Source organism: Algoriphagus sp. 4150 (assembly GCF_031457395.1).
In the GTDB taxonomy this organism is placed as follows: domain Bacteria; phylum Bacteroidota; class Bacteroidia; order Cytophagales; family Cyclobacteriaceae; genus Algoriphagus.
This window is the reverse complement of record NZ_JAVDWS010000002.1, coordinates 288,358-519,043: the sequence shown is the minus strand read 5'-3', so window position 1 is coordinate 519,043 and position 230,686 is coordinate 288,358. Positions and strand designations below refer to the sequence as shown.

The 230,686-nt window shown below is 42.5% G+C and carries 211 protein-coding genes and 1 riboswitch (2 of these 212 running past the window's edge); of the genes, 89 read left to right on the top strand and 122 right to left on the bottom strand.

Going from position 1 to position 230,686, the window contains the following annotated elements:
• On the bottom strand, positions 1-790 hold the 5' portion of the coding sequence (locus J2X69_RS05575) for an RluA family pseudouridine synthase (protein ID WP_409014395.1). It extends 239 nt beyond the left edge of the window; 790 of the gene's 1,029 nt are visible here — the first part of the coding sequence; the start codon lies at positions 788-790; its stop codon lies off the left edge, out of view.
• 64 nt (positions 791-854) lie between these two features.
• Between J2X69_RS05575 and J2X69_RS05570 the strand changes: the two genes are divergently transcribed.
• Together J2X69_RS05570 and J2X69_RS05565 are read left to right on the top strand one after the other, a co-directional pair.
• Positions 855-1,778 carry a pyridoxal-phosphate dependent enzyme gene (locus tag J2X69_RS05570; protein ID WP_310099723.1) on the top strand — a complete coding sequence of 308 codons (924 nt, stop codon included), beginning with the start codon at positions 855-857 and terminating at the stop codon, positions 1,776-1,778.
• A gap of 113 nt (positions 1,779-1,891) precedes the next feature.
• Positions 1,892-3,175 (top strand): hypothetical protein, encoded by a 1,284-nt coding sequence (locus J2X69_RS05565; protein ID WP_310099719.1) that lies wholly within the window; start codon positions 1,892-1,894, stop codon positions 3,173-3,175.
• A gap of 211 nt (positions 3,176-3,386) precedes the next feature.
• Here the strand turns inward: J2X69_RS05565 and J2X69_RS05560 are convergent, their stop codons facing one another.
• The 3 genes from J2X69_RS05560 to J2X69_RS05550 all read right to left on the bottom strand — a co-directional run bounded on the left by J2X69_RS05560 (position 3,387) and on the right by J2X69_RS05550 (position 7,669).
• A complete protein-coding gene (locus tag J2X69_RS05560) occupies positions 3,387-4,022 on the bottom strand; it encodes an ATP-binding protein (RefSeq protein ID WP_310099717.1) in 636 nt (211 codons plus the stop codon).
• 203 nt (positions 4,023-4,225) lie between these two features.
• Positions 4,226-6,268: an excinuclease ABC subunit UvrB gene (gene uvrB / locus J2X69_RS05555; RefSeq protein ID WP_310099714.1), complete on the bottom strand. Its 2,043-nt coding sequence runs from the start codon at positions 6,266-6,268 to the stop codon at positions 4,226-4,228.
• Positions 6,269-6,481: 213 nt separating this feature from the next.
• Positions 6,482-7,669 (bottom strand): DUF4105 domain-containing protein, encoded by a 1,188-nt coding sequence (locus tag J2X69_RS05550; protein WP_310099711.1) that lies wholly within the window; start codon positions 7,667-7,669, stop codon positions 6,482-6,484.
• Between the two features lie 48 nt (positions 7,670-7,717).
• On the opposite strand from J2X69_RS05550, the gene J2X69_RS05545 reads away from it, so the two are divergent.
• The 3 genes from J2X69_RS05545 to J2X69_RS05535 all read left to right on the top strand — a co-directional run bounded on the left by J2X69_RS05545 (position 7,718) and on the right by J2X69_RS05535 (position 11,920).
• Positions 7,718-10,030, top strand: a complete 2,313-nt coding sequence (locus J2X69_RS05545; protein WP_310099708.1) for a T9SS type A sorting domain-containing protein — start codon at positions 7,718-7,720, stop codon at positions 10,028-10,030.
• Between the two features lie 80 nt (positions 10,031-10,110).
• Entirely contained in the window at positions 10,111-11,424 is a 1,314-nt protein-coding gene (locus J2X69_RS05540; protein WP_310099704.1) for a gluconate:H+ symporter, read from the top strand.
• A 22-nt stretch (positions 11,425-11,446) separates the two neighbouring features.
• Positions 11,447-11,920 (top strand): RidA family protein, encoded by a 474-nt coding sequence (locus tag J2X69_RS05535; protein ID WP_310099701.1) that lies wholly within the window; start codon positions 11,447-11,449, stop codon positions 11,918-11,920.
• Positions 11,921-12,002: 82 nt separating this feature from the next.
• On the opposite strand, the gene J2X69_RS05530 is transcribed toward J2X69_RS05535, so the two are convergent.
• From J2X69_RS05530 to J2X69_RS05485, 10 genes are all read right to left on the bottom strand, one after another.
• Positions 12,003-13,397: a transglycosylase SLT domain-containing protein gene (locus tag J2X69_RS05530; RefSeq protein WP_310099696.1), complete on the bottom strand. Its 1,395-nt coding sequence runs from the start codon at positions 13,395-13,397 to the stop codon at positions 12,003-12,005.
• 132 nt (positions 13,398-13,529) lie between these two features.
• Positions 13,530-14,876, bottom strand: a complete 1,347-nt coding sequence (locus tag J2X69_RS05525) for a TolC family protein (RefSeq protein WP_310099693.1) — start codon at positions 14,874-14,876, stop codon at positions 13,530-13,532.
• Positions 14,876-17,938, bottom strand: coding sequence for an efflux RND transporter permease subunit (locus J2X69_RS05520; RefSeq protein WP_310099690.1), 3,063 nt, complete (start codon positions 17,936-17,938; stop codon positions 14,876-14,878). Before J2X69_RS05520 ends, J2X69_RS05525 begins: the two co-directional genes overlap by 1 nt.
• A 1-nt stretch (position 17,939) precedes the next feature.
• Complete coding sequence (locus tag J2X69_RS05515; RefSeq protein ID WP_310099687.1) at positions 17,940-19,022, bottom strand: efflux RND transporter periplasmic adaptor subunit; 1,083 nt, start codon at positions 19,020-19,022, stop codon at positions 17,940-17,942.
• A gap of 20 nt (positions 19,023-19,042) precedes the next feature.
• Positions 19,043-19,825 carry an alpha/beta hydrolase gene (locus J2X69_RS05510; RefSeq protein ID WP_310099684.1) on the bottom strand — a complete coding sequence of 261 codons (783 nt, stop codon included), beginning with the start codon at positions 19,823-19,825 and terminating at the stop codon, positions 19,043-19,045.
• Between the two features lie 245 nt (positions 19,826-20,070).
• On the bottom strand, positions 20,071-22,311 hold the full coding sequence (locus J2X69_RS05505; RefSeq protein ID WP_310099681.1) for a tetratricopeptide repeat protein: 2,241 nt from the start codon (positions 22,309-22,311) through the stop codon (positions 20,071-20,073).
• Positions 22,312-22,328: 17 nt separating this feature from the next.
• Positions 22,329-22,988: a DUF1266 domain-containing protein gene (locus J2X69_RS05500; RefSeq protein WP_310099679.1), complete on the bottom strand. Its 660-nt coding sequence runs from the start codon at positions 22,986-22,988 to the stop codon at positions 22,329-22,331.
• Positions 22,989-23,092: 104 nt separating this feature from the next.
• A complete protein-coding gene (locus J2X69_RS05495) occupies positions 23,093-27,016 on the bottom strand; it encodes a hypothetical protein (protein WP_310099676.1) in 3,924 nt (1,307 codons plus the stop codon).
• A gap of 1 nt (position 27,017) precedes the next feature.
• The gene (locus J2X69_RS05490) at positions 27,018-27,599 is read right to left on the bottom strand and encodes a hypothetical protein (protein ID WP_310099673.1); all 582 of its coding nucleotides are present in this window, start codon (positions 27,597-27,599) and stop codon (positions 27,018-27,020) included.
• Between the two features lie 116 nt (positions 27,600-27,715).
• Positions 27,716-28,012 (bottom strand): hypothetical protein, encoded by a 297-nt coding sequence (locus tag J2X69_RS05485; RefSeq protein WP_310099671.1) that lies wholly within the window; start codon positions 28,010-28,012, stop codon positions 27,716-27,718.
• Between the two features lie 239 nt (positions 28,013-28,251).
• Here J2X69_RS05485 and J2X69_RS05480 point away from each other — a divergent pair, with 239 nt between their 5' ends.
• Positions 28,252-28,881 (top strand): hypothetical protein, encoded by a 630-nt coding sequence (locus J2X69_RS05480; RefSeq protein ID WP_310099668.1) that lies wholly within the window; start codon positions 28,252-28,254, stop codon positions 28,879-28,881.
• Positions 28,882-28,886: 5 nt separating this feature from the next.
• Entirely contained in the window at positions 28,887-29,342 is a 456-nt protein-coding gene (gene tssD / locus J2X69_RS05475) for a type VI secretion system tube protein TssD (protein ID WP_310099665.1), read from the top strand.
• 57 nt (positions 29,343-29,399) lie between these two features.
• Here the strand turns inward: tssD and J2X69_RS05470 are convergent, their stop codons facing one another.
• From J2X69_RS05470 to J2X69_RS05450, 5 genes are all read right to left on the bottom strand, one after another.
• Complete coding sequence (locus J2X69_RS05470; protein ID WP_310099661.1) at positions 29,400-29,795, bottom strand: hypothetical protein; 396 nt, start codon at positions 29,793-29,795, stop codon at positions 29,400-29,402.
• Positions 29,796-30,063: 268 nt separating this feature from the next.
• Positions 30,064-30,705, bottom strand: a complete 642-nt coding sequence (locus J2X69_RS05465; protein ID WP_310099658.1) for a response regulator transcription factor — start codon at positions 30,703-30,705, stop codon at positions 30,064-30,066.
• A gap of 11 nt (positions 30,706-30,716) precedes the next feature.
• Positions 30,717-32,633: a tetratricopeptide repeat protein gene (locus tag J2X69_RS05460; protein WP_310099655.1), complete on the bottom strand. Its 1,917-nt coding sequence runs from the start codon at positions 32,631-32,633 to the stop codon at positions 30,717-30,719.
• Positions 32,634-32,872: 239 nt separating this feature from the next.
• A complete protein-coding gene (locus tag J2X69_RS05455) occupies positions 32,873-33,094 on the bottom strand; it encodes a hypothetical protein (protein WP_310099652.1) in 222 nt (73 codons plus the stop codon).
• An 82-nt stretch (positions 33,095-33,176) separates the two neighbouring features.
• The gene (locus J2X69_RS05450) at positions 33,177-36,404 is read right to left on the bottom strand and encodes a TonB-dependent receptor (RefSeq protein WP_310099650.1); all 3,228 of its coding nucleotides are present in this window, start codon (positions 36,402-36,404) and stop codon (positions 33,177-33,179) included.
• 350 nt (positions 36,405-36,754) lie between these two features.
• On the opposite strand from J2X69_RS05450, the gene J2X69_RS05445 reads away from it, so the two are divergent.
• A complete protein-coding gene (locus J2X69_RS05445) occupies positions 36,755-37,450 on the top strand; it encodes a lysoplasmalogenase (RefSeq protein WP_310099647.1) in 696 nt (231 codons plus the stop codon).
• Between the two features lie 73 nt (positions 37,451-37,523).
• Here the strand turns inward: J2X69_RS05445 and J2X69_RS05440 are convergent, their stop codons facing one another.
• Together J2X69_RS05440 and bshC are read right to left on the bottom strand one after the other, a co-directional pair.
• Complete coding sequence (locus tag J2X69_RS05440; protein ID WP_310099644.1) at positions 37,524-38,096, bottom strand: 5-formyltetrahydrofolate cyclo-ligase; 573 nt, start codon at positions 38,094-38,096, stop codon at positions 37,524-37,526.
• Entirely contained in the window at positions 38,086-39,651 is a 1,566-nt protein-coding gene (bshC, locus tag J2X69_RS05435; RefSeq protein WP_310099639.1) for a bacillithiol biosynthesis cysteine-adding enzyme BshC, read from the bottom strand. The genes J2X69_RS05440 and bshC overlap by 11 nt, the downstream gene beginning before the upstream one ends.
• A gap of 319 nt (positions 39,652-39,970) precedes the next feature.
• On the opposite strand from bshC, the gene J2X69_RS05430 reads away from it, so the two are divergent.
• From J2X69_RS05430 to J2X69_RS05415, 4 genes are all read left to right on the top strand, one after another.
• Positions 39,971-41,212, top strand: coding sequence for a pitrilysin family protein (locus tag J2X69_RS05430; RefSeq protein WP_310099636.1), 1,242 nt, complete (start codon positions 39,971-39,973; stop codon positions 41,210-41,212).
• Positions 41,209-41,691 (top strand): 2-C-methyl-D-erythritol 2,4-cyclodiphosphate synthase, encoded by a 483-nt coding sequence (gene ispF, locus J2X69_RS05425; RefSeq protein WP_310099633.1) that lies wholly within the window; start codon positions 41,209-41,211, stop codon positions 41,689-41,691. Before J2X69_RS05430 ends, ispF begins: the two co-directional genes overlap by 4 nt.
• Complete coding sequence (gene mnmD, locus J2X69_RS05420; protein WP_310099630.1) at positions 41,688-42,371, top strand: tRNA (5-methylaminomethyl-2-thiouridine)(34)-methyltransferase MnmD; 684 nt, start codon at positions 41,688-41,690, stop codon at positions 42,369-42,371. The genes ispF and mnmD overlap by 4 nt, the downstream gene beginning before the upstream one ends.
• A 171-nt stretch (positions 42,372-42,542) precedes the next feature.
• A complete protein-coding gene (locus tag J2X69_RS05415; protein ID WP_310099628.1) occupies positions 42,543-43,016 on the top strand; it encodes a Clp protease ClpB in 474 nt (157 codons plus the stop codon).
• Between the two features lie 75 nt (positions 43,017-43,091).
• Here J2X69_RS05415 and J2X69_RS05410 read toward each other — a convergent pair whose 3' ends face one another.
• The 5 genes from J2X69_RS05410 to J2X69_RS05390 all read right to left on the bottom strand — a co-directional run bounded on the left by J2X69_RS05410 (position 43,092) and on the right by J2X69_RS05390 (position 47,129).
• On the bottom strand, positions 43,092-43,754 hold the full coding sequence (locus J2X69_RS05410; RefSeq protein WP_310099625.1) for a phosphatidylserine decarboxylase family protein: 663 nt from the start codon (positions 43,752-43,754) through the stop codon (positions 43,092-43,094).
• 72 nt (positions 43,755-43,826) lie between these two features.
• Complete coding sequence (locus tag J2X69_RS05405) at positions 43,827-45,104, bottom strand: Glu/Leu/Phe/Val dehydrogenase (protein ID WP_310099622.1); 1,278 nt, start codon at positions 45,102-45,104, stop codon at positions 43,827-43,829.
• Positions 45,105-45,174: 70 nt separating this feature from the next.
• The gene (locus tag J2X69_RS05400) at positions 45,175-46,014 is read right to left on the bottom strand and encodes a phosphatidate cytidylyltransferase (RefSeq protein WP_310099619.1); all 840 of its coding nucleotides are present in this window, start codon (positions 46,012-46,014) and stop codon (positions 45,175-45,177) included.
• Complete coding sequence (locus J2X69_RS05395) at positions 45,998-46,204, bottom strand: putative signal transducing protein (protein WP_192347717.1); 207 nt, start codon at positions 46,202-46,204, stop codon at positions 45,998-46,000. Before J2X69_RS05395 ends, J2X69_RS05400 begins: the two co-directional genes overlap by 17 nt.
• Complete coding sequence (locus J2X69_RS05390) at positions 46,179-47,129, bottom strand: CPBP family intramembrane glutamic endopeptidase (protein WP_310099615.1); 951 nt, start codon at positions 47,127-47,129, stop codon at positions 46,179-46,181. Before J2X69_RS05390 ends, J2X69_RS05395 begins: the two co-directional genes overlap by 26 nt.
• A 37-nt stretch (positions 47,130-47,166) precedes the next feature.
• On the opposite strand from J2X69_RS05390, the gene dusB reads away from it, so the two are divergent.
• Positions 47,167-48,156, top strand: coding sequence for a tRNA dihydrouridine synthase DusB (dusB, locus tag J2X69_RS05385; RefSeq protein WP_310099613.1), 990 nt, complete (start codon positions 47,167-47,169; stop codon positions 48,154-48,156).
• 55 nt (positions 48,157-48,211) lie between these two features.
• Here dusB and J2X69_RS05380 read toward each other — a convergent pair whose 3' ends face one another.
• Positions 48,212-49,426: an ATP-binding protein gene (locus tag J2X69_RS05380; protein WP_310099611.1), complete on the bottom strand. Its 1,215-nt coding sequence runs from the start codon at positions 49,424-49,426 to the stop codon at positions 48,212-48,214.
• 346 nt (positions 49,427-49,772) lie between these two features.
• Here J2X69_RS05380 and J2X69_RS05375 point away from each other — a divergent pair, with 346 nt between their 5' ends.
• Entirely contained in the window at positions 49,773-50,672 is a 900-nt protein-coding gene (locus J2X69_RS05375; RefSeq protein WP_310099609.1) for a DMT family transporter, read from the top strand.
• Between the two features lie 91 nt (positions 50,673-50,763).
• Here J2X69_RS05375 and J2X69_RS05370 read toward each other — a convergent pair whose 3' ends face one another.
• From J2X69_RS05370 to ubiE, 7 genes are all read right to left on the bottom strand, one after another.
• Entirely contained in the window at positions 50,764-51,837 is a 1,074-nt protein-coding gene (locus J2X69_RS05370; RefSeq protein WP_310099606.1) for a DUF3810 domain-containing protein, read from the bottom strand.
• A gap of 13 nt (positions 51,838-51,850) precedes the next feature.
• Positions 51,851-52,435, bottom strand: a complete 585-nt coding sequence (locus tag J2X69_RS05365) for a NifU family protein (RefSeq protein WP_310099604.1) — start codon at positions 52,433-52,435, stop codon at positions 51,851-51,853.
• Between the two features lie 170 nt (positions 52,436-52,605).
• Positions 52,606-53,340 carry a ThuA domain-containing protein gene (locus J2X69_RS05360; protein WP_310099601.1) on the bottom strand — a complete coding sequence of 245 codons (735 nt, stop codon included), beginning with the start codon at positions 53,338-53,340 and terminating at the stop codon, positions 52,606-52,608.
• A 51-nt stretch (positions 53,341-53,391) separates the two neighbouring features.
• Positions 53,392-54,141 carry a M15 family metallopeptidase gene (locus J2X69_RS05355; RefSeq protein WP_409014392.1) on the bottom strand — a complete coding sequence of 250 codons (750 nt, stop codon included), beginning with the start codon at positions 54,139-54,141 and terminating at the stop codon, positions 53,392-53,394.
• 2 nt (positions 54,142-54,143) lie between these two features.
• Complete coding sequence (locus J2X69_RS05350; RefSeq protein WP_310099598.1) at positions 54,144-54,902, bottom strand: SDR family NAD(P)-dependent oxidoreductase; 759 nt, start codon at positions 54,900-54,902, stop codon at positions 54,144-54,146.
• A 188-nt stretch (positions 54,903-55,090) separates the two neighbouring features.
• Positions 55,091-55,888 carry an outer membrane beta-barrel protein gene (locus tag J2X69_RS05345; RefSeq protein ID WP_310099595.1) on the bottom strand — a complete coding sequence of 266 codons (798 nt, stop codon included), beginning with the start codon at positions 55,886-55,888 and terminating at the stop codon, positions 55,091-55,093.
• Positions 55,837-56,559, bottom strand: coding sequence for a bifunctional demethylmenaquinone methyltransferase/2-methoxy-6-polyprenyl-1,4-benzoquinol methylase UbiE (gene ubiE, locus J2X69_RS05340; protein WP_310100091.1), 723 nt, complete (start codon positions 56,557-56,559; stop codon positions 55,837-55,839). Before ubiE ends, J2X69_RS05345 begins: the two co-directional genes overlap by 52 nt.
• A gap of 123 nt (positions 56,560-56,682) precedes the next feature.
• Here ubiE and yihA point away from each other — a divergent pair, with 123 nt between their 5' ends.
• The 6 genes from yihA (at position 56,683) to J2X69_RS05310 (ending at position 61,390) form a co-directional block, all read left to right on the top strand.
• Positions 56,683-57,285 (top strand): ribosome biogenesis GTP-binding protein YihA/YsxC, encoded by a 603-nt coding sequence (gene yihA, locus J2X69_RS05335; protein WP_310099592.1) that lies wholly within the window; start codon positions 56,683-56,685, stop codon positions 57,283-57,285.
• Positions 57,286-57,334: 49 nt separating this feature from the next.
• On the top strand, positions 57,335-57,784 hold the full coding sequence (locus J2X69_RS05330; protein WP_310099590.1) for a DUF5606 domain-containing protein: 450 nt from the start codon (positions 57,335-57,337) through the stop codon (positions 57,782-57,784).
• A gap of 42 nt (positions 57,785-57,826) precedes the next feature.
• The gene (locus J2X69_RS05325; protein ID WP_310099587.1) at positions 57,827-58,135 is read left to right on the top strand and encodes a hypothetical protein; all 309 of its coding nucleotides are present in this window, start codon (positions 57,827-57,829) and stop codon (positions 58,133-58,135) included.
• Positions 58,136-58,351: 216 nt separating this feature from the next.
• A complete protein-coding gene (locus J2X69_RS05320; protein WP_310099583.1) occupies positions 58,352-58,822 on the top strand; it encodes a hypothetical protein in 471 nt (156 codons plus the stop codon).
• A gap of 91 nt (positions 58,823-58,913) precedes the next feature.
• Positions 58,914-60,035, top strand: a complete 1,122-nt coding sequence (locus J2X69_RS05315; protein ID WP_310099580.1) for a sugar phosphate isomerase/epimerase — start codon at positions 58,914-58,916, stop codon at positions 60,033-60,035.
• Positions 60,036-60,169: 134 nt separating this feature from the next.
• On the top strand, positions 60,170-61,390 hold the full coding sequence (locus tag J2X69_RS05310) for an ATP-binding protein (RefSeq protein WP_310099576.1): 1,221 nt from the start codon (positions 60,170-60,172) through the stop codon (positions 61,388-61,390).
• Between the two features lie 5 nt (positions 61,391-61,395).
• Here the strand turns inward: J2X69_RS05310 and rnhA are convergent, their stop codons facing one another.
• The 4 genes from rnhA to aroQ form a co-directional block, all read right to left on the bottom strand.
• Positions 61,396-61,848 carry a ribonuclease HI gene (gene rnhA, locus J2X69_RS05305; RefSeq protein ID WP_310099573.1) on the bottom strand — a complete coding sequence of 151 codons (453 nt, stop codon included), beginning with the start codon at positions 61,846-61,848 and terminating at the stop codon, positions 61,396-61,398.
• A 37-nt stretch (positions 61,849-61,885) separates the two neighbouring features.
• On the bottom strand, positions 61,886-62,473 hold the full coding sequence (locus J2X69_RS05300) for a MarC family protein (protein ID WP_310099570.1): 588 nt from the start codon (positions 62,471-62,473) through the stop codon (positions 61,886-61,888).
• Between the two features lie 365 nt (positions 62,474-62,838).
• Positions 62,839-63,894, bottom strand: a complete 1,056-nt coding sequence (locus J2X69_RS05295; RefSeq protein WP_310099567.1) for an aminotransferase class V-fold PLP-dependent enzyme — start codon at positions 63,892-63,894, stop codon at positions 62,839-62,841.
• Between the two features lie 11 nt (positions 63,895-63,905).
• Positions 63,906-64,319 carry a type II 3-dehydroquinate dehydratase gene (gene aroQ, locus J2X69_RS05290; RefSeq protein ID WP_310099564.1) on the bottom strand — a complete coding sequence of 138 codons (414 nt, stop codon included), beginning with the start codon at positions 64,317-64,319 and terminating at the stop codon, positions 63,906-63,908.
• 156 nt (positions 64,320-64,475) lie between these two features.
• On the opposite strand from aroQ, the gene J2X69_RS05285 reads away from it, so the two are divergent.
• The 6 genes from J2X69_RS05285 (at position 64,476) to J2X69_RS05260 (ending at position 68,491) form a co-directional block, all read left to right on the top strand.
• Entirely contained in the window at positions 64,476-64,667 is a 192-nt protein-coding gene (locus J2X69_RS05285) for a type II toxin-antitoxin system VapB family antitoxin (protein WP_310099561.1), read from the top strand.
• Between the two features lie 4 nt (positions 64,668-64,671).
• On the top strand, positions 64,672-65,070 hold the full coding sequence (locus J2X69_RS05280; protein ID WP_310099556.1) for a PIN domain-containing protein: 399 nt from the start codon (positions 64,672-64,674) through the stop codon (positions 65,068-65,070).
• A 31-nt stretch (positions 65,071-65,101) separates the two neighbouring features.
• Positions 65,102-66,007 (top strand): site-specific tyrosine recombinase XerD, encoded by a 906-nt coding sequence (xerD, locus tag J2X69_RS05275; protein WP_310099553.1) that lies wholly within the window; start codon positions 65,102-65,104, stop codon positions 66,005-66,007.
• Positions 66,008-66,282: 275 nt separating this feature from the next.
• Complete coding sequence (locus J2X69_RS05270) at positions 66,283-66,504, top strand: redoxin domain-containing protein (protein ID WP_310100089.1); 222 nt, start codon at positions 66,283-66,285, stop codon at positions 66,502-66,504.
• 242 nt (positions 66,505-66,746) lie between these two features.
• Positions 66,747-67,448: a hypothetical protein gene (locus J2X69_RS05265; protein WP_310099550.1), complete on the top strand. Its 702-nt coding sequence runs from the start codon at positions 66,747-66,749 to the stop codon at positions 67,446-67,448.
• A 170-nt stretch (positions 67,449-67,618) separates the two neighbouring features.
• On the top strand, positions 67,619-68,491 hold the full coding sequence (locus tag J2X69_RS05260; protein WP_310099547.1) for a glycoside hydrolase family 16 protein: 873 nt from the start codon (positions 67,619-67,621) through the stop codon (positions 68,489-68,491).
• Positions 68,492-68,649: 158 nt separating this feature from the next.
• On the opposite strand, the gene J2X69_RS05255 is transcribed toward J2X69_RS05260, so the two are convergent.
• The 3 genes from J2X69_RS05255 to aspS form a co-directional block, all read right to left on the bottom strand.
• Positions 68,650-70,995 carry a TonB-dependent receptor gene (locus J2X69_RS05255; RefSeq protein ID WP_310099543.1) on the bottom strand — a complete coding sequence of 782 codons (2,346 nt, stop codon included), beginning with the start codon at positions 70,993-70,995 and terminating at the stop codon, positions 68,650-68,652.
• 395 nt (positions 70,996-71,390) lie between these two features.
• Positions 71,391-71,750, bottom strand: a complete 360-nt coding sequence (locus tag J2X69_RS05250; protein WP_310099539.1) for a DUF4180 domain-containing protein — start codon at positions 71,748-71,750, stop codon at positions 71,391-71,393.
• Positions 71,751-71,851: 101 nt separating this feature from the next.
• A complete protein-coding gene (gene aspS, locus J2X69_RS05245; RefSeq protein WP_310099537.1) occupies positions 71,852-73,606 on the bottom strand; it encodes an aspartate--tRNA ligase in 1,755 nt (584 codons plus the stop codon).
• 313 nt (positions 73,607-73,919) lie between these two features.
• Here aspS and J2X69_RS05240 point away from each other — a divergent pair, with 313 nt between their 5' ends.
• The 3 genes from J2X69_RS05240 (at position 73,920) to J2X69_RS05230 (ending at position 77,816) form a co-directional block, all read left to right on the top strand.
• A complete protein-coding gene (locus J2X69_RS05240; RefSeq protein WP_310099534.1) occupies positions 73,920-75,227 on the top strand; it encodes a peptidoglycan DD-metalloendopeptidase family protein in 1,308 nt (435 codons plus the stop codon).
• Positions 75,228-75,478: 251 nt separating this feature from the next.
• On the top strand, positions 75,479-76,210 hold the full coding sequence (gene rluF / locus J2X69_RS05235; RefSeq protein WP_310099530.1) for a 23S rRNA pseudouridine(2604) synthase RluF: 732 nt from the start codon (positions 75,479-75,481) through the stop codon (positions 76,208-76,210).
• A gap of 169 nt (positions 76,211-76,379) precedes the next feature.
• Positions 76,380-77,816: an aldehyde dehydrogenase family protein gene (locus tag J2X69_RS05230; protein ID WP_310099527.1), complete on the top strand. Its 1,437-nt coding sequence runs from the start codon at positions 76,380-76,382 to the stop codon at positions 77,814-77,816.
• A 138-nt stretch (positions 77,817-77,954) separates the two neighbouring features.
• Here J2X69_RS05230 and J2X69_RS05225 read toward each other — a convergent pair whose 3' ends face one another.
• Both J2X69_RS05225 and J2X69_RS05220 read right to left on the bottom strand, forming a co-directional pair.
• Entirely contained in the window at positions 77,955-78,188 is a 234-nt protein-coding gene (locus tag J2X69_RS05225; protein ID WP_310099524.1) for a hypothetical protein, read from the bottom strand.
• A complete protein-coding gene (locus tag J2X69_RS05220; protein WP_310099522.1) occupies positions 78,163-78,765 on the bottom strand; it encodes a sigma-70 family RNA polymerase sigma factor in 603 nt (200 codons plus the stop codon). The genes J2X69_RS05225 and J2X69_RS05220 overlap by 26 nt, the downstream gene beginning before the upstream one ends.
• 349 nt (positions 78,766-79,114) lie before the next feature.
• Between J2X69_RS05220 and J2X69_RS05215 the strand changes: the two genes are divergently transcribed.
• Positions 79,115-79,462, top strand: coding sequence for a DUF3127 domain-containing protein (locus J2X69_RS05215; protein WP_310099518.1), 348 nt, complete (start codon positions 79,115-79,117; stop codon positions 79,460-79,462).
• Positions 79,463-79,474: 12 nt separating this feature from the next.
• Entirely contained in the window at positions 79,475-79,936 is a 462-nt protein-coding gene (locus J2X69_RS05210; RefSeq protein WP_310099516.1) for a hypothetical protein, read from the top strand.
• On the opposite strand, the gene J2X69_RS05205 is transcribed toward J2X69_RS05210, so the two are convergent.
• Genes J2X69_RS05205 through J2X69_RS05190 form a run of 4 tightly spaced genes read right to left on the bottom strand, consistent with a single transcriptional unit; the run spans position 79,933 to position 83,587 of the window.
• Positions 79,933-80,076, bottom strand: a complete 144-nt coding sequence (locus tag J2X69_RS05205) for a hypothetical protein (protein ID WP_310099513.1) — start codon at positions 80,074-80,076, stop codon at positions 79,933-79,935. The two genes, J2X69_RS05210 and J2X69_RS05205, sit on opposite strands and share 4 nt — an antisense overlap.
• Before the next feature lie 37 nt (positions 80,077-80,113).
• On the bottom strand, positions 80,114-80,629 hold the full coding sequence (gene purE / locus J2X69_RS05200; protein WP_310099510.1) for a 5-(carboxyamino)imidazole ribonucleotide mutase: 516 nt from the start codon (positions 80,627-80,629) through the stop codon (positions 80,114-80,116).
• Entirely contained in the window at positions 80,626-81,771 is a 1,146-nt protein-coding gene (locus J2X69_RS05195) for a 5-(carboxyamino)imidazole ribonucleotide synthase (protein ID WP_310099507.1), read from the bottom strand. Before J2X69_RS05195 ends, purE begins: the two co-directional genes overlap by 4 nt.
• A gap of 46 nt (positions 81,772-81,817) precedes the next feature.
• Positions 81,818-83,587 (bottom strand): MutS-related protein, encoded by a 1,770-nt coding sequence (locus J2X69_RS05190; protein ID WP_310099504.1) that lies wholly within the window; start codon positions 83,585-83,587, stop codon positions 81,818-81,820.
• 108 nt (positions 83,588-83,695) lie between these two features.
• Here J2X69_RS05190 and J2X69_RS05185 point away from each other — a divergent pair, with 108 nt between their 5' ends.
• Both J2X69_RS05185 and J2X69_RS05180 read left to right on the top strand, forming a co-directional pair.
• Positions 83,696-83,863 (top strand): hypothetical protein, encoded by a 168-nt coding sequence (locus J2X69_RS05185; RefSeq protein ID WP_310099501.1) that lies wholly within the window; start codon positions 83,696-83,698, stop codon positions 83,861-83,863.
• A gap of 28 nt (positions 83,864-83,891) precedes the next feature.
• Entirely contained in the window at positions 83,892-84,719 is an 828-nt protein-coding gene (locus J2X69_RS05180) for a hypothetical protein (protein WP_310099498.1), read from the top strand.
• 284 nt (positions 84,720-85,003) lie between these two features.
• Here the strand turns inward: J2X69_RS05180 and J2X69_RS05175 are convergent, their stop codons facing one another.
• From J2X69_RS05175 to J2X69_RS05165, 3 genes are all read right to left on the bottom strand, one after another.
• Positions 85,004-85,858, bottom strand: a complete 855-nt coding sequence (locus J2X69_RS05175; protein ID WP_310099495.1) for a mechanosensitive ion channel domain-containing protein — start codon at positions 85,856-85,858, stop codon at positions 85,004-85,006.
• A 143-nt stretch (positions 85,859-86,001) separates the two neighbouring features.
• Positions 86,002-86,706, bottom strand: a complete 705-nt coding sequence (locus J2X69_RS05170; protein WP_310099491.1) for a methyltransferase domain-containing protein — start codon at positions 86,704-86,706, stop codon at positions 86,002-86,004.
• Positions 86,706-87,782 (bottom strand): type III polyketide synthase, encoded by a 1,077-nt coding sequence (locus J2X69_RS05165; RefSeq protein WP_310099488.1) that lies wholly within the window; start codon positions 87,780-87,782, stop codon positions 86,706-86,708. The genes J2X69_RS05170 and J2X69_RS05165 overlap by 1 nt, the downstream gene beginning before the upstream one ends.
• A gap of 200 nt (positions 87,783-87,982) precedes the next feature.
• Here J2X69_RS05165 and J2X69_RS05160 point away from each other — a divergent pair, with 200 nt between their 5' ends.
• Positions 87,983-88,879, top strand: coding sequence for a UbiA family prenyltransferase (locus tag J2X69_RS05160; RefSeq protein WP_310099485.1), 897 nt, complete (start codon positions 87,983-87,985; stop codon positions 88,877-88,879).
• Here J2X69_RS05160 and J2X69_RS05155 read toward each other — a convergent pair.
• The gene (locus tag J2X69_RS05155; RefSeq protein WP_310099483.1) at positions 88,876-89,991 is read right to left on the bottom strand and encodes an NAD(P)/FAD-dependent oxidoreductase; all 1,116 of its coding nucleotides are present in this window, start codon (positions 89,989-89,991) and stop codon (positions 88,876-88,878) included. The genes J2X69_RS05160 and J2X69_RS05155 overlap by 4 nt on opposite strands.
• 107 nt (positions 89,992-90,098) lie before the next feature.
• Between J2X69_RS05155 and J2X69_RS05150 the strand changes: the two genes are divergently transcribed.
• Positions 90,099-92,624 (top strand): zinc-dependent metalloprotease, encoded by a 2,526-nt coding sequence (locus tag J2X69_RS05150; RefSeq protein WP_310099479.1) that lies wholly within the window; start codon positions 90,099-90,101, stop codon positions 92,622-92,624.
• A gap of 505 nt (positions 92,625-93,129) precedes the next feature.
• Positions 93,130-93,537, top strand: a complete 408-nt coding sequence (locus J2X69_RS05145; protein ID WP_310099476.1) for a transcriptional repressor — start codon at positions 93,130-93,132, stop codon at positions 93,535-93,537.
• Here the strand turns inward: J2X69_RS05145 and J2X69_RS05140 are convergent.
• Entirely contained in the window at positions 93,534-93,761 is a 228-nt protein-coding gene (locus tag J2X69_RS05140) for a hypothetical protein (protein WP_310099472.1), read from the bottom strand. The two genes, J2X69_RS05145 and J2X69_RS05140, sit on opposite strands and share 4 nt — an antisense overlap.
• A gap of 150 nt (positions 93,762-93,911) precedes the next feature.
• Here J2X69_RS05140 and J2X69_RS05135 point away from each other — a divergent pair, with 150 nt between their 5' ends.
• Positions 93,912-94,385: a YcxB family protein gene (locus J2X69_RS05135; RefSeq protein WP_310099469.1), complete on the top strand. Its 474-nt coding sequence runs from the start codon at positions 93,912-93,914 to the stop codon at positions 94,383-94,385.
• A 59-nt stretch (positions 94,386-94,444) separates the two neighbouring features.
• Here J2X69_RS05135 and J2X69_RS05130 read toward each other — a convergent pair whose 3' ends face one another.
• Both J2X69_RS05130 and J2X69_RS05125 read right to left on the bottom strand, forming a co-directional pair.
• Positions 94,445-94,870, bottom strand: a complete 426-nt coding sequence (locus tag J2X69_RS05130) for a hypothetical protein (protein WP_310099466.1) — start codon at positions 94,868-94,870, stop codon at positions 94,445-94,447.
• Between the two features lie 152 nt (positions 94,871-95,022).
• On the bottom strand, positions 95,023-98,181 hold the full coding sequence (locus tag J2X69_RS05125) for a S41 family peptidase (RefSeq protein ID WP_310099463.1): 3,159 nt from the start codon (positions 98,179-98,181) through the stop codon (positions 95,023-95,025).
• 95 nt (positions 98,182-98,276) lie between these two features.
• On the opposite strand from J2X69_RS05125, the gene rlmH reads away from it, so the two are divergent.
• Both rlmH and J2X69_RS05115 read left to right on the top strand, forming a co-directional pair.
• Entirely contained in the window at positions 98,277-98,750 is a 474-nt protein-coding gene (gene rlmH / locus J2X69_RS05120; RefSeq protein ID WP_310099459.1) for a 23S rRNA (pseudouridine(1915)-N(3))-methyltransferase RlmH, read from the top strand.
• A gap of 993 nt (positions 98,751-99,743) precedes the next feature.
• Positions 99,744-100,556: a hypothetical protein gene (locus J2X69_RS05115; protein WP_310099456.1), complete on the top strand. Its 813-nt coding sequence runs from the start codon at positions 99,744-99,746 to the stop codon at positions 100,554-100,556.
• Positions 100,557-100,745: 189 nt separating this feature from the next.
• Here J2X69_RS05115 and J2X69_RS05110 read toward each other — a convergent pair whose 3' ends face one another.
• From J2X69_RS05110 to J2X69_RS05100, 3 genes are read right to left on the bottom strand one after another with little or no spacing between them, the layout of a single operon-like run.
• Positions 100,746-101,261, bottom strand: coding sequence for an FKBP-type peptidyl-prolyl cis-trans isomerase (locus J2X69_RS05110; RefSeq protein WP_310099453.1), 516 nt, complete (start codon positions 101,259-101,261; stop codon positions 100,746-100,748).
• A gap of 20 nt (positions 101,262-101,281) precedes the next feature.
• The gene (locus tag J2X69_RS05105; RefSeq protein ID WP_310099448.1) at positions 101,282-102,967 is read right to left on the bottom strand and encodes a capsule assembly Wzi family protein; all 1,686 of its coding nucleotides are present in this window, start codon (positions 102,965-102,967) and stop codon (positions 101,282-101,284) included.
• Between the two features lie 23 nt (positions 102,968-102,990).
• A complete protein-coding gene (locus J2X69_RS05100) occupies positions 102,991-103,659 on the bottom strand; it encodes a hypothetical protein (RefSeq protein WP_310099445.1) in 669 nt (222 codons plus the stop codon).
• A gap of 135 nt (positions 103,660-103,794) precedes the next feature.
• On the opposite strand from J2X69_RS05100, the gene wecB reads away from it, so the two are divergent.
• Together wecB and J2X69_RS05090 are read left to right on the top strand one after the other, a co-directional pair.
• A complete protein-coding gene (gene wecB, locus J2X69_RS05095; protein ID WP_310099441.1) occupies positions 103,795-104,895 on the top strand; it encodes a non-hydrolyzing UDP-N-acetylglucosamine 2-epimerase in 1,101 nt (366 codons plus the stop codon).
• A gap of 1 nt (position 104,896) precedes the next feature.
• A complete protein-coding gene (locus J2X69_RS05090) occupies positions 104,897-105,385 on the top strand; it encodes a cupin domain-containing protein (RefSeq protein ID WP_310099438.1) in 489 nt (162 codons plus the stop codon).
• A 215-nt stretch (positions 105,386-105,600) separates the two neighbouring features.
• On the opposite strand, the gene J2X69_RS05085 is transcribed toward J2X69_RS05090, so the two are convergent.
• From J2X69_RS05085 to J2X69_RS05060, 6 genes are all read right to left on the bottom strand, one after another.
• Entirely contained in the window at positions 105,601-106,167 is a 567-nt protein-coding gene (locus J2X69_RS05085) for a hypothetical protein (protein ID WP_310099435.1), read from the bottom strand.
• A gap of 150 nt (positions 106,168-106,317) precedes the next feature.
• Positions 106,318-109,221 (bottom strand): TonB-dependent receptor domain-containing protein, encoded by a 2,904-nt coding sequence (locus J2X69_RS05080; protein WP_310099432.1) that lies wholly within the window; start codon positions 109,219-109,221, stop codon positions 106,318-106,320.
• 79 nt (positions 109,222-109,300) lie between these two features.
• Positions 109,301-110,536, bottom strand: coding sequence for a hypothetical protein (locus J2X69_RS05075; RefSeq protein ID WP_310099430.1), 1,236 nt, complete (start codon positions 110,534-110,536; stop codon positions 109,301-109,303).
• Positions 110,537-110,722: 186 nt separating this feature from the next.
• Positions 110,723-111,694, bottom strand: a complete 972-nt coding sequence (locus J2X69_RS05070) for a MoxR family ATPase (RefSeq protein WP_310099427.1) — start codon at positions 111,692-111,694, stop codon at positions 110,723-110,725.
• Positions 111,695-112,059: 365 nt separating this feature from the next.
• Entirely contained in the window at positions 112,060-112,680 is a 621-nt protein-coding gene (locus J2X69_RS05065; RefSeq protein ID WP_409014390.1) for a pseudouridine synthase, read from the bottom strand.
• A gap of 10 nt (positions 112,681-112,690) precedes the next feature.
• On the bottom strand, positions 112,691-112,867 hold the full coding sequence (locus J2X69_RS05060; RefSeq protein ID WP_310099424.1) for a hypothetical protein: 177 nt from the start codon (positions 112,865-112,867) through the stop codon (positions 112,691-112,693).
• Between the two features lie 143 nt (positions 112,868-113,010).
• Here J2X69_RS05060 and J2X69_RS05055 point away from each other — a divergent pair, with 143 nt between their 5' ends.
• Positions 113,011-114,135 carry an amidohydrolase gene (locus tag J2X69_RS05055; RefSeq protein ID WP_310099422.1) on the top strand — a complete coding sequence of 375 codons (1,125 nt, stop codon included), beginning with the start codon at positions 113,011-113,013 and terminating at the stop codon, positions 114,133-114,135.
• A 398-nt stretch (positions 114,136-114,533) separates the two neighbouring features.
• On the opposite strand, the gene J2X69_RS05050 is transcribed toward J2X69_RS05055, so the two are convergent.
• The 3 genes from J2X69_RS05050 to J2X69_RS05040 form a co-directional block, all read right to left on the bottom strand.
• A complete protein-coding gene (locus J2X69_RS05050; RefSeq protein WP_310099420.1) occupies positions 114,534-115,313 on the bottom strand; it encodes an NIPSNAP family protein in 780 nt (259 codons plus the stop codon).
• Between the two features lie 148 nt (positions 115,314-115,461).
• A complete protein-coding gene (locus tag J2X69_RS05045; protein WP_310099418.1) occupies positions 115,462-117,792 on the bottom strand; it encodes a M1 family metallopeptidase in 2,331 nt (776 codons plus the stop codon).
• 56 nt (positions 117,793-117,848) lie between these two features.
• Positions 117,849-118,430, bottom strand: a complete 582-nt coding sequence (locus J2X69_RS05040; RefSeq protein WP_310099415.1) for a HupE/UreJ family protein — start codon at positions 118,428-118,430, stop codon at positions 117,849-117,851.
• An 83-nt stretch (positions 118,431-118,513) separates the two neighbouring features.
• Here J2X69_RS05040 and J2X69_RS05035 point away from each other — a divergent pair, with 83 nt between their 5' ends.
• The 3 genes from J2X69_RS05035 (at position 118,514) to J2X69_RS05025 (ending at position 123,957) form a co-directional block, all read left to right on the top strand.
• Positions 118,514-119,005: a DUF6702 family protein gene (locus J2X69_RS05035; protein WP_310099413.1), complete on the top strand. Its 492-nt coding sequence runs from the start codon at positions 118,514-118,516 to the stop codon at positions 119,003-119,005.
• A 308-nt stretch (positions 119,006-119,313) separates the two neighbouring features.
• Positions 119,314-122,418: a TonB-dependent receptor gene (locus tag J2X69_RS05030; protein ID WP_310099411.1), complete on the top strand. Its 3,105-nt coding sequence runs from the start codon at positions 119,314-119,316 to the stop codon at positions 122,416-122,418.
• 18 nt (positions 122,419-122,436) lie between these two features.
• Positions 122,437-123,957, top strand: coding sequence for a RagB/SusD family nutrient uptake outer membrane protein (locus J2X69_RS05025; RefSeq protein ID WP_310099408.1), 1,521 nt, complete (start codon positions 122,437-122,439; stop codon positions 123,955-123,957).
• Positions 123,958-124,622: 665 nt separating this feature from the next.
• Here J2X69_RS05025 and J2X69_RS05020 read toward each other — a convergent pair.
• On the bottom strand, positions 124,623-126,557 hold the full coding sequence (locus J2X69_RS05020) for a RagB/SusD family nutrient uptake outer membrane protein (RefSeq protein WP_310099406.1): 1,935 nt from the start codon (positions 126,555-126,557) through the stop codon (positions 124,623-124,625).
• Between the two features lie 11 nt (positions 126,558-126,568).
• Positions 126,569-129,661 carry a TonB-dependent receptor gene (locus J2X69_RS05015; RefSeq protein WP_310099403.1) on the bottom strand — a complete coding sequence of 1,031 codons (3,093 nt, stop codon included), beginning with the start codon at positions 129,659-129,661 and terminating at the stop codon, positions 126,569-126,571.
• A gap of 666 nt (positions 129,662-130,327) precedes the next feature.
• Here J2X69_RS05015 and J2X69_RS05010 point away from each other — a divergent pair.
• The 6 genes from J2X69_RS05010 to J2X69_RS04985 all read left to right on the top strand — a co-directional run bounded on the left by J2X69_RS05010 (position 130,328) and on the right by J2X69_RS04985 (position 135,326).
• Entirely contained in the window at positions 130,328-131,368 is a 1,041-nt protein-coding gene (locus J2X69_RS05010; RefSeq protein ID WP_310099401.1) for a LacI family DNA-binding transcriptional regulator, read from the top strand.
• Positions 131,369-131,531: 163 nt separating this feature from the next.
• Positions 131,532-132,092 (top strand): RNA polymerase sigma factor, encoded by a 561-nt coding sequence (locus tag J2X69_RS05005; RefSeq protein WP_310099398.1) that lies wholly within the window; start codon positions 131,532-131,534, stop codon positions 132,090-132,092.
• Positions 132,070-133,353, top strand: coding sequence for a hypothetical protein (locus J2X69_RS05000; RefSeq protein WP_310099394.1), 1,284 nt, complete (start codon positions 132,070-132,072; stop codon positions 133,351-133,353). The genes J2X69_RS05005 and J2X69_RS05000 overlap by 23 nt, the downstream gene beginning before the upstream one ends.
• Positions 133,354-133,442: 89 nt before the next feature.
• Positions 133,443-133,829 carry a 2-polyprenyl-6-methoxyphenol hydroxylase gene (locus J2X69_RS04995; protein WP_310099392.1) on the top strand — a complete coding sequence of 129 codons (387 nt, stop codon included), beginning with the start codon at positions 133,443-133,445 and terminating at the stop codon, positions 133,827-133,829.
• Positions 133,830-133,923: 94 nt separating this feature from the next.
• Positions 133,924-134,460: a YceI family protein gene (locus J2X69_RS04990; protein WP_310099389.1), complete on the top strand. Its 537-nt coding sequence runs from the start codon at positions 133,924-133,926 to the stop codon at positions 134,458-134,460.
• Positions 134,460-135,326: a DUF5777 family beta-barrel protein gene (locus tag J2X69_RS04985; RefSeq protein WP_310099387.1), complete on the top strand. Its 867-nt coding sequence runs from the start codon at positions 134,460-134,462 to the stop codon at positions 135,324-135,326. The genes J2X69_RS04990 and J2X69_RS04985 overlap by 1 nt, the downstream gene beginning before the upstream one ends.
• 258 nt (positions 135,327-135,584) lie before the next feature.
• On the opposite strand, the gene J2X69_RS04980 is transcribed toward J2X69_RS04985, so the two are convergent.
• From J2X69_RS04980 to J2X69_RS04970, 3 genes are all read right to left on the bottom strand, one after another.
• On the bottom strand, positions 135,585-137,105 hold the full coding sequence (locus J2X69_RS04980; protein ID WP_310099384.1) for a RagB/SusD family nutrient uptake outer membrane protein: 1,521 nt from the start codon (positions 137,103-137,105) through the stop codon (positions 135,585-135,587).
• A gap of 25 nt (positions 137,106-137,130) precedes the next feature.
• Positions 137,131-140,232 (bottom strand): TonB-dependent receptor, encoded by a 3,102-nt coding sequence (locus J2X69_RS04975; RefSeq protein WP_310099380.1) that lies wholly within the window; start codon positions 140,230-140,232, stop codon positions 137,131-137,133.
• A 496-nt stretch (positions 140,233-140,728) separates the two neighbouring features.
• Positions 140,729-141,283, bottom strand: a complete 555-nt coding sequence (locus tag J2X69_RS04970) for a 2'-5' RNA ligase family protein (protein ID WP_310099377.1) — start codon at positions 141,281-141,283, stop codon at positions 140,729-140,731.
• A gap of 306 nt (positions 141,284-141,589) precedes the next feature.
• Here J2X69_RS04970 and J2X69_RS04965 point away from each other — a divergent pair, with 306 nt between their 5' ends.
• Positions 141,590-142,504 (top strand): universal stress protein, encoded by a 915-nt coding sequence (locus J2X69_RS04965; RefSeq protein WP_310099374.1) that lies wholly within the window; start codon positions 141,590-141,592, stop codon positions 142,502-142,504.
• 139 nt (positions 142,505-142,643) lie between these two features.
• Here J2X69_RS04965 and J2X69_RS04960 read toward each other — a convergent pair whose 3' ends face one another.
• The 4 genes from J2X69_RS04960 to rbfA all read right to left on the bottom strand — a co-directional run bounded on the left by J2X69_RS04960 (position 142,644) and on the right by rbfA (position 147,178).
• Complete coding sequence (locus J2X69_RS04960; RefSeq protein WP_310099369.1) at positions 142,644-144,431, bottom strand: ABC transporter transmembrane domain-containing protein; 1,788 nt, start codon at positions 144,429-144,431, stop codon at positions 142,644-142,646.
• A 263-nt stretch (positions 144,432-144,694) separates the two neighbouring features.
• Positions 144,695-145,294 (bottom strand): hypothetical protein, encoded by a 600-nt coding sequence (locus J2X69_RS04955; RefSeq protein ID WP_310099367.1) that lies wholly within the window; start codon positions 145,292-145,294, stop codon positions 144,695-144,697.
• A 256-nt stretch (positions 145,295-145,550) separates the two neighbouring features.
• Positions 145,551-146,780: an FtsX-like permease family protein gene (locus J2X69_RS04950; protein WP_310099364.1), complete on the bottom strand. Its 1,230-nt coding sequence runs from the start codon at positions 146,778-146,780 to the stop codon at positions 145,551-145,553.
• Positions 146,781-146,791: 11 nt separating this feature from the next.
• Entirely contained in the window at positions 146,792-147,178 is a 387-nt protein-coding gene (gene rbfA / locus J2X69_RS04945; RefSeq protein WP_310099363.1) for a 30S ribosome-binding factor RbfA, read from the bottom strand.
• An 89-nt stretch (positions 147,179-147,267) separates the two neighbouring features.
• Between rbfA and J2X69_RS04940 the strand changes: the two genes are divergently transcribed.
• The 12 genes from J2X69_RS04940 (at position 147,268) to J2X69_RS04885 (ending at position 157,584) form a co-directional block, all read left to right on the top strand.
• Positions 147,268-148,650 (top strand): hypothetical protein, encoded by a 1,383-nt coding sequence (locus J2X69_RS04940; protein ID WP_310099360.1) that lies wholly within the window; start codon positions 147,268-147,270, stop codon positions 148,648-148,650.
• Positions 148,651-148,772: 122 nt separating this feature from the next.
• On the top strand, positions 148,773-148,985 hold the full coding sequence (locus J2X69_RS04935) for a hypothetical protein (protein ID WP_310099357.1): 213 nt from the start codon (positions 148,773-148,775) through the stop codon (positions 148,983-148,985).
• Between the two features lie 8 nt (positions 148,986-148,993).
• The gene (locus J2X69_RS04930) at positions 148,994-149,848 is read left to right on the top strand and encodes a hypothetical protein (protein ID WP_310099354.1); all 855 of its coding nucleotides are present in this window, start codon (positions 148,994-148,996) and stop codon (positions 149,846-149,848) included.
• Positions 149,849-149,863: 15 nt separating this feature from the next.
• Positions 149,864-150,748, top strand: a complete 885-nt coding sequence (gene vgrG / locus J2X69_RS04925) for a type VI secretion system tip protein VgrG (RefSeq protein ID WP_310099351.1) — start codon at positions 149,864-149,866, stop codon at positions 150,746-150,748.
• A gap of 2 nt (positions 150,749-150,750) precedes the next feature.
• Complete coding sequence (locus tag J2X69_RS04920; RefSeq protein ID WP_310099347.1) at positions 150,751-151,029, top strand: PAAR domain-containing protein; 279 nt, start codon at positions 150,751-150,753, stop codon at positions 151,027-151,029.
• A gap of 1 nt (position 151,030) precedes the next feature.
• On the top strand, positions 151,031-151,393 hold the full coding sequence (locus tag J2X69_RS04915) for a GPW/gp25 family protein (protein ID WP_310099344.1): 363 nt from the start codon (positions 151,031-151,033) through the stop codon (positions 151,391-151,393).
• A gap of 176 nt (positions 151,394-151,569) precedes the next feature.
• Entirely contained in the window at positions 151,570-152,940 is a 1,371-nt protein-coding gene (locus J2X69_RS04910; protein WP_310099341.1) for an ethanolamine ammonia-lyase subunit EutB, read from the top strand.
• Complete coding sequence (eutC, locus tag J2X69_RS04905) at positions 152,937-153,698, top strand: ethanolamine ammonia-lyase subunit EutC (RefSeq protein ID WP_310099337.1); 762 nt, start codon at positions 152,937-152,939, stop codon at positions 153,696-153,698. The genes J2X69_RS04910 and eutC overlap by 4 nt, the downstream gene beginning before the upstream one ends.
• Positions 153,679-154,992, top strand: a complete 1,314-nt coding sequence (eat, locus tag J2X69_RS04900; RefSeq protein WP_310099334.1) for an ethanolamine permease — start codon at positions 153,679-153,681, stop codon at positions 154,990-154,992. Before eutC ends, eat begins: the two co-directional genes overlap by 20 nt.
• A gap of 210 nt (positions 154,993-155,202) precedes the next feature.
• Positions 155,203-155,895: a DUF6577 family protein gene (locus J2X69_RS04895; RefSeq protein ID WP_310099331.1), complete on the top strand. Its 693-nt coding sequence runs from the start codon at positions 155,203-155,205 to the stop codon at positions 155,893-155,895.
• Positions 155,892-156,965, top strand: a complete 1,074-nt coding sequence (locus J2X69_RS04890; protein WP_310099328.1) for a nucleotidyl transferase AbiEii/AbiGii toxin family protein — start codon at positions 155,892-155,894, stop codon at positions 156,963-156,965. The genes J2X69_RS04895 and J2X69_RS04890 overlap by 4 nt, the downstream gene beginning before the upstream one ends.
• A 310-nt stretch (positions 156,966-157,275) precedes the next feature.
• Positions 157,276-157,584, top strand: a complete 309-nt coding sequence (locus J2X69_RS04885; protein ID WP_310099326.1) for a hypothetical protein — start codon at positions 157,276-157,278, stop codon at positions 157,582-157,584.
• 892 nt (positions 157,585-158,476) lie between these two features.
• Here the strand turns inward: J2X69_RS04885 and J2X69_RS04880 are convergent.
• Positions 158,477-158,815 (bottom strand): helix-turn-helix domain-containing protein, encoded by a 339-nt coding sequence (locus J2X69_RS04880; RefSeq protein ID WP_310099324.1) that lies wholly within the window; start codon positions 158,813-158,815, stop codon positions 158,477-158,479.
• Positions 158,816-158,934: 119 nt separating this feature from the next.
• Between J2X69_RS04880 and J2X69_RS04875 the strand changes: the two genes are divergently transcribed.
• The 4 genes from J2X69_RS04875 to J2X69_RS04860 all read left to right on the top strand — a co-directional run bounded on the left by J2X69_RS04875 (position 158,935) and on the right by J2X69_RS04860 (position 162,031).
• Positions 158,935-159,345, top strand: coding sequence for a DoxX family protein (locus J2X69_RS04875; RefSeq protein WP_310099320.1), 411 nt, complete (start codon positions 158,935-158,937; stop codon positions 159,343-159,345).
• Positions 159,346-159,417: 72 nt separating this feature from the next.
• Positions 159,418-161,046: a S8 family peptidase gene (locus J2X69_RS04870; RefSeq protein ID WP_310099317.1), complete on the top strand. Its 1,629-nt coding sequence runs from the start codon at positions 159,418-159,420 to the stop codon at positions 161,044-161,046.
• 320 nt (positions 161,047-161,366) lie between these two features.
• Entirely contained in the window at positions 161,367-161,831 is a 465-nt protein-coding gene (locus J2X69_RS04865; RefSeq protein ID WP_310099314.1) for a mobile mystery protein A, read from the top strand.
• Positions 161,822-162,031: a hypothetical protein gene (locus tag J2X69_RS04860; protein WP_310099312.1), complete on the top strand. Its 210-nt coding sequence runs from the start codon at positions 161,822-161,824 to the stop codon at positions 162,029-162,031. Before J2X69_RS04865 ends, J2X69_RS04860 begins: the two co-directional genes overlap by 10 nt.
• Positions 162,032-162,130: 99 nt before the next feature.
• Here the strand turns inward: J2X69_RS04860 and rpiB are convergent, their stop codons facing one another.
• The 3 genes from rpiB to glyA all read right to left on the bottom strand — a co-directional run bounded on the left by rpiB (position 162,131) and on the right by glyA (position 164,850).
• Positions 162,131-162,568: a ribose 5-phosphate isomerase B gene (rpiB, locus tag J2X69_RS04855; RefSeq protein WP_310099309.1), complete on the bottom strand. Its 438-nt coding sequence runs from the start codon at positions 162,566-162,568 to the stop codon at positions 162,131-162,133.
• A 141-nt stretch (positions 162,569-162,709) separates the two neighbouring features.
• Positions 162,710-163,564: a twin-arginine translocase subunit TatC gene (gene tatC / locus J2X69_RS04850; protein WP_310099306.1), complete on the bottom strand. Its 855-nt coding sequence runs from the start codon at positions 163,562-163,564 to the stop codon at positions 162,710-162,712.
• A gap of 17 nt (positions 163,565-163,581) precedes the next feature.
• Positions 163,582-164,850, bottom strand: coding sequence for a serine hydroxymethyltransferase (gene glyA / locus J2X69_RS04845; protein WP_310099303.1), 1,269 nt, complete (start codon positions 164,848-164,850; stop codon positions 163,582-163,584).
• Positions 164,851-164,997: 147 nt separating this feature from the next.
• Between glyA and J2X69_RS04840 the strand changes: the two genes are divergently transcribed.
• Positions 164,998-165,372, top strand: coding sequence for a UDP-glucuronosyltransferase (locus J2X69_RS04840; RefSeq protein ID WP_310099300.1), 375 nt, complete (start codon positions 164,998-165,000; stop codon positions 165,370-165,372).
• Here J2X69_RS04840 and J2X69_RS04835 read toward each other — a convergent pair.
• Entirely contained in the window at positions 165,369-165,596 is a 228-nt protein-coding gene (locus J2X69_RS04835) for a hypothetical protein (RefSeq protein ID WP_310099295.1), read from the bottom strand. The genes J2X69_RS04840 and J2X69_RS04835 overlap by 4 nt on opposite strands.
• A 104-nt stretch (positions 165,597-165,700) precedes the next feature.
• On the opposite strand from J2X69_RS04835, the gene J2X69_RS04830 reads away from it, so the two are divergent.
• Both J2X69_RS04830 and J2X69_RS04825 read left to right on the top strand, forming a co-directional pair.
• Positions 165,701-166,609: an AEC family transporter gene (locus J2X69_RS04830; RefSeq protein WP_310099292.1), complete on the top strand. Its 909-nt coding sequence runs from the start codon at positions 165,701-165,703 to the stop codon at positions 166,607-166,609.
• An 8-nt stretch (positions 166,610-166,617) separates the two neighbouring features.
• Positions 166,618-166,974 carry a hypothetical protein gene (locus tag J2X69_RS04825; RefSeq protein ID WP_310099289.1) on the top strand — a complete coding sequence of 119 codons (357 nt, stop codon included), beginning with the start codon at positions 166,618-166,620 and terminating at the stop codon, positions 166,972-166,974.
• 97 nt (positions 166,975-167,071) lie between these two features.
• Here the strand turns inward: J2X69_RS04825 and J2X69_RS04820 are convergent, their stop codons facing one another.
• The 11 genes from J2X69_RS04820 to J2X69_RS04770 form a co-directional block, all read right to left on the bottom strand.
• Positions 167,072-167,875 (bottom strand): inositol monophosphatase family protein, encoded by an 804-nt coding sequence (locus J2X69_RS04820; protein ID WP_310099286.1) that lies wholly within the window; start codon positions 167,873-167,875, stop codon positions 167,072-167,074.
• 18 nt (positions 167,876-167,893) lie between these two features.
• Positions 167,894-168,586, bottom strand: a complete 693-nt coding sequence (gene rsmI, locus J2X69_RS04815) for a 16S rRNA (cytidine(1402)-2'-O)-methyltransferase (protein WP_310099283.1) — start codon at positions 168,584-168,586, stop codon at positions 167,894-167,896.
• Entirely contained in the window at positions 168,583-168,816 is a 234-nt protein-coding gene (locus tag J2X69_RS04810; RefSeq protein ID WP_310099280.1) for a 4a-hydroxytetrahydrobiopterin dehydratase, read from the bottom strand. The genes rsmI and J2X69_RS04810 overlap by 4 nt, the downstream gene beginning before the upstream one ends.
• An 11-nt stretch (positions 168,817-168,827) precedes the next feature.
• Positions 168,828-169,097, bottom strand: coding sequence for a DUF493 family protein (locus J2X69_RS04805; RefSeq protein WP_310099277.1), 270 nt, complete (start codon positions 169,095-169,097; stop codon positions 168,828-168,830).
• A gap of 82 nt (positions 169,098-169,179) precedes the next feature.
• Positions 169,180-171,291, bottom strand: a complete 2,112-nt coding sequence (locus J2X69_RS04800; protein ID WP_310099273.1) for a SurA N-terminal domain-containing protein — start codon at positions 171,289-171,291, stop codon at positions 169,180-169,182.
• Positions 171,292-171,374: 83 nt separating this feature from the next.
• Positions 171,375-172,646, bottom strand: coding sequence for a hemolysin family protein (locus J2X69_RS04795; protein ID WP_310099269.1), 1,272 nt, complete (start codon positions 172,644-172,646; stop codon positions 171,375-171,377).
• Between the two features lie 2 nt (positions 172,647-172,648).
• The gene (locus J2X69_RS04790; protein WP_310099266.1) at positions 172,649-172,858 is read right to left on the bottom strand and encodes a hypothetical protein; all 210 of its coding nucleotides are present in this window, start codon (positions 172,856-172,858) and stop codon (positions 172,649-172,651) included.
• Positions 172,859-172,935: 77 nt separating this feature from the next.
• Positions 172,936-173,481: an LPS export ABC transporter periplasmic protein LptC gene (gene lptC, locus J2X69_RS04785; RefSeq protein ID WP_310099263.1), complete on the bottom strand. Its 546-nt coding sequence runs from the start codon at positions 173,479-173,481 to the stop codon at positions 172,936-172,938.
• Between the two features lie 84 nt (positions 173,482-173,565).
• A complete protein-coding gene (locus tag J2X69_RS04780) occupies positions 173,566-174,864 on the bottom strand; it encodes a hypothetical protein (protein ID WP_310099260.1) in 1,299 nt (432 codons plus the stop codon).
• A gap of 99 nt (positions 174,865-174,963) precedes the next feature.
• The gene (locus J2X69_RS04775; protein ID WP_310099256.1) at positions 174,964-176,244 is read right to left on the bottom strand and encodes a hypothetical protein; all 1,281 of its coding nucleotides are present in this window, start codon (positions 176,242-176,244) and stop codon (positions 174,964-174,966) included.
• The gene (locus J2X69_RS04770) at positions 176,234-176,950 is read right to left on the bottom strand and encodes a type III pantothenate kinase (RefSeq protein ID WP_310099253.1); all 717 of its coding nucleotides are present in this window, start codon (positions 176,948-176,950) and stop codon (positions 176,234-176,236) included. The genes J2X69_RS04775 and J2X69_RS04770 overlap by 11 nt, the downstream gene beginning before the upstream one ends.
• A 104-nt stretch (positions 176,951-177,054) precedes the next feature.
• Here J2X69_RS04770 and J2X69_RS04765 point away from each other — a divergent pair, with 104 nt between their 5' ends.
• The 3 genes from J2X69_RS04765 (at position 177,055) to J2X69_RS04755 (ending at position 181,128) form a co-directional block, all read left to right on the top strand.
• Entirely contained in the window at positions 177,055-178,128 is a 1,074-nt protein-coding gene (locus tag J2X69_RS04765; protein ID WP_310099249.1) for an anhydro-N-acetylmuramic acid kinase, read from the top strand.
• A 71-nt stretch (positions 178,129-178,199) separates the two neighbouring features.
• Positions 178,200-179,426 (top strand): Glu/Leu/Phe/Val dehydrogenase dimerization domain-containing protein, encoded by a 1,227-nt coding sequence (locus J2X69_RS04760; RefSeq protein WP_310099246.1) that lies wholly within the window; start codon positions 178,200-178,202, stop codon positions 179,424-179,426.
• Between the two features lie 181 nt (positions 179,427-179,607).
• Entirely contained in the window at positions 179,608-181,128 is a 1,521-nt protein-coding gene (locus tag J2X69_RS04755) for a sodium:proton antiporter (protein ID WP_310099243.1), read from the top strand.
• Positions 181,129-181,131: 3 nt separating this feature from the next.
• On the opposite strand, the gene J2X69_RS04750 is transcribed toward J2X69_RS04755, so the two are convergent.
• Positions 181,132-181,719, bottom strand: a complete 588-nt coding sequence (locus tag J2X69_RS04750) for a DNA-3-methyladenine glycosylase I (protein ID WP_310099240.1) — start codon at positions 181,717-181,719, stop codon at positions 181,132-181,134.
• A 4-nt stretch (positions 181,720-181,723) separates the two neighbouring features.
• Positions 181,724-181,879 carry a hypothetical protein gene (locus J2X69_RS04745; RefSeq protein WP_310099237.1) on the bottom strand — a complete coding sequence of 52 codons (156 nt, stop codon included), beginning with the start codon at positions 181,877-181,879 and terminating at the stop codon, positions 181,724-181,726.
• 87 nt (positions 181,880-181,966) lie between these two features.
• Here J2X69_RS04745 and alr point away from each other — a divergent pair, with 87 nt between their 5' ends.
• On the top strand, positions 181,967-183,121 hold the full coding sequence (alr, locus tag J2X69_RS04740) for an alanine racemase (RefSeq protein ID WP_310099232.1): 1,155 nt from the start codon (positions 181,967-181,969) through the stop codon (positions 183,119-183,121).
• On the opposite strand, the gene purU is transcribed toward alr, so the two are convergent.
• From purU to rfbC, 8 genes are all read right to left on the bottom strand, one after another.
• Positions 183,118-183,972, bottom strand: coding sequence for a formyltetrahydrofolate deformylase (purU, locus tag J2X69_RS04735; RefSeq protein ID WP_310099230.1), 855 nt, complete (start codon positions 183,970-183,972; stop codon positions 183,118-183,120). The genes alr and purU overlap by 4 nt on opposite strands.
• A 76-nt stretch (positions 183,973-184,048) precedes the next feature.
• Positions 184,049-184,786 carry a shikimate dehydrogenase gene (gene aroE / locus J2X69_RS04730; protein WP_310099226.1) on the bottom strand — a complete coding sequence of 246 codons (738 nt, stop codon included), beginning with the start codon at positions 184,784-184,786 and terminating at the stop codon, positions 184,049-184,051.
• On the bottom strand, positions 184,783-185,718 hold the full coding sequence (locus tag J2X69_RS04725; RefSeq protein ID WP_310099223.1) for a DUF368 domain-containing protein: 936 nt from the start codon (positions 185,716-185,718) through the stop codon (positions 184,783-184,785). The genes aroE and J2X69_RS04725 overlap by 4 nt, the downstream gene beginning before the upstream one ends.
• A gap of 58 nt (positions 185,719-185,776) precedes the next feature.
• On the bottom strand, positions 185,777-186,547 hold the full coding sequence (locus tag J2X69_RS04720) for a phosphosulfolactate synthase (protein WP_310099221.1): 771 nt from the start codon (positions 186,545-186,547) through the stop codon (positions 185,777-185,779).
• Between the two features lie 16 nt (positions 186,548-186,563).
• Positions 186,564-187,979 carry a tetratricopeptide repeat protein gene (locus J2X69_RS04715; protein WP_310099218.1) on the bottom strand — a complete coding sequence of 472 codons (1,416 nt, stop codon included), beginning with the start codon at positions 187,977-187,979 and terminating at the stop codon, positions 186,564-186,566.
• 145 nt (positions 187,980-188,124) lie between these two features.
• The gene (locus J2X69_RS04710; RefSeq protein WP_310099216.1) at positions 188,125-189,078 is read right to left on the bottom strand and encodes an NAD-dependent epimerase/dehydratase family protein; all 954 of its coding nucleotides are present in this window, start codon (positions 189,076-189,078) and stop codon (positions 188,125-188,127) included.
• A 15-nt stretch (positions 189,079-189,093) separates the two neighbouring features.
• Entirely contained in the window at positions 189,094-189,840 is a 747-nt protein-coding gene (locus J2X69_RS04705) for a CpsB/CapC family capsule biosynthesis tyrosine phosphatase (protein ID WP_310099213.1), read from the bottom strand.
• On the bottom strand, positions 189,840-190,391 hold the full coding sequence (gene rfbC, locus J2X69_RS04700) for a dTDP-4-dehydrorhamnose 3,5-epimerase (RefSeq protein WP_310099210.1): 552 nt from the start codon (positions 190,389-190,391) through the stop codon (positions 189,840-189,842). Before rfbC ends, J2X69_RS04705 begins: the two co-directional genes overlap by 1 nt.
• Before the next feature lie 201 nt (positions 190,392-190,592).
• On the opposite strand from rfbC, the gene hflX reads away from it, so the two are divergent.
• Positions 190,593-191,843, top strand: a complete 1,251-nt coding sequence (gene hflX / locus J2X69_RS04695; RefSeq protein ID WP_310099206.1) for a GTPase HflX — start codon at positions 190,593-190,595, stop codon at positions 191,841-191,843.
• Between the two features lie 597 nt (positions 191,844-192,440).
• Positions 192,441-194,105 (top strand): PQQ-dependent sugar dehydrogenase, encoded by a 1,665-nt coding sequence (locus J2X69_RS04690; protein WP_310099203.1) that lies wholly within the window; start codon positions 192,441-192,443, stop codon positions 194,103-194,105.
• A 156-nt stretch (positions 194,106-194,261) separates the two neighbouring features.
• On the opposite strand, the gene J2X69_RS04685 is transcribed toward J2X69_RS04690, so the two are convergent.
• On the bottom strand, positions 194,262-195,914 hold the full coding sequence (locus tag J2X69_RS04685) for a M1 family metallopeptidase (RefSeq protein WP_310099200.1): 1,653 nt from the start codon (positions 195,912-195,914) through the stop codon (positions 194,262-194,264).
• Positions 195,915-196,197: 283 nt separating this feature from the next.
• Here J2X69_RS04685 and J2X69_RS04680 point away from each other — a divergent pair, with 283 nt between their 5' ends.
• The 3 genes from J2X69_RS04680 to J2X69_RS04670 are packed head-to-tail and all read left to right on the top strand — an operon-like array spanning position 196,198 to position 197,125.
• A complete protein-coding gene (locus J2X69_RS04680) occupies positions 196,198-196,560 on the top strand; it encodes a n-acetylglutamate synthase (protein WP_310099198.1) in 363 nt (120 codons plus the stop codon).
• A 44-nt stretch (positions 196,561-196,604) separates the two neighbouring features.
• Positions 196,605-196,823 carry a hypothetical protein gene (locus J2X69_RS04675; protein WP_310099194.1) on the top strand — a complete coding sequence of 73 codons (219 nt, stop codon included), beginning with the start codon at positions 196,605-196,607 and terminating at the stop codon, positions 196,821-196,823.
• The gene (locus J2X69_RS04670) at positions 196,820-197,125 is read left to right on the top strand and encodes a type II toxin-antitoxin system RelE/ParE family toxin (protein WP_310099191.1); all 306 of its coding nucleotides are present in this window, start codon (positions 196,820-196,822) and stop codon (positions 197,123-197,125) included. The genes J2X69_RS04675 and J2X69_RS04670 overlap by 4 nt, the downstream gene beginning before the upstream one ends.
• Positions 197,126-197,453: 328 nt before the next feature.
• Here the strand turns inward: J2X69_RS04670 and metE are convergent, their stop codons facing one another.
• Together metE and J2X69_RS04660 are read right to left on the bottom strand one after the other, a co-directional pair.
• Positions 197,454-199,781, bottom strand: coding sequence for a 5-methyltetrahydropteroyltriglutamate--homocysteine S-methyltransferase (metE, locus tag J2X69_RS04665; protein ID WP_310099188.1), 2,328 nt, complete (start codon positions 199,779-199,781; stop codon positions 197,454-197,456).
• Positions 199,782-199,968: 187 nt separating this feature from the next.
• Positions 199,969-200,167: riboswitch (cobalamin riboswitch) on the bottom strand.
• Between the two features lie 297 nt (positions 200,168-200,464).
• On the bottom strand, positions 200,465-201,859 hold the full coding sequence (locus J2X69_RS04660) for a methyltransferase RsmF C-terminal domain-like protein (RefSeq protein ID WP_310099185.1): 1,395 nt from the start codon (positions 201,857-201,859) through the stop codon (positions 200,465-200,467).
• A gap of 89 nt (positions 201,860-201,948) precedes the next feature.
• Here J2X69_RS04660 and J2X69_RS04655 point away from each other — a divergent pair, with 89 nt between their 5' ends.
• Both J2X69_RS04655 and J2X69_RS04650 read left to right on the top strand, forming a co-directional pair.
• Entirely contained in the window at positions 201,949-202,311 is a 363-nt protein-coding gene (locus J2X69_RS04655) for a DUF1304 domain-containing protein (protein WP_310099182.1), read from the top strand.
• 105 nt (positions 202,312-202,416) lie between these two features.
• Entirely contained in the window at positions 202,417-202,794 is a 378-nt protein-coding gene (locus J2X69_RS04650) for a GxxExxY protein (RefSeq protein ID WP_310099180.1), read from the top strand.
• Positions 202,795-202,877: 83 nt separating this feature from the next.
• Here the strand turns inward: J2X69_RS04650 and J2X69_RS04645 are convergent, their stop codons facing one another.
• From J2X69_RS04645 to J2X69_RS04630, 4 genes are all read right to left on the bottom strand, one after another.
• Positions 202,878-204,401, bottom strand: a complete 1,524-nt coding sequence (locus tag J2X69_RS04645) for a magnesium chelatase (RefSeq protein ID WP_310099177.1) — start codon at positions 204,399-204,401, stop codon at positions 202,878-202,880.
• A gap of 5 nt (positions 204,402-204,406) precedes the next feature.
• Positions 204,407-205,507 carry a VWA domain-containing protein gene (locus J2X69_RS04640; protein ID WP_310099172.1) on the bottom strand — a complete coding sequence of 367 codons (1,101 nt, stop codon included), beginning with the start codon at positions 205,505-205,507 and terminating at the stop codon, positions 204,407-204,409.
• Between the two features lie 201 nt (positions 205,508-205,708).
• The gene (locus J2X69_RS04635; RefSeq protein WP_310099169.1) at positions 205,709-206,122 is read right to left on the bottom strand and encodes a PIN domain-containing protein; all 414 of its coding nucleotides are present in this window, start codon (positions 206,120-206,122) and stop codon (positions 205,709-205,711) included.
• Complete coding sequence (locus J2X69_RS04630) at positions 206,115-206,372, bottom strand: DUF6364 family protein (protein ID WP_310099166.1); 258 nt, start codon at positions 206,370-206,372, stop codon at positions 206,115-206,117. The genes J2X69_RS04635 and J2X69_RS04630 overlap by 8 nt, the downstream gene beginning before the upstream one ends.
• Before the next feature lie 101 nt (positions 206,373-206,473).
• Between J2X69_RS04630 and queG the strand changes: the two genes are divergently transcribed.
• On the top strand, positions 206,474-207,409 hold the full coding sequence (gene queG, locus J2X69_RS04625; protein WP_310099163.1) for a tRNA epoxyqueuosine(34) reductase QueG: 936 nt from the start codon (positions 206,474-206,476) through the stop codon (positions 207,407-207,409).
• Positions 207,410-207,425: 16 nt separating this feature from the next.
• On the top strand, positions 207,426-208,538 hold the full coding sequence (corA, locus tag J2X69_RS04620) for a magnesium/cobalt transporter CorA (RefSeq protein WP_310099160.1): 1,113 nt from the start codon (positions 207,426-207,428) through the stop codon (positions 208,536-208,538).
• Position 208,539: 1 nt separating this feature from the next.
• Here the strand turns inward: corA and J2X69_RS04615 are convergent, their stop codons facing one another.
• The 3 genes from J2X69_RS04615 to J2X69_RS04605 all read right to left on the bottom strand — a co-directional run bounded on the left by J2X69_RS04615 (position 208,540) and on the right by J2X69_RS04605 (position 210,466).
• Positions 208,540-208,944, bottom strand: coding sequence for an META domain-containing protein (locus J2X69_RS04615; RefSeq protein ID WP_310099157.1), 405 nt, complete (start codon positions 208,942-208,944; stop codon positions 208,540-208,542).
• A 64-nt stretch (positions 208,945-209,008) separates the two neighbouring features.
• Positions 209,009-209,866, bottom strand: a complete 858-nt coding sequence (gene nadC, locus J2X69_RS04610) for a carboxylating nicotinate-nucleotide diphosphorylase (RefSeq protein ID WP_310099156.1) — start codon at positions 209,864-209,866, stop codon at positions 209,009-209,011.
• 201 nt (positions 209,867-210,067) lie between these two features.
• Positions 210,068-210,466 carry a DUF4783 domain-containing protein gene (locus J2X69_RS04605; protein ID WP_310099153.1) on the bottom strand — a complete coding sequence of 133 codons (399 nt, stop codon included), beginning with the start codon at positions 210,464-210,466 and terminating at the stop codon, positions 210,068-210,070.
• Between the two features lie 137 nt (positions 210,467-210,603).
• On the opposite strand from J2X69_RS04605, the gene gpmI reads away from it, so the two are divergent.
• The 3 genes from gpmI (at position 210,604) to J2X69_RS04590 (ending at position 213,357) form a co-directional block, all read left to right on the top strand.
• A complete protein-coding gene (gpmI, locus tag J2X69_RS04600; RefSeq protein ID WP_310099150.1) occupies positions 210,604-212,127 on the top strand; it encodes a 2,3-bisphosphoglycerate-independent phosphoglycerate mutase in 1,524 nt (507 codons plus the stop codon).
• Positions 212,127-212,693: a hypothetical protein gene (locus tag J2X69_RS04595; RefSeq protein WP_310099147.1), complete on the top strand. Its 567-nt coding sequence runs from the start codon at positions 212,127-212,129 to the stop codon at positions 212,691-212,693. The genes gpmI and J2X69_RS04595 overlap by 1 nt, the downstream gene beginning before the upstream one ends.
• Positions 212,694-212,916: 223 nt before the next feature.
• The gene (locus J2X69_RS04590; RefSeq protein WP_310099144.1) at positions 212,917-213,357 is read left to right on the top strand and encodes a hypothetical protein; all 441 of its coding nucleotides are present in this window, start codon (positions 212,917-212,919) and stop codon (positions 213,355-213,357) included.
• A 177-nt stretch (positions 213,358-213,534) separates the two neighbouring features.
• On the opposite strand, the gene J2X69_RS04585 is transcribed toward J2X69_RS04590, so the two are convergent.
• On the bottom strand, positions 213,535-213,855 hold the full coding sequence (locus tag J2X69_RS04585) for a hypothetical protein (RefSeq protein WP_310099141.1): 321 nt from the start codon (positions 213,853-213,855) through the stop codon (positions 213,535-213,537).
• A gap of 267 nt (positions 213,856-214,122) precedes the next feature.
• Between J2X69_RS04585 and polA the strand changes: the two genes are divergently transcribed.
• Together polA and radA are read left to right on the top strand one after the other, a co-directional pair.
• A complete protein-coding gene (gene polA / locus J2X69_RS04580; RefSeq protein ID WP_310099138.1) occupies positions 214,123-216,951 on the top strand; it encodes a DNA polymerase I in 2,829 nt (942 codons plus the stop codon).
• Positions 216,952-217,152: 201 nt separating this feature from the next.
• Positions 217,153-218,526: a DNA repair protein RadA gene (gene radA, locus J2X69_RS04575; RefSeq protein WP_310099135.1), complete on the top strand. Its 1,374-nt coding sequence runs from the start codon at positions 217,153-217,155 to the stop codon at positions 218,524-218,526.
• 282 nt (positions 218,527-218,808) lie between these two features.
• Here the strand turns inward: radA and J2X69_RS04570 are convergent, their stop codons facing one another.
• From J2X69_RS04570 to J2X69_RS04525, 10 genes are all read right to left on the bottom strand, one after another.
• On the bottom strand, positions 218,809-219,669 hold the full coding sequence (locus J2X69_RS04570) for a phosphoenolpyruvate hydrolase family protein (protein WP_310099132.1): 861 nt from the start codon (positions 219,667-219,669) through the stop codon (positions 218,809-218,811).
• Between the two features lie 277 nt (positions 219,670-219,946).
• Complete coding sequence (locus J2X69_RS04565) at positions 219,947-221,164, bottom strand: Tm-1-like ATP-binding domain-containing protein (RefSeq protein ID WP_310099129.1); 1,218 nt, start codon at positions 221,162-221,164, stop codon at positions 219,947-219,949.
• Positions 221,165-221,239: 75 nt separating this feature from the next.
• Entirely contained in the window at positions 221,240-221,419 is a 180-nt protein-coding gene (locus J2X69_RS04560) for a hypothetical protein (protein ID WP_310099127.1), read from the bottom strand.
• Positions 221,406-222,365 (bottom strand): glycoside hydrolase family 43 protein, encoded by a 960-nt coding sequence (locus tag J2X69_RS04555; protein ID WP_310099124.1) that lies wholly within the window; start codon positions 222,363-222,365, stop codon positions 221,406-221,408. Before J2X69_RS04555 ends, J2X69_RS04560 begins: the two co-directional genes overlap by 14 nt.
• Positions 222,366-222,651: 286 nt before the next feature.
• A complete protein-coding gene (locus J2X69_RS04550; RefSeq protein ID WP_310099119.1) occupies positions 222,652-223,506 on the bottom strand; it encodes a sugar phosphate isomerase/epimerase family protein in 855 nt (284 codons plus the stop codon).
• Between the two features lie 7 nt (positions 223,507-223,513).
• Positions 223,514-224,629 carry a Gfo/Idh/MocA family oxidoreductase gene (locus J2X69_RS04545; RefSeq protein WP_310099115.1) on the bottom strand — a complete coding sequence of 372 codons (1,116 nt, stop codon included), beginning with the start codon at positions 224,627-224,629 and terminating at the stop codon, positions 223,514-223,516.
• Between the two features lie 121 nt (positions 224,630-224,750).
• Positions 224,751-225,479: a ThuA domain-containing protein gene (locus J2X69_RS04540; RefSeq protein WP_310099112.1), complete on the bottom strand. Its 729-nt coding sequence runs from the start codon at positions 225,477-225,479 to the stop codon at positions 224,751-224,753.
• Positions 225,480-225,716: 237 nt separating this feature from the next.
• Positions 225,717-226,265: a plastocyanin/azurin family copper-binding protein gene (locus J2X69_RS04535; protein ID WP_310099110.1), complete on the bottom strand. Its 549-nt coding sequence runs from the start codon at positions 226,263-226,265 to the stop codon at positions 225,717-225,719.
• A gap of 7 nt (positions 226,266-226,272) precedes the next feature.
• Complete coding sequence (locus tag J2X69_RS04530; protein WP_310099103.1) at positions 226,273-229,383, bottom strand: PVC-type heme-binding CxxCH protein; 3,111 nt, start codon at positions 229,381-229,383, stop codon at positions 226,273-226,275.
• A gap of 274 nt (positions 229,384-229,657) precedes the next feature.
• On the bottom strand, positions 229,658-230,686 hold the 3' end of the coding sequence (locus J2X69_RS04525; protein WP_310099101.1) for a two-component regulator propeller domain-containing protein. 3,048 nt of this gene lie beyond the right edge of the window; 1,029 of the gene's 4,077 nt are visible here — the last part of the coding sequence; its start codon lies off the right edge, out of view — the gene reads right to left on this strand; it ends in the stop codon at positions 229,658-229,660.

Genomic DNA, 230,686 nt, shown 5'->3' with positions numbered 1-230,686 from the left:
GTCCTATATACTTCATGTGCGCACGGATTTGATGTGTTCGGCCGGTTTCCAGATTACATTGAATCAGCGATACGTAACGCAGTCTGTTCAGCACTTTCCAGTGGGTCACCGCATGCTTCCCCTGATTTCCGTCCGGAAACACGTCCATTATCTTTCTGTTTTTGGCACTCCTGCCTACATTTCCGATGACAGTGCCCTCGTCCTCATCCATCTCGCCCCATACAAGCGCCAAATAAGTCCGCTCTATCGTGTGGCGGAAAAATTGCGATGCCAAATGGGTCATTGCTTCTTCCGATTTGGCAATTACCAACAGTCCGGAAGTATCCTTATCGATCCGATGAACCAACCCAGGCCTTCCTTCATTGCCTTTCATCTCCGGGAGATTCTGAAAGTAATATACTAAAGCATTAACCAGCGTGCCCGTCCAATTACCATGCGCAGGGTGAACCACCATTCCCGCTTCCTTATTGACAACCAACAAATGTTGATCTTCATAGACAATAGTTAATGGAATATTCTCAGGTACAACCTCGGTATCACGTGGCGGCTTGCCCATCAGCACACGGATATCATCCAGTGGCTTTACTTTATAGCTTCCCTTGATCGATTCTCCATTTACTTGGATCGCTCCTGCATCTATGGCCTGTTGAATTTTATTTCGGGTGGCAAAGGCTATTTTATCTGTCAGGAATTTATCGATTCTGGTGGGGGTCTGCCCTTTGTCGATTACAAATTTGTAATGTTCATAAAGTTCTAACTCTTCCTCGTCAAATTCTTCGTCTGCTTGCATGCTCATACTGCAAAAATAAGCTTATCAAGCTTAACTTTAACACTTCTGTACAAAAGCAACCCAAATGCTTCTTAAAAACCCAACTCCAATTCAATCCCTTAACCATCCTATCCTTTTGGAAAATGGAATCAAATTGGCAATTAAGCGGCTGGATTTAGTACATCCCGCAGTTTCGGGGAACAAATTTTTCAAACTTAAATACAATCTTGAAAAAGCGAAAACTGAAAAGAAAAACAAGATTCTGACCTTTGGAGGAGCTTTTTCAAATCATATATACGCCACGGCAGAAGCTGCGAAAGCTGAAAACCTTCATGCCATTGGCATCATCCGGGGAGAACGCACAGAACCTCTCAATGCCACGCTTTCACATGCTGAAAGACTCGGTATGCAGCTTCATTTTATTGATAGAAATACTTACAGAAACAAAACAGAACCTGAATTTCTTGCCAGTCTGAAAGAAAAATTCGGGGATTTTTACTTAATCCCAGAAGGAGGAACCAACGAACCGGCCATAAAAGGAACCGAAACGATCCTTGACTTGGAAGATGAGCAATTCTCCCATATCTGCTCATCAATCGGTACAGGAGGCACTTTTTCCGGGCTATATTCTTCACTTTCCAAGCACCAAAAGCTGCTCGGTTTCTCGGCTCTAAAAGGCGAGTTCATTCATAAAGAAATCTCTGATCTGATAGATCTGTACCAACTTAAAAGCAAAGGTGCATATGAGATTTTTACTACCTATCACTTTGGAGGCTACGCTAAATACACCCAAGAACTAATCGACTTCATCCGGTGGTTTTATGAAGCTTTTGGAATAGTACTGGATCCGGTTTACACCGGAAAAATGGCATTTGGGATCTGGGATTTGATCCAAAACGATTATTTCGCCGAAAACTCAAAAATCTTGATGATTCATTCCGGAGGGTTACAGGGGAATGTAGGATTTACTGAAAGGACGGGAATTTCTTTGCCAATCTTTTTGAAGTAAATAACGCACTTCTCAGCAATCCCCAGTGAGAACTTAAATTTCAGGCAATGCAATTTCTCTTTTTTTAAAAAATTCTGACATTTGAAGCACTCACTCCATCAACAACCCTCAATATGGCAAAGAACAAGAAAAGAAAAGGTACTCTAAGTAAAAGCCAGGAAATCAGCCCAAGGAAGTACCTTCAGACCAAAGTCAGACAATTGCCTATTTATGCCTGTTATATCAATGAAGATTGGGAACAGACGAAACTTGCTGAGGTCATCATCGCCAGAAAGCATACTAACGGCAATCTTACATTTGGAGCTTTCCTGACAGATGTGCTCGGAATGGGTGTGAAGGACACAATGTATGGTTTTAACCAATCTGTTTTTGAATTTGAGGAACTTCTGCAGAACCTGAGGGTTGAAATGGTAGCCTGTGATTATGAATTAGCGCATAACCTAGTCTATGGAGCTGTTGACTTTGCCTTGGAATTTGACATTCCCCCACATAGTGACTGGAAGCTCACCCAGTTTATTCTGGAGGAGGACACCGAAGATATCCCTTTGATGGATCTGGAATTTGGAGTCGATGGGAAACCGGTATTTTTAACAGAGGAGGATGAAGAGTTTAATGAGTATGACGAAGATGAAGAACTTGAGGAAGATGAGCTATTGCACTTAGCCCAAAATCTGGTATATAAAACAATCGATCTCGCTTATGACAAGACTTTCCCAAGAGAAAAAGATGACTTTGCAAGATTGATAACAGATGCCCACACACGACTGAACATAACAAATGAACCCATACAAGAACTGGAGGAATCTATAGCTGACATCATTGAAGACTTATATTATGAGCTTCAGGAATTAGCTGAGACTGGAAATACGAATGGGATCTTTAATTTTCGAAAGAAAATTAGTGATAAAATCCAGCAGTATCCAGACCAGCCTGTTCTATACAATTACTTAGGAAATAGTTATTTTCTACTTCGGGAGGTAGAAAAAGGCACAGAGATTTTCAAACAATGCCTAGTTGATTTTCCCGATTATCTACTTGGGCGACTCTTCTTAGCCTATCAGCTGATCCTGAATAAAAAATACGATGAAGCCAGGCAACTACTCCAAGACAATTATACACTACAGGAGTTGATGCCAAAAAGGAAGGTCTTTCATAATCAAGAAGTTTATATATTCTACGCTGTATGGGCTTTGTACTTGTTCTCTTATGAGAAAAATTTAGAAAAAGCACTTCCCTACTATGATCTGATTATTTCTAATTCAGACGAATCAATGAACTGGGGTTCTGTGGAGTCTGCAGTCACTTCCATTTCAAGGGAAAAAGTACAGCTACTTGAAAAGAAATATAATAAAGGCTTAGCAGAGATCGCTGATGAATTAGGAGTCCTTCAGATTTAATCAAAGAAAACACCTCTCCCGGTGATTTGTTATTCCGGGGATATACTGTTGGATTTGTAATCCAAACAAACTAACCTCAGACAATTCAAGCTTCCCTTTCTTTATTCCAAAGTATCCCACTGCGCTGCTCCATATATTGCATGTGAGAAGCATGTGAGAAGAATACGGATTGAAAATCCAGAGGAGCGGGTTACAAATCCCGAATAGCCACTTATCCTTTCAACGTAAAAAAATCGGCAGATTCCTGAGGATGAATCTGAAGCACATTTGCCAACACTAACCGAACCAACGTTTTAGACGCCAGAAATCTTGGCAGATTCGCCAACTTCGCAAATTCATTGAGTGTGATTTTATCGGACTCACCAAGAGCCTTCATTAGGATTTCTTCTTTTCTGCCATAGGTGAAGACTATATCCCTGGGAGTTTTTCCTCTTCGCAAAATCTCCCAAACTTCCTTACTCGCCTTCACAGACCGATCCGCCACACGGATGAATGCCTGTTTTCTCTCCTCCTCTTTAAGATAATGTGGTCGCCGGGAACTTACAGGAATTTTAAAAATTGCCACCCCCTTCTTCTCATTAATCTTTAGGGAACACAATTCATAGTCTAGCGGGGGAAAAATAAGCTCCTTAATGGCCTTTTCCATTACATAGATTTCCTCCTCTATATAGCGCTGCCCACTGACAGTTCCATCATCGTCTACCCCTATCAGCAAATCCCCTCCGGAAGTATTGGCAAAGGCAATCAATTCACGGACAATTTTCTCAGGAAAAGTCGCTTTCTTCTTAAATTCTATCCTCAGTCCCTCGCCTTTTGCAGCAAGCAACCTCACATCCTGCAGCGTCATTTTTGCAAATTTTTAGTAGAAATGAAGATGAATGAACGGTTTATAATTGGAATACTAACTAAAGGATCAATTAGTCTCTTCAGTAATGATCGAAAGGAAGAGAAATAATCATACACGCCCTCCATTCACACAACCAAACTAGTAACACAAACTCAACCATAACGCATTTTGGGTATCCTTAGCATCCTCTGGGTTAAAGATCTCTATTTGCTTACTCCACGGCTCAATTGTTCCAATCTGGATTTTTGGGATTGCCACTCATCACGGAGTCGCGCAGCTTCCATGAAATTCAGTTCCTTCGCAGCTTTCTCCATCAGCTTTTGTGTTTGCTGGATCAGCTTCTCCAACTTATCCTTGCTTAGGTATTGCACCACCGGATCTGCCACCATTCTCTCTTCGCCCGGCATAGGCTCCGCATAGAACTTCGCATTTTTCTTCGAGTCAGCCACTTTGGTTTGTCCCATGATTTTATCATGCGATTTCACTACCGTAGTCGGCGTGATACCATGCTCGGTATTATATTCAATCTGGATAGCCCGCCTTCTTTTCGTCTCATCAATCGCTAATTGCATAGAATGGGTGATTTTATCCGCATACATTATCACGCGCCCTTCGGAATTCCGGGCTGCCCGTCCAATTGTCTGCACAAGGCTTCGCTCATTTCTCAAAAACCCCTCTTTATCTGCATCCAAAATGGCCACCAAGGATACCTCAGGCAAATCCAATCCCTCTCTCAGCAAATTCACGCCCACAAGCACATCGAAAATCCCCAAACGCAATTCCCGCAAGATCTCCACCCGATCCAAAGTCTTCACCTCAGAGTGTATATACCGGGACTTCACACCGGCTCTTTCAAGGAATTTCTGAAGTTCTTCAGCCATTCGTTTTGTCAACGTCGTCACCAAGGTTCTCGCCCCAGCCTTAATCGTCTGGTCTATTTCCTCCAGTAGATCATCAATCTGATTTTGACTTGGCCTCACTTCAATAGTCGGATCCAAAAGCCCCGTGGGCCGTATGATCTGCTCTACCACCACACCTTCTGTCAATGACAGCTCATAATCCGCAGGAGTAGCGGAAACATAAATTGCCTGATTAATCAGTTCTTGAAATTCTTCGAACTTCAAAGGCCTGTTATCCAATGCTGAAGGGAGTCTAAAACCAAAATCCACCAAATTGACCTTTCTGGATCTATCACCACCCCACATGGCACGCACCTGTGGTAGAGTTACATGGCTTTCATCCACGACTAGCAGAAAATCATCCGGGAAATAATCTATCAGGCAGAATGGTCTAGCCCCGGGGGCCCTTCTGTCAAAATACCTGGAATAATTCTCCACTCCTGAGCAGTACCCCAATTCGCGCATCATCTCCAAATCGAACTCCGTTCGCTCCTGAAGCCGTTTAGCCTCTGCAAATCGGCCTTCTCTTTCGAAGAAATTTACCTGATCCACCATATCATGTTGTATTTCATGAATGGCAGTTTGCAAAGTGTCCTTGCCTGTTACAAATAGATTGGCAGGGAAAATGGAAATAATCTTTTCGTCATTAAGTTTCTTGCCTGTAGTAGGATCAAAACGCTGAATCGCCTCAATCTCGTCCCCCCAGAAGAAAATCCTGTATCCCCAATCTGCATAGGCTACAAAAATATCAACTGTATCTCCTTTCACCCGGAAAGTACCACGCGTGAGGTCATGCTGGGTTCGGCTATATAGAATATCCACCAATTTGAACAGCAGCTGATTTCTAGGAATTCTATCCCCTTCCTGGAGTCTGATGACATTCTTCCCAAACTCATCGGGATTTCCTATACCATAAATACAGGATACGGATGCCACCACGATTACATCTCTCCGTCCTGTGAGCAATGCTGAAGAAGCACTCAGCCGGAGTTTTTCAATCTCCTCGTTGATCGAAAGATCCTTTTCTATGTAAGTTCCCGAAGTAGGAATAAATGCTTCCGGCTGGTAATAATCATAGTAAGAAATGAAATACTCGACAGCATTTTCAGGGAAAAACTGCTTGAATTCCCCATATAATTGTGCCGCAAGGGTTTTATTATGACTTAGAACCAAGGTGGGTTTTTGCGTCTGCTGAATCAGGTTGGCTACAGTAAATGTTTTGCCTGAACCTGTCACACCAAGCAGCACCTGCGCCTGATCGCCATTATTCACACCTGCGGTCAGCTGTTCTATTGCCTTCGGCTGATCGCCGGTAGGTTGATAATCTGAGGTAAGTTTGAATTCCATAAGTCGTGTCCGAAAATACCCAACACCATTCCCCTATGCAAAAGTTTGCTCAGGAAAGAATTTCTAGCTCAGGAAATGGATTATGCTTCCGTCTCTCCTACCTCATTAAAGCCCCTCAGTCAACCTCACAAATCACAACACTGCAGTTGAAATCTTTGCCTTCAACCCATCCCCCTAAGCGGCACTCTAGTCCCTCTGAGCGGAGTCGAAGAGTCACTTTAGCCTTTTTAACTTCCCTACATTATAGTATAAGTAATTCGTCCTAAGAATAATTACCAAAAACAAAGGCATCAAACTAGGATGAAAAGACTGCCAGCCTAAAATCCAAAAAACCACCGCAGCATCCGCCATGATCAAGGCAAAAAGCAAGTAATGCTGTACCCAAGGTTTGACAGTTTTCTTGAGCAAGGCCAGCGCCAACACCAGATGTCCGGGAAAAGCCCATAGAATATTCCAGTTCCACTTAGTAGAAGGAATCAATGAGTAAACCCAGAGCCAGGCTATCACCAAACCTATGATCCCCAATAGTGCAAATAAGGTCACATCAAAACCTATATACAGCTTTTTCTTCTTGAAGCCTATAAAGGTGATGGCCGTAAAAATGACAGCTACCACCCAGAAGATCCAATAGGGATTTATTGCTCCAAAAGAACCATCAGGCTTTTCAAAACCCAAAATAACTCTACTTTCCCGCACCAAAGGCCGGGAAGGCCCATCTCCCTGGATTTCTGCTCTCGCAAAGGCTGCCTCTACATATTTTGGAAGAAACTGCTCTTCAAACGGCGTCGCATCTCTGTCCAGCCGAGAGCCCAATGCCAAATCAATCCCCAGATCCGACCAAGTCATATAGTAGACCATTTCATCGATCAACTCACGAAAGCTCTTATCCACAGTTTCCTGCTCCTCATCATGCCAGACCAGCTGATCCCCCAGCACCGTACCGATAGCATCCCGCACGCGGGTAGCACAATTGTCAAAGAAAAAATCGTAGCGATAGGCCCTGTTCTCAGGCAGGTAATTTGTTTCCAAAAATCGAATCAAATCGAGTATTTGCTGCTCATTGAGGTCAAGGATTTGCTCCCGCACACTTCGGTTAAAATAATCATACTCTGCAATAAAGCGATCAAAAGTGGATACAGACAGGTAATAATCAAGTCTGCCACCGGCAAAATTTAACACGAAGTTCGGGGCTCCAAAATCAAAGGTGCCGTAATTATATACCATGTCCCTACCGGAAGTGAGATCGACCACCCGAATCCCGCTATGTCCAAATGAACTGTAAATTTCCTCTCCGGGATCACAGGTCAGCAAGCTTATCCGGTATTGCTCAGCCAGCAAAGGGTTCAAACCGCTGCTAGTCAGCAAAAAAAACAAACTAACAACTATTTTTTTTAAAATCATTTTACTAAATTAATAATCGCTTTTTTCAGACAACAGATAACTTTTTGGATGGAGAGACAGGGCAAAACTTCAGCCCAAGAGGCAATTTTTCCATGCCGAATATACAGCATATTCCCGGCAGTTGTTTTCTGGTGCCTTTGCCTAAACATTTCATTTTGTCAAGAAACAGGTTCCTACCGGACAATTGCTTCCGGGAATTTTGAGAACGTAGCGATATGGCAAGTATACGATGGATCAGTATGGGCTGCTGCTGCCACCAAACCTACCCTTCTAAATGATATCTACATAGATCAAACCCGTACAGTCACTTTGACAGCTAACGAATCGGTGAAGAGCGTATTTATCAATGCTGAACTTAATGCAGGTGAAAAATTAAACCTCAACGGATTTAACCTTGACGTTTATGGAGCTCTTCGGGCTTTTTCAGGAGCTGCTCCAGGTGTCCCGTCAGGTTCATGGAACAGCCAAAATTGGATAGGTAATTCTGTGACCAGCACCATCACATTCAAGGGCACCTCAAGGGTAATTATCCCCAAAAATGCCTGGAGCGGATTTACAACACAAAGTCGGTATTCTGTAATTTTTGAGCCGGAAGAAGGCAACACCTTGACTATTGAAGAGCCCTTTAAAGCTGTAAGGTTTACCATTCGCTCAGGAAGCCTTCTCCAAAAATTAGATGTATCAGTGATTCCCAATTTTTGCTCCTCTCTTACCTTTAATACAGAAACCACTTTCTATCCATCTGGCCCATTTGGTGATTTTATTATTGAACCAAACGGAACATTAATTACTGAATGCGATCAGAATATAATAGCCAGATCAATTTCAGGATCTGTGAGTGCCGGCCTTATCGATCTGCAAAACGGGGCAGAACTCATTCTTTTGGGAACCTCTCCGCAGATTGAAGCTGCAACACTTCAATTAAATGGAAAAGTTACTTTCAGAAAAAATTCAGGTACTCAAAATTTTATATCCAAGTCCTTCGCAGGTTCAGCAGTGCCCTCCACCTTCAACGATCTGGAGATCCAAGGTTCTCAAAATGTCTCGCTGCCGCCAACTATAGCTCTAAATGGAAATATGTCCCAGACCGGATCCGGTCAATTTCAATTGCTCAACACACATCTCACCCTTCAAGGAACTGACGATCAGATGATCTCAGGATTTGCCTTAAGTACGCAGGATTTAACAGTGGACAAACCGGGCGGAGAGGTGAAATTAGAACAAAATCTAAACGTCCTCAGAAACCTCACTATGACGGGAGGAAGTCTGGATTTCCAGAACAATACGCTGACGCTGAACAACTCCGGCACAGGCTCGCTCAACTATCAAGGAGGCTCTTGGGAAAATCTGACAACATTCACTTATTCCAATGTACCCACAACCTTAAATGCGACCAATGGCACTTTCCCCTTTGGCGATAGATACCAAGGCGGCATCCGTAAAGTACAGATGCTCGGTACGAATGCCGGGGGTAATCTGACTATCAATTATACTGAATTCGACGGCGCCGATCACGATCCGGGATTTAATGACAACGATGATACGCCAATACTCTATCAACTCTTAAGTTATTTCCAATTTTCAGGGTTATCCCCTTCTTCTAATCAACTGGAATTGAAAATCTCCGCAGACAAATTGATCGTAGATGAACCTGAAGATCTCCGATTGGTTGGCACTGGCTATGCTGCTCCCGGAAGTCATATCGAAAGTACAGATGAAGTTAATCTGTGGGCAATCCGAAGTCTGGCTTTTAATGACCTACCCGGCAATAATTTCACTGTCGGTAGCTTCAGAACATTAAGCATTTTGCCTACCATATGGTTATCACTGTCTGCCAAAGCAGAAAATAACCTAGCTCAAATCAGCTGGTCCGTAGCCTCTGAAAAAAACAATGAGAAATTTGAAATTTATCGATTCGATAATCCTTCTGATTCCCTTGTGAAAATCGGAGAAGTTCCCAGCCTTGGCGATTCTGATATACCTGCATCTTATTCCTATTTGGACGAAATGCCTCCCAAATCAGCTTTCACTTACTATCAAATCAAAAAACTAGATTTATTCGGACGCTATTCTTGCAGTCATGTAATTAGTTTAGAAAATAATCTCAGGGAGATGTATAATCACCTCTCAATTTACCCAAATCCACATTCTTCAGGAAAGATTCACATTGCTCTTCCCGACAGTTTCAACACCGAAAATGCGCAAACAAGTATTTTCACTACCCAAGGGCATTTGATTTCGTCCTTTAATTTCAATGAATTTGAACTCTCTGAAAAACTGGAAATACTTAATCCCGGCATTTACTTAGTCAAATTTTCAAACACGGAAAGTATTCTTCAAACCCGGTGGATTAAACACTAGGTTTCATGGACTAATCGCCCAAACTAAATACAGTTTATCCCATTTTTTCTATCTTAGCCAGCTAAACCCAACCTATTCCTATGACCGTTATTCTTGTATTGCTAAGTATTGCTATTCTAGTACTGCTGATAGTCTGGGCAAAGCTCAATCCATTTTTAGCATTTCTGATTTCATCCATAATTGCAGGTTTTCTTCTAGGGCTTCCGGCAGATCAAATCGCCGGCTCCGTACAGCGTGGAATGGGCGTGCTATTGGGCGACTTGGTCATTGTAATCGTCATGGGTGCTATGCTCGGAAAATTAGTTGCCGAAAGTGGAGCAGCTCAACGAATAGCCGGTTTTCTAATGAAAATCTTTGGCCAAAAGCACATCACATGGGCTATGTCCATCACCGGATTGGTAGTGGGAATTCCGTTGTTCTACAATGTAGGATTTGTACTGCTTGTCCCCCTTGCATTCACAGTAGCCTACCAATATAAAATCTCAGCTGTCTACGTAGGGATACCTCTTCTGGCGGCGCTTTCAGTTACACACGGATTTCTTCCTCCCCATCCTTCTCCCGCCGCTTTGGTCGCGCAGTTCAATGCAAATATGGGTTTGACACTTCTTTATGGTTTTATGATTGCCATTCCCACCATAGCTCTTGCGGGGCCGATTTTCGCAAGAACACTGAAAAATATGGAAGCTAATCCGCTTAAGACATTTCAGGCAGAAACAAAACCTGAATCCGAACTCCCTTCTACTGCAAACAGCTTTTTCACCGCTTTACTTCCTGTAGTATTACTGATAGGCACGACGGTCCTTAATCTAAATATCGCAGCAGAAAGCAGCATGGCGCCCATTATAGCTTTTGTAGCAGATCCGGGGATAGTGATGTTAATCTCGGTACTTATCGCCACATATACCCTTGGTTTGAAACGGAATTTCACCATGAAGCAACTCATGGACCTCTATATAGTGGCGACTAAGGACATCGCTATGATTTTATTGATCGTGGCGGGTGCCGGTGCATTGAAACAGATATTCACTGATACCGGTGTCAGCTTGGTGATCGCAGAAGGCCTGCAATCGTGGGACATTCATCCGCTGATCCTGGCTTGGATTATTACCGCCATCATACGGGTGTGCGTGGGCTCTGCTACTGTAGCCGGACTTACCACCGCAGGAATAATAGCCCCGCTTGTAATTACCATGAATGTAGATCCAAATCTCTTGGTGCTTTCCATAGGTGCAGGAAGCCTGATGTTCTCCCACTTCAATGATGCCGGATTCTGGATGTACAAGGAATTTTTCAATGTAAGTATCAAAGACACCATCAAATCATGGTCTTTGATGGAAACCATCGTAGCCGTAGCCGGTTTGGCAGGTGTCTTAATCCTTGACATCTTTGTATAATTTCACAAAAAAACTAAACCACATGGAATCCCCTGAAAGTAATTTCTCCAAACTGGGCCTTTCACTGCCCCCTGCGCCAAAACCTCTGGGCGTTTATAAGCCTTGCCTGATTGACGGCAAGTACCTCTACCTATCCGGTCATGGCACCGTACAGGATGACGGAAGCCTGATCATAGGAAGAATCGGTGAAGATCTGGATATAGAAGAAGGTAAATTGGCTGCAAGGCAAGTTGGATTGGCTATGCTTGCTACCATCAAGGCAAATCTCGGCTCCCTCAATCGCGTAAAACGCGTGATCAAGGTATTGGGCATGGTTAATTGTGTCTCTACATTCGAGCGCCATCCCTATGTAATCAACGGATGCAGCGAATTATTCGCGCAAGTTTGGGGAGAAGAGCATGGGATAGGCGTACGGTCCGCTGTGGGAATGGGCACTCTGCCGGATAATATTCCGGTGGAAGTAGAAGCAATGTTTGAGCTACACGAAGGAGCTTAAGGCTAAAAGAGAGTCCTTGATAATTTTAACTTACCGTGGTCTGTGTGACGCAGACCACGGTCACATAGCTACAGGAAGGAGTTTAAGGCTGAACGAGCGCCTTGTACGACTCGAACACGCTCATCACGTCTTTGACGTAGTTTACTGCCAAATGTCCTTTGGCGAAGCCACTCTTGACAATAGGATCCCCGTAATAATCAGGATCACTTTTCAATTCTAAAAACCTCGAAACTGAAGGCCAAGCTTGTGTGTTTTCTCCGTATTTCAAGGTCAATCTCCAAGCATCTTCCACATGACCATGACCTATATTGTAAGAAGCCAGCACAAATTTCAGGCGTTCATCGGTATCAGGCACCCTTTCCATCCAGAATTTATCCAAGTATCTCAAGTACTTAACTCCTCCCATCAGTGACTGGGAAGGGTCGTTAGGATTATCCACCCCAAAACGCTCCAAAGTAACAGGCATCAATTGAAGCAGACCCTTTGCTCCCGCATAAGAGGTAGCCACAGTATCAAATTTCGATTCTTTGTACACCAAAGAAGCCAACAGTCTCCAATCCCAACCTAACTCTTCTGCCCCATTTTTGATAATATCATCATACATGGAGATCTGATTACCTGCCAGTGAAGAAAAAGGACTATTGCTTCTGAAATAGCTGTTCTTAGAATCCAGAAAATACTTGGCATACAGATCAGGTATGAGCCTCTTTTGTTTTTCCTCTAGCCAATTGTTCAAAGAAGACAACAGTTTGGGGGAGTTTTCCCTAACGACCCAAGCTACATCCCCTTCTTCCCGAACTTTCCAAGAGATATCCAATCCATCATAGTAAGTAGCATTTGCCTTGGCAATATTCTGGTCAGCTATAGTCCATTTGATTCTGCCGTCTGCCACCTGATCAATTAGCATTTCTTCGTGATCGGGTGTGGAAACAACAGTATAGTTCAATTGAAGCGAATCTTTCAAACTGCACAGCTGGGCTTTGTAGACAGTCCCTTCACGGACATGAATTGTGTCTGAAGCAAGTTGATCCCAAGAAGTGATTTTTCCGGAGGATTTATTACCGACAAGAACTGTATTCATTTTTCCCAGAGGGAGTGAAAATGAAGTTTTTTCAGATCTTTCCACGTTCTTTTCAAGGTTCATGGCGATCAAATCCACTTTGCCTTCATTCAGGTATTCAAAGGCTCCGTCAATATCCGAAATAAGAACTAAATGTAATTGTACATTTAATCTTTTGGCAAGATCACGCAGAAGCTCATACTCATAGCCCATTCTCCGCCCACGGTAAATATAATAGCCTGTAGAATTATCGTCCACTGCGGCGCGGATAAAACCACGATTTTGGATTCCCTGAAGATCAAGCGAGTAAGTCTCTTTTTTGATTCTTGACCCAAAATTCTTCTTAACAAAGGTGCATTGCACACCGAAAAGAAGAAGCGTCACTATGGAGGAAAATAGAATTAGTGCTTTTTTCATTCACAAGAGCCACCGGGCTCCGGATGTTACGAATGCCCATTTGGCAAAAGTTGTGCCAAAATAAAAATAACGCATTCGTTAAAAAAAGCAAATAAAAAAACGAAGGTTATTGTTGAAACCTTCGTTTTCTAACTAATCTTCTGAGGGTAACTCGAAATGCTCTGAGCTATTTTGAAAGAAAATCTTTCCTGAAAGTCTTCTCAACTCAATTTCCTGCTCTTTAATATTAAATATGGAAGTAATCAATCTGTTCTCTGCAGTCAGCAAATTCACCTGAGCATCCCTGAATTCAAGGTAAGAGGCAATTCCCAGTCTAAACCTTTCCAAGGCGATTTCGGAGCTTTCTTTTGCTACCGCATAATTCTTTCGTTCCACTTCCAGCAAGTTCTTATTGGTGGTGTATGTATTGAACGCACGGTGGATGTCAGAGCGAAGCTGGATCTCATATTGATCCACCGCATAAGACTGGATTCTCTGCTGCACCTTCGCATTCTGGATTCTCCTGTTTAGCGTAAACCCATTGAAGACATTCAGGGCAACGTTCCCTCCATAATTGAATCCTTCCCGTTGGTTTTGAAGAAGAAAACCAGCATCCGAGTTCAAGGTATTGGTCGCCCAAGATCCATTGAGATTGATCACTGGAAGTCTGCTTACTCTTAATTCTTTGAGCTCTAAGTATGCCACGTTCTCCTGACGCTGAGTGATGAGATAAGCTTTATTTTCTAAAAAAGCATTTTCTACCAGGTCTTCCAAAAACATAGGTTCCCCTACTGTAATGGTGTCGTTCACTTCAAACTGCATATCGGGATTCAAAGCCATGATTTCATTAAGGTTGACCCGGGAATTTTGGATCACCTGCTCCTGCCCTAGCAGCAAGCTTAAATCAGAATTGTAATCCACTTCCGCTGTCAAATAGTCACGTTTCCCTGCTCCTCCAAGTGAATACTGGGCTTCGGCTATATTCAGACGCGCCTGACTGAGCTCCAAGGTACGTTCAAGGACTTTTTGCCGCTGCAGCTCCAGCACGAGTCGGTAGTAGGCTGAAGATATATTGGCCACCGTGTTTTCTACTGCCACTTTAGCATCCAATTCGGATATTTCGGTCAACACTCCCAGCCGCTTCAGCACGATGAAACTCTCCGGCCTAAAGCCATAAATGCCTACAATACTTAAATTCTTAGACCTCGATCTTGCGTCGTCTATGGTGTTTGGTTCAGGATTAGTGGCAAAAAGCTGCTCCACATCTTCAATACTATAATTCCGTGTATAAGTAGCGTCCACGATAGGCATCAGATAATCACCTTGGCCAATACGTTCATTTCTCTCTTGAATATCCACAGTTTCCACTGCGATTTTGATGTCCAGATTTTTTTCCAAGCCTATGGTGATGGCTTTCTCCAGATCCAGAGATTCGCTGCTTTGGGCAAATAAGCTTGTTGCAATAATGCCCATAAAGAGCAGTAGGCTAAGTTTCTTCATTAAATTCTGGCTAATCTTCCTTCTTTGGAAGTGAGATAAGTATAAATGGCAGGGATGACAAAGAGTGTCAAGATAGTAGCAAAGGCCAATCCCCCTATCACAGCAGCCCCCATTGGCACACGGCTTTCCGCTCCTGCTCCAAGTCCAAGAGCAATGGGCAAAATACCTAGAATAGTCGATAAACTAGTCATCAAAATCGGTCGGAATCGTGCTACTGCCGCACCAAAAATCGCTTCATCAACAGACATTCCTGCCGCTTTTCTTTGGTTTGCAAACTCTACGATCAGAATACCGTTTTTGGTCACCAAACCTATCAGCATGATAATTCCAATCTGACTGAAAATATTAAGGGTAAACCCGCTTAACCACAAGGTGAAGAGAGCTCCAAAGAGTGCCAATGGCACTGTAAACATGATCGTAAGCGGATCCATAAAACTCTCAAACTGCGCTGAAAGAACAAGGTAGATCAAGATCAATGCAAATAGAAATGCAAACAACAAACTGTTTGAACTTTCTCTAAATTCCTTGGAAGGACCTGATACATCCGTAGTGAACGAGTCATCCAAAACCTCAGCCGCTATTCGGTCCATTTCATCCAATCCCGCTCCAATAGTATAGCCTTCTGCCAAGTTTGCAGATACTGTACCCGCAACGAAGCGGTTAAATCTAAACAACTGCGGCGGGGTACTTTTCTCTGTCACAGTCACCAAGTTGTCCAGCTGAACCAATGATCCGTTTTCTGCCCGTACATAAAGCATTCTTAGATTTATGGGCTCATTTCTATCCTCCAACCTCATTTCACCCACAACTTGATACTGCTTGCCATTCTTTATAAAATAAGCAAACCGCTGACCTGAGTAGGATAATTGTAATGTTCTGGCTATCTCCTGAACAGAAACTCCGATATTTCTGGCTTTTGCCCGATCTATTTCGATTTCCAGCTCAGGTTTGGTAAACTTTAAGTTGATATCCGAGAAAATAAACACCGGACTTTTTCCCACTTCTTCCATAAACGTAGGAATAACCTCCTTCAACTTCTCCAAAGTAGGTGCTTGCAGCACATACTGTACCGGTAGACCTCCACGACTGTTTCCTATGGATTGAGCCTGGGAAGCAAAAGCTCTTACGGAAGTATAGCTCTTTAATTTTTGATTTATCAGATTGAAATATTCGCCTTGGGTCTTTTCCCTATCTTCCGAATTAGTCAGAATGAAGCGAACAAATCCTGAGTTGGTACTGGCTGAACCAAACCCCGGGGAAGTCACCGAAATCAATCCTTTGACATCCTCTTTGGGATAATCTCTTTTGAAATCCTCAACCATCTGATCAATCACCCGATCCATATAACCAAAAGTGGCTCCTTCAGGCCCTGTAAGATTGATCCGGATTTCGCCCCTATCCTCGGTAGGTGTAAGTTCACTTGGAATCTGATTGAACAACCAATAAATCCCCAACCCCATAAGTCCGACCAATACAAAAGAAAACCAGCGAACTTTCATAAACCAGCCCAAAGCTGTTTCGTATTTGTCGTTGATCCATACGAACACAGGCTCCGTCACATTGTAAAATTTGCTATGCTTTTCCCTCCTCTTCAATAGCTTAGAGCTAAGCATGGGAGTCATGGTCAAGGCTACAAAGGAGGAAATAATCACCGCCCCCGCTACCACAATTCCGAATTCACGGAATAAGCGTCCCGTCGTTCCTGTCAAAAATATCACAGGAAGAAATACTGCCGCAAGCGCCACCGTGGTCGCAATTACCGCAAAGAAAATCTCCTCAGCCCCCTTCTCAGCAGCTTTCAGTGGCTCCTCTCCTTTCTCTATTCGGGAGTAGATGTTCTCCAACACCACAATTGCATCATCCACGACTAGCCCTATCGACAGGACTATTCCCAGCAGTGTAAGTACGTTAATGGAGAAATTCATCAAATACATGATGAAAAATACGCCGATAAGGGAAATAGGAATTGTAAGTACCGGAATAAAGGTCGTCCGCCAATCACGGAGAAAAAGGAAGATAATTGCCACCACAAGGATAAATGCTGTGATAATCGTCTCCTGAACCTCAGAGATAGAACTACGGATATACTGCGTAGAATCAAAACCAATTTCCAGACCTACATCAGCAGGCAGATCCTTTTTGATAAACTCCAGTCTTCTATAAAACTCATCTACAATCTCAATACTGTTGGAGCCCGGGAGAGGCACCAACACGACTCCTACCATGGGCACTCCGTCTCTTTTCAGAACTGTCCGCTCATTGAGTGCTGACAATTCAGCTTTCCCCACATCCTGAAAACGCACAATGTTATTCTGATCCTCTTTGATGATCAGATCATTGAATTCTTGGGGACTGCTTAGTCTACTTTTCGTACGGACAGATAGCTCGATCGTTTCTCCCTCAATTCTGCCGGATGGGAGCTCTACGTTTTCACTTTGTACTTTGGACAGAATATCCAGAGGAGTCACTCCATAGGAAGCCATTTTCAGCGGATCCATTCTTAGACGGATCGCATACTCTTTTTCACCCCAAATCTGCACCCTACTTACTCCGGGAATAGTCTGAAGTCTTTCTTTGAAAATATTTACTGCAATGTCCGATAGATCCAACAGGCTTCTCTCATCACTCTTTACATTCAAAAAAACGATTGGCTGGGAATCGGCATCTGCCTTGGAAACTACCGGAGGCTCCGCATCTGGGGGAAGATTTCGCTGTGCACCGGAGACCTTATCCCGCACATCGTTTGCGGCGGCCTCCAAATCAGCCCCCACGTCAAATTCCACGGTGATGCTACTTGCACCGTCGCTACTCGTAGAGGTAAGGGATTTGATCCCCTGGATCCCATTGATTGCTTCTTCGAGAGGCTCTGTGATCTGCGCCTCAATTACATCCGCATTCGCACCTACATAGGTTGTCCTTACATTGATTACGGGAGGATCCACACTTGGAAATTCCCTGACTCCCAGCAGAGAAATCCCAATAGCACCAAAAAGTATGATGACCAGAGACATCACTATGGCCAGTACCGGCCTGTTGATACTTATACTTGATAAGCTTGACATGTTAGTTGATTTGAGTGAATTCAACAGGCGTTCCCGTTCTTGCTTGCAATACACCGGTGGTGAGTACCAGATCTCCCACATTCAAACCACTTATGATCTGAACATGTGTATCTGTCCGGGTGCCGATCTCCACTGCCCGCTCTTCGGCTTTACTATCGGCACCAACTACGAAAACTTTATACCCTTGTAGTTCAGGGATGACAGATTCAGAAGGAACCATCAAAGCATCCTCAGTTTCCCCCAACACAAATCGAATTCTAACAAACATACCGGGCAAAAATTTCCTATCCTTATTTGGGCTCTCCGCTCTCAGTCTAAGGGTACGGGTTGCCGCATCTATCTGAGGTTCAAAAGCAAAAACTTTACCCACGACTTCATTAGGCGAGGATTCATTGGAAAAATAAATAGACGAACCCACCGTCACTTGATTGGCATAACGCTCAGGAATGGAAAACTCTATCTTAATTGGGTCTATATTCACAAAGTTTGCAATGATATCACTTGTGGCAATCACAGACCCTTCACTGACTTGCCTCAACCCCAAAATCCCATTGAAAGGAGCCCTAATGACCGTTTTAGAAAGCTGAGCTTCTACCAATTTCAAATCAGAAAGCGTAGTATTGAACTGATTTAGCACGATATCGTATTCTTCTTGGCTTATTGCCTCGCGGGCCAACAGCTGCTTTTGTCTATTTTCCTGACTTTCAAAAAGCTTCTGAGTATATTCCAATCTCTGATATTGTGCTTGTAACTCATCGTCGTTCAGGTAGAGCAGCGGAGTTCCTTTACTTACATATTGTCCCTCTTTAAAAGCGACCTTAGTGATCAACCCGGAAATTTCCGATCTAAGGTCCACAGATTCGTTGGGCAGAATAGTACCTGTCACTGAAAGCTGATTCCTAAGTGTCTCCCGCTCAAGCTTCACTACTCTTACGGGTAATTTGGCATTGACATCCGGTCCTGCACCCACAGAGGCAACCCCTGTATCATTGCTTTTGCGACTATCCAATCTAGGGTAGAAGTACGCAAAGGCTGCAATCAGGATTACGGCAATGATTAATATGGTCTTAGTTTGCTTTTTCATGTAGAAAGGTAATAGGCTTTTTAGGTTTGGTTTTGGATAAATGCAAGCGATAGTCGGTTGAACTCCTGAGGTTTTTCCACATTCACTACGTGGCCGCATTTCTTCAAAATATTCAAAACTGAATTTTTATGTGTTTTAATTATTTTTTTTACCGGTTCCAAGAACATCACATCCTGATCTCCCATCACATATAAGGTAGGAATCCCCAGATCGGACTCCTTGAAATATCGAAGAAGCGGATTTATATGCTTTGTCAACTGAAACCAGCGAATAAATTCCTTTTGACAGAGTTTTTGGGCTTCGTGAACAAACAAATTTCTTGACTCTGCATGCTGCTTTCTCGGCAAGATCACAAAGGCAAATAATCTGTAAAGCCACATATAGGGTATTACCCGCTTAAATGTACTACCCAAAAACACCAATACTCTTGACTGTGGGGTTAATCTTGTGACAGCTCCTGCCATCACTAGTGATTTAACGCGCCAACGTTCAAGCTCTGCCAGCTGACGGACGATGATCGTCCCCAGCGACACTCCCATAAAATGGGCGGGCGGAATCTTTAGATGATCAAGAACTTTGATTACATCCAAAGTGACCCCTTCAAAAGTATATTCCTCATTGTAAATTGCCTGGGGAAGATCAGCAGACTTGCCATGTCCACGAAGATCAATCAGCAAAAGATTATACTTTTCACTAAAATCCTTAAGCTGCTTAAACCATACCGCAGACGATCCTCCAGCTCCATGTATAAACACGACCCATTCTTTGCTTACTGAATGAGAAAATACTTTGTGGTACAACATATATGGTTAACCTGCAGGCTTAGCATAAGGTTGTCTGCTAACAAAAATAGCTTTCTCAAAGCAGTAAAAATCAATAAAACTTACTGGTGGCAAATCCCCACTACCAATGGAAAAAAAAAGGGATGCTATCGTAGTTAGGGGTAATTATTGACTTAATCATATGATTATCCATAATGTTACCGCCAATGTTATTTTAGGGCAATTCAAAAATGAATTAGGAAGGTCAAAATAGTTAACATCTCCCGTCAAGATGCATAAAACAAAGAAGCCTGAAGTTCTGCTTTGAGCCGATTATAATCCGACTTTTCCTGATCTGTCATCCTATAATCCCAAGTTTGGAGAATGTCCAACGACAAGTAATATTCGGTTTTTTTGTCTTCAGATGCTGTGGCTGCTATATCCTTCAACATGATCATTGAGTCCTCTTCCAATGACTCCATCCTGCTTAAATTCATCCCAATATATCTTTTTGCCTTTTCAAATTGTCCGAGTTTGAAGTAGGCTATTCCCAAGGTATTTGACCAAATTTTGACAAGATCCTTTCCCGAAAACAATTTTGGGTAGGTGTAAAGTAAACGATCATACTCCCGAATGACTTGTTCATTTTGCTCTGTCATAAAAATGGCATAGGCATAAATCGCATCATAATGGTCTTCAAACATTGCAGGATTGACTGTTTTCAGTTTTTTATAGATCCTGATGCAATCATCAAAAGAGGATTCAAGATAGGCCTTGTGAAGTGCTTCTTTATAGTAAGACTCAGCAAGTAATCCTCCATCAGCAGCCAGTTCATAGTTTTTGGAAGCTCCCAAATTGTCTTTCAACAAGGAATACACCATACCATTGTGAAAGTGCTTATAGGAATCTTTAGGATCTACAACCAGTGAGTTCTCACTCACAGGATCCATTTCTATATCAAACCCTTTCCCAAAATCATGCGCAAACAACATTTCAAGATAACTCAAATATGGGCGGTTCAAGGGCTCTTTCTTGTGAAGTGAAACCAATAGTTTAGAAGCATTGGTCGCCTCCTTGTTATGATAGTAAGTTTCTGCGAGCATCAGGGAGAATTTTCTATGATTTTCTGATCCTTCCTCGAAATACGCTATCATTGCCCGAAGAATCCTGATGGCATCATCAAGAGATTTCATATCCAAATAAATCAAAAGCAGGGAATGTAATGCTTGCAGGCGATCTTCTGTTGTGACAAACTGTCTGACACAGTTATTCAAAGTCATTGCTGCCTTTTCTTTTTCCCCAAGCTGTTCATACGCTAAGCCTAATATGTAATTACCTTGGGCACTGGGCTGGCTGGACTTTCTGATGTTTTCCAAAACCCCAACTGCTTTTTGGAAATCATGTATTCTAAAAAAATGTAAGGCTTTAGTTTCTTCGAGCTGAAGAGGGTTTCCTCCATTTAGTTTACTTTGTGAAAAACAGTGGAAAACAGCTTCATGGTTTTGTGCTTCACTCTGGATTTCAGCTTTCAACAACCATAGTCTAGGTTCTTTCGGGAAAGTTTTCAGCAAGTCCTCAAGGATGGCATTGGCCTTCTCTACACTCTTTATTTTCACAAATGCTGAAGCCCTCAATATCCCCGCATTCAAAGTAAAAGCTTGCTGCCCTACAGTCTGAGGATCCAAAGGAATAACTTTATCCATTGGCTTTACATGGGCCTGCCCAAATTCCCATTCAAATAAACTGAGTAAATCCAAAGCTTTTTTTGGATTACCTGAATGAATATACATTTTGGCAAGAATCAATGCGCTTTCTTGGTTGATGGATTTTTGCTTCGTCTGAATCTCCCATATCTTCACGGCCTTGTCCCTCCGATTTTGCTGCAGATTACAAATCGCCCAAAAATCCGATACTTCATAGTCGGATAACCAAGCATGACCTTCCATATCGGTGATTAATTTCGAAATCTTATCCGGTTGGTGAGTTTGCTTGTACAGGGGCAGCAATTCAAAAAATACTGCTTTACTCTCTTCCTCTGAGAACAGATTCTCAAGCTCCTGAATGCGGTAATACCTGCATTTTTGCAATTTTAAAATTGTCAACGTATCATCAGGGATGCTGAGAAGTGCTTTTTGATAATAGCTTATGGCATTGGTATAATCTTGATTTTGCAAATAATAATCCCCAAGGGATTTTGTCAGTCCAAAATGATCAGGAGTGTGTTGCAAACCCTGATCGATCAGCTCAAGGGACACTTCACAAGCTTCGCTTATCAAAAAAAGAAAATCATCACCCTCTAAGGCATCATGTGCCAATAATCTATCGATCTGAATCCCGGCACTATCCAAAAGTTCTTGACCTTTGCATTGCTTTCCGATCCACTTCAGCCATGCGCGGGACAAAAGGATCTCACGGCTTGCATCTTGCTCTTGGATATGGTTTTCCGCATCTTCCAAAGCCTGCCTCATTGCTCCAAAATCTGATTTTTCAAAAGCTTTATAAGCCAAGGCGATATAGTTATTGAACATGGTTATGCTTTTAATTTTCAAAATTTAAATGGATGCACTAGTGTTCCATCCTGTTGCATCATTCTGTGCCAAGCAGCATAAAGATTGTTGGAAGGCAATATTTCCATTGAATCCAGTTGCATAGTAGGAGTTGTATAATGGTTGCCCAAAAGGACGTTGTCATTATATTCCTGCCAATCCGAAAATAGAGATGCTGCAGTGGGAAGGATGTGAAGCACTCTCCTGATCAGCTCCTTTTCAGAAATCAATCCGCATGCAAAAGAGAGCCTGCTGAGCAGCACATATAAACTGATGTCATAACCTCTGATGCCAACTTTTCTCAGCCTTACCCTATTGATCCAGACGATCTGTGCACTTTTGCCGGTAAACGAGTCCTCAATCCCTTCGATATAAACCGGAAAATCAGCTTCGGAAAAAGTATTAAAAATGCGAAGTTGATCCATGAACAAGTTGTTTGGACCATTATCATTCAAGAGTCCCTGGAGGATTCTTATGGCGCTTTGTTCATGAAAGATCCCCTTGCTGTTCAGAAACCGCATCAAATGATTGAAAACCGCCCGATCAGGATTTTCAAACCCCGACAATGAAAGGTCACTTTGCCCACCGAGTGCGTTGAGCATCAGTGCTGAAAGATTGAGCCCTTGCTGCAATTGCTTTTCTAGCGTTTCTTGATTCATATGATTATATTTTGATTTTTAAAGGCCATATGCCCGCCTGTCGTCGGACAGGGAATGCCCTAAATAATCATTCCTCTGTGTGAGAAACCTTTCACATGGGCATCTCATGTGTTGGAAGTTTGGTTTTGGCGAAGCTGTTCCACTATTCCCCCGAGCAACTCTGAATGTGCTGGGGAGTAATTCCCTCCTTCCAACATCGCCTGTATTGCCATTTCATATTGGAATGAAAAGATTGAACCTTGTAGGTATTGCTGGAAGATGATAGCTCCCAGTTGGCCATAAGTCGAATACGGACCATCAGGTGCGCAAACCGGATCCAAGAGCATTTCATATAATTTCTGATACAGTTTCAGCCCTAAAGCCATGTCATTGGCAATAAATGCCATTATCTCGGCTTGCTTCATGATCAGGACCGATAGGAAAATAGGATTGTTGGACTTGTCTTTTTTGTAATAAGGCAAATGGTTGATCAGAGAATTTAAACTTTCGGAAGTAGCGGTAAAGGATACCATGAAAGAACTGATTTGCTGCACATCAAAATGCATTTCTTCAATATCTTCTCCTGTAGAATCAGCCTCATCATCAGAATTCCATACAGATTCTGTGGCTTTTTCAACTGTCTCTACTTCCAAATAGTCGCTTTGTCCTGATTTCTCTATCCAGTCATTGATTTTTTCACCTATTGATCCATTGAAGACACCGTCTTCCATACTAGCGTTCAATTGGTCAACAAAGGATTCACTTATACTTTCATGCGGTAAACAGTCTAGTAAATCAAGTAGGTGTAATTCAAGCTTCTTGCGCATTTTACCAATCAGAATACTATTATCTTCAAAGAGATCTGTAGGAAGTGAGAGTAGTCTGATAATCTTTTCAGCAAACACTGGGGCATTTTGCTGATTGAGGGATATGGCATCGAAGAGCAGGGATTTTCTTTCCTCCATTAATTCAATCGCCCAATACAAAGGCTTTTTGTTTCCCAAAAAAACTGTTTCCACATAATTATAGAAGACCGTGCAGGCCTTTTTGGGATCGTTTTCCAAATATTGCGTCATTGTTTTCTTGGAGCTGTCATACAGCAATTCCTGTATGCTGTGGTGGCTTCCCTGAAATTCCAACAAGGCATTCAATAGGCTGTTTTTATCCTCGATGTATTCACCAAGAGAGACTAAAACCTTCAGTACATAGGTCGTCCAGTTATCCAGTGTTTGGGGCTTGTTAGCTGTATGCCTTACCATTTGGATCAACACATTGACAAACAATTCCAATTGCCTAGGTTCCAATTTCGCCTTGTCATTGTACTCAAGTAGGTAATCATACAAAGCATGGATCAAAAACCTGTTAGTCTTTATTTCAAGACCATATCTGAAATTCACTACCGCATGGGAGATGGTATTTTCCATACCCTGCATGACTTCTTCGATGATATAGCGTCCACTAAGCTGAAAAAGCTGCCCATCCTTTAGAACTTTTGGAAGTTCCTTATCGCCACGGCTTGCCAACAGTGCATCAAACCTGTCATTGACAAAGTCTCTTATTTCTTTATTCTGGTTATTTGGTGCAGCATAGTTGATCCAAAAGCCGATCATACAGGCTGGAATTCTTTTAGCTTGGCTGAAATTGAAAAATTGCTTGGCATATTTTTCAAAGTTTGGGCTATAGAGATTTATGCCATTCTCGGAACTGAGCCAATCATGAAATCGAATAAGACATTTTTCAGGCTGATCGTATTCAAAAATACTTGGACGCAGAGAGTACAGTCCAACTTCTCCCATTCCCCATTCTACATGACCCAAAGCTTCGATCAAAGGATAATTTCCAGCACTATCTTGGATATCCATGATGACGGGACTATTAGAAAAGAAGGCTTCTTTCTGATAAGTGATCATTTTGATAGCCCAGTCCAAGTTCTCGGAAAGCTGATCAGCCAGAGCCAAGGGATTGCTCTTTATCCAATTCATCAGCAAGTCAACCTGTCCATAATCCATTAGGCTTATGCCACAAGAAAAATCTTGGTAAGTATCGATAAATTTCCTCCAACTGCTGTCAAAGAAATCCTCAATCAACCTGTCTCCAAGCACAAAACTTTTAGGCTTTTCAGACCCTTCGATATAATAAAAAGTATTTGTGCCAAAAAATCCATTTGCAACAGCGCTATACGCAAACCATTCGGATATAGTGCCATAGCTGTTGTCAAAAATTTTCCCAAGCCAATAGTTAGCCGCAGTATAGGATAATGCGTTTTCTGCTTTGAGTAGAATAGTGAAGAAATCAATTAATTTATTGCGATTACCGGTATCTTTAGCTGCAGCCTGATAGATATGGATGTCTAGAAATTTAAAGAATTTGATGATGGTTTGTGGTGGAGGATAGTGTCCGGATTCAATAAATTCCCCCAAAGAAGTCATCCTGTCAAATCCAGCCACATAATCTGAGAAATAGGATGAATCATTGAATGCTGCGGCATACAGCCTCGAATAATTCAGTTCTTTTTGCGGAGGATAGGATAAAACGATCTCAGTTAGTTCATTTCTTCCCAGTTTTGCGCCATAATCCAATAGGGTTTCCAATTGATCCTGGGTAAAAGACCCATACTGAAGGGCAAACAATAACAAGCGAATATATAACGGGACATCATTCTCATCCTTAGCTATATCTTTGGAAAACTTTCCATAATCCGTCAGTCGTCGGCCAAACAAAGGAGAGAGAACCTTATAATCCGACTCATAATTTGCATCAAAAGGTTTCTTGCTTTCCATTTGTGCAAACTCCATATCCCTTTGAGCCTCCCATTCACGAATCTTTTCTTTTGGAACGCCCGCAATGACAGATTTTGAAAACTTATTGTTCCATTTCTTGGTCAATTCGCCCTTGTTAAAGTCCCAAATCTGCAGGTCATAGTTATGTTCTGAGATATCTATTTTCTGCTTCCTCTCTATTACCTTTAGCTGAACATCATTCAATATACCGTCACTTCCTACCGTTTCCAGTTCTGGTCTATGTCTATCCAACAACCACTCAAAAGCATACCCTCCATAATCAGAATCAATTTTGGCGATTTTAGAAATCTTTTCTAGGTTGTTATATAGCAATGCAACTGAAAGTTGCAATCCTACATCGGGATGATCTGAAGCCTCTTTGGTTAAGTACTCATATCTTTCAAAGTCAGGCCAGTCAGTATTTTTTGTATTGATTAAAAGATTTGTCAATGCCACCGCAGCATACGGTTGCAGGTATGACGTTTCCATTGCCTGCAACAATAAGGACACCATCATCTCAATAATGGTTTTCCCGGGCTCTATAAAATAGTTGTCCGGATCCAAAAACAGATCCCATCTGAAATTATGGATAAAGCAATTGGGATGCGAAAGCACCAAAGCAAATTCCTGCGGATGAAGCGCTTTGTTCCAGATAGCGTATTCTATGATAATCCCCGCATAAAATTGCGGACTATACCTTCCAAATGGCGGAATTCTCCTCAAGTCAGCAGCCAAAGCCAATTCAGCTCCTGACCGTGAAGGATGATCCTTTGTGAGAAATAGCTTATCTGTTGAAATATCCAAATATCTCCCCTCATATTCAGCAAATTTATCGAGCTGGTCCTGAGTGAATGGAATTATTTTAAGTAGGTCTTCCTCAACTCTATTGTATTTAGGTCTACCCTTTATCAGTAGAAGATCCTCAAGTTGTTCTAGTTCCTGTATGGTTTTTTCAATCAATGCATAATGCTGATTGAATTGTTGCTGGTATTGGATTAATTTGACTTCTCCAAGAGCCCTGAGTTTTGCGGGAAGCTCTAATTGATCTACTCCCAGACTTTTTAGAATTCTAGCCGGTCCAAAAAACCTATCATCGTGGACTTCGCTTCCACAGTGTTTACAAAACTTAGCATGGGGAGTCAACTCTACACACCAAGTACAGCGGACTTCTTTTCTTACCACTCCACCACATGATATACAGGCATCACCTGCCTGCCAATCATTTGGCTGTTTGCATTGACACTGCTCGCAATAAATTGCTAATGCCATTTTATCTTGATTTCCTTATTTTAGCCCACATATTCTCTTTTTCCTGAGCAGTGAGTGATTTGATCATACTGACAATATTGTTTTTGGATTCTCCTTCACGTTTGAGCAATAAGGCTATTTCATAATCCGATGAGGTCACAAACTCAGATCCACACGAGCGACAAAACTTACCGGGACCGGTAGAAAGGCACCAGTGGCAGTTAAGTACAGGTTCGGCTTGATTGCCACAGGAAAGGCACAAATCACCGGTTTTATAATCCTTTGGCTGACGCGTGCCACAGTGCACACACTTCACCACGTCTGAACTCTCGACGATGATCGGTCCGGAACTTTCCTGAATTGTAGGAGTGGACTGGCTTGGGGATTGAAAAGTGAGTGATCTGCCAAGAGCCCATTCCATTATCTTTTTGCTGACTTCGGTTTCTAGGGAAAGAATCTCACTCAAAGTCGCTGCATCACTGACAATTTCGAAATCTTCCCTGTTGTAGATACCAACTTCTTCCAATTTCTCCAATTGTTCTTCACTCAAACCCTTTGCCTTGAGTATATTGGCTACCAGTTTATTGATTTTTTTCTCTTCCATGGTCTTGTAAGTATTTGATAAGAACAAAACTAACTAGTCAATCCTGCTAACTTTTAACCGATGGCCGTGAATTGTGGATATACCGGAATACCGTGATAGAACTCAGTTTTGGGAAGTCATTGTGATTTTTCCAAGCAGAAAAGAAATAGAAGGTAAAACGCCATTAATGCAGCAGGAAGCAGTACAATCCAATAGCCCGAAGTGGTGTAATTTTGCTTGAGAAACAGGTAAGCCAAGCTCGCCGCAAGCGCTCCGGAGATTGGTATTAAATATATACCTGAATTAACAACCCGCTCCTGCCAGCTTTTCAAGGTCAATCTATTGGCACTGGCTATAAAAATGTACATCAGCCAAGCATAAGTAGCCATCAAAACAGCTGCGACCATCGCCAGAATTGTGTAACCAAAAGTCATGTGATTTTATAAAGATTTTATCTACTTCTTCCATTTAGCCGGAAAAGGTCAAATTTAAACGAGACAAGACAAGCGTATATACCTACTGACCATGAATCTTGGATATACCGGAATCCAGTGAACTGAGAGTGTTAGTTACTTAGCATCTTTGTAAGGCACATACAAATCTTTAGATGATGGAATACAGCGATTTATTAAACTTACCTGTTTTATCTCTTGACACGGTTTTCAAAAAACTCATGGAAAGTGTAAGCGAAAGCCCCAAAGAACGTCCTGAGTTGCCACTTGTGACTATTTACAACCATACTGGCAATAGTTTCTATGGCAATTTGCTGAAGTATAATGCAACTGAGGGATTACTCATTCTAGCCGAAATTGAGAACTCTGAAGTGAGCTTGCAATACATCAGTACTGCGGGGATACAAAACCTACGGATCCACCAATCTTCCAAATACCTATGGACGCTATCTGATGGAAACTTAGCATTCTTTCTGGAAAATAATCAGGCACCAAGTAATCTGGAATTGAAAGCACTGGTGCAGAAAAAGTCTGAACTTTTATCCCAAGAAGCCAACAAACCTATCCGACTTAATCTAGATCAAGGGCAAGAACTTACCGCATTAAATAGGTTCCAATTTAAAGTTATCATAGAGCTTCTGACTGACGCCATTCTTGAAATATGCAAAGATCCATTGGGAAAAGAAGCACTTTCAGAAAGCATCAGCACAGTTCAAATTGGTATAGCCAAAGAGTCCGAAAGTATAAAATTGGAAGGTGGCAAGCTATTGATTCAGATACCATTCAAAAACCCCAACAAACCGGACATCAATCAAAATAAATTGCAGACTATAATCGAATCTTTACTATGAAAATTATGAAAATAATTGCCTGTCTAGTCCTAGTACTAGCAACACAGTCTGTCTGGGCGCAGCAAGAAATCAATATGAAAATTATGTTGAGCCTACAAGATGAAAAAGGCAGCAACAAACTGGAATATGAGCTCAACCATTTCAACTACTATTTCACTACCTCAGCAGCTGCACCTGACAGTATCAAATCTGAAAATGAAGTGATTATTTCAGCAAGTCTTTTCAGTTTGGCTGATGATAAATTCCTTGCCTGGGTAGCACAAACTCCTGCTATTCTAAATGGGGAAATAACCGTGACGGATTTGGAGAAAAGATCAGTCATCAAAAAACTGGCTTTCAAGCAAGCACAAATTCAAAACATAGATGAAAGCTATATGAAAGGGGTAAACTACCGCAACAGCACAAACTTTGTATTCAAGGTAAAGCAGCTGACTATCGACAAGCAAGTATTGATTGAGTAGGTCAAAACTATAAAGTTGAAACAGAAAAAAGAGCACTTTCGGGAGTGCTCTTTTTTTTTACAATGCATTTTCCAAATATTCCCTGATCGTGTCATCAGTAAAGAAACCGCTGTAGTGGCCTCCGTAGCTAGCTTTTATCTTGAATACACCACCTTCCAAAATCAAGCTCTTCTGAGTGTCCGCTCCTTCTTCCGGAATATTATCGACCGTGATAGAGTTAATATTTTCCTGAACAGCTTCTTTTCCGAAAGAGTCAGCACATAGTCCTTTGAATGCATCTACTGTTCTCTGCAAACAAACACTTGGAATAAATTTGATTGCATTGAGATTGAACGAATCCCAATTGATCTCAATAGGCAATTCTTTACCCACAATCTCATTAAGTTCTTTTTGATACGCATCAAGATATTCGTCTTTGATGGTTTGAGCGGCTTTTTTTTCCTGAAGTCCCATAGATTATTGATTAAGATTATACGATCAAAATTATCTTAAACTATAATCCCTGCCCTAACCGAGTCCCGTGAATTGTAAATCTCATGGTATTCCGTGAGGCTATGTGATAGGTTGAAAAAACAACTATGAAGTTGGCCTTCCTACCCTTCGGAAAGCAAGCAAAAACGGGTATGGAAAGTGATTAGGCCAATAAAAGAAACCTGCCGAAATCTGTGCCCTTTTCTGCGGAAACCGGTTAGAGACTTTTTGAAAAAAAACCAAATGGAGTTCAGTCAAAATAGCCATTCTCTATGGCAAATTTAACCGCTCCGATTGTTGTCTTTGAACCTGTTTTGAGCAGAATATTTTTCCTGTGGGTTTCCACAGTATTAATAGAAATAAAAAGTTTCTCTGCCACTTCGTTAGAAGTCAATTCATCAGCAAGCAGTTTCAGGATTTCTTTTTCCCTTTTGGACAACTTCACTTCTTGGTTGGCTTTGTTGTTGAATACGCCCTCCATGTACTTTGTTTTCACGGCAGGAGAAAAATATTGCTGCCCCAACAATACTTCAGCGATTCCCGCCTTCAGCTCTTCCTTATCGGCAAATTTCAGAAGGTAACCATCCGCCTGCTTTCTTATGGCATTGTTGATTGTTCTGATGTCATCAAGCATGCTGAGCAAGAAGAATTTAATTTCCGGACGGGTTTCCTTTACTTTTGACAGGAGCTCCAGCCCATTCATTTTGGGCATATTGATGTCGCTGATTACCAGATCGATGTTATCGAAATGGGATAATATCCGGAGCACTTGCAAGCCGTCTGTAGCTACGTGGATCGTGTTGATTTGTGGGATTTCGGTGAGGATGTTATGCAGTCCATCCAAGAACATCACATGATCGTCGGCAATAATGATATTATAAGACTCTTTCATCTCAGAGGTGGTTAACTAGTCAGTGGTAGGTCTATACTAATTGATGCGCCATTTCCAGGCGAACTGTCTATTTCAAGTTTGCCTTTCAGCATCTCTACTCTTTCACTTATATTTCTCATTCCGATGCCTTTTTGCGCGGCTTTTTGAGGCATGCCTATCCCATTATCACTTACCATTATATTCAGATAAGCTTCATGTAGACTAAGCTGGAGTTCTAACACTGAAGCTTGAGCGTGCTTGATGCTGTTATTGAGTAATTCCTGCACTATTCTATACACCTCAGCAAGCAATTCATCGGGAAGTTTGTCTATTTCTTCCGTGGGATAGAAAATTTTATCGACTTCAATTTCCACATTTTCAGTTATCCCATCCACAAAATCCGATAAATAGGCACAGAAGTCTGTTTGGGCAAACGGAGGAGGGTGCAATTGATGGGAAATAGACCTCACTGCCTTGCAGGCATCTTGCAAACCAAGCAAAATTCTCTGCGTTCGCATATCTTCCGGCGTTCGGCCGAGGTGATGTTCCACTGCCATTTTTATTCCCGCTAGGTCACTGCCTATACCATCATGAATCTCTCTTGCGATCCTTTTTCTTTCTTCTTGCTGTCCTTCTTGGTAGCGTTCAATAGCTTTCAGCCTGAAGTCTTTGATGATTTCAGAGGTCTTTCTACGTGCATTCTCCTCTTGTTGCTCTGCCAACCTTTGCTGGGCAACTATCTTTTGTCTGTAAAAATATCTGAGTACCAAAAGCCCGATTATTATTAGGATAAAGCCTGAAATCATAAAATCCCTAATGACTCTCTGCCTTTTTAGGGAAAGTGCCGATTTCTGAATTTCAGCTTCTTGCAAGGATTTCTCCTGTTCTAATAACAGAATCTTACTTTCTTTCAATTGGTCTTCATACTGTGCCTGGATCTCCGCAAGGTGCTTTTCTTTTTCCAATGAAGTATAGGCTTCTTTACTTTCCACGCTCTGCCTATAGTAAGCCAAGGCAGATTCATAGTCCTTCATTTTCAAATACAGGTTGGAAATATTTTGCAGAAGATCAGCTTTGAAGTAAAGGTCATCACTGGTTTTGGAGAGCGCTTGCCGAAAATACTCCAAGGCGATTTCATTCCTTCCCATAGCCTTTGCACATAGTCCCAAATCGTTGAGTACAATGGCCAGATCTGCAGTGTAATTCAGGGTGGTTAATTTCTCCCTGGTCTCCAGCAACAGGCTAAATGCCTCATTGTACTTTCCTTCTTCCACCAGCATTTGCCCCAGATTCATTTCGATATGGGCTTGCTTTGTCAGATTTTCAGTTTGCGTATAATAAGTTAAAGCTTCCCCATAAAAATTTCTTGCCTTCTCAAACTCACCCTGTTCCTTGAGAATATTTGCAAAATTGAACCTTGTGGATATTATGCCCGAATAGTCATCCAGTCTATGGTAGATTTGTACTGCCAGATCCAGGTTATTGGCAGCTTCAAGGTATTTTTTTTGTTGGAAATATATCAGTGCAATATTTTGATAGGCATTGGCCTCCTGATTCTCTTCTTTAAGTTTTTGTGCCCATTCCAAGCTTTTCTGAAGGAAATGCATGGAGTTCGTCAGGTCACCTTTATACTTATACGCCAAGCCCATCAAGCTGAAAGCAACAGGTTTTCCATTTTCGACATTGGCATTATCCAGCAATTGAATTGCTATTTTCAGATTGACCACAGTGGAGTCATAATTCCCCTGCTTGAAATACAGATTCCCTATAGCATAGTGTGCTTTTGCAGTATAGACGGGCAATTCGTATTCCTTGCTCAGGGTAAGCATTCTTTTGGCATGAAACCAGGCTTTTTCGGGGTCTGTAGAAGCAAACTGGGCATACTCCGCCAGATGACTGTTCAGCTCCTCTTCCGGAGTACCGGCCAGTGTCGCAACAGCTGAAATCAATGAAAAAATAGAGATGAAAATTAGGGTCCTCAACGTTGGGATAAAGGGCTGTTTAAATGGATTAAAGCTGCATTCAGAACTAATTACGGCAAAGAATAAAAAAGATCTGCCTTTTGCCCAAAATTATATGTTTTTGCGGTTGTTCTCCTAAGGTAGCGTATAAAATGAATTGAAGAATGTTTGTTGTGCTGGGAGTGGAATTTCCAGTAGACTTCTCACAGCTTATTTGATTTGTCCTCTCAGAAGATGCTTCCGCAGTCATATTTTCCATTTATTGGGAATTCTTGGTCAAAAGCCCCTTTTTGAGATCTCTCAGCATTTATGAAAAGTATCCCCTGACAAAGTTTTTCGGACAGCTTTTCTTCCCAAAGAGTCAGCCAAGCTTCAGGCTGCACCTCACGGTGGATACCCTTGCTATTGGATCGTGGCTGGTGATTACAAATCCCACAGTGGACTTTCATCCCCTAGCTGCTTGCAATGCACGGCACAGCAAAAAAAAATCCCTCAATTGCTTGAGGGATTTTCATAAGTTATAGAAATGTCTTAGTTAAAAATGTATCTAATACCGATTTGACCTACCCATCTTGAGCCACCTAAAGCAGCATCTGAAATAGTCCAAGGTGCATCATCTCTAATTGGATCAAAAGTGAAGACAGGCTGCTCAGTTTGAAGCGCTCCTTGATTGGTCAACCTTAAAGCTTGGAAAGTATTATCAAAGTAAGAATTACCCCAAGTATACTGACGACCCCATTTTTTATTAAGTAGATTCCCAACGTTAAATATGTCAATTGAAAGCTGTATGGTGTTTCTCTTGCCTCCGATGTTCGTGAAAACATCTTGCACTATTTTCACATCAAATTGATGCGTAAATGGATGACGGGCGCCATTTCTCTCAGCATATTGACCTCTTCTCTCTCTTAAATACTTTTGGGATTCTATAAAATCCTCAAATTCTTGAGCTTGTTGTGCGGCTGATACAGGAACATTACCTCTCATATATCCTTCTTGGAATCTAATCTCGTTAGGATCCAGAGCATTGTTTGGTATGTAAATCAAATCATTATTCTGTCCACCTGAAACATCTTCTCTATTCAAGTCTCCATTGTAAACATAAGAGAATTGAGATCCGGATTGTCCGGTGTAGAAAACTGAAACTGTAGTAGCTAGATTTGTTAGATACTCTTTCTTGTAAATAGCCGATGCTATAATTCTGCTACCTGTATTGAAAGGAGAATTCGCTACAGTGGCTTGATTAATACCGTTTACAGTTGGCAATGGCCTCCAGTTACTATGGTTTTGAGAAGATGTTCCAGGGAATAAATCCGTTGATTTCGTATAGGTATAAGCCGCTGACAAGAACAATCCACTCGTGAAAGGTTTAGTTAACTGTACTGTACCCGAGAAAGCGTCTCCTTCATTTATATTGCTGATGTAGATGACTTCATCATAATTGGATAGAATTTTTTTGTCTCCGTTCGGATTAGGCCAAATCGGTCTATTATCCCCTGACCCAATAAGATTCCCATTAGACTCAATTTGGTTTATTTGGGTAAAATTAAATGCATTGATGTTTTTAGAATACATCAAATCTATGGTAGCCACTATGCCACCCGGTAATTTCTGGTCAACTCCAAAGTTGGTTCTCCAAATTTGAGGAATCTTGAAGTTCCTATCAAGAACCGTCATCCTACCTCCTGGACCTTGTCCGCTTTGATTTGGTATTTGAGCAGACGGATCAGGATTGAAAGGAATAATACCGGGCCCATTATTAGCACCTTGCTGATTAATATTAAGCAAAACTCCACTTTGTGTAAATGCACCACTAACCCATACAAATGGGAATCTACTTGTAAAAATACCGGTTCCGCCTCTCAACTGAGTTTCTCCTTTGCCATCTACATTATAATTAAATCCAACTCTTGGAGAAAACATAAACGCAGGCTTAGGAAGCTTATCATTTTGGACATTATATTCTCTGGCCAAAGAAGAATTATTAAAGTCTGCATTGGTTCTTGGATTATCCAAATAAATTGGAACATCCAGACGAACACCACCGGTTAACTTAAAATTATCGTTTATCTGAAACTCGTCTTGTACATATAAACCCAATTGAAGAGCTCTGAATTCAGCCCCTTCTTGAGGATTGTCTGTAATAGAGTATTGGTATGAATATCTACTAGCTAATCCCTGTTCAAAATTTTCAAGGTTTGCAAATTGATACGTACCGAAATTCTCGCCAATAAATGCATTAAAAATATTGTAGTACTCATTGTGGGTACCAATAGTGAACGTATGTCTTCCTTTATAAATCTCGACGTTGTCCGTTAAAGTAAGAATATCTTGATTTAACTGATTTACTGTTGAGAAAGCTTCAGTACCAAAGTTTATAGTTCCCTGCGTCCCAAGATTTATTGTTCCTCTTGGAAAAGGTGCTCCAGGAGCAGATCTTGGCTCTCTTAGAGATGTGTAACCGATTAAAAGATTATTTGAAACACTTTCATTTAATCTTAAGCTATATTCCAAAACGGTGGAGTTGGTAGGTGATTCTCTCAATATACCGCCATTTGCGAAGGTCAATGCTCTCTGACCTCTTGACAACTGTACTGCACTACCTTTTGTATAGCTATGTCTTAAAGTCAAATTACTTTTTTCATTTATATTCCAATCAAATCTCACAAATATTTTCTCTGATTCATTTGTGGACTCCTGAGCTCTCCAGGATCCCGGGTCATATCCGTATTGATTTCTTAGAACATTCTCTACTCTTTGAGCTTCATCAGCTGTAATTTCTGAATTTGGTGTACCAGGCTCAAATCCTAATGGTGTTACATTTTTAGTGATTTCACCATTTAAGAAAAAGAACAATTTATTTTTTATTAATGGGCCTCCAATTCTAAAACCTGACTGTCTATCCATGAAATTGTCAAACTTAGTTCTCTCCTGCTCCGGATTATCAGTAGGAGTTAAACCGGCCAAGTTTTCATTTCTAAAATAATGATAAACTGATCCTGAAAATTCATTCGTCCCAGATCTAGTTACGGCAGAAACACCTCCTCCTGCAAATCCACCCAGTTTAACATCGAATGGCGCTATTTGTACGGCAAAAGTTTCAACGGCATCAAGAGATATAGGATTTGTGCCCGTTTGTCCCCCATTCGAACCGGAAGAAGCCAAACCAAAAACATCATTACTAACAGCACCGTCAATAGTAATTTGATTGTAGCGGTTATTCATACCGCCAATTGATATTGCATCACCTTTGATATCAGCCTGAGGAGTTAATCTGGTAAAATCATTAAAACCTCTGCTTATGGAAGGCAAGGCTTGAATTTGACCATTTGAAATTGAAGTTTCTGCACCTGTTCTGTTCCCATCTATAATTTCTCCTCTAGCGGCAGTGACAATTACTTCGCCGAGATCTGTTGCATCATCTTTTAAAACCAAATTCAAATTATAGGTTTGGCCAAGTGACAAAACTACACCCTCAATTGTCTCACTATTGTAACCAATGAAAGAAACAACTATAGTATATGGGCCTCCTACCCTCATACTGGGGACTGTGAATCTCCCTTCAAGATTGGTTACAGCTCCATACCTTGTACCAGAAGGCGTATGGGTTGCAACAACATTCGCACCCGGAAGTGTTTCGCCAGAAGCATCGGTCACCCTTCCGTTGATTGCTGAAGTCGTCACACCTTGCGAAAATGCTATACTTGTGATCATCACAAGCAAACATGCCGAAAATAAACTTTTAAGTAAATTTTGCCTCATAATTTGTACGTTTTGATATAAATTGGTTTGAAATAAATTTCAACAGCAAAGGTAAATTCACCTTTTTGGATGTAAGGGTACTTACCGTTAAATTTTACTTCCCAAATTTCACAATTTTTAACAATTTGTTAACATTGAAAGGTGAATAATATTTTGTTTTACCCGCAAAAAAATATGTTTCATACACCTCCTACTAATTAAAAGCCTCTTAAATTAGAATATTATTCTAAGATTATGCACTTCTGTTACCAAATTGTTACCTCAGCTTTTTGCCAAATTAATATTGGATATATCCTTATTAGTCAATTTTTTATCTCAAACAATATCAATATCCCAAAATTTATAGTGCCTTGAAAAAGAAAAATATTCTGTGGTTATACCTCTTTTTATTCGCCACTCTTACAGATATAGCCTTTATAATAGAACTAAAGCAAGACCTCAGATTTTATTCCAAACCTCTTATACTTTTGGGGTTAATCGGCTATTTCTACCGGATTACTAAACCAATTTCATCCACTTTATTGGCAAAATCTATTTTAGGGGCTTTGATTTTCTCCCTGATCGGAGATATTTTATTGTTGTGGGATCATCTTTTTATCTATGGAATCGGCGCCTTCCTTTTGGCACATATCTGCTACATTATCGGGTTCAAAGTAGCACAGAAAGCGCCCGAGTCTATTCTGAATGTAAATTTTGTGAAAACGTTCTTCATCAACCTGCCCATTTACTTCTTGGCCGCCTTCACATTCTATATGATTAATCCCAACTTGGGAGTACTTAAAATCCCGGTGATTGTGTACATCATCGTGATCGTAAGCATGCTTACCACAGCGAGAGAGCGATTTGGTAAGTGCAACACAGCTTCCTTCTGGCAAGTATTCATCGGTGCCTGTCTCTTCTTTATCTCCGATGGTTTCATTGCTTTGGACAGATTCTACCAGCCAATTCCGGATGCCGGGATTATCATTATGGGCACTTATGCCATCGCCCAGCTAATGATTGTAATGGGAATCAGATCGCATATTATACAGCCGACCTTAAAGTGAATTGCCAACCGGAATATACATTCACAGACACTGGTTTCTGTCACTAAGTACCCCCCACCAAAGAAACAAGTCATCAAAAAGTAATGATATTCTCCGGGGTAATGCAGTAATCAAGGGGGATATCATGCACTTCGGAAGGAATACTCAATTCTGCCGAAAAAAAACTCAATCCAATCTTCAAAACCGAATGATCCAAAGAATCCAAAAACACGTCATAATACCCCTTACCAAAACCTATCCTGTTTCCATTTTGATCAAAAGCCAGCAATGGTACAAAAACAACCTGGATGGAATCGCTTGATACCGGCTCAAAATCTTCAGGAACAGGAATACCCCATTTATCCAGTAGAAAGGTAGTGTCCGGCTTTAAAAGTAAAGTCTCTAAAGAAAGTGTATCCTCCCCTACTCTAGAGGTATAGACAGTACTTCCCCTGCTTTCCAGATACTCTTTAATCAAATAGGTGTTGATTTCCCTATGTCTGGGAATAGGAAAGAATAGATGGAAATGTTTGAGTTCCTCTCTTTTACTCAAAAAAGCCTTCACATGATCAGTGATCTGAAGGGATTTCTTCTCCAATTCTCCGTCAGTCAAAGCTGCACGAAGGCTTTTATAAAAAGTTCTTAACTGATGCTTATCAAGACTCATGGGCCAATACCATCATTCTAAAATCGAGTGGATCAAAACAGTCTAAAAGTTCCGAGATCAAATCAGGATTGCTAAGGTAAAACTGCATCATATTCACAACCCTTTCCTGCGGGCTCCCCCCAGGCTTCACTGACTCCTGAATACAACAGGCCCTCGCTATCTGTGTATGCAGTCTGCGCTCCTCAGCTTTTCGGAGTTTACGGGCCATCTGATCAATAATCTTCAATGAGCGGACTTTGCCTGCTTGAAAAGCATTTTCCAGACTCTTCTCCAAATGCCCCGCTTCCTTCCCTTTCATATCAAAAAGGGTAGAAATAATCTCCCGTTGCTTAGTCAGCTCAATATCCATACTCGCCTCTGACTTCACAAAAGTTTTTTTCCAGTGCTCCTCATCCACAAAAAGATCTTCCACTCCCCAATTCAACTGCTTCATTTTACGCTGCACTTTCTCACTGAGAAGCAACGCAAAATTACGTGGCAAAAGCATGGGAAAAGGAACTTCATACTGATCAAAAACGCCTTTCAGCTGAAGCCAGTACACCACTTCCGCAGGACCTCCCAAGTAGGCAAGATTCGGCAGAATCACCTCCTGATACAATGGGCGCAACACCACATTCGGGCTAAATCGCTCAGGATGCTGTTCTACCAAAGTGCTAATTTCCTCATCTGTAAATCGCAGCTCTGTGTTCACTACTCCAAAACCGGATTCCATTTTTTCGATTCGCTCCCGAATACCTTTTCCCAAGTAGAAAAAATTGATCTCCCGTGGAAATATTTGGCTACTGTAACCTAGCTCCTCTAATTTTCCAGTGGCCTCAGTCGCTTTCTCAAAGGGCTTATGCTCAAACAAATCAGAGAGAATTACTTCAGTAAATTCTCTTTTCAATGCGACATCATCACCATCCACGACTACTAGACCTTCTTCGCCGAAGAGCGAATTGACATACTTGCGTACTGCTTCTGATAAGGTCATAGAAGAATTATAGGCTTCCAAAAACACTTCGGGAGCAAAGGAAACTGTCTTAAGAAACTCTTTGAAACCCTTATCCAATTCGAAATTCCCTACAGCTCCTGTCTGATCCGAGTTCCATTGATACTTCTTGCCATCAAGCTTGAAGTAGTTTATCTCATCAAAATCATGATCCTCCGTCGCCATCCAATATACCGGCACAAACTTATAATCCGGATAGGTCTCTGCAAGTTTCTTGGCAAGATTGATCGTCGATACAATCTTATAAATGAAGTAAAGCGGTCCCGTGAACAAATTGAGCTGATGGCCTGTAGTCACTGTAAACGTACGATCCGAAGCCAGCGACTCAATATTGGCAGACACCGCATGGCTCACTTCCCGGTTGGCGTATTGCCCATTTAGTGCTTCCACCAAAACCTTCCGCTTTTCATGTGAGAAAGTCTTTTGCTCAATTACATCTTTGAAGCTCTCCAGCTTGGGAGAATGCGTATAAAAAGGTCTTAACTCCTTCTTCTCACTCAGGTAATCCAAAAAAAATCGTGAAAACTGTCCGGTTTGGTGGAGTTCTACGCAATGTATTTTCATCTGTTTATATTTTGATTTTTAATGGCCAGATAGCCTGTCCCGAACTTGATTCGGGAGAATCTCGCATATGGGATAATCATCCCTGTGTGGGTCGTCTTCGACATGCTCGATTTCATAGGGATTTTTTCTGAGGATTATATGGGAGCTCTAACTGGGACAAGCCTTCCAAAGTTCGCTTTTTTTTCCAGAAAGTCAGAAATGCTTATACCAAAGGAATTCTTTCTGGTTAAACTGCTGTCTTGACTGCAAGGTTTATTTAAAATCCTCCTTACCTGATTAGCCAAAACTGCCAATTGTCTTAGCTTTGCAAGCTACAATTATGCTACCCTACCATAGATTTTTCCTAGACAACGGACTTGAAGTGATCGTCCATGAAGATCACGGCAGTAAAATCGCCGTTTTCAACCTCCTTTATAAAGTCGGATCCCGAAATGAAAAGCCCGGTAAAACCGGGCTTGCCCACTTCTTCGAGCATTTGATGTTCGGAAGTTCTGCCAATGTACCTGTCTTTGACCGGGAACTTGAGCGGGTCGGTGGTGCCTGTAATGCATTTACCAGTCCCGATATCACCAATTATTACATTACCCTTCCTGCAGCGAATCTGGAGACGGCTTTTTGGCTGGAGTCTGACCGCATGCTGCAATTGACGCTGAGCGAGAAAACCATAGAAACTCAGCGAAAAGTAGTGATGGAAGAGTACAAGCAACGCTACCTGAATCAGCCTTATGGAGATGTATTTCATCACTTGCGGGATCTCGCTTTTGACACTCATCCCTATCGCTGGCCTACTATAGGCCAGAATCTGGACGATATAAGGAACTATACCCAAGCGGATGTGTGGGACTTCTATCAGGCAAATTACAGACCTGACAATGCCGTGCTGGTGGTAGCAGGCGCAGTGACTCAGGCAGAAGTGGAGAGACTGGCTAAAAAATGGTTTGAGCCGATCCCAAATCTTTCCAAATCTAATCTCCACATTCCGGTCGAGCCTCCCCAGCAGGCCAAGAAAATCAAGGTAGTGGAAGCCGCCGTGCCCACAGATGCACTCTATAAAGCCTACAAAATGCCCGCAAAATTGGCGCGGGGATATTTGGAAGCCGATCTGATTACTGATATCATTGGCTTTGGAAAATCTTCTTTACTTGAGCAAACCTTGGTAAAAAAGGGAAAGCTATTCGCAGCAGTTGGAGCGTATATTCTAGGCTCGGTGGATCCGGGTCTTTTGATTTTCTCCGGAAAAATGGAAGCCAGTATATCAGCGGAAGAAGCCGAAAATGCATTGGATGAAGTGGTTTCCAACTTCCTGACTACAGAAGTTTCTGACTACACCCTTCAAAAGGTAAAAAATCAAGGAGAGGCAATGAAAACTTACGAATCCATTCAAGTACTCAATCGGGCTATGAATCTGGCAAACTATGCGCAGCTTGGAAATCCCGAGCTGTATTACGAGGAATTCGAGAATAAATCAAAAATAAAAGGAGATGAAATCATGTCTTGGGCTAATCGCCTGATCCGTGAAGAAAACTCCTCAGTCTTATATTATAAATCTGTACCTGCATGAACAAATTCAGAATAGGTTTTGGATACGATGTCCATCAACTCAAAGAGGGATACGACTTTTGGCTGGGTGGAATCAAATTAGAACATAAAAAGGGTGCGGTCGGCCATTCCGATGCAGATGTATTGATCCATGTCATATGTGATGCCCTCCTTGGTGCTGCCAATCTGCGTGACATAGGATATCATTTTTCCGATCAAGACCCAAAATTCAAGGGGATAGACAGCAAAATCCTCCTAGCCGAGGTCATGGTTCTTCTTCGTGAAGCGGGATATGAAGTAGGTAACCTGGATACGACGATTTGCCTGCAATTACCAAAAGTCAATCCACATATTCCCACGATGAAAAAATGTCTGGCAGAAGTGATGAATGTCTCCGAAAATGACATTTCCATCAAAGCTACTACCACCGAAAAACTGGGATTTGTAGGCAGAGAGGAAGGCGTATCAGCCTACTGTTCGGCTTTAATTTATTCGATATGAGCGAAAATCTGAAAATCATCACCACAGAAGACGGTTCCCATTCTTTGTACAATGAAGAGCTAAAGGAAACCTACCACAGTTTTCATGGCGCTTTCAAAGAATCCATCCATGTATTTATGCTATACGGACTGGACTCCTGGGTAATGAATAATCCAAACAAAAAGCCTCTTCGCATATTTGAAGTTGGCTTCGGAACAGGTTTAAATGCCTGGCTTACCTTAGTCTGGGCTGAGCAAAACCAAATTCCGGTTCTTTATCACAGCATTGAGCCGTTTCCGCTGACTGAAGATATTTATTCCCAGTTGAACTATGGGGATATGGATGATGGGATTTTCCATTACAAGCCTTATTTGCAGCGCTTGCATAAAGCTGATTGGGACAAGGGAATAATCATGTCCGAATATTTCAATATGAAGAAAGAGAAAACCACGCTGCAGGATGTGATTCTCTACCCAACTGACGTGATCTTTTACGATGCTTTTGCCCCAAGCAAACAGCCCGAAATGTGGGGAAAAGAAGTGCTTGACAAAGTATGTTCATCGTTGAATACCGGTGGAATATTCACCACTTACTGCGCTACCGGCCAGCTGAAAAGAGATCTGAAGGAACTGGGTTTAGAAGTGGAAACCTTACCGGGACCTCCGGGCAAAAAAGAAATGACAAGAGGTTGGAAAAAGTAAACAGTCTACTTGCATGTAGAACTTAGAAAAAACGGCAATTTGATCACCAGAGGATCCTATCAAGTCAGCATGCCATGTTTGGCAGGCATGTTGCTCTTTGCGTAGCCTTATATTCGAAGTAATTTAAACACTGAGGATGCCGGAAACAGCCATACTTAACAAGCCAGAAAAATGACGTTCACTCTAATTCTATTCTTCTTAAACTTATTTACCCCGCAATTCACAGAAGCTGGCCAGGCTAAACTGGAAAAAATGGTTCAGGAACGAGACATGCTCACCCGGCAATGGAAAGAATCAGAAAGCAAAAAATCAGGAATATTCGGCAATCGTACCAAAAAGGACATGGTCGAAACGAATGAATGGCTGGAGCGGATTATCCAAAAAGACAATTTGATTATGGATGAACTTCGGATGATCGGCAAAATCGAAACCACGACTGCGACCCAGACCGGAGAAGACTATAAAGCTATTGCTTTCAAGCAGGAAAAGGATGTTCAAGCCTTAAGAAGAGCCGTAGCAGATAGAGATAAATCCATTGAGAAGATGCTTGCCAATAGACGAACCTTTGAATGGACTACTGTAATTTTTTTCCTAAGTACTGTAGGGATGGGATACTGGATCTACCGAAGCAAAAAGAGTTCTTAATCTACCCTGAAATAGGTTTCTGCACTGGAAAATCGAGATAATCTACCTAGGCATCTCTGCTAAAACTCAAGTTATTTATATATACAGTCTTGCTATCGGAGTCCTTCCCCCCTTAGTCTTTTCTTCCAGTGACACAAGGATTTCAGCATCCAGCGGGAGAAACACGTCTACCCGGGAACCGAACTTGATAAATCCAAACTCTCCGCCCTGTTCTAGTTTAGACCCCGGTTTTACGTACCATTTTATCCTTCTAGCCAATGCTCCGGCTATTTGTCTTACGAGCAGTTTGGTCCCATTCTCATGTTTCACCACCATGGTAGTACGTTCATTCTCCGTACTTGACTTAGGGTGCCAAGCAACCAAATATTTACCCGGGTGATACTGAAAAAACTCCACTATTCCCTTGATTGGAGATCTGGTGATATGCACGTTGATGGGCGACATGAAAATCGACACTTGCCTGCGGTTTTCTTTCAGATACTCCCCTTCAAAGGTCTCTTCGATGACCACAACTTTCCCATCCACGGGAGCATACACCAGACTTTCATCAGATGGTAATTGGATAATCGGGCTTCTGAAAAACTGGAGAATCACCAGATATAGCACCATACTCCCTAATACGGCAACATTAGAAAGCACCCGGGCATCCGGCATAAAGTAGATGATCAGGTAATTACCGGCCACTAAGATAATCAGTAGCCAAAACAATAAAATTCTTCCTTCTCGGTGTATAGTCATAAGTATCAAAACTAAAAGGCGTGGAGAATGCCCCACGCCTCAAAGATAAAATAATCTTTCGATAGAAAAGGCTTAGAATCCTCCTCTAAATGTATAAGTCTTCGCTACTTTATCGATTGCAACGATATATGCTGCTATTCTCATCGGCACATCGTACTTCTGGGAGGCCTGATAAACCACTTCAAACGAGTCTTTCATGATTCGATCAGATCGGCGGTTGACACGGTCAGCAGTCCACTTGTATCCCAGTCTGTTCTGAACCCACTCGAAATAAGAAACTGTCACACCACCGGCATTCGCCAAGATATCAGGTACAGCCATGATTCCTTTTTCATTGATAATTGCATCAGCTTTAGCCGAAGTAGGTCCGTTGGCACCTTCTACGATAAGCTTTGCCTTGATGTCATTCACATTGTGAATAGTAATCACATCTTCCACGGCAGCCGGTACAAGCACATCTACTTCCAGTGTCAGAAGATCCCCGGCATGAAGCATTTTATCGCCTCCATTGAATCCTTCCAGATTCCCTCCATTTGCATCCCGGTATTCGATTGCTTCTACGATGTTGATTCCTTTCTCATTGTAGAAAGCACCTGTATGATCGGAGATTGCTACGATCTTCAAGCCTCTTTCTTCCAATAATCTAGCTGCCCAAGATCCTACATTCCCAAATCCCTGAACAGCACATGTCGCCTGAAATGGATTGATTTTTAGTTTTTGCATAGCCGCCAGTGCAGTAACCATAACGCCCCGACCGGTAGCTTCTGTTCTTCCCAAAGACCCTCCAAGTACCAATGGCTTGCCGGTTACGACCGAACTTACAGTCATTCCCTTTGCTTTGGAATACTCATCCATCAGCCAGGCCATTTCTCTGGGCCCCGTCCCCATATCAGGTGCTGGGATATCTTTGTCAGGACCGATGACATCGATCATCGCCATAGTATAAGCTCTTACAAGCCGCTCGATTTCTCCCTTAGACATTTCCCTAGGGTTACATCTCACACCACCTTTACCTCCACCGTAAGGAATGTCCACCACGGCACATTTCCAGGTCATCCAAGCCGCCAGCGCACGCACTTCATCGATGTGCACATCCGGAGCAAAGCGAATACCGCCTTTTGCAGGGCCTAGAATATTGGAGTGGATTACTCGGATGCCTTCGAAGACCTGGATTTTACCATTGTCCATTGTAATAGGAAGGGATACGATAACTTGTTTGGCTGGATTTTTCAGAACATTGTACACCTCGTCTGAGAGGCCGAGCTTTTCAGCTGCAATGTTGAATCTTTCCATCATTGACTCCAAAGGATTCTCTTTATCCTTAATCGGAGCCGGTTCAATGTAAGCCATATTCGGGTTTGATTTAGTTATTCAAATGCGATGCAATATTAAGTAGATTTTCAATCAAGAGGGCTTCAAATTAGAATATTTTCAAAAAGGCAGTGATAAATGGGGCCGAAAGTAACAATCCGTCAAAACGGTCCATAAATCCACCATGGCCCGGAAGGCCTCTTCCGGAATCCTTAATCTCAATGGACCGCTTAAAAAGGGACTCAATCAGATCTCCATAGGTTCCTGCTATTATGATAATCCCTGCAATCACCAGCCATTTCCAATCTTCTATTACGTGAAAATATCGTGTAAGGATGAAAGCCACTCCAATTGCTGAAAAAGCTCCCCCTAAAAAGCCTTCCCAAGACTTCTTAGGCGAAACCCGTTCGAATAACTTAGTCTTACCAAATTTTGTTCCCGCAAAATAGGCTCCTGTATCACTAGCCCAGAGAATCAACAAACAGCCAATGATAATCTCATAATTATAGATAGCATCTACTGAAAATACCGCAAGATTCAACAAGGAAAACGGCACTGCCACATAGAAAAGACCCAAAAAAGTATACGCAACACCGGTGAAAGGTTTTTTGTCCGTTTTACGATAAAGCTTAATAAAAAAGGTAAGTGAGACTATCGGAAAGATAAAATAGAAATACTTCACGGACAGATGCTCCTTCTCCACCATGAAGGTCAGGCAGAAAATCATCAATCCCAGAAAGGTTCCGAAGCTCTTCAGGGGAAGCATCCCATCAAGTCCACTCAGCTTGTAGAATTCCATTTGGGAAAACCCTAAAATCCCCGCAAATACAAGGAAATACGTCCAGTCAGAATAAATACATCCCCCCACTATAATCAATGCTCCAAACAACGCCGTGATGGCTCTCTGCCCCAGATTGCTGTAATTATTGATACTAAAACGTGATCTCATTCTGGATTAGGTTAGTTGCCAACATCATATCTTCGTGCTGCACATGCACCTCGTAATTCCCAAAAATCTGATACACTGTCTCCTTTTTATTCAACACTACGGCCTGAATTTGATGCTCTTCCAAAATACTTCTGACAATCTCAGCCCTCACTTGCATAGGACTTTCAAATACTTTGTTCCAGTTCTCCATCGGGTTTATTTGTTTTCTTAAAGTAAAAGATTCCTGCCAAAAGAACTAATAAGCCTACAATAGCTGCCGGGTATGACACAGTATCTGTAGATTCCATATCAAAATCAATCATCCCTTGGTTAGAAGCATAGACCATCAATATCGTAAAGGTATTATTCACAATATGCGCTACTATCGGATAGGTAAGGCTACCGGAATAGTAATAAAGGTAACCAAACATCCCTCCCAAAAACAACCTTGGGAGGAAGCCATAAAATTGAACATGAATTGCTGAGAAGATAAATGCTGTCAACCAGATTCCGGCATGTGCATTTCCGGTGTACAAATGCATTTTGGGCTGAATCAGCCCCCGAAAAAACATTTCCTCACCGATTCCGGCAAGTACACCGATCACCACTACCCCCATCAAAAGCTCCGGAATCGACTGAAAATCGGTCAGGAACTTGGTAAGCCCCATCAGTTGCTGCTCCATCTCTTTCATCCAGGATTCTATCCCCGACATAGACTCAGGAAGAACCAACTGGGAATTCCAATAAATAAGCAAGCCATTGAATAGCATTCCTCCTAAAGTGATCAACAAAACCAAGCCTCCACCTGAGACATTAAACCTTGGCAATTGAACTTCCCAGTGAAGGTCTGCTTTATCTATGTAGTGCATGATCACATAGGCAGCTACCCAAAAACCGATTCCCGAACCTATCCCCTGAATAAAAAACATAGCCATGCGGCCATTATTTGCTGAATAATCTCCAGTCATCAATCCCAAAATCTCTCCTATGGTGATATTAAAAAGGAAGGGAGCCACAACCAAGGCAATGGATTGGAGTAATAACAAAACCCCTAACGTGACTAAAACAGTGACTATCAACGACAAAAGCCAACTCTTCCTCTTAGCAATTTCTGAATCCGTTTCGTATATCTCCATAATTGAGGTAAATTTACGCGCAAATTTAAAATAAGAAGTGGTTAAGATAGGAAACTTGGAGTTAGGGGACTTCCCATTGTTGCTCGCACCAATGGAAGATGTGAGTGATCCACCGTTCAGAGCAGTATGCAAACAGAACGGTGCAGATCTGATGTACACAGAATTTATCAGCTCGGAGGGATTGATTCGGGATGCTGCAAAGAGCGTGGCCAAACTCGATATCTTCGATTACGAAAGACCGATTGGTATTCAGATCTTTGGCAACGAGATAGATTCCATGCGTGAAGCTGCGGCAATCGTAGAGGAAGCCAGACCGGATATTCTGGACATCAATTACGGATGTCCTGTAAACAAGGTAGCATGCAAAGGTGCCGGTGCCGGAATTCTCTTGGACATCGACAAGATGGTCTCCATGACTGCAGAAATCGTGAAAGCGGTAAATATCCCTGTGACGGTAAAAACACGACTTGGCTGGGACAATGACACCATCCGCATCGTAGAAGTAGCAGAGCGACTTCAGGACGTGGGAATACAGGCTATCAGCATACATGCACGTACCCGAAAGCAGATGTACAAAGGGGAAGCAGACTGGAGCTACTTGAACAAAGTGAAAGAAAACCCACGCCTGCACATTCCTGTCTTCGGAAACGGAGACATAGATTCACCTGAGAAGGCTCAGGAATACAAGAATAAATACAACGTGGACGGCATGATGATCGGGAGAGCATCTATCGGATACCCCTGGATTTTCAATGAGATCAAACATTTTCTAGCTACAGGAGAAAAGCTAGCCACTCCGGGACTGGAAGAAAGAATTGCCGTGGCAAAGAAACACTTGGATTTCTCTGTAGAATGGAAAGGCCCAAAACTAGGGATTCTTGAAATGAGGAGGCACTATACGAATTACTTCCGCGGAATGCCAAACTTCAAGCAATACAGAGCCGAAATGGTCACTGCTGAAACCTATGAACAAGTCTGTGAGATATTAGAACAAGTCTCTGATGTGTATGCGGATCATATTTTTTAGAAGTGATAAAGATAACTAGCGGTAAAGTTGAAGTTAACCTTTCAACTTTACCGCTTCAGAAGGTACGCAACAAAAAATCGGATAGATGGACATGCTGCACACCTTCAATGGATTCTTTCCAAAAATCATCCAGTGTGATCACAAATTTTGGATATTGATCCTTGATGGACAATAATGTGGAAAATTCCCGCTCGACTGTTTCCTCGCTTTCCAGCTTATATGCCACTTGGGCATATATTTTTTGGCCTTGCTTCTCGGCTATGAAATCAATTTCCTTGTCAAGGTATTTTCCCACATAAACGGTGTATCCCCTTCTTTTGAATTCCAAGTAAACAATGTTTTCCAAAATACCCGAAATCATTCTATCCCGATAACCCATGGTAGCATAGAGTAAGCCCACATCACTCAAATAGAATTTCTCTTGAGTCTTCAAAATTTCCTTCCCTTTGATATCATACCGGGATGCACGGTATAAAATAAAAGCACCCTCCAGCGCATTGAGATAATTATATACCGTATTGATATCTATTTTCCGTTGTTGGCTTTTGAAGTAGTCGGCTACATTTTTGCCGGAAAAAGTATTGCCAATATTATCAAAAGCATATTTGACAATCCTCTCCAATAACTCCACATCCCTTATTTTGTAGCGTTGTACCGTGTCTCGAAGAATGACGGAAGAGTAGATATCATACACTACTTTATAGGCTGTTTCCACCGAATAATCAGCGGTATGTATGACAGGAAAGCCCCCCAAACGCAAATAGGAAAGAAATGCAGTTTTGTTATCAGCTTTATCTTTTGGGAAATAGGCAGACCTAAATTGTAAATATTCGGAAAAAGAAAGCGTATAAACAGGAATCTCCACATAGCGTCCAGCTAAATAGGTGGCCAACTCGGAAGACAAAAGATGGGAATTGGAGCCTGTGAGGTAAATATCCACATCAAAATCCACCAAAAATGAATTGACAGCTTTTTCCCATTCCACCACCTCTTGGATTTCATCCAGAAGCAAGTATGTTTTCTTCCCTTTTTGTATCCTGTCTGTGACATAATTGTATAGCTGTGCAGCTGTGCGCAATTCGGAAAAAGTAAAACTTTCCAAGTTGATAAGAACGATTTGATCGACACCGATCCCCCTTGACAACAACTCTTCCTTGAGTAGCAATAGGGAGGTGGACTTGCCACTTCTTCTTATTCCTGTCAGGATTTTGATCTGTGGCTTGTCGATGAATTCTCTTAATTGTTCGAAATAAACCGTTCTTGCAATCATTTTTTTTATGGTTATAACCATAAAAATAATAATAAGTTTGATTTAAAAAATGGTTATAACCATAAAAATTTTTTAATTTTTGAGATTTGTTTGGCTATACCCATAAACTTTTAACTGTTACTGGCATACTTTACAATGTAATTTGCCATGGTAAAATCAGGAGCATCCAAATACTTGTTTTATTGCCAGTTCAGCTTGCTTTACAAATGCAAGAATCCGTTCACTTTTCCCAATTTGTAGATAGCTGTCAATTGATGTCTAACTTCCAATTTTCTCTGGCACTTGGTAAGAAACTTTTCTAGGGTTTTGCTTCCTTTGCAAAGCAGACAATCCACTGTCATAGCCGATGACCACTACCACCAACGACAGCAATCTCAAAAACTGGGGCTTGCTTATTCTTTTGTCTCTGATTTGGGGCAGCTCATTTATCCTTATCAAAAGAGGATTGGAAGTATTTTCGCCGGGAGAAGTTGGAGCCTATAGAGTAGTGGCTGCAGCTACATTTCTGCTCCCCCTTTCCATTCCAAGAATCAGGAACCTCGATAAGACCCAGATCAAAAACCTGATCATCGTAGGCTTGGTTGGGAGTTTTATCCCTGCTTTTCTTTTTGCAAAAGCCCAAACTCAGCTCAGCAGCTCACTCACCGGAGTACTGAATGCACTGACTCCCCTCTCCGTAGTGGTCATCGGCGCACTGTTTTTCCACTCCAAAATCACACGAAGAAATGCTATAGGCTTAGCGATTGCATTTATAGGAGTTTTCGTGCTGGTCACTGTCAAAGAGGGATCAGGGTTCGGAGCTTTTGCGGATATCAACTCACATGCATTCTATGTGATCTTAGCGTGTATCTGCTATGGGTTCAATTTGAATATAATCAAATACCGCTTTCAAAAACTCAAGCCTATAGAAATCACCGCGATTTCACTGATGATGGTGTTGCCAATGGCTCTGGTCTATTTGATGGCGGGCACACAGTTTTCTTACAAAGTAGTAAATGTAACAGGCGCATTACCGGCTTTGGGATACCTCACACTACTGGGTGTGCTGGGGACAGCTATAGCACTGATTATTTTCAATGTGATGGTGAAGACCGCTACACCTGTCTTTGCTGCTTCGGTTACTTACATTATTCCCATTGTGGCCATCTTCTGGGGTGTGCTTGACGGGGAGGTTTTGCTTTTCGGCCACTACGTAGGCATTGTAGCAGTGGTCATTGGTGTGTGGTTTGGGAATAGGAAAAAGTAATCTACTTATGGGACTATCTACTTCGGGAAAATCACTTTTACCCTAAAACTCCTTCCGGCTATAAAGTTGTTAAAAACAATTTTCCCGCTGTCTATTCCCACTTCATCCGTTTTCTCCAGGCAAATGCCAGCTTGGGCAACTGCTGATAGCTATTGATTCCGGCTTTTACTCCTTGAGTCTTTAAGAATACATCATTTGTTTTTCTACTCAATTCAATCGAATAAGCCTTGATTGCTTCATTTGCTTTCTGTAAGGAAATGAGATCATTCCGCATTCCGCGATCCAACGTCTTTATCCATACTTTGTACTCTTCAGGAGCCATTCTATAATAATCTCTGATCTGATAAGTAAGCAGTCTCAATTGTCCTGAGTAGCGCAGCAGTGCATCATCAGAATTCGTGCAAATCACCCAGGCTATAAAATTAGCCTCTCCCTCATCCGTAACACCATAACTGTGTGCCATTTCATGCGCTACCGTGAATGGCTGCTCGAGTACATGCAAGGTAGGATCAATGTAACTTTCCCCGGTAAAGGGAAAATAAATGCCGAGGATGCCCATTTTTCTCATAAATCCCGGGGGTGGAAAAAGCTTGGTTCTAGGCCTCCCCGTAAAATTCAACCCCAACATATCAAGATTGGCTGCTATGTTAGCCCGGACGAGTTTTTCCAGATCGGGATAAGGCAGGATCTCTTCTATCGCCATTGTATCCCGAGTGATGGAATTCCGGTCTTGCTGAGCCAGACGCTGAGTGATCATTAATTCGCTTTTCAACTCTTCCAAATTCATAGCACGTGGCGTAAGCCCCAGCTGCTGCACTATTGGAGTTCGTTGATAGTTAAAACCCCAAAGGAAAAGGAAAAAGAAAACTAAGGCACCGAGTCCGTTGGCAAGCGCTTGAAATGAATAAAAAAGTCTATTTCTCCAGCCATTTTTGCGGCGCAACCTAAAAAAATAAACGGCTATGATCAGAATCACCGATAGTATAAACAAATAAACGCTGGGGAAAGGCAATCTCCCCAGCGTCATATCTATTACGTTCCGGATTCCCGGAAAGAAACTTCTTGAATAAATTTCGTCCGTAGCTTGAGGGTTTTGAGCCGCCAAATAACGTATTCCCAAAGCAATAACTCCAAGAATCGCCCAGGACCAATCTCTTTTACCCATATATAGTTAAAACTTACACTCCCTCAGCTACCACTTCCTTCACATCATCAGGAAGCATTCTGGTAAGTAGATTCTGTATACCTGCTTTCAAAGTGACCGTGCTGGAAGGACAGCCGGAGCATGAGCCTTGCAGCTGAACTTTGACTACTCCTTCATGGAAAGAATGGAAGACTATTGCACCCCCATCCTGCTCCACAGCAGGGCGAATATACTCATCCAAAATTCCTTTGATCTTCTTCACCACTTCAGTATCATTCTCATCAAAAAGTGGATCTTTTTCAAAAGCTACAGGAACGGGAGCTTTTCCTGCCTCCAGGTATTGCTTGATATGATCACGAACTATTCCCTGAATCTCGGCCCACTCCACACTCTCAGATTTGGTGACCGTCACAAAATTAGAGGCGATAAACACACGCTCCACTGCTGCAAAATTGAACAACTCCTGAGCCAAAGGGCTTATTTTGGCTCCCTCAGCATCCGGAAAATCAAAACTTACTCCCTCATCCACCAACATAAAGTTGGCTACAAATTTCAGAGAATTGGGATTTGGGTTGGCCTCCATGTAGAGGTGTACAGGTCTTGCTTGTGCTTGTAGCATGGTATTCTTGATTTTTGTTTAGAAAACCGAATTACCGGGATTAAGTTCCGGCAAATCAGATTTTCATTTTTATCATTACCCTCAAAGTCTCTGAGCCATCAAATACGGCTATTGAGGATTAAGAGGATGGAATATCTTAACCGTAATAACCGAAAGAAGGTTCTCTATTTTTATTTGTAGGGCTCGCCGGTAGCAGCGTACCAGATCCCTCCATAAAGGTGCTTCAAGAAATCAGGATCTTCCCAAGCCGACTCCACATGACCCAGTGCGGTGTAGAATACCCTACCTCCGTCAAAGTCATGATACCAAGCCATAGGATGGTTGTCACCATTTCCCTTAGCTACTTTGTAGGTGCTTTCATCCGCTTTGATCAAAACCTTAATATCAGGGTTGATTTCTTTGAATTCATACAATTCATCTGTCCATAGCCAGTTTTTCGGTAAATGCCATGTAGATGGATGTGTCTGATCCACTACGTCAAGTCTTAGTGTCTGCTGTGCAGGATGGGAAAGGAAATAGGCTCCTATCATCTTATTGTACCAAGGCCACTCATATTCAGTATCAGTAGCAGAGTGGATTCCCACTACACCTTTTCCACTTTGGACGAATCGCTGAAAAGCAGCCTTCTGCTCGTCATTAAAGATCGTGCCCGTGGTCGAAGTCAAAATAACCACATCATATTTTTCCAATTTCTCGTCGGTAAATTCTCCGGCATCTTCAGTAGTATATACACTGAAAACCTGTGTTTTACCCATTTTTTTCAACGCAACTACGGCCTCAGGAATAGATTGATGGCGGAAGCCGGCAGTTTTGCTGAAAACCAATGCTTTGAATTGCTGCGCGGGAGCAACCAATATTACACTGAAAATAAGCCCAAGGGCTAAGATTGTACGTTTTAAGTTCATAGGATTTGAGTTATTGTTGACTTTTGAAATTTAATTGGCAATTGGACATTGTCACTTGATGATTTCAAACTTCTCTCCGGCTTCTTTTCTGGAGTAAGCATTGAAGTGCCACCATTCGGAACCGATTCCCGAGAAACCGTTTGCTGTCATTACTTTTCGTAGAATGTCCCGATTAGCTATCTGACCCACTGTAAGCTTTCCTTCTGAGAGCATTTGTTTTTCACGATCAGGATACGCGGGATAGCCAAAGTAATCATAGCCGGTACCCATGTCCAGCGTGGAGTCAGATTTCGTATCAAATATGGTCAAATCCACAGCAACTCCGAAATTGTGTAAGCTCCCTTTTTTAGGATCCGCAACATAAAGTGTCTTCAGGCTATCCGGTTTGTCCAGATTATCCCAAAGGATCTGCTGCACACTCAAGGGACGTACACCATCATAGACCAGCAAGGTGTAATCAGGAAATTGGCTTTGAAGCATTTCTTGGGCATTTTTCAACCGTTCAGCCACTTCCGGCTGGAGAAAAGCTTTGGTCAGATCACCATATACATCTTGCCCAAAGAAATTATCCGTGGTAGAATATTTCAGTTCGACTTTAATACCGGGAATTACTTCTTCCACATCCACCAATCCCTGAGAGATCAGTTTTTCTTCCAACTCGGGCTTTTTCACTTCCACTTCTACTTCTTTCACAGGATCCAGCACTTTCCGCTGCTGCTCAGAGAAAATTTCCTGATCGCTTTTCTGTGCTGTACCGCAAGCAATTAGTATTAGAAATAAAGGAAGATATAATTTACTCACAATCAATAATTTCGTTTTACAACAGTGGCGGAAGCCTGCGCAGTAGGCAATACTACTACATCGGCAATCGTCACATGCGGAGGCCTAGTTACCGCAAATTCCACGATATCCGCAATATCCTGAGCTACCAATGGTTCCAATCCTTGATAAACAGTATCTGCGCGGCTATCATCTCCTTTGAAACGGACTAAGGAAAATTCAGTTTCTACCAAGCCCGGATGAATAGCCACCACACGGATACCAAAAGGATTCAAATCCATTCTCATCCCTTTTGTGATCGCATCGACCGCATGCTTGGAACCGCAATACACACTTCCATTGGGGTACACTTCCTTACCTGCGATGGATCCAATGTTGATAATCATTCCTGATTTTCTTTCTGTCATTCCGGGAATAATTGCTCTGGACACATACAAAAGCCCCTTGACATTGATGTCCATCATCGCATCCCAGTCATCCAGATTAGCCGTTTGCACGGGATCCATTCCATGGGCATTCCCGGCATTATTGATCAGAACATCAATAGCTTTCCATTTCTCGGGGAGATTATCGAGTATTTCCAAAACTTTCGCTCTATCCCTGACATCAAATATCAAAGGCAAAAAATCAATTCCATCAGGCAGTTCCAACTTCAGTTCTTCCAGCCGATTCCCACGCCTGCCTGTGGCGATGATATTGTATCCTATTTTGGCGAGGGTAATTGCAGCAGCTTTTCCGATTCCGGAAGTTGCCCCGGTGACTAAGGCAATTTTGTTTTTCATGCTGAAAGATAAACAGAAATCAATTTAGGCTGAAACAGGAATAATAGTTAATAAAATTTAGCAACATCCTTCTATTAAAAAATCACGAAAATGATCCTTTCTCAAAAGAAGAAATAATGCCCCGCATTTTCGAAGTAAGGCATCTCTAATTTTGTGATTTTTAGATCTTACGATTTTTCATTTCCGCTCTATTGGAAATTCAGGTAAACGGTAATTGATTTTCTTCTGATGGACTCAATGGCAGTTTGAAGATCCGGACGTGTGTTTTCTACCTGATAGGCATTCATCAAGCCGTGGGAAAAACGAATTTCCGGGGCAAACTTGAAGTATTTAAAGTAAATCTCAAACCCCATCCCTGCTTCAACTGAGACATCCCGTCCTGTCATCACAATATCGTCCACATTGGCTTCGTCCTGGGCTTTAGTCCTAAACTGATAGCTTCCGCCACCCAAGAAGTACATTCGGGTATTGTTGAACCTTATAGATCGGTATTTTAAAAGCAATGGCAATTCCACCATTGTGGCCTCAGAGCTATATTCTACAATCCTGCCTCTATTATTTCCTTCATTAATCATATCTCCCCCGACCGGTATTTCACCTACCTGATCAGTGAAATAGGTCACCTCAGTCTTATATTCATAAAAGCCCACCTTGGGAGTGAAAAGTAAAATCAGCTGATCGTGGAATTGCAGCATACCCAAAAAGCCCAAGGAAAAGCCGGGGGTATATTTCGGCTGTACGCTCCTGACATTAGAGGAAGCATTCTCATCAAAAAAAAGCTCTGAATACTTCATCTGATAGGTGCTGTTATGAGCCGCAAGGAAAAATCCATACGAAAACGTCTTATTATCAGAGCTAGCCGCTGAGCTCAAGCCAAACATCCCCTGCCCAAATGCCGGAATCGCTGCTAAGAAAAAGACTAAACCGGATAGGACTACTTTGTTCCTACGTAGATTGAGCTTATTCCAAATGTAAGTGGTTTGCATAGGTTGCTTGTGAATCCGACTTTATTCATAATTCTCAGGAAATCCATTCCATCCGGAAAGGCCTGTACTGACTCAGGAAGATAAGTATAAGCAGAATTGTCTTTGGATACAATTTTGCCGATCTGCGGAAGAATGGCTTTGGAATAAAAAGCATATGCCTGCTTCATCGGAGCTTTTCGGGGCTTGCTGAATTCCAATATCACCGCTTTGCCTCCGGGCTTCAGTACTCTGTACATATCCGCCAATCCTTTCTCCAGATTCTCAAAGTTTCTAACACCAAATGAAACGATAACCGCATCAAACTTATTATCCTCAAAAAGCAGGCCTTCAGAATCACCAAGCTGAAGCTCAATTTTATCTTCAAGACCTTTTTTCTTTATTTTCTTGCGGCCTTCCTCGAGCATTCCCTCGGAGATATCCACACCGATGATCTTATCAGGGTTCAAAGAAAGTGCTTCAATCGCAAAGTCTCCCGTGCCTGTCGCTATATCCAAGATCAACTTGGGCTGATCATCTTTCAGATATTTAATTGCTTTTTTTCTCCAAGTGATATCAATTCCCATGCTCAGCACGTGATTGAGCAAATCATATTTGCCTGAGATGTTATTGAACATCTCTGCAACTTGATCTTTTTTGGAATCTTGCTTGTCTTTGTAAGGAACTACCGCCATCAGAATTCTATCTTTGAAAGGGCAATAATAGGGAAGAAACACGAGGAATGGAAAAAAGTAACTGCCCATCGCTCCAAAATCCTTTTCAGATATTGTCGTACTTTTGCATCCAAAGAAAAACAGATGATCAAAACAGCCACCTTCGTAGTCAGCAATGCAGATCCCAGCAATTGTCCCAAACCGGACCGTGCTGAGGTTGCTTTTATCGGCAGGTCAAATGTGGGCAAAAGCTCACTGATCAATATGCTCGTAAACCAAAAAGGACTGGCTAAAACTTCTCAAAAACCGGGTAAAACCCAACTGATCAACCACTTCATGATCAACGATAAGTGGTACATGGTCGATCTTCCGGGTTATGGATTTGCCAAAGTAAACCTGAAGGTGAAGCAAGGCTGGGAAAACATGATCTCAACCTATCTGACCAAACGTGAAAATCTATGCGGCGTATTTGTTCTGATAGACAGCCGTTTAGAGCCCCAGCAGATTGATTTGGAATTTTTGCTTTGGTGTGGGAGCCAAGAAGTTCCCACGGCGTTGGTATTTACTAAGGCAGATAAGCAGTCCAAAGGAAAAACTGATCAGAATATTCAGAAATTTCTGAAGAAGACAAGAGAAATCTTTGAAGAGGAACCGGATTACTTTGTCACCAGTGCAGAAGCAAACACCGGCAAAGTGGAACTCACGAAGTTTATCGAAGAACTGGTAACAGAATATGAAGCTAGGTGAATGATTTGATTGATAATCCTATATTTGCAGCCTCGAAAAAATAAATCTAATGAATTTTAAAGATCTTGCCACCGTAGCCGGTAAACCCGGATTGTTCAAAGTTTTGAAACCTTCACGCACCGGAGTAATTCTGGAAAGCATGGATGCCAAGAAGACTAAACTCGTTGCCGGCATGTCCCAGCGCGTATCTATTCTTAGTGATATTTCGATCTATACATTGACTGAAGAGGGCGCTGAGCCGCTGGAATCCGTGATGCAAAAGATTGAAGCAGAATTCCAAGGTGACTTGGGTCTCGATGCCAATCCTGATGATTCTGAACTGAGAGCTTTCATGAAGCACGTTCTTCCTGAAGTAGACGAAGCGAGGGTTTACACCTCAGATATCAAGAAACTGATCAATTGGTACAATTTACTTAAAGTGCAGGCACCCGAAGTATTACAGAAAACTGAGGAAGAAAAACCTGTGGAGACTAAGTCAGAAGAAAAATCAGACAACTAATAATCCAGCCCCGAACAGACTCGGGGCTTTTTTGATACCGGCATGAGTGAATCCCTATCCCAAGAAACTTTTCTGCTGCTGCAAAAGGATTTTGACTTTCCCGAAAGTCTAACTGAATTTGATGAAGAAAAGGCGATTGCTACACTTTCCAAAGTCATTGCCTATATGCTGGATCGGGAATTTGAGCGCCTGCTTCAGGTCTGCTACCGGATAGATCTTGGGGAAGAAACGCTTAAAAAAATTCTCCACGAATCCGAACCTGACCAAGTCGCCTCTGATTTGGCCAGCGCACTCTGGAATAGGCAAAAGCAAAAAGTGCAAATCAGAAAAAGGTATTCAGGGAATGAATAGTACGGATTGAGCCTGTTTTCGTAAAGTATAATTCTGCTTATGTATATCCGCTTTTGCCACTACGTAGGGCATGCTGAAAAACGCCGGTAATAGATCAAAAGACATCATTTGAATGATTAACCCAATTTTCACTATTTTGGGGATGTAAATTCCAAATTGCCTTTCTACATGAAATCGAGCAGGCAGGTCTGGCCTTAAAAAATCAATTATAAACACATGAAATCACTATTGAAAATCAATTTCCTAATGGCTTTCGCATGCCTGCTCATATTGGGCTCATGTAGCGACAATGATTCCGACCCACCAAAAACGAATGCCGAATTGATTGGCTCTGGGATTGCCTGGAAACTGAGCACCGCTACTGCGAGTGGTATCAGTGTAATCTCATTAATAGAGCCGTGCTTACAAGATAACCTAGTGACTTTCCATTACGAAACCGGAGTAAACACAGGAGTGCTGGATTCTGGCCCGACTAAATGTGATGATTCTGAGTTGCAAACAGTGAATTTCATCTGGGATTACAATGAATCTACCAAAGTTCTAACCGTAGATATCGACCTCATCGAAGTACCCAGAACCGAGGGTGACATGATTGTAGAAAGTGTGGGAGCAAACGAATTAGTGGTATCTCAAAACATTTCCCTTTCAGGATTTACGCAAAAAGTAATCGTCACATTTATCCATTGATCATCAAGACACCGTTATGAAGGAAATAAATCTTGTTCTTGTGAGAGCTTGGTTTATTTCCTTCTTTTGTTTCCTACCCAATACGAACGCCATGGCAAACCCTATCTGGATTATGACTTCTGCTTTTGACCAACTCACCTTGGATCTAACAGTAGAGAAAGCAATAGAAATCGGCGTGCAAGGACTTGACCTTTGCGTTTTCAGAAAAGATGGCACACGCGATGATTTTGTGGCCACACATCTGGACTATGAAAATTTCGGATCCGAGCAAGCCAAAAAACTCATTGAAAAATTCAACGGTGCAAAGCTTCGATTATCTATTGGGGCTTTTGACAATCTGATCGGTGGAGATCCTGCTGAGCGGGTCAAAAATCAAAACCATCTCCTGCGATTGATAAGAATGGCTTATTTACTTGGCGGAGATGAAAACGATGTGAAAGTAGGGACATTCGTAGGCTATAATCACGAACTGGGAAACCAGGAGGGCGGTTTTGAAAAAAATCTCCTGGAGTACCGAAAGGTATTTGGCCCCATTATCCGCTATGCAAACAGTCTTGGTGTGACGGTATTGTATGAAAACTGCCCTATGGAAGGCTGGAGAAGCTCTGGCTACTTTGGTACGTTTAATAACCTTCCGGGAATTTTGGCAGCACGGAAAATCATGTACGAACTCATCCCGGAATCCAATCACGGAGAAATCTACGATCCTTCGCATGACATATGGCAGCATACCGATCCCGTGGAAGTGATCAAAAACACCGACATGAATCGGCTGAAACGAATCCACGTCAAATCCACACGAAACAATCCCGACCCCTTCTGGGGCAATATGTATCCAATGCAGCAAATCTCAGCTGAATGGACTGAAAAAACAGGAATTCCTTCCAGCACCAATCCTTGGGACAGACATCATTACGAAGCTACTTTACCCGGATTTGGTCTAGGCGACTCGATGGATTGGCGGGCATTTGTGAATATGCTAAAGGAGAAAAATTTCACGGGTCCCTTTGAAATTGAAAACGAAGCGGTGCTTTCCAAACAAACCGGCAAAATGGGAGCCATAGTCCAAGGCTGCAAAGCTGCTGTTCAGAATCTCGCGCCCTTGCTCTATGAATTAAGCGATGAAGGATGGACATATCCTGAAGCAAAATACAACCCTCTTTTGGAAGTCAATCGTGCCGATGTACCGCTGATGACGATGGAGAAATTATGAGGTATTTAATCAGAGTTTGAAAATGAAAATTCAATAGTTTACGTTGTAAACGTAAATTATTTTCTTTTTGTAAAAGAAATTTTTACACTTTGATAAAATAAACTGTATCTTTGAGGAAACAATGGCCTCATCTTATGATACTTAAAGAAGAAATAGCATCGGCAGTTGCAGGGCAAAAAAAGGTGGTGCTCAAGAACAACTCAGTAACCAAGAGAGAAGCTGCCAAGAATTTAAAGCCTTCCAGCACACATATAGAGGTAATCACGGGAATACGTCGTTGCGGAAAAAGCACGCTAATGCGGCAAATCATCTCAGAAAGCCAGACAGACTTTTCCTACCTCAACTTTGAAGATCCACGGATATTTGGCTTTGAAATAGGTGATTTCCCTAAATTAGATGAAGTATTTGGAGCGGAAAACTCCACCTATTTCTTTGATGAAATACAAAACGTGCCCGGCTGGGAGGTCTATGTCCGTCAGCTACATGATCGAGGAGAAAAAGTCTATGTCACCGGTTCGAATGCATCATTGCTCAGTCGAGAACTTGGGACAAGACTTACGGGCCGTTACCTAGCCCATGAGATATTTCCCTTTTCTTACCGGGAATTTTTGGAATACAATGCAAGACCGGATGAACAGGCAAGTTTTGAGGAGTATTTGAACTCCGGCGGATTTCCGGAATATCTGCGTGACAAAAACCCTGAGGTATTACAAAACTTACTCAAGGACATCGTCTTCAGAGACATCGCCATACGGTATAGCATAAAAAACACCAAAACGCTGATGGACATCACGCTTTTCCTGATATCCAATGTAGGAAAAGAGATGAGCTTCAATAGTCTTAAAAAAACTTTTGAGGTAGGCTCAGCTACTACTGTCTCCGACTATTTGTCTTGGCTAGAAGATGCCTATTTACTATTTTTTCTGCCCAGATTCAGTTGGTCTGCTAAAAGCATCTCCAAGAATCCAAAGAAAGTTTATTGTATAGACACCGGATTTGCCAAGGCAAATTCCTTGAGCTTTAGCAAAGATCAAGGCAGGTTATTAGAAAATCTCGTGTATATCTTGCTCAGAAAAACAAGGTTGAAAACCTTCTATTTCAGGGAGAACAAGGAGTGCGATTTTGTGGTTTTTGAAGGTGATTCTTGCAAATGGCTCATACAAGTCACAGAAAGAATCCATCTCGACAATCAAAAGCGCGAAGTGGATGGACTTACAGAAGCTATGGAGTTTTTTGGGAAAACTGAAGGCTTTATCCTCACCCTTGATCAAAGGGACACACTTTCTTCAGAGGGAAAAACCTTCCGGATACTTCCTGTCAAAGAGTTTCTTGCCGAATACTTAAATAAACCTTAGGTAACTCACAAACTTGATTCGTATCCGGTATCTACCTTAAGGTCAAACCCCTCTGCCGCTTGCACAGCCAGCACATCACATCTTTCATTTTCGATATTCCCTGCATGTCCTTTTACCCAGATAAACTTGGGTTTGTATTTCAGATGAAGTGGAATATACCGAAGCCAAAGATCCGGGTTTTTCTTATCCTTAAAACCTTTCTTTTGCCAACTCCAAATCCAACCTTTTTCCACAGAGTCGACCACATACTTGCTATCGGAATAGATCTGCACAGGAAACTCATCTGTGGTAAGTGCCTGAAGTGCACGAATCACAGCCAAGAGCTCCATGCGATTGTTGGTAGTTAGGCGGAATCCTTCAGAAAGTTCTTTTCGGTGCTTATTGAATTTCAGTACAGCGCCATAGCCTCCCGGGCCGGGATTGCCTTTGGCTGCACCGTCAGTATAAATGGAAATCATGGGACAAAGTTAACTAAAAATAGCCTAGACAATCAGGTTAAAGACCCGATTCTATGCCCGGAAAGGCATTTGTCTTGAAAATCTTGACTGCGATGGAAAGTAGAATAATCCCAAAAATTCTTCTTAGGACATCCAAACCCGTTTTGCCGATTTTTCGCTCCAGCCAGCCTGTGCTTTTCAGCACGATGTAAACCAAGATCAGATTCAGGAGAATTCCTATCGCAATGTTGATCTGCGCATACTCCGCTTTCAATGTCAGAATCGTAGTCAATGTTCCCGCGCCAGCAATTAGCGGAAAAGCGATTGGGACAATGGAAGCGCTGTCTTTGGCATCAGGATCAGATTTGAAAAGCTCGATCCCAAGGATCATCTCAGCTCCGATCGCAAAAATGATCAGCGCCCCTGCAATCGCAAAATCCTCTACTCCAATACCAAAGAGACTCAAAATTGATTTGCCTGCAAAAAGAAACAATATCATCAATACACCCGCAGCCAAGGTGGCTTTCTCGGATTGGATATGCCCAACTTTCTGTCTTAGATTGACGATAATCGGGATAGATCCGAGGATATCAATCACAGAAAACAGAATCAGGGAAACTGACAATATTTCTTTCAAATCAAACATTCCGCGAAATTAGGTATTTATGATTATCCGCAATGATGCCAGTAGCCATATTTTCTTTGTTTTCTTGGCTAGAAGACCGATGACGGATGACAGAAGTAACCTAAATGATAAAGTTCACCAAATCCTTTGATGCTTTAATTTCTCTAGTGGTAGAAAAGCGGATATACATATAGTTATTTAACGGATGAGGTCTAACAGACCTCGAAGATTTTTAAATTATGAAATAGTTAAGGAAAAAGTCACTGAAATATTAACGAATGCCAAGGCTTTGCAATAAGAAAACAAAAGGTCCAAGTCGGGAGACTTGAACCAATAAACGAGTTAGAAACTGCGTCCTCTGCGAAAACCTCTGTGTCCTCCTGTGGTTAAAATTTGCCCAAAAACGCAATCAACTTATCCATTTCTGCATTAGTAATCGCAGGGAAATTTGCAATACGGAAGCTTGTTGGTTTATGGGGGCCATAGCCTGATCCAAGTTGCATTCCCTCTTTTTCGGCATCTTTCTTTACCGAAGCAATCAGATCCTCAGAGCCTGTTACTGCCAAGACGGTCGTGCTTCTCGTTTCTGCATTATCCACCAGCATCCGAAGGGACTTAGACTGAGCCACTGCAGTTTCCAGCTTTTGCATACGCCCTCGGAGATTGGCATCGATGTGCTGAACTTCTTCCAGATCTTTCAAAACCCGATTGAGCAAATAGATCCCAAGTACATTGGGGGTATAGTGTGTCTGATAACCGGCAGCATTTTCCAGTATAAAACTCAAGCTGTTATACCTTCCTTTTTCTCCCTTGCTTTCACATTTCTCTATGGCTTTGGGTGAAAGAATAAGTATTCCCAAGCCCGCCGGAAGACCAAAGCATTTTTGTACCGATGCATACCAAATATCCGCCAAGCTAAAATCCAATTCGATTCCGGCCATGGAAGAAGTCGTATCCACTGCAATCATTTTGTCAGGATATTTATCTTTAATAGACCTAATCACCGACATCGGCACCTGAGTCGCATTGGCAGTTTCATTTTGCGTGAGCGCGATCACATCAAAGTCCTCGCTGATCTCCAAACCTGCCACATCAATGGCTTCATTTGCTTCGATTTTCAGTCCATCAGTTGCAGGATTGATATGCTTCGCAAAGCCTATCCACTTTTTCCCAAATGAACCTGAATAAATATGATAACTAGCCTGCTGCACAATGGACTGGGTGATAATCTCCCAATTCTCGGTAGCACTGGAGGTGAAGAGCAGTTTGTAATCTTCCGGCATGTGAAGCTTCTCACGCATCAGTTGTTCGGTCTCTTGGTACAAAGACATAAACGCACTGCTCCGATGATTGGCGCTTAGAATACCTTCATTGTAGGCATCTTGCAAATAAGTAGGTAGGGCATCGTAAACTTTGGATGGCCCGGGTGCAAATGTGAGCATAGGTTGTTAGGTTATAGGAAATAGCGGATTCCAAGTTCGTAGCCCTTCAGGCCAAGTCCGGAGATCATTCCGACGCAGGACTTGGAAATAATGCTTTTGTGGCGGAATTCTTCCCGCTTATAGATGTTCGAAATATGTACTTCCAGCGTAGGCGTAGTCACCCCGGCGATGGCATCTGAGATAGCTACTGAGGTATGGGTATAGCCACCTGCATTGAGCAGAATTGCATCAAAGGAAAACCCAACTTCATGAATCTTATTAATCAGCTCGCCCTCCACATTACTTTGGTAGTAGTGAAGCTCAACTTCAGAAAAAGTGCGTTTTAATTCTTCGAAATATTCTTCAAACGAAGTGCTTCCATAGACTTCAGGCTCTCTTTTGCCAAGTAGATTAAGATTCGGGCCGTTAATGATCAGGATTTTCAAAACAAAATTCGGTTTGATAGTTATCAGCTCAAAGTTAAAAGGATTTTCAGGTTTTAAAGTGGAAAGGATAGAAGGTTTTAAGGTTGAAAAACATTCTTATGGAAGAGAAACTTTTGTGTATAGATTTTCGTAATTTGGTGTATAAACACTAATACCATGAGAACTAATATTGAAATTGATGAGGAATTGATGAATGAAATTCTTGATAAGACCGCCCTTAAAACCAAAAAAGAGGTTGTCGATAAAGCGCTGCGTGAATTCCTCCGCAAAATTAAACTCCATGAATTGAGTGATCTAAGGGGAAAAATCACTTGGGAAGGAAATCTTGACGAAATGAGAGAGAGCTAATACGATGTTTGTTCTTCCTGACACCTCTATTTGGATCAATTTTTTCAATAATCCTTATTCAGTTATCTCTGAAAGGCTAGATATACTAATTGATGAGGATCTAATTGTTATTTGCCCTCCTATTTATCAAGAGATTCTGCAGGGGACAAAAGACGAAAAGAGTTTTCAAATACTTTCCCAAAAACTATCCAGCTTGACTCGCCTAAATGCTGATCCATACGAAGCTGCGATAGGTTCGTCTCAAATCTATTCAGGTTTGAGACAAAAAGGGGTAACTATCCGCAAAAGCAATGACTGCTTGATTGCTTGGTATGCAGTTAAGTACAATATCCCAATTTGGCATCAGGATAGAGATTTCGACATGATCGCCAATCAAGGAATATTGAAAATTTTCAAAATTTGAATTTCCAATTTTTAACTATTCCAATCTTCCAATGAGTAGTCTCTGGGAAAACCACATCAAGCAATTCCGGCATTACCTCAAACTTGAGCGCTCACTTAGTGGGAATTCTATTGATGCTTATACCCGTGATGTGGAAAAACTCGCGAAATACAGTGATGCAAATTTCCCCGATCAAAGCCCTTTGACGCTGGAACTGGAGCATCTGAGAAAGTTTGTAAACGAGCTGGCCAAGCTGGAAATATCAGAATACACCCACGCCAGAATTATCTCTGGCATCAAAGCTTTCTACAAATACCTGATGTATGAGGACAGAATCACCGAAGATCCTGCTCAGCTACTTGAAGCTCCGAAACTTGGCCGAAAACTCCCGGACACGCTCAGCTATCAGGAAATTGTGCAACTTTTAGAGGCAATTCCACTCGGAGAACCTGAAGGCCACCGCAACCGCGCGATACTGGAAATGCTTTACAGTTCAGGCTTGCGGGTATCCGAACTTACAGAATTAAAAAAAGGGCAAGTGTTTGAAGACGTAGGGTTTCTGAGGGTGACGGGCAAGGGAAACAAAGAACGTCTGGTCCCCATAGGAAAGGATGCACTGAAATACCTGAATATCTATAAAGATGAAGTTCGGGTACATCAACCCATCGCCAAAGGCCATGAAGAATATGTCTTTCTAAACCGAAGAGGCAAGAAACTTTCCAGGGTAATGATCTTCCTGATTATCAAAAAGACCGCTGAGCAAGCGGGAATAGAGAAAAATATTTCCCCCCATACCTTCCGGCATTCCTTTGCCACGCATCTGATCGAAGGAGGAGCTGATCTACGTGCTGTCCAGGAAATGCTTGGGCATGAAAGCATCACCACTACCGAAATCTATACGCATCTGGACAGGGATTATTTGAGGCAGGTGCTGACTGATTTTCATCCTAGGAAATGATTTTGAGTATAGAGTATCAAGATGAACGTATCAAGAATTTACGCCAATAGGGCTGGACTATAATCTGAATTTAATTAATTGCGTAGTTTTGAAATTTGTAAATTAGCTACATTGCGTTTTACCAAAGTGCAACCACAATGAAAAAAATAACTCTGCTAATACTCGCAATTCTAGCGCCCTATTGTTTCTCTATGGGTCAGAGTAATCCTTCAATCCCTCCTGAAGCCTTAGAAAAACTTATTAATACCTGACGAGAAAACACTTTAGGCTTACCAATTGGTGACAAATTTCCAGAATTTGAATTCGTGGATTTGGAAGGAAATAAAACTGATTACAAAGATCTAAAAGACAAATTGATCATCCTCAACACCTGGTTTGTAGGATGTAAAGGCTGCAAGGAAGAGGAAGAGAATTTGAAACAGCTAACAGAGGAATTCAAGGATCGGAAAGACATTGTATTTCTAAGCTTTGCGATGTCTTCACCGCAAAAGATCTAGCGATACTTTTCTAAAAGAGGAGATTTCGGATATCAGACCGCCAGTGTAGATCGAGAATGGGTTAATGATACCTTAAAAATCACATTGTCCCCTACGCATTACATTATCAAAGATGGGATTTTGGTAGAACAGGTTACCATGTCAATATCAGAGACTTTCTTTTTAGACTGGTACATAAATAGGATTCTGGAGTTTGTTTCCTGATCTACTAAATTTCACTTTTACGAAATTACCTCAAAATCATGTCACCCCTTTTACAAACACTATTTCCAAAACTGAATAGCTTATCCAAGCGGCAGAAACTAATGTTTCGCCTATTGCTTCTCAGTATAAGCCCAGTATTTTCCGCCTGCACTTCGACTAAAATTTACCCTAGAATCAGCTGCCATATTTGTCTAAGCCAACAGGATGGGATTTTACTACTTCCGCTGAACTGGCAAGAAAGCTTTAGGCAGCTCTCTATTGCAGAACAAAATCGTTTGGAAAAAATGATCGTGGAAATCCTTCACGAGAAGGGTTTTACCAATGTGGCATTATACGATCAAATGGATTATGAGCTTCTAAATGCAGGCATCAAAGATGTGAATGATCCTGTGCAACGGGCAAATATTAATCTGGAGCTGGGAATCCCTTATCTTCTGGGACTTAGCTTAGGAGAATTGGCATGGTCTGGAAATTGGGAAAGAACTGATCCGTCAGACTTTAATTCTCCCAGCCATTGGGAGAATGATACCCATATCAAAAGTTTCCTTAGAGTCGCCCTGATGGAAACAGCGACCGGTAACATCATCTCTGATTATGCCATCGAAACCACGATAAGTGAATTCCCGATCCCTATTGGTGACGGAGAAACCTTAGATTTGAATTTCGGTTCTCTTTTCAAGGCAGTCTCAATTTCTACCCGAAAGGGAATCAAAAACATAGTGAAAGACTGCGGATGCTGATTTCAAGACACAAGATACAAGTAGCGAGAAAAAGAAATCAGGATCCTACTCAGATTTTAGGCTTCGTTTAAATGTTCAGTCCTCAATAGATTAGGCTAGAAATTCTTATAGATTTTGAGGCGATTGATTTTGTATCAAAAGAGGATAAGAAAACCCCTATATTGAAGGCTATGAAACAGGTATTTATCTTACTTTTTTTACTGGTGACTAGTTTTCTTCCAAATGATTCCAATAAGAAGCATAAGTCTTTCCGCGAGGACTTCTCCAAATCCACGTTAAAGAATTTTCGATACGGTTCGACTGGGACACATGCCGATTCTAAACATACAATAGGAGTTCCGTCCCCCTCTGAGCCGAAAACCCAGATTCTTTCTTTCAAACTCAATCCGGAAGAAAAAGCCGGGCCAGGCAAAGGCCCGGAGATTATCTCCAAGCACTTCACTCATTTCGGAACTTACTCCACTAGACTTAAAGTGCCCGATGCAACAAAAAAACAGCCGAATGTAGGTGCTGTGGTCGGTTATTTCACCTACCATGAAGACCGAAAAAAAGGTCTTAGCGAAATCGACTTCGAATGGCTGCTGGCTGACCCAAGAATTATCTACGTGGGCACATGGACTGGCGAGCAGGGCAAACTGCAGCGCATCGGAAGGATCGTCAATCTGTCACAGGGAAAAATCATAGAGACAATCTCAAAGGTAGGTTTCGATGGGACACCAACACCTTTAACCGGCTCACAAAATATCCCGGAAAGTATTCCAGCTATTGAAAATTACGATGCTTCGTCCCAGTTTTACACCTATGGATTTGACTGGGAAAGTGACAGGATCCGGTGGTGGATGCTGCATCCTGAAACCGCTGACACACTAGTGCTTTGGAATTATCAGGGTTCTCAGCCCGGGATCCCCCAGCATGCGTCTAAGTATAGAATGAACTTTTGGCATACAGAGGATTGGGCTGTGGAAGGAAATCCAAATTCACTTGAAAAACCGGAATTCCCCTTCGAGCTGGAAGTGGATTGGATGGAGTATAAAAGGAACTGAAGTAAATCAGAAATATTGTTCACTCGGACAAGCTTTAGAATTATGCAGTCCAATCTAATAAGAAACAGTTTTCCATGGATCCAATTTGCAAGTCTTTGTGATCCATTTGCTCTCCTTGTTATTCAACCCAAGCTCTTTCGAGCTTGGGTTTTCACTTTTTAAAATTCTACCCGATAGCTCAGAATAGGAATCAATGGCGCTTGATAGGATGTTTTGATCTCTCCATTCATAGCTTCGAAGTAGCTGCCGAAGATGTTTTTCCTGTTGCTAGCATTCTGTATATCCAGCGCCCAGGTTCGGGTGGACTTGGGTTTGTTTTTCTTTAAGCTAAAACGAAGATCTGTGCGGAAGTAAGCGGGATTCTGATCGGTATAGGCGAGATTATCATAATATACCTCCTCTCCTTTTGCAATGGATTCTTCCAAATTGATCGGTGTAGTGCGCAGCCCACCCGTGTAGATCGCACGAACATTCAGTCCGAGAACTCTTTCTCTTTTGAGTTTGTACTCTTTACCGGCAGTCAGCGTCACATTGAAATTGCCATTATAGGCGGTATTTCTCCAAACATCCTCATTGGTTTTGTATTTGGAGCTGTACAGAGAAGTGGAGAGCAGGAAGTACAGGTTATTGTGCATAAACTGCTCCAGTGTGAGCTCCACACCGTAGTTTTTCCCAAACCCCTCATTTACCAGCGGGTCAGTGGCAAAAGTCCATTGCTGGTTGATGATGGAATAGGTCTCATCTGCACCACTTTTGATCGGAACATCGAACAAATGCTGGTAATAAGTCTCCACTTTCATACGCAGGTATGAAGTCAGCGAGCGATCATAGCCCAGCACAAAATGATGCGATTTGCTCAGCCCAAGATCTTCATTCGGAAGAATAATCTGTCCGTTCACTTCCTGCTCAGCAAAGTACGTTCCCAGTGGTTGCGTCTGACTATGCAGTCCGTACCCGAAGCTCAACCGCTGCTTTTCATCCAGCACATAGGAAGCACTGAGCCGTGGCTCGACTGAGTTTGAATTGTTCAGCAAAAGCTGCAGGTAATGCAGTCCTACATTGAAAGTCAAGCGCTCGCCGGCACGGTAGTTCAGTTGGGAGAAAGCCTGAATACTCTGCGTATTTCCTTTGGAATTGATGTTGGTCTGCAAGCCTTGCATACTTTCTTCGAAGTCATCCTCACGCAGATTGTAATACAATTGATTTACATAGACACCACTTCTCAAATTCGCTTTTGCAGAAAATTTGGTATTCAAAACAGAACTGAAAGTGATCTTGGAATTGCTGTAATTGTTATAATAGCGATCCTGAAACTGTAAATTGTTATCTAAGCGCGACGAGGTAGTCCCCAAGGCATTTCCTGAGGCCAACACAGTGGTTTGGAGGAAATTTGCTTCATTCAAACTATAGGAATGCTTGATTCCTGCAGCACCGGTATTGGAAAAGAAAGTACTTCCATAGCGATCTTCTTCAGATTCCCATTTCAGCGAATCCTTGAGCGCATTCCCCTTCTGATCACTAAGCCCTCCAAATCCAAATAAGGTAATGTTGCTTTTCGATCCGGTTGGCAGATAGATATTAAAGGACAAATCCTGAAAATTGGTCACAAAATCACCCAAAGGCAACCCAATATTCGAAAGCAATGAAAGAGTGGAATAGCGGTAGTTGACAAGGTATGAACCCTTGTAATTTTTGGCTATAGGCCCTTCTGCCGCCAAGTCCAAACCAAGAAATCCTGCCTGGATCGTGAACTCCCTGTTTTCATTATTCCCTTTTCGAAGATTCAGGTCAAACGCTCCCGAAAGCGCATTGCCATATTCTGCAGGAAAAGCTCCCGTCAAAAAATCGGAATTGGCCAGCAACTGCGAACTCAAGATGGACACGCCGCCTCCTGAAGTACCGGGATTGACGAAGTGATTGGGATTTGGGATATCGATTCCTTCCATTCTCCAGAGCAGACCATTGGGACTGTTGCCACGGATCGAGATATTGTTGTTACCATCGTCAGTACTTGTGACACCCGAAAAGGAGGCTGCCATACGCCCCGGATCATTTACCGCAGCGGCAAATTTCCTTGTTTCCTCTACAGAGAAAGTTCTTCCACTCACCTGAATCATATCGTTGACAGTTCGGTCTTTTTCGGTAGCAGTCACTACGAATTCATCGATTTGGGTGATGTTCTCTTCCAGAGGAATTGTCAGGACCACTTCCTTCCCTGAATTCAGTTGGATAGTTGGGAAAATAATTTCCTTAAAGCCCATAAAATTCACTTTGAGCGAATAAGTGCCCAATGGTAAATTGGCGAGTTTGAAGTCTCCATGCGCATCAGTAGAGGTTCCTATCACCGGATCTGAGCCTAAAACCATTACCGTTGCACCGGGCATAGGTGCCTTGGTGATTTGGTCGATCACCGTGCCGCGGATAGTCTGTGTAAGTTGTTGTGCTTGGAGGGGATTGATTGCCATGAAAAATAACACCGCAAAAACCTTAGTAAACGAATGCATATAAATGTGTTTAGTTTGGTTCTTTGACAAGAGGAGGAGGATTTACCCTTAGTGGGGAAAAGAATTTTCACGCAACAGCGCGATATTTTATACCTCTATTGAAGTCTACTACCATGGGCAGCAAGGGACAACTTTTTAAAATGGTTTGGTCAGAGGTTCATCGCTGCCATGATCGGGGTTCTCATCCCCGGAAGGCAGCGTATGATAAAAATTCTGATACAGGTATTCAGTAAAGAATTACCAAAGGAAATTCCCATTGTGAATTGGTCGCCTGAGAATGCTTTTCAGTTATAAAAGTTTATAATCAACGACTTGTGTGAAATGAACAAACTTCCGGTTGTTGGCAAATCGGAAATGGGTTTCAGCCAAGTCTTGCCTTGATCTCAACCCAACTCCTACTTAGTCAAGGCACTCAATGCTTCGTCAACCGATGCGACAAAATTGACCTGCCTCCCCTTGTTGCTTTCATAAATAAAATCTCTCAGGCTGTTGCTCGCAAATCCGGAAAAGTCACCCACTATTGCCAGACTAATCCGATAATTGGAAAACTTTTGAAGAATCTCACCAGCCATTTTATTCTTTAAGTCAAAAAAATCGGCAGTGATATTTTCTAGATGCAGGATGATTTTATCAAAGCCTTGGTAATAAATATCACCCATTAGATCCAGCGCATCTTCTGTGTTTTGTATTACTAGTTTGTCTGAAATCACTTCCGCAATCTCTGTTTCACCTATTTTGTGAGCCTGAATGTTCATTGTTTTTTATGTTCAATTTTTATCCTTGACAATTTCTTGCCCTCTTAACAAAAAAAGCTGTCACATTTCTGCAACAGCCTCTTCAGTATATTTTGCTTAGCTTATTTCTTCACTGCCAACTGAATAGACAATTCTGTCAATTGCTCATTGGCTATACTGCTAGGCGAATCAATCATTACATCTCTACCGGAGTTATTCTTAGGGAAAGCGATGTAATCCCTAATAGAATCTGATCCTCCGAAAATCGCACAAAGTCTGTCAAATCCAAAGGCTATTCCCCCATGTGGAGGTGCTCCGTATTCGAAAGCCTCCATTAGGAAACCAAACTGCTTTTGTGCCTCTTCTTCAGAAAATCCAAGATGCTTAAACATCAATTGCTGCGTCGCCCGATCGTGAATACGGATGGAACCTCCTCCGATTTCTACTCCATTAATAACCAAATCATATGCGTTGGCTCTTACTGATCCCGGATCTGAATCCAGCAAAGGAATATCTTCTTTCTTAGGGGAAGTGAATGGATGGTGCATCGCGTGGAAGCGATTGGTCTCCTCATCCCACTCCAGCAATGGAAAATCCATCACCCACAGCGGTTTGAAAACCGTGCGGTCGCGAAGCCCAAGGTCTTCACCCATTTTCAGGCGAAGTTCGGAGAGCTGCTTACGGACTTTATCCGCATCACCACTCAAAATCAACATCAAGTCCCCCTGTGCTGCTCCAAATGCATCTGCCCAATCCTGAAGATCATCAGCGGAGTAGAACTTATCTACCGTAGATTTGATCGTACCATCTGCATTGTATTTGGCGTACACCATACCTTTAGCTCCGATCTGAGGGCGTTTTACCCAGTCAGTCAGTGCATCCAGTTGTTTACGGGTATATTCTGCTGCCCCTTTTGCACAGATCCCCACTACCAACTCTGCTTGGTCAAAAATGCTGAATCCTTTTCCCTTTGCCAGGTCATTCAGCTCTACAAATTTCATTTCAAACCGTAGATCCGGCTTATCATTACCATAATACTTCATGGCATCGGCATAAGTCATTCGCTTCACTTCTTCCAGCTCTACACCTTTCACAGTGCTGAAGAGGTGCTTGGTCAATCCTTCGAACGTATTCAGGATATCTTCCTGATCCACAAAAGACATCTCGCAGTCTATCTGGGTAAACTCAGGCTGACGATCCGCTCTCAAATCCTCGTCACGGAAGCATTTTACAATCTGAAAATACCTGTCGAAACCGGAAACCATCAGCAATTGCTTGAAAGTCTGTGGAGACTGAGGCAGCGCATAGAATTCACCCGGATTGGTACGGCTAGGCACCACAAAGTCACGGGCACCTTCCGGGGTGGACTTGATCAAAACCGGCGTTTCCACTTCGATGAAAGCCTCAGCATCCATGTATTTACGTGTCTCCTGCATCATTTTATGACGCAGTTGGAGCTTTTCTCTCACCACATTTCTCCGCAGATCCAGGTATCTGTATTTCATACGGAGCTCATCGCCGCCGTCAGTTTCATCTTCGATGATAAATGGGGGAACTTTCGCAGCATTCAATACTTCCAGCGCTGTTACTTTGATCTCGATGGCACCGGTAGGGATTTTATCGTTTTTTGCGGTTCGTTCGATGACCTTACCTGTTGTCTGAACTACGAATTCCCGGCCTAATTCCGCTGCTTTTTCCAACAGTGCCTTTTCGCTGGAATCCTCTTCAAAAATCAACTGGGTCAAACCATATCGATCGCGAAGATCGACCCAGATTAAACCTCCTTTGTTTCTTACCCGCTGCACCCAGCCGGCAAGAGTTACTTCTTGATTTACGTGATCCAGGCGAAGTTCGCCACAAGTATGCGTTCTCAGCATGTTTTTTTAGTTTTTTTTGGGAGGTCAAAGATAAAGAAATGACCGTGAGAACACACGAATCATTGGATGATTAGCAATCTTTTCATCAATTTCTTTGAGATATTCACAGAAAACCCACCGGATCTTCAAGAAAAGGCAAAATTTCATCAAAGTGGACAGAGATCATACTGAAAATAAAATAATGGTTTCCTTTTCTTCGTTGGTATGATAGTTGGAGAGGAGCGATCAAAAGGGTTACACCTCAAAGCTTGGATTAAAAGCCCTTTTTTGCTTGATTGAGTTAAATTTCACCTTCCCTTAATAGTAACGATTAATGAAAAAGACTTGGATAGGAATTGCGGCACTGGTTATCATCATAGGCGCAGCATCTTCACTCCAATTTTTCAGCCTGCCTTTTCAATCCGAAAAGGAAGCAGAGATTGTAGAACCACCTTTGATTGATTCTTTAGCGAATCAGGTTTTCCTCTACGGAATAAACGTCACCGGGCTGAATATTGTAGAAGGCACCGTGAGTAAAAATCAGACACTCGGGTCTATTCTCGCTCCTTTCAATGTCCCCTATCAGATCATCGACGAAATAGCCAAGAAATCAAAGGAAATCTTTGATGTGCGGGGGATCGCTGCAAACAAGAAATTTACGGTGGTAACTCCTGCCGATTCTACCAAAGCCCAATTCTTCATCTACGAGCCAAATCCGGCAGAGTATGTAGTCTTTAATTTGGATTCCATAGATATATACAAAGCAGAAAAACCTGTAGAGTATAGAACCAAAGAAGCGGGAGGAATCATCAATTCCAATCTCTCAGCTGATATGACCAGTCAAGGCGTGACTTATGACATCATTGACCAGTTTGCGGATTTATACGGCTGGTCTATAGATTTCGGAGCTTTGCAAAAAGGAGACAAATACAAGGTCTCTTATCAGGAAAAAGTAGTCGATGGAGTGGTAGTTGGAGTTTCAGATATCCAAACAGCATTTTTTGAGCATAAAGGAGAACCTCATTATGCAATTCCTTTTGAGCAAAATGGAGAGATCACTTTCTTCGATCAGGATGGCAACAGTTTCAAAAAAGCATTTTTAAGAGATCCATTAAAGTACACTAGAATCAGTTCCAGATATAATCTGAAAAGATTTCACCCTGTACAAAAGCGATACAAAGCACATTTGGGCACAGACTATGCAGCCCCTACCGGTACAGAGATCAGATCCGTAGGAGAAGGAACAGTCACTGATGCCCAATATACTTCGGCCAACGGTAATTATGTTAAAATCAAACATAACGGCACCTATACCACGCAGTACTTACACATGTCAAAGATTGCCAAAGGCATCAAGCCGGGAACGAGAATCAGGCAAGGTCAGGTGATCGGCTATGTGGGAAGCACAGGTTTGGCGACCGGACCACATCTTTGCTTCAGATTTTGGAAAAATGGCAAACAAGAAGATTGGTTGAAAGAGAAGATTCCTCCTTCCCAGCCGATTGAAGCTAAACACAGAATGGCTTTTGAGTCTAAAAAAGTTGAATACATGGAAAGATTGGCTTCTATCAGGCTACCGGGCGAACCGGAAATATTGGTGGCAGAAGCACCAAAGCCAATTGTTCCTGCCAAAAGCGAATAATTGCATTTGCTTAGAAATCCCATAAGCGTCAGTCTTCGGACTTGCGCTTTTTTTATTTTTAAACCACAAAGTGCACATTTAGAATGCTTTCCGGAGAATTAATAAATCTGAATTTAATATTCTGTATGGCAGTCAGGACACTGCATTGATTTAGATCCAAATCTGAAGGCTCGGATCAGAACAGATTAGATAATATCTGAAGACTTTTCTCAGATTACGTAACTTGCAGCCCAAATCCATTTTCTAATTCCGTGGAAGCAGATCAACAAATACGGGTAAACAAATACCTTAGCGAAGTAGGCTTTTGCTCCAGAAGGGCAGCCGACAAATTGCTGGAAGAAGGCAGAATCACCATCAACGGAAAAATCCCTGAATTAGGCACAAAGGTGGGAGCAAATGATGTGGTAGCGGTGGATGGTAAGCCGGTAGGCACACCTATACAAGCACATACTTACATTGCTTTCAATAAGCCTGTCGGGATTGTCAGCACTACTGATACCAAAGGTGAAAAAGACAACATCATTGACTTCATAGGTCACTCCCAGCGTATTTTTCCCATAGGCCGCTTAGACAAAGACAGTGAAGGACTGATTCTCCTGACCAGTGAAGGCGACATAGTCAACAAGATTCTCCGCTCCAAAAACAACCACGAAAAGGAATACATCGTCACAGTGGATAGACCGGTGAATGATGAGTTTATCAAACTGATGGGATCAGGAGTTCCGATTCTGGATACCGTTACAGATCCGTGCAAAGTAGAAAGAATCAGCAAATTCAAATTCCGGATTATCTTAACCCAGGGACTCAATCGACAGATCCGAAGAATGTGCGAGCATTTTGGCTTTAAAGTAGCTCAGTTGAAACGCATCCGGATTATGAATGTTCATTTGGATATCCCCGTAGGCAAATGGCGTGACTTGAGCGAGAAGGAGCTGGCAGAGATCAATGAATCTATCGCTGACAGTTCAAAAACGTTTGACTAACCTAATAGATTTCTTCTCTTTACTTCAATAGTATTTGCCATTCTCGAGCATTATAGAATCCCGCCTGCTATACCCATTATTGCGCTATCCATTTTTATTACTGCTTCTCTCTAAAAACATTTGTAAATTAATCTCCCGATAATAACCCATCCTGCAAATTAATTCTTTAATGTCTAGCCACTTGTCTTCAGAATTCCACACCCGAAACCTGAATCAACTTTTAGAAGATCAACGATCAACTTCTATTGCATGGAGAACTTCCTCTGCAGCGCAGAGAATAGACAGATTGAAAAAGATCAGAGCTTGGATAAAAGACAATCAGCAAGACATTCGTGATGCACTGAAAAACGATTTTGGTAAACCTGAACCGGAAACTGACCTTAGCGAAATATTTCCTGTAACGGCAGAAATCAACCACACCATTAAGAACCTGAAAAAATGGATGAGCCCGAAATCGGTTTCGACTCCTCTACCGATGTTTGGGACATCAGGTAAAATTTATGCGGAGCCAAAGGGAACATCCTTGATTATCGCTCCTTGGAATTACCCTTTCAATCTATCAATTGGACCATTGATCTCCGCTTTGGCAGCTGGCTGCACAGCCATTATTAAGCCATCTGAAATGACTTCTTACACTGCTGGATTGATCGATAGAATGATTGCCGAGCTATTTAATCCCAGTGAGGTCGCGGTAGTTTTAGGAGAAAAAGAAGTTTCCCAGGCATTGTTGGAACTTCCTTTTGATCATATATTTTTCACCGGCAGCCCGGCAGTGGGAAAAATCGTCATGAAAGCAGCTGCTGAAAATCTAACTTCCGTGACGCTGGAACTGGGAGGGAAATCTCCTGCGATTGTTGATATAAATGCAGATTGTAAAGATGCTGCAGAAAAACTGATCTGGGGGAAATTTGTCAATTGTGGGCAAACCTGTATTGCTCCCGATTACCTGTTGGTGCATGAGTCACAGCTGGAAATGCTTCTCCCCGAAATGAAAGTGGCCTTACAAAAAATGTACGACCCATCTTTCAAAGGAATTGAAAAGTCTCCCGACATGGCTAGAATAGTAAACGACAAGCATTTTGATCGACTCACAAAAACCATTGACGAGGCAGTCGCAAAAGGAGCCGGACTTATCTTTGGAGGAAAATCCGACCACCTCACACGCTATATTGAGCCGACTATCCTCACCCATGTGACAGATGATATGAGGGTAATGCAAGAGGAGATTTTTGGCCCTATTCTTCCTATTTTAACGTATAGCGACTTGGAACAAGCCATAGCTTACGTGAATGGCAAGCCAAAACCATTGGCGCTCTATTATTTTGGAGGCAGTTCTGAGCACTCAGATAAAGTACTTCAAGAGACAAGCTCGGGCAATGCGGTGATCAATGACTGTGTTTTACATTACCTCCACATGGAATTGCCTTTTGGAGGAGTGAATACCAGTGGAATTGGTAAAGCACATGGCTATCATGGCTTTTTGGCTTTCAGCAATGAAAAAGGAGTATTAAAGCAACGGGTCGGACTCAACAATGTCACGCTCCTAAGGCCTCCCTACGGTATGAAAGCGAAACAAATCATTGCCTCACTTATCAAATGGTTTTAGGGTGATCAGATAAATACGCATCCATGCCATGTCTAATATGCTTGCTTTAGAAACATGTACTTGCCTATTTGAGCAAACTGCCGGTTTTATAAATTCTTTAAACTAAAAAATCCCGCATTAAGCGGGATTACCATATTGTCAGACTCGCTCGAGTCCCGTAGACTGTGCTCTCAACTTGATCGCTTGTACTACTTTCTCCGAAGGTTGAAGCTGGATCTGATCCATTTGCTCTACTGTGCTCAGCATTTCTACATATTCTTGCATTAGTGAATCATCACTATGCAAGGCTTGCACTAAGAGTTCTTGCTCTACCTCCGACATTTCCCGATAAATATACCTTATCAGGTCATTTTGGGTAAAAGGTTTTATCATATGCAAAATTTAGTTGTTTCATTTTCTTCCGCAGGTGGATCAGCGCATATCGCATTCTTCCAAGAGCGGTATTTATACTAACGCCTGTCTGATCTGCAATCTCTTGGAAACTCAAATCCAAATAATGCCGCATAATCAAGACCTGCTTTTGAGCTTCAGGAAGTTCCTCTATCAGGCGCTTCACCATCTCAATATTCTCTTCTCTCACCTGACGGTCTTCCACATTCTCTTCAGCAAACTTCAGCGAATTGAAAATATTCGAACCGTCTTCCATTAAAATGGAAGGATATCTTTTGGCCTTTCTGAAATAATCAATGGCCAGATTATGAGATATCCGCATCACCCAAGGCTGAAACTTGCCTTCCTCGTTGTATCTATCAGAGTTAAGTGTTTTGACCACTTTCACAAATACATCCTGAAGCAAATCCTCAGCTACCCTCTGATCCTTAACGATCAGAAAAATAGTGGTATACATTTTACTTTGGTAGCGATCTACTAATAAATCAAAGGCTGCATCACTACCATTTCGATACTGTGCAATCAATTCGCTGTCCTTTGGACCAATTCGTTTACTCATTTTAAAGTTGGTTTATTATAAACGTAAAGGTCTAGGCCATAGTATCGGATAAGGGTGAAAGAAAAAGAAATTGTTTAAAAGTATGATTTCGAACACAACTGTGCAAAGAAAATGCAAGGATTTTATCTCCTTAAGCCTTCTACAAGTATAATCCAAATTTAATTTGGAAAAAACAGAAAAGAGAGATTTTTTATTTCAACCCAAGTACATTTAAAGTTCTGAACTTTCAATGTTTATGCCAAAAAATGTTAAAACGACCTTCTCTATGAAAGTTATTTGCACTAATCCAAACAAGAGATTTCAACCGCATTGTGTAACTTCGCATAGATAGAAATTTAATAATACGACAATGGAATTGAGTGGAAAAGTAATCCAAAAACTACCCGAAGTAGGTGGAAATTCAAAAAGTGGCAATGCATGGAGAAAGCAGGAATTCATCCTAGAAACAGGAGGTCAGTATCCCAAAAAGGTTTGTGTATCACTCTGGGGGGACAAAATCGATCAGTTTTCTTTAAACGCAGGTGAAAACGTAACATTGAGTATAGATGTGGAAAGTAGAGAATACAATGGACGCTGGTACACCGAAGTGAAAGCATTCAAAGTAGATAGAGCCGGGGGAGCATCAGCTTCACATTCTGCAATGCCTGAAGTGGATACTTTCCATTCTGAAGGAGAAGAAGACAAATTACCATTCTAAACAATTTCTGCCATGTGGGACGATTTTGATGACGACGAGGCAGGATGGGACGAGGAGGATGAATTCGATGCCCGAAAGGAGCATGAAAACATTTATAAGCATCCCTTAATGAAGAAAGCCAAGGATATCTTTGCTTTGACTCGTGCCCTGGTGGGGAGTTTGGATGAGGCAAGAAAAGAGCTTTATGGCAATATCATGATGGAAGATGCGATGATTATGAGCGCCAAATTTGCAGGAGCCGAAGGAATATCGGATTATGTCCTGAAAATGGAGAAAGCTGTAATTATGAAAGTGCATGCTAAAAGTCTCTATTCTATGACCTATCAATTGGGAATGGAGGGAACCCACGCAGAAGAGCACTTGGAACTTCTGAGGGAAGCTATAGAGGAATATCGTCTACTGTTTGTTGAATGGCAAAAAGGATTTGACCCCAACGAAAAAAATGATGACGGCTGGGGAATCTTTACTGACTAGCTGTTCCCAAATTGAAAGCCGAAATAGGCACCGGCTCCCATTAATAGCAAGGCAATCCCTCCCAATAGGACTAATACATCCAAAGGTACTTCCCAAGGGACATCCCCTATCTTAAATCGAATAATCTTTTTCCAATTCATGGCAATGAATTAAAATGCGGCTGAAAAGCCGCATTTTTTATTTCTTAAGTATTTCTTTCCATCCCTTGGCCTCTATCTGGGCCGCGGATTCCTCCACTTTTTCCTTAAGCGTCTTTTTGTACGCATCTAAGCTGTCTCCCACTTTAGAGTCAAAAGAACCGACAATTGAAGCGGCTAAAATACCTGCGTTTTTCCCCCCATTCAATGCTACTGTAGCTACAGGGATTCCGCCCGGCATCTGCAAAATCGACAAAATACTATCCCAGCCATCGATAGAATTAGAGCTTTTGATAGGAACGCCTATCACCGGCAGACTCGTCATCGACGCTACCATTCCCGGCAAATGCGCTGCCCCACCAGCTCCTGCTACGATTACTTTGAGCCCCCGCTCACGTGCGGAGTGGGCATAATCAATCATCCGCTGTGGCGTGCGATGTGCAGAAACCACCGTTAATTCATAATTTACCCCCAATTCTTCAAGCATTTGTGCGGCTTCAGCCATAATTGGAAGATCCGATTGGCTTCCCATGATAATACCTACCTGTGGATTCATTGTATAGCTTTGATTTTGATTAACTCTTTGATCCGTTGCGCTTTTTCTTTCAAGCCTGAAACTGTATCAGCCAAAATGGTTACATGTCCCATTTTCCTGAATGGCTTGGTGATTTTCTTTCCATACAAATGAATGTAAACTCCCTGCTCTGCCAACGCCTCGTCCTTCCCTTCCACCAAAACAGGCCCATCATAACCGTCTTCTCCCAGCAAATTAATCATTGCGGCAGGACATCTCAAGTCAGGATTTCCCAGTGGCCAGTTCATTACCGCCCGCAAATGTTGTTCAAATTGAGATGTAAAATTGGCTTCTATGGTATGGTGTCCGCTGTTATGAGTCCGGGGAGCCACTTCATTCACCAGAACTTCTCCGCCCTTGGTCACAAACATTTCCACTGCAAGAATTCCAACCATTCCCAATTTAAGAATTACATCCTTCGCGATTTGCTCAGCTTTCTCTGCGACCTCTTGGGAGATCTCAGCAGGTGCAAAAAGATACTCAACCAAATTGGCTGTAGGGTGAAAAGCACACTCTACGGCAGGGTATGCTACCAAATCCCCCTTTTCATTTCTAACAACAGTCACCGCGATTTCTTTGTCAAAATCGATCAGCTTCTCCAAAAGCCCCGGAGCATCGAAGGCATTGTCCAGATCTGCATCAGTTCTCAACACCTGAACACCACGTCCATCATAACCTTCTTTGCCCAACTTATTCACAGCAGGAAGAAAATCAGAGTTGTGGATAACATCAGCCTTATCTACAGTGAGAATAAAATCAGCAGTAGGAATTCCATGCAATTGGTAAAACTGCTTTTGCTTTCTTTTATCCTTAATCAGACTTAAGATATCAGGTTGTGGATAAACCTTCTTCCCTTCTCGCTGCAGTTGCTCAAGCGCCTCGGTATTAACACTTTCTATCTCCACCGTAATCACATCACAGCTATGTCCGAAGGCATAAACAGTATCGTAATCCTTAAGTGAGCCCACGGTAAAACGTTGCGCCAGATCCTTGCATGGTGCATTTGGATCAGGATCCAAGATGTGGATATCTTGATTGTAATTGATTGCCGACTGAATAAGCATTCGGCCCAATTGACCTCCTCCGAGGACTCCCAAAATGGGTGATTGCGATGGTATAGCCATAGTTAAGTTGTAATCAAAAATAAATCGAACTCGGGAAAAAGGACATTTACTTCTCTTCTTGAAAACGAATCCCCATTAATTCCATGAGTTTGTGTGCATTGAAACTTGGGCATGCTCCCCGTTTTATTTTATAATCAAAGTCAATAGATTGGTCGTGTATCTCCGAATGGAAACTGAAGTTCTTTACCGAACTCATCCTTGTTTCCAATTCTGCCAATTCTATATCATGCGTGCTGATGATCCCCAAAGCCTCTGTATTCTCTACCTGTCTGATCAGCGCTTCCGATCCCGCAATCCGGTCTTCCGTATTTGTCCCTTTCAGAATTTCATCCAATAAGAAGAAGATCTGCTCTCCATTTTCTATTCTGTCTATCAATTGCTTGATACGGCTAAGTTCGGCATAAAAGGAACTCACACTTTCACCCAAATTATCGGTATTCCTCATGCTGGTGTAGAGCTGGAACGCAGAGAAGCCAAACTCCTCGGCAAAAGGATTCAAACCTAGGTTGACTAACACACAATTAATTCCCAACGTTCGCATGAAGGTGGTTTTTCCACTCATATTTGCCCCGGTAAGCAAAACAATCCGTTGATCTCCATCAATAACAAAATCGTTTGGTACAGCCACGCCCGGCTCAAGCAAGGGATGCGAGACCACTTTACCTATCAAGCCTTTCTCTACAGTGATTACTTTTCCCTGTCCACCAACTTCACTTTCAAAAGCTCCCAGTGAAATCAACACTTCCCACTCCTCCAATTGAGCAGGAAAATCAGCAACCAGATTTCCGTACTTTCTCTTCCAAGAAACCAATCTGAGGTATAACAGCAGATCCGTCCAAAAAATCAGGTTCAAAGGAATGTATAATAAATTGATTCGATTCTGAATCCACAATCCCAAGCTATCCAATTGATCAAAAAGTGTAGAAGCTTTGACCTCTTTGGTGAGAAATGGCGCCTGCATCTTTTTCAGAAGTGGGGAGGCTAGCTGCTCTTTTTCCAACACAGCCAGCCAATAGCGATAAGTTTTTAGCTGATCTCTACCCGGAATCGACTCGGCAGCTTTTTTCAGGGGCTTGAATACCATTCCGAGAAATATCATCCCGACTAATATCCAGACACCAAGCAGGGCCGCCGGAACAATTCCCAAATAAACCAAAACCGAGAGTGTAAGACCACCCGCAGGGCCAATGAATGCAAAAACAGCAATCAAAAACGTACTTTTATTCTCCTCATGCAGCCATTTGATCCATCCTGAATTTGATTTTTCCTCATTATAAAATGCCATTCCTATGCTTTCCATAGCTAGAAGAAAATTTGGCTTTGTGCACAATTCTGCGGATGCTTCGCGAAATGCTTCGGCCCTACCCAAATCAAATCCGGACTTCATCTTTTTTGCCAATGCTTCTTTTCCATTTTTGGAAACAGTATGGTTCAAAAGCTGAAAAAGAGAGTGATCTCCAAAAAGGTCCAGATCATTGGAAAATGGATGCGCTTTTTCCTGGAATTCAGTCCCGCTTTCAAGGTCTTTAAGCTTCCGTCTTATCCTTTTTTGCCTATACGTATTCATTTTCTCCAAGGCCAGATAAATAGCTTCTTGGTCTTTCTGCTCATTGTATTTTCTAATCAATGAAATAAAAGCAGCGACGGAAATCCCGAAAAACAGCAACCAAACCGGATTATCCGAAACCGTCAAAACAAATAGTCCCCCCATTGCCAAAAAAACCATCAAGCGCAGAAAAGACAGGGTTCCTGCCTTGCTTTTTACCCCTTTAAGTTTCTCCGGAAGATTGGAATTTTCAAAATCAAATCCTTTCATGCCCAAAGATAGGAATTGAATCAAGCTAACTATTCAAATTGGCGCAATCCTTGCCATCTATTCTTTTTCAGAAAGTCATTGACATTTCTCAATCACCGCAATGAGCCTATGAAAAAAAGTAAAAAATCACCTGAAAAAATAATAGAAGCCGAAGAATGGGATCTTTCCGAAGGTATGGGAATACTTCCCAATGATATCCCTTTCACACAAAACATAGGTTTTGCAAGCGGAAAGACCAAAAAAGCGGCTAGTACTTCCAAAAAATCACCTAACTAAATCTAATCAATTACCAATTAACTTCTCAATGAAAAATTTATTTAACATCTCTTTACCAGTACTTCTGATCACCGGAATTTCCCTACTTTCAAGCTGCGATGTAAATGATGACCCTGCGCCGAATCTTTCTGTAATGGAAGAGAATATCACAGCAAGCATGGCTTTCGAAGATCTAAACAATCTAACACTTACAGTTCACCGCAACTTCGGACTTAGTGCAAGAACCACAGAGAATATCCCTTCCGGTAATATTTGCGAAGGGGCTGTTGTAACACTTGATGAAGCCGCAAAAAAAATAATCGTCGATTTCGGAGAAGGCTGTACCGGCACAGGTGGTGCAGCTAGAAAAGGAAAAGTAACATTCTCTTATACAGGAAATTTAATGATACCGGGAGCAAAAACCACTACAGAATTTGACGGGTACGAGGTAAACGGGCTGAAATTAGAAGGTACCAGAATCCTCACCAACAAAGGATCCAATCTGGAAACGAACAGTTTTAACTTTGAAGCAGAAATCCAAAACGGTAAAGTGACTTGGCCTGATGGCACCAATCTTTCTGTAGAAAGTAATCAGCTCCGTGATATGAAATTTGGCGCTCAAGGTGAATACGAGATTTCTGTTACCGGAACAGCTTCAGGAACCAGTCGTGGAGGATTCGAATATACTTCCTCAACTTCAACCGCTTTGGTTTACAAAAAAAGCTGTATCGACTCTGGGGTTACTGCACCTCTTTCAGGAATTACAAACTTTCAATTCAGAGGAATAGAGACATCAGTGGATTACGGAGACGGCACTTGTGATAAGCTGGCTACTTACTTCTATCCAAATAGCTCTAGACAAGTGACTTTGGATTAATTCCTTCAAACAGCAAAATCAAAACGGCTATCTTTTTCGAGGTAGCCGTTTTTTTATAGGAAATATTTTAACCTACAATATGCACTAACAATTCTATTTTGGCATATACCCACCCAAAAAATCACTCTTCTTTCAACCAAGGTTAAACGAATACCCGGAGTTTATCCCAAGCAAAACCAATCAAAACGCCAAGGGGTCTAAGGTCAGAGAAAGTTGATTTTCTACCAAAATGCAAATGCAAAAAGGCGATCAATTCGACCGCCTTTTTATTTTGAAGGAATTTCTTAAGGATTTAATTCTTCTTGAGCAGCTTTCTCTTTGATTTGATGAACAACCCGCTGCGGGAAAGGAATTTCAATTCCTGCTTTTTCAAATTCAGTATTAATTGACTCCATGCCATCGAAGTGCACAGGCCACAGGTCACTTGCCTTAACCCAAACTCTCACTACCAAGTCCAATGAACTGTCGCCGAAATTTGTCAACGCCACAAAAGGAGCAGGGTCCTTAAGGACACGCGGATCATTTTCGAAGATTTTAACCAAAACCTCCTTAGCCTTTTTAATATTGGTACCATATGCCACACCTACATTTATTTCCGTTCTTCTCGTCTCTTGGGTACTCATATTAATGATATCCGAATTGGCCAGACTACCGTTGGGAATAATGACCTCTCTGTTGTCAAAGGTCATCAGGTGCGTATACAAAATCTGTATTTTGGCAATTTTCCCGGTATGTCCCTGGGCAACGATCACATCGCCTACTTGAAAGGGCTTAAAGCCTAAAATCAATATACCGCCGGCAAAATTTGAAAGGGAACCCTGTAAAGCCAGACCAATGGCCAATCCAGCCGCACCAAATATAGCAACCGTGGATCCTAAAGGTGCCCCCAGAATACTGGCCACTCCCATGAATAAGGTGATGTACAATACGATCTTGACAAACCCAAAAAGAAAATCATTTAGAGATGGATTATTTTCCCTTTTCTCCAAAAGATTCCTCAAGCCTTTCAGTAGACTTTTTACGATAAACTTACCTATTAGATAAAAAATTACAGCAAAGATAATTCTTGGAACTATTAAGTATGCCAAGTCAATCGCGCGTTCATAAAATGCATTTACTGTTTCCTGGGAAATTTCCATATTAATTTATTTTGGTTGATGATTCTTGAAATAAATGTTTGACTACCTCCCCAATAGCAGTAATGCTTAGTTATTCAATGGTATGGAGCGTATTTCACATGGCCAATTGATCAAATAGGGTCTTTAAAAAACAAGGGAGATGCTTAAAATGTTATATTCACTTGCCAGCGAAAAGCCCAATTCCAGCGTATTTCAAACCGGTCTATTTGAGCAGATTTTAATATTCTCTCCCAATCCGCCTTCGAAAAACTCCTCAAAACAGACAATGGCGCATCGTTCTGAACCATCTTTGATCTGCTGAAAATGCGTGTAAGCCACTTAATACTATAATAAGCCAGCGGATGACGATGTAGATCGTTAATTACAATACCCAAGCGGGATTTTTCCCGGAGGGATTTCAGCAGTTCCGCTAATTCGCTATCAGTAAAATGATGTGTAAAGAGCGTGCAAGTAGAGATGTCTACTTTTTCTTGTGAAAATCCAGCGTCAAATACATTCTGGACTCTCCAGGCTACTTTGGGTAAGTCGGCTAATCTAACCGCCGCGAGGTCAATAATGTTCCTGTTGGCATCGATGCCCGTAAAGTTAACCTCTTTTTTTTTATTTTTTGCCCAGCTATCCATCACACGGATCATGTCTCCGCCTCCACAGCCGATATCTGCCACCGTGTAAAAGTCCTGTGGATAAAGCTTAAAAATCTTTGCAAGTCCTGATGTAGTCACATAGTTTCCCCCAAGCCAGCGGTTGATCGTTTTTAACTCCCGCAATGTTTGTTTCAGTTCTTCCCCTGAACAATTGAAGTTGTCCATCAACTCTTTTTTCTCACTTCTTTGCGCAAATTTACCCATCACTTTTCCAAAAGTAAAGTCTCTAATGTAAGCCCCGGTCCAAATCCCATAGCAAGTATTTCTCCCTGAATTTCATCATCATGCACCATTCTCTCCAGTACAAAAAGTATAGTGGCAGAGGACATATTCCCAAACTGATTCAGTACTTGCATTGCATGGGCATTCGCCGATTCAGGAAGGTCAAAAGCCTCTTGGACCTTCTGCAAAATCTGCTTCCCCCCGGGATGAATGGCAAAGTTATCCACAGTGGATAACTTAAATTTTTCTTCAAATTTTTCCTTCAATTGCTGAATTCCCTGATCCAAAAGTGTGGGAATATACTTGCTCAGCCGCATTTCAAAACCAAAGTCCCCAATACCCCAAGCCATGTCTCCTTCTCCCTCCCTCAACACCTGACTTAGATAAGATTTGATTTTCAATCCGGATGCGGATTTCATCACCAATGCCGCCGCCGCTCCGTCCCCAAAAAGTGAATTGGCCAGTACATTGTCTTCTACATACTCCTTTTGGAAATGAAGCGTGCAAAGCTCGATGGAGACCAGCATTACTTTGGCATCCGGCTCAGCACTCACTATTTTATCAGCCAACTTCAATCCGGTAAAAGCCGCATAGCAACCCATAAAATGCACGCAATAACGCTCCACAGAACCATCCAGCTCCAACCGTTTCATTAAGTCCAATTCTACTCCCGGAGCAACCATCCCTGTGCAGGAAACCAAGATCAAATGGGTGATTTCCGAAGCTTTTATTTCCGTTTTTGCAAGGCAATTCTTGACAGCATCTTCACAAAGTTGCGGAGCGGTTTGCCGAAAGACCTCCATTCTTGCCTTTGTCCCCGGGAAAGGCTCAAAATTCTTAGTTTTAGGAAAAAAGGTGAATTCTTCGGGATCGGATTTCTCAAAATCACTCAGCACACTATATCTGCTGGAAATCCCGGATTTTCTATATAAAAATCCCAATTTTCTTGCCTCCCCCTCATCCAGCTGATGAGCTCTCTGCATAAAACCGGCTATCACGGATTGATCAATCGGTTTTCCCGGATTTGCCAAGCCTATACTTATTATTCTATTGGTCATAAGGAGAAATTAGGAGTCGAAAAATTTACCATCATGCGTAGTCTTTTGTCAGTATCAGTTATCTTATTTCCCAAAACGATGCCGAATTGTTTCTCCCATTGCATATTCATTTGATCAAGTTAATTGATTATCTCTAAATTGGCTGAATGCTTGGTAACCATTCCACCCCAGAAAAGTTATAACCCAACCTTACTTAAGACATGATTTCCCTTTCCAGCCTCAAGCATTTACGGGTTCCTTTTTCGCTCTTTTTGATGCCCGTATTTTTCTTTGCTCTGGCACTTACTCCCAATCACAATGGATTAAGAATAGTATGGGTTTTCATTGCAATTCATCTGTTTCTATACCCATCAAGCAACGGGTACAACAGCTACTTTGACAAGGATGAGGAAAGCATAGGTGGGCTGAAGCATCCGCCAAAAGTCACCAAAGATCTCTATTGGCTTTCATTAATCTTTTTCCTCATAGCCATAGGTATTGGAGCGTCCATCAACTTCAGTTTCGCTCTTATGCTGCTGCTGTACGGATTGGTAAGCATGGCTTATTCACATCCTTCCATCCGTATCAAAAAGTACCCGTGGCTGAGTTGGTTTATTGCAGGGTTATTCCAGGGTTATTTCACCTTTGCGATGACCTATGCAGGACTCAGTAACTTGAGCTGGGAGGTATTAGTGAGACCTCATGTAGCGATTCCCGGGCTTTTGACGAGTTTGATGCTTTGGGGAAATTATCCTTTGACACAGGTATACCAGCACGGAGAAGACAGCAGAAGAGGTGACCGTACATTGAGTCTGGTTTTGGGCATCAAAGGCACTTTTCTCTTTTCTTCGATGGCTTTTATGATCACAGGGGCTGCTTTCGTATGGTTTTTTCTTGACAGAAATCAATCCCAAATCCTTTGGATTTATCTCGCAGCAATGATGCCCATAATGCTTTACTTTCTGACTTGGTTTAGCTTTATCCGATTGAATCCGATAAAATATGCAAATTATACTTGGGCGATGGGGATGAATTATTTCTCAGCAATGGCGCTCAATGCTTTCTTCATTTATTACTTTCTGCAAAACACCCAAATCCTTCAGGTACTAGGTCACTAAAACGGCTTCCCATGTGTGTTTTTTATAATCTGCTTTGCCACAAAAGGCACATGGAGGATTAGCTTTCTTGTGAAAACCGAAGCTTGTTTAGCACCGAAAAAACGCTGGACTTTACGCCCCAGCCATAGTCTTCTCTCAAAGAGTGCCTTCCAAGAGGATTCATACCTGAACTCAATCTCCCTTCTCGATCCTCCCGCTATAATAGACTCTGCAGCCAATTTACCCGACTGCATGGCCATTGCCATACCATTCCCACACAGTGGGGTAATTAAACCTGCCGAATCCCCCACCATAAGAATATGCTTCTCCACAGGTTTCTTTCGCTCAAAGTTAATCTCGTTGATCACCTCGGGCTTTTGGAAGAGAAACTCACTCTCGGTAAACAACTGCCTCAGGCGTGGGTTTTTCCACAGCACCTCTTTCTCCATTTCATTTATTGAGCCGTACATCCTGAGGTGCTCACGGTTGCCCATGTAGCATAAGTTTGCCTTGTCCTCCTCAATTGCATTAAGGCCACAATACCCTCCTTCGAAGTTATGCAGCGCTACGGTCTTTCTATCAGCCTCTGTTTTGATGTGATACTTCACTCCAATATAGGGACTCCTTTTTTCGATGAATTCCCGCTTCAATACTTTGTCAAGTTTAGATCTTTTTCCAAAGGCACCAATCACATAATCCCCTGTCAAAAACCCGCCGTCGGCCAGTTCCAACCGAAACTGATTTTCTTCTTCCTCATACACTACCGATTGTACCTGCACCCCGGTTTTCACTTCGCCCCCTTTTTCCAATACCTTCTGATAAAAATACTCATCCAGTACATAGCGACTGACACCAAATCCACCCAAATCCAATGGAATAGTTGCGGATTTTCCAGAGGTATCTGAAAACAGGAATGTGTTGATACGGGGAAATTCATAGTGCCCGGGAAGGAGATTTTCCCCGTTCATAAAATCAAGCACTTCATTAGAAAGGTATTCTCCGCAGACTCTATGAAAAGGATACTTCCGCTTTTCTATCAAGACAACCTCCTTCCCATTCTTCGCCAATAAGTACGCGGCTATCAGACCCGCCAATCCGCCTCCTACTACTAGAGTTTTAAGTTTATCGCTCACAAGCCCACCTTTAACTTTGTATATATACCGTTCATAAAAAAGGAATGATCCTTACAGATGCTTTCCGGAAATTCGCAATTTAGTAACTAATAAACCAACTATTAACTATGAGAAATACCCTACCCAAATTACTTAGGAGATTAAGTCTGATAGTAAGTGTAATGGGTGTCATGTTGTATTCTACGGATTCTTTTGCTCAGAAAAAGAAGAAAAAAGACTCCAAGAAAGAAACTGCTACACCGGATGCACCTACCAAACCAAAAGGTAATGAATCTGATCCAAAGCCCTACAATGAGGTAATCACAGCAAAGGCAAAATCAAAAGACGGGCTTTTCAAGGTTCACCAGATTGAAGATAAGTATTACTACGAGATTCCCGATTCACTACTGGGAAGAGATATGCTGATGGTCACTACTATTGCCAAAACTGCCGATGGTCTCGGCTATGGTGGTGAGCGTACGAACACGCTGATGCTTCGTTGGGAAAAGAACAACAATGCTATCCATCTGAAAGTTATCTCAGTCAATAACTATGCGGCAGATTCACTTCCAATTGCCTTGGCGGTAAAGAACTCCAACTTAGAACCATTGCTGCACAAATTTGCCATCAAATCCCTAGGCACAGATTCTACAGGAATTGTAATCGAAGCGACAGATCTATGGACTAAGGATGTACAAGCTTTGGGACTTCCCAAAGGACAACGGACCCAATACAAAGTCACCAGGTTGGACACAGACAGGTCGTATATAGACCATATCCATACCTACCCGATCAATATCGAAGCGAGGTATGTAATGACATACATTGCCAGCGAACCTCCATCAAACAGCTCTACGGGATCTATCACATTGGAAATGAATTCCTCTATGTTGCTTCTGCCAAAAGAGCCAATGAAACAGCGTCTGGGTGACAAGCGCGTGGGTTGGTTTAGCAGATCGATCGTGGATTATGGTGCTGATGCACAGAAAGCACAGCAACGAACCTTCCTTGACAGATGGAGACTGGAAGTGAAGGAGGAAGACATGGAGAAATTTAAGGCAGGTGAATTAGTTGAGCCGAAAAAACAAATCGTCTACTACATAGATCCCGCAACTCCCAAGCAGTGGATTCCTTACCTGATTGCAGGAGTGGAAGATTGGCAGGTGGCATTTGAAGAGGCGGGTTTTAAAAATGCTATTGTAGCCAAACTGGCACCAACTAAAGAAGAAGATCCTGACTGGAGTCCTGAAGATGCACGATATTCTGTGATCCGTTACTTCGCATCTGACATCCAGAATGCTTACGGCCCCCATGTATCTGATCCGAGATCTGGGGAAATCTTGGAATCCGATATCGGATGGTATCATAATGTGATGAACTTGCTGAGAAACTGGTTCTTCATCCAGACAGCTGCAATCAATCCTGAGGCACGCAGTGTGCAATTCAAAGACGAAGTAATGGGCAGATTAGTACGTTTTGTCTCTTCTCACGAGGTAGGTCACACGCTCGGACTTCCCCACAACTTCGCTTCCTCCTATGCCTATCCAGTGGAGAAACTCAGGGATGCTGAATTCACCAAAGCCATGGGAACGGCACCGTCTATCATGGATTATGCCCGATTCAATTACATCGCGCAGCCGGGTGACGAGGGCGTAAGCTTAATGCCCAATGTAGGCCCATATGACAAATATTCTATCGCATGGGGCTATAGACCTATCCCTGATGCCGCTACTCCTGAAGATGAATTGGAGACATTGGATCAGTGGATCTTGGAAAAGCAAGGTGATCCAATTTACAGATATGGACGTCAGGGAAATAATTACGACCCTACTGCCCAGAGTGAAGATCTGGGGGACAACTCCATGAAGGCCTCCGAATACGGTATAGCGAACTTGAAACGTATCATTCCAAACTTAATGGAATGGACTTCGGAGACAAATAAACCATTCAAAGATTTTGATGATCTGGAAGAAATGTATGGCCAAGTGGTGACGCAATTCAACAGATACATGGGTCATGTGAAAACCAACATAGGCGGTGTAGCTGAAGTATACAGAGCTACAGGACAGGATTTGCCGGTATACACGCACACTTCGAAAGACATACAGAAATCAGCTGTAGCATTCTTGAACTCAGAACTGTTCACTACACCGAAATGGTTAATGCAGGATGACATTTTTGCCAGAACGGAAGATTTTGGGGCTTTGGAAAGAATCAGGGGAGTACAGGCAAATACGTTGAATGTAGTGCTTGATATGGGAAGACTTGGTCGTGTGATCGAAAATGAAGCTCTAAATGGTAACCAAGCCTACAAAATCACTGAATTATTTGATGACTTGAGAAAAGGCATTTGGTCAGAACTTCCTACCGGTAAGACTATCGATGTGCATAGAAGAGCTTTGCAAAGAGCCTACATTGAACGTATGGAATACCTGATGACAAGTGATGAGCCTGCGGTCCCTGCTGCATACAGAAGGTATGTAGGCACTCAGATCAATGCTTCCCAATCGGACATCAGGCCAATGGCTAGAGGAGAATTGAAAATACTCCAAAGAGATATCAAATCCGCCATCTCCAGAACTTCGGACAGGATGTCTAAACTTCACTTGGAAGATGCATTGGAAAGAGTAAACGCTATTCTGGACCCCAAGTAAGAAAGGAAGAAAAGTTAATGTGATTATCCGCAATGATGCCAGTAGCCATATTTTCCTTGTTTTACTGGACGGAAGACCGAAGACAGGTGACCGAAATGGTCGCTCCGCTAGTATTTTCCGAATAGTATGACACCTTTCTTCCGTTACTGGCAAAGTAGCGAATAATCATAAAAATGAATAGACTAAATGGGCACCGGATCGGTGTCCATTTTTTTTGTTTAGTACTACTTTGGATAAGCGGATTCGATCCAAGTGAAGAACTTGAACTAGTTCTCACCATTGCGGAGCAATCCCGGGTTTTAAAAAAAATAATTGCGTTTTCGGCCAACTGTACGTAGGTTGTCGGCTTCAGTGATTGAGTTTCAAATTTGCCAGTTAGCCAAGCTGAGTTTTGTATTCAAAGAGCATCTAACTATTGCCACAAAACCGCTGAGCCTCCGCGTCTTTGCGAGAGAATATTCACATTGACTCAATTTTTGATTAATTTTGTTTGAAATACATGAATATGTCATCTCCTCTCTCTATACTTCAAAGTCATAAGCTGCGCATTACTGACTGTCGGCAAGAAATTATCCGTGAGTTTTTGGATAAGCAAATAGCTTTGGCACACTCTGATTTGGAAGAGTCATTGGACAGCCAGTTTGACCGTGTGACGATCTACCGTACATTGAAGACTTTTGTGGACAAAGACGTGGTACACAAGGTGCTCGATGATAGTGGAGCAACCAAATATGCGCTTTGCTCTCATGAAAAAGAACAGCATAACCATGAGCACGTGCACTTCAAATGTGAAACCTGCGGGGAAACTATCTGCCTGGAGTCTATAGTCCTTCCCAGTATCAAATTGCCTCAGGGTTTCAAAAAGAAGGAAATGAATCTATTGGTGCAGGGAATCTGCAATAAGTGCCACTAAACTTCCATCGGCTCGGGAATTCTTGATTTTGGAGAATCACTGGGCCACTGTACTCCCGGAGGCAAGTCTATCTTCGGAGGGGTAAAATCCTCCACGCCCCCATCCCCATCATCTTCACGGTTATTGCCCTTTTTTATGGAGTTTTTGGTCATGGTCGCCATGACGTATATCAGGATGACATAAGCCAAACCACAAAGAATCAAATCGATTACAAGACTGCTCATCGCTAAAAGTTTGATATAAGATAATTGAATACAAGATTTAAATCAATGGTAATGCCGATTTGTTTTCGAAGAAAGAACTTTTTTATGATTTAATCAGACTTGCTAATTCCCTAGGATAGGTGGATATTTGCGCTCTGAAATAGACAAGTGATGATAGTAAAAACAAAAAAATACCAACTCCCAACCGGCACTTATATCAAAATGGCTTTGGTCAATGTTTTGAAAGAGCAGTGGTGGGTAATCCCAATCGCTCTGGCGATCATGTGCGGCTATTTCTGGATTCCTTCGATTTGGTGGATAATTGGTGCATTGATAGCTTATGGCCTTTACGTGTTGTTCTGGGCGATTCAGTTTACAGGAGTAACACAGATGGAGCAAAACAAAGTGATTTTTGACAAGATGGCTTACGAGATCGACAGCCGTCAGATATTGATGAAGATCAACACCAAGCAAGGAATGCCCGTGCAGTGGAATATGATCAAAAATGCCGAGGTAAGAAAAGACGCGTATGTACTGTACATGTCCAAAGCCCAATTTATCCATCTTCCTTTCCGGATTTTCAACTCTGACAATGAGCGGAAATTTATGGAAACAATCTTAAAACGTAAGGAGTTGATCAAATAAGCACCTCCCCATTCTATAGCAAAAGCCTCCCACATTGGGGAGGCTTTTTGCATTAGTCACTAATAGGTGTAGATAATCCCTTGATCTGAATTCATAATATTAAGCCATACTTTATCTCCCTTTACTTTCAATTCCGAAATGTCGAAAACCACTTCTTTGGTAATGTAGGCCTCACACTCTTCTTCATTTTTAAGTGATAAAATCAAATTTCTTTGAGGAGGATTAGAATACATTAAAGCTCCGGAATCTATCAGCTTTACTTCCCAGCTTTCCCCATCACACCCACTTGCACTAAAATTTATGATCAGAAAATCTCTTTTTACCTCCAGAGAATTTATCACCAATCCACCAGCGAAAGCGGAATTATAGGCTTCTATATCTACCAATACCTTTGAATCAACTATTGGAAGACCATCATCTTCTGCGCAGGACAAAAGCTGAAAGCAGGCAAGCAACATCACCAGTCGAAATAGACTTTTCTTCATAGTTTCATTTTTCATCCTAAACGAAGCTAACCTACCAAGCGCTACAAAAGCTCCATATTGAGCGCTAGTACATACACTCATCTATATTTCACATTAGCCATTTGAAATTCAGCGACTTAAGCCGGTTACCAAATTAGTAACCCAACCCCATTTCATTCTATCTTCTCCATTATCACCTCTATCGCCCTATCCAGCTGCTTCTGGTTGCCTTCAAGTCTATCCACAAATCCTTCTTCCACTCGAATATCAGGCTCTACACCGTCCTTTTCCAGATTTCTACCATCCAGCGTGTAGCATCCCCAAGCCGGAAGTCTGTAAAATGACCCGTCCACCAAGCCCTGTCCCGAAGTGAAAATAATCCAGCGATAGGTTTCGGTACCTACAATTGTCCCCAGTCCCAATTCCTTGAAACCTGCCGCGGTCATCTCCGCATCCGAAAGCGATTGCTCATTGATTAGGAGTACAATTGGTTTGTCTGCCGGAGAGAAATTCGGCTGGTTCGTCAGCTTACCATCACGGTATTTCCATTGCAGATAGCTCTTCTGACTAAGAAACTGTAGCACTTTATCGTGGACATTTCCTCCGGTATTATAGCGCAAATCCAGGATAAGGCCTTCCCGATTACCTTTCATAGAGACCATTTTCTCCAGAAAATGCTGCAACTCACCTCCACCCATATTCTTCATGTGGATGTATGAGATTTTATCCCCAGACTTTCCGTCCACGTAGGCTTCATTTTGATCCATCCATTCATCGTAAAGCCAAGTTTTCATTTCTCCAGTGGAGGCTGGATGAACTTTCAACGTAACTTCCTCACCCTTTCTGTCAAAAGTCAATGTCAGTTCCTCTGCCATGGTCGGCACCGCAAAATATTGTTCCCTATTCAGATTTGGGTCGATTTTCACTCCATTTACCGCCAACAATCGATCTCCCGGCATCACCGGAATAGGTTCAAGATCGGCAGGGCTGTGCTTCAAAACACGGTTGACCGTATATGGCTTGTCCTCTTCAAAGACTATCCCCGCATTCATCGAGCGTGTACCGAAGTACCCCTTCTCCTCTTCGCCATAGGAGTTAAAACCAAAATGAGAGGTGTTTAACTCGCCAAGCATATCATTGAAAATAGTGCGGAGGTTCTCACGGCTGGTTACGTATGGTAAAAACTCAGCATAGCGATCACGTAACTCCTCCCAATTTTCCCCATGAAAATCGCCATCATAGAAATTTTGCTCCATTCCTGCCCATGCCTCATAGTACATCTGCTCAAACTCGTCTCCTAGCTTCTTGTCAAATGCCTGAGAGATCTTGATCTCCTCTGCCTTGTTGCTTGCCGGATCGAGCGTATGCACTTTCCCTCCTGCCAATAGATACACCTTATCTTTAACCTCTATCAGGTCAAAGCCGTAGATTCCGTCATCACTGACTTTCTCCGTTTTGGTTTTTTCAAAATCCTCCAAGGTAGTCTTCCACAATTTGGAATCTCCCTGATCATGATTTGAGGTATAGAAGACCCATGTTTTGTCCTCTTTTTGATGAACCATAGGGCTGGACTGCTGCCCAAATGACGGGCCTATCAGTTCCAATCTATCCATTAAGTCCCCCGGGGTGATCTTTACTTTCGGAGAAGGCTTATCTTCCTTTTCCTTGCTCTCTTTTTCCTTATCTTCTTTTTTCTTTTTGTCATCGGTTGACTCTTCTTTGAATAGCTCTGTCACCTTATCCGACTTGAATAGCTCCGCAAACTTATCCAGCTTCATCCGGTAAATATGCGCATCAGTGGTTCCGTAAGGATAACTCGCATGGGTACGGTCTGTAGAAAAGTAAATGTACTTCCCATCCGGCGACCAATAAGGGGAAGTCTCAGTTACGAATGTCTCAGTTAAATTAATTGTTTTCTTAGTCGGTCTATGGTAGACAAAAACCTCCCGTTCGAAATTCCGGATTGGACTGAAAACCACGTATTCATCATCCGGAGATAGGTAAGCATTAGGTGTATAAAGCCCCCATAACTCATCTTCGACGAGTGTTTTGCTAATCATTGTTTTGAGATCTATCTCACGCACTTCACTTCTTCCACCTATGTAAACCCCAAGTGTTCGATCCTTATTCAAAGTCAGTTGACGATTCTTGAATTTATCATCAGTCAATTGCTTCTCCTCTTTGGGATTTTGGGCTGAGATAGTGAACCAATTGTGATATCCCTTGACCGTACGTGAATAAATAAGTGTTTTATTGTCTGCCAGCCACTTCACTTCTCCCACAGCTTCTTTTGGATCTGTAGGGATTTTCTGCACAAATTTCCCTTTTACATCTGAGATAAAAAGTACACCCCGGGACACAAAAGCCATCTTATTTCCATCAGGCGACACATCAAAATTGGCAATATTTCCGGCTACCTGCCGCGTGAGCTCCTTTTGGAGTGTTTGGTTTTGATAGATAGAAATGGTCGGCTGAGAGGTGCTGCCTGTTGCTACATCATAGACAAAAACCTGATAATCCTTTCGGAAGACAATTTTCTCACCATTTGCGCTCACCTTTGGCCACATGATGGAAGTCGGGAAGTCTGTCAGCTGTGTTTTGGCAGTTCCCTTAAATGTGTATAAGTTATATTCTCCGTTGGCCTCATCGGATTGAAAATACACGTTCCCATTTTGATCTATGGTCGCTCCAAAGTCCTTCCCTTCGTAGTCTGTATACTGCGAAAACTTCTTCGTCACCGGATTGTAAGACTTAATATCGGGGTTGTATTCTCCTTTGTAGCGTTTTCTGTGAGCAAAATTCTTGCTTTCCCATGTTTCGTTGAAGTAAATTTCCCCTGTATTGGGCTGGACCACCGCTCCGTGAATGGTATTGAAATAATGTGGAAAAAGTCGCTTTGGTGTAGAACCGGTTAGCTCGATTTCATAGGTCGAAAAGTTATTGTAGCGATTGGAAGTAAAATAAATCTTATCACTCTCCCAGCTCCAGGACTCCACTTCATCTGCCGCCTCATGGAATGTCAATTGCCGTATTTCCCCACCCTCCATCGGCATCAGAAAAATGTCTTTGTTGCCATACTGCTCGGAGGTGAATGCCAGCCATTTTCCATCAGGGGAGACCGCAGGTCTACTCTCAATTCCTTCCATAGCCGTCAATCGCAGGGAAGATCCTCCCTCTACAGGAACTTTCCAAAGATCTCCTTCGAAGCTGAAAACAATCTCCTTGGCGTCTGGAGTCAGTGTAGGATCAAGAATAAAAAACGGAGCCGAGGATTGGGCAAATCCTAAATTTGCTCCGCAGAAAAGTGTGAGAGCAGTAATAAATTTTCTCATATGTCGGGGTTCTATATATTAGTAGGAGGAAATTAAGTTTATTCTCTGAAATAGGAAAGGGAAAACAGTACGGTCAGTATTTCTTATTTTTGGGGATGACTATCAAACTGATCGCAATCGGCAAGACTGACAATAAAGCCATCCTTTCTCTGATAGAGGAATACAGCAAGCGTCTGAATTTTTACATCAAGTTTGAATTTGAAGTTATTCCTGATCTCAAAAGTACCAAGTCACTTTCAGAAACACTTCAAAAAGAAAAAGAAGGAGAGTTGATCTTGAAAAAGCTAGTTCCCTCAGATGATCTTATCTTACTGGATGAACGTGGAAAAAGTTACAGTTCGATGGATTTCTCCCAATTCCTTCAGAAGAAAATGAATTCAGGCTTGAAACAGCTTATTTTCGTCATTGGTGGGCCCTATGGTTTTTCTGAGGAGGTTTATGCAAGGGCAAACGGCAAACTGTCCATCTCCAAAATGACTTTTTCACATCAGATGATCCGCCCCTTTTTCATCGAGCAACTCTACCGGGGATTTACTATTCTGCGAAACGAACCCTATCATCACGAATAGGGCGTATTTAGTTAACAGTTAAAAAAGAGGTTAAGGGTTAAAAAGGTTAAAGGTTCATCTGTAGTGTGGGGATAGAATTTAGATTGATTTATCCCCAAACCCTTGCCGAAGCCCGTGTCATCACGGACTGCTTCAGTCCGTCCGTGGCGACACGAACGGTGGCGGAGACAAAGCAATGCCGTAGGCATGGAAGATTTGTAACTTGTCCGCCGTGGCGGAGCCTAGGGTTCCAACCCTGCAACCGAAACTCCAAGAGTGATAATACGCTCTTTTGTGCGGAGACGAGCGGAGCTCCCCCTTCTACTCATACACTACTATGGAAAATCATCCTTGTCAAAGGGGGCTAGGGGGATTTTGAGTAGATTTTCTCGGGATGTATTCTATCCATCCTCAATTTCCCTATTGAACCGTATCGGTAGTATGAGGTAATTCTTTTCTGTCCTTTTGGCTTGGCCCAAAAGGACCCCGCCACGTCGGGCGGGCAAAAACCCAAGACGCCAGCAATCTTCCGCCCACATACCGTAGGCAAGTACTAAAGGCATCGCAAATCCACGCCGTTCGTGATGACACGAATAGTTAGTGACGGAGCCCCCACACTAAACCAAGGTGTTAAAAAAAGAGGTTAAGGGTTAAAAAGGTTAAAAGTTCATCTGTAGTGTGTGGAGAGAATTTAGATTGATCTATGCCCGATTTCCGTAGAAATGAAGCAATGCCGTAGGCATGGCAGATTTGTAGCACCGGGTTTCAACCCGGTGTAAAAAAGATCAACGACCATTGTCTCCTGGCCACAGATTTTGTGGGATATGGGAGTTAAGTACAGGAGGATGGAAAATTAAAATAATTGAATAGTGATCTGTGGAGAGAAGAGAGGTTAACAACCGACCCTAGATTTCCCCAATGTTAAGTTTTTAACGACCATGTATTTTAATATTACCAAATTGTTAACTTTAAGAGTCATTGATCGTATGTTTAGTAACATTAGCTTCATTCAAGGTGAAAAAAGCGCTCCTCACATATATCCTTCTATCCACCATAGGCCTCCATGCTATGGCTCAGAATGCTATTGAGACACTACGCTTTGACAGCAATTCGGAAAAGGAGCTGTGGATGACCGGGCAAGCGAATCCCTATTTTTTATTTAGAGCAGTTCAGGCAGAAAGTGCTCCTTCTGACCAAAAATGGAATGATTTAGTAGCTGAATTGGATCAAAAATTCCATAAAAAAGGAACACACATCAGTCTACTTCGCCAACTCTTCCAGAAATCCCACCAGCATCTCTTCAAGACCTATGAGCAACATGCTACATTCAATGATATGCTTGGCATAGGCTTATACGATTGTGTAAGCGCATCTGCCGCTCTGGCGTTACTTTTGGATCGTTACGATTTTGATTACAAAGTCGTCGAGACAGATTTTCACGTTTTTATCGTGGTGAATCATGAAGACAAAGACATCATATTGGAAAGTACTCTTCCTATTGGCGGAATGATCACCGCACCCTCGGAAGTGGCTTCTTATCTCGAAGGATATAAAGCGGATGATTCGATGCGGCCCAAGTCGTTCAATCAACGGTTGGGGGCACCAAAAGTGGATTTATCAGACAACACCATTTTTAGAAAAGTTAATCTTACTCAATTGGCGGGTTTACAATACTACAATGATGCGATCTCACATTTCAATGAGCAAAGCTTTGAAAAAGCTTCCGTACAATTAGATAAAGCATTGAAACTTTACAACTCCGGACGTATAGAAGGGCTGAAAGCTCTTGCGGAAGAGCAGGCGTCTTTATTGGCTAGTTCAAATTAGAAAAACACTCCGCTTAAGGAAGTCTAAAATCCCCGAAAACAATCAGGCGGTTATCCATATACTCTTGCCTCAGGTATTAATCCATCCCCATTCGCAGTTGGAGTGAATTGATCCTTAAACCCCATTCTACCTTGCATCCCGGCGCAAATAAAACAAATGCCCTATTCGGCGAACAGGGCATTTGCCTTCTTAGTGGTGATGATGTCCATCCGGACCGTGGGCATGTCCATGCTCAAGTTCTTCGGGTAGTGCATCACGCACAGCAATAATTTTGCCTTCAAAGAACAAATCATATCCTGCCAGCGGTGGATTGAAGTCCATATGAACTCCTTTGTAATCAATTTTGATAATCTCTCCGCGAATCTGACCGCCCTTACTATCCTGCATAGGGATTACGTTGCCTATTCGAAGTAGCTCTTTATTCTTCTTCCCATTTTCTTTAAAATTAGCTTTTGGAATAATGGTTTTTTTCTCTTCAATATAATCTCCATACGCATCATCAAAATCTAAAAACACTGAAAAGGTCTCTCCCTCAGATTTGCCCAGCAACGCCTCTTCAAATTTGGGAAACACCTCTCCTGCATTGTATAAAAAATAAAAAGGTTTATCCTCAGGCACCTTTTCATAGGGGACCATTCCAGTCTCTCCATTGTCAACCTTTAGGTCATAGCACACCGCTACTACCTTACTCTTTTCTACTTTCATATTTCTGTTGAGTTTAACTCCTATTGGAAAATATACGCTAGCCCCACCTGACCTACAAAATTCTTGCGGTCATATCCCGGAACCCAGAAGTTGTCCGGATTATTTTCCAGAAACCACTTATAGTTCAAGGTATTTACATATTGCAAGCGGGCGTTCAGCAAAATGTTCCCACACTTCCAATCCCCGATCAGTGAGGGCACAAGATCGATGTATTTGTTTCTCCAGTCTTTGGACTCCTCATATCTATAATAATAGTAATCATTATTGTAAACGATACGCTCCATCTGAAATCCAATTCTATTCAAGCTATTTACCCAAGCCAATTCCAGAAAGATCACATTACTAGCCGGACCATTTCCTGCTCCCAGCACTTGGCCGTTGTGTGTATAGCCGTCTACTACGTGATCATGCACGTACCAAGTCTTAAGCCCCCGAATATCTTCTCTGATTGTCTGGCCTGTCTGGGTTATTTCCGAAGAGAGCTGGAAATAATGGCCTGCTTTCCTTAAGCTCATCAGATGAGAGATTCCAAATGTAAATGCGCGTCCGGACTCCGGTGAAGTCATAAAATCATTGAGTTTTCTATCGTTGTCCCGTGTCCCAAATTCCCCGTAGAATTCGAAATGCCCCTCAGGACTAAACCATCTGAAAAACCCGGAACTAAACTGCTGCCTCTTTTCCTGAATAGGATCTACGATATTCTGGGCTTTTTTCCTTCCATTGAAAATGGGGAGAACATCCCCCAAACCGGAAATATCATGTCGGTAAACCTGACTGGTAGAAGCATATCCGAGAAACAAACCCGGAACCCATTTAGGCTGATAGGTCAAGATCATCCCAGACAAAAACCGTCTATTATCTTCCGGTCCCGGAATCAACACACTGTTTCCCTGAACCCTGTAATTTGGCCAAGGGGGTAAAAAGCCTGAAGATTCCAAGAAACCTCCTATCACTTGCCCTTCAAAAGAACCTATTTTGGTGCTGACAGGCTTTCGTGTATTTGCCGTGAAGTGGATAAATCCGGGAGCATTATTTCCCAGCAAGAGAGAGTTCCTCCTTCCAGGCCCCCACCACAAATTCTCGGAGGAAACACCTATTGAGTACTCCTTGAAATTAAAGCGGACACTGGATTGACCTAAGTATCCCCGGATATATGCAGAACTGCCAAATCTCTCCGGCATGTCAATACGATTCATATAATCATAATAGAACAATATACTTAACCCATGTTCTATCGGAAACCCGTTGTACTGTTGATTCTGAGCCATCAGCAACTCAGGCTGAAACTGCACACTTAAAGGCCCATATTCCAAGTACGCCCCAGGACTTAGAATAGTCTGAATACCGCGATTGGGAATAAAAGCCCCATCATTGACTCCAAAAGCATAGGTAGAATTGTACTGAAATTTGGCTATTGCCGGCAGCATCAAAAACTTTCCTTTATCGTCCTTGCCGAAAACTTTATGGACAGTAGTCCGGTTCATGTCCACCACGGAGCTGTCAAGATCAAACCCGTATTTGATTCCAAAAGCAGCTACCGGATAAAGTGGTCTGACCATAAATGAAGAAGCAGAATCGATGTTTCCAAGTAATTGGGCTCGTCTCAAGTAATCATCCAACACCGGAGTACCCACAGGCACTGTCTGCGCCGATGAATAATGACTCCCCAAAAGGAACAGCAACAAAGCTCCAAAACAGCTATTCAAAAATCTCCTTGTCTTCATCATACTCATTTCAAGGTAAGGGCTTGGACGGTTATTCCTGCGAGAGACCAAGACTCATCACATGCAGGATCAGGGGAATCATCCGCCATCAAATCTGAATCCATATAAATTCTGGCGCTTGATCCATTATGCTCAATTATTTTCGAAATACTGTACCGCGTTGTGTAATTAGGGTTTGCAGCATATAGACAAAGACCGGGCATATTGGTTTGTCGTGCACCTGTTTTTGGTTTGTTTACCTTGGAAAAGGTATCAGGATACGACTGATAAAGGCAATAAATAGAGTCACATGGGGTGTTGGAAAAAGAAGTTCTGAAAATCTCTTCTTTATCCACTCCAAAAAACCACAGGTCAGGTCCATTTACCCCATCCGAAGTATTACCCTCCCAAGCATCATGGACCAGAATCTCCATGGTAATCTTCAAAAGATTATGGGAAGGAAGCCCAGTGAGATTGAGCGCTACTTCTTCATTGTGATAGTTCCCCATTACAGTATCATTTTCGAAGACTAGAAATCTACCATTCTCAAATCCTTCCGGATTCAAATCAGAGAAATCATTGGCATAGACGACAACTTCTGACTCAAGCGTATCCGCACATGAGAAAAATGTACTGACGGCCACGAGCAGTAAGAGAAGGGGGGGTAACCTTTTTGACCAAATATTGCAATCCATCTAATTCAGTTAGTTAAGAAAATTTAATCCTGCAAAGGAAAAAAAGAAGCCAAACAAACACACCAAAAGAACGCTATTTTTATCGAAAGTCACCAAAAGGATTTGTTATTTTTGATTCGATTATAAAACGAAGCAATGGCTACTTTTACCATCGTCGCAGGTGCACGACCCAATTTCATGAAAATTGCGCCTATTATTCACCAATTTATCAAAAAACAGCAGGATAGGATTCCGGTGAAATTCCGACTGGTCCATACCGGGCAGCATTACGACAAAAAGATGTCGGGGGATTTTTTTGAGCAACTGAATATCCCCGATCCCCATGCAAATCTGGGAGGTGGCGGCGGTACCCAAGCAGAACAAACTGCTGCAATCATGATTGCCTTCGAGAAAGAGCTGCTGGAAAACCGCCCCGATCTCGTATTGGTGGTAGGAGATGTGACAAGTACGTTAGCCTGCTCCATCACAGCCAAAAAACTTCAGATTGATGTTGCCCACGTAGAAGGGGGGATTCGTTCAGGTGACTTGACCATGCCTGAAGAGATCAACAGAATGGTTACAGACAGCATCACGGATCACTTTTTTACAACTTCTGAAATTGCCAACGCAAACCTTCGAAAAGGTGGTTTTGCGGAGGAAAAGATTCACTTCGTAGGCAATACAATGATCGATACCCTTATGGCCCAGATGCCTAGGTTTCGTAAACCCGAAGGTGAAGTATTTGACAAACTAGTGTCAGGACAATATTTCGTCTTGACCATGCATCGCCCCGCGAATGTGGATCAAGAGCATACACTCAAAGCCATGATCGATGCCATTTTGGAAGGGGTTGAAGGATTTCCAATCATTTTTCCGGTTCATCCAAGGACTGCCAATAACCTGCAATCACTCGGTATAGATGCCCCTAACCTGTACATGAGTGATCCGTTGGGCTATTTGGAATTCAATTATCTCGTGAAAAAAGCCAAGGGTGTAATTACCGATTCGGGGGGAATCACGGAGGAAGCTTCTGTGATGAATGTGCCCTGTATCACCCTTCGGGATAATACCGAGCGGGCAGAAACCATACATCTCGGCACCAATGAACTTGTAGGGACAGATCCGGCCAAGCTAAAGCCGTATTTGGAAAAAATCATGAACGGTGAGTGGAAGCAATACCAGGGGATACCGCTTTGGGATGGGAAAGCCGCCGAACGTATTGTGGATATTTTGATAAATGCATACCCAGCCGACTAAAATGGATATAAAAGACAGAATAGCTTTCTTGGTAGAAAAATTACAGCTTAGTCCTCATCCAGAGGGCGGATTTTACTCAGAGACGTATCGATCCGGAGATCGCATAAGTACAGATTCGGGCAAAAGAAACTTAACTACTGCCATTTACTTTCTACTTACCTCCGAAAACGTGTCCAAATTCCATCGCATCAAAAGTGATGAGCTTTGGTTTTTTCACGAAGGAAGTAATTTGACCATCCATACCCTGACCGAAGTAGGTCATCAGCAGTACTCACTTGGATATCCTTCTAGTAATGCTAAAACTGTTCCCCAGCATTTGGTGCCTGCAAATACTATCTTCGGAAGTACGGTGGATGAACCGAATAGTTATGCTTTAGTTTCCTGTGTAGTAGCTCCAGGATTTGATTTTAGGGATTTTGAGCTTTTTTCCTATAATGATTTAACTATACCATTTCCTGATTACGAGTCCATTATCAGACGATTAACTTAGGCACTCAAAAAACGTTCTTAACCATTTATCAATATTGGATTGGAAGAATACAAGTCCGATCCCCGCTTTCCGGAATTGAAAATCGGGATACCCTTCTTTCTAATTACTGATTCTTCTGGAAATATTCTGTACAAAACCAATGATTACACCCAAACTGAAGAAATGATTCTCTTTTTGGAATAAATCTATCAAAGTATCATTCATCCGCTAGAGAGTTAGTCTTCCGAGCCCCAAGGACCTTCCGGTGTATCAATCGGTTGAGTCAAATCAAATTGAACCGTAAATAATGTAGGTGAGCCCAGTCTTCTCAGATTATAGGTAAAGGAAGTCCCATCTACCGTAATCCACCATACATTACCGACAGCAGCAGGAAGCAATTCAGCAGAAAACTGATCCGCCGGAAAATACTGGATGGTTGCCGAACCGGTATTACTTGCCTTTCCACCATATTGAGTCACTTTATCTTCTGATCCATCCTCGTGACGATGATCATGTTTCAGCTGAATAAAACCTTGATCGTCCATCGTCAGTACCCAAGTTCTGGATCGATCTTCTCCTATAAAAAAAGGAATTCTCAAGATACCGTCTTCACAACTTCTGACATGCATCACCAGCTTTCCTTCAAATCTTGGGTCGGATTCAGGAACAACCAACTTACCTTCGTAAGCTTTGCCGCAGTGGGTTTTTAGATTATTCCAGAATTTCTGGGAAGGGGTTGATTCTTGGGCAAATACAGAAGAGAAAAGACCAAAGAAAAGAATTGTAAAAAAAAGGTATTTCATTATGCTTTGTTTAACGCCAAGATAGAGAATTCTTAATGGATTTCTCCGAAAAAAACCCATCGTAAAATAACGATAAATTCAACTTCCAATAACGTCCCCATATAAAAAGGCCCCAATTAGGAGCCTTTTTATATGGGATAAGTATGCTTCTTAGAACGATAAAGCCAATCTAAAATTCATTTTTGTACCTGGAGATAGGCTGCTGAATATCTGATCTGCTGCTTCATAGGACCTGAACACAAACTCTCTTCTTGAGTTTAGGATGTTTTCTACTCCAAATCCAGCCTGCAGACGTTCATCAGCACCGAATGTCTTATTGATATTCAAATTCAAGCTATTGAATGGTACAGAGTAGGTGTCTGTTCTGTTACCGAATCCCACATACTGGAGAGATGCTCCTTGCACATTGTAGAAAACTCCGGCTTCCCAACCAGTCAAATAAGACTGATAACTCAAGCCAGTGTTAATGAGGTAAGGAGCCTGACCCGCCATATCCCGGGTGTCTTTGATTTCTTGGCCTTCTCTGGCACTTAGCTGTCTTGATCTGTATTCAGATTCGGACATTTCGATCTGGGATTTGGTAATGGTTACGTTTGTATTCCAAGTAAAATTCTCAAAGCTAGGAGTAATAAATTTCAGGGATTTTCTGAACTCAAATTCCAATCCGGCCACCGTACCGTTACCTACGTTTCTTGGCTGGAAAGTTCCCGGATCTGCAAGGAACTGAACCATTTCGATTGGCTTCTCAAATGTCTTATAGAAAGCACTTATGGATAGCATTTGACCTTTTTCTTGGAAAGCTTCCCATCTCAAATCAAAGTTATTCACCTGAGTAGAGACCAAGTTGCCATCCCAAAGAACTTCAGTTCCCCCGTTGGTAGTCTCAGGATAAAGACCTCCTATGAAAGTTCTGCCTGTAATCGGATCTAGAATTTCAGCGTAAGAAAGCTCTTTAAAAGATGGTCTGGCTATAGTTCTGGATGCGGAAGCACGAAGATTTTGATTTTCTTTCAAGTTGAAAATCAAGTTAACCGTAGGGAAGAAATCCATATCATCGAGTACCTCTACCAAATCATAATCGATCGTCCCGGTTTGGTTGGTTCCTGTATAATACTGATTGTATTTCTCTACTCTCAAGCCCACGATGGCCTTCAGTTTTTCCATGGGATTGGCTTCCAAAGAAGCATATCCAGCCATATTGGTAGCAATAGAATTATAAGCATTCGCATTGATCGGAATGAAATCCGCATTATACCTTACACCATTTCTATTTTCTGCCGAGAAAAGATTCCTGTCAAGCAATATCTCATTTGGATCTCCTGTGAACACCGTATTTCCTGTTGCAAACTGAAAGCTCTGGATATTGAAATCACGTTGTTTGTACACATAATTTCCACCAAATTTCACTTTACCTTGTCTTGCAAAAAGAGTCAGATTCTTGGCAATATCTCCCTTGCCCACGATGCTGTATTCCTCTAGACTTCTCCATATTCTGGCAGGTAATCCTACTTCAGTAGAAATAGTATTGGTAGGCTGTCTAAATCGCGTAAATCTGATGTCCGGATCATCAATGGTAGATCTGGTGGGAGCAAGTTTCCAATTGATCTCCCAATCATTGCCATTAAGGTAATGTGTACCCCCAAGTAAGATGCTGGTCAAACCTCTTTGACTGTATTCCAAGTTATATTGCTTTGCTTCGAAGTTTGCACCCAAATTGGTATTGACAAAATCAAATTCACCCGCTTTTGATTCTCCATTTTGCAGGTGCATCAGGTTCAATTTGAATTTGGAATGTGCAGTCTTCAAGGCAATTCCCGCAATTCCACCAAGCAACACATTGTTCACCCCAAAATCACCACGCTGTCTCTCCAAAGGCTCCAATTCTGTTTGGCTAGCCTCTCTTGGCTTGGCATAAAGGTTGTATTCCGCATCCTGATAGAATTCTGTCTCATTCTTATAAGTCAGTGCGAAGTTGTAGCCCCAAGTTGCTTTTGGTCGGGCAAATTGATTTCCCAAAGAGAAACTTACACCTACATCCATCAGACTGTTGGCTCTATAGCCACCCAATGTTTTATTGAAATTTCCCAGAATCTCCTGATATGCCAATCCTCTTGGGCTGTTGGGATTACCTACGGCATCGCCATACTGTGGTATGTCAGTTCTTCCATCTGTAGGAATAGCTCTGGTTCCGTCGTCAAAACCTAAAAAATCAGTATTTCCACCGTCATATTTCAGGTAGTTTGAATTGAAGTGCATCGATGGGTTAATTCCTCCGCTTAGGCTCAAGCGCATAGATTTCTCTTCAGGAAAATCCTTTGTCTCAATATCTACCACACCTCCCGTGAAATCTGCCGGCAGATCTGCGGTGAATGATTTAGATACGATAATATTGTCAATCACATTGGTAGGAAATATATCCATCTGGATTGTATTTCTATCCGGATCCAAGCCGGGAATATCCATACCATTCAACACAGTTTTGGTGTATCTGTCTCCAAGTCCCCGTACAAAGATGTATTTACCTCCCTCGATGGATACACCTGTGACACGCTTTACAGCGGAAGCAGCATCCCCATCACCTATTTGACGGAAGGTACTGGCCGAGATGCCATCTATCAGGTTGGCTGCATTTCTCTTCACAGACAGCAAAGCTGACTCTGTGGTTCTAATCGCCGAGGCTGACACAGTCACTGCTTCAAGGTCAGAAGCTTCCTCCATCATCAATAGGTCGCTGATCACATTCACTTCTCCCTCTTTCACCACTACATCGGTAAGGTGAATAGAAGCGTAAGAAAGGTAAGACACCTGAAGTGTATAATTTCCCGGAGCTACTTTTATTTCATATTTACCGTCGAAGTCCGTAACTGTACCGGTAGATGTTTCCTTTACTAATATCGAGACCCCATAGAGAGGATCTCCTGTGCTCTGCTCGTAGATTGTACCGCGGATAGTACCGTTTTGGGCAAATGCGAAACCTGCAAATACTTGGGAAAGCACCAGCAGAATTAAAACCGAAAATCCCTTCATGAGTGGATAGGTAGATAGTTTTTTCATACAGCAATTAGATAGAACCGTTAAAGAAGGAAGAAAGTAACCTTGCAAGTCCTTCCTTCCTTCAATTAGAAGTGTGTGATTATAGATCAGAGATAACTCCGGCAGCTGCTGCCCAAGACCAAGTGCTGGCGAAAGCAGACTTGTCTGCCCCTACAGTATTTGCACCGGCAGCTACGCTTGTCGCAAAAGCATCGGTTCCGTTTCTGAATACCTCGGATAGCTCAGCACCTTCGGCAAGAGTGATTTCAAGATTCACGAATTTCAACTCACCATTGGCAAAAGTGGCCAATGTTTTGTCACCGCTAAGAGAAAAATCTCCACGACCATCAGAAGCAGATGGATCCGGGAAACCTGTAAAGTAAATATTTTCAAAAGTACCTCTAGCTCCATCTCTGAAGTCAGCCAGTTCAGCAACGCTACTTCCTACTACAGTACCATTTATCAAGGTATGCCCAGCATTGAAAGATCCTTCAGGACCGTCAATTTCAAGTGCGTGATCTGTTTCGCCACCGCAAATAACAATGAAGTTGTCCATGGTTCCGGACCACGCCTGGTCAGTATCCAACCCATCATCTCCGACATTCCAGACAATCGCATTTTTCACGCTCACAGATCCACCGAACCATTCGATTCCGTCATCTTGGTTAGCGATTACTTCTACGTTTTCAATAACTGTACCAGAGCCTACACCGCCTAAAGTAAGTCCGTTGATTTCGTTACCTTCTCCGATGTTGGCACCGCCATGACGGATGGAGATAAATTTAATGACACCGGAGTTGTCGGCATCATCAGTTCCCCCATACAGACCATTTACATCGGATGGCGGGATACCTTCAATTTGAGTTTCAGTTACATCACCTGCGAGAGAAGCTTTAGCATTACCCAAAACAATCAGTCCACCCCACAGACCGGACATATCCGGATCAAGGTTTGGAGAAGCTATTTGGCCAGGAGTGATTTCATCAGCAACTGTGGTAAAGATGATCGGAGAGTTAGCAGTTCCCTGCGCATCGATTTTAGCACCTCTGGCGATGATCAAGGCAGTGGCATTGGATCCGGATCCAACTTCACCCTTTACAATTACACCGGGCTGGATAGTAAGTGTATTTCCTGCAGTGACAGCTATTCTGCCTCCAAGGACGTAAGTCTTTCCAGTCTCCCAAGTAGTGTTGGAAGTAATATTGGAGTTCACCAGAACACCGCCAGTTCCGGGATCAACCGGATCCGGACTCGGTTTGTCATTGCCTTCCACGCAGCCAGTGAGTCCAATCACTGCAGCAGCAAACATGGTTAAAAGAGAATTGAACTTTTTCATTGAGATTTATAATTGATTATGGTTTGCCTTATTTGACAATGCAAATCTGTCTCAATTTTTGACCTCAAAAGAATTATCTGAATTATCCTTTTTTTAATAAAGAACGCCCAATTTAATATTGGAATAACAGAAAGGGCATAAAAAAAGGCTTCTCTTTCGAAAAGCCTGTATTTGATGATATAGCTGTTATTTCAATGTTACGGATTTGTTAATCGGAACTTTCTCCATCAGAATTTTTACCAGATCTCTCGTGTTAATCCCGTCTGCCTCAGCCTCATAATTTAGGATAATCCTATGGTTAAGCACATCTTCTGCTATTTCCTTGATGTCTTCGGGCAATACATAATCCCTTCCATCCATGAAGGCAACTGCCTTAGAAGCCAAATTCAAGTTGATACTCGCACGTGGCGACACACCAAACTGGATGTACTTGGCTTCTTCTTTAAGCCCATACTGCGTGGGGAATCTGGTGGCAAATACCAGCTCTATGATATAGTGCTCCAATGGCTCAGCCATCTTCACGGAATTGATCTGATTACGGATATCAAAGATCTCCTCTTTGGAAAGTATTGCATTGACTTCGGAGCTAAATGACATATTTGCCATTCTCCGCATTACTTCCATTTCATCGGCTTTACTTGGATAGTCGATATGGACCTTCATCATAAATCTATCCACTTGCGCCTCGGGAAGGGGGTAGGTGCCTTCCTGATCTACCGGGTTTTGGGTAGCAAGAACCAAAAAAGGCCTGTCAAGCTTATAGGTAGTATCACCTATAGTCACTTGCTTTTCCTGCATAGCTTCCAAAAGCGCCGATTGAACCTTTGCAGGAGAACGGTTAACTTCATCCGCCAATATCACATTGGAGAAGATCGGTCCTTTTTTCACTTCAAAATTCGCCGCCTGTTGATTGTAGATCATCGTCCCGATCAAATCCGCCGGGAGTAAATCCGGCGTAAACTGGATTCTATTGAAATCAAGGTGAAGCACTTTGGCCAAGGTATTTACCGTCAAGGTCTTCGCCAAGCCAGGCACACCTTCCAATAGAATGTGACCATTGGTAAAAAGTCCGATCAAAAGCCTGTTGACCATTCTATCCTGGCCTACTACTACTTTCCTGACTTCCTGTATTACGTCTGCTATTTTTTCCTGATGCATGGAATCTGATTCTTTTAGTGCTATTAAAGGGAGACTAAAATAGAGGTTTTTGTCCCAAAGGACAATCTTAAATCTTAGAAGCGGTATTGCATAGCCAAGAAAGGGAATTTATGATATTTTAAGAAAGTGGGTTCTCGCAGCGGCGTAGCGTTGGATAACCTTTGATGTTTTGGAAACCTCGAAGGTTTTACCGGTGAAATTAAACAAAGCAAAACGCTCGAAGTAGTGGAAGACAAAAACTGAGCCTTGCGATTTTCAATCTACAACGTCTCTCAGAATCTTTTATGGAAAAATCCAAAATCTAAGGATTTAAAAGAATTCCGGGGATTTTTCGCCAACCTAACATCACGTCGCCGCGAGAGAATTTACCTTCCGGATCTCCTCGTACCACTCGTTTTCTTAAACCCCGTTAATCCGAGTTTGTGGTAGATCGTTTCCTCATCGATTTCCTGTACTTCCCCCACTTTAAATCCTTCTATTGTCAATTTCTCCATTGACCAGCGCACAAGTCTTAGCGTGGGATGTCCTATCGCTGCAGTCATCTTGCGAACTTGACGATTTTTGCCCTCTATCAGTGTCAGCGAAATCCAAGTATCTGGAATGGATGCCCGATAGCGAATCGGAGGATCCCTGTCAGGAAGTGTTGGGATTGGATTCAGACTTTTGGCTATAGCAGGCTTGGTTTTGTAGTCCCGCCCATCCACATTAATGACTACTCCCTGCATCAACTCCTTTAAGGACGCCTGCTCGGGAATTCCTTCCACCTGAGCATAATAGGTTCGTTGATGGCCAAAGCGGGGGTTTAGAAGATGGTGGTTTAATGATTTGTCATCAGTAACAATTAGGAGTCCTTCAGAATCCTTGTCCAGCCTTCCTACAGGATACACCTCCTTTGGGAAATCAAAAAGAGAGGCAAGTGTCTGCCCCTCTCCCGAAAATTGACATAAAACCCCAAAGGGTTTGTAAATAATAAAGTATCTGGCCAAAGTCAGTAAATTAACTTCCGCAGCCTACGCAGTCTATGCTGGAATCTGTAGGCTTCACACCGTCACGCTCCATTTTGAGATTGTGGATTTTGTCACGAATCTCCATGTCCGCAAACATGTCACCGGTGATTTGTGCCTCCAGCGCTTGGATTTGCTCGTTGTAGTTTTGAATTTGTACGTCGCTCATAAAAGTTATAGTTGAAGGGTTGAAATGATATTCTAAAATAGCCGGAGATCCTGAAAAGTTCCTGATCAAAGCTTCATATTTTGCTTCAAAAATGATTCCAACTGAGCAATAGAAACTTACCTTTCGAAAAACCTCCAATAAAAATGTCCAATGCTACGCTTAAAAAACTCCGTCAAACATTACATCAAAATCCTGAAACAGCAGGGGAAGAAAATGCCACTGCGGAGAAAATTTCAGCATTTTTTACCGAACTCAAACCGGATCAGATTATAGAAAAGTTAGGCGGAAATGGGCTTGCATTTGTTTTCAAAGGAGAGAAGCCCGGAACAAGAAGCTTGTTTCGTGCTGAACTGGATGCACTTCCCATCCAAGAAACAGGAGATGCCGGCTACAAAAGTCAAACAGCAGGCAAAGCCCATCTCTGCGGCCATGATGGGCATATGGCGATCATCTGCGGATTGGGAGAAAAACTAGCCTCTGAAAGACCGAAGAAGGGAGAGGTGATTTTACTTTTCCAGCCTGCTGAGGAGACTGGAGAAGGGGCAAGATGGATTTTGGATGACCCGAAATTCCTAGAAATCAAACCTGACTATGCTTTTGCTCTTCATAACCTTCCCGGCTTCCCACTTCATCAAGCCGTGATAAGAAAAGGAACATTCGCAGCAGGAAGCACTGGCTTGACGATTTCGCTGACAGGAAAAACTTCCCATGCAGCTCACCCTGACGAAGGAATCAATCCTGCACAGGCAATAGCGAAGCTGATGCAGAATCTACCCAAACTTCCCAAAAACCTAGACACATTTGCTTTGGTCACTGTCATCCATGCCGAGATTGGAAGCTTGGCTTTCGGAACCAGTGCCGGAAAAGGCACCTTAAGCTTAACTGTCCGTGCCTTTGACCAAACTGACCTGGAAAACCTGATCGAGATGATCACCAATGAAGTACAAGAGATAGCCAAAGCGGAGAAGCTTGGGTGTGAAATTAATTTTGTGGAGCAATTCGCCGTATCCGAAAACGATCCAAAGGCAGCTGAAATAGCGGAGAACGTAATGAAAGATTTAGGATTGGATATATTAGAGAAAAACGAGCCCTTCCGCTGGTCTGAGGATTTTGGATTATTTAGTCAAAGCTGTCCATCCTATCTTTTCGGATTGGGGGCCGGAGAAAACAGCCCCCAGCTTCATGAGCCTACCTATGATTTCCCGGATGAATTGATCGGGACGGGAGTCAACATTTTTGAAGGGGTGGTGAGAAAGGTGAATGGGTGACAAAAGACCTTCCAAGTTTTGAAAACCAGGAAGGTCCGCCGGAATAGAAAATTTACACTGTCTTTTTGGCAAAGAACCTGAATCCAAATTCAGGCCAGCTCTCCCTCTTTCGAACAGGAACCAATTCAGTTTCCAAAATATCTAAGTCCAGCTTCTGGAGAAGCAGGACAATAAGCGGAAGCAGGACAACAAAAATGGGTGAACCCGAAATACTAAGTCTGGCTTCTGAAGAGGCGGGGCAACCAAGGAAAAGATCTGTCCATTAAACCCGAAATATGCATTAGCAATTCTATTGCAACCATTAAGAAACCCAATGCATAATCTGGGTTAAATCAAAATTGATACAGTGTTCACCACTGTGGCCTCAGCGGGAATCTCCGTGTCCACAGCGGTTAAAATCACAGATCTGAATATTCCGTAGGATAAAGCAACTTCGTGTCATTGCGGGATACGGTATTCTGATATTCCTCCAAGTCTTTCATTCCTGCCCAGTCCGGATCTACACCGAATTGCTTCCAGTGTTCATTTCTTATGTCCATATTTTCATGGGTAGTCATATATACCAGATTGGGCATATTTGCGCCGGCAATGGTTTCTCCATAGAATATCGGGCTACAATTTAGCTTGGTGAAAATATCCATCTCTCCATCGTTAAACATCTTCACTTTCTGCTTATACAGCCGCTCCGTCGCAGCTTCATAGCTTCTCATTTCATAGACTCTGTCCTTCTTTGCATTGGTCAGTTCCGACTCTGCAAATTTAGGTTGACCTGTCATCGCCTGAAGCAGAGAGGTTTCTATACGCTTATAAGGAGCCCTATCATGAGCAGCGTTGATGTAAGCGCTTCCAGCCGTTTGATATGCCTGATCTTTGGCCAGTTTGCCTTCCATGGCTACATACTCGTCCAGCGACTTAAAAGGCACAAATAGGTAAACTTCCTTTCCGGCATTTGGCTGGGAAGCTATAGGTTTGAACACCCCAACTTTGGCAATTCCCTGCTTATGGGCAGCCGGAATAAAGGCATTTGCAAGATAATCATCCAGCATGGCCTCCTGCTCAGCATTTTCTATATGATAGGTTCTCAGTTCATAAAAATCTCTTTTTTGAGCATGGAGATTTGAACTCATTAAAAAACACAAGGCTATGGCCCCAAGGGAAATCAATTTTTTTACCTTCATTTTAGGTTTGTTTTAGGTTTTGTTGTTTGGAATAGCATATATCCCCTCGACTAAAATACTGCTTAGGGGGCAAGGATGAAAACCATTTGTGTATTAGAAAAGGAATAGTTAATTAACAAGAAAAGCCGACTCACGCCGGCATTTCTTGTTATTGGTTTCTTTTTGCTTCCTTCATTGGATTACTTCCTGTCGATGCCCCTCTCGCTGCCCCCGATCCTTTGAACAACTCAAATCGGCTAGGCTGATATTGTCTTGGCCAGTAATTACTGGACTCATCGATATCGGCAGTTTCTCTCTTAGGATCTAGGATGATTTGGGCCACTTCTTTCTTTTTCACAAAAACCTTAGTAACCTCAGACTCATTCTTTCTCCATATTTCCACAGGGATTCTGTCTATCTCGGAGGTACCATCTGTATATTGGAATTCCACTATAATCGGCATTACCAGTCCGCCTACGTTTCTGAAGGTGATCTCATAGAAATTCAAATCACTTTCCATCAGTTCTTTTTCCTTGGGAGAAAGGCTGGCCATAAATCGCTTATAGCTTTCCTCATCTGCAGGAGTTACGGTAAAAGGATTATAAGAAGTGTAGAAATCGTGTGTTTCAGGATCTGCCTCGATTACTGTTTCTTTCACATCAGTTCTGTTGAACTCCTTAGAAACATAATCTTCCTCAAGGTCTGCTTCAGCTTTCATCCCGGCTTTCTTCTCAGCAGGAGTACGGTTGTCCATCTTATAGAGTGCTACATTTTCAATAGCGATATCCACCGGCTCCGTGCCATAAAACCATCCTCTCCAGAACCAATCCAAATCCACGGCAGAAGCATCTTCCATCGTACGGAAGAAATCCTCCGGAGTCGGATGCTTAAACATCCATCTGCGGGAATATTCTTTGAATGCATAATCAAACAACTCACGTCCCATGATAGTCTCACGAAGAATATTTAATGCAGTGGCCGGTTTGGCATAAGCATTTGGCCCAAACTGAATGATATTCTCTGAGTTGGTCATGATAGGCTCCAAGGTGTTCTTGGCACTTCTCATGTAAGGAACAATCTTATGCGCCGGACCACGACGGGAAGGAAAGTCACGATCCCATTCTTGCTCGGCCATAAACTGCATAAAGGTATTCAACCCCTCATCCATCCAAGTCCACTGACGCTCGTCAGAATTGACGATCATAGGAAAAAAGTTATGCCCCACTTCGTGGATAATCACACCTATCATTCCGTTTTTGACAGCCTCGGAATATGTGCCATCCGGATCGGGACGCCCATAGTTAAAACAGATCATCGGGTACTCCATACCATTGGCTGCTTCTACAGAGATCGCCGTGGGATATGGATAATCGAAGGTATGGGATGAATAGGATTTGATCGTATGGGCGACTACCCGGGTAGAGTATTGGCCGTATAGCGGATTGGCTTCCTTGGCATAATAAGACATAGCCATTACATCTTTTCCTCCCTGCTTCACAGCCATTGCATCCCAGATAAATTTACGGGAAGAAGTCCATGCAAAATCACGGACATTCTCTGCCTTAAACCTCCACGTTTTTTTCGATGTAGCTTTACCTTTTTCCAGCTCAATCGCTTCGTCCTGTGTACGGATGACTACTGGTGCATCATAGGTTTTCTTGGCCTTATTCCATCTATCCAGCTCGGCAGAAGACAAGACTTGACTTGCGTTTTGCAACTCGCCTGTAGCCCCGACCATATGATCAGAAGGCACAGTGATATTCACTTCATAATTTCCAAAAACCAATGCAAACTCGCCTGAACCCATGAATTGCTTGTTTTGCCAGCCTTCAAAATCTGAATAGACAGCCATTCTTGGGAACCACTCAGCCATAGTGTACAAGTAGTTGTCATCACCTTCGAAATACTCGTACCCCGGACGTCCGCCAATGTACCCTACCCTATTTGTGATGTTAAATGTCCAGTCTACTCCAAAGGTGAAGCTTCCACCGGCTTTCAGCGGAGTGGGCAAGTCAATTCGCATCATGGTTTTGTTCACTGTCACCGGGAGCGGATTTCCTTTGGAGTCCTTTACTTCCAGTACTTTATAGCCAAAATCCTCATTGGCCCAGATAAGCCCTTCAAGGTTGCGAAGGGTCATCTTAGGAGTGATGGAGCTTTCTGAAGCTTTGGGAGAATCAGAATCCGGCCCACGTTGATTTTCTTCCAGCTGCACCCATAAATACGTCAGTTGGTCAGGAGAATTGTTGATGTAAGTTACTTTCTCAGATCCTTTGACGGATTGATTGGCATCATCCAGCTCCACGTTGATCACATAGTTCGCCTGCTGCTGCCAATACATATGGCCAGGCGCACCGGAGGCTGTCCGGTAAACGTTGGGAGAACGAAGCATAGAGCCAAGCTGCTCAAACCGCTCTGCATGATTCTGCTCTGAATGCTGCGCAAAAGCGGGAAAAATCCCCGTGATTGCCAGTGCTGCAAGTGCAATTAGTTTTCTCATAGTTCCTAATTTGGTCAAAATACTCTAAAATATATACCTAGGCCTTGGGTTATTTATTACCAAAATTTTGCTTCCAACATCAGCATCATTGCAATACCAAAAACCATGGATGCAACTACCAATGTCCATTCCTTCCTACTAACTCCTATAATCCCAACTAAAATGGATGTGACAAGAAGAAACACTGCGACTATAATCAGCTGCCCCAATTCCAATCCCAGATTGAATGCAAGCAGTGGCTGCCAAATACTCGCTTCTTTGCCCAGAAGACTTCGCAGATAGGTAGAAAATCCCAGTCCGTGAATTAGTCCAAAGAATAATGCGAAGATATAATTGATGGATATCCCCCTGCCGGAGGCCGGTTTTGGTCGGAGAATTGTAATGAATGCCGTGATCGCTATCGTAACCGGTATCAGAAACTCGATCAAATCGGAGTTCACATTGACCAACCTGAAAGTAGCCAGTGCCAAGGTAATAGAATGTCCAATCGTGAAAGCAGTCACTAAAATCACAACTTTGCGCCAGTCTCTGGGAATAAAGACCGCACAGAGAGCCAATACGAATAAAATGTGGTCGTAGCCATTGATATCAAGGATATGCTGAAGGCCAAGACGAAAATATAATTGAAATGAATTCATAGAAAGGGTGAAATACCTCTAAAGAAGTAAATTGCGCAATTATACGTCATAATTAGCAGAAAAGACAGATTACAGGACACCAAATGCAACACTTTTACATATACATGATCAGCTTGGGATGGCTGGCAGCCATGCATCCATTTCATCTTAGTTTGACTGAGATCAAATGGAATGCTCAGACGGAGCATGTGGAGATTTCTCAAAAAATATTTTGGGATGATCTGGAAATTGCCCTAAGTGGGTTTCATGAAACACCCATTGATTTTCTAAATCCGCACAATAAGGAAAAACTAAGTGCCCAAATCGAGTCTTACTTACTGGCGCAGAATACGATTTGGATTGAAGACAAAGCAATCACTTTACATTTTATCGGCTATGAAGTAGAGGAAGATGCCGGCTGGTTCTATCTAGAGTCGGAGACTGTAAAAGAACCGGCTTCTGTCAAGGTCAAAAACTCGCTACTGATCGAAGACTTCCCTGATCAAAAAAATGTTGTTCAATTCTTTTTTAAAACAAATTCTCCCAAAAGCATAATTCTTGGAAAAAATCAGGAAACCGGAATTTTGAATAAATAAGAAAACATCCGCCCTACTCAAGAATATTATCAGCATCATCCGCCTCTTTCAACATTATTTTTTCCAAAGCGGAAAGGTTTTGTCATTTTTTAATAATAATGCTTCGATTTCAGATAAAAATACTGAATCAACCATCCAACCTCAGCTCATACAGGTGTTTCTATCGAAAACGAATAATTTTTCAGAACATTATTGGTAAAACAATATTATTCTTACATTCATAGTCGGATCCTGTAAATGAGGATTCTACAATTTACCCATCTCAAACCTAACAGGTTAAACGAACCTGTTAAAAATTTTCTAAACTTATGTGTAAACCGATTTACCAAAAGTCTCGGGCATTACCTCCATGGAATCTTTTTCATGGCTTTTTGCTCACACTTGTCCTATTGATTTTCTCAACAGGAAGCATCCTCGCCCAGGGAAGAAATGTCCGCGGCGTGATCAAATCATCCTCCGGCGAGACCATGCCTGGAGTGAATGTATTGGTTAAGGGTACCACTACCGGTACAGCCTCGGATATCGATGGCAACTTTAGCTTATCTGTCCCTTCGGACGAATCCATCTTAGTTTTCTCATTTATTGGCTACAGCTCCAAAGAAGTCCGCGTAGGAAATTCCAGCGAATTGAGTGTAGTGCTGGAGGAGGACCTTTCATCTCTTTCGGAAGTAGTAGTAGTCGGCTACGGTACCCAAGAACGGGCCAAAGTAACAGGAGCTATTTCCTCTGTAGGCTCTGAAGAAATTCGGGCTTTGCCAGTAGCAAGCTTCGCCTCAGCCATTCAAGGTAGGGCTGCAGGTGTCAACGTCACCAATACCGGATCCCCTGGTACCAATCCTATTGTAAGAATCAGGGGTATAGGTACTGTCGGAAATAATGATCCTTTGTATGTCATCGACGGGATGCCGGCAGGAGGATTAAATGAAATTAATCCTGCAGATATAGAGTCTATAGAAGTACTTAAAGACGCTTCTACAGCTGCCATTTATGGATCTAGAGGAGCAAACGGAGTAATCTTAGTGACTACCAAAAAAGGAAAAAAAGGGAAACCCTTAGTGACTATGGATGCATATTATGGATCTCAGCAAGCTTGGAAAACCCTAGATCTTCTCAATAGAGATCAATACATCGCATTTGGCAGGGAGCTACTGGCAAATGCAGGGGATGATGCTCCTGCACGGTTTGACAATCTGGGGGAGTTTGCCAATAATGACATCGACTATCAGAATGAAATGTTCCGTACAGCTCCTATCCAAGATTACAACTTAGGAATATCGGGTGGTACTGATAACGTTCTCTACAATTTCTCTCTAGGCTACTTTGCTCAAGAAGGCATTATGAGAGGTACAGATTTCGAGCGGGTATCAATGCGCTCGAATACTGAATACAAAGTCCATAACAGAGTAAAAGTTGGCCAGACGCTCACCATTGCCTATTCAAATAGAAACATTGAACCTTTCTCAGGAGGAAGAAGCCAATTGGAGCATATAGTAAAAGCTATCCCGTACATCCCAATCCGGGATGCTTCTCGACAAGGTGGCTTTAGGGCTTCCGACAGAGTGGATGGTTCAGATCCTGAGAACCCGGTATTAAATGCTGAATTAAGGGAAAACAACAGCAAGGAATACAAAATTTTGGGCTCAGCTTATGTCAATGTAAATATACTGAAAGGCCTTGACTATAAATTTTTGGTAGGTTTGGACGTGGGAATGGGAGATAATTTCCAATATGCCCCAAGTTTCAATGCAGGGGATTTTAGTGTTTCGCCTTTTGCCACAATCTCCAAAACCAAAACGAACTTTGTTTCTCCACTTTTCAGCAATCAGCTGACCTATGAGAAAGATTTCGGCAAACACCACATTGATCTATTGGGAGTAATTGAAAGACAAACTTCCACATTTACAAGCTTGACCGGTGCAGGTCAAAATTCCTTGACAAATGATGTAAAAGAACTTCAAGGTGTTGAAAACCAGACGACAACAAGTACCCGTACAGAGTATGGGTTAATATCCTATGTAGGCCGGGTTAATTATGATTATGCACAGAAATACCTGGTAAGCGCGAGCATAAGAAGAGATGGAGGATCAAGATTTGGTCCTGAAAATAAGTGGGGTACATTCCCTTCTGTGTCCTTAGGCTGGAGAATTAGCGAAGAGGGATTTATGAAAAATCTCGCAGCTGTAAGTGATCTGAAACTTAGAGCAAGCTACGGGGAGACAGGAAATGACAGAATAGGTGACTATGTCTATCAAGCAACCATCAACTCCAATTTGTTTTACAATTTTGACGACAATCTACTTACTGGTAGTACTATTACTGCTCTTGCCAATGCCCAAGTAAGATGGGAAACCACGATCATGAAAAACCTTGGCTTGGATTTAGGTCTATTCAATGACCAGTTTAATCTGTCCTTAGAATTTTATGAGAACACCACAAAAGGGATGCTTCTCGGAGTTCCTATTCCGCCATCATTGGGATATGATGGCGCGCCGGTAGCCAATGTAGGAAATGTAAGGAATTCTGGTTTTGAAATAACAGCCGGATACAATATGCGTAAAGGTGATTTTCAAATGGGAGTTAACGGAAATATGGGATTTGTAACCAATGAATTGACTTCCCTAGGAAGTGGAAACACCATCTTTGGCCCGGATTTCCAAGGGGATGCAATGACCCTTACTGAAGAAGGCCAGCCTATTGCCTACTTCTATGGATGGGTTGCGGACGGTATATTCCAAAGTAATGAAGAGGCCCAAGCTGCCCCAAGGCAAAACCTACCGGATGATCTTAGTGAGTATGATCCTACTATTCACACAGCCGCAGGCGATATCCGGTTTAGAGACATCAATAACGATGGGGTAATCGATGCAAACGATAGAGTAAACTTAGGTCATTATCTACCAGACTTCACTTATGGATTGAATGTGAATGCTTCCTATAAGGGATTTGACTTCACCATGTTCTGGCAGGGAGTCTCCGGCAACGAAATCTTCAACAACCTTCGCTTCCATACAGAAGGCATGACACGTCTGTTTGGTGCAAGTGACGTGGTTCTTGATCGGTGGACTCCTACCAATACCGATACAAATGTGCCACGGGCAATTTCCGGTGATCCAAATAGAAACGCCAGAGCAAGTTCCAGATTTGTAGAAGATGGATCTTACCTCCGTTTGAAAAACATCTCCTTGGGATACAGTATTCCAAGTACAGTATTAGAAACTTGGAGCAAAGGGACTATATCTAAACTTCGTGTGTATGTATCAGCCCAAAACCTACTGACATTCACTCAGTATACTGGATATGATCCGGAAATTGGAGTAAGAACAGACATAAATTCATCCCTAGGTTCGGGAATAGATTATGGCCAGTTCCCTGCTGCACGTACGTTCATGGGAGGCATTCAACTTGCATTTTAATTTATAAAAGGAAAAATCATGAAAACAAGATCCACACTTTTGGCAATTATCATGTCGGTTGGTATGGTAGCCTGTGATGAGGAGGTATTAAATCCGGTTAATCCCAATCAACTGGGAACTGAAACTTTTTACCGTACTGGCCCTCAACTTGTAGCAGCTGTAAATGCGGTATACGCTACCCTCCAAGGAAATAATTTATATAACAGAGAATACTTCTTCCTCCACGATTTACTTTCGGATGATGTAGAAAGCGGAGGAGCACAACTTGAAGCCCAGAGAGCGCAAGTTCTTAACCACGGGTTTGATGGCTCTAATCCCCTCATAGAAGCTAATTGGCGAGGATGGTACCGTCTGATTCACAGAGCGAATCTGGTATTGGAAAACGCAGATAATGCAACGGACAATATTACTGATGCACTCCGTTCTAGAATTGTGGGAGAAGCCTATTTTCTTAGAGGCCTAGCATACTATGAACTATCTACCTTATGGGGAGGGGTTCCATTGATGCTATCTACTGTCAGCACCCCTGAGGGGCTGCCAAGATCTACGCAGGAGGAGTCATTTGCGCAATCTCTGAGCGATCTCAATGAGGCAATCTCAAGACTTCCTTTGAGTTCTACCTATTCTGGATCCGATGTGGGAAGAGCAAGTAAAGGTGCAGCCCAGGCAGTTGCTGCGAAGCTATTGTTATTCCAAGGTGATTTCGCCGGGGCAAAACCATACCTGATGGAGATTATCAATTCAAATCAATATTCTTTGACGGAACGTTATCTTGATAATTTTGAGGAAGAAAATGAAAATAACTCTGAGTCAATCTGGGAAATCCAGTTTTCTGAATCTTTCGGGAACGAAGGTGGATGGAATGCTGATGGTACAGGGATAGCTGAGGTTACCTTCAGGGGGCAAGAATATGGCCCAAATGCCTGGAGAAACTTAATACCCAACACAGGTTTGGTAGCTGAATTCGAAAAACCCTCAAACGGAGCGCCAAAAGAAGATCCAAGAATGAGTTACAATTTCTATAGATTAGGTGACACATTCAATGGAGGTAACAGCGTACTGGACGAGAAAACTGTACAAGGTGATTTCAACAAACCTAGCTGGAGAAAGTACCAAACTATTTATAAGAGAGATAATGAAAATACGCAGTCCGGAATCAATTTCCGGGTGATCAGATATGCGGATGTATTGCTAATGATGGCTGAGGTAGAGAATGAAGTTTCAGGCCCATCAGCAGCCTTGCCTTATCTCAATATGACCAGAAACAGAGCAGATGTAAAAATGCCGCCGTATCCTACTGCAAAATATCCTACCGGCACCAAGGAACAAACACGTATTGCAATTCAGCATGAGCGAAGGGTAGAAATGCCTGGGGAGCAAGTTAGGAACCGTGATATACGGAGATGGAGGCGATTGGGCTTTTTACAAAGTGAGCCTATTTTCGGTTATCAATCCAGAAATGACCTCCTTCCTATTCCTACAGTGGAATTGGATAATAATTCTGTACTAACCAATGCTGATCAAAATCCCGGGTATTAAATAATAATTCTAACCTATAATCTGAATAGCCGGGGAAACTCGGCTATTTTTTTTGAATGTATTTTAAACCACTAAAACCCCAGAGAGTGCTCACTCATGGGAAAAGGATTATTGAAAGCCAGCCATGATGAAACGGACTGCGGCAGATATTTTTTTTGGAAGTCCATTATCACGACAAGGGATACAGAGTTTTTTTTTGAGAAGTCACAGTATTAAGTGATAGTTTTCAGACTGAGCGCCTGTATAGTCAAAAGATCGGAGGTCGAATTCCTATTCCCACAGTTCGATAAGTTCAACAATCGAGGTTTTCCAGAGAAAAAAGAAAAAGATTTTACTTCCGCGTTCATTACCACCGACTAGCCCACTATTTGGATCACCTCTCCGCCTTTACAACGAATCTGAATACTTATGAATAACTATCCTTATTAGTAACTGTGAGGTAGATCCAATACGATAAACATTAGTTTTAGAGAACTAAATTTGAAGCTCAGGAAATACGGAATTTATCATGCTGAAATAAAGGTTCTAAATGAATTCCAAAAAATAATTTTTTCTTCTGACAGTCCTATTTGATGAACAAATTTCTTAGTGTCGAGAAATAAAACAAATGAGGCTGTCGCTAACTAATAGGACAGCCTCACTTATTAAGTAATGCTTACCCAAAATCAATCGTACCCTGGGTTCTGGTAACTTGCCGTTTCTCCTTCCATAGCATCAATTTGCCCTTGGGGAATGGGTCTCAAATAATGAAAAGGTTTAATGGATCGGGTCACAGTCTGTGCGGTATAGTCTCCATAATTACTTCCGGCAATCTGATAGCTACCCGCAAGCTCTTCCCATTTCTGGGTGCGGATAAGGTCATACCAGCGATAACCTTCTCCATAAAATTCTCTGGACCTCTCTGCCAGAATGTAGTTGATGTCGATGACCGCGGGGGTAGCAGCAATCATCTCAGCACTGTTATCTTCAATTCTTTCTGCATCCGCACCGTTATCCCATCTCCACATTCCTGCCCTTGCACGCAGCACATTCACCAGATCCCTGGCAGACATTGCCCCTGTAGCCCCCTTTACTGCCGCTTCGGCGGCTACCAAATAAAGCTCAGAAAACTTCGCTATGCTGAACGGACGGGTACTTGCTGCATTCGGCTGACCAAGGCCGTTGCCGTTATCGGTTCGGTATACACCCAATTTCCAAAGCCCAGGATAGACAATCCTGCTTATATTGGTAGGTGCTATCACAAAGTCAGATCTGCCCGGCAATGTCCCCGCACCGATGTTGCCACCTTGGCTTACCGGAAGAGAATAGTCAATAGGCTGATCAGGTTCTTCATCCAAAAAGGTAAGAACAGGATCTCCTGGGTTAATTTCAAGCAGATGGGCATTATACAGAGGTCCACTCATTCCAGCCTTATCCCAATTGCCGCGGTATGTGGTAGTGAATGTACCGTCGTACCTAGAGTCATTGCTTTTATCCGCAAAGGTATTAGTGATTGCACCTATAGTAGGGGCCATTCTGGTCCAAGGTCTTCCAAGGGCCTGCACAGCTTCTCTTTGAACCGAATTCACCGGTGACCAAGAATTAGGAGAAGAACTGCTCTGAATTACGGTATAATTCCAAGTCATCATCCATACAGCAAAGTTGTCCGGTGCGCCGCCATTTCCCCAGGTAAGGCTGCTTCCGTTGTAGAACTCGCTGGTCTCGGTACGGTCAGCATAGAGCAGTATTTCATTGTTCCGGTCGTTTGGTGCCCAGTTTACATCGTAAAACGTCTCTTGCAAGCCGAATGGTCCCGGGTCATTTATTGCTGCCATAGCAATATCATAAGCCTGCTGAAAATACCATTGAGGGTCGTGCCCGTCAGGATCTACTCTGGCGGTTTCGGGGTAGGTTGGGATATTGTTCGGATTTTCCAACCACCATGCATAGGTAAGATATGCCTTAGCCAGATATAATCTAGCGAGGGTTTTGGTGGCAGTTCCGGTGAGGCGAGGATCCACAGGAAGGTCATTTACAGCCTGAAGCAAATCCGGGAAAATTCCTTTCGTATATACTTCAGGTACGGTATTGCGGGTTGATATCCTTACCGGGTTAGAGTTGAACGCCAAATCTCCGGCCCCAAGATCCAACGGTACACCACCGAAAGTCTGGACTAGAAGGAAATAGTCAAATGCACGGAAAAACCTTGCTTCAGCTATCAATGCATCCGAAATACCTACTTCCGCCGCATTCTCGATAATACCACTGGCCGTATTGATATTTGTGAAAGCAGCACCCCAAAGCGCATCTGCCCGGCTACTAGTAGAGGTGATTTCACCCTGTCCGGAAATATCCATCACCTGAAAGTTCTGATCGGCACTCTGCGCGTAGGTAGCTTCATCTGTACCCGTAAGGGTGGTATTGTAATAATACGCCTGCCCATAGATGTATCTCAAATGCGCATACATCCCAGTCAATCCACCCAGTACGCCTGCTTCAGTTTGGAAGAAGCTGGGTTCGTAGGTACTACGTGGCTGTTCATCCAAAATCCCGGAACAGCCGGCAAGAAGAACGAGTGTAAGCAAGGATATTAATATGGGTTTTCTTGTTCTATTTTTCATGATGTTCATCCTTAAAATGTCAAATTGATGCCGAAAAGAAAATTGCGAATAGCAGGTGCATTGGTTCCCAATGTCAATAACCTTGGTTGATAAGCCGTAGTAACGGCTGCATTCTCGTCTCCATAGGAATTGGTTTCCGGATCCAAGCCGGTTTCCTTGTGGAAAGGAGAAGATATCACCCAAGGATTCTGTACGCTGAAGTAAACACGGAGACGGTCTATCCCCACGTTGTCCAGCATAGTCTGATTGAAATTATATCCGAGGGAAATATTCCGTATCTTGACATAGGATGCGTCAAAGTATCCCAAAGTGCTGCCGTACTTTGGATTGTCACCACTGATAATGCCTCCCGGCTTAGGATAAGCGGCATCCGTATTTTCCGGAGTCCAATAGTCCACCTTGACGTTATTTCTACGTCCACTGAGCATGTTCAAGTAACCTGAGGCAGAATGTAAAGTACTGATAAGTACACCTCCGCTTTTAAAGGCTCCCACGATATTCAGATCCAGCCCTTTGTATGCCACACGTGTATTGAACCCGCCTTGGAAATCAGGAAGGACACTCATTGCTTCTCTGTCATCCGGACCAATCTGTCTGGTGGGTACTCCTTCGGAGTCATATGGTCCGTTATACTTGACCTTGATCATACCTACATTACCTCCCGGCTCCAAAATATCCAGGTGAGGATCTCCTTCCTGCCAAAGTCCTACCTTTTTGAAGTCATAAATCACATCTATAGGCTGTCCCACAAACCACCAGTTAGATTCATCCCGCTGCTGGCCTGAAGCCAAGGACAATAGTTTGTTTTGATTTCCATAGATGTTCACGCCCACATCCCAACTCCATCCGTTTGAGTTTTGGATAATTGCGCCGTTCAGCGAAAATTCAATTCCCTTATTTTGAGTTTCTCCAATATTGGCTGTATAGCTACCCACACCTGATGTACTTGGAAGATTTACGTTGAGGAGGATGTTATTGGTCTTGGTAAGGTAGTATTCCAGTGTACCGCTGAGCCTCTCATTGAATAGTCCAAAGTCAACTCCAAAATTCCAAGTTTCAGAGTATTCCCATCCCAAATTAGAATTGGGAAGTTGGGAAACATAAAAACCTGTAGTGTAGGTGTCATCTCCAAAGTTGTAAGGCCTTGTTGCCAGCTCTCCCAAGGTAGCATAAGGTGCAATCGCCTGATTGGAGGTCTGCCCGTAGCCCACACGAAGTTTTAAAAGATTGATTGTGGCGCTATTACTAAGAAAAGATTCTTTTGCCAGATTCCATCCAGCAGATATAGCCGGATAAGTATGCCACTTATATCCTTCGGCCAGCCTGGAAGATCCGTCAGATCTTAATGTAGCAGAAAGCATATACTTATCATCATAGGAATACATCACCCTTCCCATCCAGGACATCAAACCCCACTGCTGATATTGTTGGTCGGCCGGATTGATGATAAGTTCTCCATCTGCAGCACCGATGTTATAAAACTGGAATGCCTCTGCAGGTATATCCCTGGCACCCATTTGTGATCTGTTGAATGTATTTTGCTCCGCAGAGTATAAGCCTACCACGTTGAATAAATGCTTGCCGAAAGCCTTATCATAGGTTATCAGATTTTCAAAAACCCAGTGATAGTTATGAGAATTACTTACTGTTGCTGAAGAAGGGGTTTCAGGACTGACATTGTTAACACCTTGGGCGGTGAAGCTACCGCCATTCACCTGCCGATAATCCAAGCCAAGGTTAGTCCGGTATTTCAATCCTTCCACACCGGGGATTTTCACCTCAGCAAAAATGGAATTGTAGGAAGCAAAAGCACGGGATTCGCTCAGCCATTGATCTTCTAGGTTCTCTACGATCTCTCTGGAGTACACCCATGAATCATCCTGAGCCGATCTGATTATTCTTTTCCAAGAACCGTCAGCCTGATAAGGGTCTGAGATTGGCGTAAATCCTAGTAACCCCAACCCTACCTGACCGCCTTCGGTGATATTGTAGTTATTATTGGTGGTAAGCCCAAAGCGGAAATATTTGCCCACCTGCTGATCTACCGAAGCACGTAGGGCGATTCTGCTGTACTGCTGGGATGGAATCACTCCTTTGTCCTGAAGGTAGCCGATACCCACATTATAATTCCCTCCCTCTGTGCCACCGGCCACACTGACATCATGTGAGGAAAGTGAACCGGTTTTGTACAACATATCCTGCCAATCGGTATTTACTGCATCGGATTCATCCGGTCCATTTGAAAATAAACCCGCCTCTTTGCGTAATGCCACAAACTCCTCATTGTTCATCATTGGAAACTTGGCGAATACGGTCTGCGGGCCATAAAAGCCATTGTAATTGACAGTCGGCTTTTGGCCCTTGCTTCCTCTGTTGGTCGTGACTAAAACAACGCCGTTTGCCCCCCTGGAACCATAGATTGCGGTGGCTGATGCATCTTTAAGAATATCTATGCTTTTGATGTCATTGGGGTTGATATCGGAGATCGAGCCCGGGAAGGGTATTCCGTCCAGCACAATCAAGGGATCATTGCTGGCATTAAGTGATCTGGATCCCCTGATCCTGATCTGCATCGCCGCTCCAGGCCTGGTAGAAGTCTGGGAAAATTCCACACCCGGCAGCCTCCCCTGCATTGCTGTAGTAATATTGGCAGAGGGGATTTCACGGATAATATCCCCGGAAACCGAAGCTACTGAGCCCGTCACAGCCTCTTCACGCTGCGTACCGTAACCCACCACTATCACTTCCTCCAGGGATTCTGTGCTTGGGTTCAACTGAACATTGATAACCGATTGATTGGCTACCGGAATCTCCTGGGTTTGATAGCCTATAAATGAAAAAACCAGAACTGCATTCTGGCCGGGCACCTCAATGGAGAAGTTACCGTCTACATCAGAGGTCGTACCTGTGGAAGTGCCTTTCAGCATGATCGTCGCACCCGGTAATCCGACACTTGTATCGTCGGTGACCGTCCCCCGTATGGTGCTCTGGGCAAGGACGGCGGCATGTGCCATTAAATAAACAACAATAAGTAGGGGGATCTTCAAAGCGCTTGAAAGCGAATTAAAAACCCGCCCTTCATAGGTTTGGGTAGCATGTGTCATATGCAATTGGATTTAGGGTTTACTGATAAAGATTGAATGTGATGTGGGATGGGATGGTGCAACTGTATGTTCGATTGGGTATTGACAACTCCCGCAGTGCATCCCCTTCTTATTCTTATTAGTTACATAGGCATTGAATTAACAGTTTCTTATTTCGATATGAATCTGAGTAAAAAGAAATTAAATTGCAATCGATTGCAGAAAAATATTTCATTTTCTAATGCATTTACTGTCAGTGCCGAAAGCAAGCCCAACCTTTTAAGGAAGTTAAAATGGGGCTGAAAAGTAAAACAACATGCAAGAAATAGGGAGCGACTGAGCTTTCTCAGAATCTTGTTCAGCGTTCAACAAGAGTGGATTATTTTGGATATCGCAGGGATTGAGGCTAGCTTTTCATAAAAAATAAATATACTAGCAGCATCACCCACATGCCCGGCACATTCGCCCCGCGGATCACCCACGCTGGTCCTGATGACAGTACCGTAAGTTTGGGGAAGCAGTAAAATGTTTCCGTTTTCATAATTATTTCATGAAAACACAGAGAACACACCTTGGTAAAGCAATTCCAATCCGGCAAACATGAGGAGTTTCCGGCTGAACTATATAGCTTTAGGGCAGTCTGTAGTAACCCACATCCTTTTGAAGTTAGTTTAATCGCCCACAGAAATGAGCAAAGAGGTCACCATCTATGATATCGCCAAAAGTCTTGGGGTATCCTCAACAACCGTAAGCAGGGCCTTGAATAACCACCCCGCAGTAAATGAGAAAACCAAAAAACGCATTTATGATTCTGCCAGTGAAATGGGTTACCGTTTTAATGTTTTTGCCTCCAACCTCCGAAGCAAGAAAACCCATAATATCGGTGTGATCGTACCCCGGCTGAACAGCACGTTTCAGTCCTCTGTGATATCCGGCATGGAAAAAGTTGCCAATCAGTTGGGATATAATTTGATTATAAGCCAATCCCTTGAATCTTTTGAAAAAGAGAAGGCAAATGTAAAGACCATGTATAATTCCAGAGTAGACGGGCTATTGGTATCCTTGGCCGCTGACACCTCAACTTACGATCATTTTAAACCATTTCTTGACAAGAATATACCGGTTCTGTTTTTTGACCGGATCCCCCTCAACACCAAATTTGCCGGGGTAATAATTGACAATGTCCAAGCAGGATACAATGCTACGGCGCATTTAATCAAGCAGGGGTGCAAAAGGATCGTACATGTGCTGGGCAATGGCCAGGTAAATGTTTACTTGGACCGGTTGAAAGGCTACCGCTATGCACTGATGGATCATGGGCTTGATTACCGGCCTGACTTGGTCATGCACGCAGACTTCACCGAAGAAAAGATTGACTCCATCGTTGATTTCATAGTGAATCGGGATATGCTTCCAGACGGACTGTTTGTATCCAATGACATTATGGCTGCCCGCTGCATCAAAGAATTGAAAGAACAGGGGATCCGGATCCCTGAGGAAATAGCAGTTATGGGGTTTAATAACGATGTGATTTCCAGGCTGATTGACCCCAATCTTAGTACTACAAACTATCCTGGATATGAAATGGGGGAATTGGCGATGAGGAATCTTATCAACCATCTTACAGGAGACAATGGAGTAGTCTTGCACACTACAGACACCATCACACTACGATCAGAACTGATTATCAGAAAATCTTCTTTAAGATCCGAAAAAAATAATATCTGATGATTCTTCGGAATCATGTATAACATCACGGCTGAAAATTAGAAAAGACGCTGTAGACGGGCTTTTTATCACATGCAAAAAGGATAGAAACTTTGCTTATTTTTAATTACCCACGCAACCAATTTTTACTTTCTCTTGTATGGGCTAAAGCAAGCTTGGGAATGTGAAATCTGAAATTCTGGACAGAAAAATTTGGCAAGGTCTGGTGGATAAAAACCGTAAAGACCAAGAGGTACTGTATAGACTCTATTACAGTTATGGGATGAGTGTGTGCCTTAGGTATACTTCTAACCGTGAAGGAGCAAAGGAAATTCTGCATGATGGATTCATGGTACTCTTTGCCGAGCCTAAAAAGTACAATCCAGATCAGCCATTTAAACCCTGGTTTAGAAAAGTATTGGTAAATCTCTGCATTAATTATTATAAAAAACATCAGAAGCAAGTCCATGAAACAGGTTTCGAATTTATTCCAGAATCAGAAGATGCCCAGCCTAGTGCTTTGGATGGCATGCAGTACGATGAATTGGTTAGGCTGATCCAGAGATTACCCACAGCATATCGTACGGTATTCAATCTCTATATTCTGGATGGGTATACCCACGAAGAAATAGCGGGAATGCTGGAAACCAGTGTAGGAACCTCCAAATCCAATCTTTCCCGCGCAAGAGAAAAATTAAGAGAGCTGTTAAACCCCAGAAGCCATGAGAAAGAAATCCTACGATAGGAGTGATAAGGAGCTGGATGATATTCTGAGGAAAATAGCTGACTCGGCGGAGATTCCTTTCTCTGAGGAGGATTGGGGGGACATGCAAGCCCGTCTTGACCAAATCTCCGCTCCCTCCCCTTCTTGGCTTGGAAGCAAAGGATTGGGCTGGGCCGGAGCTATTTTACTAAGCTCAATGATATCGCTGTCAATCTGGAACTCACATCAGGAAAAACAAGATACTGATCAAAACCTAAATGCCTATGAAACACAAAACAACCTGTCCAGCCTGAATTCAGGGGATTCTGAATGGTCTGAGGAAACCCAAGCCTTGGATCATTCTGGCCAAAAGGATGTAAGGCAGGCAATACCCGATGCCGGCAATAAGTCATCCGGGAGTTCTCTTAAGCATTCACAGACAAACACACAAATCCAGAATTCAGCAGGAACAGTAGAGGCCGTCCACGCAAGTAAAAAAGGCCAAATATCTACAGCTGGTAGGACATCCAGCCTTCCGATAATTTCAGGTTTCAAAAACCCGGAAAACACTCCTCTAATTTGGGAGATCAATCAAACACCTCTAGTGGACTTAGGAGCTTCTCCTCTTCAAAAAAATGCTTCCCAAAGCAGCGAAATTGAAGAGACTAACAAAAACCAAGAAGAGGTAAAGGAAAAAAGGGACAAGCAATTTGCGGGTAAATTCAACGTCTCACTTCAGGCAGCTCCGGATCTGAGCGGAATAAAATTGAACCAGGTAGGAAAAGCCGGACGGGCAATCGGAATAGGTGCAGAGTACTTTCTACGGCCTAAAATCAGTATTGCCAGTGGGGTTTTCTATTCCTTTAAGCCCTACAGCGCTAATGATGGGTATCAACTTAGCTATGGTGATCAGCCAGACAGAGTGATAGGCGAGTGTGACATTCTGGACATCCCTCTCAATCTGAGATTCTATCCAATTGAGGGCAAACTTCAGCGCTTTTTTGCAAGCGCAGGACTTTCTACCTATTTGATGCTCAAGGAACATTATAAACTGGAATACCGGAATACCCAAACTGGCTACCCCTATTCACACGAATTAGATTTCAGTGGAGCCAACAACCATTTCTTTGGCGTAGTCAATTTCAGTGTGGGATACGAAAGAAAATTAGGGAATAAATTAAGTGTACAGGTGGAACCCTACTTCAAAGTACCCATCACTGGTGTGGGAGAAGGAGATATTTCCCTGAAAAGCACCGGCTTATTTGTAGGACTTAAATTTTACCCAAACCTGCCAAAAAGGTAATAATCAGAAATAATCTTAATCAAGTTGTGCTCCCTTTTCAGGGAGCGGTAGAAATCTATTTGTCTAACAAAAACTAAATCTTACTTACCATGCAAACGAACATTTCCATTCCGAAACACCAGTGGGCCATTTTAGCGAGTTTCGCTGCATTGCTCCTTATTTCCATCTCTTGTTCTTCCGAATCTGAAGATCAACTCCCTCCTCCAAGTACAGCTAGATGTGAGGACAGTGATGCCTCACTTTCGGCGGATATCATACCCATACTTCAGCAAAACTGCGCAGTATCCGGTTGCCATGTGGCAGGTACAGGAAGGGCAGATTTTACTGTCGCTGATAACATTATACAGTTTGCTTCCGCAATCAGGGCCAACACCCAATCAGGAACTATGCCTCCGTCCAGCTCAGGTAAATCACTCAGCGCGGAACAAAAAGAGCTCATCTTTTGCTGGGTAAATGGTGGCGCAAAAGACAACTAAGTCATGAAATCAGGTATGACGGAAGCACTCCACAGAAGGATGATTTCCATCATGTGAGACAGGATATGACCATTAAAAAACAAATCATAAACACATGAAGAGATTAGTCCTTTTATCCTTTCTGCTTTTCCATGTATTGCAGGTTCACTGTCAATCCTTACGCTCCGAATCGGGTTATGTACGCTTTTTTAGCAGTGCATTAGTGGAGGACATCACTGCTACGAACAATAAGGCCACGGCAGTTTTCGATCCAGTAAGTGGGGAGGCAGTTTTTCTCATTCCGATCGCCGCATTTGAATTCAGAAAATCCCTAATGAAGGAACATTTCAATGAAAACTACCTGGAATCTGAAAAATTCCCCGAAGCTTATTTTCGGGGAAAAATATCAGGGTATATACCCGAAAAACCTCAATCCAACGCCGTGGCCGAAGGGGAGCTGACTATACACGGTGTAACCAAGCCGGTGAAAATCCAAGGGACAATTACCGATAAGGGCGGAAAAATAGGAATGCAAGCTGTTTTTAAAGTTGTACTGAAGGATTACAATGTTGAAATCCCCCGGCTAATGTTTCAGAATATAGCCGAGGAGGTGGAGGTCACTATAAAATTTGAATTTAAAAACCAGAACTAATGGATTTAAAAAAGCACTGCCTCACTACTTTATTTGTTTTACTTATCGCCTTTTCTGTCCAAAGTCAGGACATGCTGGAGCAACTGAGAGCGCAATCCGAACAGGAGCCGGAAACCGTTATGGGCACTTTCAAAGGAACACGGATAATCAACGGTCAATCTGTAGAAACCAGAGGAAAGGGAAATCTGGATGTGATCATCTCCCACCGTTTTGGAAGAATAAATTCCGGAGGATATAATCTGTTTGGTCTGGATGATTCTAATGTAAGGCTTGGATTGGAGTACTCCTTCTCCGACCGGATTACAGTGGGATTTGGCAGAAATTCTTTGAACAAAGTATATGACGGATTTGTAAAAGGCAGGATTTTCGAACAGAAAACCGAAGGAATGCCACTCTCTGCCACATGGGTGAGTGATGTCTCCCTCTATAGCCTTAAAAGACCCGAGTTACCCATGACTTTTCAGCGAAGGCTGCGATACGTTCATCAAGTTATAGTAGCCCGTAAGTTCAGCCCCTTATTTTCCCTGCAACTTATGCCCACTTTGGTTCACAGAAACCTCGTTTCCGTGGAGACAGAACCCAATAATCTGGCGGCACTGGGGATCGGTAGCAGATTGGCACTATCCAAAAGAGTCAGCCTAACAGGTGAATATTACTATAGGTTTGCAAAGGATCTACCCGGGCATAATTCCCTTGGGATAGGAGTGGATATAGAAACAGGTGGCCATGTATTCCAGCTGCATTTCACCAATTCCAATGAAATGACTCCTTCCGGGTTTATCCCCTCCACTCGGGGAAATTTCTTTGATGGAGATATACATTTCGGATTTAATGTGGCAAGATCATTTCAGCTAGGAAGGAAGTAGATTGGGGCTTTCAATCAGCGATATTTATGGTGGCCGGTCCTGAATAGATGTAACAGTCTTTACAGATAAAACTAGATAGCATCGGGTTTCGACTCGATGCTATTTTGTTTTTTAGGGTCTACGTCTTTAGGTGTTTTGCAAGTGCATTTTCATTGATATTTTCATCCTACCACGCGTATTCGGTCTTTCGTTTTGGATTAAATAAAATAGAAAAGTCCGGCCAAATGGCCGGACTTTTAGTTTATCATTCAGGTTAACTTAATAGCCTGGGTTCTGCTCGATAGGAGCAGTAGCATTATTTTGGATTTCTGCCAGTGGAATTGGCCATATAAACAAATTGCTTGAATAAGGCAGAGCATAATCAGTATTATACGCCCTATCTGTAGTATAGAAATCCAAGTCTATGATTGTTCTAGAGGTAGCCTTAGCCGGAATACCCGGAAGAACACCTGCTCCAGCAAGGCGATGGATATCCGCCCATCTTCTGCCTTCTGCCAAAAACTCTATTCTACGCTCGTTATAAATCGCTTCCAAAACTCCCGATTGACCACCGAGGCTTCCGGTAGTAAATGAAGGAACTGAAGCAGGAAGCGCACGGTCTCTTACGGTATTTAGAAGAGTAACTGCATCAGTCAATTGACCGAGCTGAGCATTTGCCTCAGCAGCGTTCAGTACCACTTCTGAAAACCTCAAAATAGTATTGGGATCAGTTCGGGTAACAGGATCAATATATTTAGCAGAATAAATGCCTGCGTCATTACGCGAGGTAAGCTCAGTTCTTCTTGCGTCAGCAGCATTCCAAAACTCTGCCCTCCAGATGATAGGAGATATTTTCACCAATCCCCGACCTCCATTAGCAGGGTTTCCGTACATGGCCGGCAAAGCACCATTTGTGCCTGGATTTGATCCCTCAGAGTTCAGGAAGGAGAAAATATTGTCAGTGGAAGTTCCTCCTCTGAATGGCGTGGCAGGGTTAGCAGTAACCGCATAGGAGCCTTCAATCTTTTCAAATTCAGCTATCACGCCTGACCAATCCTGCATATGCAATTTGATTCTGGATTTTAAGGCAACAGCAGCTCCCTTGCTGGCTCTTCCTACTCCTCTTACCGGTAATTTTTGCTCAGCTTCATCCAGATCAGCCAATAACAGGGCATAGTCTTCTCCTACAGTTCCTCTCCCTAAAGCTTCAGCTTCAGGAAGTTTAGACACCTCATCTACTCCTACCGTTCTGTAAGGAACTCCCATAGAAGAAGGGTCATCAGAATAGGGTCTTGCAAAGTGAATCAACAATTCATGGTGTGCCAAGGCTCTCATAAAAAGCAATTCACCTTTGTACACATCAGCTTCTGTTTGAGTGAGAATCCCATTTTCAACCACTGAAGGCAAGGCTTCAATTAAAATATTAAGACGGTTAATCATTCTATATAATGAAATCCACATCCCATTGTTATTGGGAGATTGTGAATTATACGCATTGGTATAGGTCACTTCATAGAAGGCTTGATCATTATACATATCTTCACCTCTCATATCCCCCTGCTGCACGTTGGCAGCACCGAAAGGATAGCCACGGTCTGGGTCACTTATCCAAAACCCTCTTTGCGCTGATTCATATACACCGAGAACGGCTGCTTCTACTCTATCTGCAGTTGCAAAAGCATCTGCATCTGGAATCAGATTTGCAGGAGTTAGATCTGTCACTTCACAGCTACTAATTCCACCCATCAAAGCTGCTCCAGCCAAGACGAGTTTGAAATTTTTTATAGAAAACTTTTTCATTTTTCTTCTTATTTGGAATGTAAAATTAGAATCCAACATTTAGACCAAGAGTATAAGTACGGATCACCGGTGCTACGTTCCAATCCACGCCGTATCTTAATTGCGGAGAATCGGCTCCAGTACCGGTAAGGAACTGATTAGCTTCCGGATCCAGTCCTGAATAGCCCGTAAAGGTGAATGGATTCTGTACCTGCGCAAAGAATCTAGCATTGGAGATAGCACCATTAAATGCTCTTTCCAAAACCGCAGCAGGAATAGTATATCCTACTACGATATTTTGGATTCTTACGAAATCACCCTTTTCTACAAATCTGCTGTTAGCTGCTGCAGTCATCCAAGTATTGGTGTCTCTACCTGAATAAAGCTTGGGCACATCTGTTACCTGTCCGCTCTCTGTCCATCTATTTAGCATATCAGCATGGTTATTAGAGAAGCCTAACCCCATTAGACCTCTTTGGGATTCATTCATGATATAGTTTCCTCCAGAGAATCTAGTAAAGATTTCTGCATCGAAGCTTCCAAACGTAAAGCTGTTTGACCAGCCACCTTGCCATTTTGGAAGTGTGTTGCCCAGAAAGAATTGAGTAGGGGCACTCCCCGCTTGATCAGCATTGGAAGGGTTACTAGGATCGTAAACTCTCCAAGAAGAAGCACCTACCAGCTGTACAATATCGCCATTTTCACCGGTATAATACATTGCATTCCCATTCGCAGCGTTTACACCAGCCCATTTGAATCCATATAGTTGAGAAACCGGCCCACCAACTACGGTTCTGTTATAAGTACCGGTCAAAGGCTGAATCAATTCAGTCACTTCATTATTGATGAAGGTGATATTGAAATCAGTATTCCATGAGAATTTACCTCTATTAAGAACATTCGCCATAGCTCTAAACTCGAAACCTTTGTTTACCATAGCGCCAACGTTTTGATTAATACTATTGCCCGGTATACCCAAAGATGGAGCAGTAGGTGCAGCTAGGATCAGACCATCTACATTATTTTCAAAGTAGTCCGCAGAGATAGTTACCCTACCGATTGTCATGTCCAAACCAAAATTCACTTTTTTGGACGTTTCCCACTGAAGGGCACCGTTAGCAACTCGTGCATAACCAACCCCCGCTCCTGCACCACCCAAGGCTGGAGAGAATCCACCAAAAGCAGCAAAAGCATCAATACCGGTATTTCCAACTTCTGCATAAGAACCTCTCAATTTTAAATCGGAAATCAAATCTGAGTTAAAGAAAGCCTCATCGGAAATTCTCCAACCAAGTGATCCGCCGTAGAAAGTTCCTCTTTTATTATCACCAACCAAATCGGAAATCCCATCATTACGAACTGTAAATGAAGCCAAATACCTGCCTTTGAAACTATAATTAAATCTACCGAAGTAAGAATCAAAGCCCCTCTCTGAATATGATCCACTGGAAAACTGGTTATTATAAGAGCCAGTGATTAGGTTTTGCCGTCTAAAGAAATTATCTGAGAGATCCGTCCCCGATCCTGAAAAGGCATAAAAGTTAGTGAATTGATATTCCATACCAGCTGTCACATTTAGATTATGGTCTTCAGCGATTACAGTCTGATAATTCACAGTATTTTGCCAGTTCCATCTTAAAGCCGGATTATAGGCCATATATATACTGCCATTTGTGCCTCTACCATCTCCGTGTCTCGGATCCCAAGAACGCAGATCATCCGCTAAGGTTAAATCCACCCCTATTTGGGTTCTTGCTGTCAATCCGTTAATAATATCTACTTCTCCAAAAGCAGAGCCCAGGATTCTGTGCGCTCTCGTTCGGTAAATATTGTTCTCCAACACAAACCCAATGTTTGGGATATTGTTATCCGGACCTGACAGATTGTTCCCCCATCCTGTAGTAGAACCATCTGGCTGGACATTATACCCGTCAAATGCTATATTGCTCGGGTCGTAAACCTCAACGTTAGGCAATGCACGTGTAGCATTGTAGATCGCACCTGAAAGTGAATTTGCACCATTGTTTAGACCATTGATTTGTGTCAATGAATAGGACAGGGAGGTTCCCACTCTCACCGCTTTTGAAATACTATGATCCACATTGGCACGGAAAGAATATCTAGAAAGGTCATTGGCAACAACTACGGATTCCTGATCTGTAAATCCTAGAGAAAAGAAATATTTTGTCGCATCCGAGCCCCCGGAGATAGAAAGGTTATGCTGCTGTGTAAATCCATTTCTGAGTACCACATCCTGCCAGTCTGTATTAACTCCCGGACGTGCATTTCCAGTGGATGTTGGGGTAACATTGGTGATTTTCTCGTTTGCAATTTCCACAAATTGGTCACCGTTCAATAAATCAAATCGTTCCACTGCCTGATTCATACCCATAGAAGTATTATAACTTACTTTAGCTTTTCCTGAAACACCTCTTTTGGTAGTGATCAAAATCACGCCATTTGCAGCTCTGGAACCGTAAATGGCAGTTGCAGAACCATCCTTCAATACCTCATAAGACTGTATATCTGCTGGGTTTATATTTGCAAGGGGATTGGAAGGGACTACCGCAGAGCGGTCAGCATCAACTACCGGTACGCCATCGATCACTATCAAGGGGCCAGCACTTGAAGTCAGAGAGTTCACTCCACGAATACGGATAATAGGAGCTGCTCCCAGAATACCTGATGGAGTAGTGATCTGTACACCCGGTGCACGTCCCGCCAACTGAGACTCAAACGATGGTGTTACCAAGTTTTCGATTGCAGAATTGTCAATTGAAGTTACAGATCCTGTGATATCTCTTCTTTCCTGAGTACCGTATCCTACTACTACCACCTCATTAAGTGTTTTCACATCCACATCCATAGTCACATTGATAACGGAACTGGAACCGATAGGCATCTCCTTGGACAGGTAGCCTACAAAACTGAATACAAGAGTAGTGGCATCCGATGGAGCATCAATAGAATAACTGCCATCCAAATCCGTAATCACTCCTTGAGTAGTACCTTTCACTACCACACTTGCTCCCGGTACGCCATCCGGCTCTTCTGCCGAGGTGACCCTACCGGTGATCGTCTTGCTTTGCGCCAATACAGACACCACGGTCAGTATCGTGAAAGCAAAGGCTAATAAAACTTTCTTCATAGGTTGATTATTTAAATAAAATTATATTTAGACACGAATATCACGGGAAAGTTTGAAATGAAAAAAAATGCTTCCGTGTACTACACAAATCCTGACAATACATTATATGGATTTTAGTTAAAAAATGTTAGCAATATGGGGTTTGCCCGCTAACAATTATGTTTTCCGCATAAAAACTAAAGACATATAAGAAATACCTTAATAAAATTTTGGATTTTTTAAACGAAGTTTTGTTTTCATTGATTTAGTTGAAGTTTCACCTAATCTTTAAAAAATAAGATTTCAACAGAATTTTGTATTTCACCAAACAATATTTCATACACAGAGCATATAACTTCAAAAACTTAGTGAAGATTTTGAAGTTAAAATATTCACTAGCACCCTACTCAATATTTTATACTGAAAATAAATGATATTTCAGTATAAAATTAATTTTTAATTTTTTTTCAAAAAATAAGGCATTTTTATCGCTTTGGTTCAAAAATGGTCTTAAACCCTAGTTATCCATGCCCATTTTTATTCTTTTGCATAAAACCCATCGCCCTTCCACTTTTTTTAAAAGAACAATATGGGTTTCCCGCAATTTCCGGGTCAAATTCATTTCAGTAGAAAATTGAAGAATATCCCTAAACTGAGATTTTTTAATGTCCTTAAAGGCTATAGTCATATGAGGGTGATAATTCCGGTCACTCAATTCTTCTGCCAAATTTAATTCCCTTTTACAAAAAGCTCTTAAATCCTTTTGAAAAGCAAATAAATCCTCTCCGGACTCTACTCCCAAATAAATTACACGCTCCCCAAATGTTTTCACTCCCTTAATTGTCAACCCAATTGGCTTATAGTTTTCCGTAAACCCGGAAAGCCTCTCAGTGAGTTCTTCCTCTTTGGCTTCATTGTAAACAAAGGGCATCTTCAACGTAATATGCGCAGGCGATTTCAGGGCATATTTAGCCTGGTATCGGTCTTTGATCTCTAGCTTCAACTGGCTTACACGCTCCTGAAACTCGCCTTCAGGCACGATTGCCAGAAAATACTTCTGCATCACTTTCATATGATTATATTTTTTTCTTAAAGGTCATATGGAATCTCGCATGGCTTATAACCATCCCAGTGTGTGTCGTTTTCGACATGCTCGATTTCATGTGATTATATTTTATTTTTCAATGGCCACCCCGAATAGTCGGGGCAGGCCATGGAATCTCGCTCGGTGAATAATCATCCCTCTGTGTCGTCTTTGACATGCTCGATTTCATCCCGCTAAATTACCTCGAAAAGGAAATCATCCAGTAAAAACAAAAAAACTGTTCGATAAACTGGATCAAAGGTTTAAATTAAGGAGAATTTACATCTGATAGCTATGAAGCATTTTTATAAGGCCATGATTGGCCTTGATTTGACTGAGATGGATGACATCCTGATCAAGAAAACGATTGTGTACCTAGATTTCCTCGGAATAGAAAAATGCTACTTTGTGCATGTAGCAAAGGATTTGGCTGTGCCGGATGAAATTCTTAGAAATCATCCCGAATTATTAGCTCCTGGGGATGAGTCCATAGAAGCACTGATTAAAAACAAACTTAGGGAGTTTGATTTTCCAGCCAGTATGGATATTGAAGTCTCTGCAGAAGAAGGCAGCCACCCATTGGACACCTTTCTTCGGTGGGCAAAAATCAAAGATGTAGATCTCATCATCATGGGGAGAAAAGAAGAGCTCGCAGGAACCGGGTCTCTGGCCAAAGGAGTGGCAACAAAAGCCCCCTGCTCTGTTTTGCTACTACAGGAAAAAAGACCTCCAGGACTGCCTAAGAAAATTATGATTCCCTCAGATTTCTCAGACCATACTGATCTGATCTATGATTTCGGCGAAAGAATATCCAAAGAGATGGGAGCAGAACTGGTTCCGGTACACTTATATGAAGTACCACAAGGATATTCTAAAACAGGAAAAACATTTGAAGAATTTTCCGAGATCATGAAGAAAAATGCTCAGGACGACTTCAACCGCTTTATCCAAAAGTTCAATCATAATGGGTTAACCTGCCGGTTTATACTCAATGACGGAGAAGGGCAAGGCAAAGCATTACTTGAAGAAGCTAAGCTAATTGAAGCAGATATGATCTTACTTGGATCCCGGGGCAGAACAAAATCTGCCGCCATACTTCTGGGAAGTGTTGCCGAAAAAGTAGTCTTGGCGAACAATATACTCCCTATGCTGATCTTTAAGAAAAAGGGCGAAACCATGGGTTTCTTTGAAGCCTTATTCAAAGTTTAACCAATACTCAGTAAATCGTATCTGAATCTCTTTGCCCTCCGGATTTATAGTGGAGGGCTTTTTTTATTCAATCAGCGCCCCATTTTCCTATCCTTTGGGAGCTAAATTCACAAACTTGATCCCATCCCACAACTTGCGGTTAATCCGCAAACTGCAACCGAACGAGATTGGCATAAAAACCGGCCTCTCTACCCAGAAGATCGATATGGTTGCCTTCTTCTATGATTTCTCCGGCACTGAGAACATATATCCTGTCCGCTTTGCGGATAGTGGCCAATCGATGAGCAATAATGATCGTAGTTCTTCCTTTCATCAACTCATCCAAAGCCTCTTGCACCAGTGACTCCGATTCTGCATCCAAAGAAGAGGTGGCCTCGTCCAGAATCAAAATTGACGGATCTTTCAGAATAGCACGGGCTATTGCCACGCGTTGTCTTTGACCACCCGAAAGCTTCACTCCCCGCTCTCCCACCATAGTATCCAGTCCTTCGGGAAACTGGGAAATAAACTGCCAGGCATTAGCCTTTTTGGAGGCAAGAATAATTTCTTCTTCGCTCGCCCCCGGCTTTGCGTAGGCGATGTTCTCTCGAATTGACCCTCCGAATAGGAGTACTTCCTGAGGAACCATTCCTACGTGAGAACGGAGATTTTGCAAATCCCATTCGTTCAACGGACGATCATCTACCTGGATGGACCCTTGCTGCACATCGTAGAATCGCATCAGCAATTGAATAATTGTTGACTTCCCCGCACCTGAGTGACCTGCCAGCGCAACTTTTTCTCCCGGATTCACATGAAAGGACAAATCGCGTAAGACTTCCATTTCAGGCCGTGTAGGGTAATGAAAGCCAACATTTCTGAAAGCTACCTTTCCTTGAAAATTAGTAGCCTTTGCTCCTGAGACAGACTCTGTCTCCTCTTCCAATATCTCCAATACGCGCTCAGAGGAACCAATGGCTTTCTGAACTTGGCCATAAATATCTCCAAGCCCGGCTATAGACCCACCAATAAATGTGGTATACAATACAAAAGAGACCAACTCACCCACGCTCATTTCTCCGGAACTCACCAGACTCGCTCCGTACCACATCACTGCTACGATTCCTCCAAACAGTGCAAAAATTATAAATGAAATAAACGCTCCTCTGTACTTGGCTGCTCTTAAGGCTACCCCCACTACCCTGTTTAATCCACCTCCATACCGGGCAGATTCGAATGCCTCTCCCACAAAGGATTTCACCGTGCTGATAGACTGCAGCGTTTCCTCTACAATCACATTTGCTGCGGCAAGTTCATCCTGGGTACTTTTGGAGAGTTTTCGGATAAATTTCCCAAAGACCATTGCTATCACCACCAAAACGGGAAAAGTAGCAAGCATAAATAAGGTCAATTTGGGTGTATTAACCATCAAGAAAATCACACCGGCTACCAGTGTGACCACCTGTCGAAAAAGCTCAGCTAGGGTCACAGAGAACGTATCCTGAAGCATACTCACATCAGACGTGATTCTGCTTATCAATTCCCCAGTTCTACGCTTGTCAAAAAACGTCATCGGGAGGCGCACCATCCTGGAATACAGAGCCAACCGAATATCCCGCATGGAACGCTCAGAGACTAAAGCAAAAAGCCAAACTCGGAAAAAGGAGAAAATACTCTGTACGGCCAAGATCCCCACCAGTATCAGTGCTATGGAGTTTATATCACTGACTATCCAATCCGTACCCTGGGCGGTATCTATAAGCTTGCCGGCTACGTAAGGGAATGTAAGTAGTGTTAATGACGAAAAAACAAGGAAAATCAATCCTAAAAAGAATGCTCCTTTGTAAGGCATCAAAAATTGAAAAATGCCTCCCAGTTTGCTTAAATTCTGCTTATTCAACTTCCTTTTCTCGCTCTCGTCTAAAGCAGTTCCTCTTTTCTTAGCCATCCGTTGATTTTGGTATTGAGGGCACAAACTTAAGGTTTTTTTTGCAAGGATTTCTTAAGTAAAAGTGAAAGGATTAAAGATCAATTTGGACTAATAAACCAATTTCAGAATATGTATGTCTCAGATCCCCGTTTCACTTAAGCAGGAATTCCCCATACACTGGAAATTCCTTCGTATTCCCGGCTTTCATAAGTCAGTCTACTTTTCACTCGGCTACATATTCTAAGTCAGAAAACCCAATAGCAAGGTGAGGAATGAAGGTACTATCTGCCCATTTGCGCATCAACCAATTCCCGCTTCAGCTTGCGCTCACGGTCAAGCATATTCTTCCGGTGGTTTTCGAATTCTTCCTGCACTTCAGCCAAATCCTTTTGGGCTTTTCTGATTTTTTTGAAGCTACTGAAGTACTGAAAAGAGAAAATAGCAAGCGCTCCCGCAAGAACAGCAACTACGATCCACATCATGGAAGAATAAACTGCTTTATGAATCCCAATTCCCAGAAAAGAGAAATTGTCTTTTTCGGCAATTGCCTCCTGCTTTTCTGTCTCTGCTACAGCCAAGGTAGCAATCAAATTTTTGATAGAATCTTTCTCACTCACTATCAAAAGCTTAAGATCACCTACTTCAGTTCTCATCGTGCGCATGGAGTCCAGAATATTGGATTTAAGCTGATCCAGATTGGTTCTTTTCACGACCTTATATTCCTGAAAATTATTTGAGACACTATAGATGTAGTCAAATTGGCTATCAATAGTTCCTGACTTGAGTGATCCCTTTTCCTCATTGTTTTCTTGTGCATAAGAAAAGGAAGGTAGGACAATTAAATAATTCAAAATAAGGAATAGGGGCAATACGCTCTTCATTGGGTAATAAATTTACAATCTAGGGTGAAAGGCTTCAGTTACCAATAAACATGCCTTTGAAGGCAAATGCAAGTTCATTTTTTGCTGTCGAAAATGCAAGTGTTATCGACCCCTACATTCAACACTGATAATCAACAGATTAGATGTGTTTTAACTCTGCGTTTCGGGTTCATATTTTTTCTAAAGCTTAAAATTACCGGCACGGCTAACTTGAATAATACCGATCAGGAATAGCTAACCAATAAATAGGAAACAGTTAAAGTTCCTTGACGGTATCTACCTGAGAGGCAATCCAAGCCGGTCTTGAAGAAGCAAGAAAAGTGATCCCCAGCATGGCCAAACTTATCCAAAAGAAATCACTCCAGATCATCTTGACAGGATATGCATCTACCACAGCGGAAGAAATCCCAAGGGAAATCAATCCGTAAGACTGCTGCAACCAGCAGATCAGATAGCCGATAACAAGTCCAATCAGCGCACCGCTAAATGCAATCAACGCGCCTTGCTTCAAGAAAATTCTTCTGATCAGCTGCTCCGGAGCCCCCATTGCTTTCAGCACCGCTATATCCTTCTTCTTTTCAATCGCCAGCATACTCAGCGAAAAGAAAATATTGAAGGAAGCTATCGCCAATATAAAAGTCAATGTGAGGAAAACGAATAGTTTTTCCATCTTGACCGTACGAATGATTCCCGCATGCTGCTCATCAGCATTTTTGACCATAAAGTCAGCTCCTAAATGGGCCCTTAACCTCTTATGCACCTCTGCGATAGAATGGCCTTTGGCAACTTTCACTTCCAGTGAAGTCCTTTTATCACCATACTTCAGTAAATCTCTGACAAAGAAAAGCGGTGCTATCACATATTCATCGTCAAACTGCCGCTCGCCGATGCTGAAAAATGCTACAGGGTCCAGAACTGCCGATTCGTAAAACTGAGAAGGATCGATAGACGCAGCACTTCGGGGAGCTTTGGGATAATAGATTTTCAGAGGGACATTCACATTGTCCAGATTCACTGAAAGGAAAAATCCAACACCTCTCCCCATGATCGCCGCAGGATTTAATTCAGTACCGAACGTAGTGTCACCCCAGAAGTAACCTCTGGCGAATCTCTCCTGATCCAGAAAATTCTCCGAGACTCCTTTGATCCTGCCTATCATCTGATTGCCATTATAATCCAGCAAGGCATTGTCTTCTATCACCTCTGTGAGAATAGCTACTCCTTCCAGATCCCTGATACTATCCAGCCATTCTTCGCTGGTCATGAAACTTTTCCCAACCGCAGCCTCGATTTTCAGCTCCGCATCGAAACTCGCAAAAAGCCCGCGAATCAAATCCTCCAAGCCATTGAATACAGACATTACAATCACCAAAGCCATCGTGCCCACAGCGACTCCTATCATGGAAATCCTGGACAAAATGGTGATAAAGTTTCGCTTCTTCTTGCTGCGAAAATACCTGGAGGCTATAAATAAACTGAGATTCAACAGTAGCTTGATTAATCCTCTTCCTCTTGGTCTTCTTCCTCTGGCGGAGCCGGCGGTATCGCCAAATCGGAAATCACCTTATCCATATACTGCGCATAAGCGGCAGAATCATCCGGAAAAAAGGCTATTTCGGGAATAATGCGAACAGATTTACCAATTCTCTTGGCTAGCTGATGTCTGATTTCCTTCTTGTGATCATTGATAAGGTTAAAAGTCGCTTCAGGTTCAGCCAGTAAAAAGCTCAGGTAAACTTTTGCCAACCCCAAATCGGGACTCATCATCACGCGTGTAATCGTCACCATAGCACGTCCAACTAGGTGTTTTGATTCTTTTTGGAAGATATCGCCCAGCTCTTTTTGGATCAGCTTGGCGTATTTTTGTTGTCTTTTACTTTCCATATAAAGTATTTATGGTACAAATTTAGCGAAATAGTTGGGCAAGCTTTAATTTCGGGCAAAACCAACCAAACACTCTTCACCCATCTACTTTGTTCAGCTTTTTCAAGTTAAATGATCCCTTCAGACTAATCGGCATAGGAATATACGTTCTCCTGCTGACATTCGTCTATTTGGTACTTAGTCCTTTTCCTATTACCAATCCCCAATTGATGTGGATGCTTCTTGGAGAGCGATTGGGACAAGGATATTATTTATATCAGGATATCATTGATGACAACGGTCCTCTTTCAGCGGGATTTTTTACATTCATGGATTTGCTCTTTGGACGCAGCCTGCTTGCGTACGAGGTGGTAGGTAGAATTCTAATATCATTCCAGATACTGTATTGGAATTCCATGCTGATCAAATTTAAGGCTTTTGATGTCAATACCTACCTGCCTGCAATCATTATGGCTGCATTGTTTCACTTCTCATTTGACTTACTGAGTTTGAGTCCGGCTCTATTGGGCAGTACCTTTTTGATATTATCGCTTGGACAGCTTTTTTCTCAAACAGTTCTGCAGAAAGATACCAGTGAATCCACTTTGTTAATTGGGATTTATGCGGGTTTGGCTACGGGTTTTCACCCGAATTACATCCTCTTTTTACCTTATATGATCTTCACGGGAATCGCTATCAGTAGCTTTTCCTTCCGTCAATTGATGCTTTCCCTCGTTGGGTACTTCCTCCCGCTATTACTGATCACGCTGTTTTACTTCTGGAATGATGGGCTGGAGGAAGCCATACAGATTTGGCCACTGACATTTTTATCTGAAAAATATGAATACCAATCATTATTGAGTTGGCTGTTCTTGGGAATATTTCCTCTCTTACTTGCGGTAGCGGGATATTTCATGGCTACGCTGCTGCGGGGATCTACCATCAATCAGCAAAAGCAGCGGCAGCTTATCATCATCTGGTTACTTTTTTCAGTAGCTCAGTTTTTCATAATCAAAAAACAGGCGGCTTATCAATTGGTGATTCTGATCCCCGGACTTACGTACCTGATCACACAATTTTTCTTAAACACTAAGAAAGAGATTGTAGCCAAAATCGCTTTCTACCTTTTGGTGTTGGGACTTCCTTCTGTTGCACTATGGTACTGGCAGCAAAAAACCACCGAGTCAGGATATTTCGTAGGCCAAAGTGAGGTTACCTATTCCGGAAACTTGATGGTCTTGGGAGATGACCTCTCTCCGTATTTGAATGGCAAACTGGGGGGGCCGTTCCTGAATTACCGATTGAGTAAACTCTATCTTGATCAGGATCGTGACCTAAGGGAAAAAGCCCGACTCTTTCAAATGCTTCAAAAGCAAAAGCCCACAACGGTGCTGGACCCAAACGGAGACTTTGAAAAATTAGTCAAGCAATTTCCTGCTTTGGAATCCCAATACACTAAGACTTCAGCAGGTGTTTTTATTTTGAAAAAGTGAAATTAACATCCAATTGTTAACAAAAAGGAACAGGTGAATTTACACTTCAATCATTTGATTGTCAAATAAATAAAATGTATCTTAACGAGGTAATTAGCTTTTCTACACCTTAAGCATTTTTTATGGGACCAATCAACCAGCTGTTGGACGCTTGTTCTTTGCCTGAAAAGGCACCGTTGGTAGAGTTTGCTAAAATTAAGAATCCTTCTGCTTCTAAGTGTCAGAGAATGTATGGGACACAGGAATATTACCTGGAAGTAGCACGTGCCAATCAATTAGGCAATTTCCAAAAACTGGTTCCAGGTCAAAAAACTCATTTTTCCACCATTAGCTAAATTCTCAAATGCCTGAATCCTCCATACCTGCTCAAACGCAACTCGATCTTGCCACCTTCAAAGTCTATTCTGAAGGTCAGGAGCTACCACCATCTGTGGGAGTAGCGATGATTGCTGTACGCAAAGCTGTGAATAAAATACCCACGGCCAAACTGGTTCTTTTCGACGGTGATATGGCGACAGGAGAATTTCAATGGAGTGAGGGCGATTTGTTCAAACCAGGAGTAAATCTGAGAATAGACGCAGGATATCACAGCTTGGAAGAGCCTATTTTCGAAGGAGTAATTATCAAGCACGGACTGGAGGTTTTTTCCGATAAGGCATCCCGGCTGGTTATAGAACTTCACGATCCAGTCATCAGGATGACTGTTGGAAGAAAGAACAAGTACTTTTTTGACAGCTCAGACAGCGATGTGATGGAAGAGCTCATTGGGAAATATTCCAGTCTTGAAGCTAAGGTGGAAAGTACAGCTCTATCCCATGCTGAGATTGTCCAATACCATGCGACTGATTGGGATTTTGTCCTGAGTAGAGCTGACGCAAATGGTAGGATCGCCACCACTGAAGCGGGAAAAGTCACAATTCAAAAACCTCAGACTAGTGCCGATCCGGTCATTGAACTTCAATATGGGAATAATGTGGTAGAGTTCGAGGCAGAGATGGATGCCAGACAGCAATACTCAGCCACTAAAGGATTTAGCTGGGATTTCATAAAACAAGAGATTGCCGAAAAGGAGGGTGCAGAGCCCTCCATGGACTTTCAGGGAGATATCAGCGGAGAAGATTTAGCAGAAGTAATAGGACTGGAAGCATTTCAAATGCAGCACGGAGGTTTATTGGCAGACGAAGAACTTCAAGCTTAGACTGATGCCGGACTGATGAAAAGCCGTCTTTCGAAAATCCAGGGGAGAGTAAAAATCCTCGGAGATAATATAGTGAAGCCCGGAGATATGGTGGAGTTGAAAGGTTTCGGCAATCGCTTCAATGGCAAGGCATTCGTTTCTGGAGTCTATCATGAGATCTCACCCAGTCAAAAGTGGTTCACCCATCTTGCGCTCGGGCTCGATCCAAAATGGTTTGCACAGCAATATGATGACATCATAGATGAGCCTGCATCAGGACTTGTTCCAGCAATTAAGGGACTTCACATTGGTGTGGTTACCGTTTTAGAAGGAGATCCTGACGGGGAAAATCGTATAAAAGTAAAACTTCCACTGGTAAGCAAAGACGAAGAAGGAATCTGGGCAAGATTTGCCTCCCCAGATGCTGGAAAAGAGCGTGGAATTTATTTCAGACCTGAAATCGAAGATGAGGTGATAGTCGCCTTTATCAATGAAGATCCACGTGATCCGGTGATTTTAGGGATGTTGCATAGCAGCAGCAAGCCTTCTCCATTCGAAGAGAAGGATGATAATCACGAAAAAGGAATTATCACACGAGACAAGCTTAAACTCCTTTTTGATGACGACAAAAAGGCCATTTCCATCGAAACTCCAAATGGGAATATAATACAGCTCTCAGATGACGAAGGAGCAATTCTTCTCGAAGATGAAAATGGAAATAAGATCAGCATGAGCGCTGATGGAATTACTATAGAAAGCAGCTCGGATCTCATTTTGAAAGCCAGTGGAGATGTGTCTATCGAGGGCACTGGAGTGGAAGTCAAAGCTAGTGCTCAGCTGAAAGTTGAAGGGTCAGCCGGAGCCGAAGTTTCCTCTGGAGGTCAGACTGTTATTTCAGGTTCACTTGTACAAATCAACTAGATATGCCAGCAGCAGCCAGATTAGCAGATACCACAACCCATGGCGGGACGATTATCGGCCCAGGTGAGCCTACTGTTTTGATAGGAGGAATGCCGGCGGCAGTGATAGGTGATAATCATGTCTGTTCACTTCCGCCAAATGTACATCAACCTACCGAGAGTCCTTTTATCGCCGGTAGTGGAACAGTTCTAATAGGTGGAAAACCAGCATTAAGAGTCGGGGATGCCTGTGTATGTGGCGCATCAGCAGCTATAGGAGAACCAACTGTAATCATAGGGTAGCATGGAAGACAATAAATCATTCTTAGGAAGAGGTTGGGCATTTCCAGTGGCATTCAGTGCAGAAAGCCATCAGGTTCAAATGGCTGAAGATGAAGGAGATATTCGGCAAAGTCTGATCATTTTGCTCAATACTACGCTGGGAGAGAGAATAATGCGCCCGGATTATGGGGCAAATATGGAGGATATGCTTTTTGAAGTTTTGAATCTGACTACTGCAAATATGATCGCCAACTGCATTAAAAAAGCAATTCTATTTCATGAACCTAGAGTAAAGACTGAGGATATAGACTTAAAACGGGATTACAATGAGGGTAGACTCGAGGTGTTAGTTAATATAGCATTTCATCTTTTGAAGAAGCATTAAATAGTTTAAAAAGAGCATTAGAATTGAAACCCTATTTCCCTTCATTATAAAGGGCTAAAATCATCAGCCAAAAATTCATCTTAAGTAATTTGAGGTTTCATCCTCAGCTATTTCCTATTCCACAAGCTATTCAGATATCTATTGGAAATTTCCGAATAAATCTCCACTTTAATTAGATGGTTTATCAGCATTCTGTCGGTAACTTCAAATATTCGTTTCCCGACCTCAAAACCGTCTTGGCTAAAGCTACTCCTCAAAAATCCGGGGATGAAATGGCAGGTTTGGCCGCTAAAAATGAGCAGGAACGAATTGCCGCCAAATTGGTATTGGCTGATATTCCTTTAAAACAATTTCTCAGCGAAGAAATCATCCCTTCTGAAATAGATGCCATTTCGCGTCTAATTCTAGAATCTCATGATGCTAGGTCATTTCAATCCATTTCTCATCTAACTGTCGGAGGATTTCGGGATTGGCTTTTAGCATACGAAACTGACGGATTAAAAATAGCTCAAATTTCCGCAGGATTGACTCCGGAAATGGTAGCCGCTGTCAGCAAAATCATGGCTAACCAAGATTTGATTCTGGTCGCTTCCAAAATCCGGATAATTACCAAGTTCCGGAATACGTTGGGGTTAAAAGGCCATTTTTCTACCCGCCTACAACCTAATCATGCCACCGACGATGCCAAGGGTATAATGGCAAGTACGATTGATGGGCTTATCTATGGAGTAGGCGATGCAGTCATCGGGATAAATCCCGCCTCGGATTCGTCAGAATCCACATTGAAATTACTGGAGATGCTGGACAAACTCCGGCAGCAATATGAAATCCCAACTCAAACCTGCGTCCTTTCGCATGTGACCACCACGATAGATTTGATCAACAGAAACGCCCCGGTTGATTTGATTTTCCAATCTGTCGGAGGAACAGAAAAGACAAATTCCAGCTTTGGATTCAATCTGGGCATTTTAGATGAAGCTTATCAGGCCGGTTTGGGTTTAAATCGGGGCTCTGTAGGAAATAATTTCATGTACTTCGAGACGGGTCAGGGTAGCGTCCATTCAGCAGGTGCACATCTAGGCGTAGATCAGCAAACATGCGAAGTACGCGCATATGCCGTTGCCCGGAAATATAAACCATTACTGGTCAATACTGTAGTCGGTTTTATTGGACCGGAATATTTGTATGATGGAAAACAGGTAATCAGGGCCGGTTTGGAAGACCATTTCTGTGGCAAACTCATGGGTTTGCCCATGGGTTGTGATGTCTGCTACACCAATCACATCAATGCCGATCAAGATGACATGGACAATCTCCTTACCCTGCTGGGCGTATCAGGCTGCAACTTTATCATGGGAGTACCCGGAGCTGATGACGTGATGCTGAACTATCAAAGCACTTCATTTCATGACCAACTATATCTCCGCCAAGTACTCGGGTTAAAACGTGCTCCTGAATTTGACCAATGGCTGCTAAAAATGGGGCTTTCCGACCAAAATGGGAAGCTGCTGGACATCAATCCCAACAATAAACTTTTGGAACTATGAGTAGCGCCTCCAACCCTTGGGAAAGACTAAAGGAATTCACCGATGCCCGGATTGCATTGGGAAGAGCCGGCGGAAGTCTTAAAACGGCTAAGCTTTTAGGGTTTCGCAAAGATCATGCGTTGGCAAAAGATGCCGTTTGGGCAGCGCTGGACTTGCCTGTATTGCAGCATGGATTAGAAAAATTAAACCTTCCTTACCTTATGCTGAACAGTAAGGCCCAAGACAGGGAAACCTACATCAAGCGTCCGGATCTGGGGAGAAATCTCAACCAAGAATCCAAAGCTACAATTGCTGACTCCAATCCCCCCGCTAAGGATATTTCTATTCTTATCGCTGATGGTCTATCAGCAAATGCCATATCAATCCATGCGATCCACTTCCTAAAGGAATTCTTACCCTTGATAGCCCAATTTACCCTGGCACCGATTTGTCTAGTCAGTCAGGCTAGAGTTGCAATCAGTGATGGGATCGGAGAATTATTTTCCAGCAAACTAGCGATTATCCTGATCGGAGAAAGACCGGGATTGAGCTCTCCCCATAGCATGGGGATCTATTTGACATATAACCCAAAAGCAGGAAATACAGACGAAAAAAGAAACTGCATCTCCAATATCCGGGCCGGCGGTTTACCCTATGCCTATGCTGCGGGGAAACTCGCTTTCTTGACCTCAGAGGCTCTTAGATTAAAACTATCCGGTGTTGATCTCAAAGACACCTATGACACTCAACTATTAACTGATGGCATTGGAAAACAGTGAATTGAAAAGGACGCTTGGGCCATTTATGCTTTGGGGCCTGGGTGTGGGTTATGTGATTTCGGGAATGTATTTCGGCTGGAACCTTGGACTGGCTGAAGGTGGTACATTGGGGTTGGCTGTGGCTACCTTTTTTATCATTATCATGTATGTGACCTTTACCTTCAGCTATACTGAGATGGCCTGCGCTATTCCCAAAGCAGGAGGAGCATTTGATTATGCACGGTTGGGATTAGGGAAAAACTGGGGATTTTTGGCAGGAATGGCGCAGAGCATTGAATTTATATTTGCCCCACCCGCCATAGCTGCAGCGATTGGAGCCTATTTCAATGTGTTTTTCCCTGAAATCAGTGTCACTACCATTGCCATAACAGCTTACCTCATATTCACGGCGATCAATATCAGTGGAGTCAAATTCGCCGCCTATTTCGAGTTGGTTATCACGATCATCGCAGTTCTTGAGTTACTGCTTTTCTCCGGTGTGAGTTTCACCGCATTTAAGTTCGAAAATTTAACTGCAAATGCCTTACCCAACGGCTGGGGAGGGGCTTTCGCCTCTATCCCTTTTGCAATCTGGTTTTTCTTGGCAATAGAAGGAGTGGCAAATGTGGCGGAAGAAGCCAAGAACCCGCAACGGAATATTCTGATTGGATTTGGTTCCGCAATCCTGACTTTGGTGATTTTATGTGTTTTGACCTTTACTTCTGCAGTAGGAGTAGATGGTTGGGAAGCCATCGTTTACCCTCCCGGAAGTACTGAACCATCAGATTCTCCCCTCCCACTTGCACTGGCCAAGATCGTCGGAGAAAGCAATATCCTCTATCATCTATTGATTACGGTTGGGCTATTCGGGCTGGTGGCTTCCTTCCATGGGATCATTCTGGCTGCCGGCAGATCCACTCTGGAACTTGGAAGAGAGAAATACATCTCCCCTTTTGTGGGAAAAGTAAATCCGAAGACCAAGACGCCAATCAATGCCCTGGTCGTAAATATGGGAATTGGTATTTTGGCATTGCTGACTGGCAAAACCGGGGAAATCATCACCATTGCCTGCTTTGGAGCATTGACACTTTATATTGTGTCCATGATAGCATTCTTTGCTTTAAGGAAAAATCATGCTGATCTAGAGCGCCCTTTTAGGGTTCCTCTTTTCCCCTATTTCCCAGCTATTGCCTTGGTGATCTCTGTGATTGCGATGATTGCCATGAGCATCTACAATTTGACTTTGATGGGGATTTTCTGGGCCATAATGGCTTTTGGGTATATGAGTTTTTGGTGGTATCAGCGGAAGGGGTAAATACTTTTAATTCCACACTCACACATTTTCCCACAATATTAAACTCGTTAAAATAACACCTATATATTGGCAGCAAAAACCATTTGATGCCAATATATAGATTCGTACATTTAAAGAATTATATTCATACCCATCGCACAAAATAAACTTCATATTGAAAGCATAAAGGATCAATTTCGATCAAATCGGACACTTTCGAGTTCTGACTTGATGGAGTTCTATAAGACTCTTGAGCCAGATGTGAAAAAAACTACGGTTAATTGGAGAATTTACACCCTTGTACAAAAAGGTATCTTAAGTAGAGTTGGACGAGGAAGGTTTTCCTTGGGCAAAGGTGAGGTATACACCCCTGAACTATCAAGCAAACTTAACTCCGTTTATAAAAAAATAAAGATAGACTTCCCTTTTTTGTCAATTTGTATTTGGAGTACTTCTGCGCTAAATGAATTCATGCTTCACCAACCTGGAAAATATTACCAGTTAATAGAAGTTGATAAGGATGCCGTGGAAAGCATCTTTTTTTACTTAAAGGAAAGAAGCTATTCTGTTTTTTTGGAGCCTTCCGAGCAACTAATCAGGCATTATATGATTGATGAAATGGAGCCTTGGGTAGTTAAGTCTCTAGTTTCTGAAGCCCCTATCCAGAAGGTTAATGGAATCCCTACAGTTACAATAGAGAAGTTGTTGGTTGATATATTCTGTGATCCCGTGATTTTTAATGCCCAGCAAGGGTCGGAGATGAACCAGATATTTAATGAAGCATTTGAAAAATATACAATTAGTGAGAGTAAAATGCTACGCTATGCAAGCAGAAGAAGAAGAAAAGAGGAGCTAGATAAGTACTTAAGTGAAGTATCTATATATCGGCAGCAAATTAAATATGCTGCCGATAATTTGAAATGATACGCATTGACTCTTTACATATCGATTGGATTACAAAAGTGTCCTCCTCAAATAGGCAGGCTGACAAAATACTTGTGGAGAAGGTTATTAGAGCACTATTACTTTTAGAGGGATTAGTGAAGCAGAATTTAGATTTTGTTTTTAAGGGAGGAACTGCTTTAATGCTACTTCTGGATTCTTCCAAAAGGCTATCCATTGATATTGACATTATTATTGAAAATGAACCTGAAAATTTGGAAGAGAGTTTTGAAGCATTGCTCGAAGAACAAGGTTTTACAAGATTTGAGCTTCAGGAGCGCAAAACTTCATTTAATATCCATAAAGCTCACTATAAGTTTTTTTACCAACCTATACACAAAACCCAAGCCGATGAGGAAAGTATATTGCTAGATATTTTATTCGAAAAAGTGGAGTACTCTAAAATTATTAAGGTTCCAATTAACTCTAAGTTTCTACTTTCAGAGGGAGAACCTATTCGAGTAAAAGTACCTTCTATAGAAGATATTCTGGGTGATAAATTAACAGCCTATGCACCTAATTCTACTGGCATTCCTTACTACAAAGGTGAGATTAGCATGAGTATGGAAATCATGAAGCAGCTTTATGATATTGGAAACCTGGTGGATATTGCGAAAGATGGCGGTCTTATAAAAAAGACTTTTGAAAAATTCGCTTTAACTGAACTTGAATATAGAAATCAACCAAAACTAACAGTTAATGATGTGTTGGAAGATATCTACCAAACTTCACTTTGCCTAGTGAGTAGGGGCGCAGATGGAAAAGGTGATTTTGATCATCTTCAAACTGGAATTCATCGAGTTTCCGGATTTATTTTCTCAGAGTCATTTCATATTGATAAAGCAATCATTTCTGCATCAAAAGCAGCATACATTTCTGCTCTGATGAAATGTAACCACACCAAACTTGAAAAATATGGGAATCCGGTTATCATGAAAGATTGGGCTATCGGAGAGCCATTTTGGCCAAGATTGAATCGATTGAAAAAGTCTAATCCAGAGGCTTTCTTCTATTGGTACAAAATATTTGAATTAACTACAGTAAAGAATTAATGGGAAGATCGACCGTACATTACGCAGATAACAAAACAAATAATGCACTCAAAAAGCTGCATAACAAGCTACGTCCTGCAGGAACGCCAGTTCAGCGGGTAGAATATATTATTGAATTATTACTTCTCAGAATTTTTGAGACCAAGATCAAACAAGATGGTGCGTTCAAACCGCTAAGAAAACTGGTCAGCGTCGAATTCATGTGGAAAAACGCTAGAAGTATTCGGTTCTAACTTTTAATGGAAATAGCTGGGAGCTTAAAAATTGGTCATTTGAGATGAGTAAAAGGGGCAAATCTAAAAAGTCCAGAATGCAGTCAACTATTCTTGATCAGCAAAAAGTAAATGAATTTATGGTGTTAATTAAGTCTAAAAGCTTTTTTTCATTAAGTCAAGACTCTTTGAATTGGGATAAAAAAGACTTAGGCAATGGAACAATACTCCACCAATCAATTATGGATGGCGTTTCTGAAAACTTTGAAGTTATTAGCTCATCTGATCATAGAATCTATTCGGCACATGAACCTATTCAAAGGCAAGAGTTTGTTTTTAACAACCAGCGCAAGATCTTCTTAGACTGTCTTGATAAATTTCTGGATTTGATTGGCAAAACCAAATAAGAATTTTTTTAATCCCCTCCCCTTCTTTTAAATTTATAATTCCTATTTCCCGATGTAAATTTCTTTCTATTTTAGGTCTCCCAAGTAGAAAATCAATCTGATTTAATGACCCAAATTTGGAATTCCCTTTCAATTTATTTGAAAGACAGAATCATCAGAGGAAAGAAAATTGAAAGGCTTCAACTCCTTATTTTCTTTGTTTTGGGGGTGGGCATCGCTACTTGGAAATGTGGCCTGGAAGCCTCCATTTCAACTGTTTTTATCTTTTTTTCAGCAATAGTTCTGGCCCAATTTATTTCTCAGCCTATGTACTACCTCACAAATTTTCAAAAGAAGACTGCAATTGAAAAAGGAAGGGTGTCTTTTACATTGATTTTACTCAGTTTTATAATAATTACTCAGTTGGCTCTATGGAATCAAACAGTCTTTATTTCCAGTATTGGAATGGGAATTACCTACGGGATAATCATTTTCATTTTAGTAAAATGCGATAGATAATTTCCAGTTTAGGAGTAATTTGATTACTACATCTTTCTATCCTAATGAAATTTAAATTCATGCTTAAAAATCAATAGACTATCAAAACTTTAAAACGAATTTCCATTACCTCATTAGTAGTATTTTTTCTATGGGTCATTTTTAATTTTACTGTTGAAAGCCCATTACTTGAGCCTTACTGGTTTGTCGTATTTGCTCTTGGCTTACCTAATTACGTTTCAACAACTATTTACTCAGTAGACAGTTCTAACAAACTATGGAAGTCTATTTTGATTGGAGTTTCGGGGCTACCCATTGCATTTCCTCCGTTATTTTTCACTTTCTTATCCCCCTTAATTTTAGTTTACCTGTATTTGTCCATTGATTTGTTTATTCGAAAGAAAGGCTGATCTATCTACCTCCCCATAATCTTCTTCCTATGCGACAACCCCCAAAAATGTAATTCGTCCAATACTTTTTCGAGGGAAATGCCGTGAGAGGTAATTGAATATTGAACTTTTGGAGGAAAGGAATCAAATACCTCTCTTTTGACTAATTGATTTGTCTCCAGGTTTTTCAATTCCTTTGACAAGGTTTTATCGGTGATTCCAGCCACTTCCCTACTTATTTCCTTAAATCGTTTTGGCCCTCCGGCTAAAGAAAATAAGATCAATAGTTTCCACTTTCCTTCTAAAGCCTCCATAGCGTCTTTGATGGAAAGCATGGTTTTAGGACAACCTCCCTGTGATATCATAGCTTCAAGTTTTTTGCATTACTATACCAAAAGATAGCGCTATCCATGAGGATAGTAATATCGTTTGGAAAGTGAATTTATATAATCTTGTGGCTAGGAAACAAACCGACTTACAGACTATGGCAATTCAAAAAAGACCAAAAGCAATGAACATTTCCCTCTGGGCAGTGCAGATTTTACTTTCCATCACATTTATCTGGGCAGGCTTTATGAAGTTATTCGTGCCAGACGATTTGCCTTGGCTTTGGACTAAAGAAAACCCAGAATTGGTATGGATTTCAGGAATTGTTGACTTGTTAGCTGGGTTGGGGTTGACCTTACCTACCTTACTTCGAATTCGGCCGATACTTACTGCTTATGCTGCTTTTGGAACCATCGCACTTATGTTTTCAGCAATTCTATTTCATGTTCTCAGAGGAGAAGGAAACCAGATTGGATTTAATGTTTTCATTCTAATATCTGCAGTATTTATAGCTTGGGGCAGAGGAAAGAAAGATCCAACTGATCTTCCTAATCCCCCTTTCAAGTAAAACTAAGCTTACTTCACCATTTTTAACATTGCACATTCCTCCCTTTTTCAAACGTCGGTGTTACATTTAGCGATGATTAAATCCAATTTTAAACTATTGGCAGGACTGGGGATTGGCTTGATGGTTATGGGATGCAACTCTTCTTCCTTAATCACCACTCCTCCAATAAGTTACTCGAACAACTACACCAAAGCGGCTGAACTGACAGAAAAGGAAGCCAAACATTGGGGACATTTAGATTTGCAAAAAGACACTATTCCCGGAATGAGTGTGGACCGCGCCTATGCCGAGCTTCTAAAAAAGAAAAAAGGCAAGCAGGTAATAGTAGCGGTTATAGATTCCGGTATTGATCTGGATCATGAAGACATCAAAGATGTGCTTTGGACCAATCCAAAGGAAAAGCCGGGAGACGGAATAGATAATGATGGCAATGGCTATGTAGATGATATCCACGGATACAATTTCTTGGGTGAATCATACAATGAGCAGCTGGAAATGGCTCGAATCCTAAGATTAAAAATTGGAGATGAGATGTACCAACAAGAGGCCAAGTCAAAATTAGATGAGAAGCTTAGTGAGGCCAAGTCAGCTCTACCCCAACTTAAGCAGATTGAGCAGTTAGTGAGTATGGCGGATCAAAGCATGCAAAAGGCATTGGGCAAAGAATTCTATTCACTTGCTGACCTGGAAAGCTATCAACCTAAAAATGAACAAGATGAAAGGTCAGTAGGGATGCTTATGCAGGTAATTGCCATGGGGGAGGAAATTCCCAATGCCATAAAGGATCTGCAAAAAGGAATCAAATACTATGGAGAACAGCTCAACTATAATTTGAACGTTGACTTCGACGGGCGTGCTTCTGTAGGGGATGATCCCTATGACATAGCAGATAATAACTATGGCGATGGAAATCCGGCTATCAGAGATCCGGACGAAAGTCACGGCTCACATGTGGCGGGGATCATTGCCGCCACCCGAAACAATAAAACAGGGATAGATGGAGTCGCCAAGAATGTCAAAATCATGTCCATCCGAGCTGTTCCAAATGGAGACGAATACGATAAAGACATTGCACTCGCCATCCGATATGCCGCGGACAACGGAGCGAAAGTCATTAATGCCAGTTTTGGAAAAGGATTTTCTCCCAACTCAGAGTGGGTATATGAGGCATTGAAATATGCCGCTTCCAAGGATGTTTTGTTCGTGCATGCTGCAGGAAATGACGGCATTGATCTCGACTCTCCTGAGAAGCCTAATTTCCCCAATGACCATTCAAATTCACAAGAATTCGTCGAAAACTATCTTACAGTGGGAGCATTGACCCCTTTTTATGGATCAGACATGATTGCGGTATTTTCCAATTATGGAAAAGAGAACGTGGACATCTTTGCCCCTGGGGACGACATTTATTCCACAATGCCTGATAACTCTTACGAATTTCAGGGAGGCACTTCTATGGCAGCCCCTGCGGTCACAGGTGTAGCAGCCATGATAAGATCCTATTTCCCGGAACTGAGTGCTGTTCAGGTGAAGAAAATCATCATGCAGTCCGGAATCTCACCTGAAGTCAAAGTACACGTAGGTGGAGCACAAGGGGAAGAAAAATCATTCTCAGAAATCTCCAAATCCGGCAAAATTGCCAATTTGTATAATGCCCTGATACTGGCAAGCCAAGTTTCTAAAGGGAGAGTAAGCTTGTAAAAACTCCCGTTCAGGAAAACAAAACCTTTCAATTACCTATCCAAAAAGCCCAAACCTGAATTCTCAAGTTTGGGCTTTGCTTTGGCATCGGCCACCCGACATCAAACACCTGACAAGCTATCAGCTACAGGCAATCTTACTCACCCGGTTCTGATGTCTTCCACCTTCGAAGGCTGTGGACAGAAACGCTTCATCCAACATCTATGAGACTTTTGTAATCATTTTCATTTACATTTGTCAACATATCCGTTAACTTTTTTACTAATTTGTAAACGTTTAAGTTTACATTTTTATATATTTGTAAACATATTCATTTACAAATGATGAGAAATAAGAATAAACTTCTAATCGAGCAATTGGACCAAAAACTTAAAGCTTTCCAAAATACGGAAGACGTTATGGTACCTACCAAAGGTTGGATACACACAATTCGTACTGCACTCAATATGACCTTGGCACAGCTAGGTGCCAAACTGAACATCACTAGGCAGGGTATGAAAAGAATAGAGGAAAGTGAAGAAAAAGGAACTATAAGCATAAATACATTGAGGCAATTTGGAGAGGTTCTGGAATTAAAATTCGTCTACGGTTTTGTGCCAAAAGATGGAACAATAGACAGTCTAATCAATAAAAATGCTGAGAAATTAGCTAGTAAAATAGTCTTGAGAACTCATCAAAATATGCTGTTGGAAAACCAAGGAATCAAGGAGGAGAAAATCAAGGATCTTATTAAGGATTTGGCAGATGAAATAAAAAGAGAAATGAGAAAATCAATATGGGATTAAAACTTCAGTATGATGATGGACAGACGCCAATCAATGAAGAAGAAAAAGATGGGCTAAAGATTAATTCAATCACTACCCAAAAGGAATTGGATGAATTCGAGCAGCTGAACATAGAAAAAGCTGTGGAGTGGACAATTCATACCAATCTAAAAGCTGATCAAGGAGACATAAAACCACTAATCAACTTTGCAAAGGGTTGATAGAAAATATTCTACTAAACCAAAAGCCCAAACCTGAAATTCTCAAGTTTGGGCTTTGCTTTGGTATCGGCCACCCGATATCAAACACCTGACAAGCTATCAGCTACAGGCAATTTTACTCACCCTGTTCTGATGTCTTCCACCTTCGAAGTCAGTAGTGAGAAAAATATCAGCTAGTTTTTCAGCCAATTCATAAGCTATAAATCGTGCCGGCAAGGCAATAACGTTCGCATTGTTATGCTGTCTTGACAATGCTGCCAGTTCCTCATTCCAGCAAAGTGCTGCACGGATTCCCTGATGTTTGTTTGCAGTAATAGCCACTCCATTTCCACTTCCGCAGATCACTATTCCCAATTCATACTCCCCGTTTTCTATCGCGTTGCTTAGCGGGTGAACGTAGTCAGGATAATCCACAGAAGCATCCGAGAAAGGACCAAAATCCTTTACTTCATAGCCCTGTGACACCAGTTTACTGATCAGCTTAGCCTTGTATTCAACCCCCGCATGATCTCCACCTATTGCTATTTTCTTTGCCATAATTTCTAAAGACTGGAGACAGAAGACAGAAGACCGCAGAATGGTCTCCTATCTTGTCTCTGAATTCTATGCTCTATTTTCTGCCTTCTTGACTCTTAATTCTTAGATCTAGATACTTGCTACTTACGTCTAATAGCTAGATTAAAGTGCATCCTCTATATCTTCCTTCGCTCTTTTAATCGCCCGCTTCTTCTCCAGTCTCTTCGCTATCTGAATACCTGCCTCATAGAGAACCAAGATAGGCATAGCAATCAAAATCTGACTGATAACATCGGGAGGTGTGATGACAGCTGATAGGACCAAAATCACTACGATAGAATGCCTTCTGTATGACTTGAGCATTCCGGAAGTAACCAAGCCTGACATAGCCAAGAAATATACCACCACAGGAAGCTGGAACATAATAGCCGAAGCCAGAACCAGCATGGTTAACGTGGAAATGTATGAAGTGATGTCAAACTCATTTAGAATCGATGGATCCAGCTGGTAATTGGACAAGAAGTTGATCGAAAGGGGAGATAGGATAAAGTACCCAAATCCTGCTCCCATAAAGAACAGCAAACTCACAAAGAACACTGCACCTCTTGCGGCATTCTTCTCCTGATCATACAGTCCCGGACTGATAAACCTCCATACTTCCCAGAAGACAAACGGAAACGATGCAATGAACCCCACTACAAAGCTGGAAGTCATGTGCATGGTAAACTGCCCCGTCATCTGCCTACTTTGGATAGTAAACGGTAGCTCGTCTATACAGAGTGCCTGCACCCCCATGTAATCACTGAGTTCGCACAGCCATCTATACGTGACAAAGTCAACCTTCGAAGGGCCTAGGATTACTACTCCGAAAACAAAGCTTTTGGCCAGAAAAGCCGCAACGGATAAAATCAGAATAGCAGCTACTGAACGAAGCAAATGCCATCGCAAAGCTTCTAAATGGTCCAAAAAGGACATTCCTTCTTCTTCCTCTTCTTCTTGGTATTGGTCTAAAGCCACGGGTGGTATCTATAAATCTAGTATAATGGAAACTCATTCATCCAAGCATTTACTTCGCTTCGGATGGTTGCCAGTTCGGCTTCATTTTCATGGTTCATCAGAGCTCTGTCGATCAAGTTCACGATTTTTACCATGTCATCTTCTTTCAGACCTCTTGTAGTAATAGCAGCTGTACCTACCCTCATTCCTGAGGTAACGAACGGAGATTTGGTATCAAATGGAACCATGTTTTTATTGATGGTAATATCCACTTTACCCAGTGTCTGCTCGGCAATCTTACCGGTAAGGTCTTTATTTCTAAGATCGATAAGCATCATGTGATTGTCTGTGCCTCCGGAGATAATCTGATATCCCAGACTTACGAACTGATCAGCCATTACGGATGCATTCTTTTTCACCTGAAGTACATAATGCATGTATTCGTCAGACAGACATTCCTGAAAAGCTATCGCTTTGGCAGCTATAATGTGTTCTAAAGGCCCACCTTGAGTACCTGGGAATACGCCCATATCCAGCAAAGCAGACATTTTCTTGATTTCTCCTTTTGGAGTAGTCAATCCCCAAGGATTATCAAAATCTTCACGCATCATAATCAAACCTCCTCTAGGACCTCTTAGCGTCTTGTGCGTAGTAGTAGTCACAATATGGCAGTGATCCAATGGATCATTCAAAAGTCCTTTAGCGATCAATCCGGATGGATGCGAGATATCTGCCAAAAGAATTGCTCCTACTTGATCTGCAATCTCTCTCAACCGTGCATAATCCCAATCTCTAGAGTAAGCAGAAGCCCCGCAGATAATCACTTTTGGAGAAACTTCCAATGCTTTTTCTTCTACTTTGTCGTAGTTGATTCTTCCTGTTTCTTCCTCTACTCCATAGAAATGAGGATCATAAAGTTTGCCGGAGAAATTCACCGGAGAGCCATGCGTCAAGTGGCCACCATGAGAAAGGTCAAATCCCAGAATCGGATCACCCGCTTTCAGGCATGCCAATAACACGGCAGCATTGGCCTGGGCACCTGAGTGAGGCTGCACGTTGGCCCAAGTAGCGCCGAAAAGTTCTTTTGCGCGGTCGATAGCCAATTGCTCAATCTTATCCACTACTTCACATCCGCCATAATAGCGTTTGCCGGGAAGACCTTCTGCATATTTGTTTGTCAGCACGCTTCCTGCGGCCTCCATCACTTGTTTGCTAGTGAAGTTTTCTGAAGCTATCAGTTCGATGCCTCTCTTTTGTCTGTCCTCTTCTTCATTGATAAGGTCGAAAACAAGCGAATCTCTTTTCATAATCAGGGGTTTGAAAGCCAATTTTTATGGAACGGTAGCCAAATGGCTTACCTGCAAATGTGCCCAAAAATAGTCCGAAAGTCCCGATTATCCAATCCAAAAATTGGATTGAGATTCTCAATTGTAAGGAATTGCTATTTTTGGCAGATGATTGATTTCAAATTCACTCCCGAAAGCTATTTTACTGACGAAACTACCTCTGTTTTATTGGTAAAACTCAACTATCCCGAGAGCCAATGGGGACAGCAAATCAGCATTTATGCGCATTGGCTGGAGTCAAAAATCCAATTCGAGGCGGTGGATTTCTATGGAAATGAATATTTGCTCTATCCTTCATGGAGCTACGAAAGTCTTTCTATGGAGGACATCATCTATCTGCTAGAAGGTATGCAGGTGAATACTGATGCAATGGAAGGTAATATGGAATTAATCCTGGACGGAATTCCTGAAGTGGAAAGCGACTTCTACCCTGAACTGGGAAGGTATTTTGAGGAAAAGAGAAAAAATTATGGATTGGACTAAAAATCCAGTGCCGGCTGCTTCTGTCCTGAAATCTGATGGGTACGAAACCAGTACTCGTACGTCTCAAAATCCAGACAATCGCTAAATTCTACTCCTTGAAATATGATTTTCTTCAGACAACTTACAGGAAGCCAAGATTTCAATTTTGTCGCTTGCTCTTTTGAAAGTTGCGAAAGCTGAATCCATTTTCCTCCGTTGATAAAAATCGGTATAAGTTTGGTCATAGATAGTTGATTATCTTCTTCAAAAGTATGCTGATAATCAACAAAGTACAAGTATATAAAATTATTTTTATGTTAATAAAAATAACATCTATCAAAAAAAAGGCATGGTAGGAGCTACTATAGCATTTGTATGCCTTTTATTGGGGCTTTTTCTCCAGAAACAACCCAACCTCCCGCTTGAAAAAATCACCAAATGGGTCAATGCTTATTTATTAAACATTGTCCTGCCTGCTCTTGCACTTCTATACATTCCCCAAATAGAACCGGGATGGGAATTACTCTTACCTATTTCCTCCGCCTGGTTTACTTTTCTGCTATCCTGGTTGATTTTTGGTTTAATGGGCAAAATCCTAAAATGGGATCAGCAGACTATCGGTTGTCTAGTGATCGTCGCAGGACTTGCCAACACGTCTTTTTTGGGATTTCCGGTGGTAGAGGGCCTATACGGCAAAGAAGGCTTACCTATAGCACTTCTGATAGATCAGGGAGGATCATTTTTGCTGGTTTCTTCCCTAGCAATTTTGGTAGGTTCTATCTATTCCCACAAAGAAGGAAATCTGCGGGAAATCCCGCTCAAAACACTTCGATTCCCTCCTTTCGGGTTTTTATTGGGAACTGTAGCCATGAGCATATTGGGATGGAAAACACCTGAAATTATTATCCCACTAGTTTCTCTAATCGGTAAAACAATGGCTCCCATGGCGATTTTTGCTATTGGGCTAAAATTCTCCCTAGACTTCGACTCACTCAGTTCCAGGTTCTATTGGTTGGGAATGGGTTATCGTCTTATACTTGCTCCTTTGATGGTGTGGCTGATCTATAGAAACTTCCTGCCGGAAAGCAGCCTTGAATTCAAAGTGACCGTCCTTGAAAGTGGAATGGCTCCCATGATCACCGGATCTATTGTCGCGATCCAATACGACCTTAAACCAAAACTAGCCACACTCCTTGCCGGTCTGGGAATCCCGATCTCTATCCTGACTATCATGGCTTGGTATTATTTTCTCAGCTAATTTAGGGCTTGCTGAAAAAGTCTCAGGTATGCCAGCTTCAAGGCGGCCGAGTGAAGATGTATGCTTATACCTCGAATGAGGCCAACGTAGAAGATGGTATGGCTGAGGCTAGCTTAAACCCGCATTATGCATTAGCATTTCTACGCCACGGCGCACAAGTTATTGCGACCAATAATTGCTTCAAAATCAGTCACTGCGTTGCAGTTTTCGACTTCACCATATCCGCCGCGGCGGACTCAGTCTCCAAACAGCCTGATTTTATTGCAATTAATGGTCTCTTAACGAAACCTAATGCAAAATCCGGGTTGAAAATCCCGGTTCTGGGATTTTCTGATGCATGGATAAAGACCTATTGTGGTCAATAAGCTTGCACTTGCTGAAAAACCGTTCGCATGAAAAATAGGGCAATCATTCAAAATGATAGCTTTTGATCTATTACTGGCGTTTTTCAGCATGCCCTAATTAGGCCCAAGCCTTCTTCAGGTCAGTTAGAATCTCTTCATGAATTTTCTCGTTGGTGGCCAAAATCTCCCTGCCAAACACAAAATCTCTTCCTCCGGAAAAATCAGTCACTTTTCCTCCGGCTTCCTCTACGATCAACGTACCGGCAGCAACGTCGTAAGAGTTCAGGTTGTATTCAAAAAAGCCCTCAACCCGTCCTGCGGCGACATAGCAAAGGTCAACAGCCGCACTTCCAAATCGACGCACGCCGTGTGAAGATTTCATCAATGACTTTAGCGCATCTAAGTACTTATCAATCAAATCGAAACTGTAATACGGAAATCCTGTGGCAATCAGTGATTCAGAAAGTGTTTTAGCCCGACTTACTTTAATAGGTGTGTCGTTACAAAATGCACCTGCACCTTTCATTGCGTAGAAACATTCATGGAGATTCACTTCGTACACCACGCCTAAAATAACTTCGCCACGTTCCATTAGCGCTATACTTACCGAGAAGATCGGAACTCCATGGATAAAATTAGTAGTCCCATCCAATGGGTCAATCACCCAGTTGAATTCTTCTGCCTGTGTGGTGTTAGTCCCTTCTTCTGTGATGAAGCCCGCCTCAGGCAAAATTTGAGACAGCTTATTCACGATTATCTTCTCTGCTTCCTTGTCCACATAGGATACAAGATCATTGACGCCTTTATGCTCTACCCTGTCTAGGTTGAAGTGCTGTCTTTCTCTACGGATAAAAGCGCCGGCTTCTTTGGCTATTCCCTGAGTTTGCTCGAGAAGCTGTGTAAGTCTTTCTGTTGAGATCATAAAAGTTGATTGTAATATTCAGGCTTTGGGATTCTTACCTGCCACGGTAAGGACAATTTCGCCTTTTAGTGTATTGGTCTGATAATATTCTATTAACTCGGCTAATGTACCTCTAACGTTCTCCTCATGCAGCTTGGTAAGCTCCCGGGATACACATGCTTGTCTTTCTCCTCCAAAAGCTTCAGCAAGCTGCCCCAGCGTTTTCAATAAGCGGTGCGGAGATTCATAGAGTATGATGGTTCTCACTTCTTCCATTAATCCTTCTATTCTTGTCTTTCTGCCTTTCTTATGGGGCAAAAATCCCTCGAATACAAATCGGTCATTTGGAAGCCCGCTATTGACTAAGGCCGGGACAAAAGCGGTGGCCCCTGGTAGGCATTGTACATCCAATCCTGCAGCAAGTACTTCTCTCACCAATAGAAAACCCGGATCCGATATAGCCGGTGTGCCCGCATCGCTGATCAAGGCAAAAACTTCTCCCCTGTTCATTCGCTCAACGAGTTTTTCTACGGTCTTATGCTCATTGAAAATATGGTAGCTCTGCAGTGGTCTGGATATTTCCAGATGTTTTAGCAATTGTCCACTCGTACGTGTATCTTCTGCCAGGATAACGTCAGCAGTTTTCAGTACTTCGATCGCCCGAAGTGTGATATCTTTAAGATTGCCGATGGGAGTGGGTACCAGAAATAGGTTGGGGGAATTTTCGCTCATGAAACTAGCACATCAATAGCCTTAGCCAGCGCGTGATCTTTTTTAGTCACTGTATTTCCTGCATCATGGGTGGTCAGTTCGATGACTACGGTATCATATACATTACTCCAATTAGGATGATGCTGCATGCCTTCAGCCAAAAATGCCACTCTGGTCATAAATGCAAATGCTTCCTGAAAATTGCTGAATTTGAACGTTTTTTTAAGTTTGTTATCTTCCTCTTTCCACATAAGTCAATGAGTTAAAGTGAGATTAATCCTTCTATTTTGGCAGCCTGCTCATAGATCTTAATGATCTGATCGGCATTTTGCATCATAGCCTGAGCAGTAACGCTTACATATTTCCCTCCGGAACTAGCTTTGGTGGTTATTTCGTGTTTTGGGAATAGCGCAGCTACCTCACTTTCCTTTCCGTAAGGAACTATGAATTTAAACATATAAAGCTGCGGAAATTCTCCACTGGCTTCTAATTTCTCCTTAAAGTTCTCTTTGTCGAATTCCTTTTTGTCCATAGCAGGGTGTGATTGGCAAATTATATTCGAATATAAATAAAGAACCCATGCTGTGTGGCATGGGTTCCTATTCTAGTTTCTATTAAAAGAATTTATATCGATAGTCTTTGACACCTGCCAGATCCTGCAGGGCCATCATGACCGAATATGTCGTTCTCTGAGAAGCACTTTGAGTCAATTGACCTTGATAGGATGAGTAATCTCCTATTTCAGCTGCAGGCGTCAAGGCATTCAGTTTCCCTACGATTACTCCTACATCTTCACGAACAGGCTGGGTGATCTCACCTTGCTTTATTCCGAATACAGCACCGATAGCACGTGGAGCGAAACCAACACCCGGAATCACATTGGTACTTAGTTTCAAATCCGGAATCTCAGTCACAGAAGCTTCATTCGGATAAGCCGCTTTCATATCTTCCAAAGAAGTCTTTCCGGCAAGCTTAGCTTTGATCACCTCTGCTTTTTTCTCATTTTTAACCTGAGCTTCTACTTGCTCTTTCACATCTGCCAGTTTTACGTCTCCGTCATCCCTCTTGCTTACAAGGGCGGCTACTACATAGGCATTATCCAATTCAAAGACAGTAGAAACTTCCCCCTTGGAAGTTTTATCGGCAAATGCCCAGCGAATCACTTCTCTGGCATTTTGAAGATTGTTGATGTTTCTGGCGTTGGCATCCAAGTTATTAGCCTGTATAACTCTATAATTTTCAGCTGTAGCATTTTTGGTAAACTCGTTTCGGTTGCCTGCATTTGCAGCAAAAGCATCCGCATTTCTGAAAGCCTCATTCCGAGTGACATCACTCGCTAGCAATTCCACTTCCAAAGAAGCTACTTTAGTATAGGTACTCTTCGGCATTTCAGTCACTTTGACAATATGGTAGCCGTACTCTGTTTCCACCAAAGTGGAAAGTAGACCTACAGATTTGGCAGCGTAGGCAGCTTCAGCAAATTCAGAGACAAAGTCATCCTTGGCAAACCATCCCAAATCTCCACCATTCTGCGCAGTACCATCCTGACCATATTGTCTGGCCGCCACTTCAAAGTTGCCGTCTGCTTTTACCTGAGCTAGTACAGTTTCAGCTTCAGCTTTTACACCGGCTTTGGCAGCATCGTCCATTCCTTCAGTGCTGAATAATATATGAGAAGCCCTTAGTCTAGGAACACCTTCGTATTGATCGGAGATCTTGTAGGATACATAGGTGGATCTAGTGGTAATGAAAGGACCATAAGTCTGCCCAACCTGAATGTCAGAAACATTGCCGCTCAAACTTGCAGGAAGTTCATCCCCTGGTCTGATAGTTAAAAATGGAGATGGTGAATCGGAATTCCTCAAAACAAAAAGAGAATCATTCTCGGCAGCCTTCAATTCTTCAGTCAATTCGTTAATCTTAGAAATAACTTCCGCAGAGTCTGTACCGCTTGGCTGAATGCTAAAGCTTACATACTCAATGCTAGCAGCATTGCCGGATTTGAATTTGCTCTTATTCTTCTTCAAATAAGCCTCCATGTCGCTGTCAGAAACCGTAATCTCTGCATCAGGTACTGCATAGAAAGGGACAAAAAGAATGGATGCATCCGCTATTGTATTAGCTGCTTTATATTCTCCCTTAGCCTCGGCTTGTGTAGCAAACTCGGAAGTCGCCAACATGTTGTCGTATTTGACTCTAAGTCTAGAGTCAGCAAACAGCCGCTCTTGCTGATTCCAGTATGCCTGCTGGGCAGGATCTGCTGTTTCCAGTGATTGAAGGAAAGAAACCAACTGACTCTTGTCAAACTGACCAGTCTGTGGATTCACCAGTTGCTGACGCAGCTCGGGAACAATATTTTTGCCCTGAACCATATCAACCAGTTCGGCATCCGAAATCGTCAGCCCTAATTTCCCATACTCTTCCTTGAACACACGCTCCACAATCATTGACTGCCAAGCCTGCTCTCTAATGGAGTACATTTCTACCTCAGAAGGAACCCTTCCGGTCCTCTGCTGATTGGCTAGCTTGTATTCATCCACCCGGGCGATATACTCTTCATAAGTAATATCCTCACCGGCAATCTCACCTACGATATTTTGACCTGAGCTGAGAAGGCTTGAATTTGGACTTAATAGATCTCCTCCCAAGAGGAATAAAATTAATCCGCCGGCAATCACGCCGATCAATAGACCTGTCCTTTGTCTAATTTGTTTAATTAACGCCATTATTGTTACTACGCTTTTTAGAGAGTCGCAAAATAATAGCATTACTAACGAAATTCAAAATATATTCTGAATCAAACGCTTATCTAGAAAATTCCGGAGGTGTTGATTTTCACACGAACAGTCTCAATTCTATGCTCTTGCTTAGTCATTACTGTAAAAGTATACGCCTCAAAAGTAACAGATTCCCCCTTTTTTGGGAGGTTCTCAGTAAGTGAAAGAATCAGTCCTGATAGGGTCTCAAAGTCTCCAATGGGCAATTCCCAGCCATATTTATCGTTGAGATAGTCTATTTCATGCCGTGCACTCAGCAGATATTCCTGATCCGAGATTTTCTGCTCGATCAGATCATCGCTGTCATATTCATCTTGGATTTCCCCAAAAATCTCTTCAATAATATCTTCCATTGAAACTATCCCCGAAGTCCCTCCAAACTCATCCACCACCAGTGCAAGGCTTTTTCTCTCTTGAATAAACTGAATAAGCAACTCATTTGCCAAGGCAGATTCCGGAGCAATGATAATAGGAGTAAGAATTTCCTCAATCGTTTTGGGTTTCTTAAATAGCTCCAATTGATGGCAATAGCCGATGACATCATCGATAGATTCCCGGTAAACAATCACCTTGGAATGTCCACTTTCCTCGAATACTTCCTTCAATTCCTCTATGGTATCGTCCACTTCCACTGAGACGATGTCTGTCCTGGGTACCATACATTCCCGCACACGGACAGTTTTAAACTCCACTGCATTGTCAAAAATCTTCGTGTCTATCTCCACATGCCCATCTTCTTTTCCTTTGTGCATATGGTTTTGGACAAAACTGTTCAGGTCTGTCACTGTGAAAACGGGCTTGTCTTCACTATATTCTAAACGGAGTATTTTGGTAATGAAAAACCTGGAAAGCCCTACCACTGCCCACACTACCGGGTAAAAAAGAATATAAATTACATAAAACGGAAGTGTAAAGAAATTCAACATGCTGTTCGGATTCAGCATAAAAAGACTTTTAGGCAAGAACTCCGCAGTCACCAACACCACAATGGTGGAAATCAAGGTCTGCAGCACCAAAACAATCGCATCATTATTAAAACCACCGGGCAGCCACATTTTCAGTGGATCTTCCATCAGATGTGCCATGAATATGCCATAAAGTACCAGTGAGATCGTGTTCCCCATCAGTGTGGTGCCTATGAACTGGCCCGGACGCTGCACAAACACACTTAGGATTCTTCCCGTAAAATCACCCTGCTTATTCTGAAGCTCAATCTGTAACTTGTTGGCCGAGATAAATGCAATCTCCATCCCTGAAAAAAAGGCAGATAATATCAATGCGATAATCACATAACTTAATTCCATGCTTAGCGTTTTTTACCGGGTTTAGCCTTTTTCTTAGGTATCGTTGGTTCTTCAGGCTTTTGCATTCTACGATACTGAAACCAAAATAATAAGGCTACCGCAAACATAAAAATCGCATAGGAAGCCTGAACACCCTGAGTGACTGTCTGATGAATGCCCACAATCATGAGTGCAAGCGATAGCGACAATAGTAATGCGTCAACTAGTTTCATGTTGAATTATACTGGGGGGGTGAGAAATAATATCGTTCAATTCGATCTATCAAGGGAATTATCTTTGCCACTTCCATCTATTGCTCCTCGCCCGGCATCAAAATACGGCTATCTCTAGGATTTTTGAGTGTATAGTTGGTGAAGGTTTCATCAGCATCCAATCCTGTACCGTTGAAAAGTGTCTCACCGTCTTGAACGGTCACGAACTTTTCAGTATATATTCTTTTCTTATTCGGTTCCCAAAAAAGTTCTTCCGACTGCAATTTTTGATCTTTGAGCAGATTATGAACCTGCACATCGCCCACTCCCTTGTACACATTTTCCTGTCGCAAAAAATACCCTTTATCCGCTCTCATAGTTGTACTCAATTGACCATCCTTTTCAAAGATCTGGATTTCTATTCCTTCGGGAAATTCCCGGTTTCCATTGGCAAACTCAAGTTGCTTGGGTGCCTGAATATCCGATCTTACTATTGCCGAGTCACTTTTGATCAAATGTATGTTAATAGACGTGTTCATAGGTCCATCGTACATCTCAAGTGCAGAAATATCCACATCCTCCCTACAGGAGCTTATCAGCACAATGCTGCAAATGAATACGATTGAAATTGGATTGATCTTCACGGCACAAAGATACTTGAAATTTGTTTTACCTCTTTAAATGAAAAAAGGCAGCCCGCAGACTGCCTTTTTATATTACTATCCTTATTAATCTCTTGAAGCCAAGGTAACAGTCTCACCGATCCAGCAACCGGTATTAATGGTAGACCCAACCTGAAGACCTTCGGTAAACAATTCTTCTTTGGAAGGGAATCTAGATCTGGCTTGAGCCATTCCTGAAGAATCCCCTGCTTTCTGATATGCATTGTACGCAGCAATATAGATAGAATAATCCTTTACACGGCTTTCTCCACCCTTACACTCATTGAACGAATTCATGTACATTCCACCGATCATAGAGTAAATATCTGAAGTTCTGGAAGGATCCAAATTAGCAACTTCCTTAGCCGCTGTTCTAGCAGCAGATTTCTTTCCTGTTTTTGCGTAGATCTTCGCGAGTTCCATCTGCGCATCGGCCTTTTGGGTGTTATTTTCCGCAAGTTTCAACGCTTGATTCCACATTTCCTCGGCTTTTGCAGAATTATCTTCCTGAAGATATCTCATAGCAATCACCTGGGATGTAGAGAACGAAGGCTCTTTGGCATGCTTCATTTCAAGTGCTTGTAAGAAGGCCTTCGAAGAGAAACATTTGTATTGCACAGAATATTTAAAGATCTGGTCAGCAAGCACTTCGTTGGTAGGATCAGCTGTCAATTTTGGTCCCATGGTATTTTCGATGAAATCACAATCGATTAGTTCCATAGCTACCAATAACTGCTCCAGTGTAGCTTTTTGACTAGAAACATCCTTTCCGTCAACTGCAGCCTCATCTAGCATTTTATTTACCTTGTCGTGTATTGTCAAGATTTCCTCTCCGGAATAGGCTTGGTTATAGGCATAGTTTCTGTAAACAAGGTCAAAATATGCCGCTATCAATTGATAGCTAATTGTTCCATTAAGTTCCAATGCCTTTTCAAAATCAGCAATTGGTTCTGCCAGCTTATCTTTATCGCCTTTGAAATATTGATACCCATAATAAGCTTTATTTTCTATCCAGTTTTTCTCATTATCATAGATTTCGGCTCTTTTATTATAAATGGCCATAACTGAATCTTGATAGATTCTTTTTTGTGCTTCGTCCGTTGTCACTTTGGCGGCACCATCGTACACTTTCACACCATTCTGGTAGATAGACTCATTGAGCTCCGGCACATTTACGAGTAGCCAGTTAAGTGGCTTGGTAGCTTCTACAAATTGCTCCGAACCCATGAAGTCCGTGTAGGCAGCGTTAAATTCTCTTGCTTTTTTCTCTTGAGCAGGATCAGATGGAAAATTCCATTCCTGTGCTTGTACCATTCCGGCAAGAAGCAGGGCAGCTAGCCCCAGTAGCGTAGATTTAATTTTCATTTTCATAATGGTTTGATTCGGCACAACTTAATCTTCATGTCTAAATCCAAACTATGAATCTTGGATTTAACTATTTTGATCGTATGGTTTGGTTAATTATTATTCAAATACTCTTTTGTAGAACCAACTGTTATCATTCAGTGACAACCCTAATGTAAAGTTTACATAATTCTCTCGGATGAGGCCATTATCAGTGGTTCCTCTTTGTCCTACTTTCACAGCGAAGTTCACTAATGAAAGTTGGTTTACAGGAAGCGAAGCTCCAAAGTTAATGCCAAGATCATTGATATTGGTCGCGTTCAGGTAGTATGGGGTCTGCTGATATTCCAATCCAAGGCGATAGGTTCCCCGCTTGAGGGCATTATCAATGGCAAGATAATCCGGGGTAATCTGAAACCCGAGCCCAACCTTGATAGCTTCTCTCAATTGCAGGGGATCATCCAGCAGAGATCTATATTTTTTGAAGTCCTGATATTGTCCTTCCAGACCGATCACATATTTATTGTTTTTTTCATAAGAAACCCCGAATCCATAGCGATCAGGGATGTTTATACTGCCCGGTTCGTCATTCGATATTAAGTCTCCATCTGAATCCGGCCTGCTAGCTTGGCCAATTGATGAGAGCTTGGCAAAAGCTTTTCCATTAACATCCCCTAAATGTTGATAAATGGCGCCTAGGTGTAGTTTGCTTTTTTCATTCAATGGAACAAAGTAGTATGCCCCTCCTTTGATGCCAAAATCACTAACTGTTAATCTTTCATAATATTCTGTAGTGATGCCTACTGGACCATTTTCATCGAAAAGCGACAGCTGATCTGTTCTGATAGTGGACCCGAAAAGGTAAGAGCCCTGAAGTCCAAGGCTGAGGTTTTTGGTAACTACATAGCCTACACTCAAGTAAGCATCCGAAATCCCCCCATCTCCCTCGATAAAATTAAATGCTTGAATATCTGCATTGCTTACCTCACTCTCGATAAGCAACCTGTAATTCACACTCGTGATTTGATTCAACCCCAAACCCACAGTCATTTTATTCACCTTCACAGGAAGAGAAAATGCAAAATAGGATATTCCACCACCATCGATGTCTGATGACTCTGTCCCGTTATTAGCACTAATCTGTTTATAATTCAGCGCTGCCTCAAAATTAAAAATCGTGTTTTTGGTAGATAAGGCAGGGTTGACCACGTTGGGATTCCAAGCAGAACCGAAACTGATGCCAAGCCCTCCCATTGCTTGATTATTGGTAATACCGGAATAATTGAATTCTCCGATACCTAGTGCACTATAGGTAGAAGCACTGGATTGTGCCTGAGCTTCTGTAAATAAGAAAAAGGTGCATAGTACACCCAGCAATTGCAATCTGATTTTACTCAACATTGTGGTTTAGAATAGAATTCAATCCATAAAGGACCAAATTTGGGACTACAAATATGAGGTCTTTTGCCAATGAATCAAAAGATTGGGCATCTCCACCGCTAATAAAGACCTCGATTTCCGGAAATTTTTTAGTGTATGCTTCGATTTGTCCGCGCAATTCGAATTCGATTCCAAGCCAAATACCGATTTGCATACAGGTAATCGTATTATCGCCAATCAATTCAGCAGGTTTCACTTTCAGATCAACTAATGGCAATCTGGCCGTTTGTCCATGCATAGCATTGGCACGCATCCCGAGCCCAGGGCTAATAGCTCCGCCCAGATACGTGTTGCTTTCGTCGATTAGATCAAAAGTAATACAAGTTCCCATGTCTATTGCCAGCACGGGTCCTTTTCTACGCATTACCCAAGCTCCAATTGCTCCTGCTATACGATCCAGCCCCAGACTCGCGGGTGTACCATACCCGTTGCTAATAGGCAGCTTGGTATCCGGACTGAGATAGACAAATTGAAAGGGTAGCGCTTCTTGCAGCTCGGATTGGCTCCATTTGACAGAGCTTACCAAACAATGATTAAAATGCATTGACTTCCAATAATTTAAAGCATAATCAAGTTCAGAAAACGCTTCCTCTTCCAGCATCTTTCCATCTTGAAAGAGAGCAGACTTGATTCTAGTGTTTCCAATATCTATAATCAGATTTGTCATCCAGTTTAATTAATACTTCGCAAAATAGCCATTCAGAAAAAGTAGTGTCTTTTATCCTTGTTAAATTATCTTTGGATTAGACCTCACTTAACAAACTTTAACCCATGAGCCCTACTAACTATACCAGCATAGGATTGATGTCCGGTACTTCAGGAGATGGACTGGACATAGCCTATTGCAGCTATGAACTTCAGCATCAGTGGTCTTACGAGATTCTTGATGCGGTCACGATGCCATTTCCAAAAGAGATGGGGGAAAAGCTGATGAACTCCCACACACTATCTGCGCTCGAATTGGCGCTTCTGGATGTGGATTTTGGAAAGTGGATGGGAGAGAAAGTCAGGGGATATTGTATCGAAAAACAAATCAAACCACTCGCTGTCTGCTCACACGGACATACTGTTTTCCATCAACCGGCAAAGGGGCTTAGCCTTCAGATAGGCAATGGCTGGGGACTTCATCAGGCATCCGGATTGAAAACAATCAATGACTTCCGTATGCTGGATATACAGTTGGGCGGTCAAGGTGCTCCTTTAGTACCGATCGGTGACCGCCTGCTTTTTCCATCCATTGATTTTTGCATCAATCTGGGTGGTATTGCAAATATCAGCATGGAATCAGCGGGCAAGCGAATTGCTTTCGATATATGCCCTTTCAATCTCTTGCTGAATGCACAAGCAAATGCATTGGGGGCAGATTATGATCAAGGTGGAACTTGGGCAAGTCAGGGCACACTCAATGAAAAGTTGTTTAACGCCCTAAACACACTTCCCTACTATTCCAAATCTGATGCAAAATCTCTTGGCAGAGAGGATTTGGAAGTTGATTTCTTACCTCTGCTGATTTCTAGTGGTCTTTCTGAAAAAGATATCCTACGAACTCTGGTCGAGCATTTTGCTTTTCAGATAGGCCAAGTGATCATCCAACATAAAATTTCTGACTACCCATCTGTCTTAATTACAGGCGGTGGAGCTTACAATACTTTCTTTATAGATCGACTGAACAGCCAAATGGAAGGCAAATGGCTCCAAACCCACGCATCATCCAAACTGATAGAATTTAAAGAAGCATTGGTGTTCGGATTTCTGGGTGTATTGCGTCTACGCAATGAGATCAATTGCCTATCCTCAGTGACAGGAGCACGTAATGACTCATCCGGGGGAGTGATTTTCGGCTAACCGCCTGTCAGACTTACCATAGTATGACTGGATTATTTTTCTATTTTTGCCCAGATATAAACCCAATCCACATGCAGGAATTACTTAAAAAGTTTGAGAACAAGCAGCCCGAAATCACCTTCGAATGGAGCGATAGCGAATCAGAAGCAGAGGGTTGGGTAGTGATAAACTCCCTTAGAGGAGGGGCTGCCGGCGGTGGTACCCGAATGAGAAAAGGGCTGGACAAGCGGGAAGTGGAATCCCTTGCCAAGACCATGGAGGTAAAGTTCACTGTTTCAGGACCTGCTATCGGAGGTGCTAAATCAGGAATCAACTTTGATCCGAATGATCCGCGCAAAGATGAAGTGCTAAGACGCTGGTATAAGGCCGTGATGCCGCTGTTGAAAAATTATTATGGAACAGGTGGGGATCTAAATGTAGATGAAATTCATGAAGTAATTCCCATCACCGAATCCTATGGTCTCTGGCATCCGCAGGAAGGGATAGTAAATGGTCATTTTCATGCTACAGAACCTGAGAAAATCAGAAAATTAGGCCAACTCAGACAGGGTGTATCCAAAGTCCTAGAGGATCCAAACTTCACTCCAAACGGCACCAAAAAGTATACCGTCGCCGATATGATCACCGGGTATGGAGTCGCAGAAGCTGTAAGACATTATTATAAAATCTGGGGAGGAAATATCAAAGGAAAACGCGCTGTAATACAAGGCTGGGGAAACGTAGGGGCCGCAGCTGCTTGCTTCCTTGCAGTAGAAGGTGTGAAAATAGTTGGAATTATAGACCGGGAAGGCGGAGTGATCAATGAAGAAGGTTACTCGCTGGATGAAGTTCGCGAGCTTTTCCTCAAAAGAGATGGAAACAAGCTTGTAGCTGAAAATCAATTGCCTTTCGAAGAAATTAACCGGAAAATATGGGATCTGGAAAGTGAGATTTTCATTCCTGCAGCTTCCTCAAGATTAATCCAAAAGGAGCAGGCAGAGAAAATGGTCAATTCAGGCTTGGAGGTTATTTCTTGTGGTGCCAATGTACCCTTCGCCGATCCTGAGATATTCTTCGGGCCAATCGGTGTCTGGACCGATCGGCAAGTTTCAGTGATTCCTGATTTCATCGCAAATTGTGGGATGGCTCGAGTATTTGCTTATTTGATGAGTGATAACGCAGAAGTCACCGATATGGCGATATTTACAGATGTAAGCAGGACCATTGAAAAGGCGCTTAAAAATGTACATTCCCGAAATCCCCAAAAAATTAAACTAGCCGAAAGCTCCTTTAGTATAGCCCTAGCACAACTCGTGTAAAACTATATATGCTCTTTGGATTGTCTAAGTTAATTTTTGATTAAATCCAGAAGGATGGGAAATTTTGATTGTGCTGTATCAGGCAAAAGCAGTAGTTTAGCGGAAGCCACTATTGATCAGCAACAATCAAATATTTGCTTAAATTAACCGAAAAGAACCCCCTGCATACCTTATTAGCCTAATGAAGAATTTTATCCTAAGTTTCTCCATACTTTTCGGAATATTATTTTTTAGTGGATTTGAGATACAATCCGCTTACGCCCAACGCATTGATAATGAGCAAGTTTATCTAGCTCAAGCAGATCATGGAACCGGCGACCAAGTTGCCCCACATGATGATATGGTAGCGGAAGCTATAGATGAAGAGCATCACACGGCACCTGTTTGGCTGGTCATTCCATTTGTAGCACTACTGCTTATGATTGCCACAGGACCGTTGTTTTATGAGCATTTTTGGCACAAGAATTACCCTAAAATTGCCATCGGGTTCGCGCTGCTCGTAGTTTTCTATTATTTATTTATGCTGGGCAATGTCCATGCACCCGTCCATGCTTTGGCAGAGTACATACAGTTCATCGCTCTATTGGCCTCATTATATATTGCCTCAGGCGGAATTCTGATCGAAATCGACAAGAAAGCCACTCCTTTTGCAAATGTAACCTTGCTGATCATCGGAGCGTTGGTTTCCAACCTCATCGGCACCACCGGTGCTTCCATGCTTTTGATCCGTCCTTTTATCAGACTGAACAAGGGAAATATTCAGGCATACCATATCATATTCTTCATCTTCATGGTGAGCAATATCGGCGGCTCATTGACTCCCATTGGCGATCCTCCGCTATTCTTGGGTTTCTTGAAAGGTATTCCATTCTTCTGGACTCTAGAGCATAACTGGCCGGCATGGATATTTGCTTTAATAGTATTAGCTGTTGCATTCTATTTTATCGATAGAAAAATGGGCAGGGCAAATGATGACAGTGAGCTGGAAGAGACTACTTACACCAACAAGCTCTCCCTTATAGGAATGAAAAATTTCGGATGGCTATTTATTATTATTTGCTCCGTATTTCTAGATCCTAATGTGATAGAAGGAGTTCCTGCGATCATCTATGACGGTCAAAAATTCTCTTACATAAGAGAAGTTATCATGCTGGCCGTGGCATTCCTATCTTATAGATTTGCAGATCAAAGAGCAATTAAAGGCAATGAGTTCAACTTCGAACCAATTCGTGAGGTAGCATTTATCTTTATAGGAATATTCGGTACAATGATGCCTGCCTTAGAGCTGGTTGGAGCATTTGCCAAATCCCCAGAAGGTGCTGCCATGATCACTCACAACACCCTTTATTGGGGGACGGGAGTTCTATCCGGATTCTTGGACAATGCACCAACCTACCTGAACTTCCTAGCTGCTGCCATGGCTTCCAAAGGTGCTTCTATCAATAATATTGAAGAAGTCCGCCAGTTCGCAGCCAATGGATACCACGATTCAGCATTTGAATTGATGGCTATTGCGGTTGCATCGGTATTCTTCGGAGCCATGACTTATATAGGAAACGGACCAAACTTTATGGTGAAGTCCATAGCAGAGCAGAATGGCATCAAAATGCCTTCATTCTTTGGCTACATTATCCGCTTCTCCTTGCCAATCCTATTACCTCTTCTAATCTTAGTGTGGCTGGTGTTCTTTGCCTTTGTATAAGCTCTATACCTCTGCGAAGCGAAAACAGGATTCCAGGTGATCATTGAATAATCCTGTCGCCTGCATGTGTGCATATACCGTGGTGCTGCCTAGAAACTTGAATCCACGTTTCTTCAAATCCTTGGCAAGTAAATCGGATTCTTTGGTAGTAGCCTGAGCTTCACTCATGGAAGAAAGGCGATTTTGAATCGGCTTCCCGCCCACAAATCCCCAGATGTAGTTGGAAAAAGATCCAAACTCCTTCTGAACTTCCATAAAGCGTTTCGCATTATTGATCGCAGCACGGATTTTCAAGACATTTCGGACTATTCCCGGATCTTGAAGTAACTCCTGCACATAACTCTCCGGAAATTCTGCCACTACCTGATAGTCAAAGTCAGCAAAAGCTTTGCGATAGCCGTCTCTTTTTTTCAAAATAGTAGCCCAGCTCAAACCTGCTTGGGCAGATTCTAAGATCAAAAACTCGAAATGAACCCGATCATCCCAGACTGGAAGACCCCATTCGGTGTCGTGATACTCTACGTATTCTTTAAAACCAAGACACCAGGGACAACGGGTTTTTTGATCAGAAACTTGAAAGGTGTTTTTCATGTGTTTATAATTGTTTTTCAATGGTCAGATAGCCTGTCCCGATTTTTCTTCGGGAGAATCTCGCCAGGCGAATAATCATCCCTCTCCCGAAGCAAGTTCGGGACAAGTTGTGTGTCGCCTTCGACATGCCTGCCTGGCCGGTAGGCAGGCTCGATTTCATAAAAGTGAAATTAAGGAATAAAATTAATCAAGAATTGGGATAAGGAAGATGAGTGCAGTACTTTCTAAATTCAATTTGAATATAACTATGATTGCCACCTCCACTCTAGAGATCAGTTCAAAAGCTTACCGCCAAAACATACGTTACATCCGCTCAGAGATCGGCCCTAAACCAATAATATCTGCTGTAGTGAAAGGCAATGCCTATGGTCATGGCATCTCACAAATGGTAGAAATAGCTGAAAAAGCAGGAATCCGGCATTTCAGCACCTTTAGCTCGGATGAAGCATGGGAGGTCTGGAACAAATCCAAAAAAGGATCCGAAATCATGATTTTAGGCATGCTTCATTTGGAAGAGCTGGAAGAAATCATCCGGAAAGGAATCAGTTTTTATGTCTTTGATTTTGAACGACTGGAAAAAGCCATTTCAATCTCTAAGCAAATAGGTATCCCCGCAAAACTTCATATTGAAATCGAAACAGGATTTCACCGAACCGGATTTGATTGGAGCCAACGTACAAAGCTTGCCGATTTGCTTCTGAAGAATTCTGCCGGCATTTCCATTGAAGGACTTTGCACGCATTATGCAGGAGCCGAATCAGTAAGCAACTTCGTAAGAGTAAATAACCAAATCGCCAGATATCACGAATTCAAGGACTTTTTCCATGAAAAAGGTATCACTTTCAAACTCTATCACACCGCCTGTTCAGCAGCTGCACTTATTTTTCCCGAGACAATTATGGATTTGGTGAGAATAGGAATAGCCGGCTATGGTTTTTGGCCTACCAAGGAAACATTTTTTGCCAAACTGAATTCTCTCCCAAAGGGAAATAAAAATCCGCTCAAGCGCCTCATCACTTGGAAAAGCAGCATTATGAGTCTGAAAGCTGTGAAGACAGGAGAGTTTGTGGGATATGGAAACAGCTATATGGCTTTGGAAAATATCCGTCTTGCCATAGTGCCCGTGGGTTACGGGCATGGCTACAGTCGCCTACTTAGCAATCAGGGAATGGTGCTTATCAAAGGGCAGTACTGTCAGGTAGTCGGGACAGTCACGATGAATACCATCGCGGTAAACGTGAGCAAGGTAAGAGATTTGAAAATAGGCGACGAAGTAATTCTCATAGGAAAGCAAGGAGGAAAAGAAATCACCGTAGCCTCCTTCTCAGAATCAACCCAACAGGTAAACTATGAAATGCTCACCCGGCTCCCAAAAGATATCCCAAGGAAAATCATTCCTTAATAGAATATCACTGTCTTATTTTTGATCGGCATCACTTTACGGTCTATGTGATATTTGATGGCTTTGGAAAGCACCACTTTCTCTACGTCCTGACCGATTTGCACTAATTCCGAGACGGTATTATGATGTCTGACACGGGCCACTTCCTGCTCGATGATCGGCCCTGCATCCAACTCTTCGGTCACGTAATGCGCCGTCGCCCCAATGATCTTCACTCCCCGCTCATACGCTGCATGATAGGGTCGCGCTCCTACAAAAGCAGGTAAAAACGAATGGTGAATATTGATAATGCGGTTGGGGAAATGGTCAATGAACTCAGCTGACAAAATCTGCATATATCGCCCAAGTACTACAAAATCTATTTCATTGGCTTTCATCAGCTCCAGCTGCTCGGCCTCAGCAGCTACTTTGGTCTCTGCGGTAATAGGAATGTAATGAAAAGGAATTCCGAATGCCTCCACGATTTCCTTTAAGTTTCGGTGGTTGGAAACGACCAACGGGATATCCACATCGAGCTGTCCCGCATGATGCCTTCCCAGAATATCAAACAAACAATGGGAAAGCTTGCTGACAAAAATTGCCATTCTTGGCTTTGGAAAATTGAAATGAAGTTTAAAATCCATTTGAAAACGACCACCGACTTCACGCTTAAAACGAACAGCAATCTCATCCTTCTGCAAAGAAAAAGTATCCAATTCCCAAGCTGCTCTCATGAAAAACATACCCATCTCCTCGTCCACATGCTGGTCTACCTCAAGAATATTCCCTTCATAGGCATAAAGAAATCTAGAGACTTCCGCGACTATCCCTTTTTGATCGGGACACTGTATAATGAGTATGGCTTTTTTCATATGTTTATAATTGATTTTTTAAGGCCATATGGAATACCTGCCTGACGGTAGGCAGGCTCGATTTCATAATTAAAAATTAAGAATTCCAGATCTCCCATGCAGCTTCTGCCTGAAGAACAAGCATTTCATGTCCATTTTTTGCTTTACCGCCTTTTGTCAAGCAGACTTTCATAAGCGCCGTTTCGGCAGGATTATATACCAAATCATAGACAAAATGCTCAGATGTAACCTGCTCCAATGGAATGGCGGGAATACCTTCCACATTGGGAAAAGTCCCCAGCGGAGTAGTGTTGACTATCAGTGTATAGTTCTTCATTATGCCGGCATCAGAAGCTAGCTCTTCATAGGTGATCCGGTCTTCATCTTCTGTACGGGACACAGACAGGAACTCAATGTCCAGATCTTTCAAAGCCTGTTTGACGGCTTTAGAAGCACCGCCTGTACCCAAGACCAAAGCCTTTGGCCTTGCCGGACCCAGCCAAGATGAAAGTGAATTCTTAAATCCTATATAATCGGTATTGTAGCCTATGCGCATTCCATCCTGAATGTGAATGCAATTGACAGCTCCGATTTCTTCACACGCTTCATCCAGATCATCCATCAAGGCGATCACATCTTCCTTGTGCGGAATGGTGACATTGATGCCTTCGATCTCAGGATTTTCACTAAGTATCGCTTCTAGAGCGTGCGCATTTGGGATATCATACAATTCATACGAACAGCCTTCAATCCCTTCTTTTTCAAATTTCTCCGTGAAATATTTCTTGGAGAACGAATGGGTAAGTGGATGTCCGATCAATCCGAATTTTCTCATGATTTCTTTAAATATGACGCAAGACGGTCGATCCCAAATACTAAAATAATCCCAAAAGCAAAGGCAGCAATTGCCACAATCAGTTTTGGTTCGAAGCCTGTTTGCTCCAGATATTCACCCGGAAATAAATTCTCCGTCAAAAATGGCTTTTCTTGTCCACTGGAAGAAGTATGATATGCAGTGACGATTTTCCAAGGCCATAGCTTATTAATAGATCCCAACATAAAACCGGACAGCAATCCAATTGTGATGGAATAGAACCGCTTCAACAGCCAAGAAATTATCCTGCTAAAGGATAATAATCCTACAATACATCCTATAGCAAAGACCGCCAATGTAATAAAATCACGCTCCGAAACTGCCTGTAAGACAGGCTCATATTTTCCTAAAATCAGCAAAATAAAACTTCCGCTAATCCCCGGCAAAATCATCGCACAAATCGCTATCGCACCGGCCACAAAGGTAAACCATAGCGCATCCGGACTACTTGTAGGTGGCAATCCGGTGATAAAATAGGCTGATATAGTACCGATAATAAGTGCTATGACTACTCCCAAACTCCATTTTTTGATGTCTTTCAATATTAGAAAGGCACTAATCAAAATCAAACCACAGAAAAAAGACCACAATGGAATGGGATGCTCAGCCATCAGGTAAGTGATAAGCTTCGAAAGCGAGAAAATACTCGTCAAAATCCCCAGAAATAGGCTAAGCAAAAACGCTCCGTTCACAGCTTGAAAAAACGCTTTGAACTCAAGCTTAAGCAATAACTTAAGGCTGTCTCCATTAAAGGAATTGATGCTTCGAAGCAATTCCTCGTAGATGCCGGTGATCAGCGCAATCGAACCGCCGGAAACTCCCGGTACTATGTCTGCTGCTCCCATGCCCATACCCTTCAGGTAGATAAGTACATATTTTCTGATAGAATCCATGGTCAAAAATAAAGGCTGATCGGAATATTCCAATCAGCCTATAGTAAGTTGAGTAGTATTACAATTTGATTTCTCCCAAAAAGTGATCGAATGTATCGCCTCTTAGGCCCAGTCGAATAGTCTCCAAAGGAATGATTTCAGAAGGACTGATATTTCCCAGGTTCACATTTGCGCCGATCAACTTGATAAACCACACTTGCTGAGATTTGATTGGAGCCTCCCAAATAATCCTTTCTTCAGGAATCTGAGTTAGAATTTCCTCTACCAGCCCCTGTCTTACTTCACCTGAATCTCTGAAAAGACCTACGTTTCCGCCTTCTCTGGCTTCACCGATTACCTTCCAGGCACCGGCATCCAATTCTGTCTGCATCTGCTCTATCCACTTATAGGGAGGGATGATTTTGGCGGCATCCTTAGATCCTACTTCTGATAGTACGGTTACTTGCTTTGCCAGTGTAGAGATGTATTCACACTTCTTGTCGTGGTTCAGGGAAATAGATCCATCTGAAACCTCAGCGAAGGAAAGATCATATTTATCCAATACTTTTCTGTAATCGTCAAACTGACCCCTTACAATAAAAGCTTCGAACAATGTACCTCCGAGGTAAACAGGAATGCCTGCTGCCTTATAAATAGCTAGTTTCTCCGTTAGGTTTTTGGTCACATACGATGTAGCCCACCCCAGCTTTACTATATCTACAAAATCGGAACAACTATCAACAAAATCTTCTGTGGCACGTAGGCTTAAGCCTTTGTCCATGGCCATGGTAAATCCCTTGGTTCGCGGCTTTTCAGTCCGAACGGGGATATTATTCAGCTCATAATTCATTAGCGAGGTTTTAATGTTAAGACTCGAGATTTTCCTCTCGATATTGGGCAATAATCTTGTATAAAGCCTTTTGCTGTTTGAGCTCAGGCATCAAATCATACATGATGGTATGCTTTTCAAAGTTCAAAGTTAACCCATTTTCCAAAAATGAAAACGCCTCTTTGTAATTGCCCATTTTGATTAGGTACACTACCAAGCGATAATATAGCTCTGCTTCTTCCGGCAGTTCCTCTATTCCCTCTCTTGTCACATCAATTGCCTCTTCGAAGCGATTTTGCTCAAAATAGATAAGTGCCAGATTCACATAGGTTTCCAGAATACCAGACTCCAGATTGATCGCTTCTTCGTATGCTTCGGAGCTGGCTTGCATATTTCCCAAATTAAATTCAGCATCTGCCAGACCTACCCAATAATTTGAGTTTTCTTTTGTAAGATTTAATGCTTTTTTGAAATAATGTATGGCTTCAAAGAATTTCTCCTTCTTTAGCATGCACATTCCCAAGCCAAACCATGCATCATCATACTCTTCATCAAATTTGGCTGACTTCTTAAAATATTTGAAAGCTTCATCGATTTTGTCCAGCTTCTCATACGCAGCACCCATATAACAGCAATTCTCTGCATTTGCTCCCTCGCAGTTAATTGTGTTTTGGTAAGCTTCCAGAGCCAACTCATACTGCTGGGTGTTCATCAGTGCATTGCCCAGATTGAAATAGGCCGAGGCAAACGCATCATCGATCAATATTGCATAATCATATGCTTTGATCGCATCCTCAAATCTACCTAGACGATTATACACGACCCCCAGATTGTACCAGGCGCCGGCACTGTAAGGATCTTGATCGATGAATTCCTGATAAAAATCCAGAATTTCATCAAAAGATCCTTCTTCCTCGGTAATCATCGCCAGCTGGAAAAGCGCATCTTCGTGATTGATGCGATTCTTTACCGCTTCTTTGAAGTAATAGCTCGCTTTTTCATTGTTGTTTTGGACGCGATATAGATTCCCCAAGGAATAAAATACCTCCGCCTTATCTTCGGCCAATGGAAGAAAATTCTCCAATAAGTCTACCCCATCCTGCGGTGTTCCTGCCAAAATGTAGGCGTTAGCCAATGCAAGAATTATCTCCTCATTATTTGGAGATATATTATTGATGTTCTCCAAGATACCCAGTCCTTCTTCCAACTCATCATTGAAAATCAGGCATTGAGCTTTCAGAAGTTTTATTTCCACAGAAAACGGAAATCTTTCCAAGGAGAACTCTGATGCCCGGAGTGCCTTTAAAAATTTCTGTTGATCAAAGTAAAAACGGATGATGTCTTCCAATTCTTCCTCTTCAAAGTAAAGGTCCAGATTGGATTGCAGGGAATTTTCAAATCGCTCTACCAGCTTCTTGTCATTTTCCCAATCGTGATCGTGATCTCCGGTCATTAGGATGTGTTATGGTTTATTTAAGTTACCAATTAATTCGGTCTCTCAAAATCTCGATTTGTTAAAATTTATTTTCCTCCTTCGGAGCTATGTAATGATCTCTTCTCGGAGCTTTCTGATGAAACGAATGAGATCAAAAATAAGTTTACTTTGACCAATTTAAGGTTTCATCCAAGCTGCGATAGCTGCTTCCAAGCAGTTTGTTAACTTTAGTATTATCGAAAAACACCTTTTGCTGTGATATCATCGCCGTCTTCTTGTTGAGCGGGCTTTTGCTCAGACCTATTTTCCTGAAAATTGCATTGAAAAACACTGCCGCTCTTAGCATGATAGGGCTTACCGGTTTGGAAGGGGCTTTTTTACCAAATACTGCCGCCATTTTCTCAAAGAACTCCCTGTACGAAATCTGCTCCTTGTTTAGGATAAACCGCTCACCCCACGCTTCTTTTTCCACTAATTCTCTGACTTGTCCTGCAGCATCCCGTACATCTATGTAGTTCAGATCCCCTTTTGGGTAATAGGAATTTTCTTCCAACACATAATGGTAAATGTCTGAAGAACTTCTGGCATCACTGATTCTTCCCAATAATATGGAAGGATTGACCACAAGTAGGTCCAAACCTTCCTGCTCACCTCTCCAAGCCTCCAATTCTGCCAAATATTTGGAAACCCCATAATCGGTATTGAGTGGAGATTCTACCCATTTGAAATTCTCATCGAGCTGCAACAGCTCCGGACTTCTTCCGATCGCAGCTACAGAGCTTACATGAACCAGTTTTTTTACCCCTGTATTCAGCATGGCATTGACAAGGTTCGTAGTCCCGTCCACATTGGTACGGTGCAGGCTTTCTTCATCATGAGCATCAAAAGAGACTTTTCCGGCAGCATGAACCACCAAATCCATTCCCTCCAGTGATTCCTCCAGTGATTCAATATCAGAAAGTTCACCTTCATGCCAGATGATAGGAAATCCTACTCCTTCCAGCAGTCTGGATGAGGAATCAATTCTGCGAAAACCGTGAATCTCTCCAAGCGAAGCAAATTCCTTAGCCAAATAGCTCCCAAATAGACCTGTAATACCTGTGATGAGAATTTTCATTGGCTTATCCACAAATCAAAGAGAGGAATTAAGCACATTGAGTTCCTTGATTCTGCTGTATAGTTTAGACTTAGGCAAAGCCTCCATCATATCCAAGTAACGTGGATTGTGGCAATCTGTGCCAAAAAACCTAACTAGACCTCTTTCTACAAGCATTTCACCAAAATCCTTCACCGGTTTTGAGTAAAAGCCCGTCAAAGACAATAAATTGAGCTGAAAAAGAATCTTTCTATCAGTCAGATCCTGAAGTAATCCCTTATCGCCAATTAAATATTGATAGCGCTCCGGATGTGCTAGAATCGGTCTATAACCGGCCATTTCCAATTGGAAAATTATCTCCAACAGCATCTGCGGCTTATTGATAAAACCCGTCTCTACCAAAATATAATTATCTCCGAAAGTCAGAACCTGCTCTCCGTTTTTAATTTTCTCCAAGAAAATCTCATCCATGTAATATTCAGCGGCGGCATCGATTTCTATGGAAATCCCTTCTTTCGCCACCGCTCTACGGAGATCCTCCAGCCCCATGCTGATAATCTCAGGCGTATTTCTATAGTACTCCGACATAATGTGGGGAGTAGTAATTATTTTACGCAAGCCGTAGTCAGAAAGCCTTTTGATCAGATGAAGAGATTCTTCCATGGTCTTGGATCCATCATCGATCCCGGGTATCAGATGCGAATGCATATCCACTTCTAACCAACTCAGGTCAAAGTCTTCTTGTACTTCTGGCTTTTTCTTAAAAAGATCCAAAAAACCCATTACAATCCTCCTTCACTAGTTTTAAATTCTTCCAAAGTAGGCCAAACGGCATCCTTATCAGAGGTAATCGGCTCAGCTATTTGCCAGTCAATCCCTAACGCAGGATCATTCCAAAGGATTCCTCCTTCACTTTCCTTGTTGTAATAATTGGAACACTTATATGCGAAAATAGAATCTTCCAACACTGAAAATCCATGTGCAAACCCAGTCGGGACATACATCAGGTTATTTCTGTCGGCATCAAGAACAGTGGAATACTTCTCACCGAAAGTAAGAGAGCCTCTTCTCAAGTCTACAATCACATCCAAAACTTTGCCCTGAATCACGCGCACCAACTTCGCCTGAGCGAATTCTCCACGCTGGAAATGCAATCCACGAACTGTTCCTTTCTGAGAAAAGCTCTGATTATCCTGGACCCATCCATGGTTCACTCCTGCCGATTGTAACCAATCTGCTCTATAGGATTCAAAGAAATAACCTCTTTGATCTTCGAAAACTCTAGGGAAAATCTCTAATACACCCGCTAGAGGTGCTTTTTTTACTTGGGCCATCTAGGTATATGTTGGTTCCGGAATTAAAAGGCAAAATAACCACCCCTCAAAGGACTATCCTAATCAAGTCTAAGGAAATATGTCGAACTTTGTGCCATCTTTTCGCACAATTCGAAAAAACATGGCTTCAAATTACTATTTCTACGCAAATAGGAAACTAAATCCCGGTATTTCGCATTGTTTTGACATAGCATTTAACTTATGAGTAAACATTCCCGCAAACTTCAAAAACTATACGATACAGCTGAGAAAGAAGAAACTGCCATCTTAGTAAGTGTAGTCCGCCAGTATCAAACCGATCAGCAGACGGAGGAGTACTTGGATGAACTTGCATTTTTGACAGAGACTCTAGGAGCAAAGACAGTATATCGCTTTACCCAGAAAATGGAAAAGCCCGATATCAAAACTTTTGTAGGCTCCGGTAAGCTTGAGGAAATCCAGGCATATATCAAGCATTTCGAAGTAGATATGGTCATTTTTGATGACGATCTTTCCCCTTCTCAGATGAGAAATCTAGAGAATGAACTGAAGGTGACGATCTACGATAGATCACTTCTGATTTTGGATATTTTCTTACAAAGAGCCCAAACTGCCCAAGCCAAAACTCAGGTAGAATTGGCTCGCTTCCAATACTTATTGCCACGATTGACTAACCTATGGACTCACTTGGAGCGTCAGAGAGGTGGTACTACTACCCGTGGTGGGGCCGGTGAAAAAGAAATCGAAACGGATAAACGTGATATCAGAAACAGGATCACACTTCTCAAAGAAAAACTCCGGGAAATAGAGAAGCAGGGTGAAACCCAGCGCAAAGGCAGAAAAGGGATCGTTCGGGTGGCTGTAGTGGGTTATACCAACGTGGGTAAAAGCACGCTGATGAACCTCATCACCAAGACAAATATTCTGGCCGAAAACAAGCTCTTCGCCACCGTGGATTCCACTGTCAGAAAAGTTGTACTTGAAAATGTACCCTTCCTTCTTTCGGATACCGTCGGATTCATCCGGAAACTCCCCACACACTTAATTGCGGCTTTCAAATCCACCTTGGATGAAATTCGGGAAGCAGACTTACTTGTGCATGTGGTGGATATTTCCCACCCTCATTTCGAAGACCACATTGCCGTAGTCACTCAGACACTGAATGAAATCAAAGCAGGCGACAAACCTATTTTGCTTGTCTTCAACAAAATAGATTTGGTAGAAACCATGCCAAGTGAGGAAGAAAGCATGAAAATGACTGAACTGGAATTGGAAGAAGCCAATTTTGTGGATTTTGATGCGTTGGCAGAAGCTTATGAGAAGAAAACCGGAATTCCTCCTGTGTTTATGGCTGCTGTAAGTGGGCAGAATGTAGCTGAATTTCGCCAGGCTTTGATTACGGAAGTGAAAAAGCAACATCGAAAAATATACCCCAATTACTTGGAGGATGAAACATTCACCTTGGAAGGATAAGATGAATTTCTAGAGGCTGTCTCCTATTATGTTTTCTTGTCAGGCTGAGTAAGAAAAATTTAAGATTTACAAATGAATAATGACGGAAAGTGATGTAGAAATAAAGTTGGGTCACCCTGAGCGGAGTCGAAGGGTCCTCGACTCCGCTCGGACTGACACAACATTTGCACGCTTTTTTGAATTCCGTCATTGGTAGCAGCTTGCCTCGCCTTGGCGGGAAGTCGAAGCCTTTCATGTGACAATTAAACTCATTTTGACTTCCTGCCCTCCGGGAGGCGGGCGCTCAACCTGCCTGACGGCAGTCAGGTGTGACAATTATAAGCTATGAGACAGCCACTTTTTTCTGAAGGTCTGGGAATAACTACCTGTAAGGACTTTTCTTGGGTATGCTCTCACCTGCAAATTGCATCTGCGATAGTCATAGTAAAAACAAATGAGTCGCACGCGCCGCATTTCGGATTATTTTGAATATTCCCAAGATTCCAAAGTAAATACAGCTTTCTGAAAAATTCTCCCACTAAAAAGACAATACAGGATAGATAAACCAATTATATCAATTTGTTTGGTGCCATCGGGTAAAACCATTAATTAGCACCAATGAAAAATTTGATATTTCTTTTTATTGCTCTTGTCATCATGTTTTCCTGTTCGAAGAAACGTGAATTTGGAAGCGAAATAAGTACTGATTCAGAGCAAATCCAGAGAGGAAAGGTACTTTTTGAAAATAACTGCAGCACCTGTCACAGTTTCCAACAAAATGGAATCGGCCCCAATCTAAGCGGAGTAACCCATCATGTAGAGACTAAGTGGGTCAGAAATTTCATCAAAGATCCTTCTGCAATTATCGCCTCCGGAGATTCCCGCGCACTCAGTTTGGTGGAAAAGTACAAAACCCATATGCCTCCTTTCGCAGGACTTTCTGAAGGGGAAATTGATGCCTTGTTAAGTTACCTTCACACATATGAAGCACTTCCTGACACCGTACCGATCTTAGGTCTTGAGGATCCTATCCCGGACAGTATTCCGGATTCAGGGATACGGTTAGAGATAGAGTATTTTGCGCAGCTTCCTGCCTCAGACCAAAAAGCACCTATGGCTAAAATGACAAAAATGGAAGCTGAGAATAATTCGGGACGGCTTTTTATCAATGACCAGCGTGTAGGATTGTATGAATTGATTGGGGGAAAACCGACTCTTTATCTTCCCATAGCTGAGCTAAAACCCAATCTGGTAAGCCAGCCGGGATGGGCAACCGGCTTGGGCAGCTTTACTTTCCACCCTGAATTCACTGAGAATGGAATATTCTATACCGCACATACTGAGGCAGGAGGCACGGAAAAAGCCGATTACAGCTATCCGGACAGCATCCGCCATTTTATGCAATGGGTGCTGACGGAATGGAAAGCCGAAGATCCCAATGCTGCAAAATTCAAAGGAACCAACCGGGAAATGGTTCGGGTGGATATACCTTCTCAGGCACACGGTATGCAGGAAATCACCTTTAATCCCCGCTCCAAAAAAAGTGCTGATGATTATGGCCTGCTATATATCGGCTTTGGGGACGGTGGGCTGACGGAGCAGGGATTTGCCCATATTTCTGATAGTAGAGGGGATAATATTTATAGCAGCATTCTGAGAATCAATCCTCTGGGCAACAACAGTGTAAACGGTGCTTATGGCATTCCCCCTTCCAATCCTTTTGCCGGTAAAGAAGGCAAAGCCGGCGAAGTATATGCGTACGGCTTCCGAAATCCCAATCGCATCTTCTGGAATTCGGATGGAAATATGTTTGCAACAGATATAGGACAGCATTCTATAGAGGAACTTAATAAAATAGAGTCCGGAAAGTTCTACGGATGGCCGATTAGAGAAGGGCGTTTTGTAATCAACCCTTATGGTAAATTCAACGAGATTTTTCCTCTTGAAGAAGATGATGAAAAAATCGGTGCCACTTATCCTGAGATCCAACTGGATCATGATGAGATAGCCGCTATTTTTGCCGGATATGAGATGCCTTACGGCAAGCTGAAAGGCAAGTTAATCTTTGGTGATATTCCTTCAGGAAGACTGCTTTTCGCAGACCTGAAGGATCTCGGCAATATGAAAGTCCAAAGCTGGGGTGTGCTTTTCGAAGGGAAAGAAGTCACTCTACAGGAACTAGTGGAAAATGACAGAGTGGACCTCAAATTTGGTCAAGATGCCGATAAAAATGTCTATATCATGAGCAAAACAAACGGTAAGATCTATAAGATCAAGGAATAGAAATCGTCGAACTGAAATAAGAAGAAGCTGTCTCAAAAGTACCCGTCGTTGCGATCCGCCACAGGCGGAGAAGCAATCTTGTTATAAGTACATTGAGATTACTTCCTTTCACTCGTAATGACGGGGAAATTTGACATTTGAGACAGCCGCTTTTTATTAATTCCCCGAGATATTCATCGTTCCTACATAATAGTTTTCATCCACACTGATCTTTGCATTTTTCTGAGGCACGTCCACTGATTGCCAGTTTTGAGTTGGAATCAACCCCATTTCTTTACCATCGACATAGATTTTTACAGGCATTTCGAAGCCGTCAACCACATTTTCCCATCGGTAATACAACTCGCCATCTTTCAGATTATAGCTAAAAATCGGGATGCGGATATCTCTCAAGTATTGATCAAAAACCGGTTTAAGATTGATCCCCGCTTTTTGTATGATGTAATTTTCTATTTGGCGGGTGGAAACAGTCTTATGGTAAAACTCAGAGTTCAATCCGCGCAAAATTGATCTCCACTTCTCGTCGTCATTGATGATCTGACGAAGTGTATGAAGCATATTAGCACCTTTGTAGTACATATCACCCGATCCTTCAGAGTTGACATTATAGATACCAATGATGGGACTGTCATTGTTGATCGCCATTCTTGTTCCCAACACGTATTCTTTGCTTGCTTCCTTTCCATAGAAATAATCCAGAAAAAGATTCTCCGAATAGGCCGTGAAACTCTCATGTATCCACATATCGGCTACATCCCGGTAGGTGATGTTATTGGCAAACCATTCGTGACCTGACTCATGAATGATGATAAAATCAAACTTCATTCCCCAGCCGGTACCGCTCAGATCACGGCCTAAGTAGCCGTTCTCAAAGTTATTGCCATAAGTCACCGAGCTCTGGTGCTCCATACCCAAGTAAGGTGCTTCCACCAGCTTGTAGCTATCCTCATAGAATGGATATGGTCCAAACCAATGCTCAAATGCTTCCATCAACCTAGGTGCATCTGCAAATTGCTTTTTGGCTTTCTTTAGATTATCCCTGAGCACGTAATAATCCATATCCAGTTCGCCCTTTTCACCTGCGTATTTTTCACCGAAGTGGACATAATCACCCACGTTGATATTGATGCCGTAATTGTTGATTGGATTTTTCACTTCCCAGTGATAGGTCTTGGTCTTGGCGGCTTTATCATGATCTGTCCCGATCAGCCGACCGTTGGAGACATCCATCAGATTCTCGGGTACCGTCACACTAAGTAAAACTCCTTGGTCAGGTTCGTCATAGCCATGGTCTTTATTCGGCCACCAGATGCTGGCCCCTATTCCCTGATTGGCATTGGCAATAAATGGCAAGCCATTATTATCGGTTTTCCAAGCCAATCCTCCATCCCAGGGAGGGCGAACCGCCTCCACCGGCTTTCCTGAAAAAGTCAATACCACTTCTTTTTCTTCCCCCACATTTTGCGCTGCTTGCAACGTAATGAAATGTGCATTTCCATCGTGTTCGATTTCCAGTTGAGTTCCATCTTGCTCTGCATTCGTCAGCTGCATAGGTGCCTGCAAGTCGATTTGCATGCGCTTCAGTGGCTCCAGCACTTTGTACAGAACGGTGTTTTTCCCCGAAAGCGACTTGGTATCAGGATCTACTTTTACTTCCAAATGATAATGCTGCAAGTCCCACCAAGCCCGCTCAGGAGTAATTGTGCCGCGTAGCGTATCCTGTCTGGTAAAAGTTTCACCATGGGGGAACATTTGTGCTTGGGCACTGAGGCAAAATAGAAGGCAAAGACTAACAAGTATGGCTCTCATAGGGAAGTTGAAATTAGGGATTTGAACTTACAAGATACCGGGAAGGATTAATTGAAAAACCATAATTTTCCACGAAAGGACTTAATTTTAGTAAAAATTCTATGATTATCCGCAATGATACCAGTAGCCATATTTTCCTTGCTTTATTGGCTGGAAGACCGATGACAGATGACCGAAGCAGCCTCCTCGTCCCGATGGCTATCGAGATTACCAAATCTTATATCGCTTTTGCTTCCTTACCGGTAGAAAAGCGGATATACAGTAAAAATTTTAACCTCAACTTATGCAAAATCCAGATGAATCGATGCTAATCAATTATAACAACCGTTCTTTCCGTGCTGTACAAAACACCGAAAATGGAGAAACGTCTGCAGAGACTATTTTTCGCTATAAGCAGGATGCCAATATTCTAACTGCCGAATATGCCGGCGGGAAAATCCTAAAAGGACATCTGATAGGTTTGGTGGACGAGTCCGGAAACATCAATATGCGTTATCATCAAGTGAATGAGAAAGGCGAATTGATGACTGGGATTTGCCATTCTAAACCTGAAATCTTGGAAAACGGTAAAATCCGTCTTCACGAAACTTGGGAATGGACTTCGGGTGATCGCTCAAAAGGAGAGTCGGTTATCGAGGAGATTTGATTGAGAAAAATGGTTAACTTACAGAAGCTCAAATGTAAATGGTTATGAATAAGGAAAAATTGAAGTCGGATATATATTCCATGATAGCGGATGTGGAGAGCGAAGAATGGCTTGAAGAAATCAAACTATTTTTGTCCAATCGAGCAGACTATGAGGCAAGATTAAATTCTATAGCACAGGTAAGCGAGGAGGATATAAAATATGGTAGAGTAATGGATATTGAGGAAATAAAGAAAAGAATTTTCCGCAAACTACATAAATGAAAATCCATTTTACGGAGGAAGCTTGGAATTCACTAGATAAAACGACTGACTTCTATCTTTTCGAACTTGAAATACCTGCCTTCATTGTAGATAAAATTGTTAGAGAATTATTAAAAAAAGTACAACTACTGGTTGAAAATCCATATTTGGGCCAGAAGGAGCCATTCTTATCTCATTTGGGCAAAAATCATCGCCGTATCTTTTACATGAATATTAAAATAATTTATAGAATTGAAGAGGATAAGCTATATATAACTGATTTCTTCGACTCTCGACAAAATCCCTCAAAAATGAAATTCTGACTACCAAGAGAGACTTCTTTTAAAGGCAATTGAAGGGGAAGAAGATATCTAATACGGAAGATTATTGGATCTGGAAGAAGTAAAATTAAAGCTTTTTGAAAAATTGAAATCACGATCAGAAGATGTGAAAAACGGGAAACTTATCACCCAGAAGGATTTAGATAAAGAGTCTGAAATCTGGTAAAAGAGTTGTCTGGCCTTCTATGACAAAAAGCGATTCAAAACAAGTACCTCAATGATTAACCTGCGTTCTCTGCGAAAACCTCCGTGCTCACCGCGGTTAGAAAAAATCGCCCAGCGGAATCCCCATCCGCCAGGCAACTTGTTTTTAGCTCACAGGCTCAGTCACTGCTTCACGCAGTTTCTTTGCGGCAGACACCATTTCGATCAGTGCCTTTCTGGTTTCTTCCCAGTGTCGGGTTTTTAAGCCACAATCCGGATTCACCCATAGATTTGCCGCAGGAATTACTGCCTTAGCTTTTTCCATTAATGCAATCATTTCGGCTTTAGAGGGCACCCGTGGCGAGTGAATATCATAGACTCCCGGGCCAATTTCATTTGGATAATTAAACTCCGCAAAAGCATCCAATAACTCCATTTGAGACCTAGAACATTCTATAGTAATCACGTCCGCATCCATGTCAGCGATGTTCTGGATGATGTCATTGAATTCCGAATAGCACATGTGCGTGTGGATCTGGGTTTCGTCTTTCACCCCGCTGGCGGAAATTCTAAACGCACGAACGGCCCATTCCAAGTAATTCTGCCAATCAGCTTTACGAAGCGGAAGCCCTTCTCTGATCGCAGGTTCATCGATCTGAATTACGCCGATTCCGGCCTTTTCCAAATCCACTACTTCGTCACGGATAGCCAAAGCAATCTGAGTACACGTTTGGGATCTAGGCTGATCATTACGCACAAAACTCCACTGCAGGATCGTCACCGGCCCTGTTAACATTCCCTTTACAGGTTTGTCAGTAAGAGACTGGGCAAAAGCCGACCAACGTACCGTCATCGGCTCAGGTCTGTATACATCGCCGTAGATAATCGGTGGCTTCACACAGCGGCTTCCATAGCTCTGCACCCAGCCAAACTTGGTAAAAGCAAACCCGGCCAATTGCTCGCCGAAATACTCAACCATATCATTACGCTCAAATTCACCATGCACGAGCACATCCATCCCGATTTCTTCCTGCCACAGGATCGAATCTTTGGTCTCATCTTCCAAGAGCTTTTCATAAGCTTCCTTGGTCAAATCGCCTTTCTTAAATCTAGCTCTCCAAGAACGTACTTCTGTAGTCTGTGGAAAAGAGCCAATCGTAGTAGTGGGAAAAAGTGGGAGATTTAGCGACGCTTTTTGCTTGGATTGGCGGCTTGAGAAGTTACTTTCACGCTGATCATCGGTTTTTGCGATGGATTTCACCCGATCTTTGACCTGCGGGTTGTGGATAAGAGTTGAGGATTTTCGGCTGGCGATGGCTACCACATTTTGCGAAAAATCCTCCAAAACCTGTATGTCTTTATCATTTTCTACCAACTTTTTCAGGATCACAATCTCAGCGATTTTCTGCTTCGCAAAAGCCAACCATTGCTTTACTTCAGCCGGAAGAGTTTCTTCATTTGTCTCCAAATCCAAATCGCACGGTGAATGGATCAGCGAACAGGAAGGTGCTATCCAAATACGGTCAGCGCCGATTTTGTCAATTACTTTATTGATCTGAGAAAGAGAGTTCTGAAAGTCATTCTTCCAGATATTTCTTCCATCCACTACTCCCAATGACAAGTTGACGTTGGCTTTCAATTTTCCCGAATCCAGAATATCATCCAATTGGGACGGACAACGCACCAAATCCAAGTGCAACGTATGAACCGGAAGAGAAAGTGCGATTTCGAGATTTTCCCCGAAACAGTCGAAATAGTTGGCAAGGATAATTTTGAGAGAAGGAAATGCCTTTTTTATCTCCTCATAGACGTATGAAAATGCCTTTTTCTCCTTTTCGGTAAGATCCATTGCCAAGAATGGTTCGTCAAACTGCACAAATTCTACATGAAGAGCGTCAAGCTTTTTCAATATTTCCAAGTAAACAGGAAGGAGGTTTTTGATCAGATCAATCCGCTCAAAACCTTCTTCTTTTTCTTTACCCAAAAGTAAATATGAGACAGGTCCGATCAGGACAGGCTTGGTCAAAATCCCAAGCTGTTTTGCTTCGGAAAATTCCTTGATGACTTTGGTGGAGAACAGTTTAAACTCCTGATTTTTGGTAAACTCAGGAACAATGTAATGGTAATTCGTATCAAACCATTTGGTCATCTCCATCGCGGTGATGTCCAAACCATTTTGCTGATAGCCACGGGCCATCGCAAAATACAAGTCCAGTTCATTTCCACCTTTCTGCAAAATCACCTCATGATAGCGCTCAGGAATGGCGCCTACCATCAGAGACATATCCAAGACTTGGTCATAGAAGGAAAAATCATTGGAGGGTACCAATTCGATTCCGGCATCCTTTTGAAGTTTCCAGTTGCCCTTGCGAATACTTTCTCCCGCAGTGAGCAGGTCAGAAAGTGTGATTTTACCTGACCAATACTGTTCACAGGCTTTTTTAAGTTCTCGGTGGCTACCAATTCGCGGATAGCCAAGATTATGCGTCTGCATCTCTTTTAACTGTTAATGATGAATAATTAGTTAAAAGCTCTTTGGCTTGATTTCACCATGCAGGCAAATTCGGCAATCGGAAAAGTGAAATACGCACATAGAAGGTCAAGTCTGTGCCGCATGACACAGATGAACAGAACTATAAGAAGCGTATCAAACTTGACTAAAAGGCCTCTTTTCGCGGAAGCATTGTCAATTCGGAATAGGCAGGTCTCCTGACTTGTAGCGACTCTCATCGTCCTTCCCGTCTCCATGGTGTCGGTGACAGTGGACATGCGAGGATGATTGTCTTTGGTATGCTACTTACAGTTGCGCGACAGTTCGTGATTTACACACGATTCCCTATTAATCTACAGCTAAGTAAAACCCCTTCCGGTTGATTAAGAAATAAAGTTAAGAACTATTTCAGCGGTGAAAGTACGGAATTTTATTGAATGAACTTTATATTAGATTATTATCCGCAATGTTGCCGGTAGCCATATTCCTTTGCTTATCGGGCTGGAAGACTCCGCCACGTCGGACAGGCGATGACGCCTGCCTGGCCGATAGGCAGGGAAGACAGAAGTAAACTTGACGCTAATGTTTTTCGAATCGATGTGATTTTGTCCCAGAAACTAACTTGTCCTCTACCGCACTGAAAAAGTCTTGATACTTGATACCAACTACTAGCTACTCAATTAAAGTCACATTCTTATCCTCCACTCCTTTGGGTAATAGTTATTCACACGGTTGCCGAGGTTTTTGATCCAACCAAGCGGTAAATTTTTATAGGTCATCAGCACCCATCCGGTCGAAAAATTATCAGTGACTAGATCATTTTTTCTAAGAAATTCAACAGCTTCCGCTTCCGAAAGCTCATGTGTAGGGAAATTGTTTTTAGGTAAAACAGAGACAGCCCATTCATGACTTGGAATCCAGTCATTCTTCTGCTTTTTGCCCAACTCCACCCCGAAATACTTCAAGCTCATGTGTTGGGAAATCTTCTGAAAATGCAGATTCCAGTCAATTGAAATCCTGAAATAAGAATCATTCAGTGTGTAATATTTACCACTGCCATCAAACCCTAATTCTTCATCCAATACGGAGGATTCTCTATTCCATATTTCCTTCAAGTAAGGGTGCTTGAAGTCTTTTACCCGCTTCGGTTCTTGGATATATGCTTCTGCTGACCTCTTCAAAACCGTGATAAAAAAGCCTTCTCCCTCCACCAGATGAGGAAAAAAACGATACCCATAAAAAGTCTTCCCATCCGAATCCACAGACGTTTCCCTAATATTCCAACCGGCATCAAGTGGAATTCTGACAGGCTCATAGGAAAATTCTTCCGTCAAAAACCGGATCATATCTTCATTTTCCTGCTCATTGAACGTACAGGTGCTGTATACCAAATACCCATCCGCTTTCACCAACGCTCCTGCCTGATCCATAATCCGCTTTTGACGGGCGGAGCAAAGCTGGACATTATCCAGTGACCATTCTTCCCTTGCTTGAGCATCCTTGCGAAACATACCTTCTCCAGAGCAGGGAGCATCTACCAAAACCAAGTCAAAAAAGCCTTCCAAGGGCCCAAAATGCTCCGGATCATTATTGGTCACCACTGCATTTCCCAATCCCCACTTGATGATATTTTCCTTCAAAATCTGAGCTCTGGGTTGGATGACCTCATTAGCAATCAGCATTCCTTCATCTCCCAAATACGAAGAAAGCAAAGTGGATTTTCCCCCTGGAGCGGCTGCCAAATCCAGGTAAATTCCCTTGGGAATATGCAAGGAATGAAGAATATGTTCTATAAACATCGACGATGCTTCCTGCACGTAATAAGCCCCGGCGTGTATCGAGGGATCGAGTGTAAAAGCAGGTCGTTCTTCCAAAAAAAATCCGGTTTTAGACCAAGCGATGGGCGTACTTGGCCAAGAAAGTGAAAAAGTTTTGGATGGATTTACTCTGATAGAAGTGCGGGAAGTATTGTTAATTGCCTTTCTAAATTGCTCAAATTCGGCTTTACCGAGTAGTTCGAGCATCTGAGACTCGAAGGCGACAGGAAGTTTGGTTTCTGGCATGGCGTAAAGATAAGGCATCAGTTTTCAGTCTCAGTAATCAGTTTTCAGAATCATGCTGTTTTAAGGAACCTATTAAATTGGTAGATTGTCCAAAATCTTAAGAAATTATGGAAATAGCTTCAAAAATTATCATCGCCCTTATTGCCGCACTCCATCTCTACTTTTTATATTTCGAAATGTTCGCTTGGGAAACTATCGGCAGAAAAACTTTCAAGCAACTACCTGCTGAATTATTTCCTAAAACCAAAGGTTTGGCTGCCAATCAAGGCTTATACAATGGCTTTTTGGTAGCAGGATTGGTTTGGTCGCTTTTGATTTCAGATCCGGTCTGGGCTGATTATGTGGCTATCTTCTTTTTGGGTTGCGTACTTGTCGCAGGCATTTTCGGTGCGTTGACAGCAAGTAAAAAAATCTTCTGGGTACAGGGATTGCCGGCACTGATCGGGTTGATTTTGGTGCATTTTAAATAGGGGGTTTACCGCGGAGACGCAGAGGGCGCAGGAGTAGATTTAGAATATTTTCGCAATTCTTCTAACTTCGAAATCGTCCAGTTTTATAAAATCTTACTTTTTATTATGACTGAAAACGAAATTTCATCCAAAAATATTGGCGCTGCGATAGAGGTTCACAAGCAACTCGGCCCTGGTTTATTGGAAAGTAGCTATGAAAAATGCTTGGCTTTTGAATTAATTCAGCAAGGATTGGAAATAAAAACCCAAGTTGCTGTACCTGTAATTTACAAAGGAAATAAACTTGAAGTAGGTTACAGACTTGATATTTTGGTTGAAGAAAAAGTTATCATAGAAGTCAAGACTGTGTCTGAATTGGCGCCTATTCACAAAGCTCAATTGCTAACATATTTAAAGCTAACTGGAATTAAACTTGGCTTATTGATCAACTTTAATTCCATCAAACTAATCGATGGAGTAAAAAGAGTTGCGAACAATTTATAAAAGGTATTTGCTTCAATAATGAAAAAGGCGCAAAGTTCATATAAATAAACCCTGCGCCCTCTGCGACTCTGCGGTTCTAAATCTTACAAATCATCCTCCTCGAAATCATCTACATCCCCAGCCCCCATATCAAACATGGAACTGAATAAGTCCTTGAACTGCAATCCCGTATCCAGTACTTTTTTGCTGAGTTGGGAGAATTCTGCCAGACCATGCAGCGCAAACTCCATAAAGAATTCCTTCTCCTTTTCAGGCAGATTTTTAACCAGTTGTATCACTACTTCTTCCAATCCCGGCACAGAATGAAGCGCCGATTTGTAGTCTTTGTCAGCTTGAGAAACCAAGATATCCAACTCATTCCCTTCGCCGAACCATGCCAACGGTAGTACATAGGGATTGCCTTGTTTTTCTTTTTTCTTCTGCTCCGGTGAAGGGAAATAATTTACAAATTGCGTACGTATCGCTTTCCCAATTAAATTGTAAGCAACCAATCCCGCGCCTTCCTGCTCTCCTTCATAGACCAGTTCCACTTTTCCCGTGATTGCAGGGATTACTCCGATCAGATCAGCAATTCTAATGATGGTATTGCTTTCTCCATTCCTATACATTCTACGCTCCGCTGCTGAGATCAAATTCTCATACGCCGAGATCGTCAATCTAGCAGAAACACCACTTTTCTCATCTACATATTCTGAACTCCGTGCCTCGATTGCAATCTGCTCGATCAAGTCCTTCATCAGCTCAGGGACATAGATATTATCCACAGGCTTGCCTTTCAGATTAGCTTCCTGAGCAGTAATTCTTCTGCCAATCTCGATAGATTTAGGATAATGCGTGATGATCTGACTTTCAATTCTATCTTTCAGAGGCGTAACTATACTTCCCCTGTTGGTATAATCCTCCGGGTTTGCGGTAAAGACAAACTGGATATCCAGCGGCAATCTCAATTTGAATCCACGAATCTGAATATCTCCTTCCTGCAAAATATTGAACAGAGCCACCTGTATTCTAGCCTGCAAATCCGGTAATTCATTGATCACAAAAATGGAACGGTGAGACCTCGGCACCAAGCCATAATGAATCACCCGCTCATCGTTATAGCTCAGCTTCATCGTAGCGGCCTTGATAGGATCCACATCTCCGATCAGATCGGCTACAGATACATCCGGCGTAGCCAATTTCTCCGTGTAGCGATCATGTCTATGCCACCAAGCGACTGGTGTATTGTCACCTTTTTCCTCGATCAAATCTTTGGCAAAAGAGGTCAGGGGCTGTAAAGGATCATCATTCAGCTCAGAACCAAAAACCACAGGTACATATTCATCCAGAAGATGTGTCATCATTCTGGCAATCCGTGTTTTTGCCTGTCCTCTCAGCCCAAGCAAATTGATATTATGCCGGGAAAGAATCGCGCGCTCAATGTCCGGAATCACTGTGTCCTCGTATCCCCATATTCCTTCGAAGACATTTTCTTTCTTCTTGATTTTCAAAATCAAGTTGTCACGAAGCTCTTCTTTGATGGATTTGGATTGGTAGCCGGCAGCTTTAAGTTGGCCGAGGGTTTTTATTTGTGTGCGTTCTTTTGACGTCAATTTTTGGTAGTCCATATTGCTTAAAAGCGTTTCGTTCTATTTCTTCTATAATCTTCAAAAATCAGATCGCCAAGCCCCTTCAAGCTACTGTAATAGGCGTTTCCGTTGTTTACTTTGGTAAATTCTTTGACAAATTCCTTCAAATAAGGGTCCGAAGCAATCATAAAAGTAGTCACCGGGATTTTCAGTTTTCGGCATTGTGCGGCGAGTTTCAGAGTTTCACTCAAAATTTTGCTGTCGATGCCAAAAGCATTCTTGTAATATTTGATTCCTACTTTCAGACAAGTGGGCTTGCCATCGGTGATCATAAAAATCTGCTTGTTTGGGTTCTTTCTTCTTCGTAATAAATCCATCGCCAGTTCCAGTCCAGCAACTGTATTGGTGTGATAAGGCCCAACTTGCAAATACGGCAAATCCTTGATTTCTATCTGCCAGGCATCATTTCCGAAAACGATGATATCCAGCGTATCTTTTGGATAGCGGGTTTTGATGAGTTCCGCCAAAGCCATGGCCACTTTCTTGGCAGGGGTAATTCTATCTTCCCCATACAAAATCATGGAGTGCGAAATATCGATCATCAGCACCGTGGAAGTCTGGGAGCGGAATTCATTTTCCACCACTTCCAAATCATCTTCGGTCAGAAGGTAATCTCCCGAAAAGCCATGGTTTGCCTGAGCATTTCGTAGCGAATCTGTCAACGCAATCTGATCCAGATTATCTCCAAATTCATAAGCTCTGCGATCCGTACCCCGTTCTTCTCCTTGCCCGGAATGGGTGGTTTTATGTTGTCCTGATTTACCCCGCTTGAGTTTGCCGAAAATCTCTTCCAATGCTGACTTCCGTATCGTCTGTTCAGATTTTCCGGTGATCTTAAATTCACCTTTTTGATTTTCCTCGGTCAGATAGCCCTTACTTTTCAGGTCTTCGATAAAGTCCCCTATTCCATAATTCGGATTGGTCATTCCATACCGATTATCCAAATTGGTCAGCCAGCTCAATGCCTCTGCAGCATCCCCGCCGGTCATAGTGACGAGTTGCAAAAATATATTCAGCAGATTCTCAAACGTATTCTTCTCAGGATCCTGAGTGGGCACGAACTGAGTAAATCGAAATCCTTTCATTGTTAGATTTTAGTAACAAGATTCAAGACACAAGACAGCTTGGTTTTACATCTACCAACCGGTCTCATGCTTATATCAAAATAAGTCGGAAATAATTGAAATTCTAATGAAAGCCTATTTGTAAACCTCCGACAAAGCACATAACACACAGATGGGTAATGGAGTTTAATAAACGGAGCAAAAACACGAAAAAGATAATTGTCAGGATTCGAAAAATTCTTTTGGCGACATAACTGGAATTTCACCGTTTGCATAGTTAAAGTCTTTTCTATCCCGTGTGATTAAAAAATCCATTTTATTGTCCACAGCAGTAAAATATTGAAGACCATCCTCTTTGTCTTTAAAATCTGAATTCATAGCATTTAAAAACGCTTCTTTTCCCCCTGAAATCACTCGACAAAACTCCATAAACTGCAGCAATTTTTCTTTAGCATCAACTAGTTTGTACCTGTCAAAGGACATATAAATCAGCAGACCTAAAGAAACTTCAGAAATAAAAAGTTGAGCTTCTCCTTCAGCTACCAAGGAAAGAAATGGCTTAGATTCCTCAATAAACGGCTCCCGGTTTGCCACTAAATCGAGCGCAACATTCGAATCCAAAAATATCCTATACATATTTTTTATTTCGGTGTTCGCGGATTAATTCTTTGTCCGATTTTTCAAAGGCTTTGATTGGAGTTTCTCTTTTTAATCTTTCTAAAAATCGTGCAGCGGCAAGCTGTTCCGGGGTTTTCTCTACTTCCGGATTTTCCTTTTCAAAAATCTCCTCAAACATTTTTGAAAGCGAAATACCTCTATTAGCAGCCTTAAGCTTGGCTTTCTCTACAATTTCTTTTTCTACAGTGAGCGTGAGTTTGGTCTTCATGATTACACGTATTTGAAATAAATATACGTGTATTATGTGTGAAATAGTTCCACAATGGTTTAAGATTCTTCCTTAAAGCTTAACTCCCCTATCTTTGCCCTGTGACTCCCACCGAGAAAAATGCTTCCATCATCAAGTCTACCGCCAAGCGGCTGGGGTTTGATTTCTGTGGAATAGCAAAAGCGGGATTTTTGGAGGAGGAAGCACCTAGACTGGAAGAGTGGCTGAACCGCAATTACCACGGTCAAATGGGCTATCTGGCGAACCATTTTGACAAGAGGCTCGACCCAACCAAACTCGTGGAAGGCGCCAAAACAGTAGTTTCACTCATTTACAATTACTATCCCAAGGAGAAGCTGCCAACAGGAAACTCTAATATCAAACTCGCCAAATACGCCTATGGTGAGGATTATCATTTTGTAATCCGGGACAAACTCAATGAATTTCTGGAAATCCTCAGAGAGGAAATCGGTGAAATCGATGGGCGTGGGTTTGTGGATTCCGCTCCGGTCATGGAGCGTCAATGGGCACAGAAAGCAGGCTTGGGTTGGCTGGGGAAGAATAGCCTTCTACTTAATAGAGAAATGGGAAGTTTCTTTTTCCTTGCCGAACTCATCATCGACTTGGAAGCAACTCCTGATAATCCCTTGACAAAGGATTACTGCGGCACCTGCACAGCCTGTATCGATGCCTGCCCCACGGATGCCATAGTGGACAATGGGGTAGTGGACGGTTCCCGCTGCATCTCTTATCTGACTATTGAACTGAAAGATGCCATTCCTGACGAGTTCAAAGGCAAAATGGACAACTGGGCTTTTGGCTGTGATATATGTCAGGATGTATGTCCCTGGAATCGCTTTTCCAAACCTCATCAGGAACCACTATTCACACCGAACGAGGAACTTAAGCAGCTGTCAAAATCTGATTGGCAGGAAATCACAGAGGAAACTTTTCGTAAGGTTTTCAAAAAATCAGCAGTAAAGCGCACTAAACTTGCCGGAATCAAAAGAAATGTCGACTTTTTAAAATCAAATTAACTTCAGAGAAATTCCTATGAGCCCGCAAACGCCAAATCTTAAATCTGTACAGAAACTTTTAAAACCTAAAAGGAAAAAAAGGAGAAAGACACATAAAATTGGCTTGCCTCCGGCAGCATTGGTTTTCACGGGAGATAAAAAGCTTGAAACAGTACTAATCAACCTAATCACCTATGATGAGATTGCTATCTACGAGGAATCCATCCACCTCGATCAGCTGGAAGAGCATCTGAAGCTAAAGAAAAAGGTGATTTGGATAGATATCATAGGACTTCACGACGTGGAGTTACTTGAGAAAGTCGGCTTGCTTTTTGGCATACATAAACTTACCCTCGAGGATATACTGAGTGTAGAACAGCGCCCAAAAATGGAAGTCTTTGATAACTACCTTTTTGCGGCACTTAAGATGATCCAATGCACTACTCCAGAGTCTCCTATTGACGATGAGCAGATCAGTTTTATCCTAAAAGATGGAATTCTTCTGACTTTTCAAGAGAAAAGAGGCGATGTGTTTGAGTTTGTACGAAGCCGCCTGACAGACCAGAAGCGTACTATACGCCAACGTAAAGCAGATTATTTACTCTATGCATTACTCGATGCGGTCATTGACAACTACTTTACCGTAATGGAAAATGTAGGCGAAAGAATAGAGAATCTGGAATCGCTGGCAATGACTGCGCCGGGCAATGAAACGCTTAACGCCTTATACTTGCAAAGACGTGAAATGATGGACCTCCGACGATCGGTCTATCCGCTAAGAGAGGTAATAGGTTCTTTTGACAAGTATGCAGATGACAAAATAAGTCCGGAAACCAGGCCATTCATTCGTGATCTTTATGAAAACACAATTCAGGTAATCGAGACCATGGAAGTATTCCGGGATATGTCTTCCGGAGTGCTGGACCTTTATATGAACAGCCTCTCCAACCGCATGAATAACATCATGAAGGTACTGACCATCATTTCTACCATCTTTATTCCTTTGAGTTTTATCGCAGGAGTATATGGGATGAATTTTGACAATATGCCTGAACTTCACTGGAAATACGGCTATTTCTATGTGATAGGTGGAATGGCTCTGGCAATTATGGGAATGTTATTTTATTTCCGAAAGAAAGATTGGCTGTAGCTTATTGAAGCTTAAGAATAACTTCTTTTCTTCCATTCTTCAGTAACATCGTGTTGTCCTCTATCTCGTAATACCTTACTTGATCCAGAAGATCCAAGAATCTATTCTCAAAACTCAGGTTTTGACAAGCCATCCGTGTAGCCCCTATCTGTGAGAATTTCAAAGATTTCCTCTTATCCAGCACGAAATCTCCAAAAATCCGATTACATCCTCCACTCCCATTGACAAGTCCATTTTCTGAGTTGAATATTAAATGGGCGTCAGTCGGAGATCCTGACGTCTGAACAGGGGTACCCATCATCTCTACTACGGTCAGGTGTCTGTCATACCAATTTTTGCCCGGAAATGAATGGGAGCTACAGGACACAAGTCCAAAAATGACAATTGCATAAATTAAATTTTTCATAGTTGGTTTAGCTTATTTACAATTAAGACACCCATAAAGACGGAAAGTCACACTAATCGTAAACTCAAAATGCCTTCAGGCTGATATCCAAGCTCTTCACAGAATGTGTAAGCGCACCCATGGATATAAAATCCACTCCACATTCCGCTACCGGAACCAAGGTCTCCTCTGTGATTCCTCCGGATGCTTCAGTTTTATACCGTTCTCCTATCATACTTACCGCTTCACGCATCGTGGCATAGTCCATATTGTCCAGCATAATCTGATCTACTCCACCTACTTCCAGCACTTGCTTGACTTCGTCCAGATTCCGGGTTTCGATTTCTATCTTCAGATCGAGTTGATTTGCTTCCAAATAAGCCTTGGTACGTTCTATCGCCTGACGGATCCCGCCCGCAAAATCCACATGATTATCCTTCAGCATCACCATATCATAAAGTGCAAAGCGATGATTGACTCCGCCTCCGATATGCACGGCCCATTTTTCCATCAACCGGAAATTTGGTGTAGTCTTCCTTGTATCCATCAGACGGGCTTTTGTATGAATAATCTTCTCAGTGAGGCGATGAGTCAGCGTAGCAATACCACTCATGCGCTGCATGCAGTTTAGTACCAGTCTTTCGGAAGAGAGAATGGATGCAGAAGAGCCTTTTACTATCAGCCCAATAGTTCCATACTTCACTTCATCACCATCTTGTGTAAGAAGTTCTACCTCAAGTTCCGGATCGAACGTCTTGAAAATCCGCTCTGCCATTTCCACTCCTGCCAAGATCCCATTGTCTTTGATCAACAATTTTGCTTGGCCGGTTTTTCCTTTAGGAATAGAAGATAGAGAGGAATAGTCCCCCGGGCCTATATCTTCGGCAAAAGCTGCAGTAATAAAGGCGGAAATGGCCTCTTCTGTGAGATAGGATGGATTCATGCCCAAAAATAAGGATTTGAAGCTCCCGCAGTGGAGCAAAGCCGCAAATTTCTTTTAGTTAGTAGAGGCAAATTTTGCTTTGATGACCCTATCAGGCTAGACAAATCCTACTAGTCAATTCTCAAATTCCATGGTCAAGGTAGAATAAACAGCTTCTACCCTGCAATCCTCCGTGTATCTCACCGGTCAATAAAAAATGCGCTAGCCTTTTACAAATTCAAGGCTGTAAATTTTGAAGTCTGAGGCTTGCTGAGAAACTTTTATGAAGACTTTAAAAACTCCTTGACCTGTCTGATAATCACCTATATAAGAACTTAAGCTGGGATTGTTTTCACTCCGAAAAACAAGACTGAATCCTTGGGATGGATTTTTCCTAAAAAAATCTTTCAGTACAAGTTCTGCCTGATTTTTAGAATAATCTCCCTGCAATCCGTTAATGTTTAAAGAAATGCTAGAATCAAAATGTTTTGCCAAGTCACTGCTGGAGCCATTTTCTATGGCAGAAACAACCGTATCGATGGAATTAAAGGTATTAACTTCCCGTGCAGGAGATTGGATAAACAGGAAGATTGATACGATTAAACTTAGTACTGAGGTCATTGCCCTTGCTAGGCAAATACTAAGCCAAAAAAGGAATCAAGTTCTGCATTTTAAAGTTTACCAATTACACATCCTTGAAGTTTTGTCTAATCGGGATTTCGAGGCAACTTTGCTCTGAATTATAATATATTTGCGGTATGGATAAGAAAGTACTTTTAATGATTTTGGATGGCTGGGGAATAGCCACCAACCCTTCAGTTTCTGCGATTGACAAAGCTAAGACACCGTTTGTTGACAGCCTTTACACCAAATATCCACACGCTAGTTTGGAAGCTTCAGGGCTTGCTGTAGGCTTGCCTGAAGGGCAAATGGGTAATTCCGAAGTGGGTCATATGAACATCGGAGCCGGTCGCGTAGTCTATCAGGATTTGGTGAAAATAAACCTTGCCGTAGAAAACAAGGAATTGAATACACATCCGGTTTTGGTAAATGCATTTGCAAAGGCTAAAGCGGCAAACAAAAAGGCTCACTTTATGGGCTTACTTTCCGACGGTGGAGTACATGCACATATTACCCATCTAAAAGGACTCTGCGATGCTGCAAAATTTAACGGTATGGAGAATGTCTTTATCCATGCTTTCACTGATGGAAGAGATACTGATCCAAAGGGGGGCATAGGTTACTTAGAAGATCTTCAAGCACACTTGACCCATTCCGCAGGACAGATCGCTTCAGTGGTAGGGAGATATTATGCCATGGACAGAGACAATCGCTGGGAGCGTGTGAAGCTTGCCTACGATGCCATGGTGAAAGGTGAAGGTGAAAAATCCAAGGATATCATTGCCTCCATGCGCAAATCATACGAAAACAACGTCACAGACGAATTCATCAGGCCGATCATCCATGCCGGTGCTAACAATAAGCCATTGGCTACAATAGAAGATGGCGATCTGGTCATCTGCTTCAACTTCCGTACAGATAGGGGTAGAGAGATTTCCCAGGCTCTTACCCAGCGTGATTACGAGGATTTCAACATGAAAAAACTGAATGTAGATTACATCACGTTTACAAACTATGATGCTACATTCAATGGAGTAGAGGTGCTTTTTGATAAAGACAACCTAAATAATACACTGGGTGAAGTGTTGGAAAGAGCGAGTAAAAAGCAGATCCGTATAGCTGAAACAGAGAAATATCCACACGTAACCTTCTTCTTTTCCGGTGGAAGAGAAAATGAATTCATAGGAGAAAGCAGATTGCTCTGCCCATCTCCAAAAGTGGCTACCTATGATCTAAAGCCGGAAATGAGCGCTTTTGAAATCGCTTCCAAAATCAACAGTGAACTGAAAAAGAAAAGTGCTGATTTCATTTGCCTAAACTTTGCAAATGCAGACATGGTAGGTCACACAGGTGATTTCGACGCAGCCGTGAAAGCTTGTGAAGCGGTAGATACCTGTGCAGAAAGTGTGATTACTACAGCTTTGGCCAACGACTACACCATCATTGTCATAGCAGATCATGGCAATAGCGATATGATGATCAATGAAGATGGTACTCCGAATACTGCGCATACTACTAACCTTGTACCCTGCATCATGGTAGACAAGCATGACAGGCTTACTATTACCGATGGGAAATTGGGAGATTTGGCACCTACCATCCTTAAGCTGATGGGAGTGGAAAAGCCAGAAGAAATGACCGGAAATATTCTGTTGACTTAATGAAGCATTACAAAAGTTTTTCCTTCGGGATTCTCTTTCTTACTGTTTTTGGGCTGTTTTCTTGTGTGGATGAAACTACAAACGCGCTTGAAAAACAGCCTTATTTTGATCTCAAAGGTTTTATCGAAAGTAAAATTCAAGAAATCGATAGCGTGGAAGTGATTAAAATTTCCCAAGTTCAGGGAGAGGAAACTCAGACCCAGCTGACTTATGCCATTAAGGACTGGCAAGAGGAATTTGGCATATTCACAGAAGCCGACATTAATAAGGCTTCCCTGCTTGAATCTTATGAGACCGAATCTTCAGATGATTCGCTTACACACAAGCTCTATCCCAAGTCAAAAGGGAAAGTGAAATACATCAAAGTAATGTATTCGAGCGATGAAATAAGTAGCATTTCTATCAAAGTAGCAGAGAAAAACTTATTCTATACCTCTACTACTTTGGCTGAGCTCTATATGAATAACGAGTCTAATCTCATTGACCGTTATTCCATTGAGACTACTCAGAAGATCTGGTTTCTTGATGCAAACAAAATGAAGATCCTGGGAGAGCTAAAGCCTTGATACCTCAGAAGTACTTCTAAGCAATAAGCAAAGACTGTAGTCGGTGATACCCATCGCTACGGTCTTTTTGTTTTACATTAATCCATCCGAAAATCAAGCTACAGAATTTAGTAAGGATAAAAGAGTGCGTACTAAATATGTTTTTTGGATCCATTGAATAGTTTTGTAATACTGTAATTTCCTAATTCTGAGAACATCTTCACTTACCCAAGCTAATCAACTTATGGATCAAAATCCTTCCTTTCCCGTATTCCCCATGCATTTCCGCGGGATACTCCTACTTGCGGGAATGTACACCATTTCTTGGTCTGCTCTCTACAGCTTGATTGGAGGATCGCTTCTGGAATGGTTGGCAAATGGAAGTTTAATCGACACTGACTTGCCTGTTTCTTATTATGGAGGGTTTGGAATAGTTGTAGGCTTACTTATATTCCTCAGTGCCTTTTACCCTGTCAGGTGGGTATATCTTATTATCGCAGGCATTACCGGAAAAATAATTCTGGCCATCTGGTTTGCCTTGGGTTTTCTTCCCGATTTGGGATGGAATAAGCGAACAGCATTTCAGTTGATTTTTAACGAGATCATATGGCTTATTCCTCTCATTATGGTTTTTTTAAGAGGACTTCAGGTGAAAAACTACCTGATAGTAAGCTCTAAAAATTAACTCCGCTTTCATCTCAAGGATGTAAGTTAATAACACTACCAATCCCTTCGACAAACCGCCTGAAAGCTGGCACTAATCTGTGCCCTCTGGGAAAAGCTTTGCGTTCAGTGGTTAAACACGTTAAAAAAAAGGCTGACAATTCACTGCCAGCCTTTTGATTTGGTTGATGGTGTTTTTTTAAGTAACCAAAATCAAGATCAATAAAATAATGATAATAGCACCTACAGAGATATAGACTCCACCACCTGCACGCTTGGCTTCTTCCTTCATATCTTTCAGCTCCATCCTTACGTCCTTCTTTTCTTCCCTGCTCATGGTACTAAAGTCCATGGCTTTGATCTCATCTACTCTCGCTTCGATTTCTGCAAGACGCTCTTTTTGAGCTTCAGTCATTTCTGTTTCTCCTTTTTTATTTTTAGTATCAGTGTCACTACCAGCTGCAGCCATGACTAACTGTGTGGAGAGAAACAATGCGAAAATTGCGAATACTTTTTTCATGTGTTTATAATTTGTTTTTTAATGGCCACATGGAATCTTTGACGATTAATCCGCCAGCTGGCGGAGCCCTGTGTGTTTAATGATGATTTTAATCGTGTCGATTTCATATGTTGTTTGATAATGGTTTAGCCCAGTTAAGAATCAAAATTGCCGCCAATGACTGTCAACCCATGTGGATAACAAAATATTTTGAGCCAGCCCTACCGGAAAATTTGTAACTTACAAAGCCTTAAAAAGACCTGTCTTTTATCCTAAAATCACCTTAAAATGTCCCAAGAACAGCCCTGTAAGCTTTTTTTACTTGATGCCATGGCGCTTATCTATAGAGCGCACTTTGCTTTCAGCAAGAACCCAAGAATAAACTCCAAAGGACTGAATACCGGCGTAATGCTTGGGTTCACCAATACCCTGCTCGAAATTGTTGAGAAGGAAAAACCTACCCATATTGGGGTTGCTTTCGATACACATGCTCCTACTTTCAGACATGTGCAATTCGAGGCTTATAAGGCTAACCGACAGGAGCAGCCTGAAGATATAGCCACTGCCATTCCCTGGGTTAAAGAGATCGTGAAGGCCTTCAATATTCCAATATTGGAATTGGATGGATACGAAGCGGATGATATTATAGGAACCTTGGCAAAACAGGCAGAAAAACAGAATTTCACTGTCTACATGATGACCCCGGATAAGGATTACGGACAATTGGTAGATGATCATATTTTCCTTTACAAACCTTCCTTCATGGGCAACGGTGTGGATATCATGGGACCGAAGGAGATTTGTGCCAAATGGGATATCGAGCGTGTAGATCAGGTGAGGGATATTCTGGGACTCATGGGTGATGCAGTGGATAATATTCCGGGAATTCCCGGCATAGGACAAAAAACCGCAGTTAAACTCCTAAAAACCTACGGGACAGTAGAAGAATTGGTAAAAAACACAGCCGATCTCAAGGGCAAGCAAAGAGAAAATGTGGAAAATTTTGCAGCACAGGGTCTTCTCTCCAAAGAATTGGCAACGATCAAGTGTGATGTGCCGATCACCTACGTTAAAGAGCATTTGAAATATGAGGGAATTGATGAGGAGAGAGTCAGGGCAATCTTTACAGAACTTGAATTTCGCACACTGGCTGCCCGCGTATTCAAAGGCACTGATAAGATCGCTGGAGTACAGAAAAATGAACAACTGGGTCTTTTTGGTGAAGCCCCTGCCCCTACCGTTTCCATTCCGGTGGAAGTAAAATCGGAAGATGAAACCATAAATGTAGCTGAACAGAAAGCCCCGGATACTATTCACAGCAACATCCAAAATTACCATAAAATCAAAGGGGAGGCTGAGATCAAAGAGTTGGTAGAATTTCTGGAAATCCAGAAAGAGCTTTGCTTTGACACGGAAACTACATCCGTAAATCCTATGGAGGCTGAACTCGTCGGGATTTCCTTTGCCTATGTCACTGGAGAAGCTTACTACTTACCATGCCCCGAGGACAGAAATGAAACGTTGGCTATCCTGGAATTGCTCAGACCGGTCTTCGAAAATGAAGCTATTCTGAAAATCGGGCAGAACATCAAATACGATATTCTGGTCTTGAAGAATTACGGTGTCGATGTCAAAGGAGTACTTTATGACACCATGCTTGCGCATTACCTGATCGATGCAGACGGCAAACATTCCATGGATTGGCTGGCAAAACAATACTTGAATTACGAGCCTGTTTCGATTACGGAATTGATTGGAAAAAAAGGCAAAAATCAGGGAAATATGCGTGATGTGGATGAAAACGAAGTAACCGCCTATGCCAGTGAAGATGCAGATATCACGCTAAGACTGAAAACAGAATTTGATCCTTTGTTGAAGGAAAATAACCTGACTAAGCTTTTTGATGAGGTAGAAAATCCTCTAATCAATGTGCTTGCGGACATGGAGTTTGAAGGCGTTCGTATCGATACAGGAAGCTTGGCCGAAATGTCCATCTTACTGGAAAAAGAAAGTAAAGATATTGAGAATAAGGTGTATGAAATGGCTGGAGTCCGCTTCAATCTGGCTTCGCCCAAACAACTTGGTGAGGTTCTTTTCGATAAATTAAAACTTGATCCCAAAGCCAAAAAGACCAAAACCGGACAGTATGCTACCGGTGAAGAGGTCTTGAGCAAGCTGGCCCATGAGCATGAAATCATCCAGAGCATTCTGGACTTCCGGCAGATGGTAAAGCTAAAATCTACCTATGTGGATGCTTTGCCTACCATGATCAATTCCAAAACAGGAAGAATTCATACTACATACAATCAATTTGTGGCTGCGACCGGACGTCTTTCTTCCATCAATCCTAATCTGCAAAACATTCCAATCCGGACCGACCGTGGCCGTGAAATCCGGAAAGCTTTTGTTCCAAGAGATGAAAATCACATTCTTCTTGCGGCGGATTATTCGCAAATTGAGTTAAGGATTATGGCCTCATTCTCCGGTGATGAATCTATGATAGAAGCTTTCCGGACAGGTCGCGATATTCATGCTACCACTGCAGCGAAGATCTTCCAAGTTCCGCTGGAAGAAGTGACCTCCGATATGCGTAGAAAGGCAAAAACAGCCAATTTTGGGATTATATACGGTATTTCCGCATTTGGACTTTCTCAGCGTTTATCCATTCCACGGGGAGAAGCCAAGGAGATAATCGATTCCTATTTCAAAGAATTCCCTGCTGTGAAAGAGTACATGGATGGAGCCATCGAAAAAGCCAAAACACACGAGTATGTGGAAACCATCCTCGGCCGTCGTAGATATCTCCGGGATATCAACAGTCGGAATGTAACCATGCGTGGCTTTGCAGAGCGAAATGCAATCAATGCACCGATTCAAGGCTCTGCTGCGGACTTGATCAAAGTCGCAATGATTGATGTGCATAAGTGGATGAAAAAGGAAAAGCTGAAGTCAAAAATGATTCTTCAGGTTCACGATGAATTGGTTTTCGATGCGCACAAGGATGAAGTGGAAATTCTCAAAGCAAATGTTCCGGGCCTCATGTCAAATGCAATCAAAATGGCTGTTCCTGTGGAAGTGGAAGTGGGTATAGGAACGGATTGGCTACAGGCACATTGATTTAGTAGTATAAAGACATAAGTACAAAGTATCAAGTACTTCGATGTTTAGCGTTCATCATTCGATATTCATTATTTAAAGTTGTAAGATTTCAAAATTGAAAAATTTGAAAATTACGAAGTGAGGCATTTCACTTGCTGATTGTATATCTGAAGTTCCAGAGGATCTCGTAATTCGTATTTCCAAAATCGCACTTCCCACATGGCTAAAATAAAAACCACCTTCTTCTGTCAAAACTGCGGTGCACAAAGCCCAAAATGGCTGGGAAAATGTCCCGCTTGTGGGGAATGGAATACCTATGTGGAAGAAGTAGTCCAAAAGGAAGAATCGGGCAAGGGAACGTGGAAATCGCCAACTTCAGGCACCAAAAAGGCCAGTGTCCCACAGAAAATCCAAGAGGTAAATTACGAAGCACAACCTAGATATGTGACAGGAGACGCAGAACTGGATCGGGTGTTGGGCGGAGGAATCGTACCCGGATCGCTTGTACTGATCGGAGGAGAGCCCGGAATAGGCAAGTCCACCCTGATGCTTCAGATTGCGCTGATTTTAACCGGAAAAAAGATCCTTTACGTCTCCGGGGAAGAAAGTGAGGCTCAGATCAAAATGCGTGCGGATCGGATGACAGCCAAAAATCCCGATTGCTACGTGCTTTCGGAGACGAATACCCAGCAGATTTTCCAGCAAATTGAGGCACTCAAACCCGACTTGCTGATTATAGATTCCATCCAGACATTGACTTCCCAGTATGTAGAGTCTGCTGCCGGCTCTGTATCCCAAGTCCGGGAATGCACCGCCGAGCTTATGAAATTCGCCAAAGAGACGGGAACACCCGTATTCTTGATCGGGCATATTACGAAAGACGGATCCATCGCAGGACCAAAAGTCCTGGAGCATATGGTGGATACAGTCCTGCAGTTTGAAGGCGATAGACACATGAGCTACAGAATTCTGCGAACTTCCAAAAACCGCTTCGGATCCACCCACGAACTGGGAATCTACGAGATGCGGGTGGAAGGTCTCCGACCGGTCGCCAATCCATCTGAAATTCTATTGACCCAACGGGAAGAGGTACTTAACGGAGTTGCCATCGGTGCAATGATGGAAGGAAACCGCCCTTTACTGATAGAAATACAGTCTCTGGTAAGCCCCGCTACGTATGGAACTCCCCAGCGAAGCAGTACAGGTCACGATGCCAAGCGATTGAATATGTTGTTGGCGGTTTTGGAAAAGCGTGGTGGGATGCGCCTTGGCCAGCAAGATGTATTTCTAAATGTGGCCGGTGGGCTCAGAGTGGATGATCCGGCTCTCGATCTGGCAGTGTGTGCCTCCTTGATCTCCAGCTACGAAGATACTCCTGTATCGGAACAGATTTGCTTTGCCGCGGAGGTTGGCTTGGGCGGAGAAATACGGGCTGTACACCGCATCGAAAACCGTATCGCAGAAGCTGAGAAACTGGGTTTTAAAAAAATTATTGTCTCCAAATATGCTGTTAAGGGGCTCGATCTTGACAAATACAAAATTGAGGTAATGGCTGTCAGTAAGCTGGAGGAGGTTTATCAAAAGATATTTTAGGGGGCTGGACAAGCGAATCACTTGTCCACATCCAGCGCAAGTCTTCAGACTTGTGCTGAACTAATTGCAGTCTTCAGACTGCTTTTTTGTGAATATGCTGATAGATTCTCCAGTCGAAACAAAGTGAAATGATTCATATACAAAGTAAACGCTTTGTATGAAAAACAGACACAGCGTTAAAAGTCGCAGTCTGAAGACTGCATTTCTGTAAGTCCAAGTCTGAAGACTTGGACTACTTAGCAAAATGGTCTGCGCGAAAACAGACCACGGCTTTGTGACTATTTACTTTATCATCAGCTTCTTAAACTCTCGCGTAAGATTCGTCAAGGATTCTTCCACGCCCATTCTTTCCAACGAAGAAGCACCAACGAATCCATGCACATCCGCCTTTTCCAAAATCATCCTAACATCTTCCGGTGTGTTAATAGGTCCACCATGCGCCAGAAAGAATAAATCAGGATTTACCGCTTTGGCGGCAGCTACGATTTCATTGGTTCGTTCTATCGCCTCATCCATGCTACAGCTCGCTCCTGTGACACCGATAGATCCTCCCACTGTCGTGCCCACATGGGAGATTATAGCATCTGCTCCAGCCTCTGCCATTTGCCTTGCTTCTTCAGCTGTTGCCACATAGACAATGGAGAATAAATCCATTTTATCCGCAATCCGCACCATCTCCACTTCTTTGTCGAAACCCATCCCTGTCTCTTCCAAAACCTGACGGAAATGCCCATCGACGATGGAATGCGTAGGGAAATTATTGATTCCGGAGAAGCCCATTTCTTTCACCTTCAGCAAATGATGCCATATCCTTCTGCGTGGGTCAGAACCATGTACGCCGCAGATCACCGGAATCTCCTCCACCACCGGCAGCACCTCAAACTCTCCTATTTCCATCGCTACCGCATTGGCATCGCCATAGGCCATCAGGCCTGCTGTAGAGCCATGTCCCGACATTCTAAATCTTCCTGAGTTGTAAATGATCAAAAGATCAGCTCCTCCTTTTTCTATAAATTTGGCAGAGATGCCTGTCCCTGCACCTGCAGCGATAATGGCTTTCTTCTGTGCTAAAGTATTTTTAAGTCGATCTCTTACTTCCTGTCTTGTGTATGGATTTCCCTTTCCAGTCCATGGATTTGGCATAGTTTCTATTTTTTATGGTTTTTCTTTTATAACCGCGGAGGTCACAGAGATTTCCGCAGAGAGCACGACTATTGAAAATTTATTCTCTTAATCCCTCACTTACTTTTCTTTTTATTTGCCTGCTTTAAATTTCCCGCGGATGAGCGCTGAAAAAGACGCAGATTCAGCAGATTAGAATATGGTTATCCTGCTTCTCCAGATGCAGGATTTGGTGTCTGCGTTATTCTCTAGTATTTACAGGCCACAGTTTGTCTCCACAGACCGAAATGTGCATTAACTACTTCATCATATCAAGCAATCTCTCCACCGCAGCCTTGGCTAATTCCCGGTCGTTGATATGAAAAGGCAAGTTGACAAAAGGTATTTCCGATTTCAAGTTTTTTTGAATGGATTTTGAAAGTGCCTCATTTGATTCAGGATTGTAAAATGCATTTCCCTCAGCATCAATTTGAGACAATCCCTTATCCGGGAAAAGAACTGCTGTTGGTCCTTTTGCTTGATTAAGTTTCTTGGCTAAAATTTTCCCAAGTGCCTCATTCTCTTCCGCATTTGTCCTCATCAGCGTAACTGTCGGCACCCAACTGTATAATTGGCGGCTCTGATATTTCTCAGGCACCGACTCCAAAGTGCCAAAGTTGACCATATCCATGCAGCCCGGCACGATCACTTGGGGAATTTTCATTTTGCCAGCCGCTTCCAATCTATTTGGTCCAGCGCTGCAAATCCCACCACATAGCTCATCTGCCAATTCAGTAGTTGTAATATCCAAAACACCCACAAAACATCCTTCCATTGCCAAACTTTCCATCGCCTTACCTCCCACTCCGTTTGCATGAAAGGTCATCACTTCATAGCCTTCAGCTTCCAGCAATTGCGTACAATAATCCACGCAGGTACCGGTATTTCCAAACATACTGATTGCTATCCTTTGTGTATTCGTTGTTGTCATGGGAATTTGCACTCGGCTCATGGCTACCAGTGCGGCAGCAGCCTGCTGTATGATCGGTTTGATGATGCTATTCAACGCCGCTACATCTACCACAGATGGCATCAGCAGCACATCCTTCACTCCTACAAGCTCTGTAAGATCCTTCGTGGCCAAAGTAGAAATACAGATTTTCGGTAATCCCAAAGGCAAAAACTGCATGGATTTCAGTGTAACGTAAGTGCCACTGCCTCCACCCATTCCGATCACTGCATCAAATTTCTTTTGCCTCCACAATTCTTCCAACACCTTTGCCGCGCCCCGCCCCATGATTTCCATCGCGTGTCCACGATCATTTTTATCCCGAAGAGCGGCCAGATTTGCACCGGCGGCCTCACAGATTCCCTCTGATTCAATGGTTACCGGAAAAAGCTCCGTTGTACCCAAAACCCCTACATTCATAGTCAAAACTTCCGCTCCCTGCGCTATAAGACTATCCCGTAGAAAAGCGAAGATCTCGCCTTTCGTATCGAAGCAGCCTAGCATCAAGATTTGTGGTTTTTGTGTCATTGTGAGTATTGCCTCGGTCTGTGCCTGTGCGCCGTGGAGCATCTCCACAGACCGAAACATTTAGATATTTAAGCTCTATATTTTGATGTGTTTTTCTCCATATTCCATCATAAACCATAAATCGTAGTGGTCTGTGAGGACACTGACCACTACGATGGAAATTGTACAGTCTTCGACTTCGCTCAGACTGACACTTACTCTACCTACCACTTCGGTCTCCTGTCTTCCCTCTTCCAACTTTTCAATCCACTTCAAGAAATTTAAAACTCCCTTTCTTCACTTCCAAAACATCGGCTTCATTTCCGTTTGATTTAAATTCCAATTCGATCAAAGCGGTTCTTCTCGGAGAGACTTCCCCGTCGGAGTTATGCGTATGAAGCACATATCGAAGTTTGCCTTTGGCATCCACGAAGAAATCTCCGTGACCTGGACCGTTGATACCTGCATCAGCTTTGTCGAAAATCGGATTAGAAGGGCTTTTTCCCCAAGGACCCAGAGGGCTTTCGCTCACCGCATAGCCCACTGCATAATCCGGGTTTCGGAAGTCATTGGCTGAATAGATAAAGTAGTACAAATTCTTATGCTTGATAATCGTGGGTCCTTCTGATACCGTCCAGTCCACGTTTTGGGTGTTTTCCCAAGGCTCTTCCGCATGAAAGCAGTAGGTCAGCGTCTCCTCTTTGATTCCTGAGAAATCATCTTTAAGCTCCGCTACAAACAGGCGATTTCCTTCCGTCAAGCGTACATGGTACAAGTATTTTTTCCCATCCGAATTAATAAAAACATAGGGATCAATCTGTTTTACCGGAGCGTCCAGATCCTTAATTTCCTTTTGGGTAAAGGGGCCCAGTGGACTGTCGGAGGTAGCGATGGCAATATGTTCATTGGCAGTGTAAGCCATGTAGAATACCCCACCCAATTCAAATACTTGCGGTGCCCAGAATCCTTTGTCCCCATAGGACTCGCCTTTTTTCAAGGCAAATCCATCATTTAACGCTGACTTTTTCCATGATTTTAGATTCTTGGAAACATAGACCTCAAAGCCTTGATTGCTGTCCTTTCCACTGGTCCCGTACAAATAGTAGATATTATCATGGAAGAATATAGTCGGGTCTGCAAGGAGAATAGGTCCTTTTTCGGGAGCTGAGAAGAAGCTAAGGCTAAGCCAAAATGCCGTGATAAGGAGGTGGGCTAAGTTCATGGTTTAATGGGTAATGATGTATTTATAAGCTTTTCCAAAGTTTGGAACTTTGGAAAAGCTAGTGATGTCCCGCCTCTAAAAAACCGAAATAGTGATGGTCTGTGGGACACAGACCACGGCTGTAATTTTTATAATATACTTTCCCCTTCGACTTTCATGCCTTCGGCAGACTGGCTGCTCAGGGTGACAAACATCGATATATCATTTCAATAAGTAATTAGATATGTCAGTCCGGGCGAAGTCGAGCACCATACTACTAGTTATTCTAGAATTAGAATAAACGACATTATCTATTCCCAAACTGCTTCTTATAAAAAGCCAATCCCTCACTGGCCAGTTCATCGGCACTATTCGCTAAGGGTCGCCAGATGCAAGTGGCTTTGGCCATTTCCTTCGACACCGCTCCGAAGGTTTCAATTACCATCGCTCCTTCATAGCCGATTTCATCCAAGGCTCCCTTGATCTCATCCCACGCCAAATTTCCAGTTCCGGGAGTCCCCCGGTCACTCTCATTTCCCTGCACATGACAAAGCAAGTCCTTGCCAACTTTACGGATGGAAGCAGCGATATTTTTCTCTTCGATATTATTATGAAAGGTGTCAAGCTGGATTTTCAGAAAGGATGAATCCACGGCTTTTACAATTTCCAACGCCTGATCTACCGTATTTACCATGTCACTTTCGAAGCGATTAAGTGGCTCCAAACCGAGCGTAATACCATATTCTTCGGCTGTTTTACTAGCTTTCTTCAAATTATCCACACACCAGTCTAACTCTTGCTTTTTCTGCTCAGCCGTAATGGATCGAAGTTTTCCCACTGCGGAATACAAGGGACCACCGAATAATGGGCTCCCCATTTTAGCAGCTATTTTGATGGAGTCCTCAATGTATTTCAAACCGTTTGCCCGGATAGCAGGATCCTCGCTGGAGATATCACGATCTTCACCGAATGCACCACTGATGCTCACTTGCAAACCAAGTTCATCAGTGAGTCTTTTCAATGCATCCCAATCCACCAAATCCTTGTCTTCGACAGGTACTTCGATGAGATCAAAACCCATCTCTTTTACCTTGTGCACGAGGTCAAAAGAATGGGTGTCGAAAGGCGACACCCATAAAAATGTACTTACTCCAAATTTCATCGACCGATTAATCAAAAGTTGGAACTTGGATTCTCTCACCACCTTTCATGGCTGACTCATGCGCACAAATTCCCGCACAGGTATAGTTGGCCGCAATAGCTGCATCCACGGCAGAATCACGCCCTTCCACGATAGCAGCGACAAATTCCTGCACCAAATGTGGGTGGGAACCGCCATGTCCTGCGCCTTGCAAGAAAGAAACGTGATTTGGATCGTCGATTGTCTGTCTTTTAGTAAAGTGCTTGATCGGCTCGATCAGCAAGTCGTCTGTGTCCGGCACATCGATTCTGCGGGCATTTTCACCTCCGTCAAAGATCACGTGGCTTTCGTCTTCCAGTTGCTCCCATTCGAAGGACATTTTGGTGCCATATACATCATAAGATTCACGGTATTGACGGACTACGTCGAAAAGAGAGCGTGTAGCTTCTGCTATTACGTCTGAGTTTTTCAGGGTAAATGTGGCAGTTTCCATCGCAAAAGGTGACCCGTGACGGCTTGCCAAATCCTCACTTAAGCGACCGGAACCGTGACAAACCACCGTTTCAGCTTTGGTATTGTTGATTCTGAGAAGTGGGGAAATCGCATGTGTACCGTTCAACATCGGTGGGAACCCTTTCCAGTATTCATCCCAACCCGGCATGCTCATATCCTGGATATGCGAACCCCGTACCATCTGAATTCTGCCCAGTTGACCGGTTTCTGCCAAATTTAATCCGTATAAAAATTCACGGGTATAAAGTGCAGTTTCCATCATCATATAGACTTTGCCCGACTTTCTTTTCGCATCTACGATTGCCGCACAGTCCTCTTTGGTCATTGCCATCGGAATCGTACATGCCGTATGTTTATTTGCATTTAGCGAAGCTAAAGTCATTCGGGCATGATCCGGCACGGGCGTCACAATGTGAATGGCGTCCACGTCATCACGTTTCGGCACATCGTCGAAATTGGTGAAACAAAGATTTCTGTCCAAGTTGAATTTGGTAGCCAACTCTTCAATAGTCTTGGGGTTTCTGGTACAAATACCAACAGCTTTGATATTTGGATGTGCTTGATAGATAGGAATAAACTCTTTGCCGAAACCCAGTCCGACTATAACTACGGTGATTTGTTTTTGACTCATTAGTATATGCTTTAGGTTTTGATTTTACTGTGGAAAAAAATCGGTTAAATTCGTTGAGAGTTTTTTGCCATTCAATTTTGGAGATGCCGGTCTGTGGAGACACAGACCGGGGCTTCATATTTTATTTAGATACCCACTTTACGGCGTTTCTAATTAGCGTTTTGTAGGCGTCCAGTTCATGAGAGGCTGCATCATGACCTAGGGCTATTCCCACTATTCTGGCTTTGGGATTCTTGACAATGAAAATGGAAGGAAATGGTTCAGTCTTTTCGTCGCTTGCATTGGCCAGAATTTCTATTCCTGGGCCATCCGTATCTACTTTGAAATAGTAAAGCTCATCATCCAAGGAGAAATTTTTAGGCATTCCCTTAGTCACAGGGTGCTTTTCGGTCAGGTCCACATTGAAATTCCCATAAGCATTATGGCCTCTGGACCCCCCGCTGACTATTGTTTTGTTGTATTCTGGCCAGTCGTTCCAGTTATACCAGATTGCGGGGTGTGCCAGGATGAGGCCTTTTCCAGCTTCTGCGAAAGCAAAAATTGCTTGGCGGGTAGCCTCGTCAGCGATAGGCTGATTGTTTGCCAGGAAAAGGACATCCATATCACCCAAATATTGCAAAATGGTGGACGGATCATCTGTGTAGGTAACTTCCGCCAAGCCATCTTTTTCCAAAGTCGCCACATCGGCGCCTTTGTACCAGGTGTCGAAATCGTGTGATGACCCACCGCCCACCATGAGTACTTTGATCGGCTTTTTATGAAAAGGCTTTCCTTTTGCATGAAGGCTCATTGAGATTCCTAAAACCAGTATCACGCTTAGTAAAGGAATCAGTGTATTTTTAAGGTTCATATTTTGGGATTAAGGTTTATGTTTTTACTATTTATGAATGTTGCTCATAGTGGGCATCTTGGAAATAAATTGAGTCTCCTTTTTTAAGCCTGGATCTTAGGGATACTTTTCACCTTTTACCACTTAACAGAGATTGCTTCATTCGTTCCTCATTCGCAATGACGCAAGAATTTGCTGACACTGATCACTGAAAACTGATCGTTTTGCTTCCGTCTTCGGTCTCCCCTCTTCCAGCTTTTATTCTTCAACCACCATGATGCCATTCATCATTCTCCAATGTCCTGGAAATGTGCACACAAAGGGATAATCACCCGGCTCCGCCGGTGCAGTGAAAGTCAAGGTATATAGCTCCTGCGGCCCGATCATCTTGGTAGCAAAAAGCACCTCGGGAATCTCAGGAACGTAGAATTTCTCCGAAGCTTTCGGGTCACGTAGCATCGCATCAGCAGCCGCACCGACTTTGTCCAGCATACCCGGTTTGGTGATCAGCAGGTTATGCTGCATTCCATCAAGATTGTCTATCTCCAGGATGATTTTGTCGCCCGCTTTCACTGTAAAGGTCTCTTGGTCAAACTTCATCATCTCCGGCACGATTTCAAGTAAAATCGTCGTTGCCCTTTCCTCTTCATTTCGCTGAATTCCGATGGTATTTCTTGCTTGATAGTTTTCGATACCCGGAGTTGCTTCGCAAAGTGCAATTGCTCCGGACACATTCACTTCTTCGGGATCAAACCAATGTCCAAACAACATCATGGCTATCATGGGAAATAAGGTTGCTTTAATCATGGTATTCTTATTTTAATTCCAGTAAAATATTTCTCAGGTTACCTTCAAAGCTGAATTCGTCTTTATAGACACCTACATTTCTATTTCCCCCGAAGTCACGTCCGGATCTTACACTGGGTGAAAGGTTTCCATTAAATGCGCCGCTGGCTTTTGCAGTTGCCACAGACTTTCCATCAACCAATATTTCCATTTTGCCGTCTTGAGCAAGAGAAGCCTGCACTTCATAGCTTTCAGGTAAGGTTGTATCGGTTGCTGCTTTGTATGATTTGCCATTTTGTATCACTATCCAGTGCAGCTTGCCCGCTTCCAGATAGAGACTGTAACCATTGTGGGAATCTCCATGTGCGATGATCACACCAAATGGCTCCTCATCTCTTCTTTGGGAGATTTGCGTGGAAATGGAAATAGCTTTGCCTTTGACCTCAGGAGAATACTGAAGAGTACTTCTTCTTCCCAGTTCATATTTCTCATCTTTCACAGCACTTATTAATCGATTGGTTAGATCCGTTTTTTCAGTACCTATAGCATCGATAAAGAATTTTCCCTGCTCAGCAGCTGCCGCAAAAATCGCCTTTTGCAACCAGTCATCTTTGGCATTTACAGCATCCAAACTTGCTTCATATAGCATCTTGCCTCCTTCAGCATTTCCGGGCAACTCTGCCAATTTCAATATTGCATGCATCCGCACATTCAGATTCTTGTCTTTCGTTAGCCCTGCAGACTTGATCACCTGAGTGCTGGCCTGATCATTTGCCAACACAGCGATGGCAGCTTTTCTTACTCCTGATGCAGGATGTGACAAAGCTTCAGTCGCAACTTTGATTGCTTCAGCATTTTTCCCCTCGAAAGCTCCCAATCCATGCAACGTCCATAAGGCATGTACTGCCGGGCTATTAAATCCGATTTCATCCACTGATTTATCATTGACGATTTTGTACAGCTCACCAAATACCTGTTGATTCCCGGATTCTACCAGCAATCGCTGCGCGGTCATTCTCCAGAACATATTGTCATTTTTCAAGGCTGCAATCAACGCTTTTGGATCATCCTTGGACAATTTTATAGCCTTACCCTTGTTCCCATCTTTGTAAACCACGCGGTAGATCCTTCCATGATTGGTATCTCTAAGCTTACTTTGAAAAGCATTGCCCTGTCCATGTGGCTGATCTTCAAATGGCAAAACCATTCTTGATGGAGCCTGACGCTCCACGAAAACATTGTGCTGAATGATGAAATTGTACCAATCAGCTATCCAGACGGCTCCATCAGGCCCAACTTCCGCCTGCACAGGACCAAACCACTCATCCGAGCTAGCCAGCAGATTCCAACCGTCTTTTTCCATAAAACCCGCTCCGCTTGGTTCGATGATCGCATTATGCGTCAGGCGGATCGTGGGCTCACTGACAAAGGCGATTCTATTCCAATATTCCTTCGGGAAATCTCTGGCAGTGTAGAGCTTAAATCCCGCAGCGGATGTAAATCCTCCTACTACGTCCACCTGTCTCAGATTTGGAGTCATCGCATGTGCATCGTAGTGTCCATCTATTTTCTGGATCGATTGGATTTCAAATTCAGGAGCTATTTCACCGGCTGCTGCTTTGGGGAATATCCGCTGCAAATATTTCGCAGGGATAGAATAATATCCCGCATGTGTATTATTTGCCGTGGACATAAAGACATTGTTGTCTTCGGAAAATCCCAATCCCCAGGTATTATTACTGGAACCGGCTAGGTATTCGAAGTTTTTCCCATCAGGATCAAGTCGATAGATCCCCTGTGGAAAACTCATCTGCTCGCCATTGATCGTACCATTAAATCCTGAATATCCAGTCACCCCCCAGATCTTATTGTCAAAACCGTATTGGAGATTTGATGGGCCTGCGTGGGTATCGTTTTTGCCCCAGCCTGTCATGATCACTTCCTTCACATCTGCCACGTCGTCGCCATCCGTATCTTTCATAAAGACAAAATCAGGCGCCATGGATACAATCACACCGCCGTTGGCAAACACCATACTCGTTGGGATATTCAGTCCATCGGCAAAAACGGTGAATTTATCAGCTTTGCCGTCACCGTTGGTATCCTCGCAGATTTTGATCCGGTCATTGGCTTGGCCATCGGTTTCTTTGAATGTATTCGGGTAATCCACCGATTCTACGATCCAAAGTCTTCCTCTTTCGTCCCATGCCATGGCAATAGGATTCTGGATATCAGGCTCAGAAGCGAAAAGTTCTATGGAAAAATCAACCGGTTTTTGGATTAACTTTTTGGATTCTTCCGGATCAAGTGGATCCTGAATTTTGGGAACTTCATATCGTTGGGTAAAGTCGGATATGGTCTCTTCATAGATCGAAACATCCGGAATATTCAATGCTACTACATTGGCTTTTACCTCATCTCCCATAGCCCAAAAAATACCGTTTTTCACCAATGCCAAAAATCCAGCGTTTTTCCATGTTCTCTCGTCGTGGCCGTAAGCTGTATAGAAAACTCTGCCTTTGCCCACATTTCTAACCCAAGTATACGGCTCCCTGTGATCTCCCTCCACACGCTCCATGAGCACAGTCATATCAGGATTAATCCGCTGATGCACGTAGGTTTCATCCCAGGTTGCAAATGGCATGAAACCCTGCATGATCGCATGATCGGATGAGATGGATTCGGCAGTAAACTCGCCTTCCCCATGCGATTCAAATTGTCCTCCGATAGTCTCTATGTACCAATCTGAATTTTTGAAACAACCTGCGGCAGAATGAAGCGGTATCAATCCTTTGCCACTTTCCACGAAATTTTTCATGGCCGCTTCCTGCTCTTTGGAAAGTACATCGTGATTGGCATAGATGACCAAACCGTCGTATTTGGCCAGATTATTCTTGTTTAGATCTTCAAGTTTCTCTGTATAAGTAATGTTGATGCCGCTTGCAAAAAGAGCCGTGGCGAGCCATGGCGCATACAAACGGGAATTGTGATGCTCACTGGCATGTCCAAGAAAAAGTACTTCTGCCCGTCTCGGCTCCGGACTTACCCTTGAATCGAAAGCAAGGGACAAGGAATTGTGACTAAGAAAAATAGTCGCAATCAGTAGGAAGAGAACATTGATGTTTCTACTTAATCGCATGTTTAATTCGGTTTATCAGGGTTTATCAATAATATGTTGAGACAATGTCTATACGTTGGTTCAACTTAGGCTGTAAAACTACCGATTGACATCGTGTTCGATTAGTCTCAAATCTTCAAAAAATAGCAAATTCCCAGCTTTTCGAGGAATTGGATTTTATAACGCATTGATTTACAATTGTAAGACATTTATACGCATTTTTTCAGCATTAACCCTTGAAGGGCTCTTTGCTCTAGGCTTATTTAAACCGGCGCACAGGCTTACTTCTTAGAACTCACAAGACATCGGACTTTTTGGAAAAATCCTTTGGTAGCTCCCCAAAATGTTTTTGAAAACATTTGGTGAAATAGGAAGGACTGTTGAAGCCCACCATTTCGCTGATCTCGGCGATGCTGTGCAGGCCATCACCGAGAAGCTCCGCGGATCTTTTCAGGCGAACCAGCCGGATATAGCCGTTTGGAGTGAGTTCGGAAATCCCCTTGATTTTGCGCAGCAAGCTTGATTGACTCATGTGCAATTGATCAGCAAGTTCGGATACGCCAAAAAGCTCATTTTCAATATTTGCCAAAATTGCTTCGTTGATTTTCTTCAGAAATTCCTCATCGGCTTTGGAATGCGCGATGGTATCCGAGTTCACAAGCGGAAGGCTGGCAAAGGCTTTTTTGATCTGATCCCGGTGCTGAAGCAGGTTTTTGATTTGTAGATACAGAAACTCCAGTGAAAAAGGCTTCTCCAAATAGACATCAGCCCCCATCTCCAATCCGGTGATCTTTGCATTCATATTGTTTTTGGCAGTGAGAAGTAGCACCGGAATATGGCTGGTCGCCAGATCGGATTTAATTCGTTCACAGAGTTTGAAGCCATCCATCTCCGGCATCATCACATCGGAGATCACCAGGTCAATCGGTTCCTTCGCCAGTACGTCGAGTGCCAGCAGGCCATTTGCTGCCTTGTGAATAACATATTTGCCTTTTAGTTTTTCCCCCAGAAACTGAAGTAATTCTTTATTGTCCTCTACCAATAGTATCGCGGGAAGACTTCCTTTTTTCTTAGGTGAAACGGTTTTATCTGCGGATACCTCTGAATCTACAGTGATTTTCACACCCGTCCCAGTATCATTTTCTTCATCGAAATGTATGGCTTCTTTTTGCTTGACCGGAAGCTCAAGTACAAATCGGTTCAGCTCACTATCACTGGATAGCATAAGAGACCCATGGTGCATTTCGGCAAGAGATTTTGCCAGTGGCAATCCCAAACCAGTCCCTTGTTTAGCTTTAGCATGAGAATTATCCCCGATTTGAAA

What these genes read in the sequence shown, in the direction of transcription:
- J2X69_RS05570 (WP_310099723.1), top strand. Translation starts at nt 855, where the DNA reads ATGCTTCTTAAAAACCCAACTCCAATTCAATCCCTTAACCATCCTATC.
- J2X69_RS05565 (WP_310099719.1), top strand. Translation starts at nt 1,892, where the DNA reads ATGGCAAAGAACAAGAAAAGAAAAGGTACTCTAAGTAAAAGCCAGGAA.
- J2X69_RS05560 (WP_310099717.1), bottom strand. Translation starts at nt 4,022, where the DNA reads ATGACGCTGCAGGATGTGAGGTTGCTTGCTGCAAAAGGCGAGGGACTG.
- uvrB (WP_310099714.1), bottom strand. Translation starts at nt 6,268, where the DNA reads ATGGAATTCAAACTTACCTCAGATTATCAACCTACCGGCGATCAGCCG.
- J2X69_RS05550 (WP_310099711.1), bottom strand. Translation starts at nt 7,669, where the DNA reads ATGATTTTAAAAAAAATAGTTGTTAGTTTGTTTTTTTTGCTGACTAGC.
- J2X69_RS05545 (WP_310099708.1), top strand. Translation starts at nt 7,718, where the DNA reads ATGGAGAGACAGGGCAAAACTTCAGCCCAAGAGGCAATTTTTCCATGC.
- J2X69_RS05540 (WP_310099704.1), top strand. Translation starts at nt 10,111, where the DNA reads ATGACCGTTATTCTTGTATTGCTAAGTATTGCTATTCTAGTACTGCTG.
- J2X69_RS05535 (WP_310099701.1), top strand. Translation starts at nt 11,447, where the DNA reads ATGGAATCCCCTGAAAGTAATTTCTCCAAACTGGGCCTTTCACTGCCC.
- J2X69_RS05530 (WP_310099696.1), bottom strand. Translation starts at nt 13,397, where the DNA reads ATGAAAAAAGCACTAATTCTATTTTCCTCCATAGTGACGCTTCTTCTT.
- J2X69_RS05525 (WP_310099693.1), bottom strand. Translation starts at nt 14,876, where the DNA reads ATGAAGAAACTTAGCCTACTGCTCTTTATGGGCATTATTGCAACAAGC.
- J2X69_RS05520 (WP_310099690.1), bottom strand. Translation starts at nt 17,938, where the DNA reads ATGTCAAGCTTATCAAGTATAAGTATCAACAGGCCGGTACTGGCCATA.
- J2X69_RS05515 (WP_310099687.1), bottom strand. Translation starts at nt 19,022, where the DNA reads ATGAAAAAGCAAACTAAGACCATATTAATCATTGCCGTAATCCTGATT.
- J2X69_RS05510 (WP_310099684.1), bottom strand. Translation starts at nt 19,825, where the DNA reads ATGTTGTACCACAAAGTATTTTCTCATTCAGTAAGCAAAGAATGGGTC.
- J2X69_RS05505 (WP_310099681.1), bottom strand. Translation starts at nt 22,311, where the DNA reads ATGTTCAATAACTATATCGCCTTGGCTTATAAAGCTTTTGAAAAATCA.
- J2X69_RS05500 (WP_310099679.1), bottom strand. Translation starts at nt 22,988, where the DNA reads ATGAATCAAGAAACGCTAGAAAAGCAATTGCAGCAAGGGCTCAATCTT.
- J2X69_RS05495 (WP_310099676.1), bottom strand. Translation starts at nt 27,016, where the DNA reads ATGGCATTAGCAATTTATTGCGAGCAGTGTCAATGCAAACAGCCAAAT.
- J2X69_RS05490 (WP_310099673.1), bottom strand. Translation starts at nt 27,599, where the DNA reads ATGGAAGAGAAAAAAATCAATAAACTGGTAGCCAATATACTCAAGGCA.
- J2X69_RS05485 (WP_310099671.1), bottom strand. Translation starts at nt 28,012, where the DNA reads ATGACTTTTGGTTACACAATTCTGGCGATGGTCGCAGCTGTTTTGATG.
- J2X69_RS05480 (WP_310099668.1), top strand. Translation starts at nt 28,252, where the DNA reads ATGGAAAGTGTAAGCGAAAGCCCCAAAGAACGTCCTGAGTTGCCACTT.
- tssD (WP_310099665.1), top strand. Translation starts at nt 28,887, where the DNA reads ATGAAAATAATTGCCTGTCTAGTCCTAGTACTAGCAACACAGTCTGTC.
- J2X69_RS05470 (WP_310099661.1), bottom strand. Translation starts at nt 29,795, where the DNA reads ATGGGACTTCAGGAAAAAAAAGCCGCTCAAACCATCAAAGACGAATAT.
- J2X69_RS05465 (WP_310099658.1), bottom strand. Translation starts at nt 30,705, where the DNA reads ATGAAAGAGTCTTATAATATCATTATTGCCGACGATCATGTGATGTTC.
- J2X69_RS05455 (WP_310099652.1), bottom strand. Translation starts at nt 33,094, where the DNA reads ATGAAAGTCCACTGTGGGATTTGTAATCACCAGCCACGATCCAATAGC.
- J2X69_RS05450 (WP_310099650.1), bottom strand. Translation starts at nt 36,404, where the DNA reads ATGAGGCAAAATTTACTTAAAAGTTTATTTTCGGCATGTTTGCTTGTG.
- J2X69_RS05440 (WP_310099644.1), bottom strand. Translation starts at nt 38,096, where the DNA reads ATGAGTCTTGATAAGCATCAGTTAAGAACTTTTTATAAAAGCCTTCGT.
- bshC (WP_310099639.1), bottom strand. Translation starts at nt 39,651, where the DNA reads ATGAAAATACATTGCGTAGAACTCCACCAAACCGGACAGTTTTCACGA.
- J2X69_RS05430 (WP_310099636.1), top strand. Translation starts at nt 39,971, where the DNA reads ATGCTACCCTACCATAGATTTTTCCTAGACAACGGACTTGAAGTGATC.
- ispF (WP_310099633.1), top strand. Translation starts at nt 41,209, where the DNA reads ATGAACAAATTCAGAATAGGTTTTGGATACGATGTCCATCAACTCAAA.
- mnmD (WP_310099630.1), top strand. Translation starts at nt 41,688, where the DNA reads ATGAGCGAAAATCTGAAAATCATCACCACAGAAGACGGTTCCCATTCT.
- J2X69_RS05415 (WP_310099628.1), top strand. Translation starts at nt 42,543, where the DNA reads ATGACGTTCACTCTAATTCTATTCTTCTTAAACTTATTTACCCCGCAA.
- J2X69_RS05410 (WP_310099625.1), bottom strand. Translation starts at nt 43,754, where the DNA reads ATGACTATACACCGAGAAGGAAGAATTTTATTGTTTTGGCTACTGATT.
- J2X69_RS05405 (WP_310099622.1), bottom strand. Translation starts at nt 45,104, where the DNA reads ATGGCTTACATTGAACCGGCTCCGATTAAGGATAAAGAGAATCCTTTG.
- J2X69_RS05400 (WP_310099619.1), bottom strand. Translation starts at nt 46,014, where the DNA reads ATGAGATCACGTTTTAGTATCAATAATTACAGCAATCTGGGGCAGAGA.
- J2X69_RS05395 (WP_192347717.1), bottom strand. Translation starts at nt 46,204, where the DNA reads ATGGAGAACTGGAACAAAGTATTTGAAAGTCCTATGCAAGTGAGGGCT.
- J2X69_RS05390 (WP_310099615.1), bottom strand. Translation starts at nt 47,129, where the DNA reads ATGGAGATATACGAAACGGATTCAGAAATTGCTAAGAGGAAGAGTTGG.
- J2X69_RS05380 (WP_310099611.1), bottom strand. Translation starts at nt 49,426, where the DNA reads ATGATTGCAAGAACGGTTTATTTCGAACAATTAAGAGAATTCATCGAC.
- J2X69_RS05375 (WP_310099609.1), top strand. Translation starts at nt 49,773, where the DNA reads ATGACCACTACCACCAACGACAGCAATCTCAAAAACTGGGGCTTGCTT.
- J2X69_RS05370 (WP_310099606.1), bottom strand. Translation starts at nt 51,837, where the DNA reads ATGGGTAAAAGAGATTGGTCCTGGGCGATTCTTGGAGTTATTGCTTTG.
- J2X69_RS05365 (WP_310099604.1), bottom strand. Translation starts at nt 52,435, where the DNA reads ATGCTACAAGCACAAGCAAGACCTGTACACCTCTACATGGAGGCCAAC.
- J2X69_RS05360 (WP_310099601.1), bottom strand. Translation starts at nt 53,340, where the DNA reads ATGAACTTAAAACGTACAATCTTAGCCCTTGGGCTTATTTTCAGTGTA.
- J2X69_RS05350 (WP_310099598.1), bottom strand. Translation starts at nt 54,902, where the DNA reads ATGAAAAACAAAATTGCCTTAGTCACCGGGGCAACTTCCGGAATCGGA.
- J2X69_RS05345 (WP_310099595.1), bottom strand. Translation starts at nt 55,888, where the DNA reads ATGCAAACCACTTACATTTGGAATAAGCTCAATCTACGTAGGAACAAA.
- ubiE (WP_310100091.1), bottom strand. Translation starts at nt 56,559, where the DNA reads ATGGCGGTAGTTCCTTACAAAGACAAGCAAGATTCCAAAAAAGATCAA.
- yihA (WP_310099592.1), top strand. Translation starts at nt 56,683, where the DNA reads ATGATCAAAACAGCCACCTTCGTAGTCAGCAATGCAGATCCCAGCAAT.
- J2X69_RS05330 (WP_310099590.1), top strand. Translation starts at nt 57,335, where the DNA reads ATGAATTTTAAAGATCTTGCCACCGTAGCCGGTAAACCCGGATTGTTC.
- J2X69_RS05325 (WP_310099587.1), top strand. Translation starts at nt 57,827, where the DNA reads ATGAGTGAATCCCTATCCCAAGAAACTTTTCTGCTGCTGCAAAAGGAT.
- J2X69_RS05320 (WP_310099583.1), top strand. Translation starts at nt 58,352, where the DNA reads ATGAAATCACTATTGAAAATCAATTTCCTAATGGCTTTCGCATGCCTG.
- J2X69_RS05315 (WP_310099580.1), top strand. Translation starts at nt 58,914, where the DNA reads ATGGCAAACCCTATCTGGATTATGACTTCTGCTTTTGACCAACTCACC.
- J2X69_RS05310 (WP_310099576.1), top strand. Translation starts at nt 60,170, where the DNA reads ATGATACTTAAAGAAGAAATAGCATCGGCAGTTGCAGGGCAAAAAAAG.
- rnhA (WP_310099573.1), bottom strand. Translation starts at nt 61,848, where the DNA reads ATGATTTCCATTTATACTGACGGTGCAGCCAAAGGCAATCCCGGCCCG.
- J2X69_RS05300 (WP_310099570.1), bottom strand. Translation starts at nt 62,473, where the DNA reads ATGTTTGATTTGAAAGAAATATTGTCAGTTTCCCTGATTCTGTTTTCT.
- J2X69_RS05295 (WP_310099567.1), bottom strand. Translation starts at nt 63,894, where the DNA reads ATGCTCACATTTGCACCCGGGCCATCCAAAGTTTACGATGCCCTACCT.
- J2X69_RS05285 (WP_310099561.1), top strand. Translation starts at nt 64,476, where the DNA reads ATGAGAACTAATATTGAAATTGATGAGGAATTGATGAATGAAATTCTT.
- J2X69_RS05280 (WP_310099556.1), top strand. Translation starts at nt 64,672, where the DNA reads ATGTTTGTTCTTCCTGACACCTCTATTTGGATCAATTTTTTCAATAAT.
- xerD (WP_310099553.1), top strand. Translation starts at nt 65,102, where the DNA reads ATGAGTAGTCTCTGGGAAAACCACATCAAGCAATTCCGGCATTACCTC.
- J2X69_RS05265 (WP_310099550.1), top strand. Translation starts at nt 66,747, where the DNA reads ATGTCACCCCTTTTACAAACACTATTTCCAAAACTGAATAGCTTATCC.
- J2X69_RS05260 (WP_310099547.1), top strand. Translation starts at nt 67,619, where the DNA reads ATGAAACAGGTATTTATCTTACTTTTTTTACTGGTGACTAGTTTTCTT.
- J2X69_RS05255 (WP_310099543.1), bottom strand. Translation starts at nt 70,995, where the DNA reads ATGCATTCGTTTACTAAGGTTTTTGCGGTGTTATTTTTCATGGCAATC.
- J2X69_RS05250 (WP_310099539.1), bottom strand. Translation starts at nt 71,750, where the DNA reads ATGAACATTCAGGCTCACAAAATAGGTGAAACAGAGATTGCGGAAGTG.
- aspS (WP_310099537.1), bottom strand. Translation starts at nt 73,606, where the DNA reads ATGCTGAGAACGCATACTTGTGGCGAACTTCGCCTGGATCACGTAAAT.
- J2X69_RS05240 (WP_310099534.1), top strand. Translation starts at nt 73,920, where the DNA reads ATGAAAAAGACTTGGATAGGAATTGCGGCACTGGTTATCATCATAGGC.
- J2X69_RS05230 (WP_310099527.1), top strand. Translation starts at nt 76,380, where the DNA reads ATGTCTAGCCACTTGTCTTCAGAATTCCACACCCGAAACCTGAATCAA.
- J2X69_RS05225 (WP_310099524.1), bottom strand. Translation starts at nt 78,188, where the DNA reads ATGATAAAACCTTTTACCCAAAATGACCTGATAAGGTATATTTATCGG.
- J2X69_RS05220 (WP_310099522.1), bottom strand. Translation starts at nt 78,765, where the DNA reads ATGAGTAAACGAATTGGTCCAAAGGACAGCGAATTGATTGCACAGTAT.
- J2X69_RS05215 (WP_310099518.1), top strand. Translation starts at nt 79,115, where the DNA reads ATGGAATTGAGTGGAAAAGTAATCCAAAAACTACCCGAAGTAGGTGGA.
- J2X69_RS05210 (WP_310099516.1), top strand. Translation starts at nt 79,475, where the DNA reads ATGTGGGACGATTTTGATGACGACGAGGCAGGATGGGACGAGGAGGAT.
- J2X69_RS05205 (WP_310099513.1), bottom strand. Translation starts at nt 80,076, where the DNA reads ATGAATTGGAAAAAGATTATTCGATTTAAGATAGGGGATGTCCCTTGG.
- purE (WP_310099510.1), bottom strand. Translation starts at nt 80,629, where the DNA reads ATGAATCCACAGGTAGGTATTATCATGGGAAGCCAATCGGATCTTCCA.
- J2X69_RS05195 (WP_310099507.1), bottom strand. Translation starts at nt 81,771, where the DNA reads ATGGCTATACCATCGCAATCACCCATTTTGGGAGTCCTCGGAGGAGGT.
- J2X69_RS05190 (WP_310099504.1), bottom strand. Translation starts at nt 83,587, where the DNA reads ATGAAAGGATTTGATTTTGAAAATTCCAATCTTCCGGAGAAACTTAAA.
- J2X69_RS05185 (WP_310099501.1), top strand. Translation starts at nt 83,696, where the DNA reads ATGAAAAAAAGTAAAAAATCACCTGAAAAAATAATAGAAGCCGAAGAA.
- J2X69_RS05180 (WP_310099498.1), top strand. Translation starts at nt 83,892, where the DNA reads ATGAAAAATTTATTTAACATCTCTTTACCAGTACTTCTGATCACCGGA.
- J2X69_RS05175 (WP_310099495.1), bottom strand. Translation starts at nt 85,858, where the DNA reads ATGGAAATTTCCCAGGAAACAGTAAATGCATTTTATGAACGCGCGATT.
- J2X69_RS05170 (WP_310099491.1), bottom strand. Translation starts at nt 86,706, where the DNA reads ATGGGTAAATTTGCGCAAAGAAGTGAGAAAAAAGAGTTGATGGACAAC.
- J2X69_RS05165 (WP_310099488.1), bottom strand. Translation starts at nt 87,782, where the DNA reads ATGACCAATAGAATAATAAGTATAGGCTTGGCAAATCCGGGAAAACCG.
- J2X69_RS05160 (WP_310099485.1), top strand. Translation starts at nt 87,983, where the DNA reads ATGATTTCCCTTTCCAGCCTCAAGCATTTACGGGTTCCTTTTTCGCTC.
- J2X69_RS05150 (WP_310099479.1), top strand. Translation starts at nt 90,099, where the DNA reads ATGAGAAATACCCTACCCAAATTACTTAGGAGATTAAGTCTGATAGTA.
- J2X69_RS05145 (WP_310099476.1), top strand. Translation starts at nt 93,130, where the DNA reads ATGTCATCTCCTCTCTCTATACTTCAAAGTCATAAGCTGCGCATTACT.
- J2X69_RS05140 (WP_310099472.1), bottom strand. Translation starts at nt 93,761, where the DNA reads ATGAGCAGTCTTGTAATCGATTTGATTCTTTGTGGTTTGGCTTATGTC.
- J2X69_RS05135 (WP_310099469.1), top strand. Translation starts at nt 93,912, where the DNA reads ATGATAGTAAAAACAAAAAAATACCAACTCCCAACCGGCACTTATATC.
- J2X69_RS05130 (WP_310099466.1), bottom strand. Translation starts at nt 94,870, where the DNA reads ATGAAGAAAAGTCTATTTCGACTGGTGATGTTGCTTGCCTGCTTTCAG.
- J2X69_RS05125 (WP_310099463.1), bottom strand. Translation starts at nt 98,181, where the DNA reads ATGAGAAAATTTATTACTGCTCTCACACTTTTCTGCGGAGCAAATTTA.
- rlmH (WP_310099459.1), top strand. Translation starts at nt 98,277, where the DNA reads ATGACTATCAAACTGATCGCAATCGGCAAGACTGACAATAAAGCCATC.
- J2X69_RS05110 (WP_310099453.1), bottom strand. Translation starts at nt 101,261, where the DNA reads ATGAAAGTAGAAAAGAGTAAGGTAGTAGCGGTGTGCTATGACCTAAAG.
- J2X69_RS05100 (WP_310099445.1), bottom strand. Translation starts at nt 103,659, where the DNA reads ATGGATTGCAATATTTGGTCAAAAAGGTTACCCCCCCTTCTCTTACTG.
- wecB (WP_310099441.1), top strand. Translation starts at nt 103,795, where the DNA reads ATGGCTACTTTTACCATCGTCGCAGGTGCACGACCCAATTTCATGAAA.
- J2X69_RS05090 (WP_310099438.1), top strand. Translation starts at nt 104,897, where the DNA reads ATGGATATAAAAGACAGAATAGCTTTCTTGGTAGAAAAATTACAGCTT.
- J2X69_RS05085 (WP_310099435.1), bottom strand. Translation starts at nt 106,167, where the DNA reads ATGAAATACCTTTTTTTTACAATTCTTTTCTTTGGTCTTTTCTCTTCT.
- J2X69_RS05080 (WP_310099432.1), bottom strand. Translation starts at nt 109,221, where the DNA reads ATGAAAAAACTATCTACCTATCCACTCATGAAGGGATTTTCGGTTTTA.
- J2X69_RS05075 (WP_310099430.1), bottom strand. Translation starts at nt 110,536, where the DNA reads ATGAAAAAGTTCAATTCTCTTTTAACCATGTTTGCTGCTGCAGTGATT.
- J2X69_RS05070 (WP_310099427.1), bottom strand. Translation starts at nt 111,694, where the DNA reads ATGCATCAGGAAAAAATAGCAGACGTAATACAGGAAGTCAGGAAAGTA.
- J2X69_RS05060 (WP_310099424.1), bottom strand. Translation starts at nt 112,867, where the DNA reads ATGAGCGACGTACAAATTCAAAACTACAACGAGCAAATCCAAGCGCTG.
- J2X69_RS05055 (WP_310099422.1), top strand. Translation starts at nt 113,011, where the DNA reads ATGTCCAATGCTACGCTTAAAAAACTCCGTCAAACATTACATCAAAAT.
- J2X69_RS05050 (WP_310099420.1), bottom strand. Translation starts at nt 115,313, where the DNA reads ATGAAGGTAAAAAAATTGATTTCCCTTGGGGCCATAGCCTTGTGTTTT.
- J2X69_RS05045 (WP_310099418.1), bottom strand. Translation starts at nt 117,792, where the DNA reads ATGAGAAAACTAATTGCACTTGCAGCACTGGCAATCACGGGGATTTTT.
- J2X69_RS05040 (WP_310099415.1), bottom strand. Translation starts at nt 118,430, where the DNA reads ATGAATTCATTTCAATTATATTTTCGTCTTGGCCTTCAGCATATCCTT.
- J2X69_RS05035 (WP_310099413.1), top strand. Translation starts at nt 118,514, where the DNA reads ATGCAACACTTTTACATATACATGATCAGCTTGGGATGGCTGGCAGCC.
- J2X69_RS05030 (WP_310099411.1), top strand. Translation starts at nt 119,314, where the DNA reads ATGTGTAAACCGATTTACCAAAAGTCTCGGGCATTACCTCCATGGAAT.
- J2X69_RS05025 (WP_310099408.1), top strand. Translation starts at nt 122,437, where the DNA reads ATGAAAACAAGATCCACACTTTTGGCAATTATCATGTCGGTTGGTATG.
- J2X69_RS05020 (WP_310099406.1), bottom strand. Translation starts at nt 126,557, where the DNA reads ATGAAAAATAGAACAAGAAAACCCATATTAATATCCTTGCTTACACTC.
- J2X69_RS05015 (WP_310099403.1), bottom strand. Translation starts at nt 129,661, where the DNA reads ATGACACATGCTACCCAAACCTATGAAGGGCGGGTTTTTAATTCGCTT.
- J2X69_RS05010 (WP_310099401.1), top strand. Translation starts at nt 130,328, where the DNA reads ATGAGCAAAGAGGTCACCATCTATGATATCGCCAAAAGTCTTGGGGTA.
- J2X69_RS05000 (WP_310099394.1), top strand. Translation starts at nt 132,070, where the DNA reads ATGAGAAAGAAATCCTACGATAGGAGTGATAAGGAGCTGGATGATATT.
- J2X69_RS04995 (WP_310099392.1), top strand. Translation starts at nt 133,443, where the DNA reads ATGCAAACGAACATTTCCATTCCGAAACACCAGTGGGCCATTTTAGCG.
- J2X69_RS04990 (WP_310099389.1), top strand. Translation starts at nt 133,924, where the DNA reads ATGAAGAGATTAGTCCTTTTATCCTTTCTGCTTTTCCATGTATTGCAG.
- J2X69_RS04985 (WP_310099387.1), top strand. Translation starts at nt 134,460, where the DNA reads ATGGATTTAAAAAAGCACTGCCTCACTACTTTATTTGTTTTACTTATC.
- J2X69_RS04980 (WP_310099384.1), bottom strand. Translation starts at nt 137,105, where the DNA reads ATGAAAAAGTTTTCTATAAAAAATTTCAAACTCGTCTTGGCTGGAGCA.
- J2X69_RS04975 (WP_310099380.1), bottom strand. Translation starts at nt 140,232, where the DNA reads ATGAAGAAAGTTTTATTAGCCTTTGCTTTCACGATACTGACCGTGGTG.
- J2X69_RS04970 (WP_310099377.1), bottom strand. Translation starts at nt 141,283, where the DNA reads ATGAAAGTGATGCAGAAGTATTTTCTGGCAATCGTGCCTGAAGGCGAG.
- J2X69_RS04965 (WP_310099374.1), top strand. Translation starts at nt 141,590, where the DNA reads ATGAAGCATTTTTATAAGGCCATGATTGGCCTTGATTTGACTGAGATG.
- J2X69_RS04960 (WP_310099369.1), bottom strand. Translation starts at nt 144,431, where the DNA reads ATGGCTAAGAAAAGAGGAACTGCTTTAGACGAGAGCGAGAAAAGGAAG.
- J2X69_RS04955 (WP_310099367.1), bottom strand. Translation starts at nt 145,294, where the DNA reads ATGAAGAGCGTATTGCCCCTATTCCTTATTTTGAATTATTTAATTGTC.
- rbfA (WP_310099363.1), bottom strand. Translation starts at nt 147,178, where the DNA reads ATGGAAAGTAAAAGACAACAAAAATACGCCAAGCTGATCCAAAAAGAG.
- J2X69_RS04935 (WP_310099357.1), top strand. Translation starts at nt 148,773, where the DNA reads ATGGGACCAATCAACCAGCTGTTGGACGCTTGTTCTTTGCCTGAAAAG.
- J2X69_RS04930 (WP_310099354.1), top strand. Translation starts at nt 148,994, where the DNA reads ATGCCTGAATCCTCCATACCTGCTCAAACGCAACTCGATCTTGCCACC.
- vgrG (WP_310099351.1), top strand. Translation starts at nt 149,864, where the DNA reads ATGAAAAGCCGTCTTTCGAAAATCCAGGGGAGAGTAAAAATCCTCGGA.
- J2X69_RS04920 (WP_310099347.1), top strand. Translation starts at nt 150,751, where the DNA reads ATGCCAGCAGCAGCCAGATTAGCAGATACCACAACCCATGGCGGGACG.
- J2X69_RS04915 (WP_310099344.1), top strand. Translation starts at nt 151,031, where the DNA reads ATGGAAGACAATAAATCATTCTTAGGAAGAGGTTGGGCATTTCCAGTG.
- J2X69_RS04910 (WP_310099341.1), top strand. Translation starts at nt 151,570, where the DNA reads ATGGTTTATCAGCATTCTGTCGGTAACTTCAAATATTCGTTTCCCGAC.
- eutC (WP_310099337.1), top strand. Translation starts at nt 152,937, where the DNA reads ATGAGTAGCGCCTCCAACCCTTGGGAAAGACTAAAGGAATTCACCGAT.
- eat (WP_310099334.1), top strand. Translation starts at nt 153,679, where the DNA reads ATGGCATTGGAAAACAGTGAATTGAAAAGGACGCTTGGGCCATTTATG.
- J2X69_RS04895 (WP_310099331.1), top strand. Translation starts at nt 155,203, where the DNA reads ATGGAGTTCTATAAGACTCTTGAGCCAGATGTGAAAAAAACTACGGTT.
- J2X69_RS04890 (WP_310099328.1), top strand. Translation starts at nt 155,892, where the DNA reads ATGATACGCATTGACTCTTTACATATCGATTGGATTACAAAAGTGTCC.
- J2X69_RS04885 (WP_310099326.1), top strand. Translation starts at nt 157,276, where the DNA reads ATGCAGTCAACTATTCTTGATCAGCAAAAAGTAAATGAATTTATGGTG.
- J2X69_RS04880 (WP_310099324.1), bottom strand. Translation starts at nt 158,815, where the DNA reads ATGATATCACAGGGAGGTTGTCCTAAAACCATGCTTTCCATCAAAGAC.
- J2X69_RS04875 (WP_310099320.1), top strand. Translation starts at nt 158,935, where the DNA reads ATGGCAATTCAAAAAAGACCAAAAGCAATGAACATTTCCCTCTGGGCA.
- J2X69_RS04870 (WP_310099317.1), top strand. Translation starts at nt 159,418, where the DNA reads ATGATTAAATCCAATTTTAAACTATTGGCAGGACTGGGGATTGGCTTG.
- J2X69_RS04865 (WP_310099314.1), top strand. Translation starts at nt 161,367, where the DNA reads ATGATGAGAAATAAGAATAAACTTCTAATCGAGCAATTGGACCAAAAA.
- J2X69_RS04860 (WP_310099312.1), top strand. Translation starts at nt 161,822, where the DNA reads ATGGGATTAAAACTTCAGTATGATGATGGACAGACGCCAATCAATGAA.
- rpiB (WP_310099309.1), bottom strand. Translation starts at nt 162,568, where the DNA reads ATGGCAAAGAAAATAGCAATAGGTGGAGATCATGCGGGGGTTGAATAC.
- glyA (WP_310099303.1), bottom strand. Translation starts at nt 164,850, where the DNA reads ATGAAAAGAGATTCGCTTGTTTTCGACCTTATCAATGAAGAAGAGGAC.
- J2X69_RS04840 (WP_310099300.1), top strand. Translation starts at nt 164,998, where the DNA reads ATGATTGATTTCAAATTCACTCCCGAAAGCTATTTTACTGACGAAACT.
- J2X69_RS04835 (WP_310099295.1), bottom strand. Translation starts at nt 165,596, where the DNA reads ATGACCAAACTTATACCGATTTTTATCAACGGAGGAAAATGGATTCAG.
- J2X69_RS04830 (WP_310099292.1), top strand. Translation starts at nt 165,701, where the DNA reads ATGGTAGGAGCTACTATAGCATTTGTATGCCTTTTATTGGGGCTTTTT.
- J2X69_RS04820 (WP_310099286.1), bottom strand. Translation starts at nt 167,875, where the DNA reads ATGATCTCAACAGAAAGACTTACACAGCTTCTCGAGCAAACTCAGGGA.
- rsmI (WP_310099283.1), bottom strand. Translation starts at nt 168,586, where the DNA reads ATGAGCGAAAATTCCCCCAACCTATTTCTGGTACCCACTCCCATCGGC.
- J2X69_RS04810 (WP_310099280.1), bottom strand. Translation starts at nt 168,816, where the DNA reads ATGTGGAAAGAGGAAGATAACAAACTTAAAAAAACGTTCAAATTCAGC.
- J2X69_RS04805 (WP_310099277.1), bottom strand. Translation starts at nt 169,097, where the DNA reads ATGGACAAAAAGGAATTCGACAAAGAGAACTTTAAGGAGAAATTAGAA.
- J2X69_RS04800 (WP_310099273.1), bottom strand. Translation starts at nt 171,291, where the DNA reads ATGGCGTTAATTAAACAAATTAGACAAAGGACAGGTCTATTGATCGGC.
- J2X69_RS04795 (WP_310099269.1), bottom strand. Translation starts at nt 172,646, where the DNA reads ATGGAATTAAGTTATGTGATTATCGCATTGATATTATCTGCCTTTTTT.
- J2X69_RS04790 (WP_310099266.1), bottom strand. Translation starts at nt 172,858, where the DNA reads ATGAAACTAGTTGACGCATTACTATTGTCGCTATCGCTTGCACTCATG.
- J2X69_RS04780 (WP_310099260.1), bottom strand. Translation starts at nt 174,864, where the DNA reads ATGAAAATTAAATCTACGCTACTGGGGCTAGCTGCCCTGCTTCTTGCC.
- J2X69_RS04775 (WP_310099256.1), bottom strand. Translation starts at nt 176,244, where the DNA reads ATGTTGAGTAAAATCAGATTGCAATTGCTGGGTGTACTATGCACCTTT.
- J2X69_RS04770 (WP_310099253.1), bottom strand. Translation starts at nt 176,950, where the DNA reads ATGACAAATCTGATTATAGATATTGGAAACACTAGAATCAAGTCTGCT.
- J2X69_RS04765 (WP_310099249.1), top strand. Translation starts at nt 177,055, where the DNA reads ATGAGCCCTACTAACTATACCAGCATAGGATTGATGTCCGGTACTTCA.
- J2X69_RS04760 (WP_310099246.1), top strand. Translation starts at nt 178,200, where the DNA reads ATGCAGGAATTACTTAAAAAGTTTGAGAACAAGCAGCCCGAAATCACC.
- J2X69_RS04755 (WP_310099243.1), top strand. Translation starts at nt 179,608, where the DNA reads ATGAAGAATTTTATCCTAAGTTTCTCCATACTTTTCGGAATATTATTT.
- J2X69_RS04750 (WP_310099240.1), bottom strand. Translation starts at nt 181,719, where the DNA reads ATGAAAAACACCTTTCAAGTTTCTGATCAAAAAACCCGTTGTCCCTGG.
- J2X69_RS04745 (WP_310099237.1), bottom strand. Translation starts at nt 181,879, where the DNA reads ATGAAATCGAGCCTGCCTACCGGCCAGGCAGGCATGTCGAAGGCGACA.
- alr (WP_310099232.1), top strand. Translation starts at nt 181,967, where the DNA reads ATGATTGCCACCTCCACTCTAGAGATCAGTTCAAAAGCTTACCGCCAA.
- purU (WP_310099230.1), bottom strand. Translation starts at nt 183,972, where the DNA reads ATGAAAAAAGCCATACTCATTATACAGTGTCCCGATCAAAAAGGGATA.
- aroE (WP_310099226.1), bottom strand. Translation starts at nt 184,786, where the DNA reads ATGAGAAAATTCGGATTGATCGGACATCCACTTACCCATTCGTTCTCC.
- J2X69_RS04725 (WP_310099223.1), bottom strand. Translation starts at nt 185,718, where the DNA reads ATGGATTCTATCAGAAAATATGTACTTATCTACCTGAAGGGTATGGGC.
- J2X69_RS04720 (WP_310099221.1), bottom strand. Translation starts at nt 186,547, where the DNA reads ATGAATTATGAGCTGAATAATATCCCCGTTCGGACTGAAAAGCCGCGA.
- J2X69_RS04715 (WP_310099218.1), bottom strand. Translation starts at nt 187,979, where the DNA reads ATGACCGGAGATCACGATCACGATTGGGAAAATGACAAGAAGCTGGTA.
- J2X69_RS04710 (WP_310099216.1), bottom strand. Translation starts at nt 189,078, where the DNA reads ATGAAAATTCTCATCACAGGTATTACAGGTCTATTTGGGAGCTATTTG.
- J2X69_RS04705 (WP_310099213.1), bottom strand. Translation starts at nt 189,840, where the DNA reads ATGGGTTTTTTGGATCTTTTTAAGAAAAAGCCAGAAGTACAAGAAGAC.
- rfbC (WP_310099210.1), bottom strand. Translation starts at nt 190,391, where the DNA reads ATGGCCCAAGTAAAAAAAGCACCTCTAGCGGGTGTATTAGAGATTTTC.
- hflX (WP_310099206.1), top strand. Translation starts at nt 190,593, where the DNA reads ATGAGTAAACATTCCCGCAAACTTCAAAAACTATACGATACAGCTGAG.
- J2X69_RS04690 (WP_310099203.1), top strand. Translation starts at nt 192,441, where the DNA reads ATGAAAAATTTGATATTTCTTTTTATTGCTCTTGTCATCATGTTTTCC.
- J2X69_RS04685 (WP_310099200.1), bottom strand. Translation starts at nt 195,914, where the DNA reads ATGAGAGCCATACTTGTTAGTCTTTGCCTTCTATTTTGCCTCAGTGCC.
- J2X69_RS04680 (WP_310099198.1), top strand. Translation starts at nt 196,198, where the DNA reads ATGCAAAATCCAGATGAATCGATGCTAATCAATTATAACAACCGTTCT.
- J2X69_RS04675 (WP_310099194.1), top strand. Translation starts at nt 196,605, where the DNA reads ATGAATAAGGAAAAATTGAAGTCGGATATATATTCCATGATAGCGGAT.
- J2X69_RS04670 (WP_310099191.1), top strand. Translation starts at nt 196,820, where the DNA reads ATGAAAATCCATTTTACGGAGGAAGCTTGGAATTCACTAGATAAAACG.
- metE (WP_310099188.1), bottom strand. Translation starts at nt 199,781, where the DNA reads ATGCAGACGCATAATCTTGGCTATCCGCGAATTGGTAGCCACCGAGAA.
- J2X69_RS04660 (WP_310099185.1), bottom strand. Translation starts at nt 201,859, where the DNA reads ATGCCTTATCTTTACGCCATGCCAGAAACCAAACTTCCTGTCGCCTTC.
- J2X69_RS04655 (WP_310099182.1), top strand. Translation starts at nt 201,949, where the DNA reads ATGGAAATAGCTTCAAAAATTATCATCGCCCTTATTGCCGCACTCCAT.
- J2X69_RS04650 (WP_310099180.1), top strand. Translation starts at nt 202,417, where the DNA reads ATGACTGAAAACGAAATTTCATCCAAAAATATTGGCGCTGCGATAGAG.
- J2X69_RS04645 (WP_310099177.1), bottom strand. Translation starts at nt 204,401, where the DNA reads ATGGACTACCAAAAATTGACGTCAAAAGAACGCACACAAATAAAAACC.
- J2X69_RS04640 (WP_310099172.1), bottom strand. Translation starts at nt 205,507, where the DNA reads ATGAAAGGATTTCGATTTACTCAGTTCGTGCCCACTCAGGATCCTGAG.
- J2X69_RS04635 (WP_310099169.1), bottom strand. Translation starts at nt 206,122, where the DNA reads ATGTATAGGATATTTTTGGATTCGAATGTTGCGCTCGATTTAGTGGCA.
- J2X69_RS04630 (WP_310099166.1), bottom strand. Translation starts at nt 206,372, where the DNA reads ATGAAGACCAAACTCACGCTCACTGTAGAAAAAGAAATTGTAGAGAAA.
- corA (WP_310099160.1), top strand. Translation starts at nt 207,426, where the DNA reads ATGAGCCCGCAAACGCCAAATCTTAAATCTGTACAGAAACTTTTAAAA.
- J2X69_RS04615 (WP_310099157.1), bottom strand. Translation starts at nt 208,944, where the DNA reads ATGAAAAATTTAATTTATGCAATTGTCATTTTTGGACTTGTGTCCTGT.
- nadC (WP_310099156.1), bottom strand. Translation starts at nt 209,866, where the DNA reads ATGAATCCATCCTATCTCACAGAAGAGGCCATTTCCGCCTTTATTACT.
- J2X69_RS04605 (WP_310099153.1), bottom strand. Translation starts at nt 210,466, where the DNA reads ATGACCTCAGTACTAAGTTTAATCGTATCAATCTTCCTGTTTATCCAA.
- gpmI (WP_310099150.1), top strand. Translation starts at nt 210,604, where the DNA reads ATGGATAAGAAAGTACTTTTAATGATTTTGGATGGCTGGGGAATAGCC.
- J2X69_RS04595 (WP_310099147.1), top strand. Translation starts at nt 212,127, where the DNA reads ATGAAGCATTACAAAAGTTTTTCCTTCGGGATTCTCTTTCTTACTGTT.
- J2X69_RS04590 (WP_310099144.1), top strand. Translation starts at nt 212,917, where the DNA reads ATGGATCAAAATCCTTCCTTTCCCGTATTCCCCATGCATTTCCGCGGG.
- J2X69_RS04585 (WP_310099141.1), bottom strand. Translation starts at nt 213,855, where the DNA reads ATGAAAAAAGTATTCGCAATTTTCGCATTGTTTCTCTCCACACAGTTA.
- polA (WP_310099138.1), top strand. Translation starts at nt 214,123, where the DNA reads ATGTCCCAAGAACAGCCCTGTAAGCTTTTTTTACTTGATGCCATGGCG.
- radA (WP_310099135.1), top strand. Translation starts at nt 217,153, where the DNA reads ATGGCTAAAATAAAAACCACCTTCTTCTGTCAAAACTGCGGTGCACAA.
- J2X69_RS04570 (WP_310099132.1), bottom strand. Translation starts at nt 219,669, where the DNA reads ATGCCAAATCCATGGACTGGAAAGGGAAATCCATACACAAGACAGGAA.
- J2X69_RS04565 (WP_310099129.1), bottom strand. Translation starts at nt 221,164, where the DNA reads ATGACACAAAAACCACAAATCTTGATGCTAGGCTGCTTCGATACGAAA.
- J2X69_RS04555 (WP_310099124.1), bottom strand. Translation starts at nt 222,365, where the DNA reads ATGAACTTAGCCCACCTCCTTATCACGGCATTTTGGCTTAGCCTTAGC.
- J2X69_RS04550 (WP_310099119.1), bottom strand. Translation starts at nt 223,506, where the DNA reads ATGAAATTTGGAGTAAGTACATTTTTATGGGTGTCGCCTTTCGACACC.
- J2X69_RS04545 (WP_310099115.1), bottom strand. Translation starts at nt 224,629, where the DNA reads ATGAGTCAAAAACAAATCACCGTAGTTATAGTCGGACTGGGTTTCGGC.
- J2X69_RS04540 (WP_310099112.1), bottom strand. Translation starts at nt 225,479, where the DNA reads ATGAACCTTAAAAATACACTGATTCCTTTACTAAGCGTGATACTGGTT.
- J2X69_RS04535 (WP_310099110.1), bottom strand. Translation starts at nt 226,265, where the DNA reads ATGATTAAAGCAACCTTATTTCCCATGATAGCCATGATGTTGTTTGGA.
- J2X69_RS04530 (WP_310099103.1), bottom strand. Translation starts at nt 229,383, where the DNA reads ATGCGATTAAGTAGAAACATCAATGTTCTCTTCCTACTGATTGCGACT.